The sequence below is a fragment of the Geodermatophilus sp. SYSU D00684 genome (genome assembly GCF_054050455.1).
This window is the reverse complement of the sequence record NZ_JBJGZI010000002.1, coordinates 57,263-231,958: the sequence shown is the minus strand read 5'-3', so window position 1 is coordinate 231,958 and position 174,696 is coordinate 57,263. Positions and strand designations below refer to the sequence as shown.

Sequence of the window (174,696 nt, the reverse complement as noted above, 5' to 3'; positions counted from 1 at the left end):
GCCCCCGATCCCGGATCGGGGGCGCCCCGTGGCGTGTGCGCTGCGGTCAGACCCGGGCGGCCGCCCGGTCCGCCGTCTCGACGGCGTCGTCCGCGGCGAGGTCGCGGACGCGGGTCTCGCCGTAGGTGAGGACCGCCACGAGCGTGACGACGGCGCAGACGGCCAGGTAGACGGCCACGCGCGTCGGGCTCGGGTCCTCGAAGCTGCCGAGCAGGGCGACCGCGATGAGCGGCGCGGGCGCGCCGGCGACCAGCGAGGCCAGCTGGGCGCCGATGGAGACGCCGGTGTAGCGGGCCTTGGTGCCGAACAGCTCGGCGAAGAACGCCGCCTGCGGGCCGTACATGGCGCCGTGGAAGAGCAGGCCCACGATCAGCGCCAGCACGACGAGGGCGAAGCTCCCGGTGTCGAACAGGCCGAACAGGGCGAAGCCCCAGATGCCGGTGCCGGCGGCGCCGAGGAGGTACACGGGCCGGCGGCCGACGCGGTCGGACAGCGCGCCCCACAGCGGGATGGTCACCAGGTGCACCGCGGACGCGATCAGCAGCGCGTTCAGGGCGAACGAGGCGTCCAGGCCGAGCGCCTTGGTGAGGTAGGCCGTGGTGAACGCCGTGAGGATGTAGAAGGCGACGTTCTCGGCGATGCGGGCGCCCATGGCGACGAGCACCTCGCGCTTGTAGCGCTTGAGGACGACGGCGATCGGCGCCTGCTCGGCCGCGCCGGTCTCCCGGGCCTTCGCCTCGGCGACGCGCTGCGCCTCCAGGAACACCGGCGACTCGCTGACCGCCAGCCGCACCCACAGGCCGACCAGGATGAGCACGGCCGAGAGCAGGAACGGGATGCGCCAGCCCCAGGACTCGAAGGCCGCGTCGGACTGGAACGCGGCCAGCAGCGCGAGCACGGCGGTGGAGAGGAGCTGGCCGGCGGGCGCGCCGGCCTGCGGCCAGGAGGCCCAGAAGCCGCGGTTCTCGGGCCGGCCGTGCTCGGAGACGATGAGGACGGCGCCGCCCCACTCGCCGCCGAGGGCGAAGCCCTGCACCAGGCGGAGGAACACCAGCAGCAGCGGGGCGAGCCCGCCGACGGTCGCGTAGGTCGGCAGCAGGCCGATGGCGAAGGTGGCGCCGCCCATCATGAGCAGCGAGACGACCAGCAGCTTCTTGCGGCCGACCCGGTCGCCGAAGTGGCCGAAGACCAGCGCGCCGATCGGGCGGGCCGCGAAGCCGATGGCGTAGGTGCCGAAGGCCAGCAGCACGGCGGCGAAGTCGGAGGAGTCGGGGAAGAACAGCGGGCCGAAGACGAGCGCGGCGGCCGAGCCGTAGAGGAAGAAGTCGTACCACTCGACGGTGGTGCCGATGATGCTCGCACCGACGACGCGGCCGAAGCTCCGTCTCTGGGGGGTCTGGGTGGGTGCGGACACGCGGTTCTCCTCGGTGGACGGATCCGGACCCGACCGACGCTAGGAAGTGCCCGGGGGCCTGCCCATGTGCCGGAGGCCAGTTCTGTGAACCAGGTCATGTGGTCCGCGAACATGTCCCGGCCCCGACCGGTGCCCCCACCGGTCGGGAGACCCGGTGTGGGCGGCCCCCACCCCCGTGGCCGGAGGTGTGTGTGCTGCCGCCGTGGGAGGGGCCGCACCCGCGGCCTAGCGTCGCCGCCATGAGCGCGAAGGACCTCGAGGGACGGCGGGCGATGGTGACCGGCGGGGGGTCGGGCATCGGCCGCGCGGTCGCCGCCCGGCTGGCCGAGGCCGGCGCCGCGGTGGTCGTCGTCGACCGGGACGGCGCGGCGGCCGAGGAGGTGGCCCGCACCCTGGGCGGCAGCGCCGTCGCCGTCGACCTGTCCGACCTGGCCGCCGTCGACGCGCTCGACCTCGACGTCGACGTGCTGGTCAACAACGCCGGCTTCCAGCACGTCGCGCCGCTGCACGAGTTCCCCGTCGAGGTGTTCTCCACCATCCAGCGGCTCATGGTCGAGGCGCCGTTCCGCCTGGTCCGCGGCGCGCTGCCGCACATGTACCGGCGCGGCTGGGGCCGGGTGGTCAACGTCAGCTCGGTGCACGGCCACCGGGCGTCGCCGTTCAAGTCCGCCTACGTCACCGCCAAGCACGCGCTCGAGGGCCTGTCGAAGGTGGTCGCGCTCGAGGGCGCCCCGCACGGGGTCACCTCCAACTGCGTGGCCCCGGCCTACGTGCGGACGCCGCTGGTCGAGGGGCAGATCGCCGACCAGGCCCGCAGCCACGGGATCTCCGAGGACGAGGTCGTCGAGCAGGTGATGCTCGCGCCGGCGGCGCTCAAGCGGCTGATCGAGCCCGCCGAGGTCGCCGACGCCGTCGCCTGGCTGTGCTCGCCCGCCGCGGCCTCGATCACCGGCACGTCGCTGCTCATGGACGGCGGGTGGAGCGCCCACTGATGGCCCGGCCGGTGACAATGCCGGTCGTGGCCCGGACCGCAGCGCTGCCCGCCGACGGCCCCGGCCGCACGCCCCGGGTCCCCTCGGCGGCCGCGGAGTACCTGCAGATGGTCCTCGACGACGCCGCGGCCATCGAGTACGAGGGCCCGCTGGTGCGCGCCCGGGCCGCGGGCGCCGACCCCGCCACGCTCGCCGAGCTGGAGCAGGTCCGGCTCCTGGCCCTGCAGGTGCGCGCCGCCTTCGCCGCGCGCCGCCGGCGGGAGTCGGAGCTGTCGGCGCTGTTCGACACCGCGAGCGACCTCGCCACGCTGCGCGGCGTCGACTCCGTGCTCACCGCGATCGTCCGCCGCGCCCGCCAGCTGCTGGGCACCGACGTCTCGTACCTGACGCTCAACGACGACGCCCACGGCGACACCTACATGCGGGTGACCGACGGCTCGGTGTCGGCGCGCTTCCAGGCGCTGCGGCTGCCGATGGGCGAGGGGCTGGGCGGGCTGGTCGCCCAGACGGCCGCGCCCTACGCGACGGCGAGCTACTTCACCGACGCCCGGTTCCACCACACCGACGACATCAACGGCGGCGTGCGCGAGGAGGGCCTGGTCGCCATCCTCGGCGTGCCGCTGATCCGCGGGTCGCAGGTCATCGGGGTGCTCTACGCCGCCGACCGCGCCGAGCGGACCTTCGACCGGTCCGAGGTGGCGCTGCTCGGCTCGCTGGCCGCGCACGCCGCGATCGCGCTGGACAACGCGCGGCTGCTGGAGGAGACCCGGGCCGCCCTGGAGGAGCTGTCGGCGGCCACCCGGGAGCTGCGGGAGCACACCGAGTCGGTGGAGCGGGCGGCGGGCGCGCACGACCGGTTCATCGACGTCGTGCTGCGCGGGGGCGGCGTCGAGGGCGTGGCCGCGGCCGTGACCGACGCCCTGGGCGGGCGGATCACCGTGATCGACGAGGAGGGCCGCCCGTCCCCCGCGGCCGACGGCGGCGGCGCGCTCCCGCCCGACCCGGCCGGCGCGCTGGCGTTGGCCCGCTCCACCGGCCGCACCGTGCGCGACGGCGACTGGTGGACCGCGGCGGTGACCGTGGGCAGCGACCTGCTCGGCGGGCTGGTGCTGCAGCGCGAGGGCGACCTGTCCGACGCCGACCAGCGCATCCTCGAGCGCGCCGCGCTGGTCACCGCGCTGCTGCTGCTCATCCGGCGCACCGCCGGCGAGGCCGAGGGGCGGGTGCGCGGCGAGCTGCTCGACGAGCTGCTGACCGTGCCGCTGCGCGACCCCGACGGCCTGCGCGAGCGCGCCCGCCGGCTGGGCACCGACCTGGACCGGCCGGCGTCGGTCGTCGTCGTCCGGGTGGAGGAGCGCTGCCGCGGCCGGGCGCTGGCCGCCGCCGCGCACCTGGCCGCCACCCGCGGCGGGCTCGCCGGGGTCCGCGACGGCCGCGTCGTGCTGTGCCTGCCCGACCTCGCGCCGGGGGCGGCGGCCGCGCTGGTGCGGCGGGAGGTCGCCGCGGCGGTCGGGCGGCCGGTCACCGCCGGCGGCGCCGGTCCGGCGCCCGGCCCGGCCGCGGTGGCGGGCGCGTGGGCCGAGGCCGGGCGGTGCGCCTCGACGCTGGAGGCGCTGGGCCGCACCGGGGAGTCGGCGAGCGCGGACGAGCTGGGCTTCGTCGGCCTGCTGGTGGGCGAGGGCCGCGACGTGCCCGGCTTCGTGCAGGCCACGCTGGCGCCGGTGCTCGACTACGACGCCCGCCGCGGCACCGACCTGGTGGCCACGCTGCGGGCCTGGTTCGACACCGGCGGCTCCCCCGCGCGGGCGGCCGAGGTGCTCAACGTGCACGTCAACACGGTCACCCAGCGGCTGGACCGGGTCGGCCGGCTGCTCGGGCGTGACTGGTCGGCCCCGGAGCGGGCGCTGGAGGTGCAGCTGGCGCTGCGGCTGCACCGGCTGACCGCCGCCGACGGCGCGGCGGTCAGCCCATGACGCCCGGCGGGACGATCCGGTCGATCTCGACGTCCCGCCGCCTGCCGCAGCGCCGGCAGACCTTCTGGTCCGGGCCGCGCAGCCGCTCGTCGTCGGGGTGGCGCTGCACGTAGGCGTGCAGCCCCAGGCGGCACAGCAGGGGCTTCAGGGTGGTCCGCGCGTCGCCGGCCATGGCGGTCGCCTCCCTCGTCGCGGACCCCCAGGCTGGCACCGTCCCGTCCCCGGCCGGTGGGCCGGAGGACCCTCCTACCCTGGTCCGGTGACCGCCGTCCTCCCCTGCCTGCCGGCGGCCGAGTGGACGGCGCGGGCGGCCGCGCACGACGCGCGGGTGGAGCGGTGGACCGCGCCGCACCGCGACCGCCGGCGCCGGGGCGAGAGCCACCCGGTGCTGGACTTCCTGTTCACCTACTACTCGGAGACGCCGTCGCGGCTGCGCCGGTGGCACCCGGGCCCGGGCGTCGCGCTGGCGCCGTCGGCGGAGGGCCCGGCGCCGCACGCGGCCTGGCGCTGGTACGCGACCGGCGGCGACGGCAGCGTGCGGCTCGACGTCGCGGCCTACCTGGCCGACCGGGCGCCGACCGTCCGCTTCGTGCGGGACCTGCTCGCCGCCACCGCGTCCCGGCCGGCGCAGACCGGCTGCTTCGGGCTGCACGAGTGGGCGATGGTGCACCGCGCCGAGGAGCGGCGGCACGCGGCCCCGCTGCGGCTGGGGCGGGCGGGCACCGACGCCGTCGTGGAGGCGCACGCGATCCGGTGCAGCCACTTCGACGCGTTCCGGTTCTTCACGCCGTCCGCCGTCGGGCTCAACCGGCTGCGGCCGACGCGGGAGACCCAGGTCGCGATGGAGCAGCCGGGCTGCCTGCACGCGACGATGGACCTCTACAAGTGGGCCTACAAGCTGTCCCCCGCGGTGCCCGGCGAGCTGGTGGCCGACTGCTTCGAGCTCGCCGTCGAGGTGCGCGAGCTGGACATGCGGGCCTCGCCGTACGACCTGGCCGACCGCGGCTACGCGCCGGTGCGGATCGAGACCGCCGAGGGCAAGGCGGAGTACGTCGCCGCGCAGCGGGGCTTCGCCGAGCGCGCCGCCCCGCTGCGCCGGCGGCTGGTCGAGGTCTGCGACCGGCTGCTGGCGTCCTAGCTCACCGCAGCGCGTCCTGGCTCATGGTCGACGGTGAGCCAGGACGCAGCACGATCGGCCCAGCTGATCGTGCTGCGGAGCCCGCGGTCAGACGCCGTCGCGGGGGCCGGCCGCGCCGACGCCCACCCCGAGGGACGCCGTCTGGCGCAGCTGCTCGACCACCCGGCCCGGCGGCGGGGTCTCCCCGCCGGTGGGCGCCGAGGGACGGCGGCCGGAGCGGCGCTCGCGCAGCCGGGCGACCAGGCCCGCGATGCCGCCGGGCACGAAGAAGACGACCACCACGAACAGCGCGCCGAGCAGGAACAGCGGCTCCGACAGCGGCACCTGCAGCCAGGCCGGCAGGTCCTGCACGGCGGGCGAGGAGGCGAGGTCGGTGAGCCTGCTGTCGGGGTAGGTGCAGAGGGCACCGCCGAGCACTGCGCCCCACCGGCTGCCCGCGCCGCCGAGCACGACCATGACCAGCAGGCCGAGGGTGAAGTCGGCGGTCGCCGTGCGGGGCGTGGAGCCGCCGAGCAGCAGCACGTGCACCACGGTTGCTGCTCCGGACGGTCCGGTCCGGTGTGGTCTGGACCACACCGGAGGGAGCCGGTCACGGCTGCCCATGTCGGCGACCTCCACAGCCACACCCGTCCCTGTGGTGAGCGAGCACACGTCCCCGGCCGGCACGGGCCGTTCACCGCGGGGCCGTACCGTCGGACGGGTGACCTCGACCTCCGGTGACGTGCGCACCGACCGCTGGCTGCGGCTCGACGGGACGACCAACACGCGCGACCTGGGCGGCCTGCCCACCACCGACGGCGGCGTGACGGCGTTCGGCCGCGTGCTCCGCAGCGACAACCTGCAGACCCTCAGCGACGACGACGTCCGGCGGCTGGTGGAGGACCTGCGGCTGCGCGACGTGATCGACCTGCGCACCACCGCCGAGGTGCTGCTCGAGGGCCGCGGCCCGCTGCGCGCGGTCCCGGAGGTCACGCACCGGCACTTCAGCCTGCTGCCCGAGCGGGGCCACCACACCGACGTGTTCGCCGTCGAGGAGGACGAGGTCCCCGACCTGCCGGCCGACTGGGCCGAGACGGTGCTGCCGCGGCAGACCACCGAGGCCGACGAGGTCGAGCCGCCGGCGGTGCGCTCCTACCTCGGCTACCTGCACCACCGCCCCGAGAACGTGCTGGCGGCGCTGCGGGCGATCGTCGCCAGCGACGGCGCGGCGGTCGTGCACTGCGCGGCGGGCAAGGACCGCACCGGCGTCGTCGCGATGTTCTCCCTGGCCGCGGCCGGGGTGCCCGACGAGGAGATCGTCGCCGACTACGCACTGACCGCCGAGGTCATCGAGGCCCTGGTGGCGAAGCTGCGGCAGTCGCCGACGTACGCCGACGACATGACCCGCCGGGACGTCGCCAGCCACACGCCGCGGGCGGCGACCATGCGCCGGCTGCTGGAGATCCTGGGCGAGCGGCACGGCGGGCCGCTGGGCTGGCTCGACGAGCACGGCTTCGGCGCCGCCGAGCAGGCCGCGCTGCGCGCGAGGCTCCGCGACTGACGTAGTCCCCGAGATCAACACGCGTCGGCGGCCCTCTCGAGGCCGTGGAGAGGGCCGTGGACGTGTGTTGATCTCGCCCGCGCCCACGCCCTAGGGGGCTGTCCGGCGCGCGGCCCCTGGCGGACCTCGTGGACCGCCGCTAGTCCGCCGTCCGCGGGGCCGGGGCCGGCGGGCGGTCGCGGTGCTTGTGCCGGTACATGGCCGCGTCGGCCTCCCGCAGCAGCCGCTCGGCGTCCCCGCCGGGGCCGGTGTGCACGGCGACGCCGGTGCTCGTGCCGACCTGCGCCGGGACGCCGTCGAGGCGGAACGGCTCGGTGAAGGCCGCCGCCACCCGGCCGACGACCGCCTCGGCGTCGGCCGGTGCGGCCAGCCGGGGCAGCAGGACGGCGAACTCGTCGCCGCTGAGCCGGCCGACGGTGTCGCCGGGGCGCACCGCGGCGCGCAGGCGGGCCGACACCTGGCGCAGCAGCTCGTCGCCGGCGGCGTGGCCGAGGCTGTCGTTGACCGCCTTGAACCGGTCGAGGTCGCAGAAGAGCACGCCGACGGAGCCGGCGGGCGCGATGGCGGCCAGCGCGGCGGCCAGCCGGTCGCGGAACAGCACCCGGTTGGGCAGCCCGGTGAGCGCGTCGTGGGTGGCCTGGTGCCGGACGGTCTCCAGCAGCCGGGCCTTCTGCAGCGCGGTGGAGGCCTGGTCGCCGACACCGCGCAGCCGGGCGAGGACGTCGGCGTCGAGGGCCTGGCTGACCTCGCCGTCGGCCCAGCTGGCGGTGACCACGCCGAGGAAGGTGGTGCCCGCGAGCAGCGGGACGGCGACGACGTCGGTGAGGTGCAGGGCGGCGAGCAGGTCGCGCATCGGGGCGCTCGCGCCGGTCGCGCCGACCACGCGGGGCTCGCGGTCGGTGAGGATGCCGAAGACCTCGGGCACGTCCCCGGCGCGCAGGGCCGCCGACCGCAGGACCTCCTCCTGCTCCGGGGACAGCCCGGCACAGGACTCCGCCCGCAGGACGCCCGCGGCCGGGTCCCAGAGCAGGACGCCGGAGCTGCCGCAACCGACGATGCCGGGCAGCGCGCGGGCGACGACGGCGCAGACCTCCGCAGCCCCGCCCGCCTGGGCCAGGCCGTGCGCCAGCTCCAGGAGGGCGCCGGCCCGGCGGGCCTCCAGCCGGCTGTCCTCGAGGGCCAGCACGAGGTCGAGGGCGGCCGCGGCGTGGCCGGCGTAGGCGGCGAGCATGGCCCGCTCGTCACCGAGCCCGCCGTCGCCGGCGCGGTGCAGGGCGGCCAGCCGGCCGTGGGTCCGGCGGGCGGAGGCGACGTCGACGGTCACCGCGCCCGGGCCCAGGTCGTCACCGGCGAGCAGCCGCGCGACCAGCGGCGTCACCTCGTGAGGGGACAGGCCTGAGCTGTGCACGAGCGGGGCGCCGCCGCGCGGGGAGGAGACGGCGAGCAGGTAGGCGGGGGCGAGGACGGCGGCGGCCGCGCGGTCCACGATCCGCCGCAGGACGGTCTCGAGGTCCCCGCCCTCGACCAGGTCGGTGGCCGCCGACTGCAGGCTGCGGACCTGCTGGCGCAACGCCACGAGCTCCGGGTCGGTCGCGTCCGTGCCGCGGCGGCGGCGCGGCCACCGGCCGCGGCGCTCCCAGGTCAGGTGGTAGACGCAGGCCGCGGCCCCCGAGGACTCGCACTCCTCGTGGACGACGGTGGCCGGGGCCAGGCCGAAGATGGTCGGCACCATGCTGATGAGCCCGCGCGCGTAGTCGCAGTCCAGCCGCGAGTGCACGTAGCCCGCGTGCAGCCGGTAGCGCAGGGTCGCGGACGTGGCGTCGGACCGCAGCACCTCCATCGTGGAGGTGGTGGTGAAGTTGGCGACCGCACGCGGCAGCCGGGCGAACACCTGCCGCGGTGAGCCCATGGCCCGCACGAGGACGACCAGGCTGGGGTTCATCCCGGTCCGCAGGGACTCCGCGCCGATGCGGTACATGGCGCCGGGGTCGCCGAGCACCTCGGTGGCCGCGGTGAACAGGCGGATCCGGGTGTCGTAGCTGGTCCACGTCGCGGGCCGGGACAGCTCGGCGGCCGTGAACGGCACACCCGCGCGGCGCAGCACCTCCTCGACCGCCTCGTCGCCGCCGTGCTGGCGGACGGAGGCGAGGACCAGCCCGGTGGTGGCACCCGACGTCTCACGGGCCTCCACCGTGGGGACGGCCCCGTCCGCGGGCCCTGCTGCGCTCACGCGGGGACGATCGGCACGCGGGGCCGCCGGGTTGAGCGGGGCGACGCGGTCCGGGGCGCCACTCCCCCGTGCGGGGGACCGGCCCCGGACAGCAGTCGGCCCCGGGCTGCGGAGGCAGACCGGGGCCGTGCAGTCACGCCGCAGGTGAGCGGCGCGGGCGGCCTCCCTGCAGGGGCCCGCCGCGAGCGTGCGAGCGGTGGGGGGCAGGGAGGTCCTTCGTCAGAACCCGCGCGTGTGGAACGAGTTGCTGTTGGCCATGGTGAGCAGCTCGTCGCGCATCGCGGGGCTGCTGCTGCGGGCGAGGGCCCGGTCGATGGCCCGCCGCGTGCGAGCCGCCTGCCGACGCTGCCGCCAGGTGGTCCCGATGGACATGTCCGTGTCTCCTCTTCGGTGCTCTCGTCGTCGTGCACCTGTAGTAAAGCAGGTGACGACCCGAGTATTCCGAAGGATCGCAGGACGTGTCAGGGGATGTCCGACGATCGTTCACCCTGGAGGGTGGGATCGATCACGATCCGACGGCGTGGCGGGCACGCCGACACGGGTCGCGTCAGGCGCGGGCGAGTACCGCCCGCGCGGCGGCCCGGCCGGCCCGCGGGTCGTCGGCGGCCAGCGCGGCGGCCGCTGCCTCCCGGCAGGCGGCGAGGTCGACCGTGGCCAGCCGCGCCCCGACCCCGGCGACGGCGGAGCCGGCGCAGGACAGCGACGTGATGCCGAGGCCGACGAGGACGCAGGCGAGCAGCGGGTCGGCCGCCGCCTCGCCGCAGACGCCGACCGGCTTGCCGGCCCGCCGGCCCGCGGCCGCGGTCAGCTCCACCAGCGCCAGCAGCGCCGGCTGCCACGGGTCGGTGAGGTCGGCCAGGTCGGCGGAGAGCCGGTCGGCGGCCAGCGCGTACTGCGACAGGTCGTTGGTGCCGATGGACAGGAAGTCGACGTGCCGGAGCAGCCGGTCGGCCAGCAGCGCCGCCGAGGGCACCTCGACCATCACCCCGGGCACCAGCCCGCGCTCGCGCACCCGGGCGGCGAAGTCCGCGGCCTCGGCCTCGGTGGCGACCATCGGCGCCATCACCCAGGGCGTGGTGCCGGTGCGGCGGGCGGCCTCGGCGACGGCGTCGAGCTGGCGGTCGAGCAGGCCGGGGTCGCGGCGGGCCACCCGCAGGCCGCGGACGCCGAGCGCGGGGTTGGCCTCCTCGGGCGGCGTCGCGAACTCCAGCGGCTTGTCCGAGCCGGCGTCGAGGGTGCGCAGGACGACACGGCGGCCGGCCGCGGCCCCGAGGACGTCGGCGTAGCCGCGCGCCTGCTCCTCGACGGTCGGCTCGGCGGCCCGGCCGAGGAAGGCGAGCTCGGTGCGGAACAGGCCGACCCCCTCGGCGTGCGCGGCCAGCGCCGCCCGGGTGCCGTCGCCGTCCTGCACGTTGGCCAGGACGGGGACCGCGACGCCGTCGCGCGTGGCGGCCGGCCCCTGGTAGCCGGCCAGGGCCTCGGCCGCGCGGCGGGCGGCGTCGAGCTGGCCGGCGGCCACCGCCGGGTCGGGGTCGACGGTGACGGTGCCCTCCTCGGCGTCGAGCAGCACGGTCGCGCCGGCGGGGACGGCGTCCAGCCCCTCCACCGCGACGACGAGGGGCAGGCCCAGCTGCCGGGCGATGATCGCGGTGTGGCTGGTGGTCCCGCCCAGCCGGGTGGCCAGCCCGACGATGCGGGCGGGGTCGAGGCCGGCGGTGTCGGCGGGCGCGAGGTCGTCGGCGAGGAGGACCGAGGGCTGCTCGGGCGCGGGGACGCCGGGCTCGCCCTGGCCGGTCAGCTCGGCGACGACGCGGTCGCGGACGTCGCGCACGTCGGTCACCCGCTCGGCCATGACGCCGCCCAGCGAGGTGAAGACGTCGACGAACTGTTGCGCCGCCTGCACCGTCGCCACCGCGGCGGGGACGCCGGCGCCGATCCGCTGCTCCACCGCGCCGAGCAGCCCGCGGTCGCGGGCCATGCCGGCGGTCGCCGACAGCACCTCGGCGGTCATGCCGGTGGCCGCGGCGGCGCGGTCGGCCAGGCGGCCGGCGACGGTCTCGGCGGCCGCGGCGAACCGCGTCCGCTCCTCCTCCCGCGCGGGCTCCGGCAGCTCGTCGAACGCCTCGGCGGGCAGCCGGACGGCGCCGGAGGGGCGGACGACCGGACCGAGGACCACGCCGGGGACGACCGGCGTCCCGGTGAGCACGGTGCTGGCGGCGGCGGTGGTGGACATGCGGACCTCGCGTCGGTCGGAGGGATGTCGGTCGGGGACCTCGTCGTCCGTCGGTGACCACAATCACGAAAGCGTGTTGACTTGTCAACGTAACCAACGTACAACCACAGAGACACAAGCCCGTTCCCACACGTTCGGGCACTGCCGCCGGCCTCCCGAGGATGCCGGGGACGACCGAGGGGGTCGACGGGTGTACGCCGAGGAGCGCCAGCAGGCGATCGCCACGCTGGTCGCCGAGCAGGGGCGGATCGCGGTCACCGCGGTGGCCGAGCAGTTCGGGGTCACCACCGAGACGGTGCGCCGGGACCTCGCCGTCCTCGAGCGGGCCGGGGTCCTGCGGCGCGTGCACGGCGGCGCCGTCCCCGTCGGGTCGCTGACGCTCATGGAGACGGCGCTGGCCGAGCGCAACGCCACCCGCGCCGAGGCCAAGCGGAAGATCGCATCGGCGGCGCTGGACCTGCTGCCCGGCCGGGGCGGCAGCCTGCTGCTCGACGGCGGCAGCACCACCGCCGCGCTGGCCGAGGCGCTCCCGCTGGACCGGTCGCTGTTCGTGGCCACCAACGCGGTGCCGATCGCCGCCCGGCTGGCCAACGCGCCGGGCGTGACGCTGCACCTGCTCGGCGGCCGCGTCCGCGGGCTCACCCAGTGCGCGGTCGGGGAGACGCCGGTGCGGGCGCTGGCCGAGCTGCGGGTCGACGTCGCCTTCCTCGGCACCAACGGCATCACCCCCGGCCACGGCCTGACCACCCCGGACGAGGCCGAGGCCTCGGTGAAGCGGGCGATGGTCCGGGCCGGGCAGCGGGTGGTCGTGCTCGCCGACAGCAGCAAGCTCGGCCGCGAGCACCTGGTCCGCTTCGCCTCCCTCGACGACGTCGACGTCGTGGTCACCGACGACGGCGCCGACCCCGCGACCCTCGACGAGCTGGACGCCGCGGGCGTCGAGGTCGTGGTCGCGTGAGCGGGGGACGGGTCGTCACGCTGACGGCGAACCCCAGCCTGGACCGGACGCTGGCCCTCCCCGGCCCGCTGGCCCGCGGCGAGGTCGCCCGCCTGGGCGCGAGCTCCACCGAGCCCGGCGGCAAGGGCGTCAACGTCGCCCGGGCGCTGGCCGCCGCCGGCGCCGACGTCCTCGCCGTCGTGCCCGCCGACCCCACCGACCCGCTGGTCACCGCGCTGCACGGGCTGCACCTGCCGCTGGTCACCGTCCCCACCGGCGCCCCGGTGCGCACCAACTACTCGCTCACCGAGCCCGACGGCACCACCACCAAGCTCAACGAGCCCGGCACCCCGCTCGACGCCGGCCTGCGCGCCGCGCTCGCCGCCGCCGTGGCCGCGGCCGCGGCGGGCGCCGACTGGGTGGTGCTGTCCGGCTCGCTGCCGCCCGGCACGCCCGAGGACTGGTACGCCGAGCTGGTCCGCGCCGTCCGCGGCACCGGCGCCCGGGTCGCCGTCGACACCTCCGAGGCGCCGCTGCGGGCGCTGCTCACCGCGGGCCCGGCGTCCGCGCCGGACCTGCTCAAGCCCAACGCCGAGGAGCTGGCCCAGGTCGCCGGCACGACCGAGGCCGCGCTGCTCGCCGACCCCGCCGTCCTCCTCGCGGCGGTGCGGGCGCTGCACGCCGGCGGCGTCGGCGAGGTGCTGCTGACCCTGGGCGGCGCCGGCGCGGTGCTGTCCACGGCCGACGGCGTGTGGTCGGCGCGCGCGCCGCGGATCGCCGTCCGCAGCACCGTCGGCGCCGGCGACTCCAGCCTGGCCGGCCACCTGCTGGCCGACCTGGCCGGCGCCCCGCCCGCCGAGCGGCTGCGCCGCGCGGTCGCCACCGGCTCGGCCGCCGCCGCGCTGCCCGGTTCCGCCGTCCCCACGCCGCAGCAGGTCCACCCGGACGCCGTCGAGGTGTCCCCCGGCCTGCCCGGCACCCCTCCCCTCCCCGAGCCCGTCCCGGCCGCCGGCCGCGACGTCCCCTGACGCCCCGGAAGGTCCGTCATGTCCGCACTCATCACGCCCGAGCTGGTCGTCCTCGACGCCGACCTCGGCTCCGACAAGGCCGCGGTCGTCCGCCGGCTGGCCGGCCTGGTGGCCGACGCCGGCCGGGCGACCGGCGCCGAGGCGCTCGCCGGTGACGCGCTCGCCCGCGAGGCGCAGGCCGCCACGGGCCTGCCCGGCGGCATCGCCATCCCGCACTGCCGGTCGGCCGCGGTCACCCAGGCGTCGCTGGCGTTCGCCCGGCTGGCCCCCGGGGTCGACTTCGGCGCCGCGGACGGCCCGGCCGACCTGGTCTTCCTCATCGCCGCGCCCGCCGCCGGCGACGCCGACCACCTCACCCTGCTGTCTGCGCTGGCCCGCGCGCTGGTCCGGCCGGACTTCGTGGCCTCGCTGCGGGCCGCGGGCTCGGCGGAGGACGTCGTCCGGCTGGTCGAGGAGGTCGTCTCCCCGCAGCCGGCGGCCGGCGCGACCGCGGCCCCCTCGGTCCCGGCCCCCGCCACCGCCCCGGCCGCCGCGGCCCCGTCGGCCGCCCCCGCCGACGCTCCTGCCGCCGCCCCGGCCGCGCGGCGCAAGCTGGTCGCAGTCAGCGCCTGCCCGACCGGGATCGCGCACACCTACATGGCCGCCGACAAGCTCACCGCCGCGGCGCAGGCCGCCGGCGTCGACCTGGTGGTCGAGACCCAGGGCTCCTCGGGCGCCACCCCGCTGGACCCGGCGGTCATCCGCGACGCCGAGGCGGTCGTGTTCGCCGTCGACGTCGGCGTGCGGGACCGCGACCGGTTCGCCGGCAAGCCGGTCGTCCAGGCCGGCACCAAGCGCGCCATCAACGACCCCGACGGCATGATCCGCGAGGCGCTGGCCGCCGCCGACGACCCGAACGCCCGCCGCGTGCCCGGCGGCACCGGCGGCGAGGCCGCCGCGACCGCCCCGGCCGGCCGGCCGAGCACCGGCGCCGAGATCCGCCGCTGGCTGCTCACCGGCGTCAGCTACATGATCCCGTTCGTCGCGGCCGGCGGTCTGCTCATCGCGCTGGGCTTCCTCTTCGGCGGCTACCAGATCGTCAGCACCGACCCCTCCACCGTCACGAGCGCGCCCGTGGAAGAGGGCAGCAGCTACGCCCTGAACTGGGTGCTCAACAACTCGTTCTTCGACCTGCCCAGCGCCTCCGGCGTCGAGGGCCTCAACGACGGCTTCTGGGGTTACCTGGGCGCGGTCTGCACCGTGCTGGGCCAGGCCGCGTTCGGCTTCCTCGTCCCCGCGCTGGCCGGGTTCATCGCGTTCGCCATCGCCGACCGCCCGGGCATCGTCCCCGGCTTCGTCGTCGGCGCCGTGTCGGTGACCGTGGGCGCCGGCTTCATCGGCGGCCTGGTCGGCGGCATCATCGCGGGCTTCGCGGCGAAGTGGATCGCCTCGTGGCGGCTGCCCGCCGGTGTCCGCGGCCTGCAGCCGGTCGTGATCATCCCGCTGCTGGCCACGCTGATCTCCAGCGGCCTCATGGCCGTCGTCCTCGGCCGGCCGCTGGCGCTCGCGCTGGACGGCCTGGGCGACTGGCTCAACGGCCTGACCGGCAGCGCGGCGATCCTGCTCGGGATCATCCTCGGCCTGATGATGTGCTTCGACCTGGGCGGCCCGGTGAACAAGGCGGCCTACGTCTTCGCCACCACCGGCCTCACCGCCGCGATCTCCGGCGAGGGCGGGCAGCAGGAGCTGGTCATCATGGCGACCGTCATGGCCGCCGGCATGGTCCCGCCGCTGGCGATGGCGCTGAGCACCGTCATCCGGCCGAAGCTCTACACCCCCGCCGAGCGCGACAACGGCAAGGCGGCGTGGCTGCTGGGCCTGTCCTTCATCTCCGAGGGCGCCATCCCGTTCGCCGCGGCCGACCCGCTGCGGGTCATCCCGTCGATGATGCTCGGCGGCGCCACCACCGGCGCGATCGTCGCGGCCGCCGGCGTCGAGCTGCGCGCCCCGCACGGCGGCATCTTCGTGTTCTTCGCGATGAGCGGGGTGCTGGTGTTCCTGCTCGCCCTGGTGGTCGGCACCGTGGTCGGCGCCCTGGCGGTCACCATCGCCAAGAGCATCGGCCGGCCGAAGGCGGAGGCGGTCCCCGAGGACGCCGTCGACCTGGCCCACGCGCACACCGCGACGGCCGTCAGCGCGCCCGCACGCGTCTGACACGGCAGGCTCGACCCCACCACCCACTCCGAGCAGCGAGGACACCCACCCCATGCCCAGTCAGACCGTCACCGTCGGCTCCCGGGTCGGCCTGCACGCCCGCCCCGCCGCGCTCATCGCGGAGGCCGTGGGCAAGGCCGGCGTCCCGGTCACCCTGGCCACCCCCGGAGGCAACCCGGTCGACGCCGGCTCGCCGCTGATGATCATGACGCTCGGTGCCCAGAAGGGCGCCGAGGTCACCGTCACCAGCGACGACGCCTCGGTGGTCGAGCACATCGCCGACCTGGTGGCCCAGGACCTCGACGCCGAGTAGCCGACCGGCACGAACGACGGCGCCCGTCCCCTCCGGCCGGAGGGGACGGGCGCCGTCGTTCGTCCCTACTGCTGGTCCGGGCGCGGGACGTCGCCGCGCCAGGCACCGGTCTCGGTGCCGCGGCTCTCGATGAACTCCTTGAACCGCTGGGCGTCGGCCTTGACCTGACGGTCGTCGAAGCCGAGCGCGGCGCCGGCCTTCTCCACGATGCCCTGCGGCTCCCAGTCGATCTGGATCATGACCCGGGTCTTGCTGTCGTCGAGGCGGTGGAAGGTCACGACGCCGGCGTGCTTGGCCTCGCCGCCGGTGCTCGCCCAGGCCACCCGCTCCTCGGGGTGCTGCTCGGTGATCTCGGCGTCGAACTCGCGCTTGACGCCGTCGATGTTGGTGACCCAGTGGGTGAGCGTGTCGTTCACCTGGGTGATGCGCTCGACGCCGCCCATGAACTGCGGGAAGGACTCGAACTGCGTCCACTGGTCGTAGGCGACCCGGATGGGGACGTCGACGTCGACGGATTCCTGCACGCTGGCCACGGGAACGCTCCTCGTTGCTCGGGATTCGTTGCGGACGACCGACCCCTACCCACGCTCGCTGGAGCGGACACACCGACCGGCCTGGTCAGCGCAGCGCCGCGGCCACGCTCCCCCGCACCGGGGCGCCCTCGAGCAGCAGCATCTGCGCCAGGTGGTAGGCGTCCGGCTGCCCCGCCCAGGTGCCGGTGGCCACCTCGCCCGACGGCGTGAGCTCGTGGTGCCAGTTGCCGGTGGCGGGGTCGGCGAAGCGCTCCTCGCCGTGCGCCCGCCAGGCCGCGGCCAGGTCGGCGTAGCGGTCCTCGCCGGTGACCGCGCCGAGCACGGCGGCCGCCGCCACCGCCTCGCACAGCACCCAGTGCATCCGCGCGGTCACCACCGGCCGGTCGTCCCAGTCCAGCGTGTAGGGGAAGCCCGGCTCCCCGTCGGCGGCCCAGCCCCGGCCGGCGGCGGCGTCGAACAGCCCGACCGCGTCGTCGAGCAGCCAGGCGGGTGCGGCGTCGCCCAGCGCCGCGCGCAGGTGCAGGCACAGCCGCGACCACTCGAACTGGTGCCCGACGGTGACGCCGTAGGGCCGGAACGGGTCGGCCGGCCGGTCCCGGTTGTGCCCGGGCAGCGGCGTCCACGCGGCGTCGTAGTGCTCGGGCAGCCGCCAGTCCCGCTCGCGGGCCCAGCCGTGCACGATCCGCTCCGTGCTGCGCAGCGCGTGCTGCCGCAGCCGGGGGGCGTGCGGCCCGCCGAGCGCGTCGGCCGCGGCGAGGGTCGCCTCGACGCCGTGCATGTTCGCGTTGGCGCCGCGGTAGTCCGACAGCCGGGACCAGTCCGCGGTCCACTCCTCGACCGCGAGGCCCGCGTCGTCGTCCCAGAAGTGCCGGTCCCACACGGCCAGCGCCTCGTCGAGCAGCGCCGGGCCCCCGTCGACGCCGGCGGCGGTGGAGGTCGCCCCCGCCAGGACGGCGAAGGCGTGCACGTACGCGCTCTTCGTGTCGTCGTCCTCCGCCGCCCGCCAGCCGCCGTTCGTGCCGTCGTGCAGCGGCCCCCCGCGCAGCGCCGCGAGGCCGTGACGGACCAGTTCCTCCGCGCCCGGCCGGCCGAGCAGGTGCGCCAGCGCGAAGACGTGGGTCATCCGCGCGACGATCCAGGTCTGCTGCGGGCGGCCGGGCACGAGGGCGCCGTCGGCGCCGAGGTAGCCGAACCCGCCCTCGGGCACCCGGGCGCGGGCGGCGGCGGCGAGCAGCCGGTCGAGGTCGGTCACCGGCGCACGGTAGCGCCGTTCAGCCGCCCGGGCGGACGAGCCCGGTCTCGTAGGCGCGCACGACCGCCTGCACCCGGTCGCGCACGCCGAGCTTGGCCAGCAGGCGGGTGACGTGCGCCTTGACCGTGGCCTCGGTGACCACGAGCGTGCCGGCGATCTCGGCGTTGGACAGCCCCTGCGCGACGAGCAGCCACACCTCCCGCTCCCGCGGACTGAGGTCGGCGGCGGGGTCGGGCCCGGTGGCCGGCGCCGGCGCGCGCAGGTGCCGCTCGATCAGCCGGCGCGTGACGGCGGGGGCGAGCAGCGCGTCGCCGTCGGCGACGGTGCGCACCGCGTCGACCAGCCGGCCCGGCGGCGCGTCCTTGAGCAGGAACCCGGCGGCCCCCGCCTCCAGCGCCCGGAAGACGTACTCGTCGAGGTCGAAGGTGGTGAGCACGAGCACCTGGGGGCCGGCGGGGTCCCGGCGCAGCCGGCGGGTCGCCTCGATGCCGTCCAGGCGCGGCATGCGCACGTCCATCACCACGACGTCGGGCCGCACCCGCAGCGCCACCTCGACCGCCTCCGCGCCGTCGGCGGCCTGCCCGGCCACCTCGACGTCGCCCGCCTCGAGCAGGCCGGTGATGCCCGAGCGGACCAGCGCGTGGTCGTCGGCCACGACGACCCGCAGCCGCCGCGGCGCCGTCACGACGGCCCCACCGGGAGGACCGCGCGGACCAGCCAGCCGCCGTCCGGCTCCGGCCCCACCGCCAGGGACCCGCCGTACACGCGGACCCGCTCGCGCATGCCCGGGATGCCGTAGCCCCCGGAGCTCAGGCCGGAGGGCGCCGGCGGCGCGTCCCCGGGCGTCGCGCGGCGACCGTGGTCGCGGACCGCCACGGTGAGCTCGTCCCCGGCGCGGGCGACGGTGACGGCGGTCGGCGCGCCCGGCGCGTGCCGCAGCACGTTGGTGAGGGACTCCTGCACGATCCGGTAGACGGCCAGGGAGGGCCCGTCGGGCACGGGCCCGGCGACGTCCACGGTGAGCGCCACGTCCAGGCCGGCGCCGCGCGCCTCGTCGACCAGGTCCGGCAGCCGCTCGATGCCCGGCTGCGGCAGGTAGACGGCCTCGCCCTCGCGCAGGACGTCGAGCAGGTGGCGCATCTCCGCCATGGCCTCCGTGGCGGTGCGGCGCGCCGTGCCGATGTGGTCGCGGGCGCGGTCCGGGTCGCGGCCGACGAACAGCTCCGCGGCGCCGGTCTGCAGCACCACGACCGACACCGCGTGCGCGACGACGTCGTGCAGCTCCCGGGCGATGCGGGCCCGCTCCTGCGCCACGGCCCGGTCGGCCGCGGCGGCCGAGCCGGCCTCGGCGCGCAGGGCGGCCAGCGCCCGGTGGTGGACGACGCGCCCGCCGGTCCAGGCGCCCGCCACGAAGAAGAACAGCAGGACCAGCGCCCGCGGGTGGGCGCCCTCGACGCCGAAGTAGCCGAGCTGCCCCGCCGCCGCCATGGCGGCCAGCGGCAGCGCGCCCAGGCCCACCGCCGCGGGCAGCGAGCGGACGTGCACGGCGACGGTGAAGGCGGCCAGCAGCAGGCTCGGGAAGGGCGTGAAGGTCGCCGCCGCCTCCGCGGTCGCCGCGTGCACGACGAGGGCGGCCGACACGACGGCGGTGACCGAGCCGGGGAACCGGCGGCGCAGCGCCAGCGGGAGGGTGGACACCAGGACGAACAGCGCGCCCGGGACCGGGGCCAGGCCGGGCGAGAGGACGACCTCGACCAGCCCCCACACCGCCAGGCCGGCGGCGACCGCCAGGTCATGCCCGCTGGTCCAGCGGGGCACCGCCGCCGCCGCGACCGCGGGGTGCCGGGCGGCCGCGGCGGTCGTCGTCACGGCACGGGAACCTACGGGTCCCGGAGCCGGCCGCGCGTCCCCCGGAAGGCGACACGGCGGTTCGACCAAGGTCGACACCGCGGTCGCGACCCACCGCCCCCGGATGTGGACCGCAGGCCGACGCCGGCGGGCCCCGGTCGTTCCTAGCGTCCTCGGCGACCGCCTGACCAGGCGTCCCCACCGAGCCGAGGAGCCCTCGTGACCACCACGCTGCCCACCCCCGTCCCCGCCGCGACCCGGCCCCGGACCAGCGCCCGGGCCGGCGCCGCCGCGCTCGTCGCCGCCGGCATCTCGGTCGCCGTCGGCGTCACCCAGCTGCTCTACCCGCAGGACACCGACCCGGCGATCGAGCCGCGCACCGCCGCCATCCTCGTCGGCACCGCCGGGATGCTCTGGGCGCTGCCGGTCCTCTACCTGCACCTCGCCGCGCTGGCCGGCTCCCGCTGGCCGGCGGTCGTCACCTCGACCGGGACGGTGCTGCTCAGCGGCGGCATGCTGTCCAGCGTCGTCAACGGCGAGGACCTGGCCTTCTTCCCCGCCGTGGCGCTGGTGGCCAACGCGCTGTGGTTCCTCGGCTCGGCCGCCCTGGCCGTCGGCCTGTGGCGCTCGGGGCGGGTGTCCCGCCCGCTCGTCGCGCTGCTGCCCCTCGTGACGCCGGTCTTCCTGTTCCTGTCCCAGACGGGCGGGGGCGTGCCGGTGGGCGCGTACCTGGCCGTCGTCGGCTGGCTGCTGCTGCGCGGGCAGCTCGACCGCCGCGCCTGAGCCCCGGACCGAGGGCCTGCCGACCGGGATCGGCAGGCCCTCGACCCGTGTCCGGGGTCAGAACGCGAGCGCCAGGCCCGGGTCGGCCAGGAGCGCCCCGACGTCGGCGAGGAACCGGCTGCCGAGCTCGCCGTCGATGATCCGGTGGTCGAACGACAGCGCCAGCTGCGTCACCTGCCGGACGGCGATCCGCCCCTTGTGCACCCAGGGCATCTCGCGGACCGCGCCGAAGGCCAGGATCGCCGACTCGCCGGGGTTGAGGATCGGCGTCCCGGTGTCGACGCCGAACACCCCGACGTTGGTGATGGTGATCGTCCCGCCCGTCATGTCCGCCGGCGCCGTCCGCCCCGCGCGCGCCGTCTCGGTGAGCCCGGTGAGCGCACCGGCGAGCTCGGTCAGCGACAGCCGCCCGGCGTCCTTGACGTTGGGCACGACCAGCCCGCGCGGGGTGGCCGCGGCGATGCCGAGGTTGACCTGCCCGTGGACGACGATCTCCTGCGCCGCCTCGTCCCACGAGCTGTTCACCACCGGGTGCCGCTGCGCCGCGAGCAGCAGCGCCTTGGCCACGAACAGCAGCGGGCTGACCTTGACGCCGGCGAACTCCGGCCGCGCCGCGACCCGCGCGCGCAGCTTCATCATCCGGGTGACGTCGACGGTCAGGAACTCGGTCACGTGCGGCGCGGTGAACGCGCTGGCCACCATCGCCGCCGCCGTGGCCTTCCGCACGCCCTTGACGGGGATCCGCTGCTCGCCGGCGGCGGGGGCCACGGGCGCGGGCACCACGGCCGGGGCGGACGGCGCGCTCGCGGCCGCGGTGACGTCCTCGCGGGTGATGACCCCGCCGGCGCCGCTGCCGGTGAGCGCGGTGAGGTCGACGCCGAGGTCGCGGGCGAGCTTGCGCACCGGCGGCTTGGCCAGCGGGCGCACCGTGCCCCGGCCGGGCGTGGCCGGCCGGGAGGGGGCGGCCGCCTCGGCGCGGGCGTGCGCCTCGGCCTGCCGGCCCACCTCGAGGCCGCCGTGCCGCACCGGCTTGACCGTGGCGTCGGGGGCGGTGGCCAGCAGCGGCGGCCGTTCGGAGCCGCCCGACCCGTGGTCCGCGCCCGGCGGGGCGGGTGCGGCGGCGTGCACGGGAGGCGCCGACCGGCGCGGGCGCCGGCGGGCCTCGGTGTTCCGCGGCCCGTAGCCGACGAGCACCGCCGTCCGCCCGCCCGGGGCGGCCCCGCCGATCAGCCCGGCCCCGGCCTCCCCGCCGTCCGCCGGAGCGGCGGGGGCGGGGGCGGAGGCGGGGGCGGGGGCGGGGGCGTCCTCGCCGCCGACGTCGATCGTGATGATCGGCGTGCCGACGTCGACGGTCGTGCCCGCCTCGTGCAGCAGCTCGGTGACCGTGCCGGCGTACGGCGAGGGCAGCTCGACGGCGGCCTTGGCGGTCTCCACCTCGCACAGCGGCTGGTTGACGGTGACGGTGTCGCCCACCGCCACCAGCCACTGCAGGATCTCGCCGTCGGTCAGCCCCTCCCCGACGTCGGGGAGCTTGAACTGGCGCAGCCGGCCCATCAGGACGCCACCACCCGGTCGACGGCGTCGAGCACGCGGTCGAGGTCGGGGAGGTACTCCTCCTCCAGCTTCGACGGCGGGTAGGGGGTGTCGTAGCCGCCGACCCGCAGCACCGGCGCCTCCAGGGAGAAGAAGCACTCCTCGGTGATCCGGGCGGCGATCTCCGCGCCGAGGCCGAGGGTCACCGGCGCCTCGTGGACGACGACGCAGCGGCCGGTGCGGCGCACCGACTCGACCACCGGATCCAGGTCCAGCGGCGAGAGGGTGCGCAGGTCGACGACCTCCAGCGAGCGGCCCTCCTCGGCGGCGGCGTCGGCGGCCTGCAGCGCCGTCTTCACCATCGGGCCGTAGGCCAGCACCGTGACGTCGTCGCCGCCGCGGACCACCCGGGAGGCGAACAGCGGGTCGGGCGTGGCGTCGGTGTCGACCTCGGCCTTCTCCCAGTACCGCCGCTTGGGCTCGAGGAAGACGATCGGGTCGGGGTGCGCGATCGCCTGCTGGATGCCCCAGTAGGCGTCGACCGGGTTGCTGACCGCGACCACCTTGAGCCCCGGGGTGTGCGCGAAGTACGCCTCGGGGCTCTCGCTGTGGTGCTCGACCGCGCCGATGCCGCCGCCGAACGGGATGCGGATGACGATCGGCATGGCCAGCTTCCCGCGGGAGCGGGCGTGGATCTTCGCGACCTGGGTGACGATCTGGTTGTAGGCGGGGAAGACGAACCCGTCGAACTGGATCTCGCACACCGGCCGGTAGCCGCGCATGGCCAGGCCGACGGCGGTGCCGAGGATGCCGGCCTCGGCCAGCGGGGTGTCGACGACGCGGTCCTCGCCGAAGTCCTTCTGCAGGCCGTCGGTGATGCGGAAGACGCCGCCGAGGCGGCCGATGTCCTCCCCCATGAGCACGACCTTGGCGTCGTCCTCCATGGCGCGGCGCAGGCCGAGGTTGAGGGCCTTGCCGATGGTGAGCGTCTCGGTGCCCATCAGTGACCCGCCCCCTCGAAGCTCCCCTGGTAGGCCTCGAAGGCCGCCTGCTGCGCCGCCAGGTGCGGCGTCTGCTCCGCGTACACCCGGTCGAACATCGCCGTGCCCGGCGGGTCGGGCATCTCCAGCGTGCCCTTCCGGATCCGCGCGGCCAGCTCGTCGGCCTCGGCCTCGACGGCGTCGAAGAACGCCTGGTCGGCGATGCCGCTGCGGGACAGGTGCGCCTTCACCCGCGCGATCGGGTCGCGCAGCTTCCACTCCTCCAGCTCGCTGGCCAGCCGGTAGCGGGTGGGGTCGTCGGAGGTGGTGTGCGCGCCCATCCGGTAGGTGAACGCCTCGACGAACGTCGGGCCCTGGCCCTCGCGGGCGGCGGCCAGCGCCGCCCGGGTGACGGCGAGGACGGCGAGGACGTCGTTGCCGTCGACCCGCACGCCGGGGAAGCCGAAGCCGGCCGCGCGCCGGTACAGCGGCACCCGCGACTGCCGCTCGAGCGGCACGCTGATCGCGTACTGGTTGTTCTGGCAGAAAAAGACGACCGGCGCCGAGAAGCTCGCCGCCCAGATCATCGCCTCGTTGACCTCGCCCTGGCTGGTGGCGCCGTCGCCGAGGAAGGCCAGCGTCGCGCTCTCCGCGCCGTCGCGCTGCAGCCCCATCGCGTAGCCGGTGGCGTGCAGGGTCTGCGCGCCGATGACGACGGTGTAGAGGTTGAACCCCGTCGCCACCGGGTCCCAGCCGCCGTTGTCGACGCCGCGGAACAGGCTGATGACGTGCAGCGGGTCGACGCCGCGCACCCAGGCCACCCCGTGCTCGCGGTAGGTGGGGAAGGCCATGTCGTCGGCGCCCATCGCGCGCCCGGCGCCGATCTGGGCGGCCTCCTGGCCCAGCAGCGAGGCCCAGATGCCGAGCTCGCCCTGGCGCTGGAGGGCGGTGGCCTCGACGTCCCAGCGGCGGACCAGCACGAGGTCGCGGTACAGCCCGCGCAGGTCCTCGTCGCCGATCTCGAGGGAGTACTCGGGGTGCTCGACCCGCTCGCCCTCCGGGGTCAGCAGCTGCACCAGGTCCGGTTGCTGCGGCAGGTGGGGCGCCGCCGCACCGGGTACGGGGTCCACCGCCTCCGTCGTTCCGCTCGGCACGCTCACGCGCTCCTCCTCGCCGTCGGCCGCGCCGCCGGGGTCGCCGGCCGGTCGCGGTGCTGGACGTCCTGTGTGCGCCGGGGTGTGGCGGCACTCACACATCGTGGCACGACCGACCCCCCGCGGAGCACATCACCCCCCTCCCGGATTGCGCAAGGTCACGACGGCGGACTGCGCAGGATGACAACTGGTAGGACGTCCGAACGTGTCAGACTGAGCAGATGCCGCCCGGCCCGGACCGTCTGGACGCCACCGACGCCCGCCTGGTGCAGGCGCTGACCGACGACCCCCGCGCCACGGTCATGGCCCTGTCCCAGCGGCTGGGGCTGGCGCGCAACACCGTGCAGGCGCGGCTGGCCCGGCTGGAGTCCGGCGGCCTCCTCGCGCCGTTCGACGCCCGGGTGCGGCCCGAGGCGCTCGGCTACCGGCTCGGCGCCTACGTGACCGTGCAGGTCGTGCAGCGCAGCCTGGAGGAGGTCGCAGCCGCGCTCGCCGCGCTGCCCGAGGTGCTCGAGGTGACGGCGCTGTCCGGGGCCGCCGACCTGCTCGTGCGCGTGGTCGCGGTCGACGCCGACGACCTGTGGCGGCTCACCGAACAGGTGCTCGCCGTCCCCGGCGTGGAGCGCACCGACACCGCGCTGGCGCTGCGCCGCTACGTCGACCACCGGGTCGCCCCGCTGCTGGAGCGGGCCGCGGGGGCGGACCCGGCGCCGGGCGGGTAGGACGGGTCCGGACGCCGTCGCCGACCCGAGGAGCCCCGTGGCCACCCCGCTGCCCGACCTGCTCGACGAACTGCTGCGCACCTACGGCCCCTGCGGGGAGGAGCAGGCGGTGCGCGGCGTCGTCCGCCGGGAGCTCGAGCCGCTGGCCGACGAGGTGACGGTGGACGCCGCCGGCAACCTGGTCGCCCTCCTGCACGGGCGGGACCGGTCGGCCCCGGCCGTCCGCGTGACGGCACACCTCGACGAGCTGTCGATGATGGTCAAGCGGGTCGAGCCCGACGGCACGCTGCGGGTCAGCTCGCTGGGCGTCATGTACCCGGGCAACTTCGGCCTCGGCCCGGTCGCCGTCCTCGGTCGGCGGGAGGAGCTGACCGGCGTGCTCACCCTGGGCTCGGAGCACACGACCACCGACAGCCCGCGCATCTGGGAGACCAAGCCGGACCAGGGCGACAAGGCCGTGGACTGGTCGCACGTCTACGTCTTCACCGGGCGCCCGGCCGACGAGCTGGCCTCGGCCGGCGTGCACCCCGGCACCCGGGTGTGCGTGCACGCCGACCGGCGCGGGCTCACCCGCTTCGGCGACTTCGTCGGCGGTTACTTCCTCGACGACCGCGCCGCGCTGACCGCCCTCGTCGGCGCCGCCCGGCTGCTGCGCGGGCGCCCGCACGGCGACGTGTACCTGGTGGCCAGCACCAGCGAGGAGATGGGCGGCATCGGCGCCTCCTACGCCGCCCGGACCCTGCCCGGCGACCTCACCGTCGCCCTCGACGTCGGCCCGGCGGAGGCCGAGTACCAGGTCACCGTCGACGGCGGCCCCGTGGTCGCCTACGCCGACGACGCCGTCGTCTACGACCGGGTGGTCGCCGACGCGCTCGTGGACACCGGCCGCGAGCTCGGCGTGGACCCGCAGACGGCGGTGTGGCAGTCCTTCGACTCCGACGCCTCGCAGGCGAAGGCCTCGGGCCAGACGGCGCGGGCGGCGCTGGTCAGCCTGCCCACGCTCAGCACGCACGGGTACGAGGTGCTGCACACCGGCACCGTCGACCGGACCGCCCGGCTGCTCGCCGCCTTCCTCGCCCGCCCGCTGCCGGTCAGCTGACCCGGCGGACGCGCACCGGGCCGCGGGCGGTGGCGACGTCGACCACCGCGCCGCGCTGGGTCACCTCGACCGCGCCCCGCCGCGCGAGCCGTCCCGCGGCGGCGCGGGCGGCCGGCATGAGGTCGCGCCAGCCCTCGGGGTCGACCGCGCGGGCCGCCTCCGACGGGCAGATCGTGGCACCGGGGGCGCGGGCGTCGAGCAGCGCGTCGATCGCCCGCTCCAGGGCCGCGCCCGCGTCGTCCACTCCCCCAGGATGCGCCCGTTTGCCCTGGTGAGCGCGGCGGGTACCGCGGACGGCATGGCGAGACGCACCCCCGTGGGGACGTTCGGCAAGGGCAGACGGGGCATCAGCACGCTGGGCTGGGCGGTGCGGGGCGCCGCGGCCGGCGCGGCGGGCACCACCGCGCTCAACGCCGTCACCTATCTCGACATGACCGTCCGCGGCCGCGGCACCAGCTCCACGCCCGAGCAGACTGTGGAGAAGCTCGCCGAGAAGGCGCACGTGCCGATCCCGGGCGACGAGGAGCACCGGCAGAACCGGATCCAGGGGCTCGGGCCGCTGACCGGTCTCGTCGCGGGCATCGGTGTGGGCGTCGTCGTCGGGCTCGCCCGCGCCTCGGGGTTCCGCTCGCAGCCGCTGGTCGGGACGCTGCTCACCACGCTCGGCGTCCTGGTCGCGGCCAACGGCCCGATGGCGGCGCTGGGGATCACCGACCCGCGCAGCTGGTCGGCCACCGACTGGGTGAGCGACATCGTGCCGCACCTGGCCTACGGCGCCGTCGTCAAGACCACGATGGACGCCTTCGACCGGCCGTGACGGCGGTGCACATCCGCGGAAGTGCACCGGGCACATCCACGGAAGTGCGCACTCAGCCGGCCGACCAGCCGCGGGGGTCGACGTCGCCGGGGACGGGGGCGGCCGGGTCGTAGGGCGTGCGGGTGAAGACGAACGTGCCGAGGTCCAGGTGGTCCTCGGCGATCCGCAGCGGCTCGCCGGCGTAGTAGCCGTCCAGGCCCACCCAGGTGCCGTCGGCGTCGCGGCGGAAGCGGCTGGCCCGCCCCGAGCGGCCGGGCAGCGGACCGAGGTGCAGCAGGCCGCCCTCCACGGCGCGCAGCGCGTGCGGCGCCGGGCCCCAGTACCAGATGCCGAGCTGCTCGAGCGGCACCGGCGGCTGCGCCGGGCGCCACGGCTCGGCCACCCGCGGCTCGGCGGCGCGCAGGTCGGCGAGCAGGCCGGGGACGAGCACGTCCAGGCCGCTGGTGGTGTTGGCCAGTGAGACGCTGCCGGTCCCCTCCTCGCGGTCGACGAACACGCCGGCCAGGAAGCCGGGCATCGAGCCGCCGTGGCCGGTGAGCGTGCGGCCGTCGACCCGCAGCACCTGCAGGCCCAGCCCGTAGGCCGACCAGGCCGGGGAGGAGCCGTCGACGCCGGCCGGCACGGCCATCTCCTCGAGCGTCGCCGGGGACAGCACGTCGCCGGTGTCGCCGAGCAGGAAGGCGGCGAAGCGGGCGAGGTCGGCCAGCGTCGCCCACAGCTGCCCGGCGGCGGCCATCACGCCGGCGTCGTGCTCGGGCTCGGGCAGGACGACGTCGGCCCACGGGTGGACGGCGTACCCCTGCGCGGCGCGGCCGGAGGGGCGTGGCGTCGTCCGGGTCATGCCCAGCGGCGCGAGCACCTCGGCGGCGACGACGTCCTCCCACGACCGCTCGCGCAGCCGGGCCACGAGCTCGCCGAGCAGGCCGAAGCCGAGGTTCGAGTAGTGGAAGCGCCGGGCCTCGCCCAGGACGACGTGCTCCCCGGACAGCCGCAGGTCGGCCAGCGGGCCGCCGGGCACCCGCTCCCACCAGCCGCCCGGGCTCTCCGCGGCGGCGCCGGCCAGGTGCGAGAGCAGCTGGCCGATCGAGCGGTTCCCGAACGGCGTGCCGGGCACGTGCCGGTCCAGCGGGTCGTCCAGCGCCAGCCGGCCCTCGTCGCGCAGCCGCATGACCGCGACGGCGGTGACGGTCTTGCTGATCGACCCCAGCCGGTACTGCACGTCGGTGTGCGGCTCGGCGACGTCGCCCCGGCCGGCCGACCACGCCAGCCCGCCGTCCCGGACCACCCCGGCGACCAGGCTGGGTGCCCGGCCCTCGCGCTGCACCCGGGCGGTGCGGGCCAGCAGGCTGCGGGCGGTCGAGGGCAGCACGGGCTCCGGCATGACCGGAACGGTAGGTCAGGCCCGGACCGGCGCCGCCAGCCGCCCGGTGCGCCCGGCCCAGCGCTCGAACACGACGGTGACCAGCGGCGGGACCGAGGCGGCCAGCGCGAGCAGCGTCGTCCAGCGGGACCAGCCGAGCACCCGCGCGGCGACCAGGGCCACGACCACGTAGGCGACGAACACCGCACCGTGGACCGGCCCGAACACCTGGACGCCGACCTCCGAGGTCTCCGGCACGTACTTGACGTACATCCCGGCCAGCAGGCCGATCCAGGACAGGGCCTCGGCGACGGCGACGGCGCGGAAGGCCAGGGCGACGGTGCGGGGGTTCATCGGTGCGCGGTCCTCGGGTCGGGGGCGGTTCCGGAGGGTCAACGCGGCAGCGGACGCCGACGTCCCGGTCGCGGGGTGTGACGTGCGTGGCAGGGTCGGGCCGTGCGGGGTCCGGCGCGGCGGGAGTTCTGCCTGGTCCTGCTGCGCCGGATGGCCGACCTGCGGCCGGACCTGGTCGCCGCGGCCCTGCCCCGGCCGGGCGCGACCCGCGCCCAGCCGGGGCGCACGCGGCGCGCACCCGCTGCTGGAAGGACCCCGTCCCTCTCACGCCTCGCAAGCTCGGCGCGAGCCTCCGGACGGGGCCACGGGCCGGCCGAGCAGGTGGAGGACCGCCGGTTCGGCGACCCGGACCTCGAGGTCCGGCGCTGGCCACTGCCCCTGTGGCCGCACCTGCGCCGGGAGGTGCTCTCCGCCCCCGGCGGCAGCGTGCTGCACGAGCACGTGGTGCGGGGCCCGGGCTCCCCGGTCCCGCCGGCGGCCGACGGGCGGCTGCGGGTCCGGGAGCACGTGGTGGCCGACGTGAGCGGCCTGCCGGGGGCCCGGGAGGTGGATCCGCGGGTGGTCACCCGCCGGGAGGTGCGGCTGCCCTCCGGCGCGACGGCCGCCATCGTCCGGGGCCTGCTGCAGCAGGTCCGGACGTGAGGAAGGACCCCGTTGCCCCCCACCGCTCGCACGCTCGCGGCGGGCCCCTGCAACGGGGCCGGGCGCGTCAGCCGATGCGGCGGGCGCCGGCGTAGCCGCCCATCGCGTCGACGCTCGCGACCTTGACGACGTCGCCCGACGTCGGCGCGTGCACCATCTGGCCGTTGCCGATGTAGATGCCGACGTGGCTCACCGGGCTGTAGAAGAAGACCAGGTCCCCGGGCTGCAGGTTGGCGCGGGAGACCGCGGTGCCCATCGTCGACTGCATCCTGCTGGAGTGCGGGAGGCTGATCCCCGCGGCCTTGAACGCGTACTGGGTGAGGCCGGAGCAGTCGAAGGCGTCCGGGCCGGCGGCCGCCCAGACGTAGGGGTCGCCGCGCTGGGCCATGGCGGTGGAGACGACGATGCCGGCGACGCCGCTGGCCGGCGCGGCGGCCGCGGCGGGCTCCTCCGCGGGGGTCGCGGGCTCCTCGCGGTCCTCGTCGCGGCTGGCGCGGGAGCCCTCGGAGGCGTGCGCCGCGGCGGCGGCGTCGAGGGCGGCGCGGCGCTCCTCCGCGCTCAGCTGGGCGTAGTCGGCCTGGTAGGCGGCGATCTGGGCCTCGAGGTCGGCCTGCTGGGCGGCGACGGCGTCGTACTGGCGCTGCGCCTCGGCGGCGGCCTCGGCGGCCGCGGTCTGCGCGGCGGTGGCGGTGTCGGTGGCGGCCACGGCCTGGCCGAGCAGCTCGCCCTGGTAGCCGGCGACGCCCTGCAGCAGCGTGACGCGGTTGACGAACTCGTCGGCGTCCTCGCTGGTCATGAGCGCCTGCAGGGAGCCCATGCTGTCGCCGGTGTAGGCCGACCGGGCGATGCCGATGACCTGCTGACGGGCGGTGTCCACGGCGGCCTGGGCGGTGGCCAGCTGCGCGGCGGCGGCGTCGGCGGCGGCCTGCTGGGCGGCGAGCGCCTCGCGCGCCTCGTTGAACTGCTCGGTGACGACCTCGAGGTCGTGGCCCCGGGCGGCGACCAGCTGCGCGGCCTCGGCGGCCGTGGCCGGCTCCTCCGCCCCGGCCGGCGCCGGGACGGCACCCAGCCCGAGGCCGATGCCGAGGGCGCCGGCGAGGGCGAGGGCGGCGCGGCGGCCGCGGCCGGTCGCGGGCATGCCGGGGACGGACGTGCGCAGGGACGCCACGCGGCGGTCTCTCCTTCTCCCAGGCCGCCTACCGGGTTAGCTGACGGGTTCGGGCGTGGAGTCGCCCGGCGCGTGCGGGCACGCGCTACACCCCAGGACTGCGATGGGTCCCCGGCCCGGTCCCTCCGGAAGGGGGACCGGCTCGACGGCGTCCGTGGGGTGTCACCCGGACTGGTGACGGACCGCCCCGTTGGACACACAGAGCGTAAGGTCCGTGACCGGCGTGTGACAATCACCCCGGTGTAATTACATCGCTCACACAAGGTGACCGGGCGACTCCGGGAGGTTGCCGACCCCCGCCGGTTTGCGCGCCCGTGGGGGCGTGTACCGATTGCTGCATGTCCTCCTCCACGCGGATGCGCGCCACCCGGACACGGATCGCCCGGCCGCTCGTCGCGCTCGCCCTGTTCGGCTCCCTGGTCGCCTGCGGTGACAACACCGACTTCTCGCGCGGCCCGACCAACTGCGACGCCGCCGGCGGCAACGCCAGCAACGAGAACGACGCCAGCTGCCAGGAGACCGGCCAGAACCCCGGCAACGACGCCCCGACCACCGACGACGCGAGCACCGACGACTGAGCGGCGCCGGGTCCCCGGCCGGCCGCCCGGTCTGGTGGCATGAGCGGGTGAACCCGGCACGCAGGTGGACGGCGGCCCGGGTGCGGGCCGAGACACGGACGCTGCTGGCCGGCGCCCGCCGTCTGCTGCACGGCCGTGACCTCGCGCTGATCGGCGCGGGGCTCACCTTCTACGCCGGCATCGCGGTGGTGCCGCTGGTGCTGGTCTCCGTCCGGCTGACCGCGCTGGCCACCTCGGCCGAGGAGGTCCGCGCGCGCAGCGAGCGGCTGACCGAGCTGCTGCCGGAGTCGCTCGGCGCGCCGGGCGCGGTGGACCGGCTGGTCGACGCCGGCGTCCGGCTGGACCTGCTGGGGTTCGCGCTGGCGCTGCTGCCGCTGTCGCTGTACGGCGAGGGGCTGCGGCGGGCGCTGATGCGGTTCAGCCGGCGGCGGGAGAACCTCACCGGCTGGCGGGGCCGGCTGCTCACGCTGCCCCTCGTCGTCGTCACGCCCCTGCTGCTGTACCCGCTGCTGCTGGCCGCCACGGTCATGGCCGACCTGGCCCGCGAGGACGGCGCCGGGCCCCTGATCGGGCGGTTCGCCGTCGGCTACTACTCGGTGCTGTTCGTGCTCACCGTGCCCATCCTGTGGGGCTACGGCGTGGTGGCCGGCGGCCGGCACCGGTGGGGCGCGCTGGTCAGCGGCGCGCTGTTCACGGCCGCCTGCCTGTCCGGCTTCCTGCAGGGCTTCGTGCTGTTCCTGTCCCTGCCGCTGGACCTGGGCGCGCCCTTCGGCGGCCTGGTCGTCGTCGGCGCGGTGGTCGCCATCGGCCTGTGGCTGTTCCTGCTGCACCTGGTCCTGCTGGCCGGGTGGCTGCTCACCCAGTCCCTCGACGAGCGGCTGGGCCGGCGTCAGCCGGCCGGCCGCCAGGGGGAGCCGGGTGGCGGGGTCTCCGGGGCGGGCGCGGCAGGCGCGGGCGGCGGCTCGGGTGCCGGGGTGGCCGGTGCGGGCGGCGGCTCGGGCGCCGGGGTCGCCGGCGCCGTCGGCGGCTCCGTGGCCGGTGGCGGCGGCTCCGGGGACGGTGGGGGCGGGGGCGGAGGCGACGACGGCGTCGGGGGCGGCGAGGACGGCGAGCCGGGTGCGGGCGCCGGCCGGGGTGCGGGGTCGGCCGGGGGCGCGGGCTCGGGCGCCGGCTCCACGTAGTCGCTGCCGTTGCTCACCAGGATCGACACCACCTGGCCGGGCACGGCGCGGCCGCCGCGCGGCGGGCTGGTGCCCACGAGGGCGCCGGGCTGCTCGTCGCTGTCGACGCGCACCGTCCGCGGGGTGAACCCGGCGTCGGCGAGGGTCCGCTCGCAGCCCCGGACGGTGGAGCAGCCGGGCACCGGGCGGGTGTTGCCGTTCTGCACGGTCTCGTCGGCCGGCGCGAACTCGCCGCTGCCGCGCGTGGTGAGGATCGGCTCCATCGCGTCGCGCCAGATGGTGGCGCCCTTGCCGCCGCCGAAGCCGCCGACGTCCTCGTTGCGCTTGGGGTTGAGGACCATGACGCTCGCGGTGATCTCGGGCGTGTAGCCCACGAACGCCACCGAGTAGTTGTCCTGCGAGGTGCCGGTCTTGCCGGCGATCTGGTGGCCGCGGACGTAGGCGCGCGCACCGGTCTGCCCCGGGTTCCCCGGCTCGACGTCCTTGCGCAGCATCTGGTTCATCGTGTTCGCCACGCCGGGCGGGATCGCCTCGGGCGTGCACCGGTCGCCGACCGCGAGCGGCTCGCCGTCGGCGCCGACCGCCGGCTCCCCGTTCCGGTCGAGGACGGCGGTCACCGGGACGACGTCGCACTGCGTGCCGCCGGCGGCGAACGTCGAGTACGCGCTGGCCAGTGCCAGCGGGCTGGTCGCCTCGGCCCCGAAGGTGAACGACCCGCGGTTCTCGTCGATGATCTGCTGCGCCAGGCCCGGCGGGCTGAACTGGAACAGCCCCGCCGCCTCGGCCATCCGCACCGGCTCCTCGACGCTGCCGAGGGCGTCCTCGAGCGCGAGGAAGTAGGTGTTGGAGGACTGGTACAGCGCCGTCGTCAGGTCCAGCGTCGGGCGGTAGCCGGACCCGGCGTTGCGGACGCAGTACCGGCCGTCGGTGTCCCGGCCCTCGCACGGGCCGCTGTAGACGCGGGAGACGTAGGGGTCGGGCGCGGTGAGCGTGTAGTAGGAGGAGTAGCCCCGGGCCAGGGCCGCGGCGGCGACGAAGACCTTGTACGTGGAGCCCGAGCCCTGGCTGGGCGCCACGTTGAGGTTGAACGACTCCTGGGTGCGGTCGGCGAGGTCGTAGCCGAAGGTCCGGTTGACGCTCATCGCCAGCAGGTGCCCGGTGCCGGGCTCGACGGCGGTGAACATCGCGGCCAGCGAGTCCTCCCGCGGCAGCGTCTCGAGCACCGCGGCGTCGCCGGAGCGCTGCAGCTCGGGGTCCAGCGTGGTCCGGACGGTGTAGCCGCCGTTGTCCAGCTGCTCCTGGCTGAGCCCCAGCTCCTGGATCAGGTACCGCTGCACGAAGTCGCAGACGAACGGGCCGACGCTGGCCTGGACGCAGCCCCGGGGCGGGGCGGGCCCGGGCGCCAGGCCGAGCGGCGCGGCCGCGGCCGCGGCCGCCTCGTCGGCGGTCACCAGGCCCTGCTCGGCCATCCGGGACAGCACCTCGTCGCGCCGCGCGGTGGCCGCCTCGGGGTCGGTGAACGGGTCGTCGTTCACCGGGCTCTGCACGAGGCCGGCCAGCAGGGCCGCCTGCGGCAGGGTGAGCGCGGCGGCGTCGACGCCGAAGTAGGCGCGGGCGGCCGGCTGCACGCCGTAGGCGTTCTGGCCGAAGTAGACGATGTTGAGGTAGCGCGTGAGGATCTCGTCCTTGCTGTAGAGGTCCTCCAGCGCCAGGGCCAGGCGCGCCTCGCGCAGCTTGCGGCCCACCGTCTGCTCGGTGGCGGCGGTCCGCTCCTCCGGGGTGTCGGCGGTCTGCAGCAGCGTCTGCTTGACCAGCTGCTGGGTGAGCGTCGAGCCGCCCTCGGCCACCTCGCCCGCGGCGATGTTGGTGACCAGCGCGCGCAGCGTGCCCTGCACGTCCAGGCCGCGGTGGCCGTAGAACCGGGCGTCCTCGATGGCGACCATCGCGTCCTTCATGACGTCCGCGATCTCGGCGGGCTCCACGGGGTCGCGGTTCTCGTCGTAGAAGTACGTGATCGGCTCGCCGTCGGCGGCGAGCAGCACGGTGTTGCCCGGCGGCGCGGCGTCCGTGAACTCGGTGGGCAGGTCGCCGAGAAGCCCGGTGGACTGCTGGGCGGCGATCGCGGGACCTCCGATCCACGGGAGGAGCAGGCCCGCCACCAGTGCCCCGGCGACCACGATCGTCGCGGCCAACCGGAGCAGCGTGCCGGCCCGGCTGTCCTGCCGGTCCATGGGCCTCCCTCCCGTGCGCGCACACTGCAACAGAGATCACCTCCGGCCACAACGACCCGCGCCGTGCGGTCGCGCGGTCGGGGGACGCTCAGCCCTCCAGCAGCGTGGGCAGGTCGTCGCGGTGCAGCACGACCAGGGTGCTGACCGCCCGGGTGAGCACGACGTAGAGCCGGGACAGCCCGCGCGGCTCGGCGGCCACGATCGCCGCCGGGTCGGCCACCACGACGGCGTCGAACTCCAGCCCCTTGGCCAGCGCGGCGGGCACGACGGCGATCCGCCCGGCCGCCGAGCCGTCGTCGGCGAGCACCGCCGCCGGAAGGCCCGCGGCGGCCAGCAGCCGCGCCACCTCGGGCACCGCGGCGTCGGCGCAGAGGACGCCGACCGAGCCGGGACCGGCCGCGAGGTCGGCGACCACCTCGGCCAGCGGCCCGGCGAGGTCGGCGACCGGGCGGACGGCGAGCGCGCCGGGCTCCCGGCGCACGGCGGTGGCCGCGGGCAGGCCGGGCGCGATCGCCGGCAGCAGCCGGTTGGCGTAGTCGAGGACCTCCCCCGGCACGCGGTAGCCGCGGGTCAGCGGCCGGACGGCGGTGTCCGGGCGGCCCAGGCCGGCGAGCGTCGGCGCCCAGTCGGTCGGCGACCACGGGCCGGTGGCCTGGGCGAGGTCGCCGAGCACGGTGAGCGACCCGGCGGCCAGCCGGCGGGCCACCGCGCGGCACTGCATGGGCGAGAGGTCCTGCGCCTCGTCGACGACGACGTGGCCGTATCCCGCCGTCCGCTCGAGCAGCCCGGCCACCTCGTCGACCAGGACGGTGTCGGCGGCGGTCCACGGCGCGGTGCGGACCGGGCGCGGCGCCGGCCGGTACAGCAGCGCCTGCTCGTCGTCGGTGAGCACGCCGCGGGCGGCGCGGGCCAGGACGGCGGGGTCGCCGAGCAGCTCCGCCACCAGGCCGGCCGGGTCGCGGGCGGGCCAGACGGCGTCGCAGAACGCGCGGACCTCGGGGCTGCGCGCGGCCCGCCGGGTCTCGGCGTCGGTCGGGCTGCCGCCGGTCTCCTCCTTCTGCCGGCGGGCGTCCTCGGCGAGCAGCAGCGCCAGCCGCTCCCGCCCGGCGGTGTGGTGCAGCCGCTGCTGGTCGTCGGGCACCCGGCCGCGCCGCCGCAGGTCGTCGACGTACCGCTTGAGCCGCTCCACCGGCACCCGGTAGCGGCGGCCGGCCAGCGGCACCAGGACGTCGTCGGCGGGTTTGGCGATCGCGCCCCACAGCGCCCGCTCCAGCACCTGCGCCATGCGGGCGTCGCCCTTGAGGACGGCGACCTCCGGGGCGTCCTCCGCCCGCACCGGCACCCGGCCGGTGAGCTCGGCGACCGTCGTCTGGTCGACGTCGACCTCGCCGAGGGTGGGCAGCACCTGCTCGATGTAGCGCAGGAACGCGCGGTTGGGCCCGACGACGAGGACGCCGGTGCGGGCCAGCTGCCCGCCGTGCGTGTAGAGCAGGTAGGCGGCGCGGTGCAGGCCGACGGCGGTCTTCCCGGTGCCCGGCGCGCCCTGCACGCACACCGACTCCGCCAGCGGGGCGCGGACGATCTCGTCCTGCTCGGGCTGGATGGTGGCGACGATGTCCCGCATGGGACCGCTGCGCGGGCGCTCGATCTCCTGGAGCAGGACCCGGCTCGATGTCCCGGCTCGCAGCAGGGCGCCGTCGCCCTCCTCGCCGAGCCCGAGCAGCTCGTCCTCGTAGCTGGTGAGCTCGCCGCCGGAGAAGCCGAACCGGCGACGGCGGACCAGGCCCTGCGGATCGGCGGCGCTGGCCCGGTAGAACGGCCGGCTCATCGGCGCCCGCCAGTCGATGACCACCGGCCGGCCGGCGGCGTCGCGGACGTGCCGCCGGCCGATGTGGAAGGTCTCCCCGTCGCCGTCGGTGCGCCCGAAGAAGGGCGGCACGCCGGGGTCGGCGGCCAGCGAGCGCAGCCGCTCGGCGCGGGCGGCGCCGAGCCGCTCGGAGGCCCAGGCGTCGACGCCGGCGTCCGCGACGGCGGACGCGGCGGCGCGCATCCCGGCGAGGCAGTCCTCGGCGAGGGCCAGGTGGGCGCGCTCGGCGGTGAGGACGGGGTCGGTCGCGGGGTCGGTCACGGTCGTGTCGGTCGGTGTCGCTGACACGGCCGGTGGACGTTACGCCGTCGTGTGCCGTCCGTCACGTCCGCCCCGGGGAGCGCGCACCTCCGCGGACGTGCACCGGAGGCGGCGGTGTGGTCCCGCTGGCCGGTAGGGAGGATGCGGGACATGCCCGACTCGATGCTCGCCGGCCGGCTCAACGTGCGCACCAAGCAGTTCGAGGTCAAGGAGGTGCCGCGCCCGGCGCCCGGACCGGGGCAGGTGCTGGTCGAGGTCCGCGCGGCCGGCATCTGCCTGTCCGACGTCCACCTCGTCGACGGCACGCTCAACCCGCTGTTCCTGCAGGGCGAGGAGGTCACGCTCGGGCACGAGGTGGCCGGCGTCGTCGCCGAGCTCGGCGAGGGTGTGACCGGCTGGCAGCCCGGGCAGCGGGTCCTCCTGCAGGCCGGCGAGGAGGTCGACGGCTGGATCCACACCCGCGGCGTCGACTACGACGGCGGGTGGGCGCAGTACGCGCTGGCCACCGTGGGGACCCTCGTGGCCATCCCCGACGAGCTGCCCTTCGAGCAGGCGTGCATCGTGCCCGACGCGGTGTCGACGCCGTGGGCCTCGATCGTGAAGACCGCCGGCGTGCGCGCCGGGGAGCCGGTGGGCGTGTGGGGCATCGGCGGGCTCGGGGCGCACGCGGTGCAGCTGCTGCGGCTGGCCGGCGCGGCGCCGATCGTCGCCGTCGACCCGGTGGAGTCCGCCCGGCAGCGGGCGCTGGACTTCGGCGCCGACCTCGCCCTGGACCCGTCCGAGGACATCGCCGGCCGGGTGCGGCAGCTCACCGGCGGCGCGGGCCTGTCCCACGCGTTCGACTTCGCCGGCGTGGCCGCGGTGCGCGAGCAGGCGGTGCGCTGCCTGGAGCGCGAGGGCGGGCTGGTGCTCGTCGGGCTCACCGACCAGCCGCTGACCATCCGCAACGGCACGCAGTTCAGCTACTTCTCGCAGCGGATCCTCGGCCACTACGGCTCCGAGCCCGGGCACGTGGAGCAGCTGGTCGGCCTCGTGCGGCACGGCCGGCTGGACCTGTCCCGCTCGATCTCCGGCACCCTGCCGCTCGAGGACGCCGCCAAGGGCGTCGAGATGCTCGAGCGCAAGGAGGGCGACCCGATCCGGCTGGTCCTGCTGCCGAACGGCTGAGCTCAGGGACGGTCGCCGGGTTCCACGACGTGCACCCGCACGGCGCGGAACCGGCCCGGGGTGGTCAGCAGGACCTCCTTCGTCGGCTCGCCGACCTCCAGCGCCGGCTCGCGGCGCAGCGCCGCCAGCGGGGCGAGCCGGGGGTCGGCGAGCACGGCGTCGACCATCCCCCGGTCCCCGCCGGTGAACAGCGCGTCGACGTCGCCGGCGTGCGGCAGCAGCACCCGGGCCGCGGTGTCGGCGGCCGCGGCGACCACGGCGTCGGCCTGGTTGCCGCGGCGCCGGGCGAAGCGCTGCTGGCTCCAGCCGCCGGCCGCGCTGCGGCCCTGCACCAGCCGGCTGTCGACCTTGGAGACGACGAGGTCCGCGCCGTCGAAGACGCCGGTGGCCCAGCGGCCGCGGCGCACCAGCAGGACGGCGGCCCGCCGCGGCCGGCGGGCGGCGGCGGTGAACGTGGCGAGCGGCGCCGGGCCCGGGGTCCAGCCGAACGGCGCGCGCAGCGTCACGGTCGTGCCGTCGGCGCAGGTGACCCGCACGGTGCCGTCGTCGTCGACGGCCGTGTCGAAGGCGCCGTGGCGGGCGGCGACGCCGTCCAGCCACCGGCCGAGCCGCTCGGGCGCGACGCCGAGGACCCGGCCGCCGCCCGCGGCGGGACGCGGCCGGGTCAGCGCGCCATCGCCGGCTCGGCGGCGTGCTCGGCCGGCACGTGCAGCAGCCGCTGCGCGGCGAGCACGACGACGGCGGCGATCCCGGCCGAGACCGTGGCGACGAGGAACGCGGCGTTGGCGCCGACGGTGTCGACGACCTTCCCGGCGATCGAGGTGCCGACGGCGACGCCGAGGCCGAGCGCGGTGCCGATCCAGGTGAACGCCTCGGTCACCGCCACCCGCGGCACGATCAGCTCGGCGAGGGTGAACGAGCTGATCAGCGACGGCGACACGGCCACCCCGGCCACGACGACGAACGGGATCATCACCCAGACGTTGCCGATGAGGACCAGCGGCACGGTGAGCACGGTGAGGGTCGCGAGCACGACGAGCAGCCGGTGCCGCAGCGGGTGCCGCCAGTGCACCGCGCCCCAGCCGATGCCGCTGATCATCGAGCCGAGCGCGAGGCCCGCGATGAGCACGCCGGACAGGGCCATGGCGCCGACCTCGTCGGCGAAGGCGACCAGCGCGATCTCCAGCGTGCCGAGGATGGACCCGACGGCGGCGCCCACGACGAACAGCACCCGCAGCCCCGGCGTGCGGATGGCCGAGGGCCCCTTGCGCGCCTCGTGCCCGTGCGGCGGCGGCTCGGTGCGCCCCTGCGCGGCGAACAGCAGCGCGCCGACGACGGCGAGGGTGAAGGCGGTGACGACGCCCGAGGTCGAGTGCCCGGTGGTCGACAGGAAGGTCACCAGCACCGGCCCGACGATGAACACCAGCTCGTCGACGACGGACTCCATCGCCAGGGCCGTGTGCAGGCGGTGGGTGCCGCGCAGCAGGTGGGTCCAGCGCACCCGGATCATCGAGGCGACCGGCGGGATGCACGCCCCCGCGATGCCCGCGGTGACGAAGAATGTCCACCGCGGCCAGTCGTCCTTGACCGCGGTGAGGAACAGCGCACCGGCCGCCGCGAACACCGCGACGACGGGCAGCAGCGTCCGGCGCTGGCCGAAGGTGTCCGCCAGCCGGCCGATGACCGGGCCGGCCACGGCGGTCGTGACCGCGCCTGCGGCGGCGACCGTGCCGCCCAGGCCGTAGGAGCCGGTCTCGTCGGCGACGAGCAGGACGCACCCGAGGCCGACCATCGACAGGGGCAGCCGGCCGATGAAGGCGGCGAGCACCATGGGCAGCGCGTGCGGCGTGCGCAGCACGTGCAGGTAGGGATTGGGCACCGGGGAGCGAACCTGTCGTCAGGGGGACGCGGGACCGCCAGCCACGCTAACCGACGTCCGCACGCTCGGCAGGCAGACGGCTCCGGTCCGTGCACGGACGGGCACGGACGAGCACGGGCCCCGCCCCGGACGACGCTGTCCGGTGCGGGGCCCGCGTGGCTGCGCCTAGGCGAGCCGGCTCTTGAGGATCTCCAGCTCGTCCCACATGGTGCTGGGCAGCTTGTCCCCGAACTTCTCGAACCACTCGGTGATCTGCGGGATCTCCGCACGCCACTCGTCCTTGTCGACGGCGAGCGCCTTGCGCACCTGGTCCTCGGTCATGTCCAGGCCGGAGACGTCGAGCGAGTCGGGCGTGGGCACGTGGCCGACGGCGGTCTCCTCGGCGGCCGCGGTGCCCTCGATGCGCTCGACGACCCACTTGAGCACCCGGCTGTTCTCGCCGAAGCCCGGCCACAGGAAGCCGCCGTCCTCGTCGCGGCGGAACCAGTTCACGTAGAAGATCCGCGGCAGCTTGGTCGCGTCGTGCGCCTTGCCGGTCTCGACCCAGTGCCGGAAGTAGTCCCCGGCGTTGTAGCCGATGAACGGCAGCATGGCGAACGGGTCGCGGCGGACGACGCCGACCGCACCGGTGGCCGCGGCCGTCGTCTCCGAGGACAGCGTCGCGCCCATGAAGACGCCGTGGTTCCAGTCCCGCGCCTCGGTGACCAGCGGGATCGTCGTCTTGCGGCGGCCGCCGAAGAGGATCGCCGAGATCGGCACGCCCTTCGGGTCGTCGTACTCGGGCGCGAGGATCGGGCACTGCTCGATCGGGGTGCAGAACCGCGAGTTCGGGTGCGAGGAGGGCTCGTCGGAGTCCGGCGTCCAGTCCTGCTTCTTCCAGCTGGTGAGGTGCGCCGGCGGCTCCTCGGTCATGCCCTCCCACCAGACGTCGCCGTCGTCGGTGAGCGCGACGTTGGTGAACACCGAGTTGCCCTTGTCGATGGTGCGCATCGCGTTGGGGTTGGTGTCCCAGCCGGTGCCCGGCGCGACGCCGAACAGGCCGAACTCGGGGTTGAGCGCGTAGAGCCGGCCGTCCTCGCCGAACCGCATCCAGGCGATGTCGTCGCCGAGGGTCTCGACCTTCCAGCCGGGGATGGTCGGCTCGAGCATCGCCAGGTTGGTCTTGCCGCAGGCGCTCGGGAAGGCCGCCGCGACGTAGTACGTCTTCTGCTGCGGGCTGGTCAGCTTGAGGATCAGCATGTGCTCGGCGAGCCAGCCCTCGTCGCGGGCCATCGCCGAGGCGATCCGCAGCGAGTAGCACTTCTTGCCCAGCAGGGCGTTGCCGCCGTAGCCCGAGCCGTAGGACCAGATGGCCCGCTCCTCGGGGAAGTGCACGATGTACTTGGTCTGGCTGCACGGCCAGGGCACGTCCTCCTGGCCCGGCTCGAGCGGGGCGCCCAGGGAGTGCATGGCCGGCACGAACGGCCGGTCGGTGCCCATCGCCTCGAGGATCCGCGAGCCGATGCGCGCCATGACCCGCATCGAGACGACGACGTACTCGGAGTCGGTGAGCTCGACGCCGAACATCGGGTTCTCGGCCTCGACCGGGCCCATGCAGAACGGGATGACGTACATCGTCCGGCCGCGCATGGAGCCCCGGTACAGCTCCGTCATGATCGACTTCATCTCGTCGGGGGCCATCCAGTTGTTGGTCGGCCCCGCGTCGGCCTCGTCGACCGAGCAGATGAACGTGCGGTCCTCGACGCGCGCGACGTCGGTGGGGTCGGACGCGGCCCAGAACGAGTTGGGCTTCTTCGCCAGGCGGGTGAAGGTGCCGGCGTCGACCAGCTTCTGGGTGAGCCGCTCCCACTCCTCGTCGCTGCCGTCGACCCACACGACCTCGTCCGGGGTGGTCAGCTCCGCCATCTCGCGCACCCAGGCGAGCAGCCGTGCGTGCGTGGTGGGGGCGTTGTCGAGACCGGGGGTGGTCACGGAGGTCACGGCGTCTCCATCCTCTGGGCACGCCGGGTGTCGGGGACACCGGCGCCGGTGCGTGCTGTCTCCCCGGGGCCGGCGGAACGGGTCCGGCCGTCGGGTTCGGGAAGCGTACAAGCGAGGACACCCGCCTGTAACGGTGAGAGATGTTACGTCTAGGACGTCTACGTCCGCGCAGGGTGGGCACCGGGAACACCGCAGGTCGGAGCGGTGTTGGCTCCCGGGCGTGACCAGTCTCACGAACGGCTCCGCGCCCTCCCCGGCCCTGTTCACCCCCCTGACGCTGCGCGGGGTGACCCTCCCGAACCGGCTCGTCGTCGCCCCGATGTGCCAGTACTCGGTGACCGACGGGTTGGTCGGCGACTACCACCTCGTGCACCTCGGCCGGTTCGCGCTCGGCGGCTTCGGCACGGTCGTCGTCGAGGCGACGGCGGTGACGCCGGAGGGGCGGATCAGCCACGGCGACGTCGGCCTGTGGTCCGACGCGCACGTGCCCGGACTGGCCCGGATCGCCGGCTTCCTGCGCGCCTCGGGAGCGGTCGCCGGCATCCAGCTCGCCCACGCCGGCGCCAAGGCGAGCAGCCACCGCCCCTGGGAGGGCGGGGCCCCGGTCACCCCGGAGGACGCCCTCCCGGGCGAGCAGCCCTGGCCGACCGTCTCGGCCAGCCCGGTGCCCGCCGCCCCCGGAGGGCCGGTGCCCCACGAGCTGACCGCCGCCGAGCTCGGGGAGCTGCGCGAGGCGTTCGCCGCGGCCACCCGGCGGTCGGTCGAGGCCGGGTTCGACGTCGTCGAGGTGCACGCCGCGCACGGCTACCTGCTGCACCAGTTCCTCTCGCCGCTGTCCAACCGGCGCACCGACGCCTACGGCGGCTCGCGGGAGGCGCGCCGGCGGTTCCCGCTGGAGGTGGTCGAGGCCGTCCGCGCCGGGTGGCCGGAGGACCGGCCGCTGTTCGTGCGGGTCTCCGCCGTCGACGGCACGCCCGACGGCATCACCCTCGACGACACGATCGCGTTCGCCCGCGAGCTGCGCGCCCGCGGGGTCGACGTCGTCGACGCCTCCGGCGGCGGCCTGGGCGGCTGGCAGCACCCGCTCGGCTACGGCTACCAGGTGCCCTTCGCCGCGGGCATCCGCGAGGGCGCGGACGTCGCCACGATGGCGGTGGGGCTGATCGTCGACGCGCGGCAGGCGGAGGCCGTCGTCGCCGGGGGCCTGGCCGACCTGGTCGCCGTCGCGCGGGAGGCGCAGGAGGACCCGAACTTCGCCGTCCACGCCGTGCGGGACCTCACCGGCGCCTACGACGCCTACCCGGTGCAGGCCGGCCCGCGGCTGGGCCGGCGCAACGCCCTCCTCGGCACGCTGGGGCCGTGGACCGGGCCCGCGCCCGTGCAGGTGCCCGAGCGCGCCCGGTGACCCGCCGCCGCGGGGCGCTGCTCGCCGCCTCCGCCGTCCAGCTGGCGGCGGGCCTGGCCGGGACCGCGCTGTCGCTGCGCCGGCGGCACGCGTTCGACACGCCGGTGCTGTCCGGGCGCGCGGCGACGGTCGGCCGCGACGCCTGGTGGGCCGGGACCGCGCTCGGCCCGCCGGCGTGGACCCTGGCCGTCCACGGCCGGGCGCTGGCCCGCCTCGCCGCCGGCGACGACGAGCGGGCCCCGCGGGTCCTCGCCGCCATCGGCGCCGCCCTCGTGCCCGGCTACCTCGCCGAGCGGCTGGTGCGGCGGCGGCTGACCCCGGCCGGCGCCGAGCCCGTCGAGACCGCGGTGGTCGCCGCCGGGCTGGTCACCGCCGCCGTCATGGCCGCGCTCGGCGCTCAGCCCCCCGGCGCCCGGCCGTAGTCGGGGCCGACGCGGGCGAGGAAGGAGTCCCAGTCGCCCGGGTCGGGGTGCCCGCCCATCTCGGCGTCGAGCTTGTCCAGGTACCAGTGCCAGCCGAGCGCGTAGTCGGTGACGTCGGTGCCGGCGGCGAAGTCCTGGCTGAGGTGCAGCGTCGTCCGGCCGCTCTCCACGACCACGGCGAGCCCGACCCGCCAGTCCTCCTGGTCCGGCCACTCGACGACGAGCCTCCGCGGCGGGTCGCACTCGGCGATGCGGGCCTCCATCGCCGCCGGCTCCGTCTCGTGGGTCATCGTCAGCGTCCCCCGGCCGCCGGGGGCCCGCTCGCCCTCGTAGGTGCCGAACCAGCGGGCCAGCCGGTCGGGTTCGGTGAGCGCGGCCCAGACGGCGTCGGGCCCGTCGCCCCAGGAGCGGCGGAACTCCAGCCGGAGGCGGCCGTCGGGCAGCTCGGCGACCGCGCCGGTGCGGTGGGTCGGCGGGTCGGCGGGGGTCGCGGGGTCGGTCACGGGGCGTCTCCGTCCGTCGGGGGACCCGTCGCGCCGACCCTGCCGCACGCCGCGCGGGGTTGCCAGCCCGCCGCCCCGGGCAGGGACCGGCCATGACCGTCACCGACCCCGACGTCCCGGACCCCCTCAACGACCCCCGGACCACGCAGGCCGACCCGGGCGCCTACGCCGAGGGCGCGGACCTGGCCTCGACCGACGACGACCCGGCGTCCACCGGCGAGGAGGGGCTCGCGGCCGACGACGCGGGGACGACGGCCGGGCGGACGCTCGCCGACGACGCCGGCGGCGGGGACGTCACGGGAGGCGCGGTCTCCGGCGCGTCGTGACGGGCCGGTCCGTTTCCGCTGCTGGCCTGCGGGGAACCCGTGCCGACGTCCCTCTCCGACGACGAGGAGGTCCGACATGGCCACGGGTGAGACCGGATTCGAGGACGTCGCCTACGACCTGATCTCGGTGCAGTACCACTCGCTGAAGGCCGGGCACGACTACGGCCAGTACGTCCGGGACGCGGAGAACGCGGGCCTGGACGACATCGCCGGCTTCTTCCGCGAGGTGATGGAGCAGGACTCGGCGCGCGCCAAGCGCTGCCACGAGTTCCTGAAGACCCTGTCGGGCACCGAGCAGGGCGGCCCCGCGATGGGCTGACCGCACGACGCAGGAGGGCCCCTCCCCGGCGGCAGAAATGGCCATTTCTGCCGCCTAGGGCCGGGTCAGAGGTCGACGTCGGGCTCGCCGGTGCCGCCGATGCGGTCGAGCTCCGCCATCTCCAGCGGCCCCAGGACCCGCGCGCCGGCCTGCAGGTTCTCCTCCAGGTGCGCCACCGACGACGTCCCCGGGATCAGGAGGACGTTGGGGGAGCGGGCCAGCAGCCAGGCCAGCGCCACCTGCATCGGCGTGGTCTCCAGCCGCCGCGCGACCGTCTCCAGCGCCGCGGACTGCAGGGGCGTGAACCCGCCGAGCGGGAAGAAGGGCACGTAGGCGACGCCCTCGCGGGCCAGCGCGTCGAGCATCGGGTCGTCGGCGCGGTGCACGAGGTTGTAGTGGTTCTGCACGCACACCACCGGCGCGATCGACCGCGCCTCGGCGTACTGCTGCGTCGTCACGTTGGACACGCCCAGGTGCCGGATCAGCCCCTGCTGCTGCAGGTCGGCCAGCGCCTCGAACGGCTCGGCCAGCGAGCGCTCCACCGGTGCGGCGAAGCCGGGCATGCGCAGGTTGACCACGTCGAGGACGTCGACGCCGAGGTGGTCGAGGTTGTCGTGCACGGCCTGCTTGAGCTCGTCGGGGGACAGCGCCTCGGGCCACGCGCCGTCCGGCGTCCGGCGGGCGCCGACCTTGGTGACGATGGTCAGCTGCTCGGGATAGGGGTGCAGCGCCTCGCGGATGACCTCGTTGGTCACGTGCGGGCCGTAGTAGTCACTGGTGTCGACGTGGTCCACGCCCAGCTCCACGGCCCGGCGCAGGACGGCGACGGCGGCCTCCCGGTCGGCCGGCGGGCCCATGACGTGCGGGCCGGCCAGCTGCATCGCGCCGTAGCCGATGCGGTTGACCGTGCGGTCCCCGAGCGCGAACTGTCCCGACCTCTCGGCCGTCGGAGTCGTCATGCCCGCCTCCTACCCGGGGAGCCAGGGGGAACCCTCAGGCGGCCAGCCGGCTGCCGACCTCCGCGTCCCACCGGCCGACGTCGGCGGTCACCCGGGCGGTCTCGCGCCGGTCGGCCCGCCGGGCGACCAGCGCGAGGCCGCTGCCCAGGAGGGCGAGGCCCGCGCCCACCCACATCGGCGCGGTGTAGCCCAGGCCGAGGGAGATGACCAGCGCGCCCAGCGCCGCGCCCACCGCGTTGGCCACGTTGAACGCCGCCTGGTTGGCCGCCGACACCAGGCTGCCGCCGGAGACCCGCGCGGCCACGATCACGCCGTTCTGGACGACCGGGCCCATCGCGAAGGCGACCGTGCCGAACAGGACCAGCAGGACGACGGCGGCCGCGGGGGTGCGGGCGAGGAAGGCGAAGGCAGCCAGCAGCACCGCGGTGGCGAGCAGCCCGACGACGACGAACGTCCAGCCGAACCGGTCGCCGAGGCGGCCGCCGGCCAGCGTGCCGACGGTGGTGCCGACGCCGAACAGCGCCAGCACCGGCGTCACCCAGCCCTCGGGCAGGCCGGCCAGGTCGGTGAGGATCGGGCTGACGTAGCTGTAGACGGCGAACAGCGCGGCGAAGCCGACCATGGTCAGGCCGAGCACCAGCCACACCTGGGGGCGGCGGAAGGCGGCCAGCTCGGCGCGCAGATCGCCGCGCTCCCCGGTGCCGGCGGGCAGCCAGGCCAGCAGCCCGGCGATGGTGACCAGCCCGATGCCGGCGATCGCGCCGAGCACCAGCCGCCAGCTCAGCTGCTGGGCGACGAACGTGCCGAGCGGGACGCCGACCACGTTGGCCAGCGTCAGCCCGACCATCATCAGCGAGATCGCCTGGGTGGCCCGCTCCGGCGGGACCAGCCGCCGCGCGGCCACCGCGCCCACGCCGAAGAACGACCCGTGCGCCAGGGCGGTCAGCACCCGCGCCGCGGCCAGGGTCTCGTAGGTGGGCGCCACCGCCGACAGCGCGTTGCCGACGACGAACACGACCATCAGCGCGACCAGCGTCTGGCGCGGGGAGAACCGCACGCCGAGCGCGGTGAGCGTCGGCGCGCCGAGGACGACGCCGGCGGCGTAGGCGGAGATGAGCAGGCCGACGGCGGACACCGAGACCCCGAGGCCGCCGGCGATCTCGGGCAGCATGCCCATGACGACGAACTCGGTGGTGCCGATGCCGAAGGCGCCGATGGCGAGCGCGAGCAGACCGCGGGGCACGAGGGACTCCAGGAGGGACGACGGCGGACGGAGAGCGTGCGGACGTCGTCGTCCGTGCTGGGTCCTGCGGGGTGGGACTTCCTACGGAGGGGCAAGGCACCGGCCGCGCGGGACATGCCCCGCGCGGCCGGTGGGTGTGCTCACACCCGGGTCAGGGCTGCAGCAGCACCTTGACCGCGCCGTCCCTCTTCTCGCGGAAGTCGGCGTAGGCCTGCGGTGCCTGCTCCAGCGGCACCCGGTGGGTGGCGAAGTCGTCGACGCCCAGCGGGTCGCCGTCGACCAGCAGCGGCAGGATGTCGGGCACCCAGCGCCACACGTTGGCCTGGCCCATCCGCAGCTGGATCTGCTTGTCGAACATCCGCATCAGCGGCAGCGGGTCGGTGGCGCCGCCGTAGACGCCGGACAGCGAGATGGTGCCGCCGCGGCGGACCGCGTCGATGGCGGTGTTCAGCGCGGCCAGTCGGTCGATGCCGGCGACCTGCATGACCTTCTCCATGATCGCGTCCGGGACGACCGCGGTCGCCTTCTGCGCGATCTGCGCCAGCGGCGAGCCGTGCGCCTCCATGCCCACGGCGTCGATCACCGCGTCGGCGCCGCGGCCGGCGGTCGCGTCCTGGATCTGCCGGACGACGTCGTCCTTCTTCGTGGAGCGGATGACGTTCGTGCCGCGGGCGGTGGCCCGCTCGAGCCGCTCCGGCACGACGTCGGAGGCGTACACGTTCTCGATGCCCAGGTGGTGGGCGATCCGGGTGCACATGTCGCCGATCGGCCCCAGGCCCAGCACGAGCAGCGTGCCGCCGGGCGGCGTCGCGGCGTACTGCACCGCCTGCCAGGCGGTGGGCAGGACGTCGGACAGGTAGACGAAGCGGTCGTCCGGCGGGCCGTCCGGGACCTTGATCGGCAGCGTGTTGCCGAAGGGCACCCGCAGGTACTCGGCCTGGCCGCCGGGCACCTGCCCGTAGAGCTTGGTGTAGCCGAACAGCGAGGCGCCGAAGCCCTGGTCGCGGTTCTGGGTGGTCTCGCACTGCGACTGCAGGCCCTGCGAGCACATCCAGCAGGTCCCGCAGGAGATGTTGAACGGGACGACGACGCGGTCGCCGGGCTTCACCGCCGTCACCGCGGAGCCGACCTCGCGGACGATCCCCATCGGCTCGTGGCCCATGACGTCGCCCTTGCTCATGAACGGCGCCATCACCTCGATCAGGTGCAGGTCCGACCCGCAGATGCCGCTCGAGGTGATCTCGACGACGACGTCGGTGTCCTCCTGCAGCGTGGGGTCGGGGACGGTGTCCACCTGTACGTCGGCACGTCCGTGCCAGGTCACTGCGCGCACGAGATCCTCTCCTCGGGTCGTCGGCCGGAAGCGCCGTCGATTCGGGCTGTCCAGGGGCCTCGTGCCCGGTGTGGGCCTCCTCGCCCCTCGTTCAGCGCTCAACCGGCGTGTTGATCACCGAGAGTCACATCGGTTCGACGCAATGTCGAATGACAACCGTGCAGCTCAGTGACCCGGGGCACACATCCGGACCTCCATACCCAGGTCCGCAGATCACGTAACGGTCACGGCGTGTTTACATGGGCCCCGCCCGCTCCCCCGGGCACAGCACGACGTCCCTGTCCCCGACGGAAGTCAGGTGCATGACCGAGCTCCACCCGGACCGCCTCCTCGACGGAGGGACGGCCGCGCAGCCCGCGGCCGGCACCCCCCTCCGGAAGGCAGCGGCAGCGTCGCCCGACCGGCGACCCGCCGACGCCGCGACGACGGCCCCGCGGCCCACCCCGTACCGACGTCAGGGGGAGACGTCGCCGAGCGGGGACCGCACCGAGTCCCGATCCGCATCCCGCCCCGCCCGCCGTCCGAGCCCCCGGCCGCGGCCCACGCCGTCGCCGCGGACCTCGCCCGAGGCGACCGCCGCCGAGACGCCCGCTCCCGCGACCCCGGTCGCCGGCCTCGAGGTCCGCACCGTCGTCACCGGGACCGAGCCCGCCGCGGCCGCCGAGCCCGCCGAGGTCCTCGCCGTCGCCGACGCCACCGAGCTGGTCGTGGCCGCCGACGCGCAGGCGCTGGCCGCCGTCGCGGCCGCGGGCGCCGACGACACGGCCGCCGAGGAGGCCCAAGGGACCGACGCCCCCGAGGAGCGGGTCCCGGTCACCGTCGTCGCCGGCCACGGCCGGCACCGGGCGCTGGCCCGGCTGCGGCAGCTGCCGCGCCGCCGGCCCGCCTTCTACCTGGCCGCCGCGCTGGTCGGCGCCGTCGGGATCGGCTCGTTCTCCGTGGGCGACCGCGTCGCCCAGGCCGACGGCCCGGAGGCGGTCAGCCACTCGGTGAGCGTGGCCGAGGAGCTCGGCATCGCCGACCAGGACCTCCCCGCGGCCGCCGAGGTCGCCACCCTGCGCTCGGAGGCCACCCTGCTCGGCGCGGTCACCGCCAGTCGCAACGCCCGCGAGGCCGAGGAGGCCGCCGCGGCGCAGGTCCAGGCCGACGCCGACCGCGCCGCCCAGGAGGCCGCCGCGGCCGCGGCCGCCGAGGCCGCCCGCCCCAGGACCGTGCTGCCGGTCAGCGGGGCGCGGCTCACCAGCGGCTTCGGCGCGCGCTGGGGCACGCTGCACGCCGGCATCGACCTCGCCGCGCCCATCGGCACGCCGGAGTACGCGGCCGCCGACGGCGTCGTCCTTGAGGCGGGTCCCGCCAGCGGCTTCGGCCTGGCGGTGTACATCCAGCACGAGAACGGCGACGTCACCGTCTACGGGCACATGGAGGAGATCCTCGTGCAGCCCGGCCAGGTGGTCCGCGCCGGCGACACCATCGCGCTGCTGGGCAACCGCGGGCAGTCGACCGGCCCGCACCTGCACTTCGAGGTGCACGTCGGCGGCATCGACGGCGAGCGGATCGACCCGGTCCCGTGGCTGCGGGACCGCGGCGTCGCGATCTGAGGGAGGACCACCCTTCCCCCCGCGCCTCGCAGGCTCGGCGCGGGCCCCTGAAGGGTGGCCGTTCCAGCACGTCACCAGACACGCGCCCCCATCCCGGCAGGTCCGGGCAGGGGGCGCGTGCCGTCGGAGGACACTGGAGGGGGAGGTGGGCCGATGGGAGCCGGGCACGCACACGGCCGTGCACACGGGCACGCGCACGGGCACGCCACCGCCGCGGCGGCCTCGCGCGGGCGGCTGGCCGTCGTCCTCGGGTTCACCCTCGCCGTCCTCGTCGCCGAGGTCGTCGGGTCACTGGTCTCCGGCTCGCTGGCCCTGCTCGCCGACGCCGGCCACATGGCCACCGACGCGCTCGGCGTGGGCCTCGCCCTCGGGGCGGTGACGCTGGCGCAGCGCCCCGCCCGTGGTCGGCGCACCTTCGGCTGGCAGCGGGTGGAGATCCTCGCCGCGGTGGCCAACGGGCTGCTGCTGGCCGGCGTCGCGGTGTTCGTCCTCGTCGAGGCGGTGCGGCGGATCGGCGACCCGCCCGAGATCACCTCCGGCGTCGTCCTCGCCGTCGCCGCCGGGGGCCTGGCCGCCAACCTCGCCGGGCTGGCGCTGCTGCACCGCGGCCGGCGGGGGTCGCTCGCCGTCCGCGGCGCGCACCTGGAGGTGCTCGGCGACGCGCTGGGCTCGGTGGCCGTCCTCGTCGCGGCCGGCGTCGTCGCGCTCACCGGGTGGACGCCGGCCGACACGATCGCCGCGCTGCTCATCGGCTGCCTGGTGCTGCCGCGGGCGTGGGCGCTGCTGCGCGAGTCCCTCGACGTCCTGCTGGAGGCCGCGCCCCGCGACGTCGACCTCGACCGGGTGCGCGCGCACGTCCTCGGGGTGCCCGGCGTCATCGGCGTCCACGACCTGCACGCCTGGACCATCACCTCCGGTCTGCCGGTGCTGTCCGCGCACGTCGTCGTCACCGACGAGGCGCTGGCCGCCGGGCACGGCGGCCGGGTCCTCGACGCGCTGTGCGCCTGCCTCGGCGACCACTTCGACGTCCCGCACTGCACCTTCCAGATCGAGGCCGAGGCGCACGCGGGCCACGAGGCCCCCGTCCACGATTAACCGCCGCCCGCTGTCCGACCGGGTGGGACAGTTGGGGAGCGCACGACCGACCGGACCGGAGGTACAGGTGGAGCACGGGCACCACTCGGGCATGTGGGTGCCCGACGAGCCACCCACGTGGGGACGGGTCTTCCTGCCCCACCTGGACGCGTGGTCGGTGCTGCCGGTCCTCGCCCTGCTCGGCGTGCTGGCCTACCTGGTCGGCCTCGTCCGGCTGCGCCGCTCGGGCGTGGCCTGGCCGTGGTGGCGCACGGCGTCGTGGGTGGCCGGCTGCCTGTCGCTGTTCGCCGTCACCGGGACCTGGCTGAACGGCTACAGCATGGTGCTGTTCAGCGTGCACATGGCGCAGCACATGGTGCTGTCCATGGTCGCGCCGCTGCTCCTGCTGCTCGGCCGGCCGGTGACGCTGGCGCTGCGGTCCCTGCCGCGGGGCAGGGGAGTGGCCGGCGTCCCGCGGGCGCTGCTGCTCGACGCCCTGCACAGCCGGGTCGCGCGCTTCCTCTCGCACCCGCTGTTCACGCTGCCGCTGTTCCTGGTCAGCCTCTACGGCGTCTACTTCACGCCCGTCTTCGACGCGCTGATGGGCGACCCGGTCGGCCACCAGTTCATGCTCGCCCACTTCACCGTGACCGGGCTGCTGTTCTTCGGCCCGATCCTCGCCCAGGACCCGTGGCCCCGGCAGGTGGGGCACGCCGGCCGCATGCTCGAGCTGCTGATCCCCATGCCGCTGCACGCCTTCTTCGGCGTCGCGATCATGATGTCGACGTCGCTGGTGGTGCGGACCTTCGCCGACCCGCCCGCCGGCTGGGGCGTCGACCCGCTCGCCGACCAGAACGCCGCCGGCAGCATCGCGTGGTCCTTCGGCGAGCTGCCGACGGTGCTCGTCCTCGTCGTCGTCCTGTTCAGCTGGATGGGCTCCGAGGAGCGCCGCGGCCGCCGGATCGACCGCGTCGCCCAGCGCACCGACGACGCCGAGCTCGAGGCCTACAACGCCCGCCTCCGGCAGCTCGCCTCCCGCCCCGGCTCCTGAACGCGGCACCGCCCGCGCCCCCGGGCGGGGACGCGGGCGGTGCGCTGCGCAGGGGGAGGGTCAGCCGACGTGGACGGCGACGTCGGCGGCCGGCAGGTCCTCCTTGGTGGCCTTGATGAGCACCGCGGCCACCAGCGCGCCGACGACGAGCAGCGCGGCCGCCCAGGTGAAGGCGGTGGTGTAGCCCTCCACCTGGCCCTGCAGGCCGACCGCCGGGTCCTGCGGGTCGGCGCCCGAGGTCAGCGCGTCCGCGGTGTAGGCGCTGATCGCGCCCACCGACAGCGAGGCCAGGACGGCGGTGCCGATCGAGGCGCCGACCTGCTGCGTGGCGTTGAGCATCGCGCTCGCCGCTCCCGCGTCGTGCTCGCCGGCGCCGACCAGCGCCAGGTTGGACAGCGGCACGAAGGTGAAGCCCAGGCCCAGGCCGAGCAGCAGCTGGCCGGGGAAGGGCAGCTCCCAGAAGCCCGTGTCCAGGCCGACGAACGACAGCGTGAACAGCCCGCCCGCGGCGAGCAGGCCGCCGAGCACCATGAGCGGCTTCGGGCCGACCCGCGGCACCAGCGCGCTGGCCGCGCCGGCCGAGACGAACACGCCCAGCGTCGTCGGCAGCGAGGCGACGCCCGCGACGACCGGCTCGTAGCCGAGCACCTGCTGGAAGTACAGGCTCAGGAAGAAGAACGCCCCGATGAGCCCGGCACCGACCAGCGTCGAGGTGAGGTAGGCGCCGCCGCGGTTGCGGTCGAGCACGATGCGCATCGGCAGCAGCGGGTTGCGGGTGCGCAGCTCCAGCAGCACGAACAGCGCCACCAGCACGAGGCCCGCGACGATGAACACCCACGCCAGCCCGTCGGCCCACCCGGACTCGGGCGACACCAGCGTGGTGCTGCCCTGCGCGGCGGCCCGGGCGTTGGCGGCCGCGGCCTCGGCGGCGTTGGTCTGCGACGCCTCGGCCACCCGGGTGAAGCCGTAGACGATCGAGGCCAGGCCGAGGGTGACCAGCACGGCGCCGGGGATGTCGTACTTCGTGTCCCCGGGCGCCCGGCTCTCCGGGACGATCGGGATCGCCAGGACGACGGCGAGCAGCGCGACCGGCAGGTTCACCCAGAAGCACCAGCGCCAGTCGGCGTACTCGGTCAGGACGCCGCCCAGCAGCAGGCCGACCGCCGACCCGCCGCCGGCGATCGCGCCGTAGACGCCGAACGCCTTGGCGCGCTCCTTCGGGTCGGTGAACAGCACGGTCAGCAGCGCGAGCGAGGCCGGCGCGAGCAGCGCGCCGAAGACGCCCTGCAGCGCGCGGGCGCCGAAGAGCATCGCCTCGTTCTGCGCGATGCCGCCGAGCGCCGAGGCGATGGCGAAGCCGGCCGCGCCGACCAGGTAGGTGCGCTTGCGGCCCCAGAAGTCGGCGATGCGGCCGCCGAGCAGGAGGAAGCCGCCGAAGGTGAGGGTGTAGGCGGTGACGATCCACTGCTGGCTCGCGGCCGAGATGCCGAGGTCGGCCGACACCGCCGGCAGCGCGATGTTGACGATCGTGGCGTCGAGGATGACCAGCAGGACGGTCATCGCGATGACGCCGAGGGCGAGCCAGCGCTTCTCGTAGGGCGCCGCGGCCGGGGTGTCCGGCCCGGCGGCAGGGGTGGACGACGGGTGGGTCATGGGGTCCTCAGGGAGTCGTGAGAGGGGGCCGAGGTCGTCGGCCGAGGGAGCAACCTAGCCCCCTGCGACCATGGGGTCGTGTCCGTCTCGCTGGTGGTGACCGCCGACACGCACCTCCCGAAGCGGGCCCGTGACCTGCCTCATTCCCTGTGGGCGGCCATCGAGGCCGCCGATCTCGTCGTGCACGCCGGCGACTGGGTCGACGTCGCCCTGCTCGACGCCCTCGAGTCCCGCGCCCGGGCCCTCCTCGCGGTGTACGGCAACAACGACCACGGGCCCCTGCGCGAGCGGCTGCCGGAGGTGGCGCGCGCCGAGGTGGGCGGGCTGCGGGTCGCCGTCGTCCACGAGACCGGTGACGCCAAGGGCCGCGAGCGCCGCTGCGCCGCGCGCTTCCCGGACACCGACGTCCTGTTCTTCGGCCACAGCCACATCCCGTGGGACACCACCACCGACACGGGCCTGCGGCTGCTCAACCCCGGCTCGCCCACCGACCGGCGCCGGCAGCCGTACGGCACCTTCCTCACCGCGGTCGCCGACGGCGGGGCGCTCACCGAGGTGGTCCTCCACCCGGTCGCCCGGTGACGGCCCTCCCGCCGGCGTCCCCTCCCGCCGCCCGCTGGCGCCACCTGGCCGTCGGCCTGACCGGGCTGGTCGCCGCCTGCGCGGCGCAGAACGGGATGCCGTTCCTCACCCTCGCGCTGCGGGAGGAGGGGCTGACGCTGCCGCAGGCCGGCCTGCTGGTCGCCGCGCCCACCGCCGGCCTGGTGTGCGCGCTGCTGCTGTGGGGCGTGCTGGCCGACCGGTACGGCGAGCGGCTGGTGCTCTCCGCCGGGCTCGCGGTCGCCGCCGGAGCGCTCACCGGCGCCGCGCTGGCCGACGCCGCCGTGCCCACCGGCCTGTGGCTGCTGCTGGCCGGGGCCGGCAGCGCGTCGGTGCACGCGGCCAGCGGCCGGCTGGTGCTCGGCTGGTTCCCGCCGGAGCAGCGCGGGCTGGCGATGGGCGTCCGGCAGGCCGGACAGCCGCTGGGCGTGGGCCTCGCCGCGCTGACGCTGCCGCGGCTGGCCGCCGACGGCCCCGGCGGCGCCTTCGCGTTCCTCGCCGCCGGCTGCGCGGTCACCGCCGTCCTCGTCGGCCTGCTCCTCCGCGACCCGGCCCGGCCGCCGCGCACCGACGGCGCCCCGCGGCCGGCCTCGCCCTACCGCAGCCCGGTGCTGTGGCGGGTGCACGCGGCCAGCACCCTGCTCGTCGTGCCGCAGTTCGCCGTCGCCGGGCTGGCCTTCGACTGGCTGGTGCGCGGCGCCGGCTGGAGCGCGGCCGGCGCCGGGACGCTGCTGGCGGTCACGCAGGCCGGCGGGGTCGCCGCGCGGCTCGGCGCGGGCACCTGGTCGGACCGGGTGGGCAGCCGGCTCGGGCCGCTGCGGCAGGTCGCGGGGGCGGTGGCCGTCGTCGTCGGGCTGCTCGCCGTCGTCGCGGCCCTGACACCGGACCTCCTCGGCCCGGGGGCCGCCGCGGCGGCGGTGGCGCTGGCCGCGGTCGCCACGGTGAGCCCGAACGGGGTGGCGTTCACCTCGGTGGCCGAGCAGGCCGGGAGCGCCTGGGCCGGGCGCGCGCTGGGCGCGCACAACACCGCGCAGAACCTGGCCGCCGCGCTGACCGTCCCGCTCGCGGCGCTGCTCGCCGACGGCGGACCCGGCTACCCGGCGGCGTTCGCGCTCGGTGCGGCCGCCGCCGCGGCCGCCGTCGCCGTCGTGCCCGCCCGGACGGCCGAGCCGGCGCCGCCGCCGGTCCCGGCAGGCGCGCCGTGAGCCGGTGGCGGCCCTGGCCGCCGCGGGCGGTGGCGGTGCTGGCCTGTCCCGTCTGCGGCGCGGAACTGGCCGCGCTCCCCGGCGACGCCGGCCTGCGCTGCCCGGCCGGCCACTCCTTCGACCGCGCCCGGCAGGGCCACGTGACGCTGCTGCCGCCGGGCCACACGCCGCCGACCGGGGACACCGCGGCCATGGTCGCCGACCGCGCGGAGGTGCTCTCCGCCGGCACCTACGCCGGGCTCACCCGGGTCCTGGCCGACGCCGTCGCCGCGGGGGAGGGGCCGGTGGACGCCGTCCTCGACCTCGGCGGGGGGACCGGGCACCACCTGGCGGGCGTGCTGGACGCGCTGCCCGGCGCCGTCGGCGTGGTGCTCGATTCCTCGCGGTACGCCGCCCGGCGCGCGGCCGGTGCCTCCCCGCGGGCGCTCGCCGTCGTCGCCGACACCTGGGCCCGGCTGCCGGTCCGCGACGCCGCCGTCGACCGGGCGATGGTGGTGTTCGCCCCGCGCAACGGCCCGGAGACCGCGCGGGTGCTGCGCCCCGGCGGCCGGCTGGTGGTCGCCACCCCGGCGCCCGAGCACCTCGCCGAGCTGGTCGGCCCGCTGGGGCTGCTGAAGGTGGACCCGGAGAAGGAGGCCCGGCTGTCCGCGGCCCTGGAGCCGCACCTCGTGCCGGCCGGGCGGGTGCGGCACCGGGAGGAGCTGGAGCTCGACCGCCGCACCGTGACCACCGTCGTGGGGATGGGGCCGCACGCCCGGCACCTGGCGCCGGAGCGGCTGGCCGCCGCGGTCGCCGCGCTGCCGGAGCGCCTGCGGGTCACCCTCGCCGTCGACGTCACCACCTGGACGCCGCCCGCACACACAGGAGGGGCCCGGCCGTGACGGCCGGGCCCCTCCTGGGCGACTGAGCGCAGGGCTCCCGAGGTCCCCCGGGGCGCCGGGAGTCCCGCGGGGTCAGACGCGCGTGCGGGTGCGTCCGCGGGTGGCGAACACGTAGACCAGCAGCACCACGATGGCGCCGATGATCGACCCGATGATGCCGGCGGTGCCGAGCTCGAAGCCGTTGCCGCTGATCAGGCTGCCGAGCAGGTTCCCGACGAAGGAACCGATGATGCCGAGGACGATCGTCATCCCGACGCTCATCGACTGCTTGCCCGGGACGACGGCGCGCGCGATGAAGCCGGCGATGGCGCCGACCACGATCAGCACGATGATGTTCCAGAGAAGCTCCACGGTGGGGACCTCCTGAGGGGATGGCCGGAGTGGCCGAGGCTCTGGGATCTCCAGGCTCGGACGGTCCTGTTCCCCTGGTGAGCAGCGCGGAAACCCGTCTTGATCATGACGTGACCTGGACGCCGTCCCCGACGGCGCCGTGAGCACCGGCGCGCCTCCCCGGTCGGGCCCGACGGGCCCGACGGCCTCGGTCTAAGCTGCGCTCGTGACGATCGCGCCTGCACCGATCGTGAGCCGGCCCAGCCCGGCTCGCGAGGTCCAGCGGGGTGCGCGGCTCTCGAACCTGCTGCGGACCACGGACCACAAGACCATCGGCCTGATGTACATGGCCACCTCGTTCGCCTGGTTCATCGTGGGTGGCTTCATGGCCATGCTGATCCGCGGTGAGCTGGGCCAGCCCGGGCTGCAGTTCCTGTCGCCCGAGCAGTACAACCAGCTCGTCACGATGCACGGCACGATCATGCTGCTGATGTTCGCGACGCCGCTGTTCTTCGCGTTCTCGAACCTCATCATGCCGCTGCAGATCGGCTCGCCGGACGTCGCCTTCCCGCGGCTGAACGCCTTCTCCTTCTGGCTGTTCTTCTTCGGCAGCCTCATCGCGGTCTCGGGCTTCTTCACCCCCAGCGGCGCGGCCGACTTCGGCTGGTACGCCTACGCCCCGCTGTCCGACGCCGTCCACTCCCCGGGCCCCGGCGCGAACCTGTGGTTCTCCGGCCTGGCGGTCAGCGGCCTCGGCACGATCCTCGGCGCGGTCAACTTCACCGCCACGATCGCCTGCCTCCGGGCCCCGGGCATGACCATGTTCCGGATGCCGATCTTCACCTGGAACACGCTGGTCACCAGCCTGCTGGTGCTGCTGGCCTTCCCGATCCTCACCGCGGCGATCTTCGGCATGCTGGCCGACCGCAACCTCGGCGCCCTCGTCTACTCGGACGAGAACGGCGGCCCGATGCTGTGGCAGCACCTCTTCTGGTTCTTCGGCCACCCCGAGGTCTACATCATCGCGCTGCCGTTCTTCGGCATCATCACCGAGATCATCCCGGTGTTCTCCCGCAAGCCGCTGTTCGGCTACAAGGGCATGGTCGGGGCCACGCTGCTCATCGGCGGCCTCTCGCTCACCGTGTGGGCGCACCACATGTACGCGACCGGCGCGGTCCTGCTGCCGTTCTTCGCGTTCCTGACCTACCTCATCGCCGTGCCGACCGGCATCAAGTTCTTCAACTGGATCGGCACCATGTGGCGCGGCCAGCTGACGTTCGAGACGCCGATGCTGTTCTCCATCGGCTTCCTGGTGACCTTCCTCCTGGGCGGCCTGACCGGCGTGCTGCTGGCCAGCCCGCCGCTGGACTGGCACGTCAACGACAGCTACTTCGTCGTCGCGCACTTCCACTACGTCGTCTTCGGCACCGTGGTGTTCGCCGCCTACGCCGGCATCTACTTCTGGTTCCCGAAGATGTCGGGCCGGATGATGGACGAGCGGCTGGGCAAGCTGCACTTCTGGCTGGTGTTCATCGGCTTCCACGCGACGTTCCTCGTCCAGCACTGGCTGGGCACCGAGGGCATGCCGCGCCGGTACGTCGACTACCTGCCCACCGACGGGTTCACCACCCTCCACGTGATCTCCACGATCGGGTCGTTCGTCCTGGGCGCCTCGACCATCCCGTGGCTGTACAACGTGGTGAAGTCGTGGAAGTACGGCCGGCTCGCCCTGCGCGACGACCCCTGGGGCCACGGCAACTCCCTGGAGTGGGCGACGTCCTCGCCGCCGCCGCGGCACAACTTCACCGAGATCCCGCGGATCCGGTCGGAGCGCCCGGCGTTCGAGGCGCACTACCCGCACCTGGTGGAGCGGCTGCACGCCGAGGCGCACGTCGGCAAGCGGCACCAGCCCTACGCCGGGGTCAGCGAGCTCGCCGAGGGCACCGGCCCCCGTCAGGGTCCCAACGACCCCGACCCCTTCTGATCCCCCGGGGGCCCGCCCCCGCGCGATCGCACGTCACGACGACGCCCCGTCGGCTCCGGCCGGCGGGGCGTCGCCTCGTCTCCGGGGCCACCGCCCGGCGCCGCCGGGGGAGTGCGGCACGATGGCCGCCGTGCCGCTCGACCCCGCACCCCGCACGCGTCCGCAGGCCGCCCCCGACGGGCCCCGCGCGGTCCTCACGGTCACCGGCGCCGACCGGCCGGGCGTGACCGCCGAGCTCTTCGGGGCCCTCGCCTCCGGCGACCAGGGGCTGCCGCCGGTCGAGGTCGTCGACGTCGAGCAGGTCGTCGTGCACGGCCAGCTCGTCCTCGGGGTGGTCATCGGCGCCCGGCCGGCCGACGGCGCGGTGGACGAGGCGGGTTTCCTCGCCTGCCTGGGCCGGCTGGCCACCGAGGTCGCCCGCGCCACCGGGCTCCGGGTCGCGGTGGAGACCGCGTCCGGCCGCGGCGCCGGCAGCACGCCCACCGGGCGGCCGCACCACGTGATCCTGCTCGGCCGGCCCGTGCCGCCCTCCGCGGTCGCCGGCGCGGCCACCGCCATCGCGGGCGTCGGCGGCAACATCGACGCGATCCGGCGGCTGTCGGACCACCCGGTCACGTCCCTCGAGCTCACCGTCTCCGGCGCCGGGGCCACCGAGCTGCGCACCGCGCTGGCCGCCGTCGCCGCCGCCACCGGCGCCGACATCGCCGTCGAGCAGGCCGGGCTCGCCCGGCGCAGCAAGCGGCTGATCGTCCTCGACGTCGACTCCACGCTGGTGCGGGGCGAGGTCATCGACGAGCTGGCCGCCCGCGCGGGGCGCGCCGCCGAGGTCGCCCGGATCACCGCGGCGGCCATGAACGGGGAGCTGGACTTCGCCGAGTCGCTGCGGGCCCGGGTGGCCACGCTGGCGGGCCTGCCGGTCGAGGTGCTCGACGAGGTGCGCGAGCACCTCGAGCTGACTCCCGGCGCCCGCACGCTCATCCGCACGCTGCAGCGGCTCGGGTTCCGCTGCGGCATCGTCAGCGGCGGGTTCAGCCAGATCACCGACCCGCTGGCCGCCGCGCTCGGCCTCGACTTCGCCGCGGCCAACACCCTCGAGGTCGCCGACGGGAGGCTCACCGGCGGGCTGGTGGGCGAGATCGTCGACCGTGCGGGCAAGGCCCGCGCGCTGGCCCGCTTCGCCGCCGAGCACGGCATCCCGCTGGAGCAGACGGTCGCGGTCGGCGACGGCGCCAACGACCTCGACATGCTCAACGCCGCCGGGCTCGGCATCGCGTTCAACGCCAAGCCGGTGGTGCGCGAGCAGGCGCACACCGCGCTCAACCAGCCCTACCTCGACGCCGTCCTGCAGGTCCTCGGCTTCACCCGCGACGAGGTGATGGACGCGCTCTGACACCGTCGGCCTCCGGCCGACACCGCGGCCAGGTGCTGTCCCCCTGCTCCGTGGAGCCCTCCCACGGCGTCCCGACCGGGAGCCTCCGGCCCCGCGGTCGGTCCGCCGTCCTGCGCAGGGCGGCTCACCTCAGGGGTGGGTGACCGCGCCCTCGAGTTCGACGCCGGCGGTGCGCAGCTGGTCCAGCGCGGCCTCGGTCGAGGCCTCGGACACCCCCGCGGTGAGGTCGAGCAGCACGCGGGTCGCGAAGCCCGCCGCGACGGCGTCCAGCGCGGTGGCCCGCACGCAGTGGTCGGTGGCGATCCCGACGACGTCGACGGCGTCCACGCCCCGCTCGCGCAGCCAGTCCGCGAGCGGCACGCCGTCGGCCCGCCCCTCGAAGCCGGAGTAGGCCGCCGCGTAGTGGCCCTTGTCGAAGACGGCGTCGAGCGGGCCGCGGTCCAGCGACGGGTGCAGCTCCAGCCCGCTCGTGCCGGCGACGCAGTGCGCCGGCCAGGTCTCCAGGTAGTCGGGCTGCTCGTGGAAGTGGTCGCCCGGGTCGACGTGGTGGTCGCGGGTGGCGACCACGTGCGCGTAGTCGGCGGACCTCATGTGCTCGGTGATCGCCGCCGCCACCGCCGCACCCCCGGCCACCGCCAGGCTGCCGCCCTCGCAGAAGTCGTTCTGTACGTCCACCACCAGCAGTGCGCGCGTCACCGTGGGACCTCCGTTCACGCCGTCACCGTCTCCAGTGCGGGTTCCCCACGGGAGAGCGCCCATGCCTCCTGCGGCAGGGCCTCGCGCGCCCGGCGGTGGTGCGCGGCCGCCGCCTCGAGCGCGTCGGCCGGCGACGACGGCGCCACCGGCTCCCCGCCGCGGACCAGCTCCACCACCAGCCGCCGGTCGCCGTCGCGCGGCTCGACCGGCCGGCTGCTGACCACCTCGGCGGTCGCCGTCCCGTCGGGGTCGTGCCGGCGGACGGCGGTCTTGCGGCCGCCGGTGGAGTTCTTGCCCTCCGAGCGCTTGGCCACCGGCACGCCGTCGCGCTGGACCAGCTTGTAGACCATCCCGGCGGTCGGCGCACCCGATCCGGTGACCAGCGAGGTGCCGACGCCGTAGCCGTCGACCGGCGCGGCCATGAGCCCGGCGATCGCGTACTCGTCGAGGTCGCTGGTGACGATGATCCGCGTCTTCGTGGCGCCGAGGTCGTCGAGCTGGCGGCGGGCGGCGGTGGCCAGCGTCGGCAGGTCGCCGGAGTCCAGCCGGATGGCGCCGAGCTCCGGCCCGGCCACCTCGACCGCCGTCCGGATGCCCTGGGCGACGTCGTAGGTGTCCACCAGCAGCGTGGTGCCGACGCCCAGGGCGTCCACCTGCGCGCGGAAGGCGGCGGCCTCGTCGTCGTGCAGGAGGGTGAAGGCGTGCGCGCTGGTGCCCGTCGTCGGCACCCCGTACCGGCGGCCGGCCTCCAGGTTGGAGCTGGCGGTGAAGCCGACCACGTACGCCGCCCGCGCCGCGGCGACCGCGGCCTGCTCGTGGGTGCGCCGCGAGCCCATCTCGATGCACGGCCGCTCGCAGGCCGCCCCCACCATGCGGGCCGCGGCCGAGGCGATCGCGCTGTCGTGGTTGAGCACGGAGAGGACCAGGGTCTCCAGCAGCACGCCCTCGGCGAAGGGCGCGCGCACGGTGAGCACCGGGGAGCCGGGGAAGAACAGCTCGCCCTCGGCGTAGCCGTCGACGTCACCGGAGAAGCGGAAGTCCGCCAGCCAGTCCAGCAGCCGCGCGTCGGTCAGGCCCTGCTCGCGGAGGGTGGCCAGCTCCTCGTCGCCGAAGCGGAAGGAGGGCAGCAGCTCCAGCAGCCGGCCGGTGCCGGCGACCACGCCGTAGCGGCGGCCGTGCGGGAGGCGCCGGGCGAAGACCTCGAAGACGCAGTCCCGGTCGGCGGTGCCGTCGGCCAGGGCGGCGGCGACCATGGTCAGCTCGTACCGGTCGGTGAGCAGGGCGGTACCCGTCGGCATGATCCGAACCCTAGGTCGACGGCCGCGACCGCACCCGGGGGAGCGGGGGAGCGACCGTCCTAGAGTGGTCGGGTGGCCGGACCACTCGCGCCGACACGGACGCCCGAATCCACGGTCGAGGAGACCGCCGACCTCGACCGGCCCTGGGTCACCATCGTCTGGAACGACCCGGTGAACCTCATGACCTACGTGACCCACGTGCTGCGGGAGCTGTTCGGCTACGACGAGCCGACGGCGACCACGCTCATGCTGCAGGTGCACAACGACGGCAAGGCGGTGGTCAGCTCCGGCCCGCGCGAGCGGATGGAGCACGACACCAGCCGGCTGCACGCCTACGGCCTGTGGGCCACCTACCAGCAGGACGCATGAGACCGTTCCGCCGCAAGGGGGCCGACGTCGTCGCGCGGCTCGAGCCGCCCGAGGCCGGCGTCCTCGGGCTGCTGCTCGACCAGCTCGAGCAGCTGCTCGGCGCCGACCCCGAGGACGTCGACGGCGACCCGGTGGTCGCCCGGCTGCTGCCGGCCGGGCACCGCACCGACCCGGAGATCGCCGCCGACTACCGCGAGCTCACCGAGTCGGCGCTGCGCGCGGGCAAGACCGACGACCTGGCCGCCGTCCGGGCCACCCTCCCCGCCGACGGCGGCGAGGTGCGGCTGGACCGGGACCAGGCCGGCGCGTGGCTGCGCACCACCAACGACCTGCGGCTGGCGCTGGGCGAGCGGATCGGGATCACCGAGGAGACCGAGCCGCCCGAGGACCCGGCCGGCGAGGAGGGCCAGCAGTTGGCCGTCTACTACTGGCTCACCGGGCTGCAGGGGTCGCTCGTCGACGCGGTCGCCGCCGGGCGCGACGCCCGAAGGTGAGCAGCACCAGCGCCGCCAGGAGCAGGTCCAGCACGAAGAAGACCAGCACCAGGCTGGGCAGCTCCAGCTCGCGGACGACCGCCCCGACGGTGGAGACGAGCGTGACCGCCGACAGGGCGAGCACCAGCAGGAGCACCAGCACCCGCACCGCGACGAGCACGACCAGCGACAGGCGGTCGGCGGCGGCGTCGCTGCTGTAGTGCCCGCTGCGCAGGGTCAGTCCCCGGAGCCCGAGCCACAGCGCCGGGAGCGCGACGGCGACCACGCCGGCCGCCATGATCAGCTCGAGCACCACGGGTCCGCACCGTATCCGGTCGGTGACGACCTGGTGTCCTGCCCCGGTCGGGCGAGGGGCCTCCCGGTGCCCGCGGTGCCGCTCCCGGGCGCCGCCTAGACTGGGGGCGTGCTGCGCATCGACCGCGCGACCTACGACGCCATCGTGGCCCACGCCCGGGAGGACCACCCGGACGAGGCCTGTGGCGTCGTCGCCGGGCCCGAGGGCAGCGACCGTCCCGAGCGGTTCATCCCGATGCTCAACGCCGCCCGCTCGCCGACGTTCTACGAGTTCGACTCGGCCGACCTGCTGCGCCTGTACCGGGAGATGGACGACCGGGACGAGGAGCCGGTGGTGATCTACCACTCGCACACCGCCACCGAGGCACACCCCTCGCGGACGGACATCGCGTACGCGTCCGAGCCGAACGCCCACTACGTGCTCGTCTCGACCCGCCACCACGGCCGGGAGACCGGCCTGGCCGGGGACGACGTCGAGTTCCGCAGCTTCCGGATCGTCGACGGCGAGGTGAGCGAGGAGGACGTCGAGGTCGTCGAGTCCTACCTGTTCGGCCACTCGCCGACCACCGTCGTCTACGACTGAGGAAGGACCCCGTCCTCCCACCCCTCGCGAGCTCGGGGCGGTGCCCTGGACGGGGCCGGCCGCGGAATGCCCCGCGGCGAGCGGGCGTTGCCCGCACCGACACGCGCTCGCGTCGAGCGCTCCCGCACGTCCCCACCCTCCCGAGGAGAACCGCACGCCATGGCCATCGAGGTCCGGATCCCGACCATCCTGCGCACCCACACCGGCGGCAACAAGACCGTCGAGGGCAGCGGGGACACCCTCGGCGCGCTCGTCGACGACCTCGACGCCCAGCACCCCGGCCTCAAGGGCCGCCTGGTGACCGAGGAGGGCAAGCTGCACCGCTTCGTCAACGTCTACGTCAACGACGAGGACGTGCGGTTCACCGGTGCCCTCGACACCGCGGTCAAGGACGGCGACTCGGTCACGATCCTCCCGGCGGTCGCCGGCGGCTGCTGAGACAGCCCCGTCCCTCCCGTCCCCAGACCCGGAAGAGCTCCCGATGGCCCGCTTCAACTCCCTCGTCGACTCCCTCGGCGGCACCCCGCTGGTCGGGCTGCCGAACCTGTCGCCGACGCCGGACGTGCGGCTGTGGGCCAAGCTCGAGGACCACAACCCCACCGGGTCGATCAAGGACCGCGCCGCGATCTCGATGATCGAGGCGGCGGAGAAGGACGGCACGCTGCAGCCGGGCGCCACCATCCTCGAGCCGACCAGCGGCAACACCGGCATCTCGCTGGCGATGGTGGCCCGGCAGCGCGGCTACCGGCTCATCTGCGTCATGCCGGAGAACACCTCCGTCGAGCGGCGCCAGCTGCTGGAGATGTACGGCGCGCAGATCGTCAGCTCGCCGGCGGCCGGCGGCTCCAACCAGGCCGTCGCGATGGCCAAGGAGATGGCCGCCGAGCACGACGACTGGGTGATGCTCTACCAGTACGGCAACCCGGCCAACGCCGAGGCGCACTACACCGGCACCGCCCCGGAGATCCTCGCGGACCTGCCGTCGATCACCCACTTCGTCGCCGGGCTGGGCACCACCGGCACGCTCATGGGCTGCTCGCGCTACTTCCGCGAGCACAAGCCCGGCGTCCAGGTCATCGCCGCCGAGCCCCGCTACGGCGAGCTGGTCTACGGCCTGCGCAACATCGACGAGGGGTTCATCCCCGAGCTCTACGACCCGTCGCTGCTGGACTCGCGGTTCTCCGTGGGCCCCGAGGACGCCGTCCACCGCACCCGGCAGCTGGTCGAGCGGGAGGGCATCTTCGCCGGCATCTCGACCGGCGCGATCCTGCACGCCGCGCTGGGCGTCGCCGACCGCGAGGTCGCGGCCGGCCGCAAGGCCGACATCGTGTTCATCGTCTGCGACGGCGGCTGGAAGTACCTGTCCACCGGCGCCTACGCCGGCACCCTGGAGGAGGCCACCTCGGCCCTCGAGGGCCAGCTCTGGGCATGACGGAGGACCACCCTGCCCCCCGCCGCTCGCACGCTCGCGGCGGGCCCCTGCAGGGTGGCCGACGGCTCCTCGCCAGGGGCCTTCTGTTCGACAACGACGGCGTCCTGGTCGACTCCGACGCCGCCGTCACCTCCTCCTGGTCCCGCTGGGCCGCCGAGCACGGCCTGGTGCCCGCCGACGTGCTCGCCGTCGTGCACGGCCGGCGGTCGGCGGACACCGTGGCGGACCTGGTGCCCGGGCCCGGCCGGGCCGCCGCGACGGCGCTCATCGACCGGTACGAGCTCGAGGACGCCACCACCGTGGCCGCCGTCCCCGGCGCCGCCGACCTCCTGGCCGGGCTGCCCGCCGGCGTCTGGGCGGTGGTCACCTCCGGCACCCCCGACCTCGCCACCGCCCGGCTGACCGCCGCGGGGCTGCCGCTGCCCGGCGCCCTGGTCACCGCCCGCGACGTGCGCACCGGCAAGCCCGACCCCGAGGGCTACCGCCTCGGAGCCCGCCTGCTCGGCGTGCCGCCGGAGGACACCGTGGTGTTCGAGGACAGTCCCGCGGGCATCGCCGCCGGCCGGGCCGCCGGCGCGCGGGTCGTCGGCGTGGGGGAGCGGGCCCTCGGCGCCGGGGCCGACGTCGTCGTCCGCGACCTGGGCGGCCTGTCCTGGGCCGACGGCGTCCTGTCCGTCCCGGCCGCCGCCCTGCTCCCGGCCGGCGGCTAGCCTGGCGCCCGCCATGGACAGCGGATGGACGTGCGACCGGCCGGGGGGCGCGGCATGAGGCTCACGGTCGTGGGCTGCTCGGGCAGCGGGCCCGGCCCCGTGTCGGCGGCCTCCTGCTACCTCGTCGAGCACGACGGCTTCCGGGTGCTGCTCGACCTGGGCAGCGGGTCGTTCGGCACGCTGCAGGCGCTGGCCGACCCCGACTCGATCGACGCGGTCTACCTCTCCCACCTGCACGCCGACCACTGCCTCGACGTCGTCCCGTTCGTGGTGTGGCACCGCTACTCGGGCCGCTCGTCGCGGCGCCGGGTCCCGCTGATCGCCCCCGCCGGCGCCGAGCGGCGGCTGGGCCTGGTCTACGACGAGGGCGGCGCGCCGCTGACCGACGTCTTCGACTTCGCGGCCACCCCGGTGTCGGCCGTCCTCGGCCCGTTCACCGTGCAGACCGCGCGCACCGCGCACCCGATCGAGTGCCACGCCGTCCGGCTGACCGCGCACGGCAGCTCGCTGGTCTACACCGGCGACACCGGGCCGTCGCAGGCCGTCGTCGACCTGGCGCACGGCGCCGACGTGCTGCTGGCCGAGGCCGCCCACCCCGACCGGGACGGGCTGCCGCCGGACCTGCACCTCACCGGCCGGCAGGCGGGGGAGGCCGCGGCCGCGGCCGGGGTGCGCCGGCTGCTGGTCACCCACGTGCCGGCGTGGGTGGACCCCGCCGCGCAGCTCGCCGCGGCGCGGACGGCGTTCCCCGGCGCGGAGCTGGCCACCCCGGGCGCCACCTACGAGGTCTGAACGACCCCTCTGTCCATCTTGCCCGGTGCCGTCCGGGGCGGCACGGTGGGCCGGTGGTCGACGACGAACGGGACGGCGTCCGGCTGACCAGCCTCGACGCGCCGCTGGGCGACGGTCTGGGGGTCACCAAGGGCGACCTGGTCGACCACCTGGACGCGTTCGCCGACCGGCTGGTACCGCAGCTGGCCGCCCGGCCGCTGTCGGTGAAGCGGGTGCGGCCCGGCCAGGAGCCGTTCATGCAGCGCAACGTGGCCAAGGGCGCGCCGGACTGGGTGCGCACCGTGCCCGTGTGGTCCTTCGGCGCCCACCGCGAGGTGCACCAGGTGCTGTGCGACGACCGCCGCACCCTGCTGTGGCTGGCCAACCAGCGGGCGGTGGAGTTCCACGTCCCCTTCTTCCGCGCCGGCGCGGAGACCGAGCCGACCGGCATCGTGCTCGACCTCGACCCCCCGGAGGGCGCCGACTTCGCGGTGGTCGTGCAGGCGGCGGAGCTGGTGCGGCGGGCACTGGCCGACGCCGGGCTGGCCGGGGCGGTGAAGACCAGCGGGTCCAAGGGCGTGCACGTCGTCGTCCCGGTCCGGGGCGTCGGGCCCGAGGACGCCGCCGCCGCGACCCGCGCGCTCGCCGCCCGCGCCGCGGCCCTCCACCCGGACCTGGCCACGACCGCCTACATCAAGGAGGACCGGCACGGCCGGGTTTTCCTCGACTCCACCCGCTCCGGGTCCTCGACGATCGTGGCCGCCTACAGCCCGCGGATCCGCCCGGGCCTGCCGGTGTCGGCGCCGGTCGCGTGGGAGGACCTGCCCTCGGTCCGGCCGGGCGACGTCACGGTGACGACCGCGCCGGACCGGCTGGGGGACGGCGACCTCTGGGCGCGGCTGCTGCCCGCGCCGCAGGAGCTCCCGGCCGACCTGGTCGCCGAGGGCCACACCATCCCGGTCGCGCGGGTGGCCGCGATGCACGAGGGCAAGCGGCGGGCGCGGGCCAGGCGGTCCGCGGAGGGCTGAGCCGGGCGACCCGGGGGACCGACGGTCCGGCCGCCGTCGTCCACAGGGGGGACCCGCGTCCACCACCGGGTGTGCGCGGGCGCGTCCTGTCGGTGCCGGCCCGCAGGCTCCCGGGCATGACGCACGACCCGCAGACCACCGCCTGGCTGGACCAGGAGGACGCCCACCTCGCCGCCGTCATCCGCCGCGCCCGCTTCGCCGTCCAGTACGTCGGGCCGGGGGACCGTCCCGACGAGCCGGCGTTCGGCTACACCATCGGCCTCTTCGGCCTCGGCCACCCCGAGCTGGTGCTCGTCGGGCGCGGGACCTCCGCCACGCACTCCCTGCTCGACGCGGTGGCCCGCGAGGTCGTGGCCGGCCGGTCGCTGGTGCCCGGGGAGCTGCTCGAGGCCGGCCGGGAGGACCTGGTCGTGGAGGAGTGCCCCAACCCGGGTGAGGTCCTGCTCGGCGCCAACCGCTGGTACCAGCGGCCGGCCGAGCACTCGGTGCCGGCGCATGTGCTCACGTGGGCCTCGCCCGCCGGGTGCTTCCCGTGGGACCCGGGCTGGGACGGCGGGCGGTACGGGCAGCCCCGCCCGGGCACGTGGACGGCCTGAGCCGCGGGTCGTGTTCAGCCGGTCTGCACCTCCCGGCGGTCCTCGGCCCAGACCGTGTGGAAGACGCCGTCCCGGTCGACCCGCCGGTAGGTGTGCGCGCCGAACAGGTCGCGCAGGCCCTGGACCAGCGCGGCGGGCAGCCGCTCGGCGCGCAGGCCGTCGTAGTAGGCCAGCGCGGTGGAGAAGCCCGGCGCCGGGATGCCGGCCCGGGCGGCCTCGACGACGACCGTCCGCCAGCCCTCGAGGCAGTCGGCGACCGCGTCGCGGAAGTAGCCGTGGGTGAGCAGGGTCGTGAGGTCCGGCTCGTCGGCGTAGGCCTGCCGGATCCGGTCGAGGAAACGGGCGCGGATGATGCAGCCGCCGCGCCAGATGGTGGCCAGCGCGCCGGGGTCGACGGCCCACCCGTGCTCGCGGGCGCCGGCGGCGATCTGGTCGAACCCCTGCGCGTAGGCGACCACCTTGGAGGCGTACAGCGCCTGCCGGACCGCCTCGACGAACGCGTCCCGGTCGGCCACCGGCTCCGGCGCGGACGACGGGCCGGGCAGCACCGCCCGGGCGGCGGCCCGCTGCGCGGTGTGCCCGGACAGCGAGCGGGCGAACACCGCCTCGGCGATCCCGCTGACCGGCACCCCGAGGTCGAGCGCCGACTGCACCGTCCAGCGCCCGGTGCCCTTCTGCTCCGCCTGGTCGAGGACGACGTCGACGAAGGGCCGGCCGGTCGCGGCGTCGACGTGACCCAGCACCTCGGCGGTGATCTCGACCAGGTAGGACTCCAGGTCCCCCGCGTTCCACCCGGCGAACACCTCGCCGATCTCGGCGGGGGACAGGCCGAGCCGGGCGCGCAGCAGGTCGTAGGCCTCGGCGATGAGCTGCATGTCGGCGTACTCGATGCCGTTGTGCACCATCTTCACGAAGTGGCCGGCGCCGTCGGTGCCCACGTGGGTGCAGCACGGGGTGCCGTCGACCACCGCCGCGATCGACTCCAGCAGCGGCCCCACGATCGCGTAGGCCTCGGCCGAGCCGCCGGGCATGATGCTCGGCCCGAGCAGGGCGCCCTCCTCACCGCCGCTGATCCCGCAGCCGACGAAGTGCACACCGCGCTCGGCCAGCGCCCGCGTCCGGCGGATCGTGTCGGTGTAGCGGGCGTTGCCGCCGTCGACGAGCACGTCGCCGGGCTCCAGCAGGAGCGCGACCTCCTCGACCACCGCGTCGGTCGGCGCGCCGGCCTGCACCATGACGACGACCTTGCGGGGCCGGGCGAGCGCGGCGACGAACTCCTGGACCGAGCCGGTCGGGACGAAGGCGCCCTCGTCCCCGTGGGCGGCCACCAGCGCGTCGGTGCGCGCCTGCGTCCGGTTGTGGAGCACCACCCGGCAGCCGTGGCGGGCGAGGTTGCGGGCCAGGTTGGCGCCCATCGTGGCCAGCCCGGTGACGCCGATGTCGCCGTCGGGGGCAGGGGTCGCGTCTGCGCTGCTCATGTCCGCCGATGCTCGTCCACCGGCCCCCGCGGCGGCACCCCGGCGGACCCGGTCGGCACGGTCCGCCCCGGTGTCCTGACGACGGGGGCGGCCGCCGTGCACGCACGGTGGCCGCCCTCCCGCGTGCGGGTGAGGCCGGTGCCGCGGCCGTGTCCGCGCCGGACGCCCCCGCCTACGCTGCGTCCGTGATCGCGCCGCGGGAAGAGGTCGTCCGCCGGGCGGCGCGGACCCTCCTCGACGGCGAGCGGCTCGACACCACGACCCTCTCCGCCCAGCTGGGCATCTCGCGCGTGACGCTGTTCCGCCGGGTGGGCAACCGGGACGCCATCCTCGGCGAGGCGATGTGGTGGCTGGCCGAGCGCACGCTGCGTCGAGCCGCGGAGGCGCACGACGCCCGGCCAGAGGGCGCGGAGCCCGCGGGCCGGCTGCGCAGCCTGGCGATCATCGAGGACTACCGCCACGTCCTGGGCACCGCGTCGTCGCTGCGCCGCTTCATCGACGACGAGCCGACCACCGCGATGCGCGTCCTCACCGACCCGCGCGGCCGGGTGCAGCCGCGGCTGGCCGAGGCCTACACCGCGCTGTTCGAGCGCGACGTCGAGGAGCACGGGCTGACGCCGGAGGTCCCCCTGCCGGTGCTGGCCTACGCCGTCGTCCGGCTCGGGGAGTCGTTCCTCTACTCCGACGTCATGGTCGCCCGCGACCCCGACCTCAAGGCCGCGACGACGGTGGTCGACGCGCTGGTGACCGGCGTGCTCGGCGTCCGCGGGGACTGAGCACTCAGCCCAGGCCGAGGTCGCGGCGCAGCTTCGCGACGTGCCCGGTGGCCTTGACGTTGTAGGCGGCCCGCTCGATGCGGCCCTCGGCGTCGACGACGAAGGTCGAGCGGATGACGCCCTGCACCTCCTTGCCGTACAGCTTCTTGGTGCCGAAGGCGCCGTAGGCGGTGAGCACCCGCTTGTCCGGGTCGGACAGCAGGGTGATGTTCAGGCCCTCCTGCTCGCGGAAGCGCTGCAGCTTCTCCGGCGGGTCGGGGGAGATGCCGATGATGTCCAGCCCGGCCTCGGCCAGCTCGCCGGCCGCGGCGGTGAAGTCGACGGCCTGGGTGGTGCAGCCCGGGGTCAGGGCGGCGGGGTAGCAGTAGACGATCACCCGGCGGCCGCGGCGGTCGGCGAGGGAGACCGGGGTGCCGTCGGCGTCGGGCAGCGTGAAGTCCGGCGCCGGGTCACCGGGCGCGAGGCGGACGGAAGCGGTCTCGGTCACGCCCGCCATGATGCCGTGCCCGCCCGACGGGGGAGGGGAGCAGGGGCGTCAGCCGCGGAGGAACGACAGCCGCACCTGCCGCTCGGGGTTGTCGCCGTTGGGGTCGACCAGGCAGATCCGCTGCCAGGTGCCCAGCTGCAGCCGGCCCCCGAGCACCGGCACGCTCAGGTGCGGCGGCAGGAACGCCGGCAGCACGTGGTCGCGCCCGTGGCCGGGGCTGCCGTGCCGGTGGCGCCAGCGGCCGTCGCGGGGCAGCAGCTCGTCGAGCTGGGCGAGCAGGTCGTCGTCGCTGCCCGCGCCGGTCTCGATGACGGCCAGCCCGGCCGTGGCGTGCGGGACGAACACCTGCAGCAGGCCGTCGTCCTCCTGCCGGACGAAGTCCTCGCACTCGCCGGTCAGGTCGACCACCACCGGCGCGCCGCCGGTCCGCACCCTCCGCAGCTCCGATCGCACGCCGTCGATCGTGACAGCTCGCCCGGAGGACGGCGTGCCGACGTCGATAGGCTCGGTGCCCGTGACCCGCCCCGACGGCCGCGCGGCCGACCAGCTCCGCCCGGTGACCATCACCCGCAACTGGCTCGACCACGCCGAGGGCTCGGTGCTCGTCGAGTTCGGCCGCACCCGCGTACTGTGCGCGGCCAGCGTCACCGAGGGCGTGCCGCGCTGGCGCAAGGGCTCAGGGCTGGGCTGGGTCACCGCCGAGTACGCCATGCTGCCGCGCGCCACGCACACCCGCGGCGACCGCGAGTCGGTCAAGGGCCGCATCGGCGGGCGCACCCACGAGATCAGCCGGCTCATCGGCCGCTCGCTGCGCGCCTCGATCGACCTCGCGGCGCTGGGGGAGAACAGCATCGCCCTCGACTGCGACGTCCTGCAGGCCGACGGCGGCACCCGGACGGCGGCCATCACCGGCGCCTACGTCGCCCTCGCCGACGCCGTCGCGTGGCTGGCCGACCGGAAGAAGCTGGCGAAGAAGCAGCCGATCGTGCAGTCGGTGGCGGCGGTGAGCGTCGGCGTGATCGACGGCGAGCCGCGGCTGGACCTCGCCTACGAGGAGGACGTGCGGGCCGGCACCGACATGAACGTCGTCTGCACCGGTGAGGGCGGCTTCGTCGAGGTCCAGGGCACCGCCGAGGGCGCGGTGTTCGACCGGCCCACCCTCGACCGGCTGCTCGACCTCGCCGTCGCCGGGTGCGCCGAGCTCACCCGCGTCCAGCAGGAGGCGCTGCAGCGATGACGACCCGCCTGCTGCTCGCCACCCGCAACGCCGGCAAGCTCGCCGAACTCCAGCGGCTGCTGTCCGACGCCGTCCCGGGGATCGAGGTGGTCGGCCTGCGCGACGTGCCCGAGTACCCGGAGGCCCCCGAGACCGGCGCGACGTTCGCGGAGAACGCGCTGCTCAAGGCGCGCGAGGCGGTCCGGTACACGGGCCTGCCCGCGGTGGCCGACGACTCGGGCCTCGCCGTCGACGCGCTCAACGGGATGCCCGGGGTGCTCTCGGCGCGGTGGTCGGGCCGGCACGGCGACGACGCCGCCAACACCGCGCTGCTGCTCGGCCAGATCGGCGACGTCCCCGAGGAGCGGCGCGGCGGGGCCTTCGTGTGCGCCGCCGCCCTGGTCACCCCGGACGGCGCGGAGTCGGTCGTCGAGCGGCAGTGGCGCGGCCGGGTGGTCCGCGAGCCGCGCGGCAGCAACGGCTTCGGCTACGACCCGGTGTTCGTCGCCGACGGCCTGGACCGCACCGCCGCCGAGCTCGAGCCCGCGGAGAAGGACGCCCGCAGCCACCGCGGGCAGGCCTTCGCGGCGCTGGTCCCGGTGATCGCGCAGACGCTCGGCGCGGCCTGACCTCCGCGCCGCGGCGGCACCTCGGCACCGCCCCGACGACGTAGGGTCCACGCCCGCGGCGGGCGGGGGCCCGCGGGAGGGGAGCGGGGTGCGCGCGGACGTCAGGGCGTGGAGGACCGGGCTGCGGCCCTCGCCGGTGGGCTACCGCCGCTCGGAGGTGCTCCGCGGCGGGCTCGGCGCCCTGGCCGGCATCGCGCTGGCCGCGCTCACCGCCCACGCGGTCCCCGGCGGGCCGGCCGGGCTGCCGTGGATCGTCGCGCCGATGGGCGCCACCGCGGTGCTGCTGTTCGCCGCGCCGGCCAGCCCGCTGGCCCAGCCCTATCCCGTGCTCGCGGGCAACACGGTGTCCACGCTGGTCGGCGTCGCGGCGGGCAAGCTGCTCGACGACGTCACGCTCGCCGCGGCGGTCGCCGTCGGCGTGGCGATCCCGCTGATGATGGTGCTGCGCTGCGTGCACCCGCCGGGCGGCGCGTGCGCGCTGTTCGCGGCGGTCGGCGAGGCGGCGGTGGCCGACCACGGCTGGGCGTTCGCGCTGTGGCCGGTCGGCGTCGACACCCTCGTGCTGCTGCTCGTGGCCGCGCTGGTGAACAACCTGACCGGCCGGCCCTACCCGCACGTGCCCGAGCCGCCGCGCACCGGGCCCGAGGCGCCGCCCACCGAGCGGGTCGGGCTGCAGGCCGAGGACGTCACGGCGGCGATGCAGCGGCTCGACCGCGGCCTGGACGTGCTGCCCGGTGACGTGCTGGCGCTGGTCCGCGACGCCGAGGCGCACGCCCTGGACCGCCGGCTCGGGCAGCTGCGCGTGGGCGCGCTGATGGAGCGCGACGTGCGGACCGTGCAGCCCGACGAGACCCTCTACCGCGCGCGGATGCTCATGAACCAGCACGCGGTGAAGGCGCTGCCGGTGGTCACGCCGGACCGGCGGGTCGTCGGCATCGTCACCGTCCACGACCTGTTCAACCTCGACGTCGTGGACTTCGACCCGGTCGCGAAGGTCATGACCAGCCCGGTCACCACCGTCGGCGCCGACACCCCGGTCTCGGAGCTGGTCGGGCTGATGGCCGACCGCGGGCTGCGGCACCTCCCGGTGGTCGACGCCGACGACCGGCTCGCCGGGATCGTCACCCGCGCCGAGCTGGTCGCCGTCCTGCACCGGGCGCTGGTCGGCTCCTGACCCGTTCGGGTGGTCCGGCCGGCGCCGGCTGCGGGATCCGCCGCCGGCTGCCGTTGTCCCCCTGACGGGACGACGGCAGGGGGCGGGCATGGCAGGGGACGACGGGCGCCCGGCGGCGCGGCTTGTCGTGCTGATCCCGGCGCACGACGAGGCCGCGACCATCGGGGACACCCTCGACGCCCTGCAACGGCAGACGCGCCGTCCCGACCGCGTGGTCGTCGTCGCCGACAACTGCACCGACGACACCGCCCGGATCGCGCGCGAGCGGGGAGCCGAGGTCTACGAGACCGTCGGCAACACCGACAAGAAGGCCGGCGCCCTCAACCAGGCGATCGTGCAGCGGTTCCGCCGCACCGCCACCGCCGACCGGCGGGGCGCCTCCGACGACCCCCGGCGCGGCCCGGACCGGCGCAGGGGCGCGGGGGACGCCGGCCCCGTCCCCGACCTGCGCGACGACGACCTCGTCCTGGTGATGGACGCCGACACCGAGCTCGCGCCCGGGTTCCTCGCGGCCGCCGCGGCCAGCCTCGAGTCCTCGCCGCGGATCGGCGCCGCCGGGGGGCTGTTCTACGGGCACCCCGGGGCGGGGGTCCTCGGGCAGCTGCAGCGCAACGAGTACCTGCGGTACAGCCGCGACGTCTCGCGGACCGGCCGCGTCATGGTGCTGACCGGGACGGGCACGCTGTTCCGCGTCCGGGCGCTGCGGGAGGTGGCCGCCGCCCGCGGCACCACGCTGCCCGGCCGGGAGGGGCAGGTCTACGACACCCTCGCGCTCACCGAGGACAACGAGCTGACCCTCGCGCTCAAGACCCTGGGCTGGCGCATGACAAGCCCGGCGGCGTGCTCGGTGGTCACCGAGATCATGCCGACCTGGCGGGACCTGTGGAAGCAGCGCATGCGGTGGCAGCGCGGCGCCCTGGAGAACCTCCGGCACTACGGGCTCACCCGGGTCACCCTGCGCTACTGGGCCCAGCAGCTGGGCATGGGCCTCGGCGTCCTCGCCTTCCAGGCCTACCTGCTGCTCACCGTGCTGGTCCTGGCCCGCGACGGCGGCCTGCGCATGGACCCGTTCTGGGCCTCGGTCGGCCTGGTCTTCCTGGCCGAGCGGCTGGTGACCGTCCGCCGGGGCGGCCCGCGGGCGCTGCTGCTGGCGCTGCCCCTGGTCGTCGAGCTGGTCTACGACCTGTTCATCCAGGCCGTGTTCGTCCGCTCCCTGGTGGACGTCGTCCGCCGCCGGGAGGCCACCTGGCACCACGTCGCGGCTCCCGCGGCGGGCTGACCCACCGAGAGGAGGTGCACGTGTACAGCAAGGCGGGTTACGTGACGGCCAGCGGCGTGGGCGGGTCGACCGCCCTCGCCTACACCGGATTCAACGCGCTGGCGGTCGTGGTCGCCGGCGTCACCCTGCTGTTCGCCGGGCTGGCGCTGCTCAAGCTGGTCCCGCGGCGGGCGAAGGACTGATCCCGGGGCGGCCGGCTCAGGCGGCCGGCCGCCCCTCGCTGCCGGCGTCGGCCTGCGCCCCGGTGCCCGCCTCGGCCTGCGGCTCGGCGCCCGGGCCGCTGTCCGAGCCGGACCCCGGGCCGCTGTCCGAGCCGGAGCCCGAGTCGCCGTCGGACCCGCTGCCCGAGTCGGTCCCCGGCGCCTGCGTCGACGGCTCGGCGGGCGCGGACTCCTCGGCGCCGTCGCCGGTGCCGTCCTCGCCGTCCTCGTCGCTGCCGCTCTCGGTGGCGGGCGCGGACTCCTCGGGCGGCGTCGCGCTCTCCCCGGCGTCCCCGGGCGTGCCCGTGGCCGGCGCCTCGGTCGTCGGGGTGGCCGGGTCGGAGTCCGACGGGGTCACGTCGCGCGAGGACGAGGCGTTGGACAGCTCGCCGATCGTGGTGGACGACGAGGAGTCCTCGGTCCCGCCGACCAGCGCGGACACCGGCTTCTGCCCGATCAGCTCGATCGCGGTGACGACCCCCATCGCCAGGACGAAGACCGCGGCCGCGTACGCCGCCACCCGCGGCCAGCGGATCCGCCGGCGCGGTGCGGGGGCCCGGCGCGGGTCCAGGTGCGCGGGCAGCTCCCGGGTCGCCGCCTCGTCGGCGGCGGTCCCGGCCGCGGGCATCGCCCGGGTCGGGGCCTCGCCGGCCGTGGGGGCGGGGCGGGTCGCCAGCTGCTCGCGGGCCTTCCGCAGCTTCTCGCTCGTGCGGTTCAGGGAGGTGCTGTAGAGCGCGGAGCCGACGGTGCTGACGACGCTGACGAGCGCCGCGCCGATCACGGTGCCGGCGACGCCGAAGAACGAGGCGAGGACCGCCGCGGACACCGCGGCCAGGGCGCCGGCCGCCACCTGGGTGACGGTGAGCGAGGTGCGGGGCTTGTCGGGGACCGGCTCGGGGTTCGTGCCGGGGGAGGGGCTGGTCTCGGTGCGCGGGGAGGTCATGAGCTCCGACGGGTCGTGTCCGGAGGACTGTGTGCAGGGGGAAGAGGACCGGCCCCGGGCACCCCGTCGTGCGGCCGGCCGGCCGACCCGAGGCTACGTCGGCTTCGCCGTGCGTGCAGCGGCCCTGGACGGAGTTCAGCGTGCTGACCTGCGGAAAGACGGTTGTGTGATCTGGTCCCGCCACCTGCCCGCGTGAGGCCGCGCCCGAGCGGGCACCCCGTCCCCGTGCGCGTCGACCTCACCGCCGTCCGGGGGCTCCGCTTCGACGACGGGACGCCCGTGACCGCGGCCTCGGGCCTCGCGCCGCTGGGCGACGGCTGGCTCGTGGTCCAGGACGACGCCACGTCCGCGGCCTGGCAGCGCCCGGGCGGCGTCGTCCCGGTGCGGCTGCTGCCGCCGGTCGAGGGGCACGACCGGTTCTCCGAGGCGGCCGGGACCAAGTCCCTCAAGCCCGACCTGGAGACGGCCAGCCCGGTGGAGGCCGGCGGGCGGCCCGCGGTGCTGCTGCTCGGGTCGGGGTCCACGCCGCGGCGCACCCGCGGGGGGGCTGGTCGTCCTCGACGGCGACCGGCCGTCCGCCCGGGCGGCCGACCTCGGCCCGCTGTACGCCGCGGTCGGCGACCGCCTCGGGGTGCCGGACGGGCAGCGGAACCTGGAGGGCGCCGCCCGCGCGGGCGACGTCCTCCGCTGGTACCAGCGCGGCAACCGCGCCGCCGGGGTGCCGAACGCCTGCGTCGAGGTCCTGCTGGCGCCGTTGCTGGCGGCCCTGCTCGGGCACGCGGACCCCGGCGCGGTGCCGCTGGGGCCGGTGCACGTCCTCGACCTCGGTGAGGTCGCCGGCGTCGGGCTCGCCGTCACCGACGCCGTCGCCCTGCCCGACGGCCGGGAGCTGCTGTCCGCGGCGGCGGAGGACACGCCGAACGCCGTCGACGACGGCCCGGTGGTGGCCACGGCGCTCGTCCTGGTCGAGCACGGGCGGGTGCTCGACGTCGCGCCGGTGCCGGAGGTGGACGGGCGGGTGGCGAAGGTCGAGGGCCTGGCCCTGCGCGGCGTGGACGGCGACCGGGTGGACCTGCTGGCGGTGGTCGACGCCGACGACCCGGGGCTCGCCTCGCCGCAGGTCGAGCTCACCGTGCGCCTGGGCTGACCCCTGGGTGCGGGAGGCGGGAGTCGAACCCGCACGCCCGAGGGCACCAGATCCTAAGTCTGGCGTGGCTGCCGTTACACCACTCCCGCGTGGCCGCCGAGTCTAGGGCGCGTCCCGGGGCGCATCGCCCGCGCGGGTGCCGCTGATCGCCGGAACGGGCCGGTCGGCGCGGTGTCTGGCAGGCTGTCGCCGTGCCTCGCGACCCTCGAGAGATCCAGCTGGAGATCGACGCCGCCCGTGAGTCGCTGGCGGCCACCCTGGACCAGTTGGCGTACCGGAGCAGCCCGACGCGGCTCCGCGCCCAGGGGCAGGCCGCCGTCGTGCGGTTCCTGCAGTCGACGGCGGGGCGCGCCACCGTCGGTGCCCTCGGCCTGCTGGTGACGCTGGTCGTCGTCCAGAAGGCCCGGCACCGCAACGACTGAGCCGCACCGTGCGCCCGCCGCGCCGCGACCCGGTCGGCCCGGGTCAGGAGTCGGTCTGGGACTACCCGCGCCCGCCGTCGGCGGAGGTGACGCCGCGCCGCGTCGTCGTCGAGCTGGGCGGGCGGGTGGTCGGGGAGACCAGCCGCGCGGTGCGGGTCTGCGAGACCAGCCACCCGCCGGTCTACTACGTGCCCCGCGAGGACGTCGTCCCCGGCGTGCTCGAGCGGGCCGCCGGCTCGTCGTGGTGCGAGTGGAAGGGGCGGGCCACCTACTGGGACGCCGTCGTCGACGGGCGCCGGTACCCGGCGGTCGGCTGGTCCTACGAGGACCCGACCCCGGGGTACGAGCACCTGCGCGGGGCGGTGGCGTTCTACCCGAGCCGGGTCGACCGGGCGCTGGTCGACGGCGAGCAGGTGCGCGCGCAGGCGGGGGACTTCTACGGCGGCTGGATCACCGCGGACGTCGTCGGCCCGTTCAAGGGCGAGCCGGGCACGCTCGGCTGGTGAGCGTCAGCCCCGGCGGACCAGCGGGAGCACCACGGTCTCGAGCACGGCGTCGGCGTAGGCGGCGTCCACCGGCTCGCGGGTGACCAGCCAGCGCTGCACGAGCAGCGCGGTGGTGGCCTCGGCGGGGATCGACTGCGGCAGGCCGGGGCCCACCTCGCCGCGCGCCTGGGCGCGGGTCCACACCTCGTCGTAGGCCCGCCGCCAGACGGCCAGCGGGCCCTCGCGGAACGCCTCGATCAGCGCCGGCTCGTGCTGCATCGCCGCGAGCAGCGAGCGGGTCGCGGCCCCGACCGGGCTGGCCATCATCTCCACCATGCGGTGCACGAGCTGGCGGAGGTCGCCCTCGAGCGACCCGGTGTCGGCGGTGACCGTCCACGCCCGGTTGAGGTCGGAGACGGTGTCGACGACGAGGTCCTGCTTCGTGCGCCAGCGGCGGTAGATGGTCGCCTTCCCGACGCCGGCCTCCGCCGCCACGGCGTCCATGGTCAGCGCGCCGTACCCGACCTCCCCGAGCAGCCGGAGGATGGCCGCGCGGATGACGTCGTCACGGCTGGGGTCGCGCGGGCGGCCGCCGCGGCCATGGCGCGTCGGCGGCTCGGTGATCACAGCAGCCATGGATCGACAGTAGGGCCTCCGCGCCGCGTGCAGACCGGTCGGCCGCGCGGCATCCTGAACGGTCGGGACCCGTCCGCGCGCCTGCCCGCACCGGCCGGGCCGGTCGGTCATCCTGCTGCGCGTGGCGAGTCCGATCGGTGCGGCGCGGCGGCGCGAGCAGTGGCCCCTGCCCGAGGCCGCGACCCGCGTGCTGCTGGCGACCGCGGAGGAGAACGTGCTGCCCGCCGTGGCCGCCGTCGCCCGCGCGGCCGGGCTGTCGGTCTTCGCCGCCCCCGGGCTGCTCGACCTCTCCGACGAGCGCGACGGCGTCGGCGTGGAGGTCTTCTTCGACCGGCTCTCCCGCGCGCTGACCGGCGCCGAGGCCGAGGCGGTGCGGGTGGCGACCGACCCGGCCAACGAGTACACCGCGCTGACCCTCGGCCTGCTCACCGCGCCGACCCTTGCGCAGGAGCTGGCCCGCCGCGGGGTGACCGCCGAGGTCGGCGTGCTCGCCGAGGCCGAGCTGTGGTCGGCGTACCAGCCGATCGTGGCGCTGGCCGACCGCGCCGTCGTCGCCCACGAGGCGCTGCTGCGCGGCGACTCCGACGGGCGCACCGTCGACGGCGGGGACCTGTTCTTCGTGGCCGACTCCGCCGGCTGGCTCACCCGGCTGGACCGGGTCGGCCGCGAGTGCGCCATCGCCGGCGCCGCGGGCTGGCTGGGCGGCGCCGACCTGTTCGTCAACACCCGGCCCACCTCGGTGCTGCACCCCGACGCCGACCTCGCCAGCACCGTCGATGCGCTGGAGGGCGCGGGGCTGGAGCCGCGGCAGCTGGTGCTGGAGGTGGGGGAGCGGGCCGCCGTCGCCGACCGCGGGCACCTGCTCGCCGTCCTCGAGTCCTACCGGGAGCGCGGCTGGCGGGTGGCCCTCGACGAGGTGGCCGCCGGGTGGTCCAGCCGCTCGCTGCTCGACGTCGTCCGGCCCGACGTGGTCAAGCTCGGCCGGGCGCTGGTGTCCGCGCTGCCCGACGACGGCGCCCGCGCGGTGGTGCGCACGGTGACCGAGCACGCGCACCGGCTCGGGGCGGTCGTCGTCGCGGAGGGGGTGGAGACCGAGCAGGTGGCCGCGGAGGTGGCCGCGCTCGGCGCCGACCTCGCCCAGGGCTGGCTGTTCGGCCGGCCCGCCGCGCCCGCCGGCGCCGCCTCGCCGATGGAGCTCAGCCCAGTCCCCATCCCGTGAGCACCGGGCGCGCGTGCTCGTGCCCGAGCACGCCGTAGGCGCCGGCCGGCAGCGCGAACAGCGCCCCCGCGGCGGGCTCGAGCCCCAGCCAGCGCGCGGTGAGGACCCGCAGCACGTGCCCGTGCGCGACGAGGGCGACGTCGCCGTCGGCGAGCCGGGCCCGCGCCCGGTCGAGCACCCGGTCCACCCGCTCGCCGACCTGCTCGAGGGTCTCGCCGGGGGTCTCGCCCGCCACCACCGGGTCGCGCCAGACCGACCACTCGCGGCCGAGCTCCTCGCTGATCTCGGCGGTGGTGCGGCCCTCGTAGCCGCCGTAGTCGAGCTCGACGAGGTCCTCGTCGACGGCGGTGGCGGTCAGCCCGGCCAGCTCGGCGGTGCGCCGGGCGCGCTGCCGGGGGCTGGTCCACACCTCGACGACGTGCCGCTCGGCCAGCGCCGGGGCCAGGGAGCGGGCCCGCTCCTCGCCCTCGGGCAGCAGCGGCAGGTCGGTCACGCCGGTGTGCTGGCCGCTCCTGCTCCACTCGGTCGCGCCGTGCCGCAGCACCAGGATCTCGCCCATCGCCGTCCTCTCGGTCGCGTGTCGCCGGTCACATCGTCGGCGCGCCGGGAAGAGCGGCGCGGACCGCCGTGCTGGCGGGGTGCGGGACCCCGGGCGGCCGGCCCGGGGCACACGCACCGGGAGGGTCCATGACCGCCACCGCACCTGCCGACACCTTCGCCATCGGCGGTGACCTCGCCGTCCACCGGCTCGGCTACGGCGCCATGCAGCTGCCCGGCCCGGGCGTCTGGGGCGAGCCGGCCGACCGCGACGCCGCGCTGCGTGTCGTCCGCGCCGCCGTCGAGCAGGGCGTCGACCTCATCGACACCGCCGACTCCTACGGGCCGTTCGTCAGCGAGCTGATCATCGCCGAGGCGCTGCACCCGTACCCGGAGGGTCTGGTCGTCGCCACCAAGGCCGGCCTGACCCGCCAGGGCCCGGGCATCTGGACGCCGGTCGGGCGCCCGGCCTACCTGAGGCAGCAGGTCGAGCTGTCGCTGCGCCACCTGCGGGTGGAGCGCATCGACCTCATCCAGCTGCACCGCATCGACGCCGAGGTGCCGCTGGCCGACCAGCTCGGCGCCTTCAAGGAGTTGCAGGACGAGGGCAAGGTCCGCCACATCGGCGTCTCCGAGGTCTCGGTGGAGGAGTTGCGGGCGGCGCGCGAGATCGTCGACGTCGTCAGCGTCCAGAACCTCTACAACCTGACCAACCGGCAGTCGCAGGACGTCCTGGACTACGCCACCGACAACGGGATCGCGTTCATCCCGTGGTTCCCGATCGCGACCGGCGACCTCGCCGCCCCGCACAGCCCGGTGGCCGACATCGCCCGCGAGCTGGACGCCACCCCGGCGCAGGTCGCGCTGGCCTGGCTGCTGCAGAAGTCGCCGGTGGTGCTGCCCATCCCGGGCACGAAGTCGGTGGACCACCTCACCGAGAACATGGGCGCGGCGCAGCTGACGCTGTCCGACGAGGACATGGCCCGCCTGGACGCCCTGGCGTAGGCGCACCCCGCTCGTGCCCCGGTCCGCCGCGTGCGGGCCGGGGCACGTGCACGTCCGGCGTCAGCGCCAGCGGTCCAGCGGGACGGGGACACGGCGGCGGGGCACCCCGGCCGGTCCCCGCAGCGGGTGCGCCGCGGCCCGCGGCCGGCGGGCGTCCTCGAGCTCCGGGGCCTGCCGGTCCGCCGCGGCGAGGAGCGACCCGACGGGGAGGGGCTGGGTGGGGCGCGGGTCGGCCACGGACTCCGGCGCCGGCCGCGGCAGGGGGCGCACCGGGTCGGCGCCGGTGAGCGGGCCGTCGAGCTCGAGGACGCCGGCGAGGCCGGCCTCCGCCACCTGGCGGCGGGTGGCCGCGGGCGCGCCGACCACCCGGCACCGCCGGCCAGCGGCAGTAAGGGTGTCGCTGAAGCCGGCGAGGGTCCGCAGCGCCGCGCGGTCGTGGAAGCGGGCGCCGGCCACGTCGACGACGACGCTGGGGGTGCCGTGCTCGGCGGCGCGGGTCAGGCCGGCGGCCAGGCGGGGGAGGGTCGGCCGGCCGGCGTCGCCGGTCAGGCGGACGACGACCTGGTCCGGTGCGGGCACGACGGCGACGGAGAGGTGCACGAGGGCTCCCGGGGGAGGACACGGCGCCGCTGGTTCGGGTGCCGTCGGTGACGCTAGTGCGGCTGACCGTGACCGGCAACGGGGTGTGTCCGGTTCACGACGTTCCGTCCTCGGACGTCCGCAACACCTCCGGCGTTGTGTTGCACCCCCGGCTCGTCGGGAGGCCGCCGGAGGCGGCACCATGGGGGCGTGGACGCCGAGGACTTCACGCAGATCCGGGACGCGGTGCGCCAGCTGGTGCGGGAGGTGGTCGTCCCGCGCGAGGAGGAGATCGACCTCGACGACCGCATCCCCGAGGAGCTGCGCGGCGCGGCGGCGGACATGGGCCTGTTCGGCTACGCGCTGCCCGAGGAGTACGGCGGCCTGGGCGTCTCCATGAGCGAGGACGTCGAGCTGGCCTTCGAGTTCGGCTACACGACGCCGGCCTTCCGGTCGCTGTTCGGCACGAACAACGGCATCGCGGGCCAGGTGATCGCGAGGTTCGGCAGCGAGGAGCAGAAGAAGGCCTACCTGCCGCGGCTGGCCGCCGGCGAGCTGATCGGCTCCTTCGCGCTCACCGAGGCCGAGGCCGGCTCCGACCCGGCGGGCCTGCGGACCAGCGCCCGCCGCGACGGCGACGGCTGGGTGCTCAACGGCGCCAAGCGGTACATCACCAACGCGCCGCTGGCCGACCTGTTCGTCGTCTTCGCCCGCACCGACCCGGAGGAGCAGGGCGGGCGCGGGATCTCCAGCTTCGTCGTCGACGCGACGGCGCCCGGCGTCTCGCTCGGCCCCAAGGACAAGAAGATGGGCCAGTCGGGGGCGTGGACCTCGGAGGTGTTCTTCGACGACGTCCACGTGCCGGCCGACGCGCTGATCGGCGAGGAGGGGCGCGGCTACGCGAAGGCGCTCACCGTGCTCTCCCGCGGCCGGCTGCACATCGCGGCGCTGTGCGTGGGGATGGCGCAGCGGGTGCTCGACGAGTCGGTCGCCTACGCCGCCACGGCCAAGCAGGGCGGCGCCCCGATCGGCCGGTTCCAGCTGGTGCAGGCGCTGATCGCCGACATGCACGCCGAGACCCTGGCCGGGAAGGCGATGGTGCGCGAGGTCGCCGCCCGCTACGACTCCGGCGAGGACACCTCGATCGGCCCGTCGTCGGCGAAGCTGTGGTGCAGCGAGATGGTCGGCCGGGCGACCGACCGCGCCGTCCAGGTGCACGGCGGGCTGGGCTACCTGCGGACCACGCCGGTCGAGCGCTTCTACCGCGACGCCCGCCTCTACCGGCTGTACGAGGGCACCAGCGAGGTGCAGCGGGTGATCATCGGCGGCGGGCTGCTGCGCGCGGCCGGCATGCCGCGTGGCTGACGAAGGACCCTCCTGCCCCCCGCCCCCCGCTGCCGCTCGGGACGGGTCCCTGCAGGAGGGCCGTTCCAGCCCGTCACCGGACGAGCGGGCCGCCCGGCGGGTCGCCGTCGGGGAGCTGGGTGACGCGCTGCGCGACCTGGTCGACGCCGCCGTCCGCACGGAGGTGTCGGAGGCCGAGCTCGAGGCGGCCGCCGCCGTCGCGCGGGAGCTGACCGCGCGGCTGCGGGCGACCGGCCGTGGGCTGCACGAGATCGCACGGGTCGACGACCCGGAGACCGGCGAGCGCTGGTACAGCCCGGTGTACGGGCCGGGCAGCCCGGTGGCGCCGCCGCTGGTGGCCACCGACACCCCCGACGGGACGGCGACCGGCCGGGTCACCGTGGGCAAGGCGCACGAGGGGCCGCCCGGGCTGGTGCACGGCGGCGTGGTGGCGACGCTGCTCGACCACGTCCTGGCCCGCGCGCTGCGCGCCGCCGGCCGCGGCGGGCTGACCGCGACCCTGACCGTGAGGTACCGGCGCCCGGTGCACCTCGGGGTGCCGCTGCTGCTGACCGCCGAGATGGGGGAGACCGTGGGCCGGCGCACCACCGCGCACGCCCGGCTGGTGGCCGAGGACAGCCCCGAGGTGGTGCTCGCCGAGGCCGAGGGCCTGTTCGTGGCGCTGCGCGCGGAGCAGGCCGCCGACGTCTTCGCGGCCACCGGCCGCTCGGTCGGCGCCTGGACGACGCGCGCCTGACCAGGAGCCGTCCCGCGGCTCAGACGGTGCGGGGTCGCCAGGGCTCGTGCTCGTGCGCGAGCCAGACCAGCTCGGGGTCGAGCGCACGCACCAGCAGCTGGCCCTCGGTGTGCGGCTCGTCGAGCTCGCCGAACCAGACCGCCATGTCGCCGCCGATGACGACCGGACGCCCGCCGGTCTCGACGACGACCACCTGCGTGCCGGGTGTGTGGCCCGGCGCCGGGACGAGCCGGAGCCCGGGGAGCAGATCGAGCTCGCCGTCGACCGGCACGTACCGCACGCCGGGCGCGTCGACCCACTCGCGGATGGTGTAACCGTCCTGGCTGCGCGCGTCGTCGAGCTCCCGACGCTGGACGTAGATCGGCTTCCCGGCGAAGAGGTGGTTGCCGCCGCAGTGGTCGGCGTGCAGGTGCGTGTTGACGACGACGTCGATGCCGGCCAGGTCGAAGTCCTGCTCACTCAGTGGCCGGAGGCGGGGATCGAGGTCGGCTCCCGCCGGGTGCAGCTCCGTCATGCCGGTGTCGACCAGCACACGCGCGTCGGGATGGTCGATCACGTGCGCGTGGACCGGCATCCGCTCGCCCTCGGCAAGCAGGTCGGCGACGAGGACCGGCGTGATGGTGACGGGAGCGGCGGCGTCCGTCGAGGACCGGCCGCCGGGACGGTGGGGGACGTGGGTCATGACGAGCTCCTCCGCCGTCTGCAGGGCTGCTGGTGAGGTCACGCTGATGCGTGGACGGTGCGAGCGGTCGTGACTCATCGGTGCGATCAGCGGCTCGGAGGAAGGACGAGGACCATCGCCGATGACACGACTGGTCGGTTGGCGACGCTGCTACGTGCACCCCTGGAGCAGCCCTCGGAGCCGAGGAAGCCGACGGCGATGTCCCCGAGCGGGCCGTTCAGGGCGACAGCCGAGCCCGCGCCGATCCGGTGTCGGGCACTCAGTGCCTGGTCTCGTACCTGGTCAGGAGCACGCCGTCGGGAAACGTCCGGTTCTCCACCAGGGTCAGGTCCACCCAGTTGTCCAGGGCCGTGAAGAACGGCGTGCCGCCGCCCACCAGGACCGGGTGGGTGACGATCGCGTACTCGTCGATCAGCCCGGCCCGCATGGCCGCCGCGGCGAGGGTGGCGCCGCCGATGTCCATGGGGCCGCCGTCCTCGGTCTTGAGCCGGGTGATCTCGGTGACCGCGTCGCCGGTGACCAGGCGGGTGTTCCAGTCGACCGCGCTGATCGTGGAGGAGAACACCACCTTCGGCATGTCCCGCCAGCGGCGGGCGTACTCGAGGTGTGCCGGTGTGGCGCCGGGCTGCTGGTCGGCGGTGGGCCAGTGGGAGCTCATCGTCTGCCACAGTCTGCGCCCGTACAGCGCCGTGCCCGTCGCTCCCACCCGGTCGGACCACCACTGGAACAGCTCGTCGCTCGGCACGCTCCAGCCGAGGTCGTCGCCGGGGGCGGCGATGTAGCCGTCCAGGCTCACGTTCATGCCGAAGGTCAGTTTCCGCATGGCGTCATGCCTCTCGTGAGTCGGTGATCGGCGTACGGACCGGCACGGCGCGGAGAAGTCATCGGTCAGGCCACACCGAGGGCAGCCACGACCGGATCTGGCACGTGCGCATCGTCCACGGTGTCCCACAGGCCGCCTCCAGGGACAGGTGGCGGGGAAGTGGCGGCGAAGGCGGCGAGCGCCCGGTACCGGCGCGCGGTCTGCCGGGCGATCGCCCGGTCCGCGGCCTGCACCTCACCCCGCGGCCCGGCGGCCCAGCCGGCCGGCGGGTCGGACGCGGCAGGAGCGTCGAGCACCTGCGTCGCGGACCCCGTCACGGGTTCGGTCATACGTTCGAGAGGAGTCCGCGAGCAACCCCTGTGGACAGGGAAAGAGCTGGTCAGGGGCGGGGAAGGCGTCTCAGCCCGGGCGGTGGTCCGGCACGTTGGCCGGGTCGCCGCCCGGGTCGTGCTCCTTGCCGCCGGTCGCGGCCAGCAGCGGGCCGGGCCCGCCGTCCCCGCGGCCGAGGGCGGCCACGAACTGGCGCAGGACGTCGTCGCCGCGGTAGGCGGGCTGCCAGTCCAGCTGGGTGCGGGCGCGGGCGGTCTCGAGCACCGGCGACTGCAGGCCGAGGTCCAGCCAGCCCGGCTCGGTGGGCACCAGGCGCGCGTGGAAGGCCGCGCTCAGCCCGGCGCGCAGCACCGCCGCCGGCACCGGCACCCGGACGGTGCCGAGCGCCCGGGCGATCCCGTCGGCGTCGAGGGCCGGGTCGGCGGAGAGGTTGAACGGGCCGGGCGCGCGCCGGTCGAGCATCCGGGTGATGGCGTCGGCGACGTCGTCGGCGTGGATGAAGCCGACCCGCAGCGACGGCAGGGGCAGCGGCAGTCGCGAGGCCACCTGCCCGGGCACCAGCCGGGCGGCGCCGAGCAGCAGCGGCCCGAGGAAGTAGCGACCGATCTCGCTGGCCGCCTCCGGCTGCATCACCAGGGTGGGGCGGACGACGGTCAGCGTGACGTCGCGCTTGCGCCCGACCACCTCGCGCACCACCCGCTCGGCCTCGGACTTCTGCCGGCTGTACTGCGAGCTCGGGATGCCGGTGACCGGCCAGTCCTCGGTCACCGGCCGGTCCCCGCCCCCGGCGGCGTAGGCGCCGAGCGAGGACATGTGCACCACGTGCCGCACCCCCGCCGCCACCGCGGCCCGCATCACCCGGCGGGTGCCGTTGACGTTCGCCTCGTGCAGCTCGTCGGGCCTGCGGCCCGGCTGCAGCACCCAGGCCAGGTGGACGACCGCGTCGACGTCCTCGAGCAGGTTGGTCAGCGCCTGCTCGCTGGACGTCTCACCGAGGTCGGCGGTGTACCAGGTGACGGAGTCGTAGGGCGCGGTGTCCGGCGGCTGCCGGCGGGCCAGCCCGCGGACCTCGGCCACCCCGCTGCCCGGCGCGGTCAGCCGCCGCAGCAGCGCCGTCCCGACGTTGCCGCTCGCGCCGGTGACGGCGACCCGGAGGCCCTTCAGGTGGTCGCGGGGGAGATCAGCCATGCCCCGCCGCTACCCGCGCTGCCGCGAGGCAACCGGGGCGGCCGGCCCGGACGGGGCCGCTGCCCCGGAGCGCAGCCCCACCGACACGACCGCGACGACGAGCAGCGCCCCCGCGGCCACCCAGAACCCGGTCGCGGTGCCCAGCGCGTCGGCCAGCCGCAGCACCAGCAGGCTGGCGAGCAGACCGCCGACCTGCAGCGTCAGCGACGACGCCGACAGCGCGGTCGCCCGCTGCCCGGCGGCCACCCGCGCGTGCAGTGCGTCCTTCCAGAGCGGCCACGCCGCGGCGTTGCCCACGTAGAAGACGGTGAACAGCCCGCCCAGCGCCAGCGGCCCGCCGAGGGGGACGACCGCGACGGCGAGCGCGCCGAGCAGGGCCAGCCCCGCCGTCGCCGCGCTCGCCGACCCCCGCGCCGCCCGGCGGGCGAGCGGGGCGAGCAGCGCCCCGACCCCGGCCGCCGCGTACGACACCGCCATCACCACGCCGAAGACCGCGGCGCCCTCGGCGTCGTCGCCGGTGAGCGCGGCGACGTGCAGCGGCCCCACCAGCTCCAGCGTGCTCAGCGTGCAGCCGACCAGCAGCGAGATCGCCAGCAGCCGGCGCAGCACCCGGTCCCGGGCGACCAGCCGCGCGGTGCCGCGGACCACCGCGGGCACCTCCCGAACGCCGGCGCGCAGGGCGGCCGCCCCCGCCTGCCGCGCGGGGCCCACCGGGACGACGAGCGCCGCGACGGCGGCCACCGCCAGCAGCGCCACCACCGCGGCGGCCAGCACCGGCAGCACGAGCACCGCGTCGCCCGTGCCCACCGCCACCAGGGGCAGCAGCCCGCCGAGCACCGCGCCCAGGCACAGGCCGGCCCCGTCGGCGGCGCCCGCGCGGGACAGTCCCGGGGTCACGTCCGCGGACGGGTCGGCGGCGTGGACGGCGTCGACGTACCAGGCCTCCAGCGGCCCGGAGTCCAGCGCCCGGCCGACGCCCTTGAGCGCCCACGCCACCGCGAACGCCGCGACGGAGTGCGCGAGGGCCGAGGTGACCAGCCCGGCGGCGGTCATCAGCCCGGACAGCACGAGCACCTGCCGGGTGCCGATCGCGTCGGCCAGCCCCCCGGTGGGCAGCTCCAGCAGGAGGGTGACCAGCGAGTAGACCGCGACGACGACGCCGATGTCCGCCGGGGAGAGCCCGCGGGAGGCGGCCAGCAGCACCGCCACCGGCGCGGCGAGCCCGATCGGGAACCAGCGCAGCGCGGTCAGCCCGACGAACCGGCGGCCGGCCGAGCGGACGGTCAGCGGCGCGCTCACGCCGGGTCCTCGGTGAGCGGGAAGAGGTCCAGCAGCACGTGGACCAGCGGCTGGCCGGGCTCCTCGCGCTCGGCCCGCCAGCGGGCGAGCACGCCGTTGAGCTCCTCGGTGAGCGCGGCGGTGGCCTCCGGCGACAGGTGCAGCGCCCAGTCGTTGAGCGAGACGGCGTCACGCCAGACGGGCTCCAGGGCCTCGCGCTGCTCGGCGTGCGCGGCGAGCAGCCGGCGCTGCCGGCCCAGCGACTGGTGGGTCAGCTCCTCGACGACCTCGCGGCCGCCGGGCTGACCGACCAGGTCCTCGGTGCGCCAGCGGGTGCTGCGGTGCCGGGCGCGCCACCAGCGCTCCCGCGCGGTGCCCTGGCCGGCCACCTCCTCGACGAAGCCGAGGTCCGCGAGCTGGCGCAGGTGGTAGCTGGTCGTCCCGCTGCTCTCGCCCAGGCGCTGGCCCAGCCGGGAGGCCGTGGACGGGCCCTCCGACCGCAGCAGGGCGAGCAGCCCGGTGCGGATCGGGTGCGCCAGCGCCCGCAGCGTGCGGGGGTCGGTGACGTCGACGGTCTCCTCGGGGGCGTTCCCGGACACGCCCCCAGGCTAGGGATGCAGAGACCTCTTTGCAAAGAGGTCTCTGCATCGCGTGGCGTCAGCCGTCGGAGTCCTCGCCGTCGGTGGCGTCCTCGACCTCCTGCTCGGCCTCGTCGACGCCCTCCTCCACGTTCTGCTCCACCTCGTCGTTGACGACGTCGGAGCCGCAGGCGGCGACGGTCAACGGGGACGCGGCGAGGGCGAGACCGACGGCGGCCAGGCGCCAGCTGCGGCGGCGGGGCGTGGTGGCGAGCGACATGACGGCTCCCTGGGGATCGGGGGTGGAGGCACGGAGTGCCCCGGACCGGCGGCGTCCATGCGCCCGGGCCCGCCGCCCGGGGTGATTGACAGCCCGCGACCGGCGGGGCGAGGCTCGCGGCCACAGGCATCCGCCGACGTCGCCGGGCCTCGGAGCAGCGCACTCGAGCTGCCCGGCACCGGTGGGGGATCGAGGTGGCGCTCAGGTGACGTCCCGGGTGCGACCGACCCCGGCGGAGGGCCTGCGGATGGGCACCCCGCAGGGGCGCTGGGTGCTGCTGGCCACCGTCCTGGGGTCGAGCCTGGCGCTGCTGGACGGCACGATCGTCAACGTCGCCCTGGAGCGGATCGGCCAGGACCTGGACGCGGGGTTCGCCGGGCTGCAGTGGACGGTGAACGCCTACACGCTCACCCTCGCGTCGCTGATCCTGCTCGCCGGGTCGCTGAGCGACCGGTTCGGCCGGCGACGGGTCTTCGTCGTGGGCGTCGTCTGGTTCGCCGTCGCGTCGCTGCTGTGCGGCCTCGCGCCGAACGTCGAGACGCTCGTCCTGGCCCGGGCCCTGCAGGGGGTCGGGGGAGCGCTGCTGACCCCGGGCAGCCTGGCGATCATCTCGGCGTCCTTCGCCGGGGAGGACCGGGCCGCGGCGGTCGGCGCCTGGTCGGGGCTCGGCGGGGTCGCCGGCGCCGTCGGCCCCTTCCTCGGCGGCTGGCTGGTGGAGTGGAGCTGGCGGGCGGTCTTCCTCGTCAACCTGCCGCTGGCCGTCGTGATCGTGCTCGTCGCGGCGCGGCACGTGCCCGAGACCCGGGACCCCGCCGCCGCGCCGGGCCTGGACTGGAGCGGGACGGTCCTGGTGACCGTCGGCCTGGGCGGGCTCACCTACGCCCTGACCGCCGCCGGCGGAGCCCAGCCGGGATCGGGCGTCTGGCTCTGGGGAGGCGCCGCGGTGGTCGCGCTGGCCGCGTTCGTCGTCGTGCAGCGCCGCTCCCGTCACCCGCTGGTACCGCCCGTGCTGTTCCGGAACGTGCAGTTCACCGCCGCGAACGTGGTGACGTTGCTGGTCTACGCGCCTCTCGGGGTCGTGTTCGTGCTGCTGGTGCTCCAGCTGCAGGTGGTGGCGGGGTACAGCCCGCTGATGGCCGGGACCGCGCTGCTGCCGGTCACCGTGCTCATGCTGCTGTTCTCGGCCCGGGTCGGCGCGCTCGCCCAGCGGATCGGGCCGCGTCCGCTCATGACCCTCGGGCCGCTGCTGTGCGCCGTGGGCCTGCTGGTCATGCTGCGGATCGGCGAGGACGCCTCCTACCTGCTCGACGTCCTGCCCGGGACGGTGCTGTTCGGTGCCGGGCTGACGCTGCTGGTCGCCCCGCTCACCGCGACCGTGCTCGACTCCGCCGACGACCGGTTCGCCGGCGTCGCGTCGGGGGTCAACAACGCCGTCGCGCGGGCGGCCAGCCTGCTCGCGGTGGCCGTCGTCCCGGTCGTGGCCGGCATCGGCGGCGACGACTACGCCGACCCCGACGCGTTCGGGTCCGGCTTCCGGACGGGGATGCTCGTCTGCGCCGGGCTGCTGGTCGCGGGCGCGCTCGTGGCCGTCACCTGGATCCGCCGCCCGCTCCGGGCGGAACCGGCAGGACCCGTCGAGCGGCTGCCGGTCGAGGAGTGCCTGCACTGCGGGATCGCCGCCCCGCAGCTGTACCCGCGCGAGCCCGCGGGAGCGGCGCCGCGGGACGACGCATGACCGCGCGCGACGGCCGGGACCTGCGGCCGGCACCGGAGGGGCGCCTCCGGGCCGACCGGGCCCGCGCGCAGTCGGTCGCCGGGGGCAGGGGCCTGCTGGCGCGGGTGGCGCCGCTGCGGCGCTCGCTGCGCACCGAGGCGGGCAGCGCGGGGCTGCTGCTGGCGGCCACGGTCGTGGCGTTGGTGTGGGTCAACTCCCCGTTCGGCGACAGCTACGCCGCCTTCTGGCACACCGAGTTCGCCGTCCGCATGGGGAGCACCGAGCTGTCCCTGGACCTGCAGCACTGGGTCAACGACGGGCTGATGGTGTTCTTCTTCTTCGTCGTCGGACTGGAGATCAAGCGCGAGCTGGTCCTGGGGGAGCTCACCGACCGGCGGCGGGCCGCGGTGCCGGCGCTGGCCGCCGTCACCGGGCTGGTGGTGCCGGCGCTGGTCTACGTCGCCTTCACCCTCGGGGACGAGGCGGCCGCCGCCTGGGGCGTGGTCATCTCCACCGACACCGCGTTCCTGCTGGGCGTCCTGGTGCTCGTCGGCCCGGCCTGCCCGGCCCCGCTGCGGCTGTTCCTGCTCACGCTCGCCATCGCCGACGACGTCGGCGCGCTCGGCGTCATCGCGCTCTTCTACACCGACGACCTGGAGCTGCTCCCGCTCGGCCTGGCCGTCGTGGGGCTGGCCCTGATGGTCGGGCTGCGCTACCTGCGGGTCTGGCGTGGACCGGCCTACCTGGTCCTCGGCGTGGCCGTCTGGGTGGCGATGCACGAGTCCGGCGTCCACCCGACCCTCGCCGGTGTGGTCATCGCGCTGTTCACCCCCGCCTACGCCGCGCGACGCGAGGAGGTCGCCGACGCCGCGCGCCTGGTGCGGGCCTACCAGCAGTCGCCCAGCGCGGGGTACGCCCGGGCGGCGCGGCTGTCCCTGGACCGGTCGGTGTCGGCCGGTGAGCGGCTGCAGCAGCTGTGGCAGCCCTGGACCAGCTTCGTCATCGTGCCGGTGTTCGCGCTGGCCAACGCCGGCGTCCCGCTGACCGGCGAGACGCTGCGCGCCGCGGCGACCTCGCCGGTGACGCTCGGCGTCGTCGCCGGGCTGGTCCTCGGCAAGCTGGTGGGCATCCTCGCCGGCGCCGGCCTCGCGGTGCGGCTGCGGCTGGGGGAGCTCGCACCGGGCCTCACCGCGCTGCAGCTGGCCGGCGGTGCCGCGCTGTCGGGCATCGGTTTCACCATCTCGCTGTTCATCGTGGACCTGGCCCTCGCGGACGACGACCGGCTCGGCGACCAGGCGCGGGTGGGCGTGCTGGCGGCGTCGGTGCTGGCCGCGCTGCTGGGCTGGGCGCTGTTCCGGGCCGCCGACCGCCGCCGGCCGCCCGGCCCGGCCCGGCCGTCCCGGCTCGACCCGCCCGTCGACCCGGCCCGAGACCACGTCCGCGGACCGGCCGGCGCGCCGCTCACCCTGGTCGAGTACGGCGACTTCGAGTGCCCCTTCTGCGGCCGGGCGACCGGCGCGGTGGAGGAGGTGCGCGAGCGGTTCGGCGACCGGCTGCGCTACGTCTTCCGGCACCTCCCGCTGGCCGACGTCCACCCGCACGCCCGGCTGGCCGCCGAGGCGGCCGAGGCCGCCGCCGAGCAGGGGCGGTTCTGGGCCATGCACGACCGGCTGTTCGCCGCGCAGGACCGGCTGGCCCCGGCCGACCTGCTCGAGCACGCGGCCGCCCTGGGCCTGGACGTGCAGCGCTTCGCCCGTGACCTCGGGGCCGCCCGGTTCGCGCGGCGGGTGCAGGAGGACGTCGACTCCGCGGAGGCCAGCGGGGTGGCGGGGACGCCGACCTTCTTCGTCCACGGGCGCCGGCACACCGGCCCGCACGACGCCGACTCCCTGGCCGCCGCGCTGCTCGCGGGCGCCGACGGGAGCCCGGCCGCGGTCCCCGCCGGCGGTGGGGCCGGCGCGCAGGTGGTGCCCGTGCTGGGGACCCGCCGGGCGGACCGGCCGGGGCCCTCCGACGGCCTGCCCGTCCCGCTGCCGGCCGACCTGCCCGAGACACCGGACCGCTACGGCGCCTTCCCCCGCCTCGACGACGCCCAGGTCGCGCTGCTCTCGCGGCACGGCACCCGCCGCACGTGGCAGCCGGGGCAGACCCTGTTCCGCGAGGGCGACCCGGGCTACGACTTCCAGCTGGTGCTGTCCGGCTCCGTCGCCGTGGTCGAGCACCACGGCCGGCCCGACCAGCGGGTGGTCTCGGTCCACGGCGCCCGGCGCTTCCTCGGGGAGCTCGACCTGTTCAGTGACCGCCCGGTCTTCCTGACCGCCGTCGTCCTGCAGCCGGCGGAGGTGGTCACCGTCCCCGACGCGCGGATCCGGGAGGCGTTCGCGGCGGACCCCGCACTCAAGGAGCTGGTCCTGCGCACCTTCCTCATCCGGCGGTCGATGCTGCTCGAGCTCGCCGCGGACCTGCGCGTCGTCGGGCGGGGCGCCTCGGGCGACACGGCCCGGCTGCGGCACTTCGCCGCGGACCGCGGGCTCACGGCCACCGTCGTCGACGTCGAGACCGTCGACGACGCCGCCGCGCTGCTCGCCGACCTCGGCGTGACCGAGGACGACCTGCCGGTGGTGGTGTGGCGCTCCGGGCGGGTCCTGCGCCGCCCCACCGACGCCGAGCTCGCCGGACTCGTCGACGACGGGCACGCGCCCGACGGGCCCGCCCCCACCCGCGTCCCCCAGGAGGAACCGTGACCCAGGCCCCGGAGGCCGGCGCCCGCGCCCGGCCCGTCCTGCTCACCGTCGACGACGACCCCGGGGTGTCCCGGGCGGTGGCACGTGACCTGCGCCGCCACTACGGCGAGCGGTTCCGGGTGGTCCGGGCCTCCTCCGGCGAGGAGGCGCTCGGGGCGCTGCGGGAGCTCAAGCTGCGCGGGGACCGGGTGGCGGCGGTGCTCGCCGACTACCGGATGCCCGGGATGAACGGCATCGAGTTCCTCGAGCAGGCGATGGACCTCTTCCCCCGGGCGCGCCGGGCGCTGCTCACCGCCTACGCCGACACCGACGCCGCCATCCAGGCGATCAACCTCGTCGACGTCGACCACTACCTGCTCAAGCCGTGGGAGCCGCCCGAGGAGAAGCTCTACCCGGTCGTCGACGCCATGGTCGCGTCCTGGGAGGCCAGCCCCGACACCGCCGTCGAGGACGTCAAGCTGGTCGGCCACCACTGGTCGGCGCCCTCGTTCGCCGCCCGCGACTTCCTGGCCCGCAACGCCGTCCCGTACCGCTGGTACAGCGTCGAGGAGCCCGAGGGGCGGCGGCTGCTCGCCGCGGCCGGTGCGGGTCCCGACGACGTCCCGGTCGTGGTGCCGCCGGGCGGCGAGGCGCTGCTCGCGCCGACCGAGGCCCAGCTCGCCGCCGCGGTCGGGCTCACGGTCGAGCCGAGCACCGACTTCTACGACCTCGTCGTCGTGGGCGGCGGCCCGGCCGGGCTCGGCGCCGCCGTCTACGGCGCCTCCGAGGGTCTGCGCACCGTGCTGGTCGAGCGGCAGGCCACCGGCGGGCAGGCCGGGCAGAGCAGCCGGATCGAGAACTACCTCGGCTTCCCCGACGGCGTCTCCGGCGGGCAGCTGGCCGACCGCGCCCGGAGGCAGGCCATCCGGTTCGGCACCGAGGTGCTCACCGCCCGCAAGGTGACCGCGCTCGAGGTCCGCGGCTCGGCCCGGGTGGTGCACTTCGCCGACGGCGGCAGCATCGCCGCGCACGCGGTCGTGCTGGCCACCGGTGTCGCCTACCGGACCCTGCCGGCCGCGGGCGCCGACGGGTTCACCGGCCGCGGCGTCTACTACGGCTCGGCGCTGACCGAGGCCGAGGCCTGCGCCGACCAGCCCGTGTACGTCGTCGGCGGGGCGAACTCGGCGGGGCAGTCGGCGGTGTTCTTCTCCCGGCACGCCAGCTGCGTCACGCTGGTGGTCCGCGGCTCCTCGCTGGAGGCGTCCATGTCGCACTACCTGGTGCAGCAGCTGGCCGCGATCCCGAACGTCGTCGTCCGGACCGGCACCACGGTGACCGCCGTGCTGGGCGACGACCACCTGGAGCAGATCGAGCTCACCGACCGCTCGGGCCGGGTGGAGACCGTGCCGACGTCGCACCTGTTCGTCTTCATCGGCGCCGAGCCGCGCACCGACTGGCTCGACGGCGTCCTCGCCCGCGACGAGCGCGGGTTCGTGCTCACCGGCCCGGAGCTGCTCGTCGACGGCGAGCGGCCCCCGGGCTGGCGGCTGCAGCGCGACCCGTTCTTCCTCGAGTCCAGCGTCCCGGGCGTGTTCGTCGCCGGCGACGTGCGCGCGCAGTCGGTGAAGCGGGTGGCCTCCGCCGTCGGCGAGGGCGCCATGGCGGTCACGCTGGTGCACCGGTACCTGGAGGAGCGGTGAGCGCCCCCACCCGCCTGGAGCCCGCGCGGCTGCGGGAGCTGTTCCTGTTCACCGACCTGGACGAGGCGCAGCTGGCGTGGGTGTCGGAGACCGGCGACGTCGTCGCGTTCCCCGCCGGCAGCGACGTGTCGACCGAGGGCGAGCCGGCCGAGTGCTTCTACGTGCTCCTGACCGGCACGCTGCGGATGGTCCGGCGGGTGGGCCGCGACGAGGTGGAGACCACCCGCACCGACCAGCCGGGCGTGTTCAGCGGCGCGGTGCAGTTCTACCTCGGCGACCAGGTCCCGCAGGTCTACCCGGCGACGGTGCGCGCGGTCACCGACTGCACCTTCCTGGCGCTGCCCGCGGCCGAGTTCGCCGCCGTGTTCCGCCGCTGGTACCCGATGGCCGTCCACCTGCTGCAGGGCCTGTTCCTGGGCACGCGCAACTCCGAGGAGCTGGTCGGCCAGCGGGAGCGGCTGCTGGCATTGGGCAAGCTGACCGCGGGGCTCACCCACGAGCTCAACAACCCGGCCGCGGCCGCGTCCCGGGCCACCGCGGCGCTGCGCGAGCGGGTGGCGGGCATGCGGCACAAGCTCGCGCTGCTCGCCGACGGCACCTTCGACGGCTCGCAGCTGCGCCGGCTGACCGAGCTGCAGGAGCGGTTCGTCGCGGGCATCGGCAGTGCGGCCGAGCTCAGCGCGCTGGAGCGGTCGGACCGGGAGGACGAGCTCGGCGACTGGCTCGAGGACCACGACGTCGACCGGCCCTGGGAGCTGGCGTCGGTGTTCGTCCCGGCCGGGCTCGACCCGGCGTCGCTGGAGGCGGTCGCCGACGCCGTCGAGCCCGACTTCCTCGAGCCGGCGCTGCGCTGGCTGGCCTACACCGTCGAGACCGAGATGCTGCTCGCCGAGATCCTCGACAGCACCTCGCGGATCTCCCACCTGGTGGGCGCGGCCAAGCAGTACTCGCAGGTGGACCGCACGCCGCACCAGCTCACCGACCTGCACGCCGGGCTCGACGCGACGCTGGTCATGCTCAGCGCGAAGACCGGCCCGGGGATCCGCGTGGTCAAGGAGTACGACCGGTCGATGCCGCCGGTGCCGGCCTACGCCGCCGAGCTCAACCAGGTGTGGACCAACCTCATCGACAACGCCCTCGACGCGATGGCGGGGGAGGGCACGCTCACGCTGCGCACCGCCGTCGACGGCGACAGCGCCGTCGTCGAGGTCGCCGACACCGGCCCGGGCATCCCGGAGACCATGCGGCGCCGGGTGTTCGAGCCGTTCTTCACCACCAAGCCGGTGGGGCACGGCACCGGCCTCGGGCTGGACGTCGCCTGGCGCATCGTCACCAACCGGCACGGCGGGGTGATCAAGGTGCGCTCGGAGCCGGGGAACACCCGGTTCGTGGTGCGGCTGCCGCTGTCCGAGCCGCCGGAGGCCTGAGCCTCAGGCCGCCGCCCGGGTGTGCTCGACGACCAGTGCGGCGGTGCGCTCGGCGGCGAGCTCGGGGATCCAGTGCGGCACGTCCTCGAGCACCTCGAGCCGGTAGGGGCCGCGCACGTGGTCGCGCGTGCGCTCGGTGGCGGCGCGGCCGAGGAACGTGTCGCCGGTGCTCCACACGTGCAGCGCCGGCGCGGTGACCTCGCCGACGGCGTCGCGCGCGCCGAACGGCACCGCCCGGTACCAGGCCAGCGCGCTCGACAGCGCCCCCGGCTCGCGCATGCGCCCGACGTAGCGGTCGACGGCGTCCGCGGGCAGCCCGCCGTTCTCCAGCACGCCGCGCAGCGCCGCGCCGCCGCGGGCGAGCAGCAGTCGCTCGGGCAGCAGGGGGAGCTGGAAGGCGGCCATGTAGGACGAGCGCAGCCCCTGGTCGCTGGTGAGCACCGCGCGCGCCACCGCGGCCGGGTGCGGGGTGGACAGCGAGGTCAGCGTGCGCACCCGGTCCGGGTGCCAGGCGCCCAGCGCCCAGGCGACCGCGCCGCCCCAGTCGTGCCCGACGACGTGCGCGCTCTTCAGCCCCGCGGCGTCGAGCAGGGCCAGGACGTCGCCGGCCACCGCGCGCAGCCGGTAGGCCGCCCGCCCGCGCGGCCGGGCGCCCGGGCTGTAGCCGCGCTGGTCGACCGCCAGGGTGCGCAGGCCCGCGGCGTGCAGCAGCGGCGCCATACGGTCGAAGGCGCTCGCGTCCTGCGGGAAGCCGTGCAGGAGCACCACCGGCTCGCCGCCGGGCGGGCCGTCGTCGCGGACGTCGAAGGTCAGGCCGTCGTTCCGGAACTCCTGCATGCCCCTCCGGTGCCCGCCCGGCGGCTGCCGGAACCCCCGGTGTCGGGGAGGATGGGCCGGTGACGGTGACCGCGGCGGAGCTGATCGTGCTGGTCGACGACGACGGGACGCCGATCGGCACCCTGCCCAAGCCGCTGGTGCACCACGGCGAGACGCCGCTGCACCGGGCGTTCTCCGCCTACCTGTTCGCCGACGACGGCCGGCTGCTGGTCACCCGGCGCGCCGCGGACAAGCAGACCTTCCCGGGCATGTGGACCAACACCGTCTGCGGCCACCCCGGCCCCGGCGAGGACGACGGCGCCGCGATCGCCCGCCGCGCCGCCCAGGAGCTGGGCCTGCAGGTCGCCGACCTGCGCCCGGCGCTGCCCGGCTACCGCTACCGCGCCGAGTTCCGCGGCGTCGTCGAGAACGAGGTCTGCCCGGTCTACCTGGGCCGCTTCACCGGCACGCCCGACCCCGACCCGGCCGAGGTGGGGGAGTGGGAGCTGCTGGAGTGGGCGGCGTTCCGCCGCCGCCAGGAGGACTCCGAGCGCGACGAGTGGTCGCCCTGGTGCCGCGAGCAGGCGCGCCTGCTCGAGCAGGCCGGCCTGGTCCCCGAGAGCCGGTAGTCGCCAGGACACGGACGGTGGCGGGCGCGCCCGGCCGCTCGTGTCGCTGCGCCGGACGCGCCGGAGCGCCCTCCTAGCGTCCGCCGCGTGGACCGCCGGGGCTTCCTCCTCCTGCTCGCCACCGGACTCGCCGGGGCCGCCGTCGGGCGCGGCGCCGCCGAGCTGGACCTGGCGGCACCCGACCTCGTCGCCCCGCCGCCCGCCGCGGCGGCCACCCCGACCGGCCCCGGCGGCCTGGTCGCCGTCCCCGCCCCGGCCGGCGTCGTCGACCAGATCCCCGGCAGGGGCAACCAGCTGGCCCTGACCATCGACGACGGCAGCAACGGCGAGGTGGTCGCGGCGCTGGTCACCCTCGCCCGCGAGACCGGCACCCGGCTGACGTTCTTCCCCAACGGCAGCTACCGCACGTGGGGCGACAACGCCCGCGACCTGTGGCCGCTCATCGAGTCCGGCCAGGTCGCCTTCGGCAACCACACCTGGTCGCACCCGGACCTCACCACCGTCTCCGACGCCGAGGTGGCCGAGGAGCTGCGGCGCAACCAGGAGTTCATGCGCCGCACCCTCGGCGTCACCGACACCCCGTTCTGGCGGCCGCCGTTCGGCTCGCACGACGAGCGCGTCGACGCCATCGCCGCCGACGTCGGCCACCCGACCACGGTCATGTGGAACGGCACCTTCGACGACGCCCGCGCGATCGGCGCCGAGGAGCTCATGGCCGCCGCGGAGCAGTGGTTCGCCGCCCGGGCGATCATCGTCGGCCACGCCAACCAGCCGGCCATCACCACCGTGCTCGACCGGATGCTGGAGCTGATCGAGACCCGGCGGCTGCAGACGGTGACCCTCGCCGACGTCTGGTCCTCCCCGGCCTGACCGCCCCGACCTGCGGGCCGCGCGGACCTCGGCGAGAGTGGCGGGGACGCATCGTGATCACGGTCCCGCTGGTCGTGCACCGGTAGGGGACGGAGGACGGAGGAACGGGTGGCAGGGGAGCTGAAGGGGCGCGTGGCGCTGGTCACCGGCGGGGCCAGCGGGCTGGGCCGGGCGACGTGCGTGTCGCTGGCCGAGGCCGGCGCGCACGTCGTCGTGGCCGACATCGACGCCGACGGCAGCGAGCGCACCCGCGAACTGGTGACCGACGCCGGCGGCAGCGCCGAGGTCGTCCCGCTGGACGTCACCGACGACGCCAGCCGCCGCGAGGTCGTGGCCCGGCTCTTCGACCAGCACGGCGACGCCTTCGACGTCCTGGTCAACGTGGCCGGCATCGACCGCCCGGGCTACATCACCGACATCGACCTCGACGACTACCGCCGCGTCATGGCGGTCAACTGCGAGGGCCCGATCTTCCTCACCAGCGAGTTCGTGAAGCGGGTGCAGCACCTGCCGGAGGGGCGCACCGCCGACGTCGTGCACGTGGTGTCGCTGTCGGCGATCACCTCGGGCAGCGGCGCGATCGCCTACAACGGCTCCAAGGCCGGCTTCCTCAACGCCACCCGCTGCATCCAGCGCGAGCTCCGGGAGAAGGCCGTGACGCTCGAGGACGGCAGCGAGCGGCCCTTCCCGGCGCGGGTCATGAGCGTCATCCCGGCCGCGATGGACACGCCGATGATGGAGCAGTGGGGCATCCCCGGGCACCTGATGATGCCGCCGTCGGCGGTGGCCGACACCGTCCGCACGCTGCTCCTGCTGCACCCCTCGGCGTTCGTGCCGGAGATGCAGGTGGTGCCGCGGCTCGAGCCCGACTTCCCGCGGTGATGGAGGTCCCGATGACCGACCCGGACCTCCCCGACAGCGGCATGGCCTCCGGCTCGGACGCCGGCCAGCCGGGCGAGCACCTCGGCGGCGACGACCTGCGCCCCGACGAGCAGCGGCTGCTCGCCGAGCTGACGCGCGGCGTCGACGCCCCGACCGACGGCACCGAGGCCGAGGTCCGCGCCGCGGAGGACGAGGCGCCGCTGCCCGACGACGGCGGTCCCCAGGACGACGGCCTGGCGGCCGGCTTCTCGGACCCGCCCGCCGGCTGAGTCCGTGCACTTCCGCGGAGATGCCCGGTGCACCTCCGCGGAAGTGCACGGCCACTCCCCGGGAGCTAGTCCTCCGGGGCGAGGCGGACGGCGACCAGGGCGACGTCGTCCTCGGCGCCGTCGGGGACCATCCGCGCCAGGACCTCGTCGCAGACCTCGTCCACCGGCCGGTCGCGCAGCTCCGCGAGGGCCTGCGCGAGCCGGACGACCCCGTCGTCGAAGCCGTCGGCCCGGCGCTCGACCAGGCCGTCGGTGAACAGCAGCACCGTGGAGCCGCGGGCGAGGACCACCTCGGCGTCGGTGCGGACCGCCTCCGGGCTCACCCCGAGCAGCAGGCCCGGCCGGCCGCCGTCGAGCGGGGCGCTGGTGCCGTCGGGGCCGGCGACCAGCGGGGGCAGGTGGCCGGCGCTGGCCCACCGCAGGCGGGCGACCCCGGCGGCGCGGTCGTCGTCGGTCTGCTCGAGCCGGCCGACCAGCACGGTGGCCATGGCGCCGAGCTGCAGCCCCTCGATCGCCGCGTCGAGCCGGGTGAGCACCGCCGCCGGGCTGTCCCCGCTGTCGTAGGCGATGCCGCGCAGCAGCCCCCGCAGCTGGGCCATGCAGGCGGCGGCCTGGACGTCGTGGCCGACGACGTCGCCGATGACCAGCATCGTCGAGCCGTCGGGCTGGACGAAGACGTCGTACCAGTCGCCGCCGACCTGGGCCTCGCGGGTGGCCGGCACGTAGCGCACCGCCATCTGCAGGTGGTCGGGCTGCGGCGGCTCGGACAGCAGGCTGCGCTGCAGCGTCTCCGCGGCGCGGACGATGCTGCGCGAGCGGGCGTAGAGCGCCTCGAGCAGGTGGCTGCGCAGCTGCACCACCTCGGCGCGTTCCTGCGGCGTCCACGGGTGCGAGCGCTCGCGGACCGTCTCCCGCCAGCGGTCGAAGCTCCTGCGCGGGCTGAGCCGGACGTCGTCGCCCTCCCGCTCGGCGATCGCCTTGTTGTGCGGGTCGCCGCCCCAGTCGACGTGCCGCACCGCCTCGCGCCGGTGCCACAGCACGTACTGGCCCTCGGGCAGCGGCAGCACGAGCACGCCGCAGGCGACCTCGACCGGGACGCCGAGCTCGGGCGCCTCGCGCTGCAGGGCGTCGGTGGCCACCACGTCCGCGCCGCGGGCGGCGGCCCAGGCCACGACCCGCTCGACGACGTCGTCCGGCAGGTCCGCGCCCTTGGTGCCGCGGCTGCCCTGCAGGCAGACGGCCACGCCGTCGGCGGGCAGCACGTCGAGCAGGCTGGTGGTGCCGAGCAGGGTGTCGGCGAGCGCGCGGTCCTCGTCCAGGGTGGACGCGGTCAGCCAGGCCAGCGTGGAGCGGACCTGCAGCGCCCGGTGCACCTCGTCCTCGGCGGTGCGGTCGACCAGGCGCAGCGACAGCGTCGAGCCGAGGAACTCGGCCGCGGCGCGGGTGGCGTACGGCGGCTGGTGCGGGCCGGAGTAGTGGTGGCAGGCGATGAGGCCCCAGAGCCGGTCGTCCTGCAGCAGCGAGATCGACATGGAGGCGCGCACGCCCATGTTCTGCAGGTACTCGACGTGGATCGGCGAGACGCTGCGCAGCGTCGAGTAGGTGAGGTCCAGCGGCCGGCCGGTGGCCGGGTGCGCGGCCGGCTGGATGCGGCTGGGGACGTAGCCGACGTCGCTGATCAGCCGGATCCAGTTCTTCTCGTACAGCGCCCGGGCCTGCGCCGGGATGTCCGAGGCCGGGTAGTGCAGGCCGAGGAAGGAGTTGAGGTCCGCGGCCTTCGCCTCGGCCACGACCTCGCCGTTGTAGTCGGCGTCGTAGCGGTAGACCATCACCCGGTCGAAGCCGGTGAGCGCGCGGATCGCCCGCGCGGTGATGTCGTAGAGCTCCTGCAGCGTGGAGGCCCGGTTGAGCTCGGCGATGGTCCCGCGCACCGCCTGGTAGGTGTTCGGGAAGGAGAACGGCCGCGGCCCGCGCGCGGGCTCGAGCTCCACGACGAGGTTGGTCAGCGGCGGGTCGCCGTCCTCGGCCCCGCCGTGCTCGTCCCGGCCGCCCAGCACCGCCCGGTGCAGGATCGCGTCCACCGGCACGGGGTCGCCGTCGACGTCGAGGGTGACCTCCACCGGGTTGCGCTCGCGCAGGTCGCCGAACGCGCTGGCCGAGCGGACGACGGCCTCGGTCTGCGCCACCCCGATGACGTCGGCGAGCGGGCGGCCGAGCGCGTCGGACCAGACGACGCCGGTCAGCCCGGCGAGGTTCTCCGACGCCTGGACGACGACCAGGTCCGGCTCGCTGACCGCCAGCAGCACGCCGCGCGGCTGGACGCTGCCCGGGACGTGGATCGGCTCGCGGGCGCAGTTGTCCAGGTCGACCGGCTCACCCGGCGACAGCCACGCGACGTCCGCCCCGGCGGTGTCGGCCCCCGAGGGGGCGTCGACGTCGGTCACGCGGTCGCCCCCTGCGCCGCCGGCGCGCACCAGTCGGCGAGGACGGCGAAGGTCTCCCGGGCCGCGGCGACCACCCGCCCGGCGTCCCCGGCGCCCGCGACGTGCGCCCGGGTGACCCGGCGGAACGCGGCCCACATCGCGCCGGTGTCCTCGCCGTAGGGGCTGAAGCAGCGCAGCCGGGGCAGCCCCGGCAGGGCCGCCAGGTGGCGGTCGATGAAGGTGCCGCCGAGGGTGGAGCCCTCCATCACGTACAGCCGGCCCAGCGCCTCGTCGGTGCCCGGGACGGCGGGCAGGTCCGGCCGGCCGGCGTCGGCGGAGCCGCCCAGCGCGGCCAGGTCGGCGGCGTAGAGGCCGGTGCGGCGGCGGCGCGCCCAGTCGAGGGCGGCGGCGTCGGCGGGGTGGCGGGCGGCCCAGTCGTCCAGCCCGGCCTCGGCCGCGGCCCAGAAGGCGTGCAGCCGCGCCAGGACGGTGACCAGCCGGCCGCGGTCCAGCGCGGGGTCCATGAGGTCGAGGGTGGCCTCGACCTGTCCGTGCTCCACGGCGGTGGCCGTGCGCAGGTCCCGGAGGACGTCGCCGGCGCCGCCCGCGTCTCGAGGCAACGCCTCTCCTCCCGCAGCCATCAGCCCTTCGAGCGTAGGTCACGCCCCGGACAGCGTCGCGGGGGAGAAGGTGCAGTGCGCAACAGTTCCCCCCGGCGGGTCAGGACCGCGGCGGGCGGTCCAGCAGCAGGTCGGCGGCGCGGGCGAGGACCTGCGCCCGGGTGCGCCCCCCGTGGCCGGTGGCGAGGAAGTGCTCGCCGATCGCCAGGCAGAAGGCGATCAGGGCGCGCGCCTCCACCTCGTCGGGGTCGGCGCAGAACGTGCCGATCAGCTCGCGCAGCAGCCCCATGCGCCGCTCGTCGACCCGGCGCAGGCGCGCGGCGACCGCCTCGTCCCGGCGGGCCCAGTCGCGGACGGCCAGGTCGACGGGGAGCAGGCGGTCGCTGGAGAAGGTGAGGACGCCGGCCCGCGCGATCCGGGTCCGCGGGTCGCCGCCCTCCCGCTCGACGCGCTCGAGCACCTCGTCGGTGCTCTCCCGCTCCCAGGTGTCGAGCATCGCCTCGAGCAGGGCGTCCCGGTCGGCGAAGTGCCCGTAGAAACCGCCCTTGGTGACCCCGAGGTCCTTGGCCAGCACCTCGACGCGGACGGCGTCGGGACCGCCCGCGGCCAGCGCCCGCAGGCCCTGCTCGACCCACCGCTCCCGCGGGGTGCGCACGACCGCCACGCCCACCTCCTGTACGCCACCGTATGAAGCCGCTACCGTCGTCCGTACGGCACCGTATACGAGAGGGGACCCGCCATGACCCTGCTCGACAGCACCGGCGTGCTCCGCGGGATCACCGCGTCCGCCCGGGAGGTCTGCTCGCTGCCCCGGATCGACTACGCCGACCGGTGCACCCTGGTCGCCGACGTGACCGCGACGCCGGAGCGGTGGGCGCGGGCGATGTTCGGCGACGTCCCGAGCCCGGCGGAGCGGTTCATCTGGCGGGGGCTGCTCGCCCTCCGTCTGGACCCGCGGCGCTCCCCGGACACCGTGGGCGGCTGGCGGGTCGGCGGGCGCGGCGAGGACTGGATCCGGCTGGAGACCGCGTCCCGGTCGCTGTGCGCGACCATGGTCGTGCAGGCCACCGGGCGCCGGGTCACCTGGACCACCTGCCTGTCCTACGAGCGGCTGCGGGGCCGGCTGCTGTGGCCGCCGCTGTCGGCCGTGCACCGCCGGCTGGTGCCGCGGGTGCTCGCCGCCGCCGGGCAGCGGCTCGGGGAGGCGGACGGTCAGGGCAGCCGGGCGCGGCGCAGCGAGGCGTGCACCAGCAGCCGGGTGTCGCCGTCGGCCAGGTCCAGGCCGGTCAGCGCGGTGATCCGGCCCAGCCGGTAGTACAGCGTCTGCCGGTGGATCGACAGCGCCGCCGACGTCCGGACCACGCTGCCGGCCGCGTCGAGGTAGGCCGCGGCCGTGGCGGCCAGCACCGGGTCGGCGAGCAGCGGCGCGACGGCCGGGTCGGGCGTGGGCAGGGCCGCGGCGACCCGCCAGCCGCCGAGCTCGGACCAGCGGGCCACCGGCGCGAGCCCCGGCGCCACGGCCGCGACCCGGGCCGCGGTGCGGGCCTGCGCCCAGCACGCGGGCAGGCCGGCGGGCCCCGCGGCGGGGTCGGACACCCCCGCGGCCGCACCGCAGGGCATCCGGGCGAGCGCCGCGGACGCGGTGGTCGCGGCCGGGCGCAGGTCGCCGGGCCGGGCCAGCCGGACCAGGACGGCGGCCTCGCGGCGGTCCTCGCCGAGCACCGCCGCGGCCGGCGGGAGCCGTTGCCCCTCGGGGAGCGCGCCCCGCAGCGCGACCAGCGCCAGCGGGGTGCCCGCGCCGAGCCGGGCGGTCAGGGTGCGCGTCGCCCGCTCCCGCGCCGGCGCGGTGCCGGCGAGCGCCGCGGCCAGGGCCTCGCCGAGGTCGCCGTCGTCGTCCCCGCCGGCCAGCAGCCGTCCCGCGCGGGCGGCGAGGTCCACCGCCGCGGCCAGGTCCGGGTCGGCGTCGTCGTCGGGGTCGGTGCGGCCGCCGTCGAGCAGCCAGAGGTAGCCGAGGGTGCGGCCGCCGTGCCGGACGGGCAGCAGCAGGCGGGTGAGGATCCCCGCGGCCGGGTCGGCGGGGGTGCGCACCGGCCGCTGCGCGGTGGCGATGCCGAGGTCCTCGAACCAGCGGCGGGTGTCCGGGGTGGAGCCGCGGCCGAGGATCGACCGGGTGCGGACGGCGTCCATCGCGGTGTCGCCGCCGTCGAGGGGGTGTGCGGCGAAGGCCAGCAGCGTGAAGTCGACGTCCTCGAGCGTGGCCGGGGCGCGCAGCAGCCGGGCGACCTCGTCCACCACGTCCTGCAGGTCGTCGCGCACCGTACGACTGTATGAAACCGGACGTCCGGAGTCCGTACGTCCGTCCCTGGTGGACCCGATCGGGCGCTCCTAGCGTTCGAGGCCAGTCACGACGACGGAGGTGGCCGGTGCTCACCACGAAGACCCTGCTGCTGGGGGCCTCCCGCCGCCCGGCGCTGCGCCGCGCGCTCGTGGGCACCCCGGTGACCCGGCGCGTGGTCGAGCGGTTCGTGGCCGGCGAGACGCTGCCCGAGGCGCTCGCCGTCGTCGGCCGGCTCACCGGGGAGGGCATCGAGGTGACCCTCGACCACCTCGGCGAGCACGTCACCGACCCCGCCGAGGCGCGCGCCTCCCGCGACGCCTACCTCGCCCTCCTCGAGGCGCTGGCGCCGCTGGGCCTCGGCCCGCGCGCCGAGGTGTCGGTCAAGCTGTCCGCCTTCGGCCAGGCGCTGCCCGGCGGGGAGGACCTCTCGCTGGAGCTGGTCCGGCCGGTGGTCGAGTGCGCGGCGCGGATCGGCACCACGGTCACCCTCGACATGGAGGACTCCTCGACCGTCGACGCCACCCTCGCCGTCCTCGCCGAGCTGCGCCGCGACCACCCGCAGACCGGGGCGGTGCTGCAGGCCGCGCTGCACCGCACCGAGGACGACGTCGTCGCGCTGGCCACGCCGGGCTCGCGGGTGCGGCTGGTCAAGGGCGCCTACGACGAGCCGCCGTCGGTCGCCCACCAGGGCCGCCGCGACGTCGACGCCGCCTACGCCCGCTGCCTCGGCGTGCTCGTGCGCGGGCCGGGCTACCCGATGGTCGGCAGCCACGACCCGGCGATGATCGACCTGGCCCAGCGGCTGGCCGCCGAGCACGGGCGCGCCGCCGACTCCTGGGAGGTGCAGATGCTGCACGGCATCCGGGTCGACGAGCAGCGCCGGCTGGCCGCCTCCGGCACCCGCGTGCGCGCCTACGTGCCCTACGGCCGCGACTGGTACGGCTACTTCGTCCGCCGGCTGGCCGAGCGCCCGGCGAACCTCCGCTTCTTCCTCCGCGCCCTCGTCTCCCGCTGACCCACCCCCGGCGGAAATGGCCATTTCTGCCGCACTCGTCTGGAGGTCCCCGATGGACGGCACCACCCGCGTCCCCCCGCCGCGCAACGAGCCGGTGCTCACCTACGCCCCCGGCTCGCCCGAGCGCGCCGAGCTCGAGGGCCGCCTGGCCGAGCTCGCCGCCGCCCCGGTCGAGCTGACCTCGACCCTCGGCGGGCGGCAGCGCATGGCCGGCGGCGAGCGGTTCGACGTCGTCCAGCCGCACCGGCACGCCGCCGTCCTCGGCACCTCCGCGCACGCCACGCACGCCGACGCCGAGGAGGCGCTGCGCTGCGCGAAGGACGCCGCCCCGGCCTGGCGCGACCTGTCGATCGACGACCGCGCCGCCGTCTTCCTCAAGGCCGCCGACCTGCTCGCCGGCCCCTGGCGGCAGACGCTCAACGCCGCCACGATGCTCGGCCAGTCGAAGACCGCACAGCAGGCCGAGATCGACAGCGCCTGCGAGCTCGCCGACTTCTGGCGCTACAACGTGCACTTCGCCCGCCAGGTGTACGCCGAGCAGCCGCAGTCCTCGCCCGGCACCTGGAACCGCATCGACCACCGGCCGCTCGAGGGCCCGGTCTACGCCGTGACGCCGTTCAACTTCACCGCGATCGCCGGCAACCTGCCCACCGCGCCGGCGCTCATGGGCAACACCGTCGTCTGGAAGCCCGCGCCCACCCAGCAGTTCGCCGCGCACTTCCTCATGCGGCTGCTCGAGGCCGCCGGCCTGCCGCCCGGGGTCGTCAACATGGTCACCGGCGACGGCGTCGCCGTCTCCGAGGTGGTCCTCGCCGACCGCGACCTCGCCGGCATCCACTTCACCGGCTCGACGGCGGTCTTCCAGCACCTGTGGCGGACGGTGGGGGAGAACATCGCCTCCTACCGCGGCTATCCGCGGGTCGTCGGCGAGACCGGCGGCAAGGACTTCGTCGTCGCCCACCCCTCGGCCGACCTCGACGTGCTGCGCACCGCGCTGGTCCGCGGCGCCTTCGAGTACCAGGGGCAGAAGTGCTCGGCCGCCTCGCGCGCCTACGTGCCGCGCTCGGTCTGGCGGCGGCTGCGCGACGACCTCGTCTCGACGACGGAGTCGCTGACGATGGGCGACATCACCGACCTGTCGAACTTCATGGGCGCGGTGATCGACCGGAAGTCCTTCTCCAAGCTCTCCGGCGTCCTGGACCGGGTCGAGGACGACCCCGCGCTGTCCATCGTCGCCGGCGGCAAGGCCGACGACAGCGAGGGCTTCTTCGTCCGGCCGACGATCGTCGAGGGCACCGACCCCGGGCACGAGGTGTTCACCACCGAGTACTTCGGGCCGGTGCTGGCGGTGCACGTCTACGAGGACGCCGAGTACGACGCCGTGCTCGAGCAGATGGAGTCGGTGGCGCCCTACGCGCTCACCGGCGCCGTCATCGCGCAGGACCGCGCCGCCATCGCGCACGCCGAGCGGTTCCTGCGGTTCGCGGCCGGCAACTTCTACGTCAACGACAAGCCCACCGGCGCCGTGGTCGGGCAGCAGCCCTTCGGCGGCGGCCGGGCGAGCGGCACCAACGACAAGGCCGGCGCGGCGCAGAACCTGCTGCGCTGGACGTCGACGCGGGTGGTCAAGGAGACCTTCGTGCCGCCGACCGACCACCGCTACCCGCACATGGGCTGACCCGCTCCACCGCGATCATGGCGCGGTGACCGCCTCCCGGGCCCTCCGGGTGGTTCCGGCGCCGTGATCGCGGGGGCGGTCAGCGTGGCCAGCGGACGAGGCCGTCCTCGCCCAGCACCGCGCCCTCGGCCGGGCGGTGCGGGGCGAGCCGGCCGTCGGGCATGAGGTGCGTGACCGGCACGCCGCGGGCGAGGACGGCGACGTCGGCGACCAGCCGCCGGTGGCAGCGCCACCACACGCCCTCGCTGCACATCACCGCGACCCTCGCGTGCGCCGCCTCGGCCAGCACGCCGTCGAGCGCGGCCGCGAACTCCGCCGTCCGGGTGTGCGCGGCGTAGGCGGCGAACTGGGCGACGGTCCACCAGCCGTCGGCCACCGGCTCGCCCGCGGGCAGCCGGCGGCGCCCGCCGAGCCGCTCCTCCCACCGGTAGCCGATGCGCGCGGCCGGCAGCCACTCCTCGAGCGCCTCCCGCCGGACGTCGGGGTTGCTGCGGCTGCCGGGGAAGCGGCGGACGTCGACCACCCGGTCCACACCGGCACCGGAGAGCCGGGCGGCGAGGGCGGTCCGGTCGTCGGCGCCGTGACCCACGGTGAGCAGCACGGGCGCCCCCTACCCGCTGCGCGCGGGACCCCGGGGCCGCCCGCGCGTGGCGGAGGGCCCCGGGGCCGGGAGAGTTAGCGCAACCGCACCTCGACGTCGACCGTGTCGGTGCCGGGCCGGAAGGTGCCGACGACCTCGCCCTCGGCTCCCGCGTACCGGCCGGTCCCGCCGGTGACCGCCCAAGTGAAGCCGGCGGGGCCCGCGCTCGGGTCCTCGTCGAAGGCGCCCTGGGCGGTGACCTGGCCGCGGGGGAGGACCAGCGTGACGGTGCAGGCGGCCGACAGTCGCGTCTCGGAGAGGCTGGTGACGGTGCAGCTGCCGGCGCTCGTCCCGATCGTCCGGCCGTCCTGCTGGACGTCGTCCAGGAAGACCTGGGTGTCGCCGGCGCTCGGGCCGGGCGTGCCCAGGTCCAGGTCGGTGTTGCGGTCGGGGACGGCGACGGTGGTCAGCCGCAGGGTCGTGTCGGCGGCCGCGGTCGGGACCACGGCCAGGGTGGTGCCGGCGCCGGCGAGCAGGACGGCGGCGGCGAGTGCGGTGCGGCGCGTGCGCGGGGTCAGGGACACGGGGAGCTCCTCGGGGACGGAGGGGTCAGCCGGCGAACGCCAGCCAGAGGGCGCAGGCGAGGGTGAGGACGGCGAGGGTCAGGGCCACGGCGGCGGGAGCGGGCACCCGACCGAGGCGGCGGCGGGCGTCCAGGGCGAGGCCCGTGGCGGCGCCCGCGAGGACGGCGGGGACGCCGGTCCAGAAGACGAGCAGCGAGACGGCGCCCAGGCCGGCGAGGACCAGCGCCCGGACGGCGGTGCGCCGGGGCGCGGCGGCCCGGGCGCGGGCGGCCACGACACCGGCGAGGACGGCTGTTCCCGCGACGAGGGCGACCAGCAGCGCGAGGGAACCCCAGCCCCCGTTGCCGGCGAAGGCCACGCCCCACTCGCCGGAGCCGGACTTCCAGGGCGTCTCGACGTACTGGCCGACCAGCGTGCAGGCCAGCGAGGTCCCGGCGCCGGCGAGGGTCGGGGCGTCGAGCGCGACCGCCGGACGGGGAGCGGTGGTGGGGGTCGGGGACGTGGTGGTCATGGCGGGTCCTCCCGGATCGGGCCGGCCCTCGCGGCCGGACGGGACGACCGTGGCCGCCCGGGACGACCCCGCGGATGAGCCGCGTGACCCGGTCGGCCCGGGAGGACCTCCCGGGCCGACCGGGACGCCGGAGGACCCGTCCGGGACGCCGCCGGCGACACACTGACGCCGTGCACAGGCGCTCCCTGACGACCGGTGCCGCCGTCGCGGTGACGCTGCTGTGCGCCGCCGCGACCGCCCTGGGGGCGTGGGTGGCGCCCCGGGTCCCGGATCTGGGGTTCTCGCCGGCCGCCGGCACCTACAGCGTCGTGTGCGCGGCCACCGGTGCGCTGCTGGTGCACCTCCGCCCGCGGAACGCGATCGGCTGGCTGCTCGTCCTCACCGGCCTGCTGCAGGCGCTCAGCCTGGGAGGGAACGCGTACGGCGCGTACGGGGTGGGCGTCGCGGAGCCGGACTGGCCGCTGGCCGACTGGGTGGCGGCGCTGACGGCGATGGTCTGGCTGGCGTCGTTCGTGGTGCCGGCCGCCGTCCTGGTGGCGCTGTACCCGACCGGCCGGCTGCCGGCCCGCTGGTGGCGGTGGCCGGTGGCCGCCGTCTCGGGGGGACTCGCCGTCGTCACGGTCGGGACGGGCCTGACGCAGGAGGCGTACGACGACCTCGCCCCGGGGCCGGCACCGGTGGACCTCTCGGGCGCTGGGTGGACGGCCGTCGCGGCCGTCGCCGCCGTCGCGCTCGTGGGGGGTGCCGTCGTCATCTGGGTCGCCACGGTGCTCCGCCTGGTGCGCGCCCGGTCGCCGGAGCGGCAGCAGCTGGCCTGGCTGGTCTGCGTCGTGTTCCCGCTCTTGGTGGCGATGTTCGTCGCCGGTGAGTGGACCCCCGAGTGGCTGGTGGCGCCGCTGGTCCTCATGGTTCCCGGGGCGGTCCTCGTCGGCGTCGTCCGGTACCGGCTGCTGGGCATCGTCGTCAGCCGGGCGCTGGTGTACGCGGCGCTGACGGCCGCCGTCGTCGGGCTGTACCTGGCCGTGGCGGCGGTCGCGGCAGCCGGCCTCGGCCGCACGCTGTCGCCCGTGAGCGGTGCCGTGCTCGCCGCGCTGGTCGCGGTGGCCCTCGGCCCGGCCCGGTCCCGGCTGCAGGCGGCGGCCGACCGGTTCGTCTACGGCCGGCGCGGTGACCCGGTGACCGCGGTGGCCGAGTTGGGGGACCGGGTGGCCTCGGCCGACGAGGCCGCCCTGCTGCCGGCGGTCCTCGGGACGGTCGCGACGGCGCTGCGGGCCCCGGACGCCCGGGTGCTGCGGCCGGGGCGGCCGGTGCCCGACGACGGGGTGGTCGCCGTCCCCCTGCGGGTGGGCGGCCGGGACGTCGGCACCCTCTGCGTGACCGAGCGCGCTCCCGGGGAGCCGTTCACGGCGGGCGACCGGCGGCTGCTCGCGGCCCTGGCACCCCAGGTGGCCGCCGTGGTCCGGGCGCTCGAGCTGACCGGGTCGCTGGAGCGCGAGCGCGACCGGGTGCTCACCGCGACGCACGCCGAGCGGGACCGCATCCGACGGGACCTGCACGACGGGCTCGGGCCGTCGCTGGCCGGGGTCGGCCTCGGGGTCCAGGCGGTGCAGACCCGGCTCGGAGAGGGGGCCGACCCGGCCACCCGGGCGCTGCTGGCGCGGATGCGGGAGGAGGTCGACGGCGCGGTCGGCGAGGTGCGCCGGATCCTCGACGGGCTCCGGCCGGCCCCGCTCGACGACGTCGGCTTCGTGGCCGCGGTCCAGCGGCACGCCGAGGCGCTCGCCCCGTCGGTGCCGGTGCGGGTGGTCGCCGAGCCGCTGCCGCCCCTCCCGCCCGACGTCGAGACGGCGGCCTACCGGATCGCGCAGGAGGCGCTGACCAACGTCGCTCGCCACTCCGGGGCCCGCTGCGCCGAGGTGGGACTGCGGGCCCGCAACGGCCGGCTCGAGGTGGCGGTGGTCGACGACGGCGCGGGCTTCCCGTCGGCCGACGGCGACGCCCTGCCCGCGGGCGTCGGGCTGACCTCGATGCGGACGCGCGCCCGGGCGGTGGGCGGCGAGCTCACCGTGACCAGCGGTCCCGGCGGCACGCGGGTCGTCGCCGGCCTCCCCCTCGAGGTGGAGCGGTGACCGTCCGCGTGGTGCTGGCCGACGACCACCCGATGTACCGGTACGGCCTCCGCTCGGTGCTCGACGCCGCGCCGGAGGTCGAGGTGGTGGGCGAGGCCGCCGACGGCGCCGAGCTGCTCGCCCTCGTCGCGCGGACCGCGCCGGACGTCGTCCTCACCGACCTGGCGATGCCCCGGCTGCCGGGCATCGCCGCGATCGACGAGCTGACCCGCCACCGGCCCGGCCTCGGGGTCCTCGTGCTGACCATGCACGAGGACGACGCCTCCCTCTTCGGCGCGCTGCGCGCCGGTGCCCGCGGCTACCTGCTGAAGGGCGCCGATGCCGGGGAGATCGTGCGGGCCGTGCTCGCCGTCGCCGACGGTGACGCCGTCTACGGGGGAGCGGTGGCCCGGCGGGTCGTGGACGCCCTGACCGGGCCGGTCGCCCGCGCACCGGCGTTCCCGGAGCTCACCGGCCGGGAGCGGGAGGTGCTCGAGCTGCTCGCCGCCGGGCTCCCCACCGGCCAGATCGCCCGCCGGCTCTCGCTGTCGGACAAGACGGTGCGCAACCACGTCTCCGCGGTGCTCACCAAGCTCCAGGTCCCCGACCGCGCGGCCGCCGTCGCCCGCGCGCGGGACGCCGGCCTGGGCTGAGACCGGTCCACCCGCTGCCGGGAGCCGCCGGTTCCCCGGTCATGCTGGGCGGCCGGGCGACGACGCCCGCGGAGGGGAGCGGTGTGAGCAGGGGGACGACGGACCGGGTGTCGCTGTGGCGGCTGCCGGCGATGCGGGCGCTGGTGGGGGCGACGACCCTCGGCTTCGCCAGCTACTGCCTGACCCTGGCCTCGCTGCCGGCGTACGCGGTGGCGGGCGGGGCGTCGGCCGACACCGCCGGCGTGGTGACCGCGGTCTTCCTGGCGGTGACCATCGCGGTGCAGTCGGTCGTCCCCGCGCTGACCGCGCGGTTCGGCCTGGGCCCGGTCCTCGCCGCCGGCCTGCTGGCCCTGGGCGCGCCCTCGCCGCTGTACGCCCTCGGCGACGGCGTCCCGTGGCTGTCGGCGGTGTCCGCGGTGCGCGGCGCGGGCTTCGCGGTGCTCACCGTGCTCGGCGCGATGCTGGCCGCGCAGGTGGCGCCGCCCGAGCGCCGCGGCGAGTCGATCGGGCTCTACGGGCTGGCGATCGCGGTGCCCAACCTGGTGGCGGTGCCGGCCGGGGTGGCGCTGGTGCTCGACGGGCACCCGGGCTGGCTGGCGTGGCTGGCCGCGTCCCCGGTGCTCGCGCTGCCCCTGGTGCCCGGGCTGGCCCGCTCGGTGCACTGGGAGGGCGGCGCCGGCACGTCCTCGCGCGCCGCGGCCCGCGCCGCGCTGGCGCCGTCGGCGGTGCTGCTCCTGGTCACCCTCGCCGGCGGCGGCGTGGTCACCTTCCTGCCCATCGAGCGCCCCGACGGCGTCCTCGCCACCGCCGCGCTGCTCGTGTTCGGCATCACCGGCGCGCTCACCCGCTGGCGGGCGGGGCTGCTGGCCGACCGGCTCGGCAGCCGCCGGCTGCTGCCCGCCGCCCTGGTCGCGGGCGCGGTCGGGCTGGCCGCCGTCGCGCTCGGCCTGGTCACCGGCGACGCCGTCGTGCTGATCGGTGCGGCGGTCTTCGGGGCGGGCTACGGCGCGGTGCAGAACCTCACGCTGGTCACCGCCTTCGCCCGCGCCGGGGAGGGCGGCTCGACCGCGGCGAGCGCGCTGTGGAACGCCTCGTTCGACGCGGGGACGGCGATCGGCGCGCTGGTCCTGGGGCTGGTCGCGGCCGGCGTCGGGCTGCCCTGGACCTACGTGCTCGTCGCCGGCGTCCTGCTGGCCGGGCTGCCGCTGGCCCGGACGGCGACCCGGGTGCCGCGCGCGCTTTGACCTCTCCGGACGCGCCCCCTACGGTGCGTGTCCTGCCGATCACACCCTGACAGAGAGGTCAGCGCGTGCTGCTCCCCATCCCCGGCTCCGGCCGGAGTCCACGGCGGGGCCCGACCCCGTTCCGCAGGAGGTCCCTCGGCTCGGGCGTCGCCGCGGTCCTCGCGGCCGGCGTCCTCGGCGCCGCACCGGCGCACGCCGCCCCGGACGTCGCCCCCGGGGCACCCGGCGGCGGGTCCAGCTGGACCAGCGGCGCCAAGGTCGGCGTCGGCACGGCGGTCACCGAGGAGTCGAAGGTCTGGTACACGCTGGTCGACGGCCTGATGAGCGAGGTCTACTACCCGCGCGTCGACGTCGCCAACGTCCAGGACCTGCAGCTCGTGGTCACCGACGGCAGCACGTTCACCGAGCTGGAGCGGGACGCCACCACGCACGAGGTGGTCCTGGCCGACCCGCGGGCGCTGAGCTACCAGCAGGTCAGCACCGACCGGGACGGCCGCTACCGGATCACCAAGAGCTACGTCACCGACCCGGCCCGGTCGACCGTGCTCGTCGACGTCCGCGTCGACAGCCTCGACGGCGGCCGGTACACGGCCTACGTCCTCTACAACCCGTCCCTGGCCAACAGCGGCCTGCACGACAGCGGCTCGACGGTCGGCAGCGCGCTCGTCGCCGAGGACACCGGCGGGGACACCCCCGTCGCCTCGGCGCTGGTCGCCTCCCCGGCGTTCGCCCGGGTCTCCACCGGCTTCTCCGGGGTCAGCGACGGCTGGACCGACCTGCGCGACGACCACCGGCTGGACCGGACGTACGGCTCGTCGCCGGACGGGAACGTCGTCCAGGTCGGCCAGCTGGCGACCCAGGGCACCAGCCGCACGCTCCGGGCCACGATCGCCCTCGGCTTCGGCCCCTCCGGCACCGACGCCCTCACCACCGCCCGGGCGTCCCTGCGCCGGGCGTTCCCCGCGGTCCGCGACGCCTACGAGGAGGGCTGGGCCGGCTACCTCGCCTCGCTCGACGCCGCTCCCGCCAGCGTGGCCGGTGACCCGCAGCTGCGGACGCAGTACGACGTCGCGCTGATGACGCTCAAGGCGCACGAGGACAAGACCTACCCGGGCGCGAACATCGCCTCGCTCACCGTGCCGTGGGGCCAGGCGATCGACGCGGACGAGTCCGGCGTCGGCGGCTACCACCTGGTGTGGGCCCGCGACCTCTACCAGGTCGCGACGGCGCAGCTGGCCGCCGGCGACGAGGCCGCGGCCCACCGGTCGCTGGACTACCTGTTCGACGTCCAGCAGCGGCCCGACGGCTCGTTCCCGCAGAACACCCTGCTCGACGGGACGCCGTACTGGGGCAGCCTGCAGCTGGACGAGGTCGCACTGCCGCTCGTCCTCGCCGGGCAGCTCGGCCGGTTCGACGCCGACACGTGGGAGCACGTGAAGAGGTCGGCCGACTTCCTGGTCGCCCGGGGCCCGTCGACGCCGCAGGAGCGGTGGGAGGAGGAGGGCGGCTACTCGCCCTCGACCATCGCCGCCGAGATCGCCGGCCTGGTGACCGCGGCGGAGACCGCCCGGCGCAACGGCGACGAGGCCTCCGCGGCCCTCTACACCGGCGTGGCCGACGACTGGCAGCGCCGGCTCGAGGACTGGACGTTCACCACGACCGGCCCCTACGGCGACGGCCGCTACTTCGTCCGCATCGACGCCAACGGGAACCCGGACGGCGACGACTGGGTGGAGATCAACAACGGCGGCGGGTGGCACCCCGAGCGGGAGGTGGTCGACGCCGGCTTCCTCGAGCTGGTGCGCCTCGGCGTCCGGTCGGCCGACGACCCCAGCGTCCTGGCCTCGCTGCCCGAGCTGGACGAGATCCGCGTGGACACCCCGCACGGGCCGATGTGGTACCGCTACGGCTTCGACGGCTACGGCGAGAAGGCCGACGGCAGCCCGTACGACGGCACCGGCGTCGGGCGGCTGTGGCCGCTGCTGAGCGGGGAGCGCGGCGAGTACGAGCTCGCGGCCGGACGGAGCGCCGACGCCTTCCTGCGCACCATGGCCGGCGCGGCCAACGAGGGCCTCATGATCCCCGAGCAGGTCTGGGACCGGCCCGACGCCGCCGGCTTCCGCTTCGGCGAGGGCACCGGGTCGGCGACGCCGCTGGCCTGGTCGATGGCGCAGTTCGTGCGGCTGGCGGTGTCCATCGACGCCGGCCGGCCGGTCGAGACGCCGGCCCTCGTCGCCGACCGGTACGCCGGCGGCGCCCTGCCCGAGGGGCCCGCGCTCACCGTCACGGCCCCGGCCGACGGCACCCGGACCGACGCCGGCCGGGTCGAGGTCACCGGCACGACCGACGGCGCGGAGGTCCACGTCGCCACCGGCGGGGAGACGGTGGCGGCGCAGGTCGTCGACGGCGCCTTCACCGCCACGGTGCCGGTGTCGACCGGCCGCAACACGGTCACCGTCGTCGCGGTCGGGGAGGACGGCGGCACGAGCGTCGTCCGGCGCACCGTCGTCTCCACCGCCGTCGGGACGCCGGTCGGCGTGGTCGACGACCCGGCCGGTGACGACCACGGCCCCGGCAGCTACGTCTACCCGACCAACGCCGCCTTCGTGCCCGGCGCCTTCGACGTGACCCGCTTCGGCGTGTACGACGACGGGCCGCAGGTGAACTTCGTCGTGACCCTGGACGGCGAGGTCACCAACCCGTGGGGCGGCAACCAGATCTCGGTGCAGCGGTTCGACGTGTACGTCCGTGCCGGGGACGGCGAGGGGACGGTGCCGGCGCTGCCCGGCACCAACGCCGCGCTCGCCGCGCCCTACGACCTCGTGGTCACCGCGGACGGGTTCACCGACCTCGGGGTGCGGGACGCGGCCGGGGCCACCGTCAGCGGGGCGACGCTGACCGCCATCCCGGAGAGCCGGCAGGTCGTGGTCTCGGTGCCGCGCTCGGCCCTGGGCGACCTCGACCTGGCGGGCGCCGAGTACGCGCTGGTCATGGCGAGCCACGCCGACGGCACCGGCGAGGGGGTCGGCAACGTCCGGCCGGTCTACGACCTGGGCTACTGGCGGTCCGCGCCCGAGCGCGGCATGTCGTGGATCCAGGAGTACCGCTTCGGCGGCGGCGCGGGGGAGTGGACCGACGCCACCGCGGCCCGCGACACCGACACGGGGGACCCGAACGCCCTCGACGTCCTGGTGCCGCCGGGCAGCACGCAGGCCGACGTCCTCGACTGGACGCGCGGGGCGCCGGTGACGCTCCCGTACGTGTCCCTGACGGGGGCCTGAGACCGCTGCGCTGGGGCCCGGGCGTGCCCGGGCCTCAGCGCAGGACGGAGGTCAGCAGCAGGCTCGTCTGGCTGTTGATCACCCCGGGCACCGACCGGATGCGGTTGAGCAGCCGGTCGAACTCCACGAGGTCGGTGGTGCGGTGCTCGGCGACGAGGTCCCAGGCGCCGTTGGTCGAGTGCATCGACTCGATCTCCGGGAAGCCGCGCAGCCGCCGGATGACGTCGTCGGTGGAGCGGCCCTCCACCTCGACCAGCGACACCGCCCGGACCCCGCCGGCGGCGGCCTCGTCCCGCACCCGGACGGTGAACCCGACGATGACGTCCTCGGCCACGAGCCGGTCCAGGTGGCTGGTCACCGTGGCCCGGGTGACCCCGAGCCGGCGGGCCAGCTCGGCCACCGGCGCGCGGCCGTCCTCGCGCAGCGCCGAGAGCAGGCGGCGGTCGAGGTCACTGAGGTCGGCCATGCGCAGAACGTACAGCTGATCTTGCTGAAGTGGTCGGTGTCTGGGCACAACGCGCGCCCTTCGCTCATTGTGTGTGCAGATCGCCCAGCAATACGGTTCCGGCATGACCGCGTTCGTCGACGTGCGCAACATGGTCCGCTGGACGGCCGAGACCGGGCCGGAGCGGATCATCGCCGGGATGTCCCGCTACATCGAGGACGACTTCCGCCGGTGGGAGTCCTTCGACAAGATCGCCCGCGTCGGCAGCCACACGCCCTGGGGCGTGATCGAGCTGATGCCGACCAGCGACGGCGAGACCTACGCCTTCAAGTACGTCAACGGGCACCCGAGCAACCCGGCGCGCGGCTTCCAGACGGTGAGCGCCTTCGGGGCGCTGGCCGACGTCTCCAACGGCTACCCGGTCTTCCTCGCCGAGATGACCCTGCTGACCGCGCTGCGGACGGCGGCGACGTCGGCGATGGTCGCCCGCCTCCTGGCCCGGCCGGACTCCCGGCGCCTGGCGCTCATCGGCGCCGGCAGCCAGTCGGAGTTCCAGGCCCTGGGCATGCGCGGGGCGCTCGGCATCAACGACGTCACGGTCTGGGACACCGACCCCGCCGCGATGGCCAAGCTGGTCCGCAACCTGGAGCCGCTGGGCTTCGACGTGACCGTGGCGTCCTCCGGCCGGGAGGCGGTGCGCGGCGCGGACGTCGTCACCACCTGCACGGCCGACAAGGCCCGGGCCACCGTGCTGCAGGCCGACTGGATCGAGCCGGGCGTGCACCTCAACGCCATCGGCGGCGACTGCCCGGGCAAGACCGAGCTCGACCCCACGATCCTGCTGCGCGAGGACGTCGAGGTGTTCGTCGAGTTCCCGCCGCAGACCCGCATCGAGGGCGAGATCCAGGCGATGCCGGCCGACTTCCCGGTCACCGAGCTGTGGCAGGTGCTCACCGGCCGGGCGGCCGGACGCACCTCGGCCGCCCAGGTGACGCTGTTCGACTCCGTCGGGTTCGCGATCGAGGACCTGTCGGCGCTGCGCTACGTGCGCGACGCGGTCGCCGGCACGCCGTGGGTCGACGACATCGACCTGGTCGCCGAGCCGGACGACCCCAAGGACCTGTTCGGGATGGTCGCGGCGTTCACGCCGATCCCCTCGTGACGCCCGGGGCCGCAGCCCAGGCCCCCTCGGCCGTCGTCCTCGTCCGCCCGCACGCCTTCTCGCCCAACCCGCTGACGCTCGGGGACAACGCCTTCCAGGTGCCCGTCGTCCGCGAGGACCCGGGCGTGCTCGCGCGGCGCGCCCACGACGAGGTCACCCGGCTGGCCGAGGCGCTCACCGCCGCGGGCGTCACGGTGCACCTGTTCGACGACCCCGAGCCCGGCCGGCCCGACAGCGTCTTCCCGAACAACTGGCTGTCCACCCACGCCGACGGCCGGGTCGCGCTGTTCCCGATGTACGCGGCCAACCGGCGCGGGGAGCGGCGCGGCGACGTCGTCGAGTTCCTCAAGGCGGCCTACCGGGTGCACGAGGTGGTCGACCTCTCCGGCCTGGAGCACGACGGCCGCTACCTCGAGGGCACCGGCGCGATGGTGCTCGACCACGCGGCGCGCACGGCCTACGTCGCGCGGTCGCTGCGGGTCGACCCCTGGGCGCTGGACCGCTTCTGCCGCGGCTTCGGCTACGAGCCGGTGGTCTTCGACGCCGTCGACGCGGCCGGCCGGGCGGTCTACCACACCAACGTGATGATGAGCGTGGCCGGCGAGTACGCGCTGGCCGGGCTGGAGCTGCTGCCGTCGGCGGCCGAGCGGGCGGAGCTCGTCGCCCGGCTGGAGGCGACCGGGCGCGCCGTCGTCCCGCTCACCGCGCGGCAGGTCGGGGAGTTCGCCGGCAACGCCATCGAGGTGCAGGGCGCCGACGGCCCGGTGCTCGCGCTGTCCGCACGGGCCGCGGCGAGCCTGGACGCCGGCCAGCGCCGGACGATCGAGGCGTCGGCCCGGCTGCTGCCGGTCGCCGTCCCGACGGTCGAGCTGGCCGGCGGCTCGGTGCGCTGCACGATCGCCGGGGTGCACCTCGAGCCGCGCACCGCGGCGGTCCCGGCCGCGGTCTGACCGCGGGGGTCAGGAGACGCGGTCGGCCGCCGCCTGCAGCGAGCGGATGAGCAGCAGCTCCTCGCCGGAGCGGCGCAGCCACTGCCGCAGCGCGGCGACGTCGGTGCGGGCGGCGTCCCGGACCGCCCCGAGCCGCAGCTGCCGGGTGTTGGCCTGCGCCCGCTGTGCCGGCGGCAGTGCGCGTCCCTCGGCCCGGGCCCGCGCGGTGAGCGCCGCGCCGACGTAGACCAGGTCGCGCACCTCGTCGACCTCGGCCAGCAGGGTGTCGGCGCCGGCGTCGTCACCGGCCTCGAGGCGGGTCAGCAGCAGGTCGGCGCGCTCGCGCCCCAGGGCGGCGGGATCGGGGGAGGTCACCCCTCCACGGTGCCAGCCCGCCCCCTCCGTCCGGACGGAGGGGGCGGGCCGGAGCCCCGGCCCCTCTGCAGGGTCCCGCGCCGGGCTCGCGAGGCGTGGGGGGCAGAGGGGTCCTTCGTCACGCGTCGCGGCGGGTGAAGGCCACGGCCGCGACGGCGAGGACGACCGCGACCTCGGCGGCGAAGACGGCGAACCCGGCCCACGGCTCGAGCAGCAGCGGGTTGAACGACTCCGGCATCGCGATCCGCGAGCCCGCGTTGCCCGGCATCAGCTTGGTCAGCCACTCGCCGAGGGCGCCGGGCAGCAGCATCACCAGGTTGCCGACGAGGAACACCAGCGCGAGCACCACCGACACCGCGGCGGCGGTGGAGCGGACCAGCAGCCCGACGGCCATCGCGAACAGCCCGAGGCCGGCCATGTAGAGGCCGCTGCCGAGCAGGGAGCGCAGCACCCCGTCGTCGCCGAGGGACAGGCCGATGCCCTCCGCGGACAGGAACGCGTTGCCGCCGAGCCAGCCGAGCGTCGCGGTGACCACCCCGGCGACGAACAGGACGGCGCTGAGCACGACCGCCTTGGCCACGAGCACGGTCCCGCGGCGCGGGGTAGCGGCCAGCGTCGCGCGGATCATCCCGGTGCCGTACTCGGCGGTGACGACGAGCGCGCCGAGGACGACGGCGGTCACCTGGGCGAACAGCAGCCCCCAGGTGATGAACGCGCCGACCGGCTCGCCGGTCTCGCCGGCGGCGAGGTCGGGGGCGACCAGCGCGCACACCAGCGTGGTGAGCCCGGCGCCGAGGGCGACCATCGCGGCGACCGACCAGCCGGTGGAGCGCACCGACCACAGCTTGATCCACTCGGCGTGCAGGGCGCGGGGCAGCCCGGCGGTCGCGACCGGGGCGGGGGAGGACGCGCGGGGCGCGGCCAGGGTGGATGCGGTCACCGGGTCACCTCGGCGGGGCGGGCGGCGGCGTACTCGACGCTGCCGGCGGTCAGGGTCATGAAGGCGTCCTCGAGGGAGGACCGGACGAGGCCCAGCTCGTGCAGCACCAGGCCGGCGCCGGCGGCGAGCTCCCCGGTGGCGGCGGCGTCGACGCCCTGGACGCGCAGCTCGTCGCCGTCGCGGGTGACGTCGGCGCCGGCGCGCCGCAGGAGCTCGGCGAGGTCGGCGGGCCGGGGCGTGCGGACGCGCACGTAGGAGGCTGCGTGCTCGGCGATGAAGTCCGCCGTCGGGCAGTCGGCGAGCACCCGGCCGCGGCCGATGACGACGAGGTGGTCGGCGGTCAGCGCCATCTCGGCCATGAGGTGGCTGGACACCAGCACCGTGCGGCCCTCGGCGGCGAGGTCGCGGGCCAGGGTGCGCACCCAGCGGATGCCCTCGGGGTCCAGCCCGTTGACCGGCTCGTCGAGGACGACGACCGGCGGGTCGCCGAGCAGCGCGGCAGCGATGCCCAGCCGCTGGCCCATGCCGAGGGAGAACCGGCCGACGCGCTGCCCGGCCACCGCCTCCAGGCCGACCAGGCCGAGCACCTCGTCGACGCGCGCGGCGCGGATGCCGTTGGAGGCGGCCATCCAGCGCAGGTGCGCCCAGGCGGTGCGGCCCGGGTGCAGCGCGCGGGCCTCGAGCAGCGCGCCGACCGCGCGCAGCGGGGCGGGGCAGTCGAGGTACCGGATGCCGTCGACGGTGACCGAGCCCTCGGTGGGCCGGTCCAGGCCGATGACCATCCGCATCGTCGTCGACTTGCCGGCGCCGTTGGGGCCGAGGAAGCCGGTCACCCGGCCCGGGCGGACGGTGAAGGAGACGCGGTCGACGGCGACCCGGTCGCCGTAGCGCTTGGTGAGTCCGCTGGCGACGATCACGGGGTCACCGCCGGGGGAGGGGAGGGCTGCGAGGTCATGCCGGGAAGGCTCTCGGCAGCGGGGTGCCCGGCACATCGGGGAGGACCCCCGGCCCGACCCTGGACCGTCCCCCATCCGGTGCTGGGGGACGCCCCCGGTCAGGCGCTGCGGGGCAGGTCCGCGGCGAGCAGCCGGCGCAGGGTCACCGCCGCCGTCCGGCCGGCCCGGTTGGCGCCGATCGTGCTCGCGCTGGGTCCGTAGCCGACCAGCTGCAGCCGCGGCTCGTCGACGGCGGAGGTGCCGTCGAGCCGGACGACGCCGTCGCGGGTGCGCAGCCGCAGCGGGGCCAGGTGGCCGACCGCGGCGCGGAAGCCGGTGGCCCACAGGATGACGGCGGCGGCGACCGTGCGGCCGTCGTCCCACGCGACGCCGTCGGGGGTGATCCGGTCGAACACCGGCAGGCGGGTGAGGACGCCGTCGTCCAGGGCGCGGCGCACCCAGGGGGTGACCACCAGCCCGGTCGTGCCGACGACGCTGCCGGGCATCCGGCCGGCGCGCACCGCGGCCTCGACGCGGGCCACCGCCTCCCGGCCCTGCTCCTCCCCGAAGAGGCCCTCGCGCCAGACCGGCGGGCGGCGGGTCACCCAGGTGGTGCGGGCGACCGGCGCGATCTCGCCGAGCAGCTGCACCGCCGAGGCGCCGCCGCCGACGACCACGACCGACCGCCCGGCGAACTCCTCCGCGCCGCGGTAGCCGACGGTGTGCAGCTGCCGGCCGCGGAAGGTCTCCTGGCCCGGGTAGCGCGGCACGAACGGCCGCGTCCAGGTGCCGGTGGCGTTGACCACGCCGCGGGCCCGCCAGGTCCCCTCGGGCGCCTCGACCAGGAACCGCCCGTCGCCGGTGCGGCGCACCGCGGACACCCGCACCGGCCGCTGCACGGGCAGGGCGAAGCGCCGCTCGTACTCGGCGAAGTAGGCCGGCACCGCCTCGGCGGCGGGCAGGTCCTCCGACGCCGGCGCGAACGGCAGGCCCGGCAGCTCGTGCACCCGGTGGGTGGTCGCCAGGGTCAGCGAGGGCCAGCGGTGCTGCCACGCCCCGCCGGGCGCGGCGTCGCCGTCGAGGACGACGAAGCCGCTGCCGGGCGGGAAGCCCTGGCGGGCCAGGTGGTACGCGGCGGACAGGCCGGCCTGGCCCGCGCCGATGACCACGACGTCGACGTCCCGCGGGCTGCTCACGCCCGCGGAACGCGCCCCGGGCCGCCGCTATGCCGGGGTGAGCCGGCCGAGGTCCGCGCCGGCCAGCGGCACCGACGCCGGGTCGTACCCGAACCGGACGACCACCGCCCCGGGCCGGGCCTCGACCAGCCACGCGGTGCGCGGCTCGCCGCGTTCGGGCGTGTAGGTCCAGCGCCCGGCGAGCAGCGCCAGGCCGCGCTCGCGCAGGAAGGCGACGGCCTGCTCGCGGGTGGGGAAGTGCCGCAACGGCATGCCGGGGACGGCGTGCGCGGTCCACCCGTCCCGGCCGTCGGCGGCGGTCAGGTGGCCGACGAGCTCGCCGTCCTCCGGACGGTGCACCGGCTCGAGCACGGGGGCGGTCGTCATGCCCTCCATGCTGGGGACGGGCTCAACCGGTTTCCGGGCGCCAGGCGTCGGCGTGGTCCTCGACGAACCGGCGCAGGGGAGTCGGCTCCCGGCCCAGCAGGCGGGGGAGGTCGTCGGTGGTGCGCGCGGCCAGCCCCAGCCGGGTGGTCGTGAACAGCAGGGTCATGACCAGCACCAGCCCGGCAGGTCTGCCCTCGGCCAGCTGCTCGCGCACGAAGGCGACCGCGCCCGGCCGCGGGTAGACGACCGGGCGGCCCAGCACCGCCGACAGGGTCGCCGCGATCTCGGCGAAGGTCGGCGCCTCCCGGCCGGTCAGTTCGTAGGCCCGCCCCTCGTGGCCCGGCTCCGTCAGCGCCGTGGCGGCCACCTCGGCGAGGTCGCGGACGTCGACGTGGGCGGTCCGCCCGTTCCCGGCCGGCACCGAGATCCGCGACCGGTCCCGGATCTCCTCGCGGTGCACGGTGAGCAGGTTCTGGAAGAAGTTGGCCGGGCGCAGGTGGGTCCAGGCCAGGCCGGTGGCCTCCACCCGCCTCTCCAGCGCCCGGTGGGGGAGCAGCGGGTTGCGCCCGGCGGCCTGCACCGACAGCACGACGACCCGCCGCACCCCGGCGGCGACGACCGCGTCGAGGAAGGGCTGCAGACGTCCGACCCGGGCGACGTCCGGCGGGCGGAGCAGGAATAGCGCCTCGACGCCGTCGAGGGCGGCCGGCCACGAGGTGGGGTCCTCCAGGTCGAGCCGGACGGCGGGCACGCCGGCCGGGAGCGCGGGAGCCGCCCGCTCCGGGTGGCGCGCGCCGGCCCGGACGTCGGCCCCGCGGCCGGCCAGCCGGCGGACGACCTCGCTGCCGACCGTGCCGGTGGCCCCGGCGACGAGCACGGTCACCGGTCGCCGGCCACGACGAACGGTGCCGCCGATAGCCGGTCCCGCCCCTCGGCGAGCTCCACCAGGGCGAGGGCGGCGTCGGCCTTCGCCAACGGAGCCGCGCGCAACCCCGGCGCCTCGGTCGTCAGCCGGTACCGGCCGGTGCCCGGCCGCTCGGCCAGGCGCGGCGGGCGCACCTGGGTCCAGTCCAGGTCCGAGCCGGCGAGCACCCGGTACTCGCCTTCCTTGTCCTCGACGACGTCCCGCGCCAGCCGGTGGGTCAGGCCCGAGACGAGGCGGGCGCCGCGTCCCTTGCGGTCGCCGGGCAGGTCCGCCCCCGCGCCGGAGATCCCGACGAACCGCCGCACCCCGGCCGCGCGCATGGCCGCGACCACCCCGGGCAGCGCCGTCCGGCCGACGTCCCCGCCCGACGACCGGGTGACCCCGACGCACCACAGGACGGCGTCGGCCCCGCGCACCGCCCCGCCCACCAGGGCGGCGTCGCGGACGTCCCCGGGGCACTCGACGACCCCCGGCAGGCCCGTCGCCCGGCGGGCCACGGCGACCACCGTGTGCCCGCGCTCGGCCGCCAGCCGCACGGCGTGGCGGCCGACGCCGCCCGCCGCCCCGAACACCACGATGCGCACTCCGACCTCCCTGTCAGGTCCCCTGACAACAGGATGTCAGGTAACCTGACGTCCGTGCAACGGGGGGAGGAGCTGCCGCTGGCCTACCTGCTGCTGCAGGCGGGCCGGTCCTTCGACGCCGTCCTCCGGGACGAGCTCGCGGCCCGCGGGTGGCCGCGGCTGTCGGCGGCGCAGTCCCTCGTCTTCGCCTTCCTCGAGCCGGACGGGACCGCCCCGGCGGAGCTGGCGAGGCGGCTGGGCACCACCCGCCAGGCCCAGCAGGACCTCGTCGCCGGCCTGGTCCGCCTGGGCCTGGTCGAGACGGTCGCCGACCCCGCCCGGTCCCGCGGGCGCCTGGTCCGCCTGACCACCGCCGGCCGGCGACTCGCCCGCGACGCCGGCGCCGTCCTCGCCGGCCTGGAGGAGGACCTCGGCGAGCACGCCGCGGACCTGCGCCGGCTGCTCGACGACGTCACCCGTGCCACGGAGCGGAGGCGGTCCCGGGGCGCCGCCCGGGCGCCCGACCCGACGACCGCCTGAGCGGTCCGCGTCCCGTCCGGACGCCCGAGGCCGTTTCCGGCCGCCGGGTGCCGGGCACGGCTGCGGCAGCGCCGGTGTGCAGGGCCCGGCACGAGGAGAGGGGCGCTGCGTGCGCGCGATGGTCTACCGCGGGCCGTACAAGGTCCGTGTCGAGGACAAGGACGTCCCGTCGATCGAGCACCCGAACGACGCGATCGTCCGGGTCACCCTGGCCGCGATCTGCGGCTCCGACCTGCACCTCTACCACGGCCTGATGCCGGACACCCGGATCGGCCACACGTTCGGCCACGAGTTCATCGGCGTCGTCGAGCAGGTCGGCCCGTCGGTGCGGAACCTGCAGGTCGGCGACCGGGTGATGGTGCCGTTCAACGTCTTCTGCGGGTCGTGCTGGTTCTGCGCCCGCGGCCTGTACTCCAACTGCCACAACGTCAACCCGAACGCGACGGCGGTCGGCGGCATCTACGGCTACTCGCACACCACCGGCGGCTACGACGGCGGGCAGTCGCAGTACGTCCGCGTCCCGTTCGCCGACGTCGGCCCGGTGCGGATCCCCGAGTGGATGCACGACGAGGACGCCGTCGTCATGACCGACGCCGCGGCCACCGGCTACTTCGGCGCCCAGCTCGGCGAGATCGCCGAGGGGGACACCGTGGTCGTGCTCGGCGCGGGGCCGGTCGGGCTGGTCGCCGCGCAGTCGGCGTGGCTCATGGGCGCCGGCCGGGTGATCGTCGTCGACCACCTGCGGGAGCGGCTGGAGAAGGCGCGGACCATGGCCCACGCCGAGACGATCGACTACGACGAGCACGACGACGTCGTCGTCGAGATGAAGAAGCAGACCGACCACCTGGGCGCCGACGTCGTCATCGAGGCGGTCGGCGCGGAGGCCGACGGCAATTTCCTCCAGCACGTCACCGGGACGAAGCTGAAGCTGCAGGGCGGGTCGCCGGTCGCGCTCAACTGGGCGATCGACGGCGTGCGCAAGGGCGGCACGGTGTCCGTGGTCGGCGCCTACGGGCCGATCCCCAACGCGGTGAAGTTCGGCGACGCGCTCAACAAGGGGCTCACGCTGCGGATGAACCAGACGCCGGTGAAGCGGCAGTGGCCGCGGATGTTCGAGCACGTCCGCAACGGCCACCTGACCCCGCGCGAGGTGGTCACCCACCGCTTCCCGCTGGAGCACATCGCGGAGGCCTACCACGTGTTCTCCAGCAAGCTCGACGGCTGCATCAAGCCGCTGATCCTGCCCGACGCGGCCTGAGGGGCGACCATGACCGAGTCCGACATCCCGAGCGCGTACGTCCGCGACAAGCGCACCCCGACGCCGAGCCGCGAGGAGCTGCGGGCCCGCATCCCCGGGTGGGGCGCCGACCTCGACCCGGCCGACCGGCCCTCGTACCCGAAGCTGCAGTACCCGGCCGACACCGGCGCCCACTGGGACTTCCCCGAGCGCCAGCCCGGCAGCGAGGGCCGGGAGCGGTCGATCGAGCACGCCTTCGTGACGCCGGTGTTCGGCACCGCGCAGCCGCTGCGCGGCCTGTCCGGGACGATCCGCCGGTTCGCGTACGCCCGCTTCAGCGAGGGCCGGCTCGCGCACTGGCTGCTGCTGGTCGTCGGCGACCGCGTCGACGCCTGGGAGCACCACCTGCGGTCGTTCGCCTCCGCCCGGCCCGACGTGCCCGCCACCGGCCTGCGGACCGAGTTCACCCGGGGCGGCCTGCGCTCGCGCCGCGGGCGCTCGGACGTCCGGCACCAGCTGCTCGACCCGGTGGTCGTCGCCGGGCCGTGGCTGGCCGGCGCCGGGGCCGCGGTGCTCGGCGTCCGCCGGGTGGTGCGCGCCGTCCGCGGCTGACCCGGCCCGCCCGGGGCCGCTACGGTCCCGGGCGTGACGCCGCTCGACGAGCTGCCCCGGATCGGCGCGCCGGCCACCCGCGCCCTGCAGCAGGCCGGGTACCCGGACCTGTCCTCGCTGGACGGCGTCCCGCGGGCGGCGCTCGCCGGGCTCCACGGCGTCGGCCCGAGGGCGCTGCGCATCCTCGACGAGGCGCTGGCCGAGCACGGGCTGCGGCTGGGCTGAGCGGCGGGCCGCGCCGGCGTGTCCGTGCGGATCTGGGAGTACGACGTCGCCCCAGCGGCCGTGGAGCGGTTCGTCGCGGCCTGCGGGGCGGACGGGGACTGGGCGCGGCTGTTCCGGCGGGCCGGCGGGCACGCCGGCACGGAGCTGTTCCGCGACGCGGGGACGGCGGCCGCTTCCTCACCGTCGACCGCTGGCAGGACCGGGGCGCCTGGACCGCCTTCCTCGAGCGGGAGGGGGGAGGCGTACCGGGCCCTCGACGCGCAGCTCGCCCCGCTCACGACGCGCCAGCGCCCACTGCTCGAGCGGACGGTCCCCGACGACGGCCCCTGAGACGACGAGAGCGGCCCCTCCCGCCGGGGAGGAGCCGCTCTCGTGTGCTGTGCGCCATCAGGGACTCGAACCCCGAACCCGCTGATTAAGAGTCAGCTGCTCTGCCAATTGAGCTAATGGCGCGTGTCTCCCGGCTGCCCGGGTCACGAGGGAGAACGATACCAGCGGTCGACGGCGTCCCGCTCGGGGGTCCCCGGGTGGCGGACGCCACGGTTCCGTGATCCGCGTGGACACTGGGTGGGTACGGCCGTGCCCGGGTGCGGGCGCGGTTCCGCGGGGGACGAGGGGGCAACACGGTGCGACGGATGGCTGCGCTGGTCACGGCGGGAGCGCTGGTCCTGCTCAGCGGGTGCCAGAGCGGCGACGACGGCGGGTCGTCGTCGGCGTCCTCGTCGTCCGCGGCCCCGACCCCGGCCGACGCGGCGCCCGCGCAGCTGCAGCTCGCCCCCGCCGACGGCGCGGTCGACGTCGCCCCGGCCGACCCGGTGGAGATCTCCGTCGCCGACGGCGAGCTCGCCGACGTCACCGTCACCGACGGGGCCGGCGCGGACGTGCCCGGCCAGGTGGCCGACGGCGACACCGAGGGCACCGACGTCTGGACGCCGGACGAGGACCTCGCCTACGGCAGCACCTACACGCTCACCGCCACCGCGACGAACGCCGACGGCGAGCAGGCAGAGGCGACCAGCACCTTCACCACCGTGGACCCGGAGACGGTGACCACCCCCTCGATCGGCCCGCTGGACGGCCAGACGGTCGGCGTCGGCATGCCGATCCGCGTGTACTTCGAGCAGCCGGTCGCCGACAAGGCCGCCGCCGAGAGCCACCTCCTGGTCACCAGCTCCACCCCCACCGACGGCGTCTGGAGCTGGCTCAGCGACACCGAGGTGCACTTCCGCCCCTCGCAGTACTGGCCGGCGCAGACCGACGTGACCCTCGAGGCCGACCTCTACGGCGTCGACCTCGGCGACGGCGTCTGGGGCGAGAAGGACCGCACGGTCTCCTTCCGCATCGGGGACCGGCACGTGTCCGTCGCGGACGTCGCGACGCACCGCATGCAGGTCTACGACGGCGACACGCTGGTGCAGGACTGGCCCATGAGCGCCGGCAGCCCGGACAACCCGAGCTACAACGGCCCGCACGTGGTCACCGAGCTCAACGCCGACCGGGTCATGGACTCGAGCACCTACGGCGTGCCCGTCGACAGCCCCGAGGGCTACCGCACGCCGGTGAAGTGGGCCGTGCGGCTGTCCGACAGCGGCGAGTTCGTGCACGGCGCCCCGTGGTCGGTGGCGCAGCAGGGCCGGGAGAACGTCTCCCACGGCTGCATCAACCTCTCCGACGAGAACGCCCGCTGGTTCTACGAGTTCTCCCAGCCGGGGGACGTCGTCGAGATCGTCAACTCCGACGCCGGAGCGCTCACCTCGCCGATCGCGGACTGGACGGTCCCGTGGGACCAGTGGCAGGCGGGGTCCGCGCTGAAGTGATCTCGGTTTCCCGGGGCGCTCACCAGGGCACTCCCGAGTCGATCTCGGGAGGGAGAGCGTCGTGGACACCTGGTTGATCGTGCTCATCGTCGTCGTGGCGGTCGTCGTGCTGGCCCTGATCGGGCTCGCGCTGGCCAAGCGCAGCCGGGTCGCCGGCGCACGCCGCCGCGAGCAGCAGCGCGCCCAGGCGCGCGAGCACCTCGAGGAGGCCCGGCTGCGCGGGGTGCAGGCGGAGAAGGAACAGGCCCTGGCCGAGGAGCAGGCCGCCCGCGCCCGCCGCGAGCGCGCCGAGGTCGAGGAGCGCACGCGCCTGGCCGAGCAGGAGGCCCGCCAGCGGGCCGAGGCGGCCCAGGAGCACGCCACGGCGGCGGACAAGCTGCGGGCGGAGGCCGAGCGGCTGGCCCCGGGCCTCGCCGACCGGCACGCCGACGGGCAGCCCGGCCGGACCGCCGAGGGCTCGGAGGGCTCCACGCGCCTCTGAGCGGGCCCACCGCTCAGTTCCGGCGCCGGCCGCCGTCTGCCGTGTCGGGAGGGACCCGCCGGGTCCCGCCGACGCCGCGGAGGCACCGTGACCGACCTGCTCGCCATCGGGACGCGCAAGGGACTGTGGCTGGCCCGCAGCGACGACGGCCGCCGCACCTGGACCGTGGACGGGCCGCACCTGCTCGCGCAGGAGGTGGCGGCGGTCGGCATCGACACCCGGGGCGGTGACTCCGACGGCGGGGCGCCGCGGGTGCTGGCCGGGGTCCAGTACGGCCACTGGGGCCCGACCGTCACCTGGTCCGACGACCTCGGCCGCACGTGGACCGAGACCGAGCAGGGCGCGATCCGCTTCCCGGCCGACACCGGGGCCGCGCTGGCCCGCGTCTGGCAGATCCGCCCGGACACCGCGGGCCGCCCCGGCGTCGTGTGGGCCGGGTGCGAGCCGCACTCGCTGTGGCGCAGCGACGACGGCGGCCGCACCTTCGCGCTGGTCCGCGGCCTGTGGGACCACCCGCACCGGCCGACCTGGGAGCCGGGCGGCGGGGGCGGCGCGGTGCACACCGTCCTGCCGGACCCCACGACCGACCGGGTGCTGGTGGCCATGAGCGCGGGCGGCGTCTACGCCAGCGACGACGGCGGGGCGACGTGGGCGCCGCGCAACGCCGGCATCACCGCGTCGTTCCTGCCCGACCCGTCGCCGGAGTACGGGCAGTGCGTGCACAAGGTCGCCGCGGACGCGGGCGACCCCGACCGCTTCTACGCGCAGAACCACTTCGGCGTCTTCCGCACCGACGACGGCGGCGCGTCCTGGACCTCGATCGCCGAGGGCCTGCCCGTCGACTTCGGCTTCCCGGTGGCCGCCTCGCCGCGCACCCCGGGCACCGCCTGGGTGGTGCCGCTGGTCGCCGACGCCGAGCGGGTGCCGCCGGACGGGCGGCTGCGGGTGCACCGGACCCGCGACGCCGGCGCCACCTGGACCGAGCTGGGCGCGGGGCTGCCCGACGCGTCCTGGACCTCGGTGCTGCGCGACGCCGTGTGCGTCGACGAGGGCGACCCGACCGGCGTCTACGTGGGCACCCGGGACGGCTGCGTCTACGCCAGCGCCGACGAGGGCGACACCTTCACCACGGTGGCCGAGCACCTGCCCGACGTCCTGTGCGTCCGCGCGGCGGTGCTGCCGTGAGCGTCGAGGTGCTGCTGCCGGGCGTGCTGGCCGACCTGGCCGGCGGGTCCCGTCGGCTGCTGGTGGACCCGGGCGACGCGACGCTGGCCGGCCTGCTCGACGCCCTGGCGGCCACCCACCCGGTGCTGGAGCGACGGATCCGCGACGAGGCGGGGGAGGTGCGCCGCTTCGTCAACGTCTACGTCGACGGCGACGACGTCCGCTTCTCCGCGGGCCTGGCGACGCCGGTGCCCGCCGGGTCGGTGGTGCAGGTGCTGCCCTCGGTCGCGGGCGGCTGAGGGTCGCTCAGAGGCGGGCCAGCTCCGCGCACTCCCGGCAGAGCTGGTGCTCCTCGTACTCCTCCGGCGGCCACTCCGTCTGCTCGTCCACCGCCACGTACGCGCCGCACAGCGACTTGCGGCTGCGGCCGGTGACCCGGCCGATCGTCGCGTGCGCCGGACCGATCTGCCGGGGCTGCAGGCCCTCGGGGCTGCCGACCGAGCCGACCATCACGACCGCGTGCGCGGTCCCGTAGGAGAAGGCAGTGGTCATACCGCCAGGGTCCGAGGCGGCGCCGCGGCGGGCCAGCACCACCCGGTGCGTGTCCGGATCGGGGCGGCGCACCCGCCCCTGCCGTCACAGGCGGCACACCGGGATCAGGCGCCCGGGGCCCCGTCCGGGGTCGCGCTGATCCGCGCGGCGGCCGCGTCGATCCACGGCTGGCCGGTGTCCAGGCCCTCCGCCGTCGCGACGGCCCGCACCGCCGCCGTCGTCACGTCCAGCGGCTGCCCGGGCACCCGGTCGGAGGTCAGCTCGTACACGAGCAGGGCCTTGAGCCGGCTCTCCAAGGGCATGCCGTCCAGCTGTTCCCGCCAGTCCCCCACGGGAGAGCGGTGCCCGGTCCGGGCCCGGTCCATGCGCGTTTCCGGAACCCCGGCGGCGTGGTTCCGGCGGGTGGCGGGAGGGCGGCCCGCGCTGCGGGGCACCATGGGCCGGTGACCGCCTCCCCGCGGGCGCTGGCGCCGCTGCGCTCGGCGGCCTACCGCCGGCTGGCGCTCTCCCTGGCCCTGTCGCTGGTGGCCAACGGCGCCTGGGCGGTGACGGCCGTCTGGCAGGTGGTGGCCCTCGGCGGCGGCCCGGCGGAGCTGTCGCTGGTGACCGGCGCCTCCGCGGTCGGGACGCTGGCGACGGCGCTGCCCGGCGGGGTGCTCGCCGACCGGGTGCCGCAGCGCCACCTGCTGGTCGCGGTCACCCTGCTGGCGGCGGTGCCGGTGGGCCTCGCCGGGGCGCTGTCGGTGGCCGGCGCGCTGCCGCTGCCGCTGCTCGCCGTCGCCGGGCTGCTCGGCGGGGCGGGGCTCGGCCTGCACTACCCGGCCTACTCGGCGCTGGTGCCCGCGCTGCTGCCCGAGGAGCAGCTGCTGGCCGCCAACGGCCTCGAGGGCGCGATGCGGCCACTGCTCTACCAGGTCACCGGCCCCGCGCTGGCCGGGCTGCTGGTGGCGGCGGCCTCCCCGGGCGCGGCGCTGCTGGCCACGGCGGCCACCTCGCTCGCGGCCACCGTCTGCGTCCTCGGGCTGCCGCTGCTGCCCGTGCACCGCGCCGCGGACGGGCCGGCGCACCCGGCGCGGGCGCTGCTGGCCGACCTGCACGAGGGGCTGGCCTTCCTCGTGCGCACCCGCTGGCTGCTCGCCACGCTGCTGTTCGGGGCGCTGATGCTGCTGGTCACCACCGGGCCGCTGCAGGTCCTGACGCCGTTCGCCCTGCGCGAGCGCGCCGGCGGCGGCCCCGTCGAGCACGCCCTGGTGCTCGCCGGCTCCGGCGTCGGCGGCGCGCTGAGCTCGCTCGTCGTCGCCTCGCGGCCCCTGCCGCGCCGCTATCTCACGACGACCGTGCTGCTGTGGGCCGCCGGCTGCCTGCCGCTGGTCGCGTTCGGCACCGCGACGTCGGTGCCGGTCATGGTCGCCGCCGCGGTCCTCGTCGGCGCCGGGGTGCACGGCGGGATGACGATCTGGGGCACCTTGCTGCAGCGCCGCGTCCCGCCGGCGCTGCTCGGCCGCGTGTCCAGCCTCGACTTCGTCGTCTCGGGCGCGCTGGTGCCCGTGTCGGTGGCCCTCGCCGGGCCGCTGGGCGAGGGCGCCGGCCTGCGGGCGGCGTTCCTCGTGGCCGGCCTGGCCCCGCCGCTGCTGGCCGCGGTCACCCTCCTGGCCGCCCGGCTGCCGGCCGACGAGCGCGCCCACCCGCTGGACCGGCCGCTGCCCGCACCGGACGCCGGACGCTGAGGGAAGGGGCATCGGCTACCGTCGGGCGAACGACCAGGTGTCCAGCCCCGGGCACCCGGTGACGCGGCCCCTCCGCCCCGCCCGCACGGAGACCACCCGTGGTTGACCACGCCCCCGCGGAGCGCCCGCCGGCCGGCGCCGACGGCCGGTCGCGTCCCTCACCCGGCTCCACCTCGGCGGCCGTCGCCGCCGCGCTGCAGCGGGCCGCCGACGAGGTCGCCCGCATGGAGAAGAACCTGCTCGTCGCCGACGAGCAGATGACGCACCTGCGCGTCGCCCTCGAGTCGAACCGGCGGATCGGCATGGCGATCGGCATCCTCATGGCGCTGCGCAAGGTCGACGAGGAGGCCGCGTTCGGCCTGCTCAGGACCGCCAGCAGCCACCGCAACGTCAAGCTGCGCCAGGTGGCCGAGGAGGTCATCCGCACCGGGACGCTGGACTGACCGCTCCCCGCTCAGCGGTCCTGCGCGCGGTCGACCGCGGCCTGCTCCCGGTCGATCCGGGCGGCTGCCCGGTCGCGGGCCGCCGCGTCCCGGTCGGCCGCGGCCGCCGCGCGGTCACGGGCCGCGGCCCTGCGGTCGGCCTCCTGGGCGTCGCGGTCGGCGCGGGCGGCCTCCCGGTCGGCCGCCCTGTCCCGGCCGACGGTCGCGTGCCGGTGCCCGGCGGCCGTCATGCGGTCTAGGGCGCGCTCGTCGCGGCCCTCGGCGTCCCGGTCGCGGTCGCGGGCGTCGGCGTCCCGCTCGGCAGCGGCGTCGTCGCGGTCCCAGCCGGCGGTGACGGGGTCGCCGGTGCCGGTGTGCCGTCGTCCGGCATCGGGGGCAGAGGTGCCAGGCACGGGGGACCTCCTCGCCTCGGCGGTTCCTGGGGTCATCCTCGCCCGACGGCCGCGCCTCCGCACCCTCCCGGGGAACGGCAGAGGCCCTGGCCGGGAACCCGGCCAGGGCCTCTGCGTGCGGGGTGAGTGACGGGGCTCGAACCCGCGACACCCAGGATCACAACCTGGTGCTCTACCAGCTGAGCTACACCCACCGCGTGCCCCCCGGCCGCGGACCCGCGCCGGAGGCAGGGACGAGGATACCGGAGCCGGTCAGCTCCCCGACGCAGCCGGGGGGGTGCCGTCCTCCGCGGCCGTGGCGGGCGGCGTGGCGTCGGCCGCGGAGAGCACGTCGGCGAAGCCGGCGACGACCTCCCCGGCGGCCCGCTGCGCCTGCGACGTCGACGGGCCGGGGACGTCGACGAACAGCGTCCGGCGGTAGTAGGCCAGCTCGCGGATCGACTCGACGATGTCGGCCAGGGCGCGGTGGGCGAGGCCCTTGGGCGGCTGGGCGAAGTAGACCCGCGGGAACCAGCGGCGGGCCAGCTCCTTGATCGAGCTGACGTCGACCATCCGGTAGTGCAGGTGGTCGTCGAGCTCGGGCATGTCGCGGGCGAGGAAGCCGCGGTCGGTGCCGATCGAGTTGCCGCACAGCGGGGCGGTGCGCCGCTCGGGCACCCACCGCTTCACGTAGGCGAGCAGCTGCTGCTCGGCCTCGGCCACGGTGAGGGTCGAGGCGCGCACCGCGTCGGTCAGCCCCGACTTGGCGTGCATCTCGGTGACGACGTCGGCCATGTCCTCCAGGTCGGCGTCCTCGGCGGAGATCACGAGGTCCAGGCCGGGGTCGAGGACCCGCAGCTCCGAGTCGGTCACGACGACGGCGACCTCGATGAGCTTGTCCCGGGTGAGGTCCAGCCCGGTCATCTCGCAGTCGATCCAGACCAGGTGCCCGCCGTTGTCCGCCACGTCGGCCGACCCTACGTCCCGTCCGTCCCGCACGCCTCGCGTGTCGGCCCACTACTCCATGCGCCACACCGGCGCCACTCGGGGGGTCGGCTTCGGCGACCTGCGCCGTTACGGTGGATCCATCCCGTCAGCGAGACCAGGGAGTCCTCCCGTGCCCCACCCCGCCCCCGCCGCTCCCGCCCGAGCGGTCCCCCCGGCACCGGGCTCGCTGGCGGCCGGGCTGCGGCACCCCGTCGCGCTGCTGCGCTGGCTGTGGCTCGCGTACACGACGCCGGGCCGGCCCGGGCGCCCGACGGGGGAGACCGAGCTGCGCTGGATCTACACCGCCTGGCTCGGGGCCTTCCTGCTCAAGATGCTCGGCTCGTCCTGGGACGTCTCCTGGCACTTCAAGTGGCTGCGCGACGACCTCGCGCCCCCGCACCTGCTCAACTCGGCCGGCACCGCGGTGGTCGTCGCGCTGGTGGTCTTCCACAGCTACAGCGGCTACGGCGTCGACCGCCGGGCGCTGCGGCTCATGCAGTGGGGGATCGGCACCTTCCTCGTCGCCATCCCGGTCGACATCGTCAACCACCGGATCAACGGCCTGGACATCACCAGCTGGAGCCCCAGCCACGCGCTGCTCTACATCGGGACGGCGATCATGCTGGCCGGCGCGATCCGCGGCTGGTGGCTGTACGCCGCGCCCGGCCGGGTCCGCACGCTCGTGTCGCTGGGCCTGTGGCTGTTCCTCGTCGAGAACGTCGTCTTCCCCAACCAGCACCAGGAGTACGGCGTCCTGTCGCTGCGCGCCTACGAGGCCGGGCGGACGACGGCCGAGCCGCAGCTGCTGGACTTCGCCGCCTCGCAGGGGCAGACGCCGACGATGTTCATGCTGCCGGTGCCCTCCTGGGTGCACCCGGCGTGGCTCCTCTGCGCCGGCCTGCTCTCGCTGGTCGTGGCGCGCAAGGTCGTCGGCCTGCGGTGGACCGCGACGGTCGTCGCCGGCACCTACCTCGCCTACCGCGCCGTGATGTGGGCCGGGCTGGTGGCGATGGGCTTCCCGCCGTCGGTGCTGCCGCTGGTCCTGCTGGCCGGCGCCGTCTGCGTCGACCTCGCGGTCACCCGCGGGCTGCCCGGCTGGAGCGCCGCGCCGGCCACCGCCGTCGTCGTCTACGCCGCCGGCCGGCTGCAGGACGCCGCGGGGGTCCTGCCGCCGTGGAACTGGTCCTGGTGGTCGATCGCGCTCGTCGTCGCGGCGTTCACCGCCCTGTGGTCGGCGGTCGACGTCGTCGGCCGCAGCGCCCGGTTCGCCGACTGGCGCCGTCCCGTCGAGCCGGGCCTCCCGGCCGCCGCGGTCCCGGCCGGCGGCGCGCCGTCCCGCTGAGCGCGGGACCGGCCCGTCACCTGACGTAACGTCGGACGGAGCCGCCCGCCCGGACCCCGCTCCCGGGCCGCGCCCCGCGCCCTCGCGCGCGCCCGGCCTCCCCCCGACCCCCACCCGCCCCCGGAGGACGACGTGCTGGCCCTGACGCCCGTGCCGCCGCAGACGGCGGGGGAGCGTGCGCTCTTCGCCGAGCTGACCCGCTGGGACCGCGGCGGAGCCGTCCGGGGCGCCGTCGTGGCGTCGGTGCCGGTCGTCGACGGCCCCATGGAGCGGCGCCTGTCCGACGCCGTGGTCTTCGTGCCCGAGGGCCTGGCCGTCGTGCGCGTGGTCGAGGTGGTCCGGCAGGCCGGCGTCGTCACCGCGACCCCGGAGGGGTCCTGGACCATCGGCCCGGGCGCCGGTCCCGGCGAGGTGCTGCAGCTGGCCGGCGGCGGATCGACGCCGCTGGACGGCCTCATGCGGGCCGGCATGGACGCCGCGGTCCGGCTGCGCCGGGCCGGGCTCGAGCCCGGCCGCATCGCCCGGCTCACCGTCCTGGCCGGCGACCTGACCGGCCTGGTCCCCGCCGACGGCGACCTCGGCGACGGCGACCAGGTCGCGCTGCTGGAACCCCGCTCCCTGCTGCTCGGCATCTCGCGGGCCGCCCGCTACGCCGGGGTGGACAACCCGCGGCTGTGGACCACCGCCGACGTCCGCGCCGCGCTGACCGCGCTCGGCCTGCAGGGCCGCGGGCCCACGGTCGAGGAGCTCAACGGCGAGGGCTTCCCCTACTCGCCCTACGTCCTGCGCCGGCGGGAGCTGCTCGCCCCCGCGGCGATGGCCGCCTCGGCCGCCTCCGCGGCGCCGCCCGCCCCGGCGCCGGCCCCCGTGGCAGTCCCGCCGCCGGCCCCGGCCGGTCCGCTGGTCGACCCGGTCGCGGCGGCCGCCGTCGCCGCCGCCGCGATCCGGGCGGACGAGGAGGCCGCGGCGCGCGCGGCGGCCGCCGGGGTGGCCGCTCCGGTCGCGCCTGCACCCGTCGCGCCTGCACCCGTCGCGCCTGCACCCGTCGCACCCGGCCCCGTCGCACCCGCGCCCGCCCCGGCGCACCCGGCCACCGCGCGGTTCGAGACGCCCGCCGTCCAGTCCGGGGGCGGCGCCTCGGTCGCCGTCCCCGCCGCCGGCCCCGTTGCCGACCCCGTTGCCGACGTCGCCGACGAGACCGGCGGCATCGGCGGGCTGTTCGGCCGCGCCGACACCGACGCCGGGTACGAGGCCCCGCAGGCCGCGCCGCCCGTCGCGCCGCCGGTCGCGGCTCCCGTCCCGGTCCCGCCGTCCCCGCCGATCCCGCTGGTGGGGCCGCGCCGCCGCTCGCCGGCCGCGCGCCGCCGGCTGGTGCTGCTGGCCGCCGCCGCGCTGGCCGTGGTGGTCGTCGCGGTGGTCGCGCTGGTGAGCCTCACCGGCGGCGGGGGCGACGCCTCCGCCGCCCCGCCCAGCACGAGCGCCCCGGCGCCCTCCCCGGAGCCGCAGGAGGCCGGCCCGCAGCCGGGCGAGCGCACGGTCCTCGACGGCCTGGAGTTCGTCCTGCAGCGGGTGCAGGTCGACGACACCTGCGTCGGCAACTCCTACGGCGACGTCGCCGACTCCTTCGAGCGGACCGACTGCACCGGCCTGGCGCGGGCGCTGTGGTCGACCGACGTCGACGGCCGGGCCGTGGTGGTCTCGGTCGCCACCGTGGACATGGGCGACACCGTCGCCGCCCGCGACCTGCGCGACCTGACCGACCGCAACGGCAGCGGCAACGTCAGCGACCTGCTGCGCGAGGGCGTGACCTACCCGGGTGCGCCCGCCGGGCTGTCCGGCGCCGAGTACGCCAGCGCCGTCCAGGGCCCGGTGGTCACCATCGTGGAGACCGCCTGGACCGGCCCCGGCGAGGGCGGCACCGCCGAGCTCGACCTGGTCGCCGGCACCGGCCTGAGCCTGCCGATGCCCGACCCGTCGACGGACTGACGACCCCCGCGACGGCGACGCGTCAGGCGGTCGCGGCCGCCTCGGCCATGGCGGCGAGCAGCGCGGCCGTCCGTGCGCGCGGCAGCCGGCCGGCGCTGTGCGGCGTGGAGTTGACGAGCCCGAAGACGGCGTGCGCGCGGGCGCGGCTGGCGTCGGTGCCCTCCTCGGGCCGCAGCCGGGCCAGGACGTCCACCCACACCTCGACGTAGCGGCGCTGCAGCCGGCGCACCGCGGCCGCGTCGTCCGCCGGCAGCGAGCCGAGGTCGCGGTCCTGCACGGTGATCAGCGCGGGGTTGTCCAGCGCGAAGTCCACCTGGAAGGCGATCAGCGCCCGCAGCTGCGCGGCGGGGTCGGGACCGGCGGCGGCGACCTGCTCGCGCGCGCCGGCCAGCAGCCGCTGGCTGATGCCCTCGAGCATCTCGGCCAGCATCGCGTCCTTGCTGGCGAAGTGCCGGTAGATCGCCGGGCCGGTCACCCCCACCGCGGCGCCGACGTCGTCGACGCCGACCGCCCGCGCGCCACGCTCGGCGAACAGCTGCGCGGCCGCCCGCAGGATCTGCTCGCGCCGGGAGGGCCGGGCGGCGTCGGCCGTCAGCGCCGAGTCGGGCTGGCTGGCGGTCACGCCGCGGATGCTAACCGCCGCCGTCTGGACCCCGATGTGAACCGTCGTTAACATCGCGGGGGAGCGGCCGGCCGACCGGTGCGGCCGCAGGCGGGCCCCGGGGAGGACCCCACCGGCGGCCCCGGCACCAGGGAGCGCACCGTGCTGGACTACCGGCTCGACGACGAGACCGAGGCCCTGCGGCGGACCGTCCGCGAGTTCGCGCTCGAGGTGGTGGCCCCGCAGATCGGCGGCTTCTACGAGCGCGACGAGTTCCCCACCGCGATCGTGCGGCAGATGGGCGAGCTCGGGCTGTTCGGCCTGCCCTTCCCCGAGGAGTACGGCGGCTCGGGCGGGACCTACTTCGACCTGTGCGTGGCGATCGAGGAGCTGGCCCGGGTGGACAGCTCGGTGGCCATCACGCTGGAGGCCGGCGTCTCGCTCGGCGCGATGCCGCTGTACCGGTTCGGCAGCGAGGAGCAGAGGAAGCGCTGGCTGCCGCGGCTGTGCACGGGCGAGGCGCTGGCCGCGTTCGGCCTCACCGAGCCCGGCGGCGGCTCCGACGCCGGCGCCACCCGCACCACCGCGCGCCTGGAGGACGGCCACTGGGTGGTCAACGGCTCCAAGGCCTTCATCACCAACTCCGGCACCGACCTCACCGAGCTGGTCACCGTCACCGCCGTCACCGGGACCCGGCCCGACGGCGGCAAGGAGATCTCCGCGATCGCGATCCCGTCGGGGACCCCCGGGTTCACCGTGGGCCCGCGGTACTCGAAGGTCGGCTGGAACGCCTCGGACACCCGCGAGCTGTCCTTCAGCGACTGCCGCGTGCCCGAGGACTCGCTGGTGGGGGAGCGCGGCCGCGGCTACGCCCAGTTCCTGTCCATCCTCGACGAGGGCCGCGTGGCCATCAGCGCACTGGCCACCGGCCTGGCGCAGGGCTGCGTGGACGAGTCGGTGCGCTACGCCGGCACCCGCGAGGCCTTCGGCCGGCCGATCGGCCGCAACCAGGCGGTCCAGTTCATGATCGCCGACATGGAGGTGCGCGCCTCCACGGCGCGGCTGGCCTACTACCGCGCCGCCGAGAAGATGCTGCGCGGCGAGCCGTTCCGCCGCGAGGCCTCGATCGCCAAGCTCTACAGCTCCGAGGTCGCGATGGACAACGCCCGCGCGGCCACCCAGGTGCACGGCGGCTACGGGTTCATGAACGAGACGCCGGTCGGGCGCTTCTACCGCGACGCGAAGATCCTCGAGATCGGGGAGGGCACCAGCGAGGTGCAGCGGATGCTCATCGCGAAGGACCTCGGCGTCGGCTGATCTCGCGGGCGCCTAGGCCGTCACGTCGACCAGGACCTTGCCGACGGCGCCGTCCTGCACCGCCCGGTGCGCCTGCGCGGTCTCGGCCAGCGGGAAGACGTGCAGCGGCAGCCCGGCGTCCTCGCCCACCCGCAGCGCGCCGTCGAGGACGGCGGCGTTGACGTCCTCGACGCCGAGGACCTTGGCCCGCTCGGGCTCCGTGTAGACGAGCACGAAGTTCCAGCGGGCGTTGGTGCCCATCTGCGCGCGCACCGGGATGGTGACCTCGGCGCCGCCGTCGTCGGCGTACACCGCGACCGCGCCGTGCATGCCGACGACCTGCGCGTCGACGGCGGCGTTGCGGGCCGCCGACACCTCCACGACCGTGTCGACGCCCTTCGGCGCGATCTTGCGGACCTCGGCGACGACGTCCTGCTGCCGGTAGTCGACGACGTGCGAGGCGCCGGCCGCCGCGGTCAGCTGCGCCTTGCGCGGGCTGCTCACCGTGGCGATGACCGTGGCGTCGGCCCAGCGCGCCAGCTGGATGGCCGCGTTGCCCACCGCGCCGGCGCCGCCCTGCACCAGGACGGTGCGCCCGGTCAGCGAGCCGGGGCCCATCCGGTCGGGCACGGACTCGCCGAGGGTGAGGCAGCGGTGCGCGGTGAGGAACGGGATGCCCAGCGCCGCGCCGAGCTCGAACGAGGGTTTCGGGCCCATGGGCACCGCCTGGCGGGCGGGCACGACGGTGTACTCCGCCGCCGTCCCCCAGGGGCGCTGCCAGGCCGCCTCCCACACCCAGACCCGCTCGCCGCGGATCGCGGGGTCCACGCCCTGGCCGACCGCCTCGACCGTGCCGGCGCCGTCCTGGCCGGGCACCTGGCCGCCGGGCCCGGGCTGCGCCTTGGTGCGGGACTTCCAGTCGGTCGGGTTGACGCCGGCCAGCGCGAGCCGGACGAGGACCTCGCCGGGGCCGGGGTCGGGGGTGGGCCGGTCGGTCAGCTGCAGGACCTCGGGGCCGCCGGGCTCGGTGTAGGTGATGGCACGCACCTCGCGGCCCTACCCCGCGCGGCGTCCCCGTTGCGCACGGCCCTGTTCCGATCGGGGCGCGGCGCGGTAGGGACAGCCCGTGAGCGAGTCCGCCCCACCCTGGAGCCGTGTGCTCCCGTCCTCGCTGCGGCGTGCCCGGCTCTACCGGCAGCACCACGGCCGGCTGCCGCCGTGGGGGGAGGCACGCACCTTCACCGAGAAGCTGCAGCGGCGGATCACCCGCGATCGCCGTCCGCTGCTGGCGCCGACCTGCGACAAGCTGGCCATGAAGGAGCACTTCGCGCGGCGGGCGCCGGATCTGCTGCGGGTGCCGCGGACGTACTGGACCGGCAGCGACGTCGCGGAGCTGGCCGACGTCGACCTCCCGGGCGCGTGGGTGCTCAAGCCCAACCACTCGTGCCGCCGGGTGCTGGTGGCGGAGGGGCCGCCCGACGTCGCCGATCTCGCCGCGCGCACCGCCGGCTGGGTCGCCGAGCGCTACTGGCGCGACAGCGAGGAGTGGGCCTACCGCTGCGCCCGGCCGGGCCTGCTGGTGGAGGAGCACATCGGGGAGCCCGGGGAGGTGCCCACCGACCTCAAGGTCCTGGTGTTCCACGGCGTGCCCCGGGTGGTCGGCGTGCACACCGGCCGGCGGGACGTCCACCGGGCGCGCCTGTACACCGCCGGCTGGGAGCCGCTGCCCTGGACGTGGGGCTACCCGCCCGGGCCCGACCTGCCGCGCCCGGCCTGGCTGCCCGAGCTGCTCGCGGCCGCGGCCGCGGCGGCGGCCGGCTTCGACATGCTGCGGGTGGACCTCTACCGGTACGACGGCCGGCTGTGGGCGGGGGAACTGACGCCCTATCCGGGCGCGGGGCTGTCCCGTCTCGAGCCGGGGCTCGACGCGTGGCTGGGCAGCTGGTGGACGCTGCCCGCCGAGGTGGACCGGCCGCGCTGGCGCACCGCGGCGCGCAGGGCGTGGCGGTCCTCACCTCCTGGGGTGAGCCCCGCGGAGCGGAACTGATCCGGTACGGATGGGCGGCCGATGGGGGCACCATGGAGCTCCCCGTCATCGGCCGACTCCGCCGCGCGCTGCCCGAGGGACGGCCGCTGCCGGACGAGGTCTGGCAGCGGCGGCACACGCTGCTGCTGCGGCTGGCCGCGGTGCAGGCCGTGGTGATCGGCGTCGTCGCGGTGGCCCGGGGCTGGTCCCCGGCCGCGGCGGTCGGTGCCGCCCTCGCCGTCGCCTACCCGCTGTCGTTCAGCCTGCTGCCGAACGCCGGCCGCACGCTGCGGGCCGCGGGGGTGACCGGGAGCCTGCTGGCCGCCTCGGTGCTGCTCGTGCACGCCTGCGACGGGCTGACCGAGGCGCACTTCCACTTCTTCGTCGTCGTCGGCCTGGTGTCGCTCTACCAGGACTGGGTGCCCTTCGGGCTCGCCCTCGTGGTCGTCATCGGGCACCACGGCACCGTCGGGACGCTCTTCCCGCACTCGGTGTTCGACCACGAGGCGGCCTACCGCGACCCGTGGCTGTGGGCGCTCGTGCACGGCGGGTTCGTGCTGGCCGCGAGCCTGGCGCACCTGTCCTCGTGGCGGCTCAGCGAGCGGCAGGGGCTGCACGACCCGCTCACGGGGCTGGCCAACCGCACCCGCCTGCTGCAGACCACCGCCGCGCTGCTGGCCCGCCGCACCGGCCCGGTCAGCGTGCTGTTCCTGGACCTGGACGACTTCAAGGACGTCAACGACACCCGCGGCCACGCCGCCGGCGACGTCCTGCTCACCACGGTGAGCGACCGGCTGCGGACCTGCGTCCGCGAGGGCGACGAGGTGGGCCGGCTGGGCGGCGACGAGTTCGCCGTCGTGGTCGACGGCGGCGCCGACGAGGCGGCGGCGGTCGGCGAGCGGGTCCTGGCCGCGCTCGCCGAGCCGGTCGACGTCGGCGGGCGTCCGCTGGCGGTGCACGTGAGCATCGGCGTCGCCGACACCGCGACCGCCGGGGACCGGCGGCCCGGCACGCTGCTGCGCCACGCCGACCTGGCCATGTACCGCGCCAAGGCGCTGGGGAAGAACCGGCTGGTCCGCTACGTGCCCGGCATGGCCGAGGCGGCCGAGGACGAGGTCACCCTGCTGCAGGACCTCGCCGCCGCGGTCCGGGCCGGCCAGCTGGAGGTCCACTACCAGCCCACCGTCGACCTCGCCGACGGCCGCACCACGGGCTACGAGGCGCTGCTCCGCTGGCACCACCCGGAGCGGGGACTGGTGCCGCCGGCGGAGTTCGTGCCGCTGGCCGAGGCGAGCGGCGCGATCGTCGAGATCGGCCGCTGGGTGCTCGAGCGGGCGGTCGGGCAGGCGGCGGCCTGGACGGCGGAGGCCGGCCGGCCGATCGGCATCGCGGTCAACCTCTCCCCGCGGCAGCTGGCCGACGACGACGTCGTCGCGCTGGTGTCCGCCGTCCTCGCCGCGAGCGGGCTGCCGGCGGCGCAGCTGACGCTGGAGGTGACCGAGGGGGTGCTGCTGCGCGACGTCGACCGGGTGGCCGGCCAGCTGTGCGCGCTCCGGGAGCTCGGCGTGCGGATCGCGATCGACGACTTCGGCACCGGCTACGCGAGCCTGTCCTACCTGCGCCGGCTGCCCGCCGACGTCCTCAAGATCGACCGCAGCTTCGTGCAGGACCTCGGCGGCGACGTCCGCGCGACCGCGCTGGTGGCCTCCATGATCGAGCTGGCGCACAACCTGCGGCTGGAGGTGGTCGCGGAGGGCGTGGAGACCAGCGAGCAGCACGCCGTCCTCGGTGGCCTCGCCTGCTCGCAGGCGCAGGGGTTCCTGTTCGGCCGCCCGCTGCCCGCGCCCGCGCACGACCCCGCGCAGCCGGCGGCCGCCGCCGTCGTCCCCGCGCCGCGGGAGCCGGTGCCGACCGCCTGACCTGCGCGGGCGTCCGGGGTGGTGGCGGATGAAACGGAACGGTCCCCTAACCTGTGTGCGCACCGTGACAGCAGTCACACCGTGCGTACACCCCTCGACGATGAGGACGTCCGTGCAGCCAGCATCCCTCCCCGCGGCCCGCCGGCGCCGTCTCGGCGCCGCGCTCGCCGTCACGACGGCCCTGTCCGTCTCGCCCCTCGCGGTCGGGGCGGCCTCCGCCGCCCCGCCGCCCGCCACCAGCCCGACCGCGCCGGACCTCGGCGTGAACGTCACCGTGTTCGACCCGTCCATGCCGGTCAGCCGGATCCAGGCGACCCTCGACGCCACCTGGGAGAAGCAGCGGGACAACGAGATGGGCAGCGAGCGCTACGCCTACCTCTTCGAGCCCGGGGTCTACGGCACCGACGCCCAGCCGCTGCAGATCAAGGTCGGCTACTACACCGAGGTCACCGGCCTCGGGGACTCGCCGTCCGACGTGGTCATCAACGGCAAGGTCGAGACCTACAACCGCTGCCTCGAGGGCGGCGGCACCAGCAACTGCATCGCGCTGAACAACTTCTGGCGCACCGTGTCGAACCTGACGATCGACGTCAACGGCGCCGGTCAGGACGGCTGCCGTGCCTCGGCCAACTTCTGGGCTGTTTCGCAGGCCGTCTCGCTGCGCCGGGTGGCGGTCACCGGCGCCAACCTGTCGCTGATGGACTACTGCACGGCCGGCCCGCAGTACGCCAGCGGCGGCTTCATCGCCGACTCGCAGCTGCCCTTCACCATCAGCGGCTCCCAGCAGCAGTGGCTGACCCGCAACAGCACGGTGGCCGGCTGGTCCAACGGCGTCTGGAACCAGGTCTTCTCCGGCGTCGAGGGCGCGCCCTCGGAGGCCGGCTTCCCGAACCCGCCCTACACCACCCTGGACACCACCCCGGTCAGCCGGGAGAAGCCGTTCCTCTTCCTCGACGACGCCGGCCGCTGGAACGTGCGGGTGCCCGCGGCGCAGCAAGCCTCACGCGGCACCAGCTGGGGCAACGGGCTCACGCCGGGCCGCACGCTCTCCCTTCCCGACTTCCTCGTCGCGACGCCGTCGACGCCGGTGCAGCAGATCAACAACCACCTCGCCCGCGGCGGCCACCTGCTGCTCACGCCGGGGGTCTACGACGTCGCGCGCAGCATCGACGTCAAGCGGCCGGGCACCGTGGTGCTCGGCATCGGGCACGCGACGCTGACCGCGGTCGGCGGGGCGGTCCCGCTGACCGTCGCCGACGTCCCCGGCGTCGTCGTGGCCGGCGTGACCGTCGACGCCGGCACCGTCGAGTCGCCGGCGCTGCTGCAGGTCGGCAAGCCCGACGGCGACGGCGGGACCTCCAGCGCGGCGGACCCGACGACGCTGTCGGACGTCTACTTCCGCGTCGGCGGCCCGCACGTGGGCAAGGTCGACACCGCGCTCGTGGTCGACAGCGACGACGTGCTCATCGACCACACCTGGGTGTGGCGCGCCGACCACGGCGTCGAGCCCGGCTTCACCCAGGGCGTCAACGGCGACACCGACCGCTGGCGGACCAACACCGGCCGCGTGGGCGCCGAGATCAACGGCGACCGGGTCACCGCGACCGGCCTGTTCGTCGAGCACTTCCAGACCTACAACACGATCTGGAACGGCGAGCAGGGGACGACGGTCCTCTACCAGAACGAGCTGCCCTACGACCCGCCGTCGCAGGCCGACTGGCAGCAGCCCGACGGCACCCTCGGCTGGGCCGGCTACAAGGTCGCCGACGACGTGCAGCAGCACCGCCTCCACGGCGGCGGCGTGTACGGCTACCAGCGCAACGCCGGTCCGGGGATCACCACCGAGAGCGGCTTCGAGGTGCCGGCGACGCCGGGCGTGCGGCTGCACCACGTGATGACCGTCCACCTCGACGGCCTCGGCATCATCCGGCACGTGGTGAACGACGTCGGCGGCCAGGCCGACGGCAGCAACCAGGGCCAGCCGCGGTACGTGGTCGACCACCCGACGGCCTGACGCAGTGAGCCCGGTGGGCCGTCGCGGACTCCCGCGGCGGCCCACCGGCGCGTTCCGGTGGTCCCGGTGTCACCCGAGGCGTCGGGAGGACGACGGTCGACAGGGCGCCGCGGCGTCACAGGCAGTAGGGACAGCCCGTGCCGCCGGCGGCGACCGTGCGCACGCAGCGGAGCAGCGCGTGGAGACGGGTGCCCTTCGGCACCAGCGCGTGGGCCCCGGCGGCGAGGGCCTCGAGCCGTGCCTCGCCGGCTTCCGCGGTCAGCACGACGACCCGGGCCTCGGGTCGAGCGGCGCGCAGCGCCTCCGTGGCCGCCAACCCGTCCATCACCGGCATGGACAGGTCCATGCACACGACGTCGGGACGCAGGCGTGCAGCGGCCTCCACCACCTGCGACCCGTCCTCGCACTCGCCGACGACGACGAGGCCGTCCTCCTCGGACAGTGCCTCCACGAGGGTCCTGCGCAGGTGCGGGTGGTCCTCGACGAGGAGCACGCGGATCTCGGCGGTGACGTCACCGCCGTCGTCAGCTCCGGCCATCCGTGCACCTCCTGACCGTCCGGCGAGCACCCGCGGGGACCTGTCGGCCGTGGCACCTCGAACGGTGCGGCGACGATCCTGGGAGACGTCGGCGCTCACCGCAAGCCCGACGGGCGGCCCTCCCCGGGCCCCGAGCCGCGGGATCGCTCCCAGCGGCTCAGACGGGGGTGATCGAGAGGGTCAGCGCGCGGCGGCCGGCCTCGGAGCGGGCGGTGCGCAGCCGCTCCTCCGACGGGGTGCCGTACTCGGTGGTGCGCTGCCGCGCGGGCCGGCCGATCGCCGCGGCCATCGCCTCGAGCTCGGCGATCGTCTTGAGCGAGCCGTTCTCGCTGCCGGCCATCCGGCTGATGGTCTCCTCCATCAGCGTGCCGCCGAGGTCGTTGGCGCCGCCCCGCAGCACCGCCTGGGTGCCGGCGTCGCCGAGCTTCACCCACGACGTCTGGATGTTGCGGATGCGGCCGTGCAGCAGCAGCCGGGCGACGGCGTGCACCGCCCGGTTCTCCCGCACCGTCGGGCCCGGCCGCGCGACACCGGCCAGGTAGATCGGCGCGTTGTGGTGCACGAAGGGCAGCAGCACGAACTCGGTGAACCCGCCGGTCTCGTCCTGCTGGCGGGCGATGGTGCGCAGGTGCGCCACCCAGTGCGCCGGGGTGTCGACGTGGCCGTACATCATCGTCGACGTCGTCGGGATGCCCACCCGGTGCGCGGTGCCGATGATCTCCAGCCAGGTCGCCGCGGGCAGCTTGCCCTTGGTCAGCACCCAGCGGACCTCGTCGTCGAGGATCTCCGCCGCCGTGCCGGGGACCGAGTCGAGCCCGGCCTCCTTCGCGGCGAGCAGGAAGTCCTCGAACGACAGCCCGGTCCGCGCCGAGGCGTTGACGATCTCCATGGGGCTGAACGCGTGCAGGTGGATCCCCGGCCGGCGGCGCTTCACCTCGCCGATCAGGTCGAGGTAGGCGGAGCCCGGCAGGTCGGGGTGGATGCCGCCCTGCATGCAGATCTCGGTGGCGCCGGCGGCCCAGGCGCGGTCGACCCGGTCGCCCACCTCGGACAGCGACAGCGTGTAGGCGTCGGCGTCGGTGCGCCGCTGCGCGAACGCGCAGAACCGGCAGCCGGTGTAGCAGACGTTGGTGAAGTTGACGTTCCGGTTGACGACGTAGGTGACGTCGTCGCCCGTGACGTCGCGGCGGACGGCGTCGGCCAGGGCGCACAGCGCCTCGAGGTCGGGGCCGTCGGCGCCGAGCAGCGCGAGGTACTGGGCGTCGGTGAGGCCGGCGGGGTCGCGCTCGGCGGCGCGCAGCGCGGCGGCCACCTCGGGGTCGCCGACGGCGAGCGCGGTGGAGGAGCCGTCGCGGGCGGACTCGGTGCGCGCGCGGAGGTCGGCCCAGTCGCCGTAGACGGCGTCGAAGTCGCCGCGCCGGTCGCCGGTGCGGCCGACGGTGTCCACCTCGACGTGCAGGTCGGTGCGGCCGGAGGAGACCCACGCCTCGTCGGGCTCCTGCCACGGCAGCCCGGCCGGGATCCGGCCCTCGACGGCGAGCCCGTCCGGCCCGGCGAGCGCGGCCACGTGCGGGCGCACCCGCGGGTCCAGCCACGGCTCGGGCTCGAGCACGTAGCGCGGCTGGGCGGCCAGCCGCTCGCGCAGGGTGAACCCGCCCTCGGCGGTGAGCGCGGCGAGCTTGTCGGTGTTGGGCCAGGGCCGCTCGGGGTTGACGTGGTCGGGCGTGAGCGGGGAGACCCCGCCCCAGTCGTCGACGCCGGCCCGCAGCAGCAGCCCGAGCTCGGTGGAGTCCGACAGGTTCGGCGGCGCCTGCACCCGCGCCCGCGGGCCGAGCAGCAGTCGGGTGACGGCGACGGCGGCCACGTACTCCTGCAGCGCGAGGTCGTCGTGCGCGGCCATCGCGGTGCGCGGCTTGGCGCGGAAGTTCTGGACGATGACCTCCTGCACGTGCCCGTGCCGCTGGTGCGCGGCGCGGATCTGCAGGACGGCGTCGACCCGCTCGGCCGGCGTCTCGCCGATGCCCAGCAGCACGCCGGTGGTGAACGGGACGGCGGAGCGGCCGGCGTCCTCGAGCACCCGCAGCCGGACCGCCGGCTCCTTGTCGGGGGAGCCGTGGTGCGGGCCGCCGCGCTCGGACCACAGCCGGGTCGCCGTCGTCTCGAGCATCATGCCCATCGACGCCGCGACCGGCTTGAGCCGCTGGACCTCCTCCCAGGTCATCACCCCGGGGTTGAGGTGCGGCAGCAGCCCGGTCTCCTCCAGCACCCGGACCGCCATCGCACGCAGATAGGCCAGGGTGGAGTCGAAGCCGTGCGCCTCCAGCCACTCGGCGGCGACGGGCCAGCGGTCCTCGGGGCGGTCGCCGAGGGTGAACAGCGCCTCCTTGCAGCCCAGCGCGGCGCCCTGCCGGGCGACGTCGAGCACCTCGTCGGGGGAGAGGAACGGCGCCTTCCCCTGGGCCCGCAACTGCCCGGGCGTGGTCACGAAGGTGCAGTAGTGGCAGCGGTCGCGGCACAGGTGGGTGAGCGGGATGAACACCTTGCGGCTGTAGGTGACCACGCCGGGGCGGCCGGCCGAGGCCAGGCCGGCGTCGCGCACCCGGGAGGCGGCGGTGAGCAGGCGGTCCAGCGGCTCGCCGTCGCCGAGCCCGCGGGCCGACAGCAGGGTCTCGGCCTCGCCGGCGTCGAGGGTCACGCCCCGCTCGGCGCGGGCGAGGGCCCGGCGCAGCGCGGACGGCACGGGGATCTGGGGCTCGCTCATCGCCCCCGAAACTAGACCCGGTCCGGCCGCCGGGGCCTAGTGAGTCCCGGGGGCGTCGACGTAGCGGCCGCGCAGCCGGAGCAGGGGCGCGGCGTCCTCGCGCAGCACGGGCACGTCCTCGACGGCGAGCAGCGCCAGCACGTGGTCCCCGGCCGGCACCAGCCGGTCGAGCCGGCAGTCCAGCGCGACGACGCCGCCGTCGAGCACGATCGCGCCGCTGCCGGCCGCCCGCGACCACGGCACCGACTCGAGCAGGTGCCGCGCCGAGGGCCGCCCGGCGGAGGAGAACCGGCTGGCGAGGATCGCCTGCCCGGCGGCGAGCACGGTGAGCCCGCAGGTGCCCACGGCCTCCAGCACCTCGGCGGAGTACCCGTCGGCGGTCAGCCCGACGGCGACCAGCGGCGGGTCGGCCGACACGCTCATCACCGAGGTGACCGTCGTCCCGACGTCGTCGATGTCGTCCCGGACGGTCAGCAGCGCCACCCCCGCGGCGTACTGCCGCAGGGCGGCGCTGAACTCGGAGGGTGACACCGGCATGGCGGCCAGTCGACCACACCGCCAGGATGGCGCGGTGAGCAGCGCAGACGAGGAGACCTACGACGTCGTCGTGATGGGGGCCGGCTCGACCGGGGAGAACGTCGCCGACGTCGTCGTGCGGGGCGGGCTGTCCGCGGTGCTCGTCGAGGAGCACCTCGTCGGCGGGGAGTGCTCGTACTACGCGTGCATGCCGAGCAAGGCGCTGCTGCGCGGCACCGAGGCCATCGAGGAGGCCCGCGCGGTCAAGGGTGCGGCGGCCGCGGTGACCGGCGAGCAGGACGTCACCGCCACCCTCGAGCGCCGTGACTCATTCGCCGGCCACTGGGACGACGCCGGCCAGGTGCGCTGGGTCGAGGGCGCGGGCATCGACCTGGTCCGCGGCACCGCCCGGCTCGAGGGCGAGCGCACCGTCGTCGTGACCCGGCCCGACGGCGGGGAGACCCGGCTGACCGCGCGGCACGCGGTCGCCGTCTGCACCGGGTCGGAGCCCGCGGTGCCGCCGGTCGAGGGCCTGGCCGACGTCGAGCCGTGGAGCCCGCGCGAGGCCACCAGCGCCAAGGAGCCCCCGCGCCGGCTGCTGGTGGTCGGCGGCGGCTACGTCGGCTGCGAGATGTCCTCCGCCTGGAACGCCCTCGGCTCGCGTGTGACGCTCCTCCAGCAGGGCGACCGGCTGCTGCCCGGCGCCGAGCCGCAGGCCGGGGACGCCGTGCTCGCCTCGCTGCGCGACCGCGGCGTCGACGTCCGGCTCGGCGCCGAGGTCCGCGCGGCCCGCCGCGAGCACGACGAGGTGGTCCTCACGACCGCCGAGGGCGAGGTCCGCGGCGACGAGGTGCTCGTGGCCGTCGGGCGGCGGGCGCGGACGACCGCGATCGGCGTGGACAGCGTCGGGCTGGAGCCGGGGGAGTACCTCGACGTCGACGACACGCTGCAGGTGCGCGGGCTGCCCTGGCTCTACGGCGTCGGCGACGTCAACGGCCGCCGGCAGCTCACCCACATGGGCAAGTACCAGGCCCGCCAGGCCGGCGCGGCGATCGTCGCGCGCGCCCGCGGCGAGGAGGTGCGCGGGGAGGACTGGTCGCCGCACACCGCCACCGCCGACCGCGCCGCCACGCCCTCGGTCGTGTTCACCGACCCGCAGGTGGCCAGCGTCGGCCTGACCAGCGCCCAGGCCGAGGAGCGGGGCCTGCCGCACCGCGTCGTCGAGTACCCGATCGGCTCGGTCTCGGGGGCGGCGCTGTTCGCCGACGGCTACGAGGGGACCGCGATCGCCGTCGTCGACACCGAGCGCGAGGTGCTGCTCGGGATGACCTTCGTCGGCCCGGCGGTGGCCGAGCTGCTGCACGCGGCGACGATCGCCGTCGTCGGGGAGGTCCCGATCGCGCGGCTGTGGCACGCGGTCCCGGCCTACCCGACGGTCAGCGAGATCTGGCTGCGGCTGCTCGAGACCTGGCGCGGCTGAGCGCCGGGAGGCGCCTCGGGCTGGTCCTGCACCCCACGCGGGACTCCTCCGCCGCGGTCCGGCAGGTCACCGGGTGGACCGCCGGCGCCGCGGTGCAGCCGCTGGCCGACCGCGACGACGTCGCCCGGCTCTCCCTGACCGGCGTCACCGCAGTGGCGTCCGAGGAGCTGGCGGGCACCTGCGACGGCGTGATCGCGCTCGGCGGCGACGGCACGATCCCCGGGGCGATGCGGATGGTCAGCGCGCGCCCGGTGCCGGTGCTCGGCGTCAACCTCTGCCACCTGGGGTTCCTCGGCGAGGTGGAGGGCCGCGAGCTCGGCGAGGCGCTGACCATCGGCGCCGGGCGGCCGGCGATGGAGTTCGACGGCGTCCTCGGCGGCCGGCTGCAGCCCGGCGACGGGGTGACCGTCTCCTACCGCCCCGGCGCCGGGCAGCTCGTGCGGATCGAGGGCTCCCGCTCCGCGCAGCGCAGCCGGGCCGAGCTCTCGCTGCTGGACCTGCCGTTCCTGCCCGCCGAGATGGTCGGGCTGCTCCCGCGCGACCTCCGGGAGCGGCTGCGCGAGGTGCCCGAGGAGGGCTGAGCGCTCAGGGCAGCGGGAACGGCGCGCCGTCCGGCGCGGGCAGGTCGCCGTCGACGGCGGCGGTGACGGTCATGCCGAGGAACCGCGCCCCGCCGAGCGTGGTGAGGAAGGCGGTGTCGGCGGCGTCGCGGCCCGAGCAGATCCGCACCAGCGACGACGTCGGCGCCAGCCGCGTCGCGTCGACCACGCACCACGTCCCGTCCACGTCGGCCTCGGCGACGGCGTGGAAGTCCATCGGGTCCAGCCCCGGCGCGTAGACGGCGACCAGCCGCGCCGGCACCTCCAGCGCGCGCAGCAGGGTGACCGTGAGGTGCGCGTAGTCGCGGCACACGCCGCGCCCGGCCAGCAGCGTGTCGACGGCGGTGTCGACCGGGCGGCTGGTGCCCGCGGCGTAGACCAGCCGGCGGTGCACCCAGTCGGACACCGCGCCCACCAGCTCGGCGCGGGGCAGCGAGCGGTCGAACTCGGCGGAGGCGAACCCCGCGAGCTGGTCGGACGGACAGTAGCGGCTGGGCCGGATCGCCTCCGCCCACGCCTCCGGCGTCACCGCCCGGCCCGGGCCGCCGCGCTCCGCGGTCGCGGTGTAGGTGACCTCGGTGGTGCCCGCCTCCAGCCGGACCCGGTGCACCCGCGCCTCGCCCACCCGGAGCTCCTCGACCCCCAGCGGGCGCCCCTCGCACAGCGCGGTCAGCGTCTCGGTGGCGGGCGCGGCCACCGCCACCTGCAGCAACGCGGTGGCCGGGCCGGCCGAGGAGAGGGTGAGCGAGGCGGCGACGGAGGTCGGCATGACCGAGATCGTCGCCGCGGCCGGGGTCCCGGCGCGCTGTGTGCTCGCTCACCGTGCTGCAGTGGATCCGTGCCCGCACCGTCCCGCAGCTCCTGGCGCCGCTACGTCGCCCTCGGCGACTCCTTCACCGAGGGGCTCAGCGACCCCGAGCCGGCCCGCCCCGGCGAGTACCGCGGCTGGGCCGACCGGCTCGCCGGGCACCTCGCCGAGGCCTCGCCGGGCGCCGACGTCGAGTACGCCAACCTCGCCGTCCGCGGGCGGCTGCTCCCGCAGGTGCTCGCCGAGCAGGTCCCGGTCGCCCGCGCGGCGCGGCCGGACCTGGTGAGCCTGGTCGCCGGCGGCAACGACCTGCTCCGCCCCGGCGCCGACCCCGACGTGCTCGCCGCCGCGCTGGAGGAGGCGGTGGCCGGCTTCCGCGCCGACGGCGCCGACGTGCTGCTGGCCACCGGTGTCGACCCGCGGCTGACGCCGATCATCCGGCGCACCCGCGGCCGGGTCGCGGTGTTCAACGCCTCGCTGTGGTCGATCGCCGCCCGGCACGGCGCCGTCGTCCTCGACCAGTGGGGCGCGCGCTGGCTGCTGGACTGGCGGCTGTGGGACAGCGACCGCATCCACCTCACCGCCGAGGGGCACCGGCGGATGGCGCTGGCCGCGGCCGACGCGCTCGGCGTCCCGGTCCCCGGCGACGGCGAGTGGCGCACCCCGCTGCCGCCGGCGCCGCCGCGGGCGCTGCGCGCGGCCGTGGCCGAGGAGGCCGCGTGGGTGCGCGGATTCGTCGCGCCGTGGATCGCCCGCCGGCTGCGCGGCCGGTCCTCCGGCGACGGCCGGGCCCCGAAGCGGCCGGTGCCGCTGGCGCTGCCCCGCGGCTGAGCGTGCCCGTCCGCGGAGTGCACGGTGCACCTCCGCGGACGGGCACGGGGGGCTCAGGCGGGGTCCGCGTCCCCGTCGTCGGGCTCGTCGTCCTCGGGCTCGTCGTCGGTGGTGGTGTCCTCGACGACCACGAGGAACGGCCGGGAGGCCGGGGGCTCCTCGGCGTCCTCCAGCGGGAACAGGTCGACGCCGTCGCCGCCGGCCGGGTCCGGCACCGGGGGCAGCTCGCCGGTGACCGCCTCCAGCTCGCCGGTCACGGCCTCGAGGACGGCGGCGGCCTCCTCGGCGGCCTGCTCGACGAGCACCTCGGCCATGAGCGCCTCGGCGCGGCTGGGCAGCGGCGCGGGCCGGCCGAACGCGTAGCCCTGCGCCATCGCGCAGCCGTGCCGGCGCAGCCACTCGGCCTGCTCGAGGTCCTCGATGCCCTCGGCGATCACCTGCAGGCCCATGCCCTGCCCGAGCTGCAGCAGGCCCTGGACCAGGGCGGCGGTGGAGGGCCGGGTGACGACGTCGGCGACGAACGACCGGTCGATCTTCACGGTGTGGATCGGCAGCCGGTGCAGCGCGGTGATCGCCGAGTAGCCGGTGCCGAAGTCGTCGAGCGCCAGCGTCACGCCGCGCGCGGTCACCTCCGACACCGCCTGCAGCGTGGCCTCGGCGGCGAACAGCGCCGTCGACTCGGTGATCTCCAGCTCCAGCCGCTCGGGCGGCAGGCCGGACTCCTCCAGCGCGGCGGCGACCAGGTCGCTGAAGCCCTCCTCGGCCAGGTGCCGGGCGGAGACGTTCACGTGCACGCGCAGCCCGGCCGGCCAGCCGGCGGCGTCGGTGCACGCCTGGCGCAGCACCCAGGCTCCCAGGCGGGAGGTGAGCCGGTTGTTCTCCGCGGCGTCGAGGAACGCGCCCGGCGGCAGCAGCCCGCGGGTGGGGTGCTGCCAGCGGATGAGCGCCTCGTAGCCGAGCAGCGTCTCGTCGGCCAGGGAGACGATCGGCTGGTAGAACAGCCGCAGCTCGTCGCCGTCCAGCGCCCGGCGCAGGTCGGTCTCCAGCTGCAGCAGGTCGACCTCGTCCTCGGTCAGGCCGCCGTCGTGCACCTCGATCCGCGCCCGGCTGCCGTCCCGCTTGGCGCGGGTGAGCGCGCTGTGCGCCTGGCGCAGCAGGTCGTCGGGGGCGACGTCGGAGCCCATGGTCAGCCCGACGCTCGCCGACAGCACGATCTCCCGGTTGCCCAGCTGGAACGGGTCGTCGAGCACCGACAGCAGCCGGTCGGCCAGCGCCCGCAGCCCGTCGAGGTCCTCGACGTCCTCGGCGAGGATGAGGAACTCGTCGGCGCCGAGCCGGACGGCGGTGTCCTCGACCCGGGTGCTCCAGCGCAGCCGGTCGGCGACCTGGCTGAGCAGCTGGTCGCCGGCCTCGGTGCCGAGGGTGTCGTTGACCGCCTGGAACCGGTCGAGGTCCAGGTGCACCAGGCCCACCTGCAGCCCCCGGCGGCGGGACAGCGCGAGGGCGTGGGCGAGCCGGTCGGTGAGCGCGCGGCGGTTGGGCAGCCCGGTGAGCTGGTCGGTGAAGGCCCGGCGGACCAGGTCCTCCTCGGCGCGCCGCCGGTCGGTGACGTCGACCAGCGACAGGACGACGAAGTGCGGCTCGCCGGTGGTCCGGTGGACGACGGTGTGCGACTGCTGCACCCACAGCTCGGTGCCGTCGGCGCGGCGCAGGCGGCGCTCGCCGTCCCGGCGCAGCCACGGGTCCAGGGCGGCCTCGTCACCGGGAGCGCCGTCGCCGTCGGGGATGGGGGCCTCGTCGGGGTGGGCGAGCAGGTCGACGTGGCGGCCCACCACGTCGTCGATGCCGCGGCCGGACAGCGCGCACAGCGCGTCGTTGACGACGAGCAGGTGGCCGTCGAGGCCGACCAGGGCCTTGGGGACCGGCGAGTTGAGGAACAGGGCGCGGAACACCTGGCCGCGGTCGGCCAGCAGCGTGTCGATGGCCCGCAGCCTCGTCCCCGCCGGTGCACCGCTCGGCTCGCCGGGCTGGTCGGCCCGGGGCCGGGGCACGTGGGGGGCGCTGAGAGTCACCTGGACAGGGTGGCCGACCGGACGGCCGGAGCAGCGGAACCCGCACACGGAGAGTCGTGGTCGGTCGCTCACGTTCCGTCACGGCGGGAGGCTGCCGTGTCGTCCGGGGCGCGTGGGACGTCGCCGTGAGCAGCGCCTCCACCCGGGTCCGCGGCGTCCGGACCCCCCGGGTCTCCGCCGCCCGCGCCCGGGAGGGGTGCCCGCGCACGCCTCCGGGGAGCAGGGTGGGCGCCCCGAGCGGAGGAGCACGTCATGGACTGGAAGCTCGAGCTGGTCGCCGTGCCGGTCAGCGACGTCGACCGTGCGATCACCTTCTACACCCAGGGCGCCGGGTTCCACCTCGACCACGACCACCGGGTGAGCGACGAGGTCAGGTTCGTGCAGCTCACCCCGCCGGGGTCGGCGTGCTCGATCGCGATCGGCACCGGCCTGCTCGACGTGCCGCCCGGAGCGGCGCAGGGGCTGCAGCTCGTCGTCCCCGACGTCGAGCTGGCCCACAAGGAGCTGACCGGGCGGGGCGTGGAGGTCAGCGAGGTCCAGCACCTCCCCTGGGGGTCGTTCGTGTTCTTCAGCGACCCGGACGGGAACGGCTGGGCGGTCCAGCAGCTGCCGCCGCGCTGACCGCCGGGGAATCCCGCGTCCGGCCCGCGCGCTGTGCCGGGCATGGACGTCGGCAAGCGCATCGGGTTCCTGTCGTTCGGTCACTGGCAGCCGCTGCCCGGCTCGGAGGTGCGCACGGCGCGGGACGCGCTGGTGCAGACCGTCGAGCTCGCCGTCGCCGCCGAGGAGCTCGGCCTGGACGGCGCGTTCGTCCGGGTGCACCACTTCGCGCGGCAGCTGGCCTCGCCGTTCCCGCTGCTGGCCGCCATGGCCGCGCGGACCTCGCGGATCGAGCTCGGCACCGGCGTCATCGACATGCGCTACGAGAACCCGCTGTACATGGCCGAGGAGGCCGCGGCCACCGACCTGCTCGCCGGCGGCCGGCTGCAGCTCGGCGTGAGCCGGGGGTCACCGGAGACGGCGCTGCGCGGCTCCGAGGCGTTCGGCTACGTCCCGCCGGAGGGGGCCTCGGACGCCGACCTGGCGCGGGAGAAGGCGGCGCTGTTCCTCGCCGCGACCCGGGGCGCGAGCGTCGTCGACGCCGACCCCGGGATGACCGGTGGCGCCCGCGGCCGGCTGGCGATCCAGCCGCAGTCGCCGGGCCTGGCCGACCGGATCTGGTGGGGCGCCGGCACCCGGGCGACGGGCGAGTGGGCCGCCCGCCAGGGGCTGAACCTCATGAGCTCGACGCTGCTGTCCGAGGACACCGGCGTGCCCTTCGACGAGCTGCAGGCCGAGCAGATCGCCCGCTACCGCGCCGCCTGGGCCGAGGCCGGGTGGGACCGCACGCCGCGGGTGTCGGTGAGCCGCAGCGTGGTCCCGATCGTGTCCGACCTCGACCGCGCCTACTTCGGCGACGAGCGCCGCTCGTCGGACCAGGTCGGGCTGCTGGAGGGCGTGCGCGCCCGCTTCGGCCGCAGCTACGCCGGCGAGCCCGACCAGGTGGCCGAGGAGCTGGCCAAGGACGCCGCCGTCCGCGAGGCCGACACCCTGCTGCTCACGGTGCCGAACATGCTCGGCGTCGAGTACAACGCCCGGCTGCTGGAGAACGTCGCGCGCCACGTCGCGCCGGCGCTGGGCTGGACGCCCGCCGCCGCGCGCTGACGGACGCACGCGAGAGGCCCGGGACCGCGGTGCGGTCCCGGGCCTCTCCCGTCCTGCGGGTCACTCGAAGCTGACGTCGCCCTCGGCGTCGAGCGTGGCGGTGACGACGGCGCTGTCGGACGGGTCGTCGGCCGCGGCCACCTGGCAGTCCAGCGTCAGGCCGTCCTCGGCGACGAGCACGGTGCGGTCGCCGGCGTCGCAGGTGGAGACGACCTCGAGGCCGGTGCTCGCGGCGAACTGCTCGGACAGCGCGGACTCGACGTCGGCCACGTGCACGTAGACCTGGTCGCTGTCGATGGTCACGTTGCCCTCGTCGTCGGTCTGCTCGACGGTGAAGGTGACCTCCTGGCCCTCCAGCTGGGCGGTGCAGGTGGTGACCGTGCCGGCGGCGAGCTCGACGTCCTCGGGGCAGCTGACGTCGGTGACGGTGACGCCGGCCTGCTCCTGCGCGACGGCGGTGATCTGCCGCTCGGCCTCGGCGGTGTCGAGGACCGTGCCGCCGAGGAGAAAGAGGGCGCCGACGCCGAGCCCGGCGACGACGAGCACCGCGAGGACGCTGCCGACGATGGCGCCGGTGCGCTTCCTCGGGGGCTGCTGGCCGTAGGGGGCACCCGGGGCGGAGCCGGGGCCGTCCCAGCCGTTGGGGGCGGGGAAGGGCGCCGGGGCGTAGGGGCCCTGCGGGCCGTACGGCTGGGCGTTGCGGGGGTCGTGGACCTGGGTCACGGGGCGCTCCTCGGTGCGGTCCCGGGGCCGTCCCCGGGTGCTCGGGAGCACCGTCCCGCCGCCCGCTTGCAGCGTCCTTCGGAGCGACTTGCGGCCCGCGGCAAGTGCGGGCGACCGGCGCGCGCCCGGCAGGGATCGAACCTGCGACCAAGTGCTTAGAAGGCACCTGCTCTATCCGCTGAGCTACGGGCGCTCGGCCGCGATGATGACACCTCCGCGGCGGCGGGCGTGAGCCGGTGACGGTCCGGCCGGCCGCCGTCCACAGGCGCCGGGCGCTCCACAGGTCGCTCCCGGCGCCGTCACGGGCGCCCGAGCGGGGCGAGGGTCGGGCCCGGACCGGCACCGTGCCGGCTCCTGGGACCCGAGGAGCACCGTGAGCACCACCGAGATCACCGTCGTCGGCAACGTCGTCACGTCCCCCAGCCGCGTGCGCACGCAGAGCGGCACCGTCACCAACTTCCGCGTCGCCTCCACCGAGCGGCGCTGGGACGGCACCGCGGGGAGCTTCGTCGACGGCGCGTCGTTCTTCGTCGACGTCGAGTGCTGGAACGAGCTCAGCGGCAACGTGTCGCACAGCGTCAGCAAGGGCGACCCGGTCATCGTCCGGGGCACGCTGCGCACCGACGAGTGGGAGAACGACACGGGCCGCCACAGCCGGCCGCGGGTCCGGGCCCGGACCGTGGGCTTCGACCTCAGCAAGGGCACCGCCGAGTTCCGCAAGACCCGGCGGACGACGGCCGCGCCGCCGCCGGCCGAGCCGGTCGACGACGCCCCCGACGAGCGGGACTATCCGGAGCCCGTGCAGCCGTTGTACGAGCTGGACCCCGACTCGTCCGCGGCCGGTGCGGCACTCGACGCCCTGCCGGAACCGGCTCTCCGCTAGCCGCCGCGAACTGGGAGGATCGGGGACGAGAACGCACGGGGGCCGGGCCGGAGCACCCACCGGCCCGCCCCTCCTCGCGCACCGACGGAAGGCTCGAACGCCCAGTGGCTCAGTACATCTACACCATGGCCCGTGCCCGCAAGGCGCACGGCGACAAGGTCATCCTCGACGACGTCACCCTGTCGTTCCTGCCCGGCGCCAAGATCGGCGTCGTCGGCCCCAACGGTGCGGGCAAGTCGACCGTCCTCAAGATCATGGCCGGGCTGGACCAGCCCTCCAACGGCGACGTGATGCTGGCCGCCGACGCGACCGTCGGCATCCTGCTGCAGGAGCCGCCGCTCAACGAGGAGCTCGACGTGCGCGGCAACGTCGAGGAGGCGGTCAAGCCGCTGCGCGACGCGCTGACCCGCTTCGAGGAGGTCAGCGCGGCGATGGGCGAGCCCGACGCCGACTTCGACGCGCTGCTGGCCGAGCAGGGCGAGCTCATGGAGGTCATCGAGCAGCACGACGGCTGGGAGCTCGACGCCCGCATCGAGCAGGCGATGGACGCGCTGCGCTGCCCGCCCGGCGACGCCGACGTCAGCGTCCTGTCCGGTGGTGAGCGCCGCCGCGTCGCGCTGTGCCGCCTGCTGCTCGAGGCGCCCGACCTGCTGCTGCTCGACGAGCCCACCAACCACCTCGACGCCGAGAGCGTGGCGTGGCTGGAGCAGCACCTCGAGAAGTACGCCGGCACCGTCGTCGCCGTCACCCACGACCGGTACTTCCTCGACAACGTCGCCCAGTGGATCCTCGAGCTCGACCGCGGCCGGGCCTACCCCTACGAGGGCAACTACTCCACCTACCTGGAGACCAAGGCCGCCCGCCTCAAGGTCGAGGGCGCCAAGGACGCCAAGCGGCAGAAGCGGCTGGCCGAGGAGCTGGAGTGGGTGCGGTCGGGTGCGAAGGCCCGCCAGGCCAAGAGCAAGGCCCGCCTCCAGCGCTACGAGGAGATGGCGGCCGAGGCCGACAAGTTCCGCAAGCTGGACTTCGAGGAGATCCAGATCCCGCCGGGCCCGCGGCTGGGCAACGTGGTCGTCGAGAGCCACGACCTCACCAAGGGCTTCGGTGACCGCATCCTCATCGACGACCTGTCCTTCACGCTGCCGCGCAACGGCATCGTCGGCGTCGTCGGCCCCAACGGCGCCGGCAAGACCACCCTGTTCAAGATGCTGGTCGGCGAGGAGAAGCCCGACGACGGCGACATCAAGGTCGGCGAGACGGTGAAGATCTCCTACGTCGAGCAGACCCGCAGCGGCATCGACCCCAAGAAGACGCTGTGGGAGGTCGTCTCCGACGGCCTGGACCACATCAAGGTCGGCAACGTCGAGATGCCCTCGCGGGCCTACGTCGCGGCGTTCGGCTTCAAGGGCCCGGACCAGCAGAAGCCGGCCGGCGTCCTCTCCGGCGGTGAGCGCAACCGGCTGAACCTGGCGCTGACCCTCAAGCAGGGCGGCAACCTGCTGCTGCTCGACGAGCCGACCAACGACCTCGACGTCGAGACGCTGACCAGCCTGGAGTCGGCGCTGCTGGAGTTCCCCGGCTGCGCCGTGGTGGTCAGCCACGACCGGTGGTTCCTCGACCGCGTGGCCACCCACATCCTCGCCTACGAGGGCGAGTCCAAGTGGTTCTGGTTCGAGGGCAACTTCGCCGACTACGAGAAGAACAAGGTCGAGCGGCTCGGCCCCGAGGCCGCCCGCCCGCACCGCGCGACCTACCGCAAGCTCACCCGGGACTAGCGGCCCCCTCCGGAGGCTCGGCCCGAGCTCGCGAGGGCTGAGGGGGGGTCCTCACCGGCCGGCCGGAGCACGTGCTCCGGCCGGCCGTCGGCGTCTGCGGGCGCGGTGTGCACACAGCGCGCTCCGGAGGACCTCCCCGGCGCGGTTCGTGCACACGGCCCGGTTCGGGAACACGGCGCGACGAGCCGCGGTCGACGGGCGCGGGAGGCGTGCGGCAGGGTGTCGGACCGTGCGGTTCACGGTGCAGGTCCCCATGCGCTGGTCGGACATGGACGCCTACGGCCACGTCAACAACGTCGTCTACCTGCAGTACTTCGAGATGGCGCGCGTCGCGCTGTTCTTCGAGCGGGCGTCGCTGGAGGAGCGCACCGGGCTGCGCCGCGGCACCGTCGTCGCCGCCCACGAGATCGCCTACAAGCGGCCGGTCGTCTACTCCGCCCGGCCCCTGGACGTGCAGATCTGGGTGTCCGACGTCCGCGCGGCCGCCTTCACCTGCCACTACGAGGTCTTCGACCACGAGCGGCTCGCCGTCACCGGCAGCACGCTGCTGGTGCCCTTCGACTTCTCCATCGACCGGCCGCGCCGGCTCACCCCGGACGAGAAGGACTTCCTCGCCCGCTGGGCCGACGAGCCGGAGGCCTGAGCCCCGGCGACGTCAGCGGGCGGGCGCGCCCTGCACCACGCCGCTGCCGGCGTGCATCCAGTCGCGCGGGGGAGCGGTGTCCACCACCCGCTTGCCCAGCGGGAACAGTCCGACGGCGGCCAGCTTGAACGACGCGATCCCGAACGGGATCCCGATGATCGTCACGCAGAAGGCGATCCCGGCGACCACGTGCAGCAGCGCCAGCCACCACCCGGCGATCAGGAACCACAGCAGGTTCCCGATCGCCGAGGCGACGCCGGCACCCGGTGCCCGCACCGTCGTCCGGCCGAACGGCCACACCACGAACCCGGCGAGCCGGAACGCGGCGATGCCGAACGGGATGGTCACCACCAGCAGACAGGCGACCACGCCGGCGAAGGCGTAGGCCAGCGCGAGCAGCCAGCCCTGCAGGACCAGCCAGACCAGGTTCAGCAGCGTGCGGAGGGTGTCCACACACAGACGACGGACCGCGGGCGCGCCGGGTTCCGCGCCGGCGGGACGACCCGCGGGCGGACGGCGGGCGCCCGCCCACGGGTCGTCCCGCCGGCGCGGTCGGCCGACCGGCCGGGGCCACCCGAGAGGAGCCGGTCCGCGATGACCACCGGCACCCGCGTACCCGTCGCCACCGACCCGGCCACCGGCGCCCTCGCCGGACGCCTGCTCGACAGCGTGCTGGCCTGCCTGGACGCCCAGGCGATCGCGCTGGGCGACCGGCTCGGCTACTACCGCGCCCTCGCCGACGGCGGCGCGCTGACCTCCGCCGAGCTGGCCGGGCGCACCGGGACGGCGGAGCGCTACGTGCGCGAGTGGCTGGAGCAGCAGGCGGTCACCGGCATCCTCACCGCCGCCGATGACCCGGATCGCCCCGGCGACGCGCAGGCCCGCCGCTTCACCCTCCCGCCCGGCCACCGCGCCCCGCTGCTCGACGTCCTGAGCGGCGACCACCTGCTGCCGCTGGTCCGCTTCGCCGTCGCCACGGGCCGGCACGCCGACGCGCTGACCGAGGCGCACCGCACCGGTGGCGGCCTCTCCTGGGCGCAGCAGGGCGCCGACGTCCGGGAGGCGCAGGCCGCCGCCAACCGGCCGCTGTTCCTCGGCCCGCTGGGGCGCGAGCACCTGCCGTCGATCCCCGACGTCGACGCGGCGCTGCGGCGCGGCGGCCGGGTCGCCGACGTCGGCTGCGGGCACGGCTGGTCCTCGATCGGCATCGCGCTCGCCGACCCCGCGGCGAGAGTCGACGGCTTCGACGTCGACGCGCCGTCGGTGGAGGCGGCCCGCCGCAACGCCGCCGAGGCCGGGGTCGCCGACCGGGTCCGGTTCGCCGTCGCCGACGCCGCGACGGTGTCGGGCACCTACGACGTCGTCACCGCCTTCGAGTGCGTGCACGACCTGCCCGACCCGGTGGCGGTGCTCGCCGCCGTGCGGCGGCTGGCCGGGGACGGCGGCGCGGTCCTGGTCGTGGACGAGCGCGTGGCCGAGGAGTTCACCGCCCCCGGCGACGAGGTCGAGCGGCTGATGTACGGCTACAGCCTGGTCTGCTGCCTGCCCGACGCGCTCTCCACCCGGCCCTCGGCCGCGACCGGCACCGTCATGCGGCCGGCCACGCTGCGCCGGTACGCGCGCGAGGCGGGCTTCACCGACGTCCAGCTGCTCGACGTCCGGGACGAGGTCTTCCGCTTCTACCGGCTGGTCTGAACCCTCAGCCGGCCACGATCCGCGGCACCGGCCGGTCCGCGCCCGTCGGCGCCCCGCGGCGGGCGGCCTCCTCCTCCGGTACCGGCCGGACGACGGCGCCCTCGGCGATCTCCGCCCCCGCGAACACCGCCGCGTTGATCCCGCCGCGGTGCACCATCGCCTTCACCAGCCGGGCGCCGGTGAGCCGCTCGAGGTGCGCGCAGGGCGGGCAGCGCTTCATCCCGAACAGCAGCGCGTCGCCGACGGCGAACCAGCGGCCCACCAGCGCGGGCAGGTCGACCCCGGTGGTGACCAGGTTGCGGCGGGTGTCCCCGGGCGTCAGCGGCACGCCGGCCTCGGCGGCGACCGCCGCGACGTCGTCGGCGTCGACCAGCGTGAGCTGCTTCTCCAGGTCCGGGTAGCGGGCCCACGTGCCGCCGCCGAGGGCGTAGCGGTCACCCTCCAGCCCGCGCCCGGCGACCAGCCGCGCGGTGGGGACCCGCCGCATGGGCGCGGCGGCGGCCGGGGTCGTCCAGATCTCGAGGACGGTCATCGCGGGACCTCCGCAGCGGGGGAGCGCCGGCCGCGGCGCGGGGGCGGGACGTCGTCGGCGCCGCGGGCGTCGAGCGCCTCGCTCACGTCGTGGGCCATCTGCAGGACCTGCACCAGCAGCGGGGCGACCGTCGTCCGCAGCCCGCGCAGGCCGCGGGGGGAGCCGCCGCGGGCGGCCTGCGCCTCCCGGATGCGGTCGGCCCGCTCGACGAGCACCGGGATGAACCGCAGCGCCATGGTGACCACCAGCCCGACCCGCGCCGGCCGCACGCCGACCAGCCGCAAGGGGGCGGCCAGCCGCTCGACCACCGCGACCATCGCGCTCACCCGCGTCGTCGCCGTCACCACGGCCGCGGCCAGCACCAGCGCGAGCAGGCGCAGCGCGACGTGCGCGCCGGTGCGCAGGTCGGTGGTCAGCGCGTGCACGACCAGCAGCGCCAGCACCCACCACACCACCGCCCGCGCCTGCCGGGCCAGCACGGCGACCGGCAGCCGGGCGACCAGCAGCCCGACGGCCAGCACGCCCGCCAGCGCCGCGCCGGCCGCGGCCGGCCCGGGCAGCCAGAACAGCGCGACGGCGAGGACGGCGAGGGCGAGCAGCTTGACCCCGGCCGGCAGCCGGTGGACGACGCTGGCCCGCGGGACGTACAGCGCGAGGGTCACCGGGCGGCCATCAGCGCGCGGTAGGCGGCCACGGCCGGGCCGGGGGCGGCGTCCTCCACCACCCGGCCGCGGTCGACGACCAGCACCCGGTCGAACCCGTCCAGCAGGTCCAGCTGGTGAGTGACGACGACGACCTGCTGTTCCAGCCCGGCGACCAGCTCGGCCACCCGCCGGGCGTTGACCAGGTCCAGCAGCGTCGTCGGCTCGTCGAACACGATGCGGGCCGGGCGCATGACGAGCACGCCGGAGATGGCCAGCAGCTGCTTCTGCCCGCCCGACAGCAGGTGCGCGGGGTGGTCGGCGTGCCCGGCCAGGCCGTAGCGGGCCAGCACCTCGGCGACGCGGGCGGCCCGCTCGTCCGGCGGGACGCCCTGGTTCTCCAGCCCGTAGGCGACGTCCTCGGCGACCGTCGGGTGCACGATCTGCGCGTCGGGGTCCTGGAAGACGAACCCGACGCGGCGCCGCACCGCGCGGACCTGGGTGCGGGTGTCCAGCCCGTCGACCAGCACCCGCCCCTCGGTGGGCACGACCAGGCCGTTGAGCAGCCGGGCGAAGGTGCTCTTGCCCGAGCCGTTGGCGCCGATGACGCCGACCCGCGGCTCGGTCAGGGTGAGGTCGAGGTCCTCGAGCACCACCCGCTCGCCGTACCGGTGCCCGACGCCGCGCAGCTCGATGCCGCGCCCCGGCTCCGCGACGTCGTCCGCGGCGGGCGCCGGACCGGGACGGCGGAGCCTCACCGGGCGCCGGCCGCCCGGCGGGGACGGTCGATGACGGGGTAGCTGCGCCGGACGACGTCGGCGACGGCCGCGGCGACGAAGGCCTTGAACAGGTCGCCCGGGATGAAGACGGCGGCGCCGGTCCACAGGGCGGTGTCCCACGGCAGGCCGGCCACGGCCTTGAGCACCGGGACACCGACGGCGTAGACGACCACGATGCCGCCGACGACGTTGGCCACCAGGCCCCAGCCGACGTTGTAGCGGTCCCAGACCCGCTCGGTCAGCCAGCCGACGACGAACGCGGCGAGCGGCCAGCTGAACAGGTACCCGGCCGTGGCGCCGGCGAAGGGCGCCAGGCCGCCGGCGCCGCTGGCCAGCAGCGGCAGCCCGACCGCCACCAGGACCAGGAACAGCAGGACCGCGAGGAAGCCGCGGCGGGCGCCCAGGACGCTGCCGGCCAGCATGACGCCGAGGGTCTGCGCGGTGATCGGCACCGGCCCGACGTTGATCGCCGGCAGGGTCCCCAGCGCCGCGATGATCGCGGCGAAGAGGGCGACGTAGGCGAGGTCCCGGGTCTTCACGGCGTCTCCTCCACAGGCAGCGGGACGGGCCCGCGCGGTCCCCGCGGAAGGTACCCGAGGGGCGGGCGGGACCCGTCCGGTGGGCGGTCCGGGCCCCCGCCGATCCCGTCGCCGTCGGTGTCCGCCCGCTCACCTGCAGATACGTCCGCCGGTTTGCCGGGGCCGCCCGCGCCGTGTTTTCTGGGGTCGCTGAGGCCTTCGGCGGAGGCGAGGAACAGGCGGATCTGCATGGCAACCGGGTGGTGGGCGGCACTGTGGTCGCGGGGGCGTCACGAGCCGCGCAGTGCCACCCCGGAAGCCACCCGGGAGCCGCACCAGGACCCGTGGCCCGGGCGCACCGGCGCCGCCCGGGCCACTGCGGCAGCACCCCCGCCGCAGCCCCCGCCCCCCGCTGTCGAGGAGCCGGTCACCCGGCCCGCGCCCCGGCCCACGCCGCCCCCGGCCCCGCCGGGTGCGGCACACGACGTCCCGGCGGCCGAGCCGCCGAGGGACGCCGTGCCTCCCCAGACGCCCGGTCCGTCCGGTCGACCCGGGCCGCCTCCCGGCCCGGTGCGCAGCCCGTCGCTGCGCCCCCCTCTCGAGACGACAGGAGCCCTTCCCATGGCCTCACTCGACAACGTCATCGCGGACCTGCTCGCGATCGAGGGCGCCAACGGCGCCGCGATCGTGGACATCGACAGCGGCATGGCCCTCGCGTCCGGCGGCACGCCCGGCTTCGACCTCAACGTGGCCGCCGCCGGCAACTCCAACGTCGTGCGCGCCAAGCTGCGCACGATCAACGACCTCGAGCTCAAGGACGAGGTCGAGGACATCCTCATCACGCTGCAGAGCCAGTACCACCTGATCAACGTGCTCAAGGGGCAGGGCAACGCCGGCCTGTTCATCTACCTCGTGCTCAACCGCGTGACCGCCAACCTGGCGCTGGCGCGGCACAAGCTGCGCGCGGTCGCGGCGACCGTCAGCGTCTGAGCCGGCGGCGTCGGCACCCGACCCGGACGGGGGCCGGGGAGGGTGCCGACGCAGCAGCACGGAGATCCCGCCCTGCCGGCCTCCCTGCAGGGCCCGCCGCCGGCCCCGTCCAGAGGCTCGTCCCGAGCCTGCGAGGGATGAGGAGGACGGGGTCCTTCAACGGTGGGGGGCAGGGAGGTCCTTCGTCAGGCGGCGGCGGTCGCGGCCTCGACGATGCGGTCGCGCACCGCGTCGACGGCGAGCTCGCCGGTGTCGATCCACCGGGCGACCCGGCCGCCGGCGACGATGCCGACCCGGTCGCAGCACTCGGCCAGCTCGTCGGGGTCCACCGACACGACGACGACCGACGTCCCGTGCGCGGTCGCCTCGTCCAGCAGCTGGCGGACCTGCCGCCGGGCCCGCACGTCCAGGCCGCGGGTGGGCTCGTGCAGGACGACGACGTCGCGCGCGCACTCCGACATCCACCGGGCGAGCGCCAGCTTGTGCTGGTCGCCGCCGGACAGCGCGCCGAACACCGTGCGGATGCTCAGCGTCTTCACGTCCATCCGGTGCACCGTCCGGATGACCCCGCGCAGCTGGGCGATCTCCTTGCGCAGGTCCGACAGCGAGCCCCAGGCCTCCTGGGTCATCGTCCGGGCGATCGTCTCGCCGGGGTCCACGCCGTAGGCGTCCTCGTCCGGGCGGTACACCGGCAGCTCCAGCCCGGGGGCGTCCGCGGAGGGCCCGAGCGAGCGCTCCTCGCCGAACAGCTGCAGCTCGTCGGTGACCGCCGGCAGCTCCCCGGACAGCGCGTCGGCGATCTCGCGGACGCCGGAGGACCGGTGCCCGGTCAGGCCGATCACCTCGCCGCGGCGCAGCAGCAGGTCGACGCCCTCGACCGCGCCGGGCACCCGCAGGTTGCGGACCCGCAGCACCACCTCGTCGGAGGGCACCAGCCGCGGCGACAGGCGCACGGGGGCCTCCGCGGCCGGCACGGGCTCCGGCGCCGAGGCCACCCGGGGCTCCGGCGGCGTGACCGGCTCGCCGACGGTCTCCGCGGCCAGCCGGACGGGGTCCAGCCGGTCGGCCGGCGCGTCGAGGGCGATCCGCCCGTCGCGCAGGACGAGCACCCGGTCGACCACCTCGAGCATCTCGGGCAGCCGGTGGCTGATGTAGAGGACGCCGCGGCCCTGCCGGCTCAGCCGGCCGGCGACGGCGTGCAGCCGGCCCACCTCCGAGGGCAGCAGCGGCGCGGACACCTCGTCGAGCACCACCAGCCGGGTGTCCTCGGCGAGCACGCGGGCGATCTCGACCAGGCCGTGCACGAAGTGCGGCAGGTCCCCGACGGGGGTGTCGGGGTCGACGTCGAGGGCGACCTCGGCGAGCAGCACCTGCGCCTGCCGGCGCAGCTCCCGCGGCGGCAGCCCGGCCTGGGTCGTGCCGCGGAAGACCGCCTGGGCGACGGTGAGCGCCGGGTCGATGTGCACCAGCTGCTGGACGACGCCGACGCCGAGGTGGCGGGCGTCGTCGGCGGACAGCGGCGCGTAGGGGTGGCCCTGCAGCGTCATGGAGCCGGCGTCGGCGGGGGTGATGCCGGCGATGACGTCGCCGAGGGTCGACTTGCCCGCGCCGTTGGTGCCGACGAGTCCGACGATCTCGCCCTCGGCGAGGGCGAAGGAGACGTCCCGCAGGACACGACGGGCCCCGAAGGACTTCGTCAGGCCCTGGACCTGCAACAACGTCATGGGCGGGCGCGCCTCCCCCGTCACAGGGCCGCCGACACGGGGTCGGTCGACCGCGGCGTCAGCGTCCCCCCGTGACGCTCTGTTCCGGGCCCGATGCTACCCGCGTGCGGGGACGGCGCCTCCCGAGACGGGGGGCGCCGTCCCCGCCCTGCTCAGGCGTGCAGCCAGACGGCGGCGTCGGTCGGCAGGGCGCCGCCGGCGACGTCGGTGCTGGCCAGCAGCACCCGGCCCTCGGGCAGCGGCACGGCCTCCGCGGAGAGGTTCAGCAGGCACACCAGGCCGCCGGGACGGCGGAACGCGAGGCACCCCTCGGGCGTGGGCAGCCACTCCAGCGACTCGCCGGCGAAGGCCGGTGACGAGGCCCGCAGCGCCAGCGCGGCCCGGTACAGCGACAGCACCGACGACGCGTCCGCGGCCTGCGCCTCGGCGGTCAGCGGCCCCCAGCCCTCGGGCATCGGCAGCCAGGTCTCCCGCTGCGCGGAGAAGCCGTAGGAGGGCTCGGTGCCCGACCACGGCACCGGGACGCGGCAGGCGTCGCGGCCGCGCTCGGTGTGCCCCGACCGCTCCCAGATCGGGTCCTGCAGCACCTCGTCGGGCAGGTCGACGTCGGGCATGCCGAGCTCGTCGCCGTTGTAGACGTAGGCCGCGCCGGGCAGCGCGAGCTGCAGCAGCGCCGCGGCCCGCGCCCGCCGGGTGCCGGTCTCGCCGTCGCCGTAGCGGGTCACGTGCCGGGGCCGGTCGTGGTTGGACAGCACCCAGCAGGCCGGCGCCGGGGTCCCGTCGACGGTGGCCAGCGAGTGGACGACGGCGTCGCGCAGGTCCTCGGGCGTCCACTCGGCGGTGAGCAGCTTGAAGTTGAACGCCAGCTGCAGCTCGTCGGCGCGCAGGTAGTCGGCCAGCCGGTCGTCGTCGGAGACCCACACCTCGCCGACGGCCATGGTGCCGGGGTAGCCGTCGAGGACGGCGCGGATGCGCCGGTGCACCTCGTGCACCCCGTCGTTGTCGAACCGGTGGTCGCCCGGGCCGTGGTCGTCGAGCAGCCCGGTGTCCTCCATGGGCTCCATGTCGGGCAGGCCGTCGGGCTTGGCCATGCCGTGGGCGACGTCGATGCGGAAGCCGTCGACGCCGCGGTCGAGCCAGAACCGCATGGTCTCCTCGAGGTCGGCGAGCACCTCGGGGTTGGTGAAGTCCAGGTCGGGCTGCTCGGGCGCGAAGATGTGCAGGTACCACTGGCCGTCGGGCACCCGCGACCACGCCGGCCCGCCGAAGACCGACGGCCAGTTGTTCGGCGGCTCGGCGCCGTCGGGCCCGCGGCCGTCGCGGAACAGGTAGCGGGCCCGCTCGGGGGAGCCGGCGCCGGCGGCCAGCGCCGCCTGGAACCACTCGTGCTGGTGCGAGCTGTGGTTGGGCACCAGGTCGACGGTCACCCGGATGCCGGCCGCGTGCGCCTCGGCCAGCAGCGCGTCGAACTCGGCGAGGTCGCCGAACACCGGCTCGACGTCGCGCGGGTCGGCGACGTCGTAGCCGTGGTCGGCCATCGGCGAGGGGTAGAAGGGCGTGATCCACAGCGCGTCGACGCCGAGGTCGACCAGGTGCGGCAGCCGGGCGCGGATGCCGGCGAGGTCGCCGACGCCGTCGCCGCTGCCGTCGGCGAAGCTGCGGATGTAGACCTGGTAGAAGACCGCGTCGCGCCACCAGTCGGTGTCGGCGCGGCGGAACGGGCGGGCAGGGGTGAGGGAACTCACCGGGCTCCTAGGTGACGTGGGAGAACGGCCCCCTCGCGGGGGGCGACGGGGCGGGCGGTCCTCGTTCAGGCGGGGGAGAGGTCGCCGGGCGCGTCGTCGGGCCAGCGGTTCTGCATGCTGCGGGCGGCCATCTGCAGGTAGCCCCACAGGGTGGCGTCCTGCTCCTCGGTGAGGTCGAGGGTGTCGACGGCGTCCCGCATGTGCCGCAGCCACGCGTCGCGCTCGGCCGGGCCGATCGCGAACGGGGCGTGCCGCATCCGCAGGCGCGGGTGCCCGCGCTCCTGCGAGTAGGTGGTGGGGCCGCCCCAGTACTGCTCGAGGAAGCGCCGCAGGCGGGTCTCGGCGCCCTCCCAGTCGTCCTGGGGGTACAGCGGCGCGAGCACCGGGTCGGCCTTGACGCCGGCGTAGAAGCGGGCGACGAGCCGCCGGAAGGTCGGCTCCCCGCCGACCTCCTCGTAGAAGGTCCGCGCCGACGGCAGGGACCGGCTCGCCTCGCTCATGACACCGATGGTCCCGCAGCCGGGCGGTCCTCCGCCACGAGGGCCCGGGTGCGGCCGTAGGCGAGCAGCGGCGGCACGACCGCGACCAGCCCGATCCCGCCGGCCAGCGCGACGACGGCGCTCGGCGGCAGCCCCTCGGCGGCGAGGCCGGCGGCCAGCGCACCGACGCCCTGGATGCCGTAGAGCCCGCTGACCGCGACGCCGAAGGCCCGGCCGCGGTAGGCCGGCGGCACCGCCTGCACGAAGGCGACGTTGAGCGGGATGGTCCAGGAGGCGCCGAGCCCGGCGACGAACATCAGCGCGACGACGACGGCGAACGCGCCCCGGCCGGGGCCCGCGGTCGCGGCGACCAGGCCGGCCAGCAGCACCGGTGCCAGCGACAGGGCCACCAGCACCGGCATCAGCCGGTCGCTGCGCGCCGTCCCGAGGAGGCGGGCGACCACCAGGCCGCCGACGGTGACCCCGAGCGGGTTGGCCGCCAGCAGCACGCCCACCTGGACCGCGCCCTCGCCGAGCTCGTCGGTCAGCGGGGCGGCGATGCCCTCGGCGGCGTTGGCGAACAGCGTGCCGACCCACAGCAGCGCGATGATCGCCACCAGCCGCGGGCTGCCCCCGATCAGCCGCAGCCCCTCGGCGGCGTCCCGCCACACCGACGACGGCGCCGCGAGCTCCTCCGTCGGCGCCGGGCGCCGGTGCAGCCCGAGGGTCAGCCACACCGCGGACACGGCGAAGGTGGCGGCGTCGACGAGCAGCACCACCGAGGGGCTGAGCACGGTGACCAGGCCACCGGCGGCGAGGAACCCGACCACCTGCGCCACCTGCAGGCTGACGTTGGTCAGCGAGGTGGCGACGGCGTAGCGCTCGCCCTCCAGGACGTCGGCCATCAGCGCCGAGCGCGCCGACTCGAACGGCGGCGCGCACAGCGCGACCAGGAACAGCAGCGCCAGCAGGACCGGCAGCGGCGTCCCGGGGATCGCCATGCCGGCGACCAGCACCGCGCGGACGACGTCGCTGGCGATCAGCACCCGGTGCCGCGGGAACCGGTCGGCGATGGTCGCCAGCACCGGGCCGCCGAGCGCCCACGGCAGGAAGCCCAGCGCGAAGGTGAACGCCGCCAGCAGCGGCGAGTCGGTGCGCTGGTAGACGAGGACGGTCAGCGCGACCCGCGCGAGCTCGTCGCCGATGGTCGACAGCGTGTAGGTGCCGAACAGCGGCCGGAACTCGCCGACGGCGAAGACCTCGCCGAACGTCGCGCGCCGACCGTCCCCGGTGCTCATCGGGCGCCGGCGGTCGCGGCGCTGGAGGACGCGCCGATCAGCGGGGGCGGGGTCTTGATGCCCTCGGCGACGAACCGCTCCTTGAGCCGCATGCGCAGCTCGCGGCCGACCCGCCACTGGTCGGCGTTGGTGGAGCGCACCTGCACCCGCATGAAGACGCCCTCCGAGAGGATCTGCTCGACGCCGAGGGACTCGGGCTCGGCCAGCAGCACCGCGGCCCACTCGTCCTCGGCGTACATCGCGTCGGCGACCTCCTGCATGACGGTGCGGCACCGCTCGAGGTCGGTGTCGTGCGCGACGGGCATGTCGATGACCACCTGCGCGTAGCCCTGGCTCTTGTTGCCCACGCGCAGGATCTCGCCGTTGCGGGCGTACCAGACGACGCCGTTGACGTCGCGCAGCCGGGTGATCCGCAGGCCCACCGCCTCGACCGTCCCGCTGGCCTCGCCGAGGTCGACGACGTCGCCGACGCCGTACTGGTCCTCGAGGATGATCCCGATCCCGGCGATGAAGTCCTTGATCAGGTTCTGCGCGCCGAAGCCGAGCGCGACGCCGACGACGCCCGCGCTGGCCACGATCGGCGCCAGGTTGATGCCGAGCTCGCCGAGCACGAGGACGACGGCGATGCCCATGACCACGAACGAGGCGACGCTGCGCAGCACCGACCCGATCGCCTCGGCGCGCTGGGTGCGCCGGGCGGCCACCTGCTCGAGCGGGTCGCCGCCGCCGGCGGCCGCGCGGTTGCGCAGCGGCCGCAGGATCGTCGGCATCGACCCGGTGGCGGTGCGGTCGGTCAGCCGCCGGATCGCCCGGTGCAGCAGCAGCCGGACGACCGCGGCGAGGACCACGACCAGCAGGATCTTCGCCGGCTTCTCGATCAGCGCCTCGGCGTTGTTCGCGAGCCAGTCGATGCCGAACAGCTCGTAGACCTTGGCGCACAGCGTCGTCGGGTCGGAGACGCAGTCGGGCATGGTGCCGGCGAGCCCGCTGTCAGCAGCGGCGGTCACTACGGAGGGTGGAGCAGTCATCACTCTCCATGGTGTCAGGTCGGAGCGGCGGATCAGGAGTGATCCGCGCGCCACCCGGACAGGCCGGTCGCGGCGGCGAGGAACGCCAGCTGGTCCGCGGCCAGGCCCACGGTGCGGCTGACCGCCCGGGCGCCGTGACCCACCGACGTCTCCCGCCGCAGCAGCACCGGCGCGTCGGCGCTCGTGGCGGCCTGCAGCGCGGCGGCGAGCTTGCGGGCGTGCAGCGGGTCGACGCGGGTGTCGGACTCGAAGGTCGTGAACAGCGTCGCCGGGTAGGCGGCGCCCTCCCGGACGGCGTGGTACGGCGAGTAGCCGAGCAGCCAGCCGAGCTCCTCCGGGTCCTCCGCGGTGCCGTACTCGTCGTTCCAGGTGCGGCCCAGGCCGAAGCGCTCGTACCGGACCATGTCCAGCAGCGGCGCGCTGCAGACCACGCCCGCGGCCAGGTCCGGCCGCTGGGTCAGGGTGGCGCCCACGAGCAGGCCGCCGTTCGAGCCGCCCATCACCGCGAGCTGCCGGTGCGTCGTCCAGCCCTGCGCGACCAGGTGCTCGCCGGCCGCGGCGAAGTCGTCGAAGACGTTCTGCTTGCGCTCGCGCATGCCGGCGCGGTGCCACTCCTCGCCGTGCTCGGAGCCGCCGCGCAGGTTGGCCACCGCCCAGACCCCGCCGGCGGCCACCCAGGCCAGCGCCTGCGCCGAGTAGGACGGGGTGAGCGCGACGTTGAACCCGCCGTAGCCGTAGAGCACGGCCGGCCGCGGGGTGTCCGGCGTGCCGGTGGCCGAGAGCACGAACAGGTGCACCGGGGTGCCGTCCGCCGAGGTCGCGTGCGTCTCGACGACCGTCACCTCCGGCACCTCGCCGGCCACGGGGGCGCGCTCGTCCTCGACGAGGGCCGTCGGCGCGGCGGCGTCCCAGCGCAGCACCGACGGCGGCGTCGCGTGGTCGGTGTACCCGACCCAGGCCGTCGTCCCGCCCTCCGGCGGGGCGCTGACGCCGGAGACGCGGCCGGCGCCCAGGCCGGTCACCTCGGCCAGCCGGCCGGAGCCGTCGCCGGCCCAGACCGAGAGCCGGTCGGTGGCGTCGACCGAGTGGACGGCGAGCACCTGCAGCGAGCCGTCGGCGCCGTCGACGAGCGCGACATCGGACAGCACGCCGTCCTCGGCCTGCGGGACGACGTCGGCCCACGCCTCCGCCGCCCAGGTGGCCGGGTCGGCCGGGTCGGCGACGGCGAGCCGCCAGCGCGGGGTGCCGCGGTCGCTGAGCAGCCACAGCCGGCCGTCGCGGGCCACCCACGCCG

At 76.1% G+C, this 174,696-nt stretch carries 175 protein-coding genes, 4 tRNA genes, 2 pseudogenes and 1 riboswitch (1 of these 182 running past the window's edge); of the genes and pseudogenes, 94 read left to right on the top strand and 87 right to left on the bottom strand.

Annotated features, from left to right (window positions below):
* Positions 1-46: 46 nt before the first annotated feature.
* Entirely contained in the window at positions 47-1,414 is a 1,368-nt protein-coding gene (locus tag ACI79L_RS02560; protein WP_456935253.1) for an MFS transporter, read from the bottom strand.
* 239 nt (positions 1,415-1,653) lie between these two features.
* Here ACI79L_RS02560 and ACI79L_RS02555 point away from each other — a divergent pair, with 239 nt between their 5' ends.
* Positions 1,654-2,406 carry a 3-hydroxybutyrate dehydrogenase gene (locus ACI79L_RS02555; RefSeq protein ID WP_456935252.1) on the top strand — a complete coding sequence of 251 codons (753 nt, stop codon included), beginning with the start codon at positions 1,654-1,656 and terminating at the stop codon, positions 2,404-2,406.
* A gap of 17 nt (positions 2,407-2,423) precedes the next feature.
* Complete coding sequence (locus tag ACI79L_RS02550; protein ID WP_456935258.1) at positions 2,424-4,379, top strand: helix-turn-helix domain-containing protein; 1,956 nt, start codon at positions 2,424-2,426, stop codon at positions 4,377-4,379.
* Here the strand turns inward: ACI79L_RS02550 and ACI79L_RS02545 are convergent.
* Entirely contained in the window at positions 4,369-4,551 is a 183-nt protein-coding gene (locus tag ACI79L_RS02545) for a hypothetical protein (RefSeq protein WP_456935251.1), read from the bottom strand. The two genes, ACI79L_RS02550 and ACI79L_RS02545, sit on opposite strands and share 11 nt — an antisense overlap.
* An 87-nt stretch (positions 4,552-4,638) precedes the next feature.
* Here ACI79L_RS02545 and ACI79L_RS02540 point away from each other — a divergent pair, with 87 nt between their 5' ends.
* Positions 4,639-5,517 (top strand): 3-methyladenine DNA glycosylase, encoded by an 879-nt coding sequence (locus tag ACI79L_RS02540; protein ID WP_456935250.1) that lies wholly within the window; start codon positions 4,639-4,641, stop codon positions 5,515-5,517.
* A gap of 87 nt (positions 5,518-5,604) precedes the next feature.
* Here ACI79L_RS02540 and ACI79L_RS02535 read toward each other — a convergent pair whose 3' ends face one another.
* On the bottom strand, positions 5,605-6,048 hold the full coding sequence (locus tag ACI79L_RS02535) for a hypothetical protein (RefSeq protein WP_456935249.1): 444 nt from the start codon (positions 6,046-6,048) through the stop codon (positions 5,605-5,607).
* A gap of 169 nt (positions 6,049-6,217) precedes the next feature.
* Between ACI79L_RS02535 and ACI79L_RS02530 the strand changes: the two genes are divergently transcribed.
* Positions 6,218-7,057, top strand: a complete 840-nt coding sequence (locus ACI79L_RS02530; protein ID WP_456935248.1) for a tyrosine-protein phosphatase — start codon at positions 6,218-6,220, stop codon at positions 7,055-7,057.
* 139 nt (positions 7,058-7,196) lie between these two features.
* On the opposite strand, the gene ACI79L_RS02525 is transcribed toward ACI79L_RS02530, so the two are convergent.
* The 3 genes from ACI79L_RS02525 to ACI79L_RS02515 form a co-directional block, all read right to left on the bottom strand.
* Positions 7,197-9,287, bottom strand: coding sequence for a diguanylate cyclase domain-containing protein (locus ACI79L_RS02525; protein ID WP_456935247.1), 2,091 nt, complete (start codon positions 9,285-9,287; stop codon positions 7,197-7,199).
* Between the two features lie 219 nt (positions 9,288-9,506).
* Positions 9,507-9,659, bottom strand: coding sequence for a hypothetical protein (locus tag ACI79L_RS02520; protein ID WP_456935246.1), 153 nt, complete (start codon positions 9,657-9,659; stop codon positions 9,507-9,509).
* A 175-nt stretch (positions 9,660-9,834) separates the two neighbouring features.
* Positions 9,835-11,520, bottom strand: a complete 1,686-nt coding sequence (locus tag ACI79L_RS02515; RefSeq protein WP_456935245.1) for a putative PEP-binding protein — start codon at positions 11,518-11,520, stop codon at positions 9,835-9,837.
* A 190-nt stretch (positions 11,521-11,710) separates the two neighbouring features.
* Here ACI79L_RS02515 and ACI79L_RS02510 point away from each other — a divergent pair, with 190 nt between their 5' ends.
* The 4 genes from ACI79L_RS02510 to ACI79L_RS02495 are packed head-to-tail and all read left to right on the top strand — an operon-like array spanning position 11,711 to position 15,991.
* Positions 11,711-12,478 (top strand): DeoR/GlpR family DNA-binding transcription regulator, encoded by a 768-nt coding sequence (locus ACI79L_RS02510; RefSeq protein WP_456935244.1) that lies wholly within the window; start codon positions 11,711-11,713, stop codon positions 12,476-12,478.
* On the top strand, positions 12,475-13,485 hold the full coding sequence (locus ACI79L_RS02505) for a 1-phosphofructokinase family hexose kinase (RefSeq protein ID WP_456935243.1): 1,011 nt from the start codon (positions 12,475-12,477) through the stop codon (positions 13,483-13,485). The genes ACI79L_RS02510 and ACI79L_RS02505 overlap by 4 nt, the downstream gene beginning before the upstream one ends.
* Before the next feature lie 18 nt (positions 13,486-13,503).
* Positions 13,504-15,678 carry a PTS fructose transporter subunit IIABC gene (locus tag ACI79L_RS02500; protein WP_456935242.1) on the top strand — a complete coding sequence of 725 codons (2,175 nt, stop codon included), beginning with the start codon at positions 13,504-13,506 and terminating at the stop codon, positions 15,676-15,678.
* Between the two features lie 52 nt (positions 15,679-15,730).
* Complete coding sequence (locus ACI79L_RS02495) at positions 15,731-15,991, top strand: HPr family phosphocarrier protein (RefSeq protein ID WP_456935241.1); 261 nt, start codon at positions 15,731-15,733, stop codon at positions 15,989-15,991.
* 65 nt (positions 15,992-16,056) lie between these two features.
* On the opposite strand, the gene ACI79L_RS02490 is transcribed toward ACI79L_RS02495, so the two are convergent.
* The 4 genes from ACI79L_RS02490 to ACI79L_RS02475 all read right to left on the bottom strand — a co-directional run bounded on the left by ACI79L_RS02490 (position 16,057) and on the right by ACI79L_RS02475 (position 19,645).
* Positions 16,057-16,524, bottom strand: coding sequence for an SRPBCC family protein (locus ACI79L_RS02490; RefSeq protein ID WP_456935240.1), 468 nt, complete (start codon positions 16,522-16,524; stop codon positions 16,057-16,059).
* Positions 16,525-16,609: 85 nt separating this feature from the next.
* Positions 16,610-17,776 (bottom strand): AGE family epimerase/isomerase, encoded by a 1,167-nt coding sequence (locus ACI79L_RS02485; RefSeq protein WP_456935239.1) that lies wholly within the window; start codon positions 17,774-17,776, stop codon positions 16,610-16,612.
* Between the two features lie 19 nt (positions 17,777-17,795).
* Positions 17,796-18,461, bottom strand: coding sequence for a response regulator (locus ACI79L_RS02480; RefSeq protein WP_456935238.1), 666 nt, complete (start codon positions 18,459-18,461; stop codon positions 17,796-17,798).
* Positions 18,458-19,645, bottom strand: a complete 1,188-nt coding sequence (locus ACI79L_RS02475) for a sensor histidine kinase (protein ID WP_456935237.1) — start codon at positions 19,643-19,645, stop codon at positions 18,458-18,460. The genes ACI79L_RS02480 and ACI79L_RS02475 overlap by 4 nt, the downstream gene beginning before the upstream one ends.
* A gap of 198 nt (positions 19,646-19,843) precedes the next feature.
* Between ACI79L_RS02475 and ACI79L_RS02470 the strand changes: the two genes are divergently transcribed.
* Positions 19,844-20,407 carry a hypothetical protein gene (locus tag ACI79L_RS02470; protein WP_456935236.1) on the top strand — a complete coding sequence of 188 codons (564 nt, stop codon included), beginning with the start codon at positions 19,844-19,846 and terminating at the stop codon, positions 20,405-20,407.
* A gap of 57 nt (positions 20,408-20,464) precedes the next feature.
* Here ACI79L_RS02470 and ACI79L_RS02465 read toward each other — a convergent pair whose 3' ends face one another.
* From ACI79L_RS02465 to pdhA, 3 genes are read right to left on the bottom strand one after another with little or no spacing between them, the layout of a single operon-like run.
* A complete protein-coding gene (locus tag ACI79L_RS02465) occupies positions 20,465-21,961 on the bottom strand; it encodes a dihydrolipoamide acetyltransferase family protein (RefSeq protein WP_456935235.1) in 1,497 nt (498 codons plus the stop codon).
* Positions 21,961-22,941: an alpha-ketoacid dehydrogenase subunit beta gene (locus tag ACI79L_RS02460; protein WP_456927389.1), complete on the bottom strand. Its 981-nt coding sequence runs from the start codon at positions 22,939-22,941 to the stop codon at positions 21,961-21,963. Before ACI79L_RS02460 ends, ACI79L_RS02465 begins: the two co-directional genes overlap by 1 nt.
* Positions 22,941-24,080, bottom strand: a complete 1,140-nt coding sequence (gene pdhA / locus ACI79L_RS02455) for a pyruvate dehydrogenase (acetyl-transferring) E1 component subunit alpha (protein ID WP_456935234.1) — start codon at positions 24,078-24,080, stop codon at positions 22,941-22,943. The genes ACI79L_RS02460 and pdhA overlap by 1 nt, the downstream gene beginning before the upstream one ends.
* A 215-nt stretch (positions 24,081-24,295) precedes the next feature.
* Here pdhA and ACI79L_RS02450 point away from each other — a divergent pair, with 215 nt between their 5' ends.
* Entirely contained in the window at positions 24,296-24,796 is a 501-nt protein-coding gene (locus tag ACI79L_RS02450; protein ID WP_456927387.1) for an Lrp/AsnC family transcriptional regulator, read from the top strand.
* Positions 24,797-24,833: 37 nt separating this feature from the next.
* A complete protein-coding gene (locus ACI79L_RS02445) occupies positions 24,834-25,895 on the top strand; it encodes a M42 family metallopeptidase (RefSeq protein WP_456935233.1) in 1,062 nt (353 codons plus the stop codon).
* Here ACI79L_RS02445 and ACI79L_RS02440 read toward each other — a convergent pair.
* On the bottom strand, positions 25,888-26,139 hold the full coding sequence (locus ACI79L_RS02440; protein WP_456935232.1) for a DUF3253 domain-containing protein: 252 nt from the start codon (positions 26,137-26,139) through the stop codon (positions 25,888-25,890). The two genes, ACI79L_RS02445 and ACI79L_RS02440, sit on opposite strands and share 8 nt — an antisense overlap.
* Before the next feature lie 54 nt (positions 26,140-26,193).
* On the opposite strand from ACI79L_RS02440, the gene ACI79L_RS02435 reads away from it, so the two are divergent.
* Positions 26,194-26,712, top strand: coding sequence for a hypothetical protein (locus tag ACI79L_RS02435; RefSeq protein ID WP_456935231.1), 519 nt, complete (start codon positions 26,194-26,196; stop codon positions 26,710-26,712).
* A 52-nt stretch (positions 26,713-26,764) separates the two neighbouring features.
* On the opposite strand, the gene ACI79L_RS02430 is transcribed toward ACI79L_RS02435, so the two are convergent.
* Both ACI79L_RS02430 and ACI79L_RS02425 read right to left on the bottom strand, forming a co-directional pair.
* Entirely contained in the window at positions 26,765-28,093 is a 1,329-nt protein-coding gene (locus tag ACI79L_RS02430; RefSeq protein WP_456935230.1) for a serine hydrolase domain-containing protein, read from the bottom strand.
* A gap of 15 nt (positions 28,094-28,108) precedes the next feature.
* The gene (locus tag ACI79L_RS02425; RefSeq protein ID WP_456927382.1) at positions 28,109-28,426 is read right to left on the bottom strand and encodes a DUF3817 domain-containing protein; all 318 of its coding nucleotides are present in this window, start codon (positions 28,424-28,426) and stop codon (positions 28,109-28,111) included.
* Between the two features lie 102 nt (positions 28,427-28,528).
* Here ACI79L_RS02425 and ACI79L_RS02420 point away from each other — a divergent pair, with 102 nt between their 5' ends.
* Entirely contained in the window at positions 28,529-29,068 is a 540-nt protein-coding gene (locus tag ACI79L_RS02420) for a hypothetical protein (RefSeq protein ID WP_456935229.1), read from the top strand.
* A gap of 67 nt (positions 29,069-29,135) precedes the next feature.
* Here ACI79L_RS02420 and ACI79L_RS02415 read toward each other — a convergent pair whose 3' ends face one another.
* Positions 29,136-30,236, bottom strand: a complete 1,101-nt coding sequence (locus tag ACI79L_RS02415; RefSeq protein ID WP_456935228.1) for a C40 family peptidase — start codon at positions 30,234-30,236, stop codon at positions 29,136-29,138.
* Positions 30,237-30,245: 9 nt separating this feature from the next.
* A riboswitch (cyclic di-AMP (ydaO/yuaA leader) is annotated at positions 30,246-30,382 on the bottom strand.
* A 192-nt stretch (positions 30,383-30,574) separates the two neighbouring features.
* Between ACI79L_RS02415 and ACI79L_RS02410 the strand changes: the two genes are divergently transcribed.
* Positions 30,575-30,814 carry a hypothetical protein gene (locus ACI79L_RS02410; protein ID WP_456935227.1) on the top strand — a complete coding sequence of 80 codons (240 nt, stop codon included), beginning with the start codon at positions 30,575-30,577 and terminating at the stop codon, positions 30,812-30,814.
* A 47-nt stretch (positions 30,815-30,861) separates the two neighbouring features.
* Positions 30,862-31,680: pseudogene (locus ACI79L_RS02405) on the top strand (YhjD/YihY/BrkB family envelope integrity protein); the annotation flags it as partial.
* 23 nt (positions 31,681-31,703) lie between these two features.
* On the opposite strand, the gene ACI79L_RS02400 reads toward ACI79L_RS02405, so the two are convergent.
* Both ACI79L_RS02400 and ACI79L_RS02395 read right to left on the bottom strand, forming a co-directional pair.
* Positions 31,704-34,226: a transglycosylase domain-containing protein gene (locus ACI79L_RS02400; RefSeq protein ID WP_456935226.1), complete on the bottom strand. Its 2,523-nt coding sequence runs from the start codon at positions 34,224-34,226 to the stop codon at positions 31,704-31,706.
* A gap of 88 nt (positions 34,227-34,314) precedes the next feature.
* Entirely contained in the window at positions 34,315-36,354 is a 2,040-nt protein-coding gene (locus ACI79L_RS02395) for a HelD family protein (protein WP_456935225.1), read from the bottom strand.
* A gap of 150 nt (positions 36,355-36,504) precedes the next feature.
* Here ACI79L_RS02395 and ACI79L_RS02390 point away from each other — a divergent pair, with 150 nt between their 5' ends.
* Positions 36,505-37,521 (top strand): zinc-binding dehydrogenase, encoded by a 1,017-nt coding sequence (locus tag ACI79L_RS02390; RefSeq protein ID WP_456935224.1) that lies wholly within the window; start codon positions 36,505-36,507, stop codon positions 37,519-37,521.
* A 2-nt stretch (positions 37,522-37,523) separates the two neighbouring features.
* Here ACI79L_RS02390 and ACI79L_RS02385 read toward each other — a convergent pair whose 3' ends face one another.
* The 3 genes from ACI79L_RS02385 to ACI79L_RS02375 form a co-directional block, all read right to left on the bottom strand.
* Positions 37,524-38,189 carry an acVLRF1 family peptidyl-tRNA hydrolase gene (locus ACI79L_RS02385; protein ID WP_456935257.1) on the bottom strand — a complete coding sequence of 222 codons (666 nt, stop codon included), beginning with the start codon at positions 38,187-38,189 and terminating at the stop codon, positions 37,524-37,526.
* Positions 38,186-39,400: an MFS transporter gene (locus tag ACI79L_RS02380; protein WP_456935223.1), complete on the bottom strand. Its 1,215-nt coding sequence runs from the start codon at positions 39,398-39,400 to the stop codon at positions 38,186-38,188. Before ACI79L_RS02380 ends, ACI79L_RS02385 begins: the two co-directional genes overlap by 4 nt.
* A gap of 165 nt (positions 39,401-39,565) precedes the next feature.
* Positions 39,566-41,380, bottom strand: a complete 1,815-nt coding sequence (locus tag ACI79L_RS02375; protein ID WP_456935222.1) for a phosphoenolpyruvate carboxykinase (GTP) — start codon at positions 41,378-41,380, stop codon at positions 39,566-39,568.
* A gap of 220 nt (positions 41,381-41,600) precedes the next feature.
* Between ACI79L_RS02375 and ACI79L_RS02370 the strand changes: the two genes are divergently transcribed.
* Positions 41,601-42,785: an NADH:flavin oxidoreductase/NADH oxidase gene (locus tag ACI79L_RS02370; RefSeq protein WP_456935221.1), complete on the top strand. Its 1,185-nt coding sequence runs from the start codon at positions 41,601-41,603 to the stop codon at positions 42,783-42,785.
* Positions 42,782-43,207 carry a hypothetical protein gene (locus ACI79L_RS02365; protein WP_456935220.1) on the top strand — a complete coding sequence of 142 codons (426 nt, stop codon included), beginning with the start codon at positions 42,782-42,784 and terminating at the stop codon, positions 43,205-43,207. The genes ACI79L_RS02370 and ACI79L_RS02365 overlap by 4 nt, the downstream gene beginning before the upstream one ends.
* Here ACI79L_RS02365 and ACI79L_RS02360 read toward each other — a convergent pair.
* Positions 43,183-43,710: an SRPBCC domain-containing protein gene (locus tag ACI79L_RS02360; RefSeq protein ID WP_456935219.1), complete on the bottom strand. Its 528-nt coding sequence runs from the start codon at positions 43,708-43,710 to the stop codon at positions 43,183-43,185. The genes ACI79L_RS02365 and ACI79L_RS02360 overlap by 25 nt on opposite strands.
* Positions 43,711-43,802: 92 nt before the next feature.
* Here ACI79L_RS02360 and ACI79L_RS02355 point away from each other — a divergent pair, with 92 nt between their 5' ends.
* Both ACI79L_RS02355 and ACI79L_RS02350 read left to right on the top strand, forming a co-directional pair.
* Positions 43,803-44,036: a hypothetical protein gene (locus tag ACI79L_RS02355; RefSeq protein WP_456935218.1), complete on the top strand. Its 234-nt coding sequence runs from the start codon at positions 43,803-43,805 to the stop codon at positions 44,034-44,036.
* A 76-nt stretch (positions 44,037-44,112) separates the two neighbouring features.
* Positions 44,113-44,355 (top strand): acyl carrier protein, encoded by a 243-nt coding sequence (locus ACI79L_RS02350; protein ID WP_456935217.1) that lies wholly within the window; start codon positions 44,113-44,115, stop codon positions 44,353-44,355.
* A 65-nt stretch (positions 44,356-44,420) separates the two neighbouring features.
* Here the strand turns inward: ACI79L_RS02350 and ACI79L_RS02345 are convergent, their stop codons facing one another.
* The 3 genes from ACI79L_RS02345 to ACI79L_RS02335 form a co-directional block, all read right to left on the bottom strand.
* A complete protein-coding gene (locus ACI79L_RS02345; protein WP_456935216.1) occupies positions 44,421-45,314 on the bottom strand; it encodes an aldo/keto reductase family oxidoreductase in 894 nt (297 codons plus the stop codon).
* A gap of 34 nt (positions 45,315-45,348) precedes the next feature.
* The gene (locus tag ACI79L_RS02340; protein ID WP_456935215.1) at positions 45,349-46,557 is read right to left on the bottom strand and encodes an MFS transporter; all 1,209 of its coding nucleotides are present in this window, start codon (positions 46,555-46,557) and stop codon (positions 45,349-45,351) included.
* Positions 46,558-46,708: 151 nt separating this feature from the next.
* Positions 46,709-47,890 (bottom strand): alcohol dehydrogenase catalytic domain-containing protein, encoded by a 1,182-nt coding sequence (locus ACI79L_RS02335; RefSeq protein ID WP_456935214.1) that lies wholly within the window; start codon positions 47,888-47,890, stop codon positions 46,709-46,711.
* A 302-nt stretch (positions 47,891-48,192) separates the two neighbouring features.
* Here ACI79L_RS02335 and ACI79L_RS02330 point away from each other — a divergent pair, with 302 nt between their 5' ends.
* The 3 genes from ACI79L_RS02330 (at position 48,193) to ACI79L_RS02320 (ending at position 51,613) form a co-directional block, all read left to right on the top strand.
* Positions 48,193-49,488, top strand: coding sequence for a M23 family metallopeptidase (locus ACI79L_RS02330; protein WP_456935213.1), 1,296 nt, complete (start codon positions 48,193-48,195; stop codon positions 49,486-49,488).
* Positions 49,489-49,641: 153 nt separating this feature from the next.
* Entirely contained in the window at positions 49,642-50,583 is a 942-nt protein-coding gene (locus tag ACI79L_RS02325) for a cation diffusion facilitator family transporter (protein WP_456935212.1), read from the top strand.
* 67 nt (positions 50,584-50,650) lie between these two features.
* Complete coding sequence (locus ACI79L_RS02320) at positions 50,651-51,613, top strand: cytochrome c oxidase assembly protein (protein ID WP_456935211.1); 963 nt, start codon at positions 50,651-50,653, stop codon at positions 51,611-51,613.
* 60 nt (positions 51,614-51,673) lie between these two features.
* Here the strand turns inward: ACI79L_RS02320 and ACI79L_RS02315 are convergent, their stop codons facing one another.
* Positions 51,674-53,266, bottom strand: a complete 1,593-nt coding sequence (locus ACI79L_RS02315) for an MFS transporter (protein ID WP_456935210.1) — start codon at positions 53,264-53,266, stop codon at positions 51,674-51,676.
* A gap of 78 nt (positions 53,267-53,344) precedes the next feature.
* Between ACI79L_RS02315 and ACI79L_RS02310 the strand changes: the two genes are divergently transcribed.
* Genes ACI79L_RS02310 through ACI79L_RS02300 form a run of 3 tightly spaced genes read left to right on the top strand, consistent with a single transcriptional unit; the run spans position 53,345 to position 55,952 of the window.
* The gene (locus ACI79L_RS02310) at positions 53,345-53,848 is read left to right on the top strand and encodes a metallophosphoesterase family protein (RefSeq protein WP_456935209.1); all 504 of its coding nucleotides are present in this window, start codon (positions 53,345-53,347) and stop codon (positions 53,846-53,848) included.
* Entirely contained in the window at positions 53,845-55,071 is a 1,227-nt protein-coding gene (locus ACI79L_RS02305) for an MFS transporter (RefSeq protein ID WP_456935208.1), read from the top strand. The genes ACI79L_RS02310 and ACI79L_RS02305 overlap by 4 nt, the downstream gene beginning before the upstream one ends.
* A gap of 29 nt (positions 55,072-55,100) precedes the next feature.
* Positions 55,101-55,952, top strand: coding sequence for a putative RNA methyltransferase (locus ACI79L_RS02300; protein WP_456935256.1), 852 nt, complete (start codon positions 55,101-55,103; stop codon positions 55,950-55,952).
* Positions 55,953-56,024: 72 nt separating this feature from the next.
* Here ACI79L_RS02300 and ACI79L_RS02295 read toward each other — a convergent pair whose 3' ends face one another.
* Complete coding sequence (locus tag ACI79L_RS02295) at positions 56,025-56,303, bottom strand: GlsB/YeaQ/YmgE family stress response membrane protein (protein WP_456935207.1); 279 nt, start codon at positions 56,301-56,303, stop codon at positions 56,025-56,027.
* A 205-nt stretch (positions 56,304-56,508) separates the two neighbouring features.
* Here ACI79L_RS02295 and ctaD point away from each other — a divergent pair, with 205 nt between their 5' ends.
* Both ctaD and serB read left to right on the top strand, forming a co-directional pair.
* Positions 56,509-58,266: an aa3-type cytochrome oxidase subunit I gene (ctaD, locus tag ACI79L_RS02290; RefSeq protein WP_456926027.1), complete on the top strand. Its 1,758-nt coding sequence runs from the start codon at positions 56,509-56,511 to the stop codon at positions 58,264-58,266.
* Between the two features lie 121 nt (positions 58,267-58,387).
* Complete coding sequence (gene serB, locus ACI79L_RS02285; RefSeq protein WP_456935206.1) at positions 58,388-59,656, top strand: phosphoserine phosphatase SerB; 1,269 nt, start codon at positions 58,388-58,390, stop codon at positions 59,654-59,656.
* A gap of 129 nt (positions 59,657-59,785) precedes the next feature.
* Here the strand turns inward: serB and ACI79L_RS02280 are convergent, their stop codons facing one another.
* Positions 59,786-60,352, bottom strand: a complete 567-nt coding sequence (locus ACI79L_RS02280) for an isochorismatase family protein (protein WP_456935205.1) — start codon at positions 60,350-60,352, stop codon at positions 59,786-59,788.
* 14 nt (positions 60,353-60,366) lie between these two features.
* Positions 60,367-61,650 (bottom strand): nicotinate phosphoribosyltransferase, encoded by a 1,284-nt coding sequence (locus tag ACI79L_RS02275; RefSeq protein ID WP_456935204.1) that lies wholly within the window; start codon positions 61,648-61,650, stop codon positions 60,367-60,369.
* Between the two features lie 72 nt (positions 61,651-61,722).
* Between ACI79L_RS02275 and clpS the strand changes: the two genes are divergently transcribed.
* Together clpS and ACI79L_RS02265 are read left to right on the top strand one after the other, a co-directional pair.
* Positions 61,723-62,019, top strand: a complete 297-nt coding sequence (gene clpS / locus ACI79L_RS02270) for an ATP-dependent Clp protease adapter ClpS (protein WP_456926023.1) — start codon at positions 61,723-61,725, stop codon at positions 62,017-62,019.
* Positions 62,016-62,513: a DUF2017 family protein gene (locus tag ACI79L_RS02265; RefSeq protein ID WP_456935203.1), complete on the top strand. Its 498-nt coding sequence runs from the start codon at positions 62,016-62,018 to the stop codon at positions 62,511-62,513. The genes clpS and ACI79L_RS02265 overlap by 4 nt, the downstream gene beginning before the upstream one ends.
* Here the strand turns inward: ACI79L_RS02265 and ACI79L_RS02260 are convergent.
* Entirely contained in the window at positions 62,452-62,808 is a 357-nt protein-coding gene (locus tag ACI79L_RS02260; protein WP_456935202.1) for a hypothetical protein, read from the bottom strand. The two genes, ACI79L_RS02265 and ACI79L_RS02260, sit on opposite strands and share 62 nt — an antisense overlap.
* Before the next feature lie 108 nt (positions 62,809-62,916).
* On the opposite strand from ACI79L_RS02260, the gene ACI79L_RS02255 reads away from it, so the two are divergent.
* The 7 genes from ACI79L_RS02255 to ACI79L_RS02225 all read left to right on the top strand — a co-directional run bounded on the left by ACI79L_RS02255 (position 62,917) and on the right by ACI79L_RS02225 (position 67,927).
* A complete protein-coding gene (locus tag ACI79L_RS02255; RefSeq protein WP_456926020.1) occupies positions 62,917-63,390 on the top strand; it encodes a Mov34/MPN/PAD-1 family protein in 474 nt (157 codons plus the stop codon).
* A gap of 159 nt (positions 63,391-63,549) precedes the next feature.
* Complete coding sequence (locus ACI79L_RS02250; protein WP_456935201.1) at positions 63,550-63,828, top strand: ubiquitin-like small modifier protein 1; 279 nt, start codon at positions 63,550-63,552, stop codon at positions 63,826-63,828.
* Between the two features lie 43 nt (positions 63,829-63,871).
* Entirely contained in the window at positions 63,872-64,822 is a 951-nt protein-coding gene (locus ACI79L_RS02245; RefSeq protein WP_456935200.1) for a PLP-dependent cysteine synthase family protein, read from the top strand.
* The gene (locus ACI79L_RS02240) at positions 64,819-65,532 is read left to right on the top strand and encodes an HAD-IA family hydrolase (protein WP_456935199.1); all 714 of its coding nucleotides are present in this window, start codon (positions 64,819-64,821) and stop codon (positions 65,530-65,532) included. The genes ACI79L_RS02245 and ACI79L_RS02240 overlap by 4 nt, the downstream gene beginning before the upstream one ends.
* Before the next feature lie 54 nt (positions 65,533-65,586).
* Entirely contained in the window at positions 65,587-66,324 is a 738-nt protein-coding gene (locus tag ACI79L_RS02235) for an MBL fold metallo-hydrolase (RefSeq protein ID WP_456935198.1), read from the top strand.
* 53 nt (positions 66,325-66,377) lie between these two features.
* On the top strand, positions 66,378-67,331 hold the full coding sequence (locus tag ACI79L_RS02230) for a DNA polymerase domain-containing protein (protein ID WP_456935197.1): 954 nt from the start codon (positions 66,378-66,380) through the stop codon (positions 67,329-67,331).
* A 116-nt stretch (positions 67,332-67,447) separates the two neighbouring features.
* Complete coding sequence (locus tag ACI79L_RS02225) at positions 67,448-67,927, top strand: DUF4262 domain-containing protein (RefSeq protein WP_456935196.1); 480 nt, start codon at positions 67,448-67,450, stop codon at positions 67,925-67,927.
* Between the two features lie 14 nt (positions 67,928-67,941).
* On the opposite strand, the gene gndA is transcribed toward ACI79L_RS02225, so the two are convergent.
* Positions 67,942-69,405: an NADP-dependent phosphogluconate dehydrogenase gene (gene gndA / locus ACI79L_RS02220; RefSeq protein ID WP_456935195.1), complete on the bottom strand. Its 1,464-nt coding sequence runs from the start codon at positions 69,403-69,405 to the stop codon at positions 67,942-67,944.
* 185 nt (positions 69,406-69,590) lie between these two features.
* Here gndA and ACI79L_RS02215 point away from each other — a divergent pair, with 185 nt between their 5' ends.
* The gene (locus ACI79L_RS02215; RefSeq protein ID WP_456935194.1) at positions 69,591-70,181 is read left to right on the top strand and encodes a QsdR family transcriptional regulator; all 591 of its coding nucleotides are present in this window, start codon (positions 69,591-69,593) and stop codon (positions 70,179-70,181) included.
* Between the two features lie 4 nt (positions 70,182-70,185).
* Here the strand turns inward: ACI79L_RS02215 and bcp are convergent, their stop codons facing one another.
* Entirely contained in the window at positions 70,186-70,668 is a 483-nt protein-coding gene (gene bcp / locus ACI79L_RS02210) for a thioredoxin-dependent thiol peroxidase (protein WP_456935193.1), read from the bottom strand.
* A 48-nt stretch (positions 70,669-70,716) separates the two neighbouring features.
* Positions 70,717-71,121, bottom strand: a complete 405-nt coding sequence (locus ACI79L_RS02205) for a YjbQ family protein (RefSeq protein WP_456935192.1) — start codon at positions 71,119-71,121, stop codon at positions 70,717-70,719.
* Positions 71,122-71,182: 61 nt separating this feature from the next.
* On the opposite strand from ACI79L_RS02205, the gene rph reads away from it, so the two are divergent.
* The 5 genes from rph to ACI79L_RS02180 all read left to right on the top strand — a co-directional run bounded on the left by rph (position 71,183) and on the right by ACI79L_RS02180 (position 75,148).
* Positions 71,183-71,905: a ribonuclease PH gene (rph, locus tag ACI79L_RS02200; RefSeq protein WP_456926008.1), complete on the top strand. Its 723-nt coding sequence runs from the start codon at positions 71,183-71,185 to the stop codon at positions 71,903-71,905.
* Positions 71,902-72,513, top strand: a complete 612-nt coding sequence (gene rdgB, locus ACI79L_RS02195) for an RdgB/HAM1 family non-canonical purine NTP pyrophosphatase (protein ID WP_456935191.1) — start codon at positions 71,902-71,904, stop codon at positions 72,511-72,513. The genes rph and rdgB overlap by 4 nt, the downstream gene beginning before the upstream one ends.
* Before the next feature lie 88 nt (positions 72,514-72,601).
* Positions 72,602-73,687, top strand: coding sequence for an HPP family protein (locus ACI79L_RS02190; protein ID WP_456935190.1), 1,086 nt, complete (start codon positions 72,602-72,604; stop codon positions 73,685-73,687).
* A gap of 88 nt (positions 73,688-73,775) precedes the next feature.
* A complete protein-coding gene (locus tag ACI79L_RS02185; RefSeq protein WP_456935189.1) occupies positions 73,776-74,966 on the top strand; it encodes a glycosyltransferase family 2 protein in 1,191 nt (396 codons plus the stop codon).
* Positions 74,967-74,986: 20 nt separating this feature from the next.
* A complete protein-coding gene (locus tag ACI79L_RS02180; protein ID WP_456935188.1) occupies positions 74,987-75,148 on the top strand; it encodes a hypothetical protein in 162 nt (53 codons plus the stop codon).
* Between the two features lie 16 nt (positions 75,149-75,164).
* Here ACI79L_RS02180 and ACI79L_RS02175 read toward each other — a convergent pair whose 3' ends face one another.
* Positions 75,165-76,109: a hypothetical protein gene (locus tag ACI79L_RS02175; RefSeq protein WP_456935187.1), complete on the bottom strand. Its 945-nt coding sequence runs from the start codon at positions 76,107-76,109 to the stop codon at positions 75,165-75,167.
* 192 nt (positions 76,110-76,301) lie between these two features.
* On the opposite strand from ACI79L_RS02175, the pseudogene ACI79L_RS02170 reads away from it, so the two are divergent.
* Both ACI79L_RS02170 and ACI79L_RS02165 read left to right on the top strand, forming a co-directional pair.
* Positions 76,302-76,604 (top strand): annotated as a pseudogene (locus tag ACI79L_RS02170) (DUF6929 family protein); the annotation flags it as partial.
* A gap of 52 nt (positions 76,605-76,656) precedes the next feature.
* On the top strand, positions 76,657-77,256 hold the full coding sequence (locus ACI79L_RS02165; RefSeq protein ID WP_456935255.1) for a DUF6910 family protein: 600 nt from the start codon (positions 76,657-76,659) through the stop codon (positions 77,254-77,256).
* An 8-nt stretch (positions 77,257-77,264) separates the two neighbouring features.
* Here ACI79L_RS02165 and ACI79L_RS02160 read toward each other — a convergent pair.
* Positions 77,265-77,345: transfer RNA gene (locus ACI79L_RS02160), tRNA-Leu, on the bottom strand.
* A gap of 102 nt (positions 77,346-77,447) precedes the next feature.
* Between ACI79L_RS02160 and ACI79L_RS02155 the strand changes: the two genes are divergently transcribed.
* Both ACI79L_RS02155 and ACI79L_RS02150 read left to right on the top strand, forming a co-directional pair.
* Positions 77,448-77,678: a DUF3618 domain-containing protein gene (locus ACI79L_RS02155; protein ID WP_387985736.1), complete on the top strand. Its 231-nt coding sequence runs from the start codon at positions 77,448-77,450 to the stop codon at positions 77,676-77,678.
* Positions 77,679-77,686: 8 nt separating this feature from the next.
* The gene (locus ACI79L_RS02150; RefSeq protein WP_456935186.1) at positions 77,687-78,184 is read left to right on the top strand and encodes a DUF427 domain-containing protein; all 498 of its coding nucleotides are present in this window, start codon (positions 77,687-77,689) and stop codon (positions 78,182-78,184) included.
* A gap of 3 nt (positions 78,185-78,187) precedes the next feature.
* On the opposite strand, the gene ACI79L_RS02145 is transcribed toward ACI79L_RS02150, so the two are convergent.
* Entirely contained in the window at positions 78,188-78,799 is a 612-nt protein-coding gene (locus ACI79L_RS02145) for a TetR/AcrR family transcriptional regulator (protein ID WP_456935185.1), read from the bottom strand.
* A gap of 121 nt (positions 78,800-78,920) precedes the next feature.
* Here ACI79L_RS02145 and ACI79L_RS02140 point away from each other — a divergent pair, with 121 nt between their 5' ends.
* Positions 78,921-80,018, top strand: a complete 1,098-nt coding sequence (locus ACI79L_RS02140; RefSeq protein ID WP_456935184.1) for an EAL domain-containing protein — start codon at positions 78,921-78,923, stop codon at positions 80,016-80,018.
* Here the strand turns inward: ACI79L_RS02140 and ACI79L_RS02135 are convergent.
* Positions 79,996-80,577: a histidine phosphatase family protein gene (locus tag ACI79L_RS02135; RefSeq protein ID WP_456935183.1), complete on the bottom strand. Its 582-nt coding sequence runs from the start codon at positions 80,575-80,577 to the stop codon at positions 79,996-79,998. The genes ACI79L_RS02140 and ACI79L_RS02135 overlap by 23 nt on opposite strands.
* A gap of 128 nt (positions 80,578-80,705) precedes the next feature.
* On the opposite strand from ACI79L_RS02135, the gene ACI79L_RS02130 reads away from it, so the two are divergent.
* A complete protein-coding gene (locus ACI79L_RS02130; protein ID WP_456935182.1) occupies positions 80,706-81,560 on the top strand; it encodes an aldo/keto reductase in 855 nt (284 codons plus the stop codon).
* A 60-nt stretch (positions 81,561-81,620) separates the two neighbouring features.
* On the opposite strand, the gene ACI79L_RS02125 is transcribed toward ACI79L_RS02130, so the two are convergent.
* Positions 81,621-82,160 (bottom strand): STAS domain-containing protein, encoded by a 540-nt coding sequence (locus ACI79L_RS02125; protein WP_456935181.1) that lies wholly within the window; start codon positions 82,158-82,160, stop codon positions 81,621-81,623.
* Between the two features lie 189 nt (positions 82,161-82,349).
* On the opposite strand from ACI79L_RS02125, the gene ACI79L_RS02120 reads away from it, so the two are divergent.
* Both ACI79L_RS02120 and ACI79L_RS02115 read left to right on the top strand, forming a co-directional pair.
* Positions 82,350-83,504, top strand: a complete 1,155-nt coding sequence (locus ACI79L_RS02120; RefSeq protein ID WP_456935180.1) for an acyl-CoA dehydrogenase family protein — start codon at positions 82,350-82,352, stop codon at positions 83,502-83,504.
* Positions 83,497-84,240 (top strand): PaaI family thioesterase, encoded by a 744-nt coding sequence (locus tag ACI79L_RS02115; RefSeq protein ID WP_456935179.1) that lies wholly within the window; start codon positions 83,497-83,499, stop codon positions 84,238-84,240. The genes ACI79L_RS02120 and ACI79L_RS02115 overlap by 8 nt, the downstream gene beginning before the upstream one ends.
* 19 nt (positions 84,241-84,259) lie before the next feature.
* On the opposite strand, the gene ACI79L_RS02110 is transcribed toward ACI79L_RS02115, so the two are convergent.
* The 6 genes from ACI79L_RS02110 to ACI79L_RS02085 form a co-directional block, all read right to left on the bottom strand.
* The gene (locus tag ACI79L_RS02110) at positions 84,260-84,922 is read right to left on the bottom strand and encodes an MBL fold metallo-hydrolase (protein WP_456935178.1); all 663 of its coding nucleotides are present in this window, start codon (positions 84,920-84,922) and stop codon (positions 84,260-84,262) included.
* A gap of 259 nt (positions 84,923-85,181) precedes the next feature.
* A complete protein-coding gene (locus tag ACI79L_RS02105) occupies positions 85,182-85,745 on the bottom strand; it encodes a dihydrofolate reductase family protein (protein WP_456935177.1) in 564 nt (187 codons plus the stop codon).
* A gap of 399 nt (positions 85,746-86,144) precedes the next feature.
* On the bottom strand, positions 86,145-87,263 hold the full coding sequence (locus ACI79L_RS02100) for an NAD-dependent epimerase/dehydratase family protein (protein WP_456935176.1): 1,119 nt from the start codon (positions 87,261-87,263) through the stop codon (positions 86,145-86,147).
* A 9-nt stretch (positions 87,264-87,272) separates the two neighbouring features.
* A complete protein-coding gene (locus ACI79L_RS02095) occupies positions 87,273-88,562 on the bottom strand; it encodes an MFS transporter (protein ID WP_456935175.1) in 1,290 nt (429 codons plus the stop codon).
* Positions 88,559-89,140: a helix-turn-helix domain-containing protein gene (locus ACI79L_RS02090; protein WP_456935174.1), complete on the bottom strand. Its 582-nt coding sequence runs from the start codon at positions 89,138-89,140 to the stop codon at positions 88,559-88,561. Before ACI79L_RS02090 ends, ACI79L_RS02095 begins: the two co-directional genes overlap by 4 nt.
* Positions 89,141-89,198: 58 nt before the next feature.
* Positions 89,199-89,399 carry a hypothetical protein gene (locus tag ACI79L_RS02085; RefSeq protein WP_456935173.1) on the bottom strand — a complete coding sequence of 67 codons (201 nt, stop codon included), beginning with the start codon at positions 89,397-89,399 and terminating at the stop codon, positions 89,199-89,201.
* A gap of 217 nt (positions 89,400-89,616) precedes the next feature.
* Between ACI79L_RS02085 and ACI79L_RS02080 the strand changes: the two genes are divergently transcribed.
* The 4 genes from ACI79L_RS02080 to ACI79L_RS02065 are packed head-to-tail and all read left to right on the top strand — an operon-like array spanning position 89,617 to position 96,963.
* Positions 89,617-91,134, top strand: a complete 1,518-nt coding sequence (locus ACI79L_RS02080; protein ID WP_456935172.1) for an MFS transporter — start codon at positions 89,617-89,619, stop codon at positions 91,132-91,134.
* Entirely contained in the window at positions 91,131-93,857 is a 2,727-nt protein-coding gene (nhaA, locus tag ACI79L_RS02075; protein WP_456935171.1) for a Na+/H+ antiporter NhaA, read from the top strand. Before ACI79L_RS02080 ends, nhaA begins: the two co-directional genes overlap by 4 nt.
* Positions 93,854-95,536 (top strand): FAD-dependent oxidoreductase, encoded by a 1,683-nt coding sequence (locus ACI79L_RS02070; protein WP_456935170.1) that lies wholly within the window; start codon positions 93,854-93,856, stop codon positions 95,534-95,536. The genes nhaA and ACI79L_RS02070 overlap by 4 nt, the downstream gene beginning before the upstream one ends.
* Positions 95,533-96,963 (top strand): ATP-binding protein, encoded by a 1,431-nt coding sequence (locus ACI79L_RS02065; RefSeq protein WP_456935169.1) that lies wholly within the window; start codon positions 95,533-95,535, stop codon positions 96,961-96,963. The genes ACI79L_RS02070 and ACI79L_RS02065 overlap by 4 nt, the downstream gene beginning before the upstream one ends.
* 3 nt (positions 96,964-96,966) lie before the next feature.
* Here ACI79L_RS02065 and ACI79L_RS02060 read toward each other — a convergent pair whose 3' ends face one another.
* The gene (locus ACI79L_RS02060; RefSeq protein WP_456935168.1) at positions 96,967-97,800 is read right to left on the bottom strand and encodes an alpha/beta fold hydrolase; all 834 of its coding nucleotides are present in this window, start codon (positions 97,798-97,800) and stop codon (positions 96,967-96,969) included.
* A gap of 59 nt (positions 97,801-97,859) precedes the next feature.
* Between ACI79L_RS02060 and idi the strand changes: the two genes are divergently transcribed.
* From idi to ACI79L_RS02040, 4 genes are all read left to right on the top strand, one after another.
* Entirely contained in the window at positions 97,860-98,408 is a 549-nt protein-coding gene (gene idi, locus ACI79L_RS02055) for an isopentenyl-diphosphate Delta-isomerase (protein WP_456935167.1), read from the top strand.
* Positions 98,409-98,495: 87 nt separating this feature from the next.
* Entirely contained in the window at positions 98,496-99,278 is a 783-nt protein-coding gene (locus ACI79L_RS02050) for a polysaccharide deacetylase family protein (RefSeq protein ID WP_456935166.1), read from the top strand.
* A 108-nt stretch (positions 99,279-99,386) separates the two neighbouring features.
* The gene (locus ACI79L_RS02045; RefSeq protein ID WP_456935165.1) at positions 99,387-100,160 is read left to right on the top strand and encodes an SDR family NAD(P)-dependent oxidoreductase; all 774 of its coding nucleotides are present in this window, start codon (positions 99,387-99,389) and stop codon (positions 100,158-100,160) included.
* Positions 100,161-100,171: 11 nt separating this feature from the next.
* Entirely contained in the window at positions 100,172-100,429 is a 258-nt protein-coding gene (locus ACI79L_RS02040; RefSeq protein ID WP_456935164.1) for a hypothetical protein, read from the top strand.
* Between the two features lie 65 nt (positions 100,430-100,494).
* Here the strand turns inward: ACI79L_RS02040 and ACI79L_RS02035 are convergent, their stop codons facing one another.
* The 3 genes from ACI79L_RS02035 to ACI79L_RS02025 all read right to left on the bottom strand — a co-directional run bounded on the left by ACI79L_RS02035 (position 100,495) and on the right by ACI79L_RS02025 (position 104,136).
* Positions 100,495-102,873: a SpoIIE family protein phosphatase gene (locus ACI79L_RS02035; protein WP_456935163.1), complete on the bottom strand. Its 2,379-nt coding sequence runs from the start codon at positions 102,871-102,873 to the stop codon at positions 100,495-100,497.
* Entirely contained in the window at positions 102,870-103,472 is a 603-nt protein-coding gene (locus ACI79L_RS02030; RefSeq protein WP_456935162.1) for a biliverdin-producing heme oxygenase, read from the bottom strand. The genes ACI79L_RS02035 and ACI79L_RS02030 overlap by 4 nt, the downstream gene beginning before the upstream one ends.
* A gap of 100 nt (positions 103,473-103,572) precedes the next feature.
* Positions 103,573-104,136, bottom strand: coding sequence for a TetR/AcrR family transcriptional regulator (locus ACI79L_RS02025; RefSeq protein ID WP_456935161.1), 564 nt, complete (start codon positions 104,134-104,136; stop codon positions 103,573-103,575).
* 75 nt (positions 104,137-104,211) lie between these two features.
* Between ACI79L_RS02025 and ACI79L_RS02020 the strand changes: the two genes are divergently transcribed.
* A complete protein-coding gene (locus tag ACI79L_RS02020) occupies positions 104,212-104,787 on the top strand; it encodes a hypothetical protein (RefSeq protein ID WP_456935160.1) in 576 nt (191 codons plus the stop codon).
* On the opposite strand, the gene ACI79L_RS02015 is transcribed toward ACI79L_RS02020, so the two are convergent.
* Positions 104,685-105,788: a helix-turn-helix domain-containing protein gene (locus ACI79L_RS02015; RefSeq protein WP_456935159.1), complete on the bottom strand. Its 1,104-nt coding sequence runs from the start codon at positions 105,786-105,788 to the stop codon at positions 104,685-104,687. The genes ACI79L_RS02020 and ACI79L_RS02015 overlap by 103 nt on opposite strands.
* Before the next feature lie 107 nt (positions 105,789-105,895).
* On the opposite strand from ACI79L_RS02015, the gene ACI79L_RS02010 reads away from it, so the two are divergent.
* The gene (locus tag ACI79L_RS02010) at positions 105,896-106,825 is read left to right on the top strand and encodes a proline dehydrogenase family protein (RefSeq protein WP_456935158.1); all 930 of its coding nucleotides are present in this window, start codon (positions 105,896-105,898) and stop codon (positions 106,823-106,825) included.
* A gap of 52 nt (positions 106,826-106,877) precedes the next feature.
* On the top strand, positions 106,878-108,503 hold the full coding sequence (pruA, locus tag ACI79L_RS02005) for an L-glutamate gamma-semialdehyde dehydrogenase (RefSeq protein ID WP_456935157.1): 1,626 nt from the start codon (positions 106,878-106,880) through the stop codon (positions 108,501-108,503).
* Between the two features lie 79 nt (positions 108,504-108,582).
* Here the strand turns inward: pruA and ACI79L_RS02000 are convergent, their stop codons facing one another.
* The 3 genes from ACI79L_RS02000 to ACI79L_RS01990 form a co-directional block, all read right to left on the bottom strand.
* Entirely contained in the window at positions 108,583-109,104 is a 522-nt protein-coding gene (locus tag ACI79L_RS02000) for a DUF488 domain-containing protein (protein ID WP_456935156.1), read from the bottom strand.
* Positions 109,105-109,178: 74 nt separating this feature from the next.
* Positions 109,179-109,667: an allene oxide cyclase barrel-like domain-containing protein gene (locus ACI79L_RS01995; RefSeq protein ID WP_456935155.1), complete on the bottom strand. Its 489-nt coding sequence runs from the start codon at positions 109,665-109,667 to the stop codon at positions 109,179-109,181.
* 25 nt (positions 109,668-109,692) lie between these two features.
* The gene (locus tag ACI79L_RS01990) at positions 109,693-110,178 is read right to left on the bottom strand and encodes a hypothetical protein (protein WP_456935154.1); all 486 of its coding nucleotides are present in this window, start codon (positions 110,176-110,178) and stop codon (positions 109,693-109,695) included.
* 170 nt (positions 110,179-110,348) lie between these two features.
* On the opposite strand from ACI79L_RS01990, the gene ACI79L_RS01985 reads away from it, so the two are divergent.
* The 4 genes from ACI79L_RS01985 (at position 110,349) to ACI79L_RS01970 (ending at position 117,464) form a co-directional block, all read left to right on the top strand.
* A complete protein-coding gene (locus ACI79L_RS01985; RefSeq protein WP_456935153.1) occupies positions 110,349-112,307 on the top strand; it encodes a histidine kinase in 1,959 nt (652 codons plus the stop codon).
* Positions 112,304-112,939, top strand: coding sequence for a response regulator (locus ACI79L_RS01980; protein WP_456935152.1), 636 nt, complete (start codon positions 112,304-112,306; stop codon positions 112,937-112,939). The genes ACI79L_RS01985 and ACI79L_RS01980 overlap by 4 nt, the downstream gene beginning before the upstream one ends.
* An 83-nt stretch (positions 112,940-113,022) precedes the next feature.
* Positions 113,023-114,183 carry an MFS transporter gene (locus tag ACI79L_RS01975; protein WP_456935151.1) on the top strand — a complete coding sequence of 387 codons (1,161 nt, stop codon included), beginning with the start codon at positions 113,023-113,025 and terminating at the stop codon, positions 114,181-114,183.
* 65 nt (positions 114,184-114,248) lie between these two features.
* The gene (locus ACI79L_RS01970) at positions 114,249-117,464 is read left to right on the top strand and encodes a glucan 1,4-alpha-glucosidase (RefSeq protein ID WP_456935150.1); all 3,216 of its coding nucleotides are present in this window, start codon (positions 114,249-114,251) and stop codon (positions 117,462-117,464) included.
* Positions 117,465-117,498: 34 nt separating this feature from the next.
* Here the strand turns inward: ACI79L_RS01970 and ACI79L_RS01965 are convergent, their stop codons facing one another.
* Entirely contained in the window at positions 117,499-117,930 is a 432-nt protein-coding gene (locus ACI79L_RS01965; RefSeq protein WP_456925970.1) for an Lrp/AsnC family transcriptional regulator, read from the bottom strand.
* Between the two features lie 103 nt (positions 117,931-118,033).
* On the opposite strand from ACI79L_RS01965, the gene ACI79L_RS01960 reads away from it, so the two are divergent.
* Positions 118,034-119,071 (top strand): ornithine cyclodeaminase, encoded by a 1,038-nt coding sequence (locus ACI79L_RS01960; RefSeq protein WP_456935149.1) that lies wholly within the window; start codon positions 118,034-118,036, stop codon positions 119,069-119,071.
* Complete coding sequence (gene ctlX / locus ACI79L_RS01955) at positions 119,068-120,021, top strand: citrulline utilization hydrolase CtlX (RefSeq protein WP_456935148.1); 954 nt, start codon at positions 119,068-119,070, stop codon at positions 120,019-120,021. Before ACI79L_RS01960 ends, ctlX begins: the two co-directional genes overlap by 4 nt.
* A 9-nt stretch (positions 120,022-120,030) precedes the next feature.
* Here the strand turns inward: ctlX and ACI79L_RS01950 are convergent, their stop codons facing one another.
* The 7 genes from ACI79L_RS01950 to ACI79L_RS01920 form a co-directional block, all read right to left on the bottom strand.
* On the bottom strand, positions 120,031-120,375 hold the full coding sequence (locus tag ACI79L_RS01950) for a hypothetical protein (protein ID WP_456935147.1): 345 nt from the start codon (positions 120,373-120,375) through the stop codon (positions 120,031-120,033).
* A 118-nt stretch (positions 120,376-120,493) separates the two neighbouring features.
* Positions 120,494-121,315, bottom strand: a complete 822-nt coding sequence (locus tag ACI79L_RS01945) for an ABC transporter permease subunit (protein WP_456935146.1) — start codon at positions 121,313-121,315, stop codon at positions 120,494-120,496.
* Positions 121,312-122,232 carry an ABC transporter ATP-binding protein gene (locus ACI79L_RS01940; protein ID WP_456935145.1) on the bottom strand — a complete coding sequence of 307 codons (921 nt, stop codon included), beginning with the start codon at positions 122,230-122,232 and terminating at the stop codon, positions 121,312-121,314. The genes ACI79L_RS01945 and ACI79L_RS01940 overlap by 4 nt, the downstream gene beginning before the upstream one ends.
* Positions 122,233-122,369: 137 nt before the next feature.
* Positions 122,370-123,446: an NAD(P)-binding domain-containing protein gene (locus tag ACI79L_RS01935; RefSeq protein WP_456935144.1), complete on the bottom strand. Its 1,077-nt coding sequence runs from the start codon at positions 123,444-123,446 to the stop codon at positions 122,370-122,372.
* A 27-nt stretch (positions 123,447-123,473) separates the two neighbouring features.
* Positions 123,474-123,812: a hypothetical protein gene (locus ACI79L_RS01930; protein ID WP_456935143.1), complete on the bottom strand. Its 339-nt coding sequence runs from the start codon at positions 123,810-123,812 to the stop codon at positions 123,474-123,476.
* A gap of 22 nt (positions 123,813-123,834) precedes the next feature.
* The gene (locus ACI79L_RS01925; RefSeq protein WP_456935142.1) at positions 123,835-124,695 is read right to left on the bottom strand and encodes an NAD(P)H-binding protein; all 861 of its coding nucleotides are present in this window, start codon (positions 124,693-124,695) and stop codon (positions 123,835-123,837) included.
* Entirely contained in the window at positions 124,692-125,321 is a 630-nt protein-coding gene (locus tag ACI79L_RS01920; RefSeq protein WP_456935141.1) for an NAD(P)-dependent oxidoreductase, read from the bottom strand. Before ACI79L_RS01920 ends, ACI79L_RS01925 begins: the two co-directional genes overlap by 4 nt.
* Positions 125,322-125,375: 54 nt before the next feature.
* On the opposite strand from ACI79L_RS01920, the gene ACI79L_RS01915 reads away from it, so the two are divergent.
* From ACI79L_RS01915 to ACI79L_RS01900, 4 genes are all read left to right on the top strand, one after another.
* Positions 125,376-125,840, top strand: coding sequence for a MarR family winged helix-turn-helix transcriptional regulator (locus ACI79L_RS01915; protein WP_456935140.1), 465 nt, complete (start codon positions 125,376-125,378; stop codon positions 125,838-125,840).
* 118 nt (positions 125,841-125,958) lie between these two features.
* Positions 125,959-127,098: a zinc-dependent alcohol dehydrogenase gene (locus ACI79L_RS01910; RefSeq protein WP_456935254.1), complete on the top strand. Its 1,140-nt coding sequence runs from the start codon at positions 125,959-125,961 to the stop codon at positions 127,096-127,098.
* A 9-nt stretch (positions 127,099-127,107) separates the two neighbouring features.
* The gene (locus ACI79L_RS01905) at positions 127,108-127,689 is read left to right on the top strand and encodes a hypothetical protein (protein ID WP_456935139.1); all 582 of its coding nucleotides are present in this window, start codon (positions 127,108-127,110) and stop codon (positions 127,687-127,689) included.
* A gap of 33 nt (positions 127,690-127,722) precedes the next feature.
* The gene (locus ACI79L_RS01900) at positions 127,723-127,914 is read left to right on the top strand and encodes a DNA-binding protein (protein ID WP_456935138.1); all 192 of its coding nucleotides are present in this window, start codon (positions 127,723-127,725) and stop codon (positions 127,912-127,914) included.
* 380 nt (positions 127,915-128,294) lie between these two features.
* On the opposite strand, the gene ACI79L_RS01895 is transcribed toward ACI79L_RS01900, so the two are convergent.
* Positions 128,295-128,367: transfer RNA gene (locus ACI79L_RS01895), tRNA-Lys, on the bottom strand.
* A gap of 182 nt (positions 128,368-128,549) precedes the next feature.
* On the opposite strand from ACI79L_RS01895, the gene ACI79L_RS01890 reads away from it, so the two are divergent.
* From ACI79L_RS01890 to ACI79L_RS01875, 4 genes are all read left to right on the top strand, one after another.
* Positions 128,550-129,731 carry a L,D-transpeptidase gene (locus tag ACI79L_RS01890; RefSeq protein WP_456935137.1) on the top strand — a complete coding sequence of 394 codons (1,182 nt, stop codon included), beginning with the start codon at positions 128,550-128,552 and terminating at the stop codon, positions 129,729-129,731.
* Positions 129,732-129,792: 61 nt separating this feature from the next.
* Positions 129,793-130,212, top strand: coding sequence for a hypothetical protein (locus ACI79L_RS01885; RefSeq protein ID WP_456935136.1), 420 nt, complete (start codon positions 129,793-129,795; stop codon positions 130,210-130,212).
* Between the two features lie 87 nt (positions 130,213-130,299).
* On the top strand, positions 130,300-131,397 hold the full coding sequence (locus ACI79L_RS01880; RefSeq protein ID WP_456935135.1) for an exo-alpha-sialidase: 1,098 nt from the start codon (positions 130,300-130,302) through the stop codon (positions 131,395-131,397).
* Complete coding sequence (locus tag ACI79L_RS01875; protein WP_456935134.1) at positions 131,394-131,675, top strand: ubiquitin-like small modifier protein 1; 282 nt, start codon at positions 131,394-131,396, stop codon at positions 131,673-131,675. The genes ACI79L_RS01880 and ACI79L_RS01875 overlap by 4 nt, the downstream gene beginning before the upstream one ends.
* Positions 131,676-131,682: 7 nt before the next feature.
* On the opposite strand, the gene ACI79L_RS01870 is transcribed toward ACI79L_RS01875, so the two are convergent.
* The gene (locus tag ACI79L_RS01870) at positions 131,683-131,928 is read right to left on the bottom strand and encodes a hypothetical protein (RefSeq protein ID WP_456935133.1); all 246 of its coding nucleotides are present in this window, start codon (positions 131,926-131,928) and stop codon (positions 131,683-131,685) included.
* A 104-nt stretch (positions 131,929-132,032) separates the two neighbouring features.
* Positions 132,033-132,230 (bottom strand): hypothetical protein, encoded by a 198-nt coding sequence (locus tag ACI79L_RS01865; RefSeq protein ID WP_456935132.1) that lies wholly within the window; start codon positions 132,228-132,230, stop codon positions 132,033-132,035.
* Between the two features lie 141 nt (positions 132,231-132,371).
* Between ACI79L_RS01865 and ACI79L_RS01860 the strand changes: the two genes are divergently transcribed.
* Both ACI79L_RS01860 and ACI79L_RS01855 read left to right on the top strand, forming a co-directional pair.
* Entirely contained in the window at positions 132,372-133,655 is a 1,284-nt protein-coding gene (locus tag ACI79L_RS01860; protein WP_456935131.1) for an MFS transporter, read from the top strand.
* 98 nt (positions 133,656-133,753) lie between these two features.
* Positions 133,754-134,098, top strand: coding sequence for an ANTAR domain-containing protein (locus ACI79L_RS01855; protein WP_456935130.1), 345 nt, complete (start codon positions 133,754-133,756; stop codon positions 134,096-134,098).
* Between the two features lie 11 nt (positions 134,099-134,109).
* On the opposite strand, the gene ACI79L_RS01850 is transcribed toward ACI79L_RS01855, so the two are convergent.
* The 3 genes from ACI79L_RS01850 to orn all read right to left on the bottom strand — a co-directional run bounded on the left by ACI79L_RS01850 (position 134,110) and on the right by orn (position 135,435).
* Entirely contained in the window at positions 134,110-134,490 is a 381-nt protein-coding gene (locus ACI79L_RS01850) for a hypothetical protein (protein WP_456935129.1), read from the bottom strand.
* A 121-nt stretch (positions 134,491-134,611) separates the two neighbouring features.
* Positions 134,612-134,684, bottom strand: a tRNA-His gene (locus ACI79L_RS01845).
* Positions 134,685-134,742: 58 nt separating this feature from the next.
* On the bottom strand, positions 134,743-135,435 hold the full coding sequence (gene orn / locus ACI79L_RS01840) for an oligoribonuclease (protein WP_456935128.1): 693 nt from the start codon (positions 135,433-135,435) through the stop codon (positions 134,743-134,745).
* 151 nt (positions 135,436-135,586) lie between these two features.
* Here orn and ACI79L_RS01835 point away from each other — a divergent pair, with 151 nt between their 5' ends.
* Complete coding sequence (locus ACI79L_RS01835; RefSeq protein WP_456935127.1) at positions 135,587-136,798, top strand: hypothetical protein; 1,212 nt, start codon at positions 135,587-135,589, stop codon at positions 136,796-136,798.
* Positions 136,799-136,930: 132 nt separating this feature from the next.
* Positions 136,931-138,784, top strand: coding sequence for a hypothetical protein (locus ACI79L_RS01830; protein ID WP_456935126.1), 1,854 nt, complete (start codon positions 136,931-136,933; stop codon positions 138,782-138,784).
* Between the two features lie 22 nt (positions 138,785-138,806).
* Here ACI79L_RS01830 and ACI79L_RS01825 read toward each other — a convergent pair whose 3' ends face one another.
* On the bottom strand, positions 138,807-139,406 hold the full coding sequence (locus tag ACI79L_RS01825; RefSeq protein WP_456927025.1) for an SACE_7040 family transcriptional regulator: 600 nt from the start codon (positions 139,404-139,406) through the stop codon (positions 138,807-138,809).
* A 141-nt stretch (positions 139,407-139,547) separates the two neighbouring features.
* On the opposite strand from ACI79L_RS01825, the gene ACI79L_RS01820 reads away from it, so the two are divergent.
* Positions 139,548-140,702 carry an acyl-CoA dehydrogenase family protein gene (locus ACI79L_RS01820; RefSeq protein ID WP_456935125.1) on the top strand — a complete coding sequence of 385 codons (1,155 nt, stop codon included), beginning with the start codon at positions 139,548-139,550 and terminating at the stop codon, positions 140,700-140,702.
* A 12-nt stretch (positions 140,703-140,714) separates the two neighbouring features.
* Here the strand turns inward: ACI79L_RS01820 and ACI79L_RS01815 are convergent, their stop codons facing one another.
* A complete protein-coding gene (locus ACI79L_RS01815) occupies positions 140,715-141,728 on the bottom strand; it encodes an NADPH:quinone reductase (RefSeq protein WP_456935124.1) in 1,014 nt (337 codons plus the stop codon).
* Between the two features lie 109 nt (positions 141,729-141,837).
* On the opposite strand from ACI79L_RS01815, the gene ACI79L_RS01810 reads away from it, so the two are divergent.
* The 3 genes from ACI79L_RS01810 (at position 141,838) to ACI79L_RS01800 (ending at position 146,640) form a co-directional block, all read left to right on the top strand.
* Complete coding sequence (locus tag ACI79L_RS01810; protein ID WP_456935123.1) at positions 141,838-142,728, top strand: ATP-grasp fold amidoligase family protein; 891 nt, start codon at positions 141,838-141,840, stop codon at positions 142,726-142,728.
* A 32-nt stretch (positions 142,729-142,760) separates the two neighbouring features.
* The gene (locus ACI79L_RS01805) at positions 142,761-144,626 is read left to right on the top strand and encodes a putative bifunctional diguanylate cyclase/phosphodiesterase (protein ID WP_456935122.1); all 1,866 of its coding nucleotides are present in this window, start codon (positions 142,761-142,763) and stop codon (positions 144,624-144,626) included.
* A 100-nt stretch (positions 144,627-144,726) separates the two neighbouring features.
* A complete protein-coding gene (locus tag ACI79L_RS01800; RefSeq protein WP_456935121.1) occupies positions 144,727-146,640 on the top strand; it encodes a glycosyl hydrolase family 28-related protein in 1,914 nt (637 codons plus the stop codon).
* 115 nt (positions 146,641-146,755) lie between these two features.
* Here ACI79L_RS01800 and ACI79L_RS01795 read toward each other — a convergent pair whose 3' ends face one another.
* From ACI79L_RS01795 to ACI79L_RS01785, 3 genes are all read right to left on the bottom strand, one after another.
* Positions 146,756-147,178 carry a response regulator gene (locus ACI79L_RS01795; protein WP_456935120.1) on the bottom strand — a complete coding sequence of 141 codons (423 nt, stop codon included), beginning with the start codon at positions 147,176-147,178 and terminating at the stop codon, positions 146,756-146,758.
* Between the two features lie 157 nt (positions 147,179-147,335).
* Complete coding sequence (locus ACI79L_RS01790; protein WP_456935119.1) at positions 147,336-149,939, bottom strand: bifunctional FO biosynthesis protein CofGH; 2,604 nt, start codon at positions 149,937-149,939, stop codon at positions 147,336-147,338.
* A 36-nt stretch (positions 149,940-149,975) separates the two neighbouring features.
* Positions 149,976-150,476, bottom strand: a complete 501-nt coding sequence (locus tag ACI79L_RS01785; protein ID WP_456935118.1) for a flavin reductase family protein — start codon at positions 150,474-150,476, stop codon at positions 149,976-149,978.
* Positions 150,477-150,510: 34 nt separating this feature from the next.
* Between ACI79L_RS01785 and ACI79L_RS01780 the strand changes: the two genes are divergently transcribed.
* The gene (locus ACI79L_RS01780) at positions 150,511-151,935 is read left to right on the top strand and encodes a dihydrolipoyl dehydrogenase family protein (RefSeq protein ID WP_456935117.1); all 1,425 of its coding nucleotides are present in this window, start codon (positions 150,511-150,513) and stop codon (positions 151,933-151,935) included.
* 92 nt (positions 151,936-152,027) lie between these two features.
* Positions 152,028-152,516 (top strand): NAD(+)/NADH kinase, encoded by a 489-nt coding sequence (locus ACI79L_RS01775; RefSeq protein ID WP_456935116.1) that lies wholly within the window; start codon positions 152,028-152,030, stop codon positions 152,514-152,516.
* A 4-nt stretch (positions 152,517-152,520) separates the two neighbouring features.
* On the opposite strand, the gene ACI79L_RS01770 is transcribed toward ACI79L_RS01775, so the two are convergent.
* Positions 152,521-153,303 (bottom strand): transglutaminase-like domain-containing protein, encoded by a 783-nt coding sequence (locus ACI79L_RS01770; protein ID WP_456935115.1) that lies wholly within the window; start codon positions 153,301-153,303, stop codon positions 152,521-152,523.
* A 69-nt stretch (positions 153,304-153,372) separates the two neighbouring features.
* Between ACI79L_RS01770 and ACI79L_RS01765 the strand changes: the two genes are divergently transcribed.
* Positions 153,373-154,173: an SGNH/GDSL hydrolase family protein gene (locus tag ACI79L_RS01765; protein WP_456935114.1), complete on the top strand. Its 801-nt coding sequence runs from the start codon at positions 153,373-153,375 to the stop codon at positions 154,171-154,173.
* Positions 154,174-154,226: 53 nt separating this feature from the next.
* Here the strand turns inward: ACI79L_RS01765 and ACI79L_RS01760 are convergent, their stop codons facing one another.
* The gene (locus tag ACI79L_RS01760; protein WP_456935113.1) at positions 154,227-156,245 is read right to left on the bottom strand and encodes a putative bifunctional diguanylate cyclase/phosphodiesterase; all 2,019 of its coding nucleotides are present in this window, start codon (positions 156,243-156,245) and stop codon (positions 154,227-154,229) included.
* 252 nt (positions 156,246-156,497) lie between these two features.
* On the opposite strand from ACI79L_RS01760, the gene ACI79L_RS01755 reads away from it, so the two are divergent.
* Together ACI79L_RS01755 and ACI79L_RS01750 are read left to right on the top strand one after the other, a co-directional pair.
* Positions 156,498-156,866, top strand: coding sequence for a VOC family protein (locus ACI79L_RS01755; protein ID WP_456935112.1), 369 nt, complete (start codon positions 156,498-156,500; stop codon positions 156,864-156,866).
* Positions 156,867-156,908: 42 nt separating this feature from the next.
* On the top strand, positions 156,909-157,949 hold the full coding sequence (locus ACI79L_RS01750; RefSeq protein WP_456935111.1) for an LLM class flavin-dependent oxidoreductase: 1,041 nt from the start codon (positions 156,909-156,911) through the stop codon (positions 157,947-157,949).
* A 60-nt stretch (positions 157,950-158,009) separates the two neighbouring features.
* Here the strand turns inward: ACI79L_RS01750 and ACI79L_RS01745 are convergent, their stop codons facing one another.
* Positions 158,010-158,672 (bottom strand): DUF4333 domain-containing protein, encoded by a 663-nt coding sequence (locus ACI79L_RS01745; RefSeq protein WP_456935110.1) that lies wholly within the window; start codon positions 158,670-158,672, stop codon positions 158,010-158,012.
* Between the two features lie 120 nt (positions 158,673-158,792).
* Positions 158,793-158,865: transfer RNA gene (locus ACI79L_RS01740), tRNA-Arg, on the bottom strand.
* Positions 158,866-159,045: 180 nt separating this feature from the next.
* On the opposite strand from ACI79L_RS01740, the gene ACI79L_RS01735 reads away from it, so the two are divergent.
* The 3 genes from ACI79L_RS01735 to ACI79L_RS01725 all read left to right on the top strand — a co-directional run bounded on the left by ACI79L_RS01735 (position 159,046) and on the right by ACI79L_RS01725 (position 161,973).
* Positions 159,046-159,555, top strand: a complete 510-nt coding sequence (locus ACI79L_RS01735; protein WP_456935109.1) for a single-stranded DNA-binding protein — start codon at positions 159,046-159,048, stop codon at positions 159,553-159,555.
* A 104-nt stretch (positions 159,556-159,659) separates the two neighbouring features.
* On the top strand, positions 159,660-161,330 hold the full coding sequence (ettA, locus tag ACI79L_RS01730) for an energy-dependent translational throttle protein EttA (RefSeq protein WP_456935108.1): 1,671 nt from the start codon (positions 159,660-159,662) through the stop codon (positions 161,328-161,330).
* Positions 161,331-161,559: 229 nt separating this feature from the next.
* Positions 161,560-161,973, top strand: a complete 414-nt coding sequence (locus ACI79L_RS01725) for an acyl-CoA thioesterase (protein WP_456935107.1) — start codon at positions 161,560-161,562, stop codon at positions 161,971-161,973.
* 12 nt (positions 161,974-161,985) lie between these two features.
* Here the strand turns inward: ACI79L_RS01725 and ACI79L_RS01720 are convergent, their stop codons facing one another.
* Entirely contained in the window at positions 161,986-162,426 is a 441-nt protein-coding gene (locus ACI79L_RS01720) for a YccF domain-containing protein (RefSeq protein ID WP_456935106.1), read from the bottom strand.
* Between the two features lie 141 nt (positions 162,427-162,567).
* Between ACI79L_RS01720 and ACI79L_RS01715 the strand changes: the two genes are divergently transcribed.
* Positions 162,568-163,668, top strand: a complete 1,101-nt coding sequence (locus tag ACI79L_RS01715) for a class I SAM-dependent methyltransferase (RefSeq protein ID WP_456935105.1) — start codon at positions 162,568-162,570, stop codon at positions 163,666-163,668.
* A 4-nt stretch (positions 163,669-163,672) separates the two neighbouring features.
* On the opposite strand, the gene ACI79L_RS01710 is transcribed toward ACI79L_RS01715, so the two are convergent.
* The 4 genes from ACI79L_RS01710 to ACI79L_RS01695 are packed head-to-tail and all read right to left on the bottom strand — an operon-like array spanning position 163,673 to position 166,159.
* Positions 163,673-164,200: an MOSC domain-containing protein gene (locus tag ACI79L_RS01710; RefSeq protein ID WP_456935104.1), complete on the bottom strand. Its 528-nt coding sequence runs from the start codon at positions 164,198-164,200 to the stop codon at positions 163,673-163,675.
* On the bottom strand, positions 164,197-164,862 hold the full coding sequence (locus tag ACI79L_RS01705; protein ID WP_456935103.1) for an energy-coupling factor transporter transmembrane component T family protein: 666 nt from the start codon (positions 164,860-164,862) through the stop codon (positions 164,197-164,199). The genes ACI79L_RS01710 and ACI79L_RS01705 overlap by 4 nt, the downstream gene beginning before the upstream one ends.
* Entirely contained in the window at positions 164,859-165,599 is a 741-nt protein-coding gene (locus tag ACI79L_RS01700; RefSeq protein ID WP_456935102.1) for an energy-coupling factor ABC transporter ATP-binding protein, read from the bottom strand. Before ACI79L_RS01700 ends, ACI79L_RS01705 begins: the two co-directional genes overlap by 4 nt.
* The gene (locus tag ACI79L_RS01695; protein WP_456935101.1) at positions 165,596-166,159 is read right to left on the bottom strand and encodes a biotin transporter BioY; all 564 of its coding nucleotides are present in this window, start codon (positions 166,157-166,159) and stop codon (positions 165,596-165,598) included. The genes ACI79L_RS01700 and ACI79L_RS01695 overlap by 4 nt, the downstream gene beginning before the upstream one ends.
* Positions 166,160-166,759: 600 nt before the next feature.
* On the opposite strand from ACI79L_RS01695, the gene ACI79L_RS01690 reads away from it, so the two are divergent.
* The gene (locus tag ACI79L_RS01690) at positions 166,760-167,128 is read left to right on the top strand and encodes a hypothetical protein (protein WP_456926997.1); all 369 of its coding nucleotides are present in this window, start codon (positions 166,760-166,762) and stop codon (positions 167,126-167,128) included.
* A gap of 185 nt (positions 167,129-167,313) precedes the next feature.
* On the opposite strand, the gene ACI79L_RS01685 is transcribed toward ACI79L_RS01690, so the two are convergent.
* From ACI79L_RS01685 to ACI79L_RS01660, 6 genes are all read right to left on the bottom strand, one after another.
* The gene (locus ACI79L_RS01685) at positions 167,314-168,852 is read right to left on the bottom strand and encodes an ATP-binding cassette domain-containing protein (RefSeq protein ID WP_456935100.1); all 1,539 of its coding nucleotides are present in this window, start codon (positions 168,850-168,852) and stop codon (positions 167,314-167,316) included.
* A gap of 152 nt (positions 168,853-169,004) precedes the next feature.
* Positions 169,005-170,597, bottom strand: a complete 1,593-nt coding sequence (locus ACI79L_RS01680; protein WP_456935099.1) for a glycoside hydrolase family 13 protein — start codon at positions 170,595-170,597, stop codon at positions 169,005-169,007.
* A gap of 65 nt (positions 170,598-170,662) precedes the next feature.
* A complete protein-coding gene (locus ACI79L_RS01675) occupies positions 170,663-171,097 on the bottom strand; it encodes a globin (RefSeq protein ID WP_456935098.1) in 435 nt (144 codons plus the stop codon).
* A complete protein-coding gene (locus ACI79L_RS01670; RefSeq protein ID WP_456935097.1) occupies positions 171,094-172,374 on the bottom strand; it encodes an MFS transporter in 1,281 nt (426 codons plus the stop codon). Before ACI79L_RS01670 ends, ACI79L_RS01675 begins: the two co-directional genes overlap by 4 nt.
* Entirely contained in the window at positions 172,371-173,381 is a 1,011-nt protein-coding gene (locus tag ACI79L_RS01665) for a mechanosensitive ion channel family protein (protein WP_456935096.1), read from the bottom strand. The genes ACI79L_RS01670 and ACI79L_RS01665 overlap by 4 nt, the downstream gene beginning before the upstream one ends.
* Before the next feature lie 53 nt (positions 173,382-173,434).
* Positions 173,435-174,696, bottom strand: partial view of a prolyl oligopeptidase family serine peptidase gene (locus ACI79L_RS01660; protein WP_456935095.1) — the 3' portion only. Its footprint extends 826 nt past the window's final position; the window shows 1,262 of its 2,088 coding nt (coding positions 827-2,088); its start codon lies beyond the right edge, outside the window; its stop codon occupies positions 173,435-173,437.

Coding starts and splice junctions, on each gene's coding strand:
- ACI79L_RS02555 (WP_456935252.1), top strand. CDS start 1,654: ATGAGCGCGAAGGACCTCGAGGGACGGCGGGCGATGGTGACCGGCGGG.
- ACI79L_RS02550 (WP_456935258.1), top strand. CDS start 2,424: ATGCCGGTCGTGGCCCGGACCGCAGCGCTGCCCGCCGACGGCCCCGGC.
- ACI79L_RS02545 (WP_456935251.1), bottom strand. CDS start 4,551: ATGGCCGGCGACGCGCGGACCACCCTGAAGCCCCTGCTGTGCCGCCTG.
- ACI79L_RS02520 (WP_456935246.1), bottom strand. CDS start 9,659: ATGTCCATCGGGACCACCTGGCGGCAGCGTCGGCAGGCGGCTCGCACG.
- ACI79L_RS02515 (WP_456935245.1), bottom strand. CDS start 11,520: ATGTCCACCACCGCCGCCGCCAGCACCGTGCTCACCGGGACGCCGGTC.
- ACI79L_RS02500 (WP_456935242.1), top strand. CDS start 13,504: ATGTCCGCACTCATCACGCCCGAGCTGGTCGTCCTCGACGCCGACCTC.
- ACI79L_RS02495 (WP_456935241.1), top strand. CDS start 15,731: ATGCCCAGTCAGACCGTCACCGTCGGCTCCCGGGTCGGCCTGCACGCC.
- ACI79L_RS02465 (WP_456935235.1), bottom strand. CDS start 21,961: ATGGGCCGGCTGCGCCAGTTCAAGCTCCCCGACGTCGGGGAGGGGCTG.
- ACI79L_RS02460 (WP_456927389.1), bottom strand. CDS start 22,941: ATGGGCACCGAGACGCTCACCATCGGCAAGGCCCTCAACCTCGGCCTG.
- ACI79L_RS02450 (WP_456927387.1), top strand. CDS start 24,296: ATGCCGCCCGGCCCGGACCGTCTGGACGCCACCGACGCCCGCCTGGTG.
- ACI79L_RS02435 (WP_456935231.1), top strand. CDS start 26,194: ATGGCGAGACGCACCCCCGTGGGGACGTTCGGCAAGGGCAGACGGGGC.
- ACI79L_RS02430 (WP_456935230.1), bottom strand. CDS start 28,093: ATGCCGGAGCCCGTGCTGCCCTCGACCGCCCGCAGCCTGCTGGCCCGC.
- ACI79L_RS02425 (WP_456927382.1), bottom strand. CDS start 28,426: ATGAACCCCCGCACCGTCGCCCTGGCCTTCCGCGCCGTCGCCGTCGCC.
- ACI79L_RS02410 (WP_456935227.1), top strand. CDS start 30,575: ATGTCCTCCTCCACGCGGATGCGCGCCACCCGGACACGGATCGCCCGG.
- ACI79L_RS02400 (WP_456935226.1), bottom strand. CDS start 34,226: ATGGACCGGCAGGACAGCCGGGCCGGCACGCTGCTCCGGTTGGCCGCG.
- ACI79L_RS02390 (WP_456935224.1), top strand. CDS start 36,505: ATGCCCGACTCGATGCTCGCCGGCCGGCTCAACGTGCGCACCAAGCAG.
- ACI79L_RS02355 (WP_456935218.1), top strand. CDS start 43,803: ATGACCGTCACCGACCCCGACGTCCCGGACCCCCTCAACGACCCCCGG.
- ACI79L_RS02350 (WP_456935217.1), top strand. CDS start 44,113: ATGGCCACGGGTGAGACCGGATTCGAGGACGTCGCCTACGACCTGATC.
- ACI79L_RS02345 (WP_456935216.1), bottom strand. CDS start 45,314: ATGACGACTCCGACGGCCGAGAGGTCGGGACAGTTCGCGCTCGGGGAC.
- ACI79L_RS02330 (WP_456935213.1), top strand. CDS start 48,193: ATGACCGAGCTCCACCCGGACCGCCTCCTCGACGGAGGGACGGCCGCG.
- ACI79L_RS02325 (WP_456935212.1), top strand. CDS start 49,642: ATGGGAGCCGGGCACGCACACGGCCGTGCACACGGGCACGCGCACGGG.
- ACI79L_RS02315 (WP_456935210.1), bottom strand. CDS start 53,266: ATGACCCACCCGTCGTCCACCCCTGCCGCCGGGCCGGACACCCCGGCC.
- serB (WP_456935206.1), top strand. CDS start 58,388: ATGGCCGCCGTGCCGCTCGACCCCGCACCCCGCACGCGTCCGCAGGCC.
- ACI79L_RS02275 (WP_456935204.1), bottom strand. CDS start 61,650: ATGCCGACGGGTACCGCCCTGCTCACCGACCGGTACGAGCTGACCATG.
- ACI79L_RS02265 (WP_456935203.1), top strand. CDS start 62,016: ATGAGACCGTTCCGCCGCAAGGGGGCCGACGTCGTCGCGCGGCTCGAG.
- ACI79L_RS02250 (WP_456935201.1), top strand. CDS start 63,550: ATGGCCATCGAGGTCCGGATCCCGACCATCCTGCGCACCCACACCGGC.
- ACI79L_RS02245 (WP_456935200.1), top strand. CDS start 63,872: ATGGCCCGCTTCAACTCCCTCGTCGACTCCCTCGGCGGCACCCCGCTG.
- ACI79L_RS02240 (WP_456935199.1), top strand. CDS start 64,819: ATGACGGAGGACCACCCTGCCCCCCGCCGCTCGCACGCTCGCGGCGGG.
- ACI79L_RS02235 (WP_456935198.1), top strand. CDS start 65,587: ATGAGGCTCACGGTCGTGGGCTGCTCGGGCAGCGGGCCCGGCCCCGTG.
- ACI79L_RS02225 (WP_456935196.1), top strand. CDS start 67,448: ATGACGCACGACCCGCAGACCACCGCCTGGCTGGACCAGGAGGACGCC.
- gndA (WP_456935195.1), bottom strand. CDS start 69,405: ATGAGCAGCGCAGACGCGACCCCTGCCCCCGACGGCGACATCGGCGTC.
- rdgB (WP_456935191.1), top strand. CDS start 71,902: ATGACGACCCGCCTGCTGCTCGCCACCCGCAACGCCGGCAAGCTCGCC.
- ACI79L_RS02185 (WP_456935189.1), top strand. CDS start 73,776: ATGGCAGGGGACGACGGGCGCCCGGCGGCGCGGCTTGTCGTGCTGATC.
- ACI79L_RS02175 (WP_456935187.1), bottom strand. CDS start 76,109: ATGACCTCCCCGCGCACCGAGACCAGCCCCTCCCCCGGCACGAACCCC.
- ACI79L_RS02145 (WP_456935185.1), bottom strand. CDS start 78,799: ATGGCTGCTGTGATCACCGAGCCGCCGACGCGCCATGGCCGCGGCGGC.
- ACI79L_RS02135 (WP_456935183.1), bottom strand. CDS start 80,577: ATGGGCGAGATCCTGGTGCTGCGGCACGGCGCGACCGAGTGGAGCAGG.
- ACI79L_RS02130 (WP_456935182.1), top strand. CDS start 80,706: ATGACCGCCACCGCACCTGCCGACACCTTCGCCATCGGCGGTGACCTC.
- ACI79L_RS02110 (WP_456935178.1), bottom strand. CDS start 84,922: ATGACCCACGTCCCCCACCGTCCCGGCGGCCGGTCCTCGACGGACGCC.
- ACI79L_RS02105 (WP_456935177.1), bottom strand. CDS start 85,745: ATGCGGAAACTGACCTTCGGCATGAACGTGAGCCTGGACGGCTACATC.
- ACI79L_RS02100 (WP_456935176.1), bottom strand. CDS start 87,263: ATGGCTGATCTCCCCCGCGACCACCTGAAGGGCCTCCGGGTCGCCGTC.
- ACI79L_RS02085 (WP_456935173.1), bottom strand. CDS start 89,399: ATGTCGCTCGCCACCACGCCCCGCCGCCGCAGCTGGCGCCTGGCCGCC.
- nhaA (WP_456935171.1), top strand. CDS start 91,131: ATGACCGCGCGCGACGGCCGGGACCTGCGGCCGGCACCGGAGGGGCGC.
- ACI79L_RS02060 (WP_456935168.1), bottom strand. CDS start 97,800: ATGCAGGAGTTCCGGAACGACGGCCTGACCTTCGACGTCCGCGACGAC.
- ACI79L_RS02040 (WP_456935164.1), top strand. CDS start 100,172: ATGACCGACCCGGACCTCCCCGACAGCGGCATGGCCTCCGGCTCGGAC.
- ACI79L_RS02020 (WP_456935160.1), top strand. CDS start 104,212: ATGACCCTGCTCGACAGCACCGGCGTGCTCCGCGGGATCACCGCGTCC.
- pruA (WP_456935157.1), top strand. CDS start 106,878: ATGGACGGCACCACCCGCGTCCCCCCGCCGCGCAACGAGCCGGTGCTC.
- ACI79L_RS01990 (WP_456935154.1), bottom strand. CDS start 110,178: ATGACCACCACGTCCCCGACCCCCACCACCGCTCCCCGTCCGGCGGTC.
- ACI79L_RS01965 (WP_456925970.1), bottom strand. CDS start 117,930: ATGGCCGACCTCAGTGACCTCGACCGCCGCCTGCTCTCGGCGCTGCGC.
- ACI79L_RS01960 (WP_456935149.1), top strand. CDS start 118,034: ATGACCGCGTTCGTCGACGTGCGCAACATGGTCCGCTGGACGGCCGAG.
- ACI79L_RS01930 (WP_456935143.1), bottom strand. CDS start 123,812: ATGACGACCGCCCCCGTGCTCGAGCCGGTGCACCGTCCGGAGGACGGC.
- ACI79L_RS01910 (WP_456935254.1), top strand. CDS start 125,959: ATGGTCTACCGCGGGCCGTACAAGGTCCGTGTCGAGGACAAGGACGTC.
- ACI79L_RS01905 (WP_456935139.1), top strand. CDS start 127,108: ATGACCGAGTCCGACATCCCGAGCGCGTACGTCCGCGACAAGCGCACC.
- ACI79L_RS01890 (WP_456935137.1), top strand. CDS start 128,550: ATGGCTGCGCTGGTCACGGCGGGAGCGCTGGTCCTGCTCAGCGGGTGC.
- ACI79L_RS01870 (WP_456935133.1), bottom strand. CDS start 131,928: ATGACCACTGCCTTCTCCTACGGGACCGCGCACGCGGTCGTGATGGTC.
- ACI79L_RS01865 (WP_456935132.1), bottom strand. CDS start 132,230: ATGCCCTTGGAGAGCCGGCTCAAGGCCCTGCTCGTGTACGAGCTGACC.
- ACI79L_RS01805 (WP_456935122.1), top strand. CDS start 142,761: ATGGAGCTCCCCGTCATCGGCCGACTCCGCCGCGCGCTGCCCGAGGGA.
- ACI79L_RS01800 (WP_456935121.1), top strand. CDS start 144,727: ATGAGGACGTCCGTGCAGCCAGCATCCCTCCCCGCGGCCCGCCGGCGC.
- ACI79L_RS01795 (WP_456935120.1), bottom strand. CDS start 147,178: ATGGCCGGAGCTGACGACGGCGGTGACGTCACCGCCGAGATCCGCGTG.
- ACI79L_RS01790 (WP_456935119.1), bottom strand. CDS start 149,939: ATGAGCGAGCCCCAGATCCCCGTGCCGTCCGCGCTGCGCCGGGCCCTC.
- ACI79L_RS01785 (WP_456935118.1), bottom strand. CDS start 150,476: ATGCCGGTGTCACCCTCCGAGTTCAGCGCCGCCCTGCGGCAGTACGCC.
- ACI79L_RS01770 (WP_456935115.1), bottom strand. CDS start 153,303: ATGCCGACCTCCGTCGCCGCCTCGCTCACCCTCTCCTCGGCCGGCCCG.
- ACI79L_RS01755 (WP_456935112.1), top strand. CDS start 156,498: ATGGACTGGAAGCTCGAGCTGGTCGCCGTGCCGGTCAGCGACGTCGAC.
- ACI79L_RS01750 (WP_456935111.1), top strand. CDS start 156,909: ATGGACGTCGGCAAGCGCATCGGGTTCCTGTCGTTCGGTCACTGGCAG.
- ACI79L_RS01715 (WP_456935105.1), top strand. CDS start 162,568: ATGACCACCGGCACCCGCGTACCCGTCGCCACCGACCCGGCCACCGGC.
- ACI79L_RS01710 (WP_456935104.1), bottom strand. CDS start 164,200: ATGACCGTCCTCGAGATCTGGACGACCCCGGCCGCCGCCGCGCCCATG.
- ACI79L_RS01690 (WP_456926997.1), top strand. CDS start 166,760: ATGGCCTCACTCGACAACGTCATCGCGGACCTGCTCGCGATCGAGGGC.
- ACI79L_RS01685 (WP_456935100.1), bottom strand. CDS start 168,852: ATGACGTTGTTGCAGGTCCAGGGCCTGACGAAGTCCTTCGGGGCCCGT.
- ACI79L_RS01675 (WP_456935098.1), bottom strand. CDS start 171,097: ATGAGCGAGGCGAGCCGGTCCCTGCCGTCGGCGCGGACCTTCTACGAG.
- ACI79L_RS01670 (WP_456935097.1), bottom strand. CDS start 172,374: ATGAGCACCGGGGACGGTCGGCGCGCGACGTTCGGCGAGGTCTTCGCC.